This is a genomic window from Chryseolinea lacunae (assembly GCF_016735595.1).
In the GTDB taxonomy this organism is placed as follows: Bacteria; Bacteroidota; Bacteroidia; order Cytophagales; family Cyclobacteriaceae; genus Chryseolinea; species Chryseolinea lacunae.
Genome location: NZ_JAERRB010000006.1, coordinates 115343 through 346028, shown reverse-complemented (window position 1 = coordinate 346028; position 230686 = coordinate 115343). Strand labels below are relative to the sequence as shown.

Annotated in this window: 222 protein-coding genes and 1 pseudogene (2 of these 223 cut by a window edge); 137 read left to right on the top strand and 86 right to left on the bottom strand. The window is 51.2% G+C overall.

Features of this window, described 5'->3' with window-relative positions; all coding sequences use genetic code 11:
- A protein-coding gene (locus tag JI741_RS19290; RefSeq protein ID WP_236676167.1) for an MltF family protein crosses the window boundary here: on the top strand, nt 1-900 show its 3' portion. The gene continues 549 nt to the left of window position 1, outside the view; the window shows 900 of its 1449 coding nt (coding positions 550-1449); the start codon falls outside the window, past its left edge; it ends in the stop codon at nt 898-900.
- Here JI741_RS19290 and JI741_RS19285 read toward each other — a convergent pair.
- Genes JI741_RS19285 through JI741_RS19275 form a run of 3 tightly spaced genes read right to left on the bottom strand, consistent with a single transcriptional unit; the run spans nt 845 to nt 3999 of the window.
- Nucleotides 845-2185, bottom strand: coding sequence for an FAD-dependent oxidoreductase (locus JI741_RS19285; RefSeq protein WP_202012693.1), 1341 nt, complete (start codon nt 2183-2185; stop codon nt 845-847). The two genes, JI741_RS19290 and JI741_RS19285, sit on opposite strands and share 56 nt — an antisense overlap.
- Complete coding sequence (kynU, locus tag JI741_RS19280) at nt 2182-3450, bottom strand: kynureninase (RefSeq protein ID WP_202012690.1); 1269 nt, start codon at nt 3448-3450, stop codon at nt 2182-2184. The genes JI741_RS19285 and kynU overlap by 4 nt, the downstream gene beginning before the upstream one ends.
- 18 nt (nt 3451-3468) lie before the next feature.
- Nucleotides 3469-3999: a 3-hydroxyanthranilate 3,4-dioxygenase gene (locus JI741_RS19275; protein ID WP_202012688.1), complete on the bottom strand. Its 531-nt coding sequence runs from the start codon at nt 3997-3999 to the stop codon at nt 3469-3471.
- Between the two features lie 109 nt (nt 4000-4108).
- Between JI741_RS19275 and JI741_RS19270 the strand changes: the two genes are divergently transcribed.
- From JI741_RS19270 to JI741_RS19255, 4 genes are all read left to right on the top strand, one after another.
- Entirely contained in the window at nt 4109-4894 is a 786-nt protein-coding gene (locus JI741_RS19270) for an SDR family oxidoreductase (protein WP_202012686.1), read from the top strand.
- Between the two features lie 8 nt (nt 4895-4902).
- A complete protein-coding gene (locus tag JI741_RS19265) occupies nt 4903-6345 on the top strand; it encodes an aldehyde dehydrogenase (protein ID WP_202012684.1) in 1443 nt (480 codons plus the stop codon).
- 62 nt (nt 6346-6407) lie between these two features.
- Nucleotides 6408-7079 carry a nicotinamide riboside transporter PnuC gene (gene pnuC, locus JI741_RS19260; RefSeq protein ID WP_236676166.1) on the top strand — a complete coding sequence of 224 codons (672 nt, stop codon included), beginning with the start codon at nt 6408-6410 and terminating at the stop codon, nt 7077-7079.
- A gap of 3 nt (nt 7080-7082) precedes the next feature.
- The gene (locus tag JI741_RS19255; RefSeq protein WP_202012682.1) at nt 7083-8057 is read left to right on the top strand and encodes an AAA family ATPase; all 975 of its coding nucleotides are present in this window, start codon (nt 7083-7085) and stop codon (nt 8055-8057) included.
- On the opposite strand, the gene JI741_RS19250 is transcribed toward JI741_RS19255, so the two are convergent.
- The 4 genes from JI741_RS19250 to JI741_RS19235 form a co-directional block, all read right to left on the bottom strand.
- Nucleotides 8037-9314, bottom strand: coding sequence for an RNA polymerase sigma factor (locus JI741_RS19250; protein ID WP_202012680.1), 1278 nt, complete (start codon nt 9312-9314; stop codon nt 8037-8039). The genes JI741_RS19255 and JI741_RS19250 overlap by 21 nt on opposite strands.
- A gap of 8 nt (nt 9315-9322) precedes the next feature.
- Nucleotides 9323-9754 carry a nuclear transport factor 2 family protein gene (locus JI741_RS19245; protein WP_202012678.1) on the bottom strand — a complete coding sequence of 144 codons (432 nt, stop codon included), beginning with the start codon at nt 9752-9754 and terminating at the stop codon, nt 9323-9325.
- A gap of 2 nt (nt 9755-9756) precedes the next feature.
- On the bottom strand, nt 9757-10098 hold the full coding sequence (locus JI741_RS19240) for a YciI family protein (RefSeq protein WP_202012676.1): 342 nt from the start codon (nt 10096-10098) through the stop codon (nt 9757-9759).
- A 154-nt stretch (nt 10099-10252) separates the two neighbouring features.
- Nucleotides 10253-11512, bottom strand: coding sequence for a sugar MFS transporter (locus JI741_RS19235; RefSeq protein ID WP_202012673.1), 1260 nt, complete (start codon nt 11510-11512; stop codon nt 10253-10255).
- A gap of 290 nt (nt 11513-11802) precedes the next feature.
- On the opposite strand from JI741_RS19235, the gene JI741_RS19230 reads away from it, so the two are divergent.
- Together JI741_RS19230 and queG are read left to right on the top strand one after the other, a co-directional pair.
- Nucleotides 11803-12675, top strand: a complete 873-nt coding sequence (locus JI741_RS19230; RefSeq protein WP_236676165.1) for a nucleotidyltransferase family protein — start codon at nt 11803-11805, stop codon at nt 12673-12675.
- 110 nt (nt 12676-12785) lie between these two features.
- Nucleotides 12786-13718, top strand: coding sequence for a tRNA epoxyqueuosine(34) reductase QueG (gene queG / locus JI741_RS19225; protein WP_439647552.1), 933 nt, complete (start codon nt 12786-12788; stop codon nt 13716-13718).
- 75 nt (nt 13719-13793) lie between these two features.
- Here queG and JI741_RS19220 read toward each other — a convergent pair whose 3' ends face one another.
- On the bottom strand, nt 13794-13979 hold the full coding sequence (locus JI741_RS19220; protein WP_202012669.1) for a hypothetical protein: 186 nt from the start codon (nt 13977-13979) through the stop codon (nt 13794-13796).
- A 235-nt stretch (nt 13980-14214) separates the two neighbouring features.
- Here JI741_RS19220 and JI741_RS19215 point away from each other — a divergent pair, with 235 nt between their 5' ends.
- From JI741_RS19215 to JI741_RS19195, 5 genes are all read left to right on the top strand, one after another.
- On the top strand, nt 14215-15684 hold the full coding sequence (locus JI741_RS19215; protein ID WP_202012667.1) for a BatD family protein: 1470 nt from the start codon (nt 14215-14217) through the stop codon (nt 15682-15684).
- Between the two features lie 36 nt (nt 15685-15720).
- On the top strand, nt 15721-16794 hold the full coding sequence (aroC, locus tag JI741_RS19210) for a chorismate synthase (RefSeq protein ID WP_202012664.1): 1074 nt from the start codon (nt 15721-15723) through the stop codon (nt 16792-16794).
- Nucleotides 16795-17067: 273 nt separating this feature from the next.
- Nucleotides 17068-18465, top strand: coding sequence for a dicarboxylate/amino acid:cation symporter (locus JI741_RS19205; protein WP_202012662.1), 1398 nt, complete (start codon nt 17068-17070; stop codon nt 18463-18465).
- A gap of 72 nt (nt 18466-18537) precedes the next feature.
- The gene (locus JI741_RS19200; RefSeq protein WP_202012660.1) at nt 18538-19116 is read left to right on the top strand and encodes a NifU family protein; all 579 of its coding nucleotides are present in this window, start codon (nt 18538-18540) and stop codon (nt 19114-19116) included.
- A 90-nt stretch (nt 19117-19206) separates the two neighbouring features.
- Nucleotides 19207-21042 (top strand): BamA/TamA family outer membrane protein, encoded by a 1836-nt coding sequence (locus JI741_RS19195; protein WP_236676164.1) that lies wholly within the window; start codon nt 19207-19209, stop codon nt 21040-21042.
- Here the strand turns inward: JI741_RS19195 and JI741_RS19190 are convergent.
- Together JI741_RS19190 and JI741_RS19185 are read right to left on the bottom strand one after the other, a co-directional pair.
- Nucleotides 21039-21521 carry a heme-binding domain-containing protein gene (locus JI741_RS19190; RefSeq protein WP_202012656.1) on the bottom strand — a complete coding sequence of 161 codons (483 nt, stop codon included), beginning with the start codon at nt 21519-21521 and terminating at the stop codon, nt 21039-21041. The two genes, JI741_RS19195 and JI741_RS19190, sit on opposite strands and share 4 nt — an antisense overlap.
- 63 nt (nt 21522-21584) lie before the next feature.
- The gene (locus tag JI741_RS19185) at nt 21585-22253 is read right to left on the bottom strand and encodes a trimeric intracellular cation channel family protein (RefSeq protein ID WP_202012654.1); all 669 of its coding nucleotides are present in this window, start codon (nt 22251-22253) and stop codon (nt 21585-21587) included.
- A 139-nt stretch (nt 22254-22392) separates the two neighbouring features.
- On the opposite strand from JI741_RS19185, the gene JI741_RS19180 reads away from it, so the two are divergent.
- Nucleotides 22393-23973, top strand: coding sequence for an FMN-binding glutamate synthase family protein (locus tag JI741_RS19180; protein ID WP_202012652.1), 1581 nt, complete (start codon nt 22393-22395; stop codon nt 23971-23973).
- 196 nt (nt 23974-24169) lie between these two features.
- Here the strand turns inward: JI741_RS19180 and JI741_RS19175 are convergent, their stop codons facing one another.
- Both JI741_RS19175 and JI741_RS19170 read right to left on the bottom strand, forming a co-directional pair.
- A complete protein-coding gene (locus JI741_RS19175; RefSeq protein WP_202012650.1) occupies nt 24170-26644 on the bottom strand; it encodes a ribonucleoside-diphosphate reductase subunit alpha in 2475 nt (824 codons plus the stop codon).
- Between the two features lie 52 nt (nt 26645-26696).
- Nucleotides 26697-27686, bottom strand: coding sequence for a ribonucleotide-diphosphate reductase subunit beta (locus tag JI741_RS19170; RefSeq protein ID WP_202012648.1), 990 nt, complete (start codon nt 27684-27686; stop codon nt 26697-26699).
- 418 nt (nt 27687-28104) lie between these two features.
- Between JI741_RS19170 and rplU the strand changes: the two genes are divergently transcribed.
- The 10 genes from rplU (at nt 28105) to hemE (ending at nt 46555) form a co-directional block, all read left to right on the top strand.
- On the top strand, nt 28105-28413 hold the full coding sequence (rplU, locus tag JI741_RS19165) for a 50S ribosomal protein L21 (protein WP_202012646.1): 309 nt from the start codon (nt 28105-28107) through the stop codon (nt 28411-28413).
- 53 nt (nt 28414-28466) lie between these two features.
- Nucleotides 28467-28730 (top strand): 50S ribosomal protein L27, encoded by a 264-nt coding sequence (gene rpmA / locus JI741_RS19160; protein WP_202012644.1) that lies wholly within the window; start codon nt 28467-28469, stop codon nt 28728-28730.
- Nucleotides 28731-29103: 373 nt separating this feature from the next.
- Nucleotides 29104-32259, top strand: coding sequence for a SusC/RagA family TonB-linked outer membrane protein (locus JI741_RS19155; RefSeq protein ID WP_202012641.1), 3156 nt, complete (start codon nt 29104-29106; stop codon nt 32257-32259).
- A gap of 19 nt (nt 32260-32278) precedes the next feature.
- The gene (locus JI741_RS19150) at nt 32279-33802 is read left to right on the top strand and encodes a RagB/SusD family nutrient uptake outer membrane protein (protein ID WP_202012639.1); all 1524 of its coding nucleotides are present in this window, start codon (nt 32279-32281) and stop codon (nt 33800-33802) included.
- Nucleotides 33803-34276: 474 nt separating this feature from the next.
- A complete protein-coding gene (locus JI741_RS19145) occupies nt 34277-37495 on the top strand; it encodes a SusC/RagA family TonB-linked outer membrane protein (protein ID WP_202012637.1) in 3219 nt (1072 codons plus the stop codon).
- Between the two features lie 15 nt (nt 37496-37510).
- Complete coding sequence (locus JI741_RS19140) at nt 37511-39178, top strand: RagB/SusD family nutrient uptake outer membrane protein (RefSeq protein WP_202012634.1); 1668 nt, start codon at nt 37511-37513, stop codon at nt 39176-39178.
- A gap of 302 nt (nt 39179-39480) precedes the next feature.
- Nucleotides 39481-42705 (top strand): SusC/RagA family TonB-linked outer membrane protein, encoded by a 3225-nt coding sequence (locus JI741_RS19135; protein ID WP_202012632.1) that lies wholly within the window; start codon nt 39481-39483, stop codon nt 42703-42705.
- A 12-nt stretch (nt 42706-42717) separates the two neighbouring features.
- Complete coding sequence (locus JI741_RS19130; protein ID WP_202012629.1) at nt 42718-44439, top strand: SusD/RagB family nutrient-binding outer membrane lipoprotein; 1722 nt, start codon at nt 42718-42720, stop codon at nt 44437-44439.
- A 9-nt stretch (nt 44440-44448) separates the two neighbouring features.
- The gene (locus JI741_RS19125) at nt 44449-45429 is read left to right on the top strand and encodes a hypothetical protein (RefSeq protein ID WP_202012627.1); all 981 of its coding nucleotides are present in this window, start codon (nt 44449-44451) and stop codon (nt 45427-45429) included.
- 100 nt (nt 45430-45529) lie between these two features.
- A complete protein-coding gene (gene hemE, locus JI741_RS19120; RefSeq protein ID WP_202012625.1) occupies nt 45530-46555 on the top strand; it encodes a uroporphyrinogen decarboxylase in 1026 nt (341 codons plus the stop codon).
- A 31-nt stretch (nt 46556-46586) separates the two neighbouring features.
- On the opposite strand, the gene JI741_RS19115 is transcribed toward hemE, so the two are convergent.
- The 7 genes from JI741_RS19115 to JI741_RS19085 all read right to left on the bottom strand — a co-directional run bounded on the left by JI741_RS19115 (nt 46587) and on the right by JI741_RS19085 (nt 53591).
- Entirely contained in the window at nt 46587-49034 is a 2448-nt protein-coding gene (locus JI741_RS19115; RefSeq protein ID WP_202012624.1) for an ABC transporter permease, read from the bottom strand.
- A 143-nt stretch (nt 49035-49177) separates the two neighbouring features.
- Nucleotides 49178-50020: an acetyl-CoA carboxylase, carboxyltransferase subunit beta gene (accD, locus tag JI741_RS19110; protein ID WP_202012622.1), complete on the bottom strand. Its 843-nt coding sequence runs from the start codon at nt 50018-50020 to the stop codon at nt 49178-49180.
- A gap of 69 nt (nt 50021-50089) precedes the next feature.
- On the bottom strand, nt 50090-51160 hold the full coding sequence (locus JI741_RS19105) for a class I fructose-bisphosphate aldolase (protein WP_202012620.1): 1071 nt from the start codon (nt 51158-51160) through the stop codon (nt 50090-50092).
- A gap of 178 nt (nt 51161-51338) precedes the next feature.
- Nucleotides 51339-51692: a 50S ribosomal protein L19 gene (gene rplS / locus JI741_RS19100; RefSeq protein WP_202012618.1), complete on the bottom strand. Its 354-nt coding sequence runs from the start codon at nt 51690-51692 to the stop codon at nt 51339-51341.
- Between the two features lie 90 nt (nt 51693-51782).
- Complete coding sequence (gene trmD, locus JI741_RS19095; protein ID WP_202012616.1) at nt 51783-52463, bottom strand: tRNA (guanosine(37)-N1)-methyltransferase TrmD; 681 nt, start codon at nt 52461-52463, stop codon at nt 51783-51785.
- 4 nt (nt 52464-52467) lie between these two features.
- Nucleotides 52468-52980 carry a ribosome maturation factor RimM gene (gene rimM / locus JI741_RS19090; protein WP_202012614.1) on the bottom strand — a complete coding sequence of 171 codons (513 nt, stop codon included), beginning with the start codon at nt 52978-52980 and terminating at the stop codon, nt 52468-52470.
- A gap of 65 nt (nt 52981-53045) precedes the next feature.
- Nucleotides 53046-53591, bottom strand: a complete 546-nt coding sequence (locus JI741_RS19085; protein WP_202012612.1) for a 30S ribosomal protein S16 — start codon at nt 53589-53591, stop codon at nt 53046-53048.
- A 200-nt stretch (nt 53592-53791) separates the two neighbouring features.
- Between JI741_RS19085 and JI741_RS19080 the strand changes: the two genes are divergently transcribed.
- The 3 genes from JI741_RS19080 to lpdA all read left to right on the top strand — a co-directional run bounded on the left by JI741_RS19080 (nt 53792) and on the right by lpdA (nt 59703).
- A complete protein-coding gene (locus JI741_RS19080; RefSeq protein WP_202012610.1) occupies nt 53792-56524 on the top strand; it encodes a 2-oxoglutarate dehydrogenase E1 component in 2733 nt (910 codons plus the stop codon).
- A 66-nt stretch (nt 56525-56590) separates the two neighbouring features.
- Nucleotides 56591-58144, top strand: a complete 1554-nt coding sequence (odhB, locus tag JI741_RS19075; RefSeq protein WP_202012609.1) for a 2-oxoglutarate dehydrogenase complex dihydrolipoyllysine-residue succinyltransferase — start codon at nt 56591-56593, stop codon at nt 58142-58144.
- Nucleotides 58145-58305: 161 nt separating this feature from the next.
- Entirely contained in the window at nt 58306-59703 is a 1398-nt protein-coding gene (gene lpdA / locus JI741_RS19070) for a dihydrolipoyl dehydrogenase (RefSeq protein WP_202012607.1), read from the top strand.
- Nucleotides 59704-59778: 75 nt separating this feature from the next.
- On the opposite strand, the gene JI741_RS19065 is transcribed toward lpdA, so the two are convergent.
- Nucleotides 59779-60942, bottom strand: a complete 1164-nt coding sequence (locus JI741_RS19065) for a lipoprotein N-acyltransferase Lnb domain-containing protein (RefSeq protein ID WP_202012605.1) — start codon at nt 60940-60942, stop codon at nt 59779-59781.
- Nucleotides 60943-61049: 107 nt separating this feature from the next.
- On the opposite strand from JI741_RS19065, the gene JI741_RS19060 reads away from it, so the two are divergent.
- The gene (locus JI741_RS19060) at nt 61050-62390 is read left to right on the top strand and encodes a sensor histidine kinase (RefSeq protein WP_202012603.1); all 1341 of its coding nucleotides are present in this window, start codon (nt 61050-61052) and stop codon (nt 62388-62390) included.
- On the top strand, nt 62380-63402 hold the full coding sequence (locus JI741_RS19055; protein WP_202012601.1) for a radical SAM/SPASM domain-containing protein: 1023 nt from the start codon (nt 62380-62382) through the stop codon (nt 63400-63402). Before JI741_RS19060 ends, JI741_RS19055 begins: the two co-directional genes overlap by 11 nt.
- A gap of 9 nt (nt 63403-63411) precedes the next feature.
- Here the strand turns inward: JI741_RS19055 and JI741_RS19050 are convergent, their stop codons facing one another.
- Nucleotides 63412-63591 carry a FeoB-associated Cys-rich membrane protein gene (locus JI741_RS19050; protein ID WP_236676163.1) on the bottom strand — a complete coding sequence of 60 codons (180 nt, stop codon included), beginning with the start codon at nt 63589-63591 and terminating at the stop codon, nt 63412-63414.
- A gap of 193 nt (nt 63592-63784) precedes the next feature.
- On the opposite strand from JI741_RS19050, the gene JI741_RS19045 reads away from it, so the two are divergent.
- Together JI741_RS19045 and JI741_RS19040 are read left to right on the top strand one after the other, a co-directional pair.
- The gene (locus JI741_RS19045) at nt 63785-66190 is read left to right on the top strand and encodes an ABC transporter permease (RefSeq protein WP_202012600.1); all 2406 of its coding nucleotides are present in this window, start codon (nt 63785-63787) and stop codon (nt 66188-66190) included.
- A gap of 135 nt (nt 66191-66325) precedes the next feature.
- Nucleotides 66326-68296, top strand: coding sequence for a S9 family peptidase (locus tag JI741_RS19040; RefSeq protein ID WP_202012598.1), 1971 nt, complete (start codon nt 66326-66328; stop codon nt 68294-68296).
- A 63-nt stretch (nt 68297-68359) separates the two neighbouring features.
- Here JI741_RS19040 and dnaK read toward each other — a convergent pair whose 3' ends face one another.
- Both dnaK and JI741_RS19030 read right to left on the bottom strand, forming a co-directional pair.
- Nucleotides 68360-70285, bottom strand: coding sequence for a molecular chaperone DnaK (gene dnaK / locus JI741_RS19035; RefSeq protein ID WP_202012596.1), 1926 nt, complete (start codon nt 70283-70285; stop codon nt 68360-68362).
- Nucleotides 70286-70463: 178 nt separating this feature from the next.
- A complete protein-coding gene (locus JI741_RS19030) occupies nt 70464-71435 on the bottom strand; it encodes an aldo/keto reductase (protein WP_202012593.1) in 972 nt (323 codons plus the stop codon).
- Nucleotides 71436-71656: 221 nt separating this feature from the next.
- Here JI741_RS19030 and JI741_RS19025 point away from each other — a divergent pair, with 221 nt between their 5' ends.
- On the top strand, nt 71657-73246 hold the full coding sequence (locus tag JI741_RS19025; RefSeq protein WP_202012591.1) for a peptide chain release factor 3: 1590 nt from the start codon (nt 71657-71659) through the stop codon (nt 73244-73246).
- A 15-nt stretch (nt 73247-73261) separates the two neighbouring features.
- Here JI741_RS19025 and JI741_RS19020 read toward each other — a convergent pair whose 3' ends face one another.
- Nucleotides 73262-73834, bottom strand: a complete 573-nt coding sequence (locus JI741_RS19020) for a Uma2 family endonuclease (protein ID WP_202012589.1) — start codon at nt 73832-73834, stop codon at nt 73262-73264.
- Between the two features lie 407 nt (nt 73835-74241).
- Between JI741_RS19020 and JI741_RS19015 the strand changes: the two genes are divergently transcribed.
- Genes JI741_RS19015 through JI741_RS19005 form a run of 3 tightly spaced genes read left to right on the top strand, consistent with a single transcriptional unit; the run spans nt 74242 to nt 75943 of the window.
- Nucleotides 74242-74943: an RluA family pseudouridine synthase gene (locus JI741_RS19015; RefSeq protein WP_202012587.1), complete on the top strand. Its 702-nt coding sequence runs from the start codon at nt 74242-74244 to the stop codon at nt 74941-74943.
- A gap of 7 nt (nt 74944-74950) precedes the next feature.
- A complete protein-coding gene (locus tag JI741_RS19010) occupies nt 74951-75262 on the top strand; it encodes a DUF6787 family protein (protein ID WP_202012585.1) in 312 nt (103 codons plus the stop codon).
- A gap of 42 nt (nt 75263-75304) precedes the next feature.
- A complete protein-coding gene (locus JI741_RS19005; protein WP_202012583.1) occupies nt 75305-75943 on the top strand; it encodes a HEAT repeat domain-containing protein in 639 nt (212 codons plus the stop codon).
- A 90-nt stretch (nt 75944-76033) separates the two neighbouring features.
- Here the strand turns inward: JI741_RS19005 and atpC are convergent, their stop codons facing one another.
- The 5 genes from atpC to JI741_RS18980 all read right to left on the bottom strand — a co-directional run bounded on the left by atpC (nt 76034) and on the right by JI741_RS18980 (nt 81457).
- The gene (atpC, locus tag JI741_RS19000) at nt 76034-76276 is read right to left on the bottom strand and encodes an ATP synthase F1 subunit epsilon (RefSeq protein ID WP_202012581.1); all 243 of its coding nucleotides are present in this window, start codon (nt 76274-76276) and stop codon (nt 76034-76036) included.
- A gap of 12 nt (nt 76277-76288) precedes the next feature.
- Nucleotides 76289-77797, bottom strand: a complete 1509-nt coding sequence (gene atpD / locus JI741_RS18995) for a F0F1 ATP synthase subunit beta (RefSeq protein WP_202012579.1) — start codon at nt 77795-77797, stop codon at nt 76289-76291.
- A gap of 146 nt (nt 77798-77943) precedes the next feature.
- On the bottom strand, nt 77944-79161 hold the full coding sequence (locus tag JI741_RS18990; RefSeq protein ID WP_202012577.1) for a sensor histidine kinase: 1218 nt from the start codon (nt 79159-79161) through the stop codon (nt 77944-77946).
- 81 nt (nt 79162-79242) lie between these two features.
- Nucleotides 79243-80550: an ABC transporter permease gene (locus JI741_RS18985; RefSeq protein WP_202012575.1), complete on the bottom strand. Its 1308-nt coding sequence runs from the start codon at nt 80548-80550 to the stop codon at nt 79243-79245.
- The gene (locus tag JI741_RS18980) at nt 80543-81457 is read right to left on the bottom strand and encodes an ABC transporter ATP-binding protein (RefSeq protein WP_202012573.1); all 915 of its coding nucleotides are present in this window, start codon (nt 81455-81457) and stop codon (nt 80543-80545) included. Before JI741_RS18980 ends, JI741_RS18985 begins: the two co-directional genes overlap by 8 nt.
- A 177-nt stretch (nt 81458-81634) precedes the next feature.
- Between JI741_RS18980 and JI741_RS18975 the strand changes: the two genes are divergently transcribed.
- On the top strand, nt 81635-82126 hold the full coding sequence (locus tag JI741_RS18975; RefSeq protein ID WP_202012571.1) for a Crp/Fnr family transcriptional regulator: 492 nt from the start codon (nt 81635-81637) through the stop codon (nt 82124-82126).
- An 80-nt stretch (nt 82127-82206) separates the two neighbouring features.
- Entirely contained in the window at nt 82207-82572 is a 366-nt protein-coding gene (locus tag JI741_RS18970; RefSeq protein WP_202012569.1) for a nuclear transport factor 2 family protein, read from the top strand.
- Nucleotides 82573-82639: 67 nt separating this feature from the next.
- Here the strand turns inward: JI741_RS18970 and JI741_RS18965 are convergent, their stop codons facing one another.
- The 8 genes and pseudogenes from JI741_RS18965 to JI741_RS18930 all read right to left on the bottom strand — a co-directional run bounded on the left by JI741_RS18965 (nt 82640) and on the right by JI741_RS18930 (nt 89573).
- Nucleotides 82640-83545, bottom strand: a complete 906-nt coding sequence (locus JI741_RS18965; RefSeq protein ID WP_202012567.1) for a toast rack family protein — start codon at nt 83543-83545, stop codon at nt 82640-82642.
- A gap of 123 nt (nt 83546-83668) precedes the next feature.
- Nucleotides 83669-84799: a molecular chaperone DnaJ gene (dnaJ, locus tag JI741_RS18960; RefSeq protein WP_202012565.1), complete on the bottom strand. Its 1131-nt coding sequence runs from the start codon at nt 84797-84799 to the stop codon at nt 83669-83671.
- Between the two features lie 37 nt (nt 84800-84836).
- Nucleotides 84837-85394 carry a nucleotide exchange factor GrpE gene (locus JI741_RS18955; protein ID WP_236676162.1) on the bottom strand — a complete coding sequence of 186 codons (558 nt, stop codon included), beginning with the start codon at nt 85392-85394 and terminating at the stop codon, nt 84837-84839.
- Between the two features lie 128 nt (nt 85395-85522).
- Nucleotides 85523-86512 (bottom strand): GTPase ObgE, encoded by a 990-nt coding sequence (gene obgE, locus JI741_RS18950; protein WP_202012561.1) that lies wholly within the window; start codon nt 86510-86512, stop codon nt 85523-85525.
- Between the two features lie 66 nt (nt 86513-86578).
- Nucleotides 86579-87160, bottom strand: coding sequence for an adenylate kinase (locus JI741_RS18945; RefSeq protein ID WP_202012558.1), 582 nt, complete (start codon nt 87158-87160; stop codon nt 86579-86581).
- A 101-nt stretch (nt 87161-87261) separates the two neighbouring features.
- Complete coding sequence (gene hpt, locus JI741_RS18940) at nt 87262-87786, bottom strand: hypoxanthine phosphoribosyltransferase (RefSeq protein WP_202012556.1); 525 nt, start codon at nt 87784-87786, stop codon at nt 87262-87264.
- Nucleotides 87787-87970: 184 nt separating this feature from the next.
- A pseudogene (locus JI741_RS18935) lies at nt 87971-88556 on the bottom strand (DUF1287 domain-containing protein).
- 105 nt (nt 88557-88661) lie between these two features.
- Nucleotides 88662-89573: a M20/M25/M40 family metallo-hydrolase gene (locus tag JI741_RS18930; protein ID WP_202012554.1), complete on the bottom strand. Its 912-nt coding sequence runs from the start codon at nt 89571-89573 to the stop codon at nt 88662-88664.
- 115 nt (nt 89574-89688) lie between these two features.
- Here JI741_RS18930 and upp point away from each other — a divergent pair, with 115 nt between their 5' ends.
- Both upp and JI741_RS18920 read left to right on the top strand, forming a co-directional pair.
- Nucleotides 89689-90333: a uracil phosphoribosyltransferase gene (upp, locus tag JI741_RS18925; RefSeq protein WP_202012552.1), complete on the top strand. Its 645-nt coding sequence runs from the start codon at nt 89689-89691 to the stop codon at nt 90331-90333.
- 83 nt (nt 90334-90416) lie between these two features.
- On the top strand, nt 90417-90827 hold the full coding sequence (locus JI741_RS18920) for a hypothetical protein (RefSeq protein WP_236676161.1): 411 nt from the start codon (nt 90417-90419) through the stop codon (nt 90825-90827).
- 10 nt (nt 90828-90837) lie between these two features.
- Here JI741_RS18920 and sdaAA read toward each other — a convergent pair whose 3' ends face one another.
- Nucleotides 90838-91746: an L-serine ammonia-lyase, iron-sulfur-dependent, subunit alpha gene (gene sdaAA, locus JI741_RS18915; RefSeq protein WP_202012549.1), complete on the bottom strand. Its 909-nt coding sequence runs from the start codon at nt 91744-91746 to the stop codon at nt 90838-90840.
- 153 nt (nt 91747-91899) lie between these two features.
- Between sdaAA and JI741_RS18910 the strand changes: the two genes are divergently transcribed.
- Nucleotides 91900-92325, top strand: coding sequence for a hypothetical protein (locus tag JI741_RS18910; RefSeq protein ID WP_202012547.1), 426 nt, complete (start codon nt 91900-91902; stop codon nt 92323-92325).
- A gap of 34 nt (nt 92326-92359) precedes the next feature.
- Complete coding sequence (locus JI741_RS18905; RefSeq protein ID WP_202012545.1) at nt 92360-93727, top strand: M20/M25/M40 family metallo-hydrolase; 1368 nt, start codon at nt 92360-92362, stop codon at nt 93725-93727.
- A gap of 66 nt (nt 93728-93793) precedes the next feature.
- Here JI741_RS18905 and JI741_RS18900 read toward each other — a convergent pair whose 3' ends face one another.
- Nucleotides 93794-94660: a nuclear transport factor 2 family protein gene (locus JI741_RS18900; RefSeq protein WP_202012543.1), complete on the bottom strand. Its 867-nt coding sequence runs from the start codon at nt 94658-94660 to the stop codon at nt 93794-93796.
- 230 nt (nt 94661-94890) lie between these two features.
- Here JI741_RS18900 and JI741_RS18895 point away from each other — a divergent pair, with 230 nt between their 5' ends.
- Nucleotides 94891-96456 carry a GAF domain-containing protein gene (locus tag JI741_RS18895; RefSeq protein WP_202012541.1) on the top strand — a complete coding sequence of 522 codons (1566 nt, stop codon included), beginning with the start codon at nt 94891-94893 and terminating at the stop codon, nt 96454-96456.
- A gap of 80 nt (nt 96457-96536) precedes the next feature.
- Here the strand turns inward: JI741_RS18895 and gcvP are convergent, their stop codons facing one another.
- Nucleotides 96537-99428: an aminomethyl-transferring glycine dehydrogenase gene (gcvP, locus tag JI741_RS18890; protein ID WP_202012539.1), complete on the bottom strand. Its 2892-nt coding sequence runs from the start codon at nt 99426-99428 to the stop codon at nt 96537-96539.
- Between the two features lie 321 nt (nt 99429-99749).
- Here gcvP and JI741_RS18885 point away from each other — a divergent pair, with 321 nt between their 5' ends.
- The gene (locus JI741_RS18885; RefSeq protein WP_202012537.1) at nt 99750-101258 is read left to right on the top strand and encodes a M28 family peptidase; all 1509 of its coding nucleotides are present in this window, start codon (nt 99750-99752) and stop codon (nt 101256-101258) included.
- A gap of 81 nt (nt 101259-101339) precedes the next feature.
- On the opposite strand, the gene JI741_RS18880 is transcribed toward JI741_RS18885, so the two are convergent.
- Together JI741_RS18880 and JI741_RS18875 are read right to left on the bottom strand one after the other, a co-directional pair.
- A complete protein-coding gene (locus JI741_RS18880) occupies nt 101340-102416 on the bottom strand; it encodes a mannose-1-phosphate guanylyltransferase (RefSeq protein ID WP_202012535.1) in 1077 nt (358 codons plus the stop codon).
- A gap of 74 nt (nt 102417-102490) precedes the next feature.
- Nucleotides 102491-103459, bottom strand: coding sequence for a KpsF/GutQ family sugar-phosphate isomerase (locus tag JI741_RS18875; protein WP_202012533.1), 969 nt, complete (start codon nt 103457-103459; stop codon nt 102491-102493).
- Between the two features lie 72 nt (nt 103460-103531).
- On the opposite strand from JI741_RS18875, the gene recQ reads away from it, so the two are divergent.
- The 12 genes from recQ to JI741_RS18815 all read left to right on the top strand — a co-directional run bounded on the left by recQ (nt 103532) and on the right by JI741_RS18815 (nt 116058).
- Nucleotides 103532-105721, top strand: coding sequence for a DNA helicase RecQ (gene recQ, locus JI741_RS18870; protein ID WP_202012770.1), 2190 nt, complete (start codon nt 103532-103534; stop codon nt 105719-105721).
- Between the two features lie 111 nt (nt 105722-105832).
- On the top strand, nt 105833-107119 hold the full coding sequence (gene purD, locus JI741_RS18865) for a phosphoribosylamine--glycine ligase (protein ID WP_202012531.1): 1287 nt from the start codon (nt 105833-105835) through the stop codon (nt 107117-107119).
- Between the two features lie 94 nt (nt 107120-107213).
- Entirely contained in the window at nt 107214-108788 is a 1575-nt protein-coding gene (locus JI741_RS18860) for a PSP1 domain-containing protein (RefSeq protein ID WP_202012529.1), read from the top strand.
- Nucleotides 108785-109264: a gliding motility lipoprotein GldH gene (locus JI741_RS18855; RefSeq protein ID WP_202012527.1), complete on the top strand. Its 480-nt coding sequence runs from the start codon at nt 108785-108787 to the stop codon at nt 109262-109264. The genes JI741_RS18860 and JI741_RS18855 overlap by 4 nt, the downstream gene beginning before the upstream one ends.
- A 234-nt stretch (nt 109265-109498) precedes the next feature.
- Nucleotides 109499-110590, top strand: coding sequence for a zinc-binding metallopeptidase family protein (locus JI741_RS18850; protein ID WP_202012525.1), 1092 nt, complete (start codon nt 109499-109501; stop codon nt 110588-110590).
- 76 nt (nt 110591-110666) lie between these two features.
- Nucleotides 110667-111218 carry an RNA polymerase sigma factor gene (locus JI741_RS18845; RefSeq protein WP_202012523.1) on the top strand — a complete coding sequence of 184 codons (552 nt, stop codon included), beginning with the start codon at nt 110667-110669 and terminating at the stop codon, nt 111216-111218.
- Entirely contained in the window at nt 111199-111477 is a 279-nt protein-coding gene (locus JI741_RS18840) for a hypothetical protein (RefSeq protein WP_202012521.1), read from the top strand. Before JI741_RS18845 ends, JI741_RS18840 begins: the two co-directional genes overlap by 20 nt.
- Nucleotides 111474-112130, top strand: a complete 657-nt coding sequence (locus tag JI741_RS18835) for a ClpP family protease (RefSeq protein WP_202012519.1) — start codon at nt 111474-111476, stop codon at nt 112128-112130. Before JI741_RS18840 ends, JI741_RS18835 begins: the two co-directional genes overlap by 4 nt.
- Before the next feature lie 87 nt (nt 112131-112217).
- Complete coding sequence (locus JI741_RS18830; protein ID WP_202012517.1) at nt 112218-112934, top strand: hypothetical protein; 717 nt, start codon at nt 112218-112220, stop codon at nt 112932-112934.
- Between the two features lie 2 nt (nt 112935-112936).
- Entirely contained in the window at nt 112937-113350 is a 414-nt protein-coding gene (locus JI741_RS18825; protein ID WP_202012515.1) for a DM13 domain-containing protein, read from the top strand.
- Nucleotides 113351-113477: 127 nt separating this feature from the next.
- On the top strand, nt 113478-115109 hold the full coding sequence (locus JI741_RS18820) for a sodium/sugar symporter (protein ID WP_202012513.1): 1632 nt from the start codon (nt 113478-113480) through the stop codon (nt 115107-115109).
- Between the two features lie 67 nt (nt 115110-115176).
- A complete protein-coding gene (locus JI741_RS18815) occupies nt 115177-116058 on the top strand; it encodes an inositol oxygenase family protein (protein ID WP_202012511.1) in 882 nt (293 codons plus the stop codon).
- A gap of 74 nt (nt 116059-116132) precedes the next feature.
- Here the strand turns inward: JI741_RS18815 and glgP are convergent, their stop codons facing one another.
- The 3 genes from glgP to JI741_RS18800 form a co-directional block, all read right to left on the bottom strand.
- Nucleotides 116133-117788: an alpha-glucan family phosphorylase gene (glgP, locus tag JI741_RS18810; protein ID WP_202012509.1), complete on the bottom strand. Its 1656-nt coding sequence runs from the start codon at nt 117786-117788 to the stop codon at nt 116133-116135.
- 158 nt (nt 117789-117946) lie between these two features.
- On the bottom strand, nt 117947-118945 hold the full coding sequence (locus tag JI741_RS18805; RefSeq protein WP_202012507.1) for an ABC transporter ATP-binding protein: 999 nt from the start codon (nt 118943-118945) through the stop codon (nt 117947-117949).
- Nucleotides 118942-119955, bottom strand: a complete 1014-nt coding sequence (locus tag JI741_RS18800) for a FecCD family ABC transporter permease (protein ID WP_236676160.1) — start codon at nt 119953-119955, stop codon at nt 118942-118944. Before JI741_RS18800 ends, JI741_RS18805 begins: the two co-directional genes overlap by 4 nt.
- Before the next feature lie 198 nt (nt 119956-120153).
- Here JI741_RS18800 and rplC point away from each other — a divergent pair, with 198 nt between their 5' ends.
- The 33 genes from rplC to JI741_RS18635 all read left to right on the top strand — a co-directional run bounded on the left by rplC (nt 120154) and on the right by JI741_RS18635 (nt 138312).
- On the top strand, nt 120154-120786 hold the full coding sequence (rplC, locus tag JI741_RS18795) for a 50S ribosomal protein L3 (RefSeq protein WP_202012503.1): 633 nt from the start codon (nt 120154-120156) through the stop codon (nt 120784-120786).
- The gene (rplD, locus tag JI741_RS18790) at nt 120786-121418 is read left to right on the top strand and encodes a 50S ribosomal protein L4 (RefSeq protein ID WP_202012500.1); all 633 of its coding nucleotides are present in this window, start codon (nt 120786-120788) and stop codon (nt 121416-121418) included. The genes rplC and rplD overlap by 1 nt, the downstream gene beginning before the upstream one ends.
- Nucleotides 121418-121705, top strand: a complete 288-nt coding sequence (rplW, locus tag JI741_RS18785) for a 50S ribosomal protein L23 (RefSeq protein WP_202012498.1) — start codon at nt 121418-121420, stop codon at nt 121703-121705. The genes rplD and rplW overlap by 1 nt, the downstream gene beginning before the upstream one ends.
- A 12-nt stretch (nt 121706-121717) precedes the next feature.
- On the top strand, nt 121718-122542 hold the full coding sequence (gene rplB, locus JI741_RS18780) for a 50S ribosomal protein L2 (protein WP_202012496.1): 825 nt from the start codon (nt 121718-121720) through the stop codon (nt 122540-122542).
- Entirely contained in the window at nt 122542-122820 is a 279-nt protein-coding gene (rpsS, locus tag JI741_RS18775; protein ID WP_202012494.1) for a 30S ribosomal protein S19, read from the top strand. Before rplB ends, rpsS begins: the two co-directional genes overlap by 1 nt.
- 3 nt (nt 122821-122823) lie before the next feature.
- Nucleotides 122824-123294: a 50S ribosomal protein L22 gene (rplV, locus tag JI741_RS18770; RefSeq protein ID WP_202012492.1), complete on the top strand. Its 471-nt coding sequence runs from the start codon at nt 122824-122826 to the stop codon at nt 123292-123294.
- A gap of 2 nt (nt 123295-123296) precedes the next feature.
- Complete coding sequence (gene rpsC / locus JI741_RS18765; protein ID WP_202012490.1) at nt 123297-124133, top strand: 30S ribosomal protein S3; 837 nt, start codon at nt 123297-123299, stop codon at nt 124131-124133.
- 34 nt (nt 124134-124167) lie between these two features.
- Complete coding sequence (rplP, locus tag JI741_RS18760; protein WP_202012488.1) at nt 124168-124599, top strand: 50S ribosomal protein L16; 432 nt, start codon at nt 124168-124170, stop codon at nt 124597-124599.
- Nucleotides 124596-124790 carry a 50S ribosomal protein L29 gene (gene rpmC / locus JI741_RS18755; protein WP_202012486.1) on the top strand — a complete coding sequence of 65 codons (195 nt, stop codon included), beginning with the start codon at nt 124596-124598 and terminating at the stop codon, nt 124788-124790. Before rplP ends, rpmC begins: the two co-directional genes overlap by 4 nt.
- 7 nt (nt 124791-124797) lie before the next feature.
- Complete coding sequence (rpsQ, locus tag JI741_RS18750) at nt 124798-125052, top strand: 30S ribosomal protein S17 (RefSeq protein ID WP_202012484.1); 255 nt, start codon at nt 124798-124800, stop codon at nt 125050-125052.
- Between the two features lie 2 nt (nt 125053-125054).
- A complete protein-coding gene (gene rplN, locus JI741_RS18745; protein ID WP_202012482.1) occupies nt 125055-125423 on the top strand; it encodes a 50S ribosomal protein L14 in 369 nt (122 codons plus the stop codon).
- A gap of 3 nt (nt 125424-125426) precedes the next feature.
- A complete protein-coding gene (gene rplX, locus JI741_RS18740; protein WP_236676159.1) occupies nt 125427-125768 on the top strand; it encodes a 50S ribosomal protein L24 in 342 nt (113 codons plus the stop codon).
- Entirely contained in the window at nt 125768-126325 is a 558-nt protein-coding gene (gene rplE, locus JI741_RS18735; protein WP_202012480.1) for a 50S ribosomal protein L5, read from the top strand. Before rplX ends, rplE begins: the two co-directional genes overlap by 1 nt.
- A 2-nt stretch (nt 126326-126327) precedes the next feature.
- Entirely contained in the window at nt 126328-126597 is a 270-nt protein-coding gene (gene rpsN / locus JI741_RS18730) for a 30S ribosomal protein S14 (protein WP_202012478.1), read from the top strand.
- 157 nt (nt 126598-126754) lie between these two features.
- A complete protein-coding gene (gene rpsH, locus JI741_RS18725; protein WP_202012476.1) occupies nt 126755-127150 on the top strand; it encodes a 30S ribosomal protein S8 in 396 nt (131 codons plus the stop codon).
- 12 nt (nt 127151-127162) lie between these two features.
- Nucleotides 127163-127720 (top strand): 50S ribosomal protein L6, encoded by a 558-nt coding sequence (gene rplF, locus JI741_RS18720; protein ID WP_202012474.1) that lies wholly within the window; start codon nt 127163-127165, stop codon nt 127718-127720.
- Nucleotides 127721-127782: 62 nt separating this feature from the next.
- A complete protein-coding gene (gene rplR, locus JI741_RS18715; protein WP_202012472.1) occupies nt 127783-128133 on the top strand; it encodes a 50S ribosomal protein L18 in 351 nt (116 codons plus the stop codon).
- 11 nt (nt 128134-128144) lie between these two features.
- Complete coding sequence (gene rpsE / locus JI741_RS18710; protein WP_202012470.1) at nt 128145-128663, top strand: 30S ribosomal protein S5; 519 nt, start codon at nt 128145-128147, stop codon at nt 128661-128663.
- Nucleotides 128664-128668: 5 nt separating this feature from the next.
- Nucleotides 128669-128848: a 50S ribosomal protein L30 gene (gene rpmD, locus JI741_RS18705; RefSeq protein ID WP_073141599.1), complete on the top strand. Its 180-nt coding sequence runs from the start codon at nt 128669-128671 to the stop codon at nt 128846-128848.
- A gap of 1 nt (nt 128849) precedes the next feature.
- The gene (gene rplO, locus JI741_RS18700; RefSeq protein WP_202012468.1) at nt 128850-129296 is read left to right on the top strand and encodes a 50S ribosomal protein L15; all 447 of its coding nucleotides are present in this window, start codon (nt 128850-128852) and stop codon (nt 129294-129296) included.
- Entirely contained in the window at nt 129296-130612 is a 1317-nt protein-coding gene (gene secY / locus JI741_RS18695; RefSeq protein ID WP_202012466.1) for a preprotein translocase subunit SecY, read from the top strand. Before rplO ends, secY begins: the two co-directional genes overlap by 1 nt.
- Nucleotides 130613-130619: 7 nt before the next feature.
- Nucleotides 130620-131414 carry a type I methionyl aminopeptidase gene (gene map, locus JI741_RS18690; RefSeq protein ID WP_202012464.1) on the top strand — a complete coding sequence of 265 codons (795 nt, stop codon included), beginning with the start codon at nt 130620-130622 and terminating at the stop codon, nt 131412-131414.
- Entirely contained in the window at nt 131393-131611 is a 219-nt protein-coding gene (gene infA, locus JI741_RS18685; protein ID WP_073141607.1) for a translation initiation factor IF-1, read from the top strand. The genes map and infA overlap by 22 nt, the downstream gene beginning before the upstream one ends.
- 8 nt (nt 131612-131619) lie before the next feature.
- Nucleotides 131620-131736 (top strand): type B 50S ribosomal protein L36, encoded by a 117-nt coding sequence (gene ykgO / locus JI741_RS18680; protein WP_073141609.1) that lies wholly within the window; start codon nt 131620-131622, stop codon nt 131734-131736.
- Between the two features lie 10 nt (nt 131737-131746).
- A complete protein-coding gene (gene rpsM, locus JI741_RS18675; protein WP_202012462.1) occupies nt 131747-132127 on the top strand; it encodes a 30S ribosomal protein S13 in 381 nt (126 codons plus the stop codon).
- A gap of 18 nt (nt 132128-132145) precedes the next feature.
- On the top strand, nt 132146-132544 hold the full coding sequence (rpsK, locus tag JI741_RS18670; RefSeq protein WP_202012460.1) for a 30S ribosomal protein S11: 399 nt from the start codon (nt 132146-132148) through the stop codon (nt 132542-132544).
- A 25-nt stretch (nt 132545-132569) separates the two neighbouring features.
- On the top strand, nt 132570-133175 hold the full coding sequence (rpsD, locus tag JI741_RS18665; RefSeq protein WP_202012458.1) for a 30S ribosomal protein S4: 606 nt from the start codon (nt 132570-132572) through the stop codon (nt 133173-133175).
- A 23-nt stretch (nt 133176-133198) separates the two neighbouring features.
- A complete protein-coding gene (locus JI741_RS18660) occupies nt 133199-134188 on the top strand; it encodes a DNA-directed RNA polymerase subunit alpha (RefSeq protein WP_202012452.1) in 990 nt (329 codons plus the stop codon).
- Nucleotides 134189-134194: 6 nt separating this feature from the next.
- A complete protein-coding gene (rplQ, locus tag JI741_RS18655; protein WP_202012449.1) occupies nt 134195-134731 on the top strand; it encodes a 50S ribosomal protein L17 in 537 nt (178 codons plus the stop codon).
- Between the two features lie 130 nt (nt 134732-134861).
- On the top strand, nt 134862-135971 hold the full coding sequence (gene carA, locus JI741_RS18650; RefSeq protein ID WP_202012447.1) for a glutamine-hydrolyzing carbamoyl-phosphate synthase small subunit: 1110 nt from the start codon (nt 134862-134864) through the stop codon (nt 135969-135971).
- Between the two features lie 46 nt (nt 135972-136017).
- Nucleotides 136018-137295: a phosphopyruvate hydratase gene (gene eno / locus JI741_RS18645; RefSeq protein WP_202012439.1), complete on the top strand. Its 1278-nt coding sequence runs from the start codon at nt 136018-136020 to the stop codon at nt 137293-137295.
- Between the two features lie 143 nt (nt 137296-137438).
- Entirely contained in the window at nt 137439-137732 is a 294-nt protein-coding gene (locus JI741_RS18640; protein WP_202012437.1) for an FtsB family cell division protein, read from the top strand.
- A gap of 7 nt (nt 137733-137739) precedes the next feature.
- The gene (locus JI741_RS18635) at nt 137740-138312 is read left to right on the top strand and encodes a hypothetical protein (RefSeq protein WP_202012435.1); all 573 of its coding nucleotides are present in this window, start codon (nt 137740-137742) and stop codon (nt 138310-138312) included.
- Here JI741_RS18635 and JI741_RS18630 read toward each other — a convergent pair.
- On the bottom strand, nt 138309-139388 hold the full coding sequence (locus JI741_RS18630; RefSeq protein ID WP_202012433.1) for an Ldh family oxidoreductase: 1080 nt from the start codon (nt 139386-139388) through the stop codon (nt 138309-138311). The genes JI741_RS18635 and JI741_RS18630 overlap by 4 nt on opposite strands.
- A 227-nt stretch (nt 139389-139615) precedes the next feature.
- Here JI741_RS18630 and JI741_RS32860 point away from each other — a divergent pair, with 227 nt between their 5' ends.
- Nucleotides 139616-141595: a TonB-dependent receptor plug domain-containing protein gene (locus JI741_RS32860; protein ID WP_202012431.1), complete on the top strand. Its 1980-nt coding sequence runs from the start codon at nt 139616-139618 to the stop codon at nt 141593-141595.
- Between the two features lie 2 nt (nt 141596-141597).
- Entirely contained in the window at nt 141598-142107 is a 510-nt protein-coding gene (locus JI741_RS18620; protein WP_202012428.1) for a YfiR family protein, read from the top strand.
- On the opposite strand, the gene JI741_RS18615 is transcribed toward JI741_RS18620, so the two are convergent.
- The gene (locus JI741_RS18615; protein WP_202012427.1) at nt 142104-143066 is read right to left on the bottom strand and encodes a Ppx/GppA phosphatase family protein; all 963 of its coding nucleotides are present in this window, start codon (nt 143064-143066) and stop codon (nt 142104-142106) included. The genes JI741_RS18620 and JI741_RS18615 overlap by 4 nt on opposite strands.
- A 138-nt stretch (nt 143067-143204) precedes the next feature.
- On the opposite strand from JI741_RS18615, the gene JI741_RS18610 reads away from it, so the two are divergent.
- The 6 genes from JI741_RS18610 (at nt 143205) to JI741_RS18585 (ending at nt 149193) form a co-directional block, all read left to right on the top strand.
- On the top strand, nt 143205-144776 hold the full coding sequence (locus JI741_RS18610; protein WP_202012424.1) for an acyl-CoA carboxylase subunit beta: 1572 nt from the start codon (nt 143205-143207) through the stop codon (nt 144774-144776).
- 24 nt (nt 144777-144800) lie between these two features.
- Complete coding sequence (locus JI741_RS18605; protein ID WP_202012422.1) at nt 144801-145871, top strand: M42 family metallopeptidase; 1071 nt, start codon at nt 144801-144803, stop codon at nt 145869-145871.
- Nucleotides 145872-145978: 107 nt separating this feature from the next.
- Nucleotides 145979-146491: a YfiR family protein gene (locus tag JI741_RS18600; RefSeq protein ID WP_236676158.1), complete on the top strand. Its 513-nt coding sequence runs from the start codon at nt 145979-145981 to the stop codon at nt 146489-146491.
- A 90-nt stretch (nt 146492-146581) separates the two neighbouring features.
- Entirely contained in the window at nt 146582-147091 is a 510-nt protein-coding gene (locus JI741_RS18595) for a YfiR family protein (protein ID WP_236676157.1), read from the top strand.
- Nucleotides 147092-147134: 43 nt separating this feature from the next.
- Nucleotides 147135-148196 carry a sensor histidine kinase gene (locus JI741_RS18590; protein ID WP_202012420.1) on the top strand — a complete coding sequence of 354 codons (1062 nt, stop codon included), beginning with the start codon at nt 147135-147137 and terminating at the stop codon, nt 148194-148196.
- Nucleotides 148197-148404: 208 nt separating this feature from the next.
- Nucleotides 148405-149193: an ABC transporter substrate-binding protein gene (locus JI741_RS18585; protein WP_202012418.1), complete on the top strand. Its 789-nt coding sequence runs from the start codon at nt 148405-148407 to the stop codon at nt 149191-149193.
- Nucleotides 149194-149426: 233 nt separating this feature from the next.
- Here the strand turns inward: JI741_RS18585 and JI741_RS18580 are convergent, their stop codons facing one another.
- The gene (locus JI741_RS18580; protein WP_202012416.1) at nt 149427-150620 is read right to left on the bottom strand and encodes a 3-phosphoshikimate 1-carboxyvinyltransferase; all 1194 of its coding nucleotides are present in this window, start codon (nt 150618-150620) and stop codon (nt 149427-149429) included.
- 126 nt (nt 150621-150746) lie between these two features.
- Here JI741_RS18580 and JI741_RS18575 point away from each other — a divergent pair, with 126 nt between their 5' ends.
- On the top strand, nt 150747-150941 hold the full coding sequence (locus tag JI741_RS18575) for a hypothetical protein (protein WP_202012414.1): 195 nt from the start codon (nt 150747-150749) through the stop codon (nt 150939-150941).
- Here the strand turns inward: JI741_RS18575 and aroB are convergent.
- Complete coding sequence (aroB, locus tag JI741_RS18570) at nt 150932-151975, bottom strand: 3-dehydroquinate synthase (protein ID WP_202012411.1); 1044 nt, start codon at nt 151973-151975, stop codon at nt 150932-150934. The two genes, JI741_RS18575 and aroB, sit on opposite strands and share 10 nt — an antisense overlap.
- Before the next feature lie 120 nt (nt 151976-152095).
- Here aroB and JI741_RS18565 point away from each other — a divergent pair, with 120 nt between their 5' ends.
- Nucleotides 152096-153280, top strand: a complete 1185-nt coding sequence (locus JI741_RS18565; RefSeq protein WP_202012409.1) for a proline dehydrogenase family protein — start codon at nt 152096-152098, stop codon at nt 153278-153280.
- A gap of 93 nt (nt 153281-153373) precedes the next feature.
- Entirely contained in the window at nt 153374-155113 is a 1740-nt protein-coding gene (lysS, locus tag JI741_RS18560) for a lysine--tRNA ligase (RefSeq protein ID WP_202012407.1), read from the top strand.
- Nucleotides 155114-155209: 96 nt separating this feature from the next.
- Here the strand turns inward: lysS and JI741_RS18555 are convergent, their stop codons facing one another.
- Nucleotides 155210-157924, bottom strand: a complete 2715-nt coding sequence (locus tag JI741_RS18555) for a putative LPS assembly protein LptD (RefSeq protein WP_202012405.1) — start codon at nt 157922-157924, stop codon at nt 155210-155212.
- A gap of 115 nt (nt 157925-158039) precedes the next feature.
- On the opposite strand from JI741_RS18555, the gene JI741_RS18550 reads away from it, so the two are divergent.
- From JI741_RS18550 to JI741_RS18520, 7 genes are all read left to right on the top strand, one after another.
- On the top strand, nt 158040-158801 hold the full coding sequence (locus JI741_RS18550) for an N-acetylmuramoyl-L-alanine amidase family protein (RefSeq protein ID WP_369411827.1): 762 nt from the start codon (nt 158040-158042) through the stop codon (nt 158799-158801).
- Nucleotides 158802-158849: 48 nt separating this feature from the next.
- Nucleotides 158850-159803 carry an MlaD family protein gene (locus JI741_RS18545; RefSeq protein WP_202012403.1) on the top strand — a complete coding sequence of 318 codons (954 nt, stop codon included), beginning with the start codon at nt 158850-158852 and terminating at the stop codon, nt 159801-159803.
- 440 nt (nt 159804-160243) lie between these two features.
- Nucleotides 160244-161875: an acyl-CoA carboxylase subunit beta gene (locus tag JI741_RS18540; RefSeq protein WP_202012401.1), complete on the top strand. Its 1632-nt coding sequence runs from the start codon at nt 160244-160246 to the stop codon at nt 161873-161875.
- A gap of 201 nt (nt 161876-162076) precedes the next feature.
- Nucleotides 162077-162931, top strand: a complete 855-nt coding sequence (locus tag JI741_RS18535; RefSeq protein WP_202012399.1) for a transglutaminase-like domain-containing protein — start codon at nt 162077-162079, stop codon at nt 162929-162931.
- A 151-nt stretch (nt 162932-163082) separates the two neighbouring features.
- Nucleotides 163083-164837, top strand: a complete 1755-nt coding sequence (locus tag JI741_RS18530) for an OmpA family protein (protein WP_202012397.1) — start codon at nt 163083-163085, stop codon at nt 164835-164837.
- Between the two features lie 196 nt (nt 164838-165033).
- Nucleotides 165034-165558, top strand: a complete 525-nt coding sequence (locus JI741_RS18525; protein ID WP_236676155.1) for a Panacea domain-containing protein — start codon at nt 165034-165036, stop codon at nt 165556-165558.
- Nucleotides 165519-165830 (top strand): hypothetical protein, encoded by a 312-nt coding sequence (locus JI741_RS18520; RefSeq protein WP_202012393.1) that lies wholly within the window; start codon nt 165519-165521, stop codon nt 165828-165830. Before JI741_RS18525 ends, JI741_RS18520 begins: the two co-directional genes overlap by 40 nt.
- A 64-nt stretch (nt 165831-165894) precedes the next feature.
- Here JI741_RS18520 and JI741_RS18515 read toward each other — a convergent pair whose 3' ends face one another.
- The 5 genes from JI741_RS18515 to JI741_RS18495 form a co-directional block, all read right to left on the bottom strand.
- Nucleotides 165895-167040 carry a PQQ-dependent sugar dehydrogenase gene (locus JI741_RS18515; RefSeq protein WP_202012391.1) on the bottom strand — a complete coding sequence of 382 codons (1146 nt, stop codon included), beginning with the start codon at nt 167038-167040 and terminating at the stop codon, nt 165895-165897.
- A 63-nt stretch (nt 167041-167103) separates the two neighbouring features.
- A complete protein-coding gene (locus JI741_RS18510) occupies nt 167104-167682 on the bottom strand; it encodes a GDYXXLXY domain-containing protein (RefSeq protein WP_202012389.1) in 579 nt (192 codons plus the stop codon).
- The gene (locus JI741_RS18505) at nt 167679-168968 is read right to left on the bottom strand and encodes a DUF2157 domain-containing protein (RefSeq protein WP_202012387.1); all 1290 of its coding nucleotides are present in this window, start codon (nt 168966-168968) and stop codon (nt 167679-167681) included. The genes JI741_RS18510 and JI741_RS18505 overlap by 4 nt, the downstream gene beginning before the upstream one ends.
- A 100-nt stretch (nt 168969-169068) precedes the next feature.
- The gene (locus JI741_RS18500; protein WP_202012385.1) at nt 169069-169899 is read right to left on the bottom strand and encodes an SMP-30/gluconolactonase/LRE family protein; all 831 of its coding nucleotides are present in this window, start codon (nt 169897-169899) and stop codon (nt 169069-169071) included.
- Nucleotides 169900-169988: 89 nt separating this feature from the next.
- Nucleotides 169989-170945, bottom strand: a complete 957-nt coding sequence (locus JI741_RS18495; RefSeq protein WP_202012383.1) for a ligand-gated ion channel — start codon at nt 170943-170945, stop codon at nt 169989-169991.
- A gap of 173 nt (nt 170946-171118) precedes the next feature.
- Here JI741_RS18495 and JI741_RS18490 point away from each other — a divergent pair, with 173 nt between their 5' ends.
- Both JI741_RS18490 and JI741_RS18485 read left to right on the top strand, forming a co-directional pair.
- Complete coding sequence (locus JI741_RS18490) at nt 171119-171547, top strand: cytochrome B (protein ID WP_202012381.1); 429 nt, start codon at nt 171119-171121, stop codon at nt 171545-171547.
- Nucleotides 171548-171678: 131 nt separating this feature from the next.
- Nucleotides 171679-172227, top strand: a complete 549-nt coding sequence (locus JI741_RS18485; RefSeq protein WP_202012379.1) for a hypothetical protein — start codon at nt 171679-171681, stop codon at nt 172225-172227.
- 5 nt (nt 172228-172232) lie between these two features.
- Here the strand turns inward: JI741_RS18485 and JI741_RS18480 are convergent, their stop codons facing one another.
- Nucleotides 172233-172802 carry a redoxin domain-containing protein gene (locus JI741_RS18480; RefSeq protein ID WP_202012377.1) on the bottom strand — a complete coding sequence of 190 codons (570 nt, stop codon included), beginning with the start codon at nt 172800-172802 and terminating at the stop codon, nt 172233-172235.
- Nucleotides 172799-173434 (bottom strand): 4'-phosphopantetheinyl transferase family protein, encoded by a 636-nt coding sequence (locus tag JI741_RS18475; protein WP_202012375.1) that lies wholly within the window; start codon nt 173432-173434, stop codon nt 172799-172801. The genes JI741_RS18480 and JI741_RS18475 overlap by 4 nt, the downstream gene beginning before the upstream one ends.
- A 51-nt stretch (nt 173435-173485) precedes the next feature.
- Between JI741_RS18475 and JI741_RS18470 the strand changes: the two genes are divergently transcribed.
- Genes JI741_RS18470 through folB form a run of 3 tightly spaced genes read left to right on the top strand, consistent with a single transcriptional unit; the run spans nt 173486 to nt 175550 of the window.
- Nucleotides 173486-174409, top strand: a complete 924-nt coding sequence (locus JI741_RS18470; RefSeq protein ID WP_202012373.1) for a WD40 repeat domain-containing protein — start codon at nt 173486-173488, stop codon at nt 174407-174409.
- On the top strand, nt 174406-175194 hold the full coding sequence (locus JI741_RS18465; RefSeq protein WP_202012371.1) for a DivIVA domain-containing protein: 789 nt from the start codon (nt 174406-174408) through the stop codon (nt 175192-175194). The genes JI741_RS18470 and JI741_RS18465 overlap by 4 nt, the downstream gene beginning before the upstream one ends.
- Nucleotides 175191-175550 (top strand): dihydroneopterin aldolase, encoded by a 360-nt coding sequence (gene folB, locus JI741_RS18460; protein ID WP_202012369.1) that lies wholly within the window; start codon nt 175191-175193, stop codon nt 175548-175550. Before JI741_RS18465 ends, folB begins: the two co-directional genes overlap by 4 nt.
- A 13-nt stretch (nt 175551-175563) precedes the next feature.
- Here the strand turns inward: folB and JI741_RS18455 are convergent, their stop codons facing one another.
- Nucleotides 175564-175887, bottom strand: a complete 324-nt coding sequence (locus JI741_RS18455; protein WP_202012367.1) for a HesB/IscA family protein — start codon at nt 175885-175887, stop codon at nt 175564-175566.
- A 69-nt stretch (nt 175888-175956) separates the two neighbouring features.
- Between JI741_RS18455 and JI741_RS18450 the strand changes: the two genes are divergently transcribed.
- From JI741_RS18450 to JI741_RS18425, 6 genes are all read left to right on the top strand, one after another.
- A complete protein-coding gene (locus tag JI741_RS18450; protein WP_202012365.1) occupies nt 175957-176478 on the top strand; it encodes a DUF7935 family protein in 522 nt (173 codons plus the stop codon).
- A 71-nt stretch (nt 176479-176549) separates the two neighbouring features.
- Entirely contained in the window at nt 176550-176948 is a 399-nt protein-coding gene (locus JI741_RS18445) for a YkvA family protein (protein WP_202012363.1), read from the top strand.
- Complete coding sequence (locus JI741_RS18440; RefSeq protein WP_202012361.1) at nt 176945-177583, top strand: NAD-dependent epimerase/dehydratase family protein; 639 nt, start codon at nt 176945-176947, stop codon at nt 177581-177583. Before JI741_RS18445 ends, JI741_RS18440 begins: the two co-directional genes overlap by 4 nt.
- 37 nt (nt 177584-177620) lie before the next feature.
- A complete protein-coding gene (gene dtd, locus JI741_RS18435; RefSeq protein WP_202012359.1) occupies nt 177621-178073 on the top strand; it encodes a D-aminoacyl-tRNA deacylase in 453 nt (150 codons plus the stop codon).
- A complete protein-coding gene (locus JI741_RS18430) occupies nt 178070-178597 on the top strand; it encodes an O-acetyl-ADP-ribose deacetylase (RefSeq protein WP_202012357.1) in 528 nt (175 codons plus the stop codon). Before dtd ends, JI741_RS18430 begins: the two co-directional genes overlap by 4 nt.
- 46 nt (nt 178598-178643) lie before the next feature.
- Nucleotides 178644-179321 carry a M15 family metallopeptidase gene (locus tag JI741_RS18425; protein WP_202012355.1) on the top strand — a complete coding sequence of 226 codons (678 nt, stop codon included), beginning with the start codon at nt 178644-178646 and terminating at the stop codon, nt 179319-179321.
- A 13-nt stretch (nt 179322-179334) separates the two neighbouring features.
- Here JI741_RS18425 and JI741_RS18420 read toward each other — a convergent pair whose 3' ends face one another.
- The 18 genes from JI741_RS18420 to JI741_RS18335 form a co-directional block, all read right to left on the bottom strand.
- Nucleotides 179335-180183, bottom strand: a complete 849-nt coding sequence (locus tag JI741_RS18420) for a sugar phosphate isomerase/epimerase family protein (protein ID WP_202012353.1) — start codon at nt 180181-180183, stop codon at nt 179335-179337.
- 230 nt (nt 180184-180413) lie between these two features.
- Entirely contained in the window at nt 180414-181574 is a 1161-nt protein-coding gene (locus tag JI741_RS18415) for a 2-isopropylmalate synthase (protein ID WP_202012351.1), read from the bottom strand.
- 54 nt (nt 181575-181628) lie between these two features.
- The gene (gene leuB / locus JI741_RS18410) at nt 181629-182726 is read right to left on the bottom strand and encodes a 3-isopropylmalate dehydrogenase (protein ID WP_202012350.1); all 1098 of its coding nucleotides are present in this window, start codon (nt 182724-182726) and stop codon (nt 181629-181631) included.
- Between the two features lie 8 nt (nt 182727-182734).
- Entirely contained in the window at nt 182735-183319 is a 585-nt protein-coding gene (leuD, locus tag JI741_RS18405) for a 3-isopropylmalate dehydratase small subunit (protein WP_202012347.1), read from the bottom strand.
- A 37-nt stretch (nt 183320-183356) separates the two neighbouring features.
- The gene (gene leuC / locus JI741_RS18400) at nt 183357-184763 is read right to left on the bottom strand and encodes a 3-isopropylmalate dehydratase large subunit (protein ID WP_202012345.1); all 1407 of its coding nucleotides are present in this window, start codon (nt 184761-184763) and stop codon (nt 183357-183359) included.
- A 421-nt stretch (nt 184764-185184) separates the two neighbouring features.
- Nucleotides 185185-185610 (bottom strand): Dabb family protein, encoded by a 426-nt coding sequence (locus tag JI741_RS18395; RefSeq protein WP_202012343.1) that lies wholly within the window; start codon nt 185608-185610, stop codon nt 185185-185187.
- 177 nt (nt 185611-185787) lie between these two features.
- Nucleotides 185788-186174: a VOC family protein gene (locus JI741_RS18390; protein ID WP_202012341.1), complete on the bottom strand. Its 387-nt coding sequence runs from the start codon at nt 186172-186174 to the stop codon at nt 185788-185790.
- Nucleotides 186175-186202: 28 nt separating this feature from the next.
- Nucleotides 186203-186844, bottom strand: a complete 642-nt coding sequence (locus JI741_RS18385) for a pyridoxamine 5'-phosphate oxidase family protein (RefSeq protein ID WP_202012339.1) — start codon at nt 186842-186844, stop codon at nt 186203-186205.
- 5 nt (nt 186845-186849) lie between these two features.
- Nucleotides 186850-187263, bottom strand: coding sequence for a GNAT family N-acetyltransferase (locus JI741_RS18380; protein ID WP_202012337.1), 414 nt, complete (start codon nt 187261-187263; stop codon nt 186850-186852).
- Nucleotides 187264-187268: 5 nt separating this feature from the next.
- A complete protein-coding gene (locus JI741_RS18375) occupies nt 187269-188273 on the bottom strand; it encodes a zinc-binding dehydrogenase (RefSeq protein ID WP_202012335.1) in 1005 nt (334 codons plus the stop codon).
- Between the two features lie 139 nt (nt 188274-188412).
- On the bottom strand, nt 188413-189492 hold the full coding sequence (locus JI741_RS18370; RefSeq protein WP_202012333.1) for a branched-chain amino acid aminotransferase: 1080 nt from the start codon (nt 189490-189492) through the stop codon (nt 188413-188415).
- Between the two features lie 145 nt (nt 189493-189637).
- Nucleotides 189638-191047, bottom strand: coding sequence for a pyridoxal phosphate-dependent decarboxylase family protein (locus tag JI741_RS18365; protein WP_202012332.1), 1410 nt, complete (start codon nt 191045-191047; stop codon nt 189638-189640).
- 3 nt (nt 191048-191050) lie between these two features.
- Nucleotides 191051-191557 carry a DinB family protein gene (locus JI741_RS18360; RefSeq protein WP_202012330.1) on the bottom strand — a complete coding sequence of 169 codons (507 nt, stop codon included), beginning with the start codon at nt 191555-191557 and terminating at the stop codon, nt 191051-191053.
- 45 nt (nt 191558-191602) lie between these two features.
- Entirely contained in the window at nt 191603-192082 is a 480-nt protein-coding gene (locus JI741_RS18355; RefSeq protein WP_202012328.1) for an OsmC family protein, read from the bottom strand.
- A gap of 4 nt (nt 192083-192086) precedes the next feature.
- Nucleotides 192087-192611: a GNAT family N-acetyltransferase gene (locus JI741_RS18350; protein ID WP_202012326.1), complete on the bottom strand. Its 525-nt coding sequence runs from the start codon at nt 192609-192611 to the stop codon at nt 192087-192089.
- On the bottom strand, nt 192611-193078 hold the full coding sequence (locus JI741_RS18345; RefSeq protein ID WP_202012324.1) for a GNAT family N-acetyltransferase: 468 nt from the start codon (nt 193076-193078) through the stop codon (nt 192611-192613). The genes JI741_RS18350 and JI741_RS18345 overlap by 1 nt, the downstream gene beginning before the upstream one ends.
- A complete protein-coding gene (locus JI741_RS18340; protein WP_202012322.1) occupies nt 193066-193434 on the bottom strand; it encodes a DHCW motif cupin fold protein in 369 nt (122 codons plus the stop codon). The genes JI741_RS18345 and JI741_RS18340 overlap by 13 nt, the downstream gene beginning before the upstream one ends.
- A gap of 8 nt (nt 193435-193442) precedes the next feature.
- On the bottom strand, nt 193443-194360 hold the full coding sequence (locus JI741_RS18335; protein WP_202012320.1) for a DMT family transporter: 918 nt from the start codon (nt 194358-194360) through the stop codon (nt 193443-193445).
- 103 nt (nt 194361-194463) lie between these two features.
- On the opposite strand from JI741_RS18335, the gene JI741_RS18330 reads away from it, so the two are divergent.
- From JI741_RS18330 to JI741_RS18320, 3 genes are all read left to right on the top strand, one after another.
- Nucleotides 194464-195012: a hypothetical protein gene (locus tag JI741_RS18330; RefSeq protein WP_202012318.1), complete on the top strand. Its 549-nt coding sequence runs from the start codon at nt 194464-194466 to the stop codon at nt 195010-195012.
- Between the two features lie 792 nt (nt 195013-195804).
- Nucleotides 195805-198729, top strand: a complete 2925-nt coding sequence (locus JI741_RS18325) for a TonB-dependent receptor (RefSeq protein ID WP_202012316.1) — start codon at nt 195805-195807, stop codon at nt 198727-198729.
- Between the two features lie 12 nt (nt 198730-198741).
- Nucleotides 198742-199251, top strand: a complete 510-nt coding sequence (locus JI741_RS18320; RefSeq protein WP_202012314.1) for a hypothetical protein — start codon at nt 198742-198744, stop codon at nt 199249-199251.
- Between the two features lie 73 nt (nt 199252-199324).
- Here JI741_RS18320 and JI741_RS18315 read toward each other — a convergent pair whose 3' ends face one another.
- The gene (locus JI741_RS18315; RefSeq protein WP_202012312.1) at nt 199325-200431 is read right to left on the bottom strand and encodes a DUF4421 family protein; all 1107 of its coding nucleotides are present in this window, start codon (nt 200429-200431) and stop codon (nt 199325-199327) included.
- Nucleotides 200432-200515: 84 nt separating this feature from the next.
- A complete protein-coding gene (locus JI741_RS32970; protein ID WP_202012310.1) occupies nt 200516-201268 on the bottom strand; it encodes a PoNe immunity protein domain-containing protein in 753 nt (250 codons plus the stop codon).
- A gap of 423 nt (nt 201269-201691) precedes the next feature.
- Between JI741_RS32970 and JI741_RS18305 the strand changes: the two genes are divergently transcribed.
- Both JI741_RS18305 and JI741_RS18300 read left to right on the top strand, forming a co-directional pair.
- A complete protein-coding gene (locus JI741_RS18305; protein WP_202012308.1) occupies nt 201692-202690 on the top strand; it encodes a hypothetical protein in 999 nt (332 codons plus the stop codon).
- Nucleotides 202691-202877: 187 nt separating this feature from the next.
- On the top strand, nt 202878-203225 hold the full coding sequence (locus JI741_RS18300; RefSeq protein WP_202012306.1) for a hypothetical protein: 348 nt from the start codon (nt 202878-202880) through the stop codon (nt 203223-203225).
- A 36-nt stretch (nt 203226-203261) separates the two neighbouring features.
- On the opposite strand, the gene JI741_RS18295 is transcribed toward JI741_RS18300, so the two are convergent.
- Both JI741_RS18295 and JI741_RS18290 read right to left on the bottom strand, forming a co-directional pair.
- Nucleotides 203262-203558: a hypothetical protein gene (locus tag JI741_RS18295; protein WP_202012304.1), complete on the bottom strand. Its 297-nt coding sequence runs from the start codon at nt 203556-203558 to the stop codon at nt 203262-203264.
- Nucleotides 203559-203568: 10 nt separating this feature from the next.
- On the bottom strand, nt 203569-204111 hold the full coding sequence (locus tag JI741_RS18290) for a hypothetical protein (protein ID WP_202012303.1): 543 nt from the start codon (nt 204109-204111) through the stop codon (nt 203569-203571).
- Between the two features lie 215 nt (nt 204112-204326).
- Here JI741_RS18290 and JI741_RS18285 point away from each other — a divergent pair, with 215 nt between their 5' ends.
- From JI741_RS18285 to JI741_RS18255, 7 genes are all read left to right on the top strand, one after another.
- Entirely contained in the window at nt 204327-205436 is a 1110-nt protein-coding gene (locus JI741_RS18285; protein ID WP_202012301.1) for an SPFH domain-containing protein, read from the top strand.
- A 137-nt stretch (nt 205437-205573) separates the two neighbouring features.
- Entirely contained in the window at nt 205574-206692 is a 1119-nt protein-coding gene (locus tag JI741_RS18280) for a TFIIB-type zinc ribbon-containing protein (RefSeq protein WP_202012299.1), read from the top strand.
- Nucleotides 206693-206961: 269 nt separating this feature from the next.
- A complete protein-coding gene (locus JI741_RS18275) occupies nt 206962-207180 on the top strand; it encodes a bacteriocin immunity protein (RefSeq protein ID WP_202012297.1) in 219 nt (72 codons plus the stop codon).
- A gap of 260 nt (nt 207181-207440) precedes the next feature.
- Entirely contained in the window at nt 207441-209168 is a 1728-nt protein-coding gene (locus JI741_RS18270; RefSeq protein ID WP_202012295.1) for an FAD-binding protein, read from the top strand.
- A 3-nt stretch (nt 209169-209171) separates the two neighbouring features.
- Nucleotides 209172-210023 carry a class I SAM-dependent methyltransferase gene (locus JI741_RS18265; RefSeq protein ID WP_202012293.1) on the top strand — a complete coding sequence of 284 codons (852 nt, stop codon included), beginning with the start codon at nt 209172-209174 and terminating at the stop codon, nt 210021-210023.
- A 129-nt stretch (nt 210024-210152) separates the two neighbouring features.
- Nucleotides 210153-211103 carry a hypothetical protein gene (locus JI741_RS18260; protein WP_202012291.1) on the top strand — a complete coding sequence of 317 codons (951 nt, stop codon included), beginning with the start codon at nt 210153-210155 and terminating at the stop codon, nt 211101-211103.
- A 17-nt stretch (nt 211104-211120) separates the two neighbouring features.
- A complete protein-coding gene (locus JI741_RS18255) occupies nt 211121-212413 on the top strand; it encodes an MFS transporter (RefSeq protein WP_202012289.1) in 1293 nt (430 codons plus the stop codon).
- A 30-nt stretch (nt 212414-212443) separates the two neighbouring features.
- Here JI741_RS18255 and JI741_RS18250 read toward each other — a convergent pair whose 3' ends face one another.
- Both JI741_RS18250 and JI741_RS32855 read right to left on the bottom strand, forming a co-directional pair.
- The gene (locus JI741_RS18250) at nt 212444-213022 is read right to left on the bottom strand and encodes a hypothetical protein (RefSeq protein WP_202012286.1); all 579 of its coding nucleotides are present in this window, start codon (nt 213020-213022) and stop codon (nt 212444-212446) included.
- A 598-nt stretch (nt 213023-213620) separates the two neighbouring features.
- Nucleotides 213621-213743, bottom strand: a complete 123-nt coding sequence (locus tag JI741_RS32855) for a hypothetical protein (RefSeq protein ID WP_255534579.1) — start codon at nt 213741-213743, stop codon at nt 213621-213623.
- A gap of 231 nt (nt 213744-213974) precedes the next feature.
- Here JI741_RS32855 and JI741_RS18245 point away from each other — a divergent pair, with 231 nt between their 5' ends.
- The 3 genes from JI741_RS18245 to JI741_RS18235 are packed head-to-tail and all read left to right on the top strand — an operon-like array spanning nt 213975 to nt 217671.
- Nucleotides 213975-215558 (top strand): aldehyde dehydrogenase (NADP(+)), encoded by a 1584-nt coding sequence (locus JI741_RS18245; protein ID WP_236676154.1) that lies wholly within the window; start codon nt 213975-213977, stop codon nt 215556-215558.
- 28 nt (nt 215559-215586) lie between these two features.
- On the top strand, nt 215587-216810 hold the full coding sequence (locus JI741_RS18240; protein ID WP_202012284.1) for a DUF6786 family protein: 1224 nt from the start codon (nt 215587-215589) through the stop codon (nt 216808-216810).
- Between the two features lie 15 nt (nt 216811-216825).
- Nucleotides 216826-217671: a fumarylacetoacetate hydrolase family protein gene (locus tag JI741_RS18235; protein ID WP_202012282.1), complete on the top strand. Its 846-nt coding sequence runs from the start codon at nt 216826-216828 to the stop codon at nt 217669-217671.
- Here the strand turns inward: JI741_RS18235 and JI741_RS18230 are convergent.
- A complete protein-coding gene (locus JI741_RS18230) occupies nt 217668-218405 on the bottom strand; it encodes a metallophosphoesterase family protein (RefSeq protein WP_202012274.1) in 738 nt (245 codons plus the stop codon). The genes JI741_RS18235 and JI741_RS18230 overlap by 4 nt on opposite strands.
- Nucleotides 218406-218586: 181 nt before the next feature.
- Here JI741_RS18230 and JI741_RS18225 point away from each other — a divergent pair, with 181 nt between their 5' ends.
- The 4 genes from JI741_RS18225 to JI741_RS18210 all read left to right on the top strand — a co-directional run bounded on the left by JI741_RS18225 (nt 218587) and on the right by JI741_RS18210 (nt 223012).
- Nucleotides 218587-219117, top strand: coding sequence for a hypothetical protein (locus JI741_RS18225; protein ID WP_202012272.1), 531 nt, complete (start codon nt 218587-218589; stop codon nt 219115-219117).
- Nucleotides 219118-219184: 67 nt separating this feature from the next.
- Nucleotides 219185-219958 (top strand): hypothetical protein, encoded by a 774-nt coding sequence (locus JI741_RS18220; protein WP_202012270.1) that lies wholly within the window; start codon nt 219185-219187, stop codon nt 219956-219958.
- A 44-nt stretch (nt 219959-220002) separates the two neighbouring features.
- Nucleotides 220003-220344, top strand: a complete 342-nt coding sequence (locus JI741_RS18215) for a winged helix-turn-helix domain-containing protein (protein ID WP_202012268.1) — start codon at nt 220003-220005, stop codon at nt 220342-220344.
- 163 nt (nt 220345-220507) lie between these two features.
- Complete coding sequence (locus tag JI741_RS18210; protein ID WP_236676153.1) at nt 220508-223012, top strand: TonB-dependent receptor; 2505 nt, start codon at nt 220508-220510, stop codon at nt 223010-223012.
- Between the two features lie 23 nt (nt 223013-223035).
- Here JI741_RS18210 and JI741_RS18205 read toward each other — a convergent pair whose 3' ends face one another.
- The 3 genes from JI741_RS18205 to JI741_RS18195 form a co-directional block, all read right to left on the bottom strand.
- Nucleotides 223036-226434, bottom strand: coding sequence for a TM0106 family RecB-like putative nuclease (locus tag JI741_RS18205; RefSeq protein ID WP_202012256.1), 3399 nt, complete (start codon nt 226432-226434; stop codon nt 223036-223038).
- Nucleotides 226435-226651: 217 nt separating this feature from the next.
- Entirely contained in the window at nt 226652-227383 is a 732-nt protein-coding gene (locus JI741_RS18200; RefSeq protein ID WP_202012254.1) for a LytR/AlgR family response regulator transcription factor, read from the bottom strand.
- Between the two features lie 201 nt (nt 227384-227584).
- Nucleotides 227585-228403 (bottom strand): hypothetical protein, encoded by an 819-nt coding sequence (locus tag JI741_RS18195; RefSeq protein ID WP_202012251.1) that lies wholly within the window; start codon nt 228401-228403, stop codon nt 227585-227587.
- 311 nt (nt 228404-228714) lie between these two features.
- On the opposite strand from JI741_RS18195, the gene JI741_RS18190 reads away from it, so the two are divergent.
- Both JI741_RS18190 and JI741_RS18185 read left to right on the top strand, forming a co-directional pair.
- Nucleotides 228715-229764, top strand: a complete 1050-nt coding sequence (locus tag JI741_RS18190; protein ID WP_202012248.1) for a WG repeat-containing protein — start codon at nt 228715-228717, stop codon at nt 229762-229764.
- A gap of 140 nt (nt 229765-229904) precedes the next feature.
- On the top strand, nt 229905-230686 hold the beginning of the coding sequence (locus JI741_RS18185) for a sensor histidine kinase (RefSeq protein WP_202012244.1). It continues 1066 nt past the right edge of the window; only the first 782 of its 1848 coding nucleotides appear in the window; it begins with the start codon at nt 229905-229907; its stop codon lies off the right edge, out of view.

The following is a 230686-nucleotide window of genomic DNA, read 5'->3' as shown; positions in this document are numbered from 1 at the left end:
GACACCATCACCGCCGAAAGCGAATCGCTGATTCGAAAAGTGGCGTTGGGAGAAATTGACTACACCGTGGCCGATCACACCATGGCACGCGTCAACTCGGCCTACTATCCAAACCTCGATGTGAACACCGTGCTGAGTGTGCCACAACAAATTGCGTGGGCGGTGCGCTCCAACTCTCCCGAACTGGTGAAAGAAATAGACACGTGGCTCGGAAAAATCAAGGCCGATGCAACCTTCATGGTAATCTACAATCGCTATTTCAAAAGCCCGCGCACGTCGCTGGTGCGGATGAACAGCGACTACTCTTCGTTTGGGGGCAACAAGCTTTCGCCCTATGATGAAATGATTAAGGTGGGTGCGGAGAGCCTGGGTTGGGATTGGCGCCTGCTGGCGTCGGTGGTCTATCAGGAATCGAAATTCACGTTGCACAGCGAATCGTGGGCGGGGGCAAAAGGACTGATGCAGCTTATGCCGGCCACAGCGAAACGTTTTGGCGCAAAAGATCTGAGTGACCCGCAGCAAAGCATTCACGCCGGTGTGAACTACCTGAAATATCTCGACAAGTATTGGATGAAAAGCGTGTCTGACCCCGCCGAACGATTAAAGTTTGTGCTGGCTTCCTACAACGCCGGTCTCGCGCACATCATCGATGCGCGGAAGCTTTGCCGGAAATACAAGAAGGATCCCAACGTATGGGATGAGAACGTTGAATATTTCCTGCTAAAAAAATCGGAACCGAAATATTATCGCGACCCGGTGACCAATGCTGGCTACTGTAAATGTGAAGAGCCGGTGAACTACGTGAAAGATGTGCTCGATCGTTTTGAACAATACAAATACCACATCAAGCTTCCTGCATTCGACGAACAAGCTGTTGAAAATCTAAAGACTGCCAGGTAGTGGCCAGGTGGGGCAACTTCATCACATCGTCCATTATTCTTTTTTGTTTTCGACCCAACGCCTGCGCTTCCGAATAGCGAATGGTGTCGTGAAAGGTGACCATGGAGTATTGGGGAATCCATTGTTCGGGATAGAGCTCGTGTAGCCTGGCTTCAATTTTTTTACGAAGCAGAAAATCGGCGTCAGCCACCAGGTCGCGCATCTCGATGAAGTTATCCAGCGCGAGCTGCGCAATGGCGTCGGTGTCTTGCTTGCGTTGCGATTGAAACATGGGCAGCACAACATCCCAATCGTCGTGATGTGTGTCGAGCAGTTCGTTCAGCACGCGACAGTCTTCGAAGCCCGCGTTCATGCCTTGTCCGTAGAACGGCACAACGGCGTGTGCGGCATCGCCAATCACCAGCGTTTTGTTCTTCACCCAGGGATAACACTTCATGGTGACCAGCGACGAGGTGGGATTGGTTTGATAGTCGTGCAACAGGTCGGGCATCAACGCCACTGCATCGGGAAATGTGTTTTTAAAAAAGGCAACGATGTCTTCGTTTGTCTTTAGCGAAGCGAACGACGTTGCGCCTTCAAACGGAAAGAACAACGTGCACGTGAAACTTCCGTCGGGATTGGGCAGCGCGATCATCATGAAACTTTCGCGCGGCCAGATGTGCAATGCATTTTTCTCCAGCAGAAAACTTCCGTTCGGCCCGGCGGGAATGTGCAGTTCCTTGTAGCCGTGATCGATATAGTCTTGTGAATAATCAACACGGTCGGTGAACTGCAACGCCGCGCGCACCGCCGAGAAAGCGCCGTCGGCTCCGATGATTGCATCGAAAGCCAATTTTTTTTCACCGCCGTTCTGCTGCAACGTCAGCGTTGTTTTTTGCAGATCGACGTGTGCCACACGCTGGTTGAAATGAAAATTCACGCCTTGCGCTTCGGCGCCGTTTATCAACACAACATTGAGGCCGCTTCGCGAGATGGAGTTGATGAACTGTCCTTGCTTGCCATAGGGTAGGGAGGAAATTTGTCCCTGCACACTGTGCATCACACGCCCGTGCATTGGAATAGCCACGCGTCTCAACGCATCGCCAAGACCCACTTCGTCGAGTGCGCGAATGCCGCGTGTGCTCAACGCCAGGTTGATGGAACGTCCGGCTTGCAATGTTTCGGCGCGCAGGTCGGGGCGGCGCTCAAACACGTCAACACGATAGCCGCGTTTGGCCAGATATAAGGCCAGCAACGATCCCACGGGGCCGGCACCGGCAATGGCAATGTGTTTGTCCGTTTTCACTTCAGTGCTTTCTTGAACAAAAGACCTAACTGATATACATCGTCAAAGGAATTGTAGAGCGGTGCAGGGGCCAGGCGAATCACGTTTGGCTCGCGCCAGTCCACAATGGCACCGGCTTTGGTGAGCGCATTAAAAATCTTTTTCCCATCGCGCAGCATCAACAACGAAAGTTGCGCGCCGCGTGCTTCGATAGCCGACGGTGTGATGATGGTGAAATATTTTCCGTCGGGGTCTATATCCTTCAACAAAAATTCAAGGTAGCTGGTCAGCAAGATGCTCTTCACGCGCACGGCTTTCATGCCGGCTTCATTAAAAATTTCGAGTGAAACCAACAGGGCCGCACTTTGCAGAATCGGAATGTTGGAGAGCTGCCATCCGTCGATGCCTTCCATGGGCTTGAACCCTTTGCGCATCTGGAATCTTTCTTTCTCCACATGCCCCCACCATCCGGCAAACCGGGGACCGTCAAACGATTTTGCATGACGTTCGTGAACAAACGCGCCGGCAATGGCGCCGGGACCGGCGTTGAGATATTTGTAGCTGCACCACACGGCAAAGTCAACATCGTGTTTGTGCAGCGACAGCGGAACGTTGCCCACGGCATGCGCCAGGTCGAAGCCCACGGTGGCGCCGACTTTTTTTGCAGCCTTGGTGATGCCGGCGATGTCAAAGAACTGACCGGTATAATATTGCACGCCGCCAAAAATGACGAGCGCCAGTTCCTGCCCGTGTGTTTCGATGGCGCTGAGGATATCTTCTGTGCGCAGCGCAAACTCGCCGGCGCGCGGCGACAACTCTATGAGTGCATCGTTTGGATCAAGTCCATGAAATTTCAACTGCGACTCGAAGGCATATTGGTCAGAAGAGAAGGCGCCACTTTCGGTCAGAATTTTATAGCGCTGGGGTGTAGGCTTGAAAAACGACACCAGCATCAAATGAAGATTCACCGTGAGCTGGTTCATGGCCACCACTTCGCCCGGCTTCGCGCCCACCACAGCGGCAAGATATTTTTTGGTGAGCTTGTGATGATACATCCACGGCCGACGGGAGTGCACATGGCCTTCCACGCCAAGCTGTGCCCAATCGTCAAGCTCTTCGGTAACAAAGCGTTTGGTTGATTTGGGTTGAAGGCCCAGCGAGTTGCCGGTGAAATAGAGCGACGGTTTGCCCTTCACAGGTGGAATATGAAATTTGCTGCGAAACGATTTCAGCGAATCCTGACGATCAAGAGACTTTGCGAATTGATGCGAGTTTTCAAAGGCCATGCGTTCTTTCATTTCAACTTACACAAAACGAGCATCGGCTTCCATCACGGTGCCACACTTTTTGCAGGTGCGCAAATCTATAGAACCATAGAAGTCGCGGAAGCGGGGAAGAAAATCTTTTTCGATGTTGTCGAGATGAAAACGGTATTCGTGCAAAAGATTGTTGCAGTTTTCGCAGTACCATTGCAGGCCGTCGAGTGTGTTGGGGTCTTCGCGTTTCACTTCGATCACCAACCCGATAGAACCCGCGGGACGCACCGGCTGATGGGGCACGCGCGCCGGCAGCAAAAACATGTCGCCGGCCTTGATAGACAGGGGCACGGCTTTGCCATCTTCCTGGATGGTCACCGTGATGTCGCCCTCCAGTTGATAGAACAACTCTTCGGTTTCGTTGAAGTGAAAATCTTTACGTGCGTTGGGGCCGCCCACAATCATGACGATGTAGTCGCCGGCATCGGCATACAGATTTTTGTTTCCGACGGGCGGCTTCAACAAGTCGCGGTTGGTATCGATCCATGCTTTGAGGTTGAAAGGTCTGCGAACAGCCATAGCTCCGGGGTTGGTTAGGTGAAGAACAAGGTGCTGAAAAAAACAGTTTTCAGACCTGCCCTTTATTCATTAAAATTACTAAGAAATTTCGTGCGAGCGACAACACACTATGAATCTGGATTTAAAAGGTAAAAGCGCCGTGGTATGCGGCAGCACCCAAGGCATCGGCAAAGCATCGGCCATCGAGCTGGCGTTGCTGGGGGCCGGCATCACGCTGGTGGCACGCAACGAAGAAGCGTTGAAATCTACAGTAAGTCAATTGTCAACAGCCAGTGGGCAGCAACACGGCTATATCGTTGCCGATTTTTCGAAGCCCGATGAACTCAAAACAAAAGTGGAAGCCTTTGCTTCAAAAAATACCGTACACATTTTAGTGAACAACACCGGCGGTCCTCCGGCAGGCGATGCCCTGCTGGCCGAAACCGATGATTTCACAAAGGCATTCTCAAGTCACTTGCTTTGCAACCACATCCTGGTCAAGGCATTTGCGCCGGGCATGAAAGCGGCGGGCTATGGACGAATCATCAACATCATATCCACGTCGGTTAAAATTCCCATCCGTGGGTTGGGCGTTTCCAACACCGTTCGCGGCGCGGTAGCCAACTGGTCCAAAACCCTGTCGGTCGAACTCGCACCCTTCGGCATCACCGTCAACAACGTGCTTCCCGGCGCGTCCATGACCGCGCGGCTGGAGTCGATCATAAAGGCACGCGCCGAAAAAACCGGCAAGACCTACGACGAGGCAAAAAAGGAAATGGCCGCCGAAGTTCCTGCAGGGAGAATCTCCGAACCAAACGAAATTGCCAACGCCGTAGCCTTCCTGGCAACCCCTGCGGCCAGCTACATCAACGGCATCAACGTGCCCGTGGATGGTGGCAGAACCGGAAGCCTTTAAACAACATCATGGAAAAAATTCTCAACTATATCAACGGCGAACTCGTGGCGCCCGCTCGCGGCAACTTTCTCGACAACTACAATCCCGCCGAAGGAAAAGTATATAGCCTCATTCCCGACTCTGACGAAGCCGATGTAGCAAAAGCCGCAGCGGCAGCAAAGAATGCTTTCGCACAATGGTCGGTTCGCCCGGCGCAGGAGCGTTCGGCCATTTTGCTGAAGCTGGCCGACCTCATCGACCGCGACCTTGAGGCGCTGGCACTTGCCGAAAGCATCGACAATGGCAAACCCGTGAGCCTTGCACGTCGCCTCGACATTCCCCGCGCGTCGGCCAACATCCGTTTTTTTGCTACCGCCATTCTTCACAGCGCAACCGAAACCCACAGCACCGATGCAGAAGCCATCAACTACACCGTGCATTCGCCCATTGGTGTGGCCGGCTGTATATCGCCCTGGAACCTTCCGCTCTATTTGTTCACGTGGAAAATTGCACCCGCCCTCGCGGCGGGATGCACCGTGGTGGGCAAACCTTCGGAGCTTACGCCGATGACAGCCTTCCTGTTTTCAAAGTTGTGTATAGCCGCCGGGTTGCCTGCCGGCGTGTTGAACATTGTGCATGGTCTTGGCGCAAAAGCAGGACAAGCCATCATCGAGCATCCCGATGTGGCCGTCATCTCCTTCACCGGCGGCACGGTGACGGGACGAAAAATTGCCGAGACCGCCGCGCCGTTGTTCAAAAAACTTTCACTTGAATTGGGTGGAAAAAATCCCAACATCGTTTTTGCAGACTGCGATTTCGAAAAGGCCGTGAGCACGTCGCTGCAATCGTCGTTTTCGAACCAGGGAGAAATTTGTTTGTGTGGCTCACGAATTTTAGTGGAGCGATCTCTCTATGAAAAATTTGTCGACGAATTTGTGAAGCGCACCAAAGCGTTGACTGTTGGCGATCCGCTGGAAGACAAAACTGTGTTAGGCGCGCTGGTTTCGGAGGGTCACAAACAGAAGGTGCTCTCCTACATCGCGCTCGCCCAACATGAAGGCGGCAAGATTCTCGCCGGCGGTCGCGAAGTGAAACTGAGCGGGCGTTGTGCCGGGGGCTACTTTGTGGAACCCACGGTGATTGTGGGGCTCGATCAGCAATGCCGCACCAACCAGGAAGAAATTTTTGGCCCCGTGGTCACCATCATGTCCTTCGACACCGAAGAAGAAGCCATCGCCTATGCCAACGCCACACCCTATGGTTTGTCGGCTACCCTCTGGACCGAAAACCTGAAACGTGCCCACCGTGTTTCAGCCGCCGTGAAGAGCGGCATCCTGTGGGTGAACTGCTGGCTCTTTCGCGACCTGCGAACACCGTTTGGCGGCATGAAACAATCGGGCATGGGCCGCGAAGGCGGATGGGACGCCCTCAAATTTTTTGTGGAAGTGAAAAACGTTTGCATCAAACTGTGACGACACGAAAATGGTGCACCACCCTTGCACACCCCTTCACATTCTTTTATGTTTGAATCCCGATGAACTTCTTCGACATCCAAAATATTTTTTTTACCGTGCTGGGCTACCCGCTGAGCTATCTCGAATTCTTTGGCGTGGTGTCGGGATTGGTGGCCGTGTGGCTGTCGGCAAAAGCCAACCTATTGAGCTGGCCCGTGGGCATTGTGAACGTGGCCCTGTCGTTTTTTCTGTATTACCAGGTGCAGCTCTATCCCGACATGTTTTTGCAGGTGTTCTTTTTTGTGACCAACATTTTGGGATGGTGGCGATGGGCCAATCCCAAACCGGGTGAAGAAGATCGTAAACGTGAGCTGCAGGTGAGCTTTCTGGGCCGCAAGCAATTTGTGGTGTTGTGTGTGGTGGGTGTGTTGGGCACCGCGGCCCTGGGCACTATGGCCGCACGACTTCACGAATGGTTTCCCCTGGTGTTCGCGTTGCCCAGTGCGTTTCCGTATGTCGATTCGTTCATCCTCGTGATGAGCATCGTCACCACCTTCTTCATGATTCAGAAAAAAGTGGAAAGCTGGATCGTGTGGATCATTGTCGACATCATTGCCACGTATTTGTATTTTGTGAAAGACATCATGTTTTATAGCCTCATGTATTTTGTGTTCACCGCCCTGGCCGGCTTTGGCTTGTGGAACTGGATGCGCGAATACAAATTGCTGGCCGCTGCAAAAACAACCACATAGCCGATGAAGCGGGGCCTCGTTATCGGAAAGTTTATGCCGCTGCACAACGGGCACATTGCCCTCATCAACTTTGCGGCAGCCCAATGCGACGAGCTCATTGTTTCGATGAGTTTCACCGAACACGACCCGATCGATGCTGAATTGCGTTTCCATTGGATCAAAGCAACGTTCACGGATAAAAAAATACGCGTCGAAAAAATAACAGACAACTTCGACAACGAATCGCTGGCGTTGGATGCGCGCACCGCCTTGTGGGCGCCGGTGATGAAACAAACCTATCCGCCCATTCACATCCTGTTTAGCTCCGAAGCCTATGGTGAACCGTTTGCACATCATCTCGGGGCTACGCACGTGGCGTTCGATCCGTCAAGAAGCCAAGTGCCCGTGTCGGCCACAAAGATCCGGCAGCAGCCGTTTCGCTACTGGGAACACATACCCGCTGTGGTTCGTCCATACTTTGTGAAAAAGATTTGTTTCTTCGGCCCCGAAAGCACGGGCAAATCCACCATGGCCCAACGCATGGCCGCACACTACCACACCGAGTTTGTGCCCGAAGTGGCGCGCGAACTCCTCACATCAAACGATTTTACGTTAGACGACATCGCGGCCATCGGCCATGCACAATACAATCGCGTGATCGAAAAGACACAGACCGCCAACAAACTTCTTTTCTGCGACACCGACGCCATCACCACACAAATCTATTCGCGTCATTACCTGAACGCCGTGCCTGAAATTGTTCATGAACTGGAACACAAGGTCACGTACGATCTTTATTTTCTCATGGACATTGATGTGCCATGGATAGCCGACGGCCTGCGCGATCTTGGCGACCATCGCGAAAAAATGCTTCACGTTTTCAGAGCCGCGCTGGAGCAACGCAACATTCCGTTCATCGATGTGCGCGGAAGCTACGAACAACGCGAAGCGGTGGTTCGCAAGGCTGTCGATGCAATGCTAGACAGTGGTAGAGGTTAACGTATCGATTTTTAATTGCAATAATTTTTTCTCCGCCATCGAAGGTGTCAAGGTCTTGGCCAACGCATAGCAACTGCGGGCAGCTTCGAATTCTTTCAACTCAACATACACATCGCCCAGTGCGGCGTGATATAAATAATGTTGTGACAGTGCGTTAATCGCCAACAGCGCTTCAAGCCCCGCCGCCGGCGACACGCTGTAGCGAATGGCAATGGCGCGGTTCAAGGCGATGATGGGACTGTCTTTCATGTTCAGCAAGAGTGTATACAAGTGTTCTATGTCGTCCCACGCGGTTTCAGCGAAACTCGCGGCGCGCGAATGACATCCCGCAATGGCGGCTTCGATGTGGTATTCCGTGAAGCGTTCGCCTTCGGCCGCCTGCTCCAGATAAAATTTTCCTTTTTCGATCAACGCCTTGTTCCACTGCGAACGATCCTGGTCTTTCAACAGAATGATATTTCCATCGTCGCGTAGTCGCGCATCGGCACGCGATGCCTGAAAACACATGAGCGCCAGCAGCGCGCTGGTTTCGGGTGCGCGGGTCATCGCATTGTTCACCAGCAGCAAACAAAGCCGCATTGCTTCCGCACACAAGTCGTGGCGAATCAATTGATCGGGATGCGAGGAGTTGTAGCCTTCGTTAAATAACAAGTAGAGACTTTGCAACACGGCGTCGAGGCGGCCGGGCAGGTTTGCCGGCACGGGCGCTTCCAGGCTGATGCGCTCTTCCCTTATTTTTTCGCGGGCGCGATACAATCGTTTTGTGATGGTTTCCTCGTTTGTGAGAAAGCTGTTTGCAATCTCGCCCACGCTGAGACCGCACAGGGTTTTTAACGTGAGGGCTAGCTGTGCCTCAAACGGAATGGAAGGATGACAACATGCAAAAATCATTCGCAGCTGACTGTCTTCAATCTCGTTGTCGAGGAAGAGGTGGTTCACTGTGGGCGCCAGCGTCCATTCCGACTTGAGGGCCACGCTGATTTCGGAGTGATGCAGATTGTGAAGCTGCTGCTGTCGCAGCGTGTCGATGGCTTTGCGTTTCGCCACCGTGTAGAGCCAGGCCGAAGGATTTTCGGGAATGCCTTTGAATCGCCACACCGACATCGCTTTGAGCAACGTGTCTTGCACAATGTCTTCGGCAAGGTCAAGCCCGCCAAAGCCCAACAGGCGTGTCAACACCGCGGCCATCTTTCCCGCTTCGTGGCGAAAAAGATGGCCGACCAGTTGTTGAACGCGTTGCTCTTCAGGCTCGGGCATTCATAAAGTTATTGAATTTCCAGATCGTAGTAGGTCGCATCTTTCACGATGTGGTCGCCTTCAAACGTGAGCACGGAAATGATGGGCAGCCTGAACAAAACACTATCGCCCGACGACCCGGTGGCCACAAACTGAACCACGGCTGTATGACCCGACACGTGCACCGCTTCAACGGAGTCGTGCAGGTCGGGAAACATTTGCTGCATGCCGGCATACTTCTCCGCAATGTCCGACCGGCGTTGCCTCACATACTTCTTCCCAAATGAAGGATCGAGAAACGATGCGGAGTCGCTATAGCATTCCGACATGACCTTCCAGTCGTGGCGATTGAATGCATCGAACATTTTTCGCGTAAGCGCTTCATACTGTTCGTGACTTGCATCGGTGGTGGCGCACGCCGTCGCGACGAGCGCCACCAGCATCATCATCAAACACTTCACGGCTACATGTCGAATTTTATAACCGGGCGAATCTCGATCACACCGTCATACACAAAGTCGGGATATTCCATGGCGATTTGCTGTGCTTCGCTCATGTCTTTGGCCAGCACTACGAAGTAGCCGCCCACCACTTCCTTGCTCTCGGCAAACGGACCGTCGGTCACGGTTTTCTTTGGGCCCGCAATGGTTTTCCCCTCGGGCGTCAAGGCCTCGCCCGAAACGTAGCGCTTTTGATCCTGAAGTTTCTGTACCCAGGCAAACCACTTCTCCATGTGGGCCTGTTGTGCTTCGGGCGAAAGGTGACTCACATCACCACCGAGAAAAATGAACATGTACTTTTCCATTGTCATAAAAGGTTTTGGTTGAACATAATTTAGCCTATGACGAACCAAAATCCGCCGGGTGGACAGAAACTTTCAAAAAAATGAAAATAAAAAAATCCCTCCCGGTGGGGGAGGGACTTTATAATCTTTTATGACTGGCTGACGTATCCTTTCGTTAAGCCGTTTTGCCAACCTTATAGCCTTTCGTGGCATAGTAGAGGATGAACAAATAGCAAGGCAACATCATCAGGTATCCGTTTTGAGAACCCACCACTTCCAGCAGCTTTCCATAGACCAACGGCAGCACGGCACCGCCGGCAATCGCCATCACCAGGAAGGCGGAGCCCACACGCACAAATTTTCCAAGGCCATCAATGGCCAGGGGGAAAATGGCCGGCCACATCAGGGAGTTGGCAAGACCCAGGGCGGCCAGAAATGCCACTGAAACATAGCCGTTAGTGACCACTACCAGGATCGTGAAGATCACACCCAGCACAGAGCAGATGGCAAGGGCCTTGGCTTGGGAGATAAGTTTAGGAATTGTGAAAATGCCGACGATGTATCCGATGAGCATAAAGGCCAGCGTGCCTTGTGTGAAGAAACGTGCCGTCGAAAGCGGAATGTTCAACGACTTGCCATAGCTAATGATGGTGTCGCCGGCCATCACTTCAACGCCCACATACAGGAATATGGCAAGAACACCCAACATCAGGTGGGGAAACTGAAATGCACTGGTCTTGTTGGAAGGGGTAGTTGCTGCGCCTTCTTCGTTGCTTTCCTCTTTGAGGTCGGGCAGACCCGAGAACAAAATCGCGATGGCGAACAGAACAAGCACCACGGCAATGATGATGTATGGCACAATAACGCGGCTGGCCAGTTCGTCGAGGCTTGCCGCTTTGGAAGCCGCATCAAGCGACGCCAGGCTTTTTTCGAGCGCGTCGACATCGTTCAGCGCGATGTAGCCAAAAATAAGTCCGGCCACAATGCCTGCCACTTTATTGCAAATGCCCATGATGCTGATGCGTGACGCAGCACTTTCGATGGGCCCAATAATGGAGACATAGGGATTGGAGGCGGTCTGAAGCAGCGCAAGACCAGTGCCGATAACGAACAAGCCGCCCAGGAACATATTGAAATTGCGAGCGTTTGCTGCGGGCACAAACACGATGGCGCCAAGTGCCATGATCACAAGACCCAGTGCCATACCTTTTTTGTAGCCCGTCACATTCAACACATACGACGACGGCCGTGCCATCACGAAGTAGGCAATGAAGAACGCACTGGCTACCAGGAAGGATTGCAAGTCGGTGTCGAGCTCGCAGGCGATTTTAAAATACGGAATAAGGGTTCCATTTACCCATGTCGCAAATCCAAAAACAAAAAATAGCGCCCCGATAATGATCATGGGCAGGGTGTAAGACTTCTGTGTACTCATGGGTAAGGTTTAAAGGTGGTTCAGGCGTTGTTCTTTTTTATTTATTCTTAAAGAGTCACTCCTCTCAAAGGCTTCACTATGGAGTTAAAACTATATTTTTGCGCTTTATAACCCAGGCATGCGTAGCATCACACGATCTCCCGCTGGTTTCTTCAATTTCCCGCATCCCTTTGCGAAAACGATAAAATTCAAGAGTGTTTGCGCAAACACATTTAACTTACAATCCTGAAATAAACTAAAACACAATGGACACACCAAATAATCCACAAAAAAAACTCGCTTTATTGGTCATGGCTGCTGGCATTGGCAGCCGCTATGGTGGCATCAAACAGATAGACGGATTTGGTCCTCACGGCGAAACAATCATGGATTATTCCCTTTTCGACGCCGTACGGGCGGGCTTTACGAAGATAGTGTTTATCGTGCGCGATGAAATACTAGACACGGTAAAAGAAAAATTTCTTCCCAAACTCCAGGGCAAAGTGGAGGTGGAGTTCGTGGTGCAGTCGCTCGACAAGTTTGTTCCCGCCCAATACCAGAACCCCGAACGCACCAAACCCTGGGGAACCGGCCACGCCTTGCTGTGCGCCAAAGACGTGATCAGCGAACCCTTTGTGGCTATCAACGCCGACGATTTTTATGGCAAGGAGTCGTTTGAATCGATCGCCAACTTTTTTGCCAAAGACACCTTTGGCGAGCATGCCATGGTGGGCTACACGCTCGAAAAAGTGTTGTCCGAACACGGCAGCGTGTCGCGTGGCTGTGGCGAACGCGACGCCGAAGGATTTTTGAAGAACGTGATCGAGCGCGTCACCATCGTGAAAGAAAACGGCAAGATCATCTCCAAAGAAAAAGAAGGCGACCGCGAACTGAGTCCCGACATCCCCACGTCTATGAACTTCTGGGGCTTTCAACCCAACATCTTCCCGTTTGCGCAAAGTCTGTTCGAAGACTTTCTGAAAAACAACGGCGGCAACCTGAAGTCTGAATTCTACATTCCCCTCATCGTCACCGAAATGATCCGCCACGGCAAAGGCAAAGTGCGCGTGCTTTCGGGCAGCGACAACTGGTTTGGGGTGACTTATAAAGAAGACAAAGAAGAAGTGTCGCAAAAACTGAAGATGCAGGTGGCGTTTGGCGCCTATCCTGAAAAGCTTTGGTAGTCGGCTCTGTGAGATTTTGAAACGAACGCGTAGCCCAACCTGAGCTACGCGTTTTTTTTCTTTGATGATGACGTGATCAATATGCAGAAAGGCCTTAGTACTTTCGGGTTGTGATTCAGCAAACAAAACGAACAGCCTTTGTGAAAGCCACGGCCACCGCCCTGGGTTTTTCGTTCTGTGGCATTTCGAAAGCCGAATTTTTGAAAGACGAAGCTCCGCGCGTTGAAGAATGGCTGAAGCGCGGCTATCATGGCAAGATGAGCTATCTCGAAAATCACTTCGACAAACGACTGGACCCCACGCTGCTGGTGCCCGGTGCAAAATCGGTGGTGAGCCTCATCTATAACTACGCGCCCGCAAAAGACCTCGCCGCCACAAGCGAACTGAAAATTGCGAAATATGCCTATGGCGAAGACTACCACACGGTGGTGAAAGAAAAGCTGAAGACATTTCTCGACATGATCCAGGAAGAGATTGGCGACGTGCAGGGTCGCGCCTTCGTAGACTCTGCGCCGGTGATGGAACGCGCGTGGGCACAGCGCGGCGGGCTGGGCTGGATCGGCAAGAACAGCTTGTTGCTGAACCGAAGCCACGGAAGTTTTTTTTTCCTGGCCGAGCTCATCATCGATCTCGAACTCGACACCGACGAAGGCATCAAAGACTACTGCGGCACCTGCACTGCCTGCATGGACGCTTGCCCCACCGACGCCATTCCGCAACCCTATGTGGTAGATGGCAGCAAGTGCATTTCCTATTTCACCATCGAGCTCAAAGGAGAAATTCCAAACGATGTGAAAGGCAAGTTCGACAACTGGATTTTTGGATGCGACATCTGCCAGGACGTTTGCCCGTGGAACAGTTTTTCGAAACCTCACCACGAACCACGCTTCAACCCTCCCCCCGAACTCGAACACATGACGCGACAAGACTGGCGCGAGATTACCGACGATGTGTTTAAAAAACTTTTCAGCGACTCGGCCGTGCAACGCACAAAACTGAAAGGCCTGCAACGCAACATTCTCTTCCTCGATGCCGAAGAATGATGCCTGAAAAAAATAGTCTGAAAAAAAGAAAGGCCCCGACAAGTCGGGGCCAGTTAATGTAGATCAAGTTTGTGTCTAAGCAACCACGAAACACCGGTTGAGTATTTCCTCGTGTTCTTTCCCAAACGAAGTGTAGCACCAGCGTTTGAGTTCGTTTACTTCTTCACCAATCAAAAGATTGATGGCCTTACGAAGCTCTTTTTCGAATAGAAGAGCGCTAAAACTCACTTTGGTGAGCACAGTTTTAACATAGTTCAGCATGGCAAAAATCTGAATAGTTTAAAAAATTTATATTCCTAACGAGTGTTAAGTTAAAAAATTGTCCAAAAAATACAAAAGCAGAATTATGAACTTTGTTACATAAAGGGAGAAAGTGGGGTATTTTTCGGTTAATAGGCCCTTTTATAAGCCAAAAATCCACCATTTACCCCTTAATTTTCACGCCAGTTGCACGTTAACCCTTAACTTTGGTGCGATTAGACCTTGGTGAAAAACTATGCGCTGGATTCTTTTTCTTCGTCTCTCCATACTCCTCCTGCTCCTGTCGGCAGCCCTGGCCCCGGCAGCGCAGGCACAAAGCGTTCAGATCACCCTGGGCCCCGACGAGATTGGTGAAAATCAATCGTGGACCATCACCGTCACGGTGCAAAACGACCGCCTCAAGAGCTACGACAATTTTCCGGACATCGACGGTTTTCGCAAGCGAGGCCAGTCCACACAGTCCACCACTAACATTGTGAACGGGCAAGTGTCGTCGGCGCAGAGTGTTATCATGACCTATGCGCCCACCAAGCAAGGAACCTTCACCATTCCATCGTTCACCATGAAAGTGAACGACAAACCGGTGAACGTGCCCGGCAAGAAAGTTCGTGTAGGACCGCCGTTGCAACAACAGCAGCAACAGCGCGATCCCTTCCGCACATTTTTCGATCGCCCCTCCGACGATTTCTTTGGCAGCGGCGACACCGAGTTTGTCGACATCAAGGAAGATGCCTTCCTGGCCCTCACCACCAGCAAAGACGAAGTGTATGTGGGCGAAGGCTTCACCACCACGCTGTCGTTTTTTGTGTCGCAGGAAAACCGCGCCCCACTGCAATTCTATGAGCCCGGCCGCCAGCTGGTCGACATCCTCAAAAAGATAAAACCATCAAACTGCTGGGAAGAAAATTTTAACATCGAAAACATTGAAGGCGAAAACGTGAAGATCAACGGCCGCGACTACATGCAATACAAAGTGTATCAGGCCGTGTATTTCCCGTTGAACAACGAGACCATCAATTTCCCCAGTGTGGGGTTGGAGATGATCAAATATAAAGTGGCCAAGAACCCGTCGTTCTTCGGGCAGAACCGGAAAGAAGATTTTAAAAAATTCTTCACCAAACCCAAGCGCGTGGTGGTGAAAGAACTTCCGCCGCATCCACTCAAAGACGTGGTGGCCGTGGGCGACTACAGGCTTGACGAACGCATCCGTCACACCGACCTGGAAACGGGCCAGAGCGCGGGCTATAACTTCAACATCTTTGGCGAAGGCAACATCTCGTCCATTGAAAAGCCGGCCACACACAACGACGACAAGTTTGAGTTCTACGAACCCAACGTTCGCCAGGACATCACCCGTCAGAACAACCGCATCACCGGAACCAAATCGTTCAGCTATTTCATGATTCCCAAAGAGCCGGGACAATACAAGTTGGGCGACTATTTTCAGTGGGTGTTTTTTAATCCAAAAGAAAAAAAATACGACACGCTGAAATCGAAACTGATTGTGACGGTGGCCGGCGAAAGCAAAAAGAACGAAGCGATACAATCCAGTGACCTGGGAAATTTTTATAACAAGATCGACAACGCCGACAACACGCTGAAGACCATGGCCGACACGCGCTGGCAGAAATGGGCCTTCAATGCGTTTGTTTTGGTGATGTTAGGTGCCACCGCGTATCTTGTGTTCAAAAAACCAACTACTTAAAAATCGGGCCGGCATTTCTTCGGCAACCCCAACGCAATGAGCAACGTCTACGGAACACTTTTCAAAATATCAACCTTTGGCGAATCGCACGGGCCGGCTATCGGCGTGGTTATCGACGGATGTCCCGCAGGTCTGACGGTGGATGAATCTTTCATTCAACTGGAACTCGATCGGCGCAAACCCGGGCAGAGCAAAATCACCACGCAACGCAAGGAAGACGACACGTTCAAAATTCTCAGCGGTATGTTCGAAGGAAAAACCACCGGCACGCCCATTGCGCTGGTGATCGAAAATCAGGATCAGCGCAGCAAAGACTACAGCCACATTGCCGAAGCCTTTCGCCCCTCGCATGCCGACTATACCTATGAAGCAAAATATGGCAACCGCGACTATCGTGGTGGTGGCCGAAGCTCGGCGCGCGAAACCGCCGCACGTGTGGCCGCCGGTGCCATTGCAAAATTGCTGCTGAAGAAACACAACATCGAAATCAACGCATTCGTGTCGCAGGTGGGAGAGATCGTCGCACCCCACTACACAACACTTGACCTCTCGAAAACAGAAGATAACATTGTACGTTGTCCTGATGCCGCCACCGCGCAAACCATGATCGACTTCATCGACCAGGTGCGACTGGATCGCGACACCGTGGGCGGTGTGGTGACGTGCGTCATCAAGAACACCCCGGTGGGATTGGGCGAGCCCGTGTTCGACAAGCTGCATGCCGAACTTGGCAAAGCCATGCTGGGCATCAACGCCGTGAAAGGTTTTGAATACGGCAGCGGCTTCGAAGGCGTTAGACTTCGCGGCTCACAACACAACGATGAGTTCTATAACGATGGCACGCGCATTCGCACAAAGACAAATTTTTCGGGAGGCATTCAAGGTGGCATCAGCAACGGTGAGGATATCTATTTCAACGTGGCCTTCAAACCCGTGGCCACCATCATGCAGGATCAACCCAGCGTAGACAAACACGGAAACGAAACCACGGTGAGCGGCAAGGGCCGTCACGATCCCTGTGTGGTGCCCCGCGCCGTGCCCATTGTGGAAGCCATGGCAGCCCTGGTGCTGGCCGACTTCCTGATGCGCGACAAAGCAGGCAAGCTCTAAGAACAAACTCCGTAGAAAAAAAATCAGAAAGCCTCGGCGATGTCGAGGTAGAATTGATGAGAAACTTTTTGCCACAACGCGTCGTGAATCGTGTGCGTTAAGTTTGAGCGAATGCTTTGATTTAGGACGCGGAAAGCGTGTAAAACAAACGGGGCAGCCCATGAAACAAGGGATGGACTTCTGTTTTCCGCGCGTATCGCCAAACGGATCTGGCAAACTACAGCCCTTTTCAATTATATTGCCTGCCAATTTAAAAGACCGTGTTTCCCGGATATGGCTGAAATTAAACCCGCAAAGAAAAATAGACTCGCGTTCTATATCATCGTCGCACTCGTTGCGGGAATAGCGCTCGGCTTCACACTCAACAAAATCTACATCGACGAGGAGAACACCAAGCTCGTTCAAATTGAGTTGAAGCTTGAAGCCGCCAAGCATGCCCTTCAGGCGGCCGATAGCAATTCCGTGTCGCGTCTCACCGCAGAGAAAGAATCGTTAACAAAAGCACGCAGCGAAGTGCTGCAGGCCCGTGAGAAAAAAATAGAACCCTTTTCGCTGCTTCCCGATGTTTTTCTTCGTCTCATCAAAATGATTGTGGCACCCCTCGTGCTCTGCACGCTCATTGTGGGCGTGGCCAAGCTTGGCGATATCACCGCTGTGGGCCGGATTGGTGGAAAAACATTGTTGTGGTTTGTGAGCGCCTCACTGCTGAGCCTTTTGCTGGGCCTCATACTCGTCAATATTTTTGAACCCGGCGTGGCCATGAAGTTGCCTCTGCCCGATGCCGACGAGAGTGTGGTGACCCGCACCGGCTTCAGCCTTCGCGATTTTCTGTACCACACGTTCCCGAGTTCGGTGGTGGACGCGATGGCGAAAAATGAGATCCTGCAGATTGTGGTGTTCGCCGTTTTCTTTGGCATTGCCACGGCAGCCATTGGCGAGCAAGGCAAAATCATTATCACCTTCTTCGACGCTGCGGGCCACGTGATTTTGAAGGTCACCAACTATGTGATGAACTTCGCGCCCCTGGCCGTGTTTGGCGCCATGTCGGCAGTGATTGCAAAGCAGGGCCTGAGTGTTTTGAAAACGTATTCGCTTTTTCTCACCGAATTCTATTTCGGACTTGCCCTCCTGTGGTTCTTCCTCATTTTTGCCGGGTTGCTCATCATCGGCAAGCGGGTGTTGAGCCTCATCAAACGCATCAAAGAACCTGTGTTGCTGGCGTTCAGCACGTCAAGCAGTGAAGCGGCCTTCCCCAAGACCATGGAGGAACTGGAGAAGTTTGGCTGCAAAGACAAAATTGTGAGCTTCGTGCTCCCCCTGGGCTATTCGTTCAACCTCGACGGCAGCATGATGTACATGACCTTCGCGTCGTTGTTCATTGCCCAGTCGTATGGCATTCACCTTCCCATGGGCACACAGCTCAGCATGCTGCTGGTGTTGATGGTGACCAGCAAAGGCATTGCTGGCGTGCCCCGCGCGTCGCTGGTGGTCATTGCCGGAACCCTGGCCACGTTCAACATACCGGAAGCGGGATTGGCCCTGCTGCTGGGCATCGACCCCCTGCTCGACATGGGCCGGAGCGCCACCAACGTGATCGGCAACAGCATCGCCACCGCGGTGGTCAGCAAGTGGGAAAATGCGCTGGAACCCGAAACCCCGCCCACGACCTGAAAACGGCCCCCCATCGCTGGGTTTTGGTGAACTTAAATTCCTTAATTTTGTTCGATAATTAAATCTGAAAGTATGCTACAGGCCGTCCCTAAAAATGTTCATATCTACCTGGAGTCAAATCCCAACCCCAACTCCTTGAAATTTGTGGTAAACGAAATGCTGGTGCCCGAAGCCATGAGCTTCGATTTCCCGGACGCCCAAAGCGCTTCCATTTCGCCCCTGGCCACAGAACTGTTTGCCTTCCCATTTGTGGGCCGCGTGTTTTTTGCCAGCAACTTTGTGACGGTAACAAAAACCGAAGACGTGGAATGGCTCGAAATTCAGGGTACCCTGAAAGACTTTATCAAAAAATTCCTGGAAGACGGCAAGTTCATCATTGAAGTGAGCGAGACCGACACCGCCGCCGCCGAGGAAGAAACCGACACCATCCGGAAAATAAAGACCATCCTGGAAGAATACATCCGCCCGGCCGTTGAGCAAGACGGTGGAGCCATCACCTACCATTCGTTTAAAGACGGCATTGTGAAGGTGAAACTGCAAGGCTCGTGCAGCGGGTGCCCCTCGTCCATGATCACCCTCAAGGCCGGTATCGAAAACCTGTTCACCCGCATGATGCCTGGCGAAATACAATCCGTAGAAGCGCTCGCGTAACAAGAAAAACGAAAATATAGTATAACAGAACCCGGTGCAGCCGGGTTTTTCTTTTATTACAGGTATTCTATCTTAGGCCCACAACGCGCGATGGTTTGGCAAAAGTTTTTTTTCGTTACAATAGTAGTGTGCACCGGCATCCTATCCGTTGGCGTTGCCCAGGAAAAACCTGAAAAGGAAAAAAACGAGAAAGACACCACCCGCAACATCATCGACGCCGTGAAAGACACGCGCCTGTCGAAGGAGATCATGAAGAGCGTTACGCGCAAGCCCCTGCAGGATGATGTGGACAACATCCGAAGCGAGGAGCCCTTTCTGCCCTACGAAGGAAAGATTATCCGCCGCATCCGCGTGAACCACATCGGGTTCGAAAAAACCATCACCGACACCACGCGCACCATCAAGAACATCGCCGCCCGCGCCGCCAATGCCCTGCACAACAATTCGAAGGAATGGCTCATCCGCGATCACCTCTTCTTCTACGAAGACAAACCCCTCAACCCCTACAAGCTCGCCGACAACGAACGCTTTTTGCGCGATCAGGACTTCATGCTGGAGGCCCGCATACAGGTGATTCCCGTGAAGGGCTCGCAAGACTCCGTAGACGTGCTGGTGGTGACACGCGACGTGTTTAGCCTGGGCGGAAGCTTCAGCCCGCGCGGCACCAACAAGTTCAGGTTCCGCGTTTATGATGTGAACGTGTTTGGAGCCGGCCAGCGAACACAATACGACGGCCTCTACGATCAATCGCGAGACCCCCGCTACGCCAGCGAATTCTATTACCGGAAAAGCAGCGTGGGAGGCACCCTGGTGAACGCAACGGTGGCCTACACGCAACTGAACGACGGCAGCAGCTATGGCAACGAAGAAGAAAACGCGTGGTATCTCCGGCTCGACCGGCCCCTGGTGTCGCCCTATTCGCGCCTTGCCGGCGGACTGGAGTTCAGCAAGAACTGGTCACAAAATTTCTACAATACCGTCGATACGGTTTTCCGACATTACCGCTACAACGTGAGCGACGTTTGGCTGGGCTACAACATCGGTACCAGCCATAACATGAGCGACCGGAGCCGGCGGTTTGTGAGCGCGCGTTTTTTTGATCAGGCATTCAAACTTCGGCCAACCCAACCCATTGAAGAAACCAGTCCGATCTACAATAGCCGCCGGTATTTTCTGGGCGCCTTCACCTTCTTCCGGCAAGACTTCTACAAAACAAAATACGTCTACGGTTTTGGCCGGACCGAAGACGTTCCCTATGGACACACCATGTCTATTCTGGTGGGATGGGAAAGCCTGCTGGGATTGAACCGTCCCTATCTTGGATTTGACATGGACAAATCGTTTGTGCATAAGGGCGGCAACTTTTACACGACCTCGCTGCGGGTGGGGGGATTTCCCTATCAGGGGAGCCTGGAGGATGCAACGATATTGGTGTCGGGCCAGCTCTTCTCGAAGTTGAAGTATCACAAGAAGTTTATGATCCGAAACGAAATAGACGCCGACTTCACGTATGTCTTCAACCAGCGCACCAACATTTTGCTGGACATCAACGGCACCTATGGGATCGAGAATTTCAGAGCCGACAGTTTGCTGGGCACCAAACGCCTTCACGCACGCTATCAGATGGTGCTCTACACGCCGTGGAAATTGTTGGGCTTCAAGTTTGCGCCCATCCTGTTTCTCGATGTGGCCGAGATCGCCTCGAAGAACCGGATCTTGTTCTATGACAAACCCTACCTGGGCATCGGCACGGGCGTGCGCACCCGAAACGAAAACCTGGTGTTTGGAACCATCGAGCTGAAATTTTTCTACTACCCGCGCACCGTGCAAGACATGAGTAGCTTCAACGTGAGTGTGTCGAGCAACCTGCGCATCAAGTTTAGCGGAAGCTTTGTGCGCGCGCCATCGTTCATTTCCTACAACTAGTGCTGGCCTTCGTCTTCTTCCTTTTCAAACACAATGGGCAACGCCTTGATCCATCCGTTAATGGCGTCGCGGTCGGCCGCGGTGATTGTGGCTTCCTTATGAATCCACAGATAAGAATCCAGCGGCATCCACCCGTCGTTCACAGCTTCTGACAGCTCTTCCATTTTGTGAACCGCTTTTTTATCGGAATAGGTTTTGAAGGTCGAGAAATTAAGATGGCGTTTTCCATCGTTCACATGATGGGCCATCCACCAGGCCACAGGCTGAATGTTATAGTACCAGGGATAGATTGTGTTGTTGCTGTGGCAGTCATAACATTTTTTGATAAGGATCTGGTGGACGTCTTCCGTGATGGCATATTTTTTTGAGATGTCGTCGGCTGTGACAATTTCAGTCGACACATTTTTCTCGGGGCGAAACAACTGGATGATTACCAAAAGGGCCAGCACGCCAAGCGCAATTTTTTTCGGAAGACTCATGGGTGGATTAGGGTTGGTTCAATTACAAAGAAAGCGGTTGAATGATAAAGACAAAAGGGTTGGTCATGAGCGGTCGTCCTCATCCAGGATGGGGCGCGTTTGCCAGTTAAAATAGATGGACAGCATCCGCACGGAAAACGCTGTGAGCGTGGCCACGATGGCCGCCACCGTGTGATCGGAGTTTCCCAACACAACCATCAGCACAAAAACGCTGCATCCCAGAATGGCCGCGCCGGCATAGAACTGGCCCGGCTTAAAAATGATAGGCTCTTCACGGATCAGCACGTCGCGTATGAGACCCGCTCCCGTGGCATTGAACACACCCACCAGCACGGCCGCCAATGGCACCAGGCCTTCCTGCAAGGCTGCCTGTGCCCCCACAACACCATAGGCCCCAAGCCCCAGCGCATCCACAATCATGATGGTGCGCTTCAGCCGGTGCATGCGCCCATGAAAAATCATGGCCAGCAGGAATGCCGCCAGAATGATGATCAGGTATTTCGAATCGGTGACCGCCTTGGGTGGGCCGGCCTGGATGAAGATGGCATCCCGGATTAAACCACCACCCAAACCCGAAACAAAGCTCAGCATCAGCACCCCGATGAAGTCATACTTTTTGCGAATGGCCGCCAACGCGCCCGAGGCGGCAAACATGAACACGGCCAACAGGTCGAACACCAGAAACGTGGTGTCGAAATTCAAATGTTCGATGAGGTGGGGAACGTTGTTCATATTGTCTGCACGAAAGTATCACAAGGTAATTCCTGGCCTGCTATTCTGAACATGGCAAGGCCACATTTCGTCCATCCTAAATCGTGTTCGCCGCCATCATGATTTTGCTATATTTGGTGATCGTCGTCCTGATACTACTATGAGAAAAGGTTTTGTCATTGCCAGTACCATCACCGTGCTGCTGATTATGGTGTGGTCTTATTTTTGGATCGAAGCACTCTTTGCATTTTTTGTTGTCGGCCCCTTCATCTTTATGGGCATTTCCGACATGGTTCAAACTAAACAATCGATCAAGCGCAACTTCCCGCTGCTGGGCAGGCTGCGCTACGTGTTTGAAGACCTTCGCCCCAAGATTCAACAATATTTTGTGGAGTCAGACACTGACGGGCTTCCCATCAACCGCAACGATCGCTCTGTCATCTATCAGCGGGCCAAGAAGCAAGTCGACACCACACCCTTCGGCACGCAACTCAACGTCTATGCCGAAGGTTATGAGTGGATGAGCCATTCCATTGTGCCGCTTGATTTTCACACCATCAATCATCATCCCCGCGTGACGGTGGGCAACAAAGATTGCAAGCAACCCTACGAAGCCAGCATTCTCAACGTGTCGGCCATGAGTTTTGGTTCGCTCAGCAGCAATGCCATTGAGGCGTTGAACGCCGGCGCCAAAATCGGAGGCTTTGCCCACAACACCGGCGAAGGCGGACTCAGTCCCTATCACCTCAAACAAGGCGGCGACATCATCTGGCAAATCGGAACAGGCTATTTCGGCGCACGCGACGAGGAGGGAAAATTTTCGGATGCCGCGTTCCAGAAAAATGCCACGCGCGCCGAAGTGAAGATGATCGAAATCAAATTGTCGCAAGGTGCCAAGCCAGGTCACGGTGGCATTTTGCCGGCAAAAAAAAATACACCCGAGGTTGCGGCCATTCGTTTGGTGAAGGCGGGTACCACCGTTTTTTCTCCCCCCTTTCACAGCGCATTCTCCACACCAAAAGAGCTTGTGAAATTTGTGCAGCACCTGCGCACACTCTCAGGCGGCAAACCGGTTGGATTTAAATTGTGTGTGGGTAAGAAAAGCGAATTCATCTCCATCTGCAAAGCCATGGTCGAACTCGACGTCTATCCCGACTTCATTACGGTAGATGGCGGCGAAGGGGGCACGGGCGCGGCGCCTCCCGAATTCTCCAACTTCGTGGGCATGCCGCTGCTTGATGGTCTTGCCTTTGTCGACAACATGCTGAAAGGGTTTAACATCCGCCATCACGTGAAGATCGGCGCGTCCGGAAAAATTCTAACCGGCTTTCAATTGCTGCGTGCGTTGGCATTGGGCGCCGACATGTGCAACAGCGCCCGCGCCATGATGATGGCCCTGGGCTGCATACAAGCGCTGGAGTGTAACAAAAACAGTTGCCCCACCGGTGTGGCCACACAGGAACCCGATCTCGTGAAAGGGTTGGTGATCGAAGACAAGAAAGTGCGCGTGGCAAACTTTCACAAAAACACCATCGAAAGTTTTGTGGAGCTGATGGGCGCGTCGGGCATCGACAAACCGCACAAGCTTAATCGCCACCAGATCAACCGTCGTGTGTTCATGGACGAGGTGCGCACCTTTGAAGAGATCTATCCTTCCGTTCCGCTAGGCGCCATGCTGGCCAGCCCGGTCCCCGAGCGATACAGAATGTCGTTCGAGTCGGCCAACGCCGACAAGTTCTAAGACAGCGATCAATCATTTATCATACAAAAGCCTTCTTCACTCAGGGGAAGGCTTTTTGCTTTTCGACATTTTATAGGAAGTCACGTGCGGGGCAACAAAGTTTAGCGTGGTTACAAAACTGAGCACAAACAAAAAGGCCCCGACAAAGTCAGGGCCTTTAAGTATTGGGTATTTGACGTTAGTCCATTTGTAAACATTAGCTACCGCACGCTTCGCAGGCATCGGGATTATCGAGCGAGCAGGCCATGTCGGCACGCTTCTGATCGTAGTCGTCCGATACGCTTTCGTAGCGAATGGTTTGCTGATGTGCATCGGCTGCAGCTTGCAGGCTGGCGGCCACAGGTTCGGCAACCAACTCGGCTGTTACCTCGGCAGCTTCTTTCAACGAAGGCTCCTGGATTGCAGATTTGTCGAGAGTGAACTTGATAGCATCGGCAGCGGCTGTCGAACGCAGGTAGTACATGCCGGTCTTCAGACCTTTCTTCCAGGCATAGAAGTGCATGGAAGTAAGTTTGCCGAAGTTCGGGTTTGTGATGTGTATGTTCAGGCTTTGCGACTGGCAAATGAATGCACCGCGGTCGGCCGACATATCGATGATTGACTTTTGAGAAATTTCCCACACCGTTTTATAGATGTCTTTGATGTTTTGAGGAATCTCAGGAATGTTTTGAACCGATCCGTTTGCTGCGATAAGCTTCTGACGCATGTTCTCGCTCCACAAGCCCAGGCTCATCAGGTCTTTCATCAAATGCTTGTTGGCGATAATGAATTCACCCGAAAGGGTTCTGCGTGTGTAGATGTTAGAAGTATAGGGTTCGAAGCATTCGTTGTTGCCGAGAATTTGTGATGTGGATGCAGTTGGCATCGGTGCCAGCAACAACGAGTTGCGTACACCGTGTTGTTTCACATCGCGCTTCAGGCGTTCCCAATCCCAACGATTGCTCTTGGGCGTTACACCCCACATGTCGAATTGGAAAATGCCTTTGGATACGGGCGAACCTTTGAAGGTTTCGTAAGGGCCAAGTTGTTTCGACAACTCCATCGAAGCTTCCATCGCACCGAAGTAGATGGTTTCGAAGATGTCTTCGTTCAGTCTGCGGGCTTCTTCCGAATCGAACGGCATGCGCAGCAGGATGAACGCATCGGCCAAACCTTGCACACCCAACCCGATGGGGCGGTGGCGCATGTTGGAGTTGCGGGCTTCAATGACAGGGTAGTAATTGATGTCGATCACCTTGTTCAGGTTGCGCGTGGCCACCTTGGTGATTTCATACAACTTCTGATGATCGAACTTGCCTTCTTCGGTAATGAACTTCGGGAGGGCAATGGAGGCGAGGTTACACACGGCCACTTCGTCGGGCGATGTGTACTCGATGATTTCGGTGCAAAGGTTGCTCGACTTGATCGTGCCCAGGTTTTTCTGGTTCGACTTTTTGTTCGCAGCATCTTTGTAAAGAATATAAGGCGTTCCGGTTTCGATTTGTGATTCCAGAATTTCGAACCACAGATCCTGTGCTTTTATCTGCTTGCGGAACTTGCCTTCTTTTTCGTATTTCTCGTAAAGGCGTTCAAACTCTTCTCCGTACACTTCAGCCAATCCGGGAGCTTCGTTAGGGCAGAACAGCGACCACATTTCGTTGTTCTCTACACGTTGCATGAACAGATCGGGAATCCACACGGCGAAGAACAAGTCGCGTGCGCGCATTTCTTCCTTGCCGTGGTTTTTCTTCAGGTCGAGGAAATCGAAAATGTCGGCGTGCCAGGGTTCGAGATAGATGGCGAAGCTGCCTTTGCGTTTTCCGCCGCCCTGATCAACATAACGCGCGGTCATGTCGAAGTTTCGCAGCATGGGCACAATGCCGTTCGAAGTTCCACCGGTGCCTTTGATGTATGAACCTTTTGCACGCACGTTGTGGATGCTGAGGCCGATGCCGCCGGCAGATTGTGAAATCTTGGCGCATTGTTTCAACGTGTCGTAGATGCCGTCGATGCTGTCGTCCTTCATGGTGAGGAGGAAGCACGATGACAACTGGGGCTTGGGTGTGCCGGCGTTGAACAAGGTTGGGGTGGCATGGGTAAACCATTTTTCCGACAACAGGTTGTAGGTTTCAATGGCTGCCGGAATGTCTTCACCGTGGATGCCCACCGCTACACGCATCAGCAAATGCTGAGGACGTTCGATGGCTTTTCCGTCTACCTTCATGAGGTAAGAACGTTCCAGGGTTTTGAAACCGAAGTAGTCGTAAGCGAAGTCGCGGTCGTAAAGGATCGCTTCATCCAATTCGGCGGCATGCTCCTTAATGATCTTCCAGGTTTCTTTGGAGATGAGGGGAGCGTTTTCGCCGGTCTTCGGATCAACGTATGTGTAAAGCCGTTTCATGGTATTCGAGAACGACTTACTGGTTACTTTATGCAGATTCGAAACGGCAATACGCGCAGCAAGCTTTGCGAAGTCAGGGTGCCGGGTTGTCATCGTTGCTGCAATTTCGGCAGCAAGATTATCCAGCTCCTGCGTAGACACACCATCATAGAGGCCATTGATCACCTTCATGGCCAATTCCACAGGGTTGACGAACTTGGGGTCTAATCCATAACAGAGTTTTTCGATTCGGGCGGTGATTTTATCAAATTTGACTGATTCTCTGTGTCCGTCACGTTTTAATACTAGCATCTTGGGGATAAGGGTTGTGGGTGAGAGAAAGTTTAAAAAGTGATTGAATATATTAAAAATCTTCGTTCAGTGAAAACTTGGGCGTGGTTTCTTTTTCCATGCTTTTCATCACACCGGCTTTCTGATATTCTGCTACACGCTTCTCGAAGAAGTTGGTTTTGCCTCTCAGCGAAATCATCTCCATAAAATCGAAAGGATTGGTAGCATTATAGACTTTTTTGCCAATCAGCTCATTCAATAAACGATCGGCAACAAATTCGATGTACTGACGCATCTGAACAGCGTTCATGCCAATGAGGTTCACGGGAAGTGCATCGGTCACGAATTCTTTTTCGATCTCCACAGCGTCTTTAATAATGTCGATCACGGTCTGCTCGGGCAGCTTGTTCACCACGTGGTCGGTATACAAATGGCAGGCAAAGTCGCAGTGCAGACCTTCGTCGCGCGAGATCAGTTCGTTCGAGAAGCTGAGGCCGGGCATGAGGCCGCGTTTTTTCAACCAGAAGATGGAACAGAATGAGCCGGAGAAGAAAATGCCTTCTACCGCGGCAAACGCGATGAGGCGCTCCTGGAACGAACCCTGACTGATCCAGCGCAGTGCCCAGTCGGCTTTTTTCTTCACACAGTCCATGGTGTCGATGGCGTGGAAAAGTTTGTCCTTTTCTTTGGGATCTTTTACATAGGTGTCGATCAGCAAAGAGTAGGTTTCGGAGTGAATATTTTCGATGGTGATCTGGAAGCCGTAGAAAAATTTCGCTTCTGTATATTGAACCTCGGAGATAAAGTGCTCGGCCAGGTTTTCATTCACAATGCCGTCGCTGGCGGCGAAGAAAGCCAGCACGTGTGTGATGAAATGACGCTCCCCATCATTTAGAGCAACCCAATCCCGCAGATCCTGACTAAGGTCTATTTCTTCGGCTGTCCAGAAGCTGGCTTCGGCCTGTTTATAGAACTTCCAGATGTCGTGTTGGCGGATGGGAAAGAGCACAAAGCGGTCTTTGTTCTCCTTCAGGATGGGTTCGTCGAGGGTTCCTTGGGTCATGCTCTAGTGTTTTTAGGGGGTTAAACCAAAATATCAAAAGGGCGCCAGCCAAAGCTAACACCCGTTCATTTTTCCATTAAAATCTTGTTGTGCTTTGAAGAGGAAGTTGAATACCCGCCCCGGTCAGCGTCAAGTGTACAAATGAACTAGAATGGTTCTAAAAATCAAAACACGGAATGCGCTTCAGAATCAACGATTGTGGATAACTTGTTGAAGCTTTGTGGATAGATAAAGCGCTGTGAAATAGTCCCTTAAAAGCCACTCGTTGTGGGCTTCCACGAGATAATTTCAGGGCGAGACTTTTTTCAAAAAAATTTTCAGGGTTCCAGGGGTGCTTATGGGCAAAATAAATGAAACCCTGGTTCTGATTTGTGGATTCTTTTTCTACCTTTGCAGTCCAATTTTTCAAAACGCAGCTATGTACGCAATTGTAGACATTGCCGGTAAGCAGTTCAAAGTGGCCAAAGATCAATATATCTATGCCCCCAAGTTAGAAGGCGACGCAGGCTCATCCGTGAGCTTTGACAAAGTTCTCCTGATTGACAATGGTGGTCAGATCAATATTGGCGCCCCTACTGTGAATGGCGCTACCGTATCTGGAAAGATACTGGAGCATGTAAAAGGCAATAAAGTTATTGTCTTCAAGAAAAAAAGACGCAAAGGCTATGTCGTGAAGAACGGCCACCGTCAGCAATTCACAAAAGTGCAAATTGAAAGCATCGGTTAATTCCGGGCTTGCACAACAAAATCAAACCATAACGAATAAACTGATATTCATCCATGGCACACAAAAAAGGTGAAGGTAAAGTAAAGAACGGCCGCGAATCAGAAAGCAAACGCCTTGGCATTAAGGTTTTTGGCGGTCAGAAAGTAATTGCCGGCAACATCATCGTTCGCCAGCGCGGCACAAAACACCACCCCAGCAAAAACGTTGGCATGGGCAAAGATCATACACTCTTTGCACTGACAAACGGTGTGGTAGTCTTCAAAAAGAAGAGAGAAGGCAAGTCATTTGTATCGGTGGAGCCGGTAGCAGTGGCTTAATTTTTTAAGACAATATTTTGAAAAGGCATCGGATAAAAATCCGATGCCTTTTTTGTTTTCCGGTCATCCGGTTTTCACGCCAAGGACATAAAAATCAGGTAGAAAAATCCTCTCCTTTCGGTAATCCTCCCCCGTTACCGATTGCAAGGCTGACAATCAATATTTTAAGTTTTTTTTAAGGTTTTTACCTGTTAGAACAGCCATTGTTTATTCGTAAAAATCGTTCAATTCCTACGTGTTTCGGAATAAAATTCCGCCAATAAGCGATAATCAGTAGTTAATATTAAGAATGCCACTTAATGTGGTATTTTAAATTGACGTTTTCTCCCCTATTTTGCGCGCAAATAAATTTCATTAACCTAAACAAATTATCATGAGGAAGATTCTACTCTTTGTCTTCTCGTGTGCCCTTTTCACATCCGCTTGGGCGCAGGAGCGAACAGTGTCAGGTCGGGTCACTTCTGTCGAGGACGGAAGTACATTGCCCGGTGTTAACGTAGTCATTAAAGGAACCACCATTGGAACGTCTACAAACGGCGATGGTGTTTATACCCTTTCCGTACCAGAAGGAAGCACCCTCGTGTTTACCTTCATTGGTTTGGAGACGAAAGAAGTTGAAGTGGGAAACAGAAGCGTTGTCGATATGGCACTTCCCATGGACATTTCTCAACTCAGCGAAGTTGTGGTGGTGGGCTATGGCACACAAAGCAGAAAAGAAATTTCGGGATCTATCGCTTCCATCGACGGCTCGGCCGTAGCGGCAGTGCCGGTTCAAAGTTTTGATCAGGCGTTGCAAGGTCGTGCGGCAGGTGTGAACGTGACAACACCCAACGGTGTGTTGAACAACGCACCCGTTATCCGTATTCGTGGTGTGAACTCCATCAACCTCAGCTCTTATCCCCTTGTGGTTATTGACGGTGTGCCATCGTTCACGGTCGACAACTCGGCCAACGCGGCAACCTCTACAAACTCGGCAGCCAACAACCCGCTGGGTAACCTGAATCCCAACGACATTGAGAGCATCGAAGTATTGAAAGACGCTTCGGCCAGCGCCATCTACGGGTCGCGCGCCAGCGCCGGCGTTTTGTTGATCACCACCAAGCGTGGCTCAAAAGGCAAATCGAAAATAAACTATGATGGTTGGGTAGGATGGAGCAAGCCCGTGCGCTTGTTCGATCTGTTGAATGCCGATCAATACATGACCATTAAAAATGAAGCCCGCAGAAATAACAAGCAGGCCGATGCCTTCTTCCCGAGCAACGATGCCAACGGCAACGTGATTGACACCGATTGGTATAAGGCGGTTTATCAAACGGGCTTCTCGCACTCGCACAACATCAACTTCTCGGGCGGAACAGACGCTACAACATTTTTCACCTCGGTAGGCTACACTGCACAAGAAGGTATGTTGAAGAACAACACCTTCGATCGCACCGTGGCACGTGTGAACCTTGACCATAAAGTGGTTGAAAAACTGCGCATCGGAACCACGTTCTCGTATGCAAAAAGTGTTAACTCCGCTCCGAACACAGGATCTATCCCCGGTCAGGCATTCAACACCGGTGGCTTGGGACGTCTTCCCTTGGTGACAGCGCCAAACGTTGCTGCCTACCTGAACGACGGAACGTATAGCCTCGATGGTGCAAACATCGGCAAGATGGCCAACACCGAACAGTCTGGTTTTTATAACCCTGCTGTGATTTTGAACAACGACTATTTTAATTCAACCGGTGTTCAAGTACAGGGAAGTGTGTATGCCAACTGGGAGGTGATCAAAGGTTTGAATTTGAAAACGACCTATAGCATCAGCGATTTCTCTGTTGAAGACAAAGGATATCAATCGCCCGTCAGCGGCGATGGTTTTACGGCAAAAGGTGTTGTTTCTAATGCGAACCGTTCCAACAAACGCTGGAACTGGGCAAACACAGCGCAATATGATTTTAACATTGCCGATGCACACTACTTCTCTTTCCTGGTTGGGGGCGAGCAACAATATACCTACATCAACCGCTGGGGTGCACAACGCACCACGTCGTCTGATATTTTCTTCGACACGTTCCAGGGCAACTTTGCGAACATTGTGCCGAACAACAACTTCCAGGGTGAAAACTATCTCGTTTCTTATTTCGGTCGTGTGAACTACGACTTCAAGAAGAAATACTTTGCTACCTTCAACTTCCGTCGCGATGGTTTCTCGGCGTTTGCGGCTGGCAAAAAGTATGGTAACTTTTATGGCGGTTCTGTGGGCTACAACGTGTCGGAAGAATCGTTCTGGAAAGATGCTTCGTTCTCTAGCGTCTTCAATTTCTTCAAGTTGAAAGGAAGCTACGGATCTGTGGGTAACAATCAGGGTATAAACGATTTTGTGTCGCTCGATTTGTATAACTCCGTTTTGTATGGCACTTCCTATACCATTGCCTACACACAAGTAGCGGCAACCAACTTGTCGTGGGAAACCAGCAAGAAAACCGACCTTGGTTTTAATTTCGGATTGTTCCAGGATCGTATTCAAGGTGAGTTTGTATGGTATGACAACAAAGTCGATGGTTTGATTTTGCTGGTGCCTCAGTCACCTTCGAAAGGTATTCCCAGCACGATTGCTGCAGAACGCAACAACCTTTATGCAAACATCGGAGCGATGCGCAACCGCGGTGTCGAATTCAGTGTGAAGGCAACCGCTCTTGAGCGCGGAAGTTTTACCTGGGTTGTTAATGCAAACATCACAACCATGAACAACAAAGTGTTGTCGCTTGATTCGGATAAGTCAAGAATCATCTCGGCAACATCGTCGTTGGAAACAGCAAACGTGACACAAGTAGGTCTGCCGATTGGTAGCATTTTGGCTGTGCCCACGGAAGGTGTTAATCCTGAAAACGGTCGCCGCATTTTTGTGAAAGCCGATGGCACGCGCGTGCAATACGATCACTCTTCTCCTGCCGCTTCACGTTGGACAAAAGTTTCGGATGGCACACCCACCAGCGCGCCCAGCCAGGGAACCGATGGCGTTGTTTATGGCCCCACACTGCCGAAGTGGTATGGCGGACTTGACAACACATTCAAATACAAAAATTTTGATCTCGGAATCTTCCTGCAATTCTCGGGTGGAAACTACATCTACAACGGAACAAAAGCAGGTTTGCGCGACATGCGTTTCTGGAACAACAGCACAGACGTGCTCGATCGCTGGACACCAGAGCACACCAATGGTTCAATTCCCCGCGTAGTGTATACCGACAACGTATCGAATGGTTCTTCTTTCCCCATCTCGGAGAACATAGAGAAAGGCGATTTTCTGAGAGTGCGTAACCTCTCGCTGGGGTACTCGCTGAACAGCGACCTTCTGAGCAGATTGAAAATGTCTAATGCCAGAATTTATGCACAGGTTCAAAATGCATTCCTGATCACAGGCTACAAAGGCATTGACCCTGAGATCTCGGCAAACGGTAATGCAAACACCACACCGGGTATCGACCGGAACTCTGTTGGTCAGGCACGTACCTACACCGTTGGTATTAACATTGGTTTTTAATTCATAATTCTTAATGACCATGAAAACGAACAAATTATCTATACTTACTTTTTGCACGGTGATGATCGGAGGCTTGTTCTCCTGTCAGACCGACTTGCTTGACACAGTCCCCGAGACGCTCTATCCTTCGGCCATCGTTTTCGATACGCCTTCGCGTGTTGAGCAACAGGTGAACGGCATGTATGACGCCGTGAAAGATGGAGACTTCCTCGGTAGCCGATATCTTATCTACAGCGATATTCGCGGAGAAGAATTTATCAACCGTCTGACCAACGGTGTAACGGGTTTGCAAACCTGGAACCACACGCTGGTGGAATCTACCAACGAGGTAAACAACACCTGGCGTGCTGCATATCAGGCCGTGAACCAGATCAACGTGTTTCTGAAAGGTCTTGATGACAATGCTGCGAAGTTTGTGCCTCCGGTTTTTCCGGCTGCCTTTGCTACCGCTACGGTAACACAGTATAAAGCAGAAGCAAGATTCCTGAGAGGGTTGACCTACTATTATCTGCTTCAACTGTATGCAAAGCCCTATGTGAACAATCTGGGCGGCAACGACGGCGTGCCCCTGCGTTTGAAAGCTGAACAGGACTTTACCGGAAACGACCTGGCAAGATCTTCGGTGAAAGATGTATACGCACAAATCTTAAGCGATCTGGACTTTGCCGAACAAAACCTGGCTGCACCTGCACCCGCAACAACGTTCACCTATCGTGCAAACAAATATGCGGCGATCGCTTTTAAGACTCGCGTGTATCTGGCCATGCAAGAATGGGACAAGGTTATCACTGAAGCAAATAAAATTGTTTCTGCCACAGCTCCTTTTGCGGCTCCCGGCAATGTGTACAAACTGTCGGATAGCTTTGCTGGAGCTTTCTCGCCAACAGCATCTACTTTAGAAAGCATTTTCTCCTTTCCGTTCACGGCGCTGGATGCTCCAGGAACACAAAATCAGCTGGGCTACTATTATTTGCCCGCGTCTGCTGGTGTTACAAAAACGGAGTTGGGCAACGGTGAATATTATCTTAACCGCAAGGGCATCCTTGGCGACACGGCTACCCTGAGTGTTGTTGACGATCGCAGAAAGCTCACCGTAAAGGTGCTCATTCTGAATGCGGCAAAGGTGAAAGTCGATTCTGCCTATTACTTAACCAAGTATTCCACAGCTTCGCCTTATACCGACAACTCTCCGATCATGCGTTATGCAGAAGTGTTGCTTAACCTGGCAGAGGCCCGGATAAGATCAACCAATTCCGTAGATGCACAAGCGCTGGATTTATTCAATGCCGTAAGAACCCGTTCGAAAGGTATTGCCTACACTGCTGGAAGCTTTGCCGATGCCGACGCCATGATCACCGCGCTGTTGAAAGAAAGACGTGCAGAGTTTTTGGGCGAAGGCCTGCGTTCTTCGGATTGCCTGAGATTGAATTTGCCGATCCCGGGCAAAGGAACTGTCTCTGCCGTGAATCCCACAGACCCCAACTATATCTGGCCTATGCCAACTTCAGAACTGAACGTGAACACATTGTTGACGCACAACTAGTCTGGAAGATTTAGAAATAAGAGAAAGCCTCCTGAAAATTTCAGGGGGCTTTTTTATGAGAAATGCTCCGGTGATCTCTCCTCAGTAGCATTGGTGATACCTTAGGCTTCGGAAACTTTGAAAGAAAAGCTGCACCAAAACGGGGCCGCTTCTATGAATATGAATGTGGCGTTTTTTATGTACGACGGCTTTTTTTGAGGGCCATGAATTACGAATTCATTCAATTTTTACATCCTGTGGATACAAATTGACCCTGTTTTTTAAAAAAAATGTCCAAAATTGGCGTGGCGTGAGATTTTTTTTTCATTTCCCTGAAAAAAAGTTGAAGGTACCGCAATCGAAATCAACGACGTGCTGAGGTGGTTTTGTGGGACGGAGGTGAATGGCCTTGTCGACTGGCCTGTTGTGTGGTGTTTTCTTTGTCAGAGTGTCAACCTACCTTCAGTCTGGAATTCATAACCTAAACCTAAACCTATGAAGAGACTACTACTAACGTGGTGCGCTCTCGCATTTGCATTTTTTGCAATGGCGCAAGAGCGAACCGTGACCGGAAAAGTAACATCCGCCGAGGACGGATCGTCCTTGCCCGGTGTGAACGTGATTATCAAAGGCACCACATCCGGTGCCGTAACCGATGCAAATGGTGATTATTCACTATCCGTACCCGCCTCCGGAGGAACACTCGTTTTCTCCTTTATCGGATTAAAAAGTGCAGACGTTGCCATCGGCGACCGAACCACCGTCGACATTCAAATGTCGTTAGACATCACACAGCTTTCTGAAGTGGTGGTGACCGGTGTGGGTGTGGCCACCGACAAACGCAAGCTGGGCATTTCGGTGGAAGCCGTTTCGGCCCGCGATTTGCCGGCGACGCCTAGTGCATCCGTTGACCAGGCCCTCATCGGTAAAATTGCCGGTGCTCAAATCAGCAGCACAAATGGAACTCCTGGCGCCGATGTGAACATCGTTTTGCGCGGGATCAACACCATTAACCGGGGAACGGCACCGATCATTCTGATCGATGGTATTCAAGTTGCCTCCACAAACCTTAACTCAATAGACTTAAATTCGATTGATCGCATTGAAGTGGTTCAGGGTGCAGCAGCGGCAACCATCTATGGCGCACAAGGTGCCAATGGGGTTATTCAGTTGTTTACCAAGAAAGGAAAAACCGGAAAAATAAACATCGATTTTTCGAGCAGTATCTCGAACAACACGTACCTGAACATCGGCGATCTACGCAAAGCAAAATATCACGCCTTTACCACCGATGGAGAGAACAACGTTATTGGTACATCCGGAAAGCCGCTAGCGTTTAGCCCTGAAACATTGACGTATAGTGAGAACGTTCAATATAGTCCCTTGACCACGACAAGCGTTCTTAATAAGCCCTATGACAAGAATCTCCAGTACTATGATCATTTCGCGATGTTTTTCAAGCCGGCAAACACGTACAACAACAGCGTGTCTATCTCTGGCGGGAAAGATAAAGTGGATTTCATGTTTTCGGTTTCCAACAACAAACAGGAAAGTAACATTGTCGAAAACGGTGGTGTGTCCAGAAGCAACTTCTCTTCCAACATAGGTCTGGAGCTGGCCAAAGGATTGACCTTTCGCACCATAACACAACTGGTGTATACGCAGAACACCCTGAAGAGCCTGGACAGAAATATCATGTTCAGTGTGAACAACGCGCGTCCGTTTGCAAACTTTGAAGCCACCGATCCCGATGGCGAAGTGGGAGCTTACTATGGTGATGCCGTGGGTGTGAATCACTTTAACCCGCTGTTCTACCAACGCAACACAAATGTGAAAGACAATAAGGTTGATGTTATTCAGAACTTCAACTTAAACTACAAATTTCCAAAGTTTGTTGATCTGGATCTGAAGTATGGATTGAACTATCAACACCAGGAACAGATCACGATCTATAAAAATCAGTCCGAAAACAACAACGTGATCAAAACCAACGGGCAGAACTACATTTCGAACTTTGCGCCCGATGCCAATGGTGAAATCGACAACTATGCGTTTCACAAGACCTTCCAGAATTTCCTGGCGTCGGCAACATTCCGTTTTGACTTCAAAGAAGATTTTAATTCCAACCTTCCGATCATCACAACAACACAGGTGTCGTATGACGTAAGAAAGACAAACTACAGACATTATATTACTTACGGTCTGGGACTTCCGACGTATTCGCCCTTCACAGCATCACAGGCAACAACGTTTGTTGTTCCTGCGGCCGATATCACCCGGCAGAAAACTGATCCGGTATATTATGGTGGTGATTATTCCGAACCATTTTTTACTTATGGTTACTTGGTTAACCAACGCGTTGAGTTTGGTGAAGTGGCAGGTGTATCGGGTGGATTCCGCAGTGACTATTCGTCGTCTTTTGGAGCAGGATCAAAACCTTTTACATTTCCAAGGGGTGATGCCTACTTCAGAGTTTCGTCACTCAATTTCTGGAAAGATGGAAGTTTGGCCGTTGCTGTTCCCGAGTTTAAAATCCGCGCTGCCTATGGCGAAGCTGGTATTCAACCAAAACCTTTTGACCGGTATCCAACACTCGGAACAAAAAGCTTGGGCAACACAAACTCATTCTATATTCCCGCTGCTCAAGCAAATCCAGGTTTGAATGTGGAGGTATCGAAAGAATTTGAACTCGGCATGGATTTCGTATTTAGCGTTATGCAACAGTCCAGCTGGTTGAACGATGTTGGCTTGTCGATGACCTATTGGAAAAGAAGCACCGACAATGCGATCTATGATGTGAACGTTTCTCCTTCGGAAGGTATTGGCACATTCCGTGACAATGCATTCTCATTGCAGTCAAAAGGTTTTCAGGCTTCGTTGAACATGGGAATTTATCAGGGCGGTAATTTCACCTGGAACCTCACAACGAACTTCAGCAAACAGACTTCTGAAATCACAGCCACCAACGGCCAGGAAATCATTGTGCTGTCGAGCGCAGGTAGCACAAACTATGTGCTGAAGCCCGGCGAAAAAATAGGACAGTTGTACGGTCGCCTGTCGTTGCATCAGGTTGATGCGAGGGGGCCGGATGGCAATTACTTTATTCCTGAGGCAGACCAAGCCAACTATACGGTGGCCAGCAACGGCTACGTGGTGAGCAAAGCTACGAAGCAACCCTATTTCACGGCAGGGCTTTACAGCTTTGGTGATCCCAATCCAAAGTTTAACATGTCTTTCATCAATGACATGTCCTACAAAAACTTCCTGACATTCTCGTTTCAATTCGACTGGGTTCAGGGAAGCCACTTGTACAATCAGACAAAGGAGTGGATGTATCGCGACGGTATTCACAGCGACTATGAAAAACCCATCACTATTGAAGGCGAAACCGGAGCATGGACCGCATTCTACAGAGGTGTATATGCGCAACGCCAAGCCAACGGAACCAAAGACTATTTCTACGAAGATGCGTCGTTTGTTCGCTTGAGAAACGTGTCGGTAGGTGTTGATATCAACAAAGTTCTTAAAATCAATGCGCTGAGAAAACTTCAGCTGGTGCTTTCAGGCCGCAACCTGATGACTTTCACGGACTACACGGGTATGGATCCTGAGGCAAGCTCAGGCACGACAAACTCGGCGTTCGATCGTGGAACGGATCACAACACCATGCCGAACTATCGGTCATATCAAGTAGGTCTGAACATTGGATTTTAAACATCAAAACAACGTATGAGACATATATTTAAATATATACTATCCATTTCACTTGTGGGCATCTCGTTTGCCTGCAAAGATCAACTGGATATCGAAAACCCGAACCAGCCGGTAGTGGGACAAGCCACAACAGAATCCGGGATATTGTCGCTGGCACAAGGCGGCGTTTATGTGAACGGATTCAAAGAGCTTAAATACTACGATGGCGTTCCTGGTTATTTTTGGACTGGTGCCATGGGCTTTCATGAACTGATGGGAGATGTGATCGGCGAAGAAGCCGCGAATATTTATGGCAACCAAATTGGCTGTCCCGAGTATGTGATCTTTGATGACGGAACAAAGGTTTTGAACCCCAATGCACCGAACAAGCAAATTGCGTTGATACGTCAGATCAACATCAATGCGAATGCTCAGCAGAACACGTTGTTCTATGAGTGGGCATACATGTATTCGATGAACAACAGCTGTAATGCCGTACTTGAATTTTTGGAAACAATTCCGTTCACAGGCGATGCCGACATAAAGAAGAGCACGATTCAGGCGTGGGCGTATTGGTGGAAAGGATTTGCCTATTCAAGAATTGGATCAACGTATTATGCTGGTTTGATCAAAAGCTCATCCAAAATCAGCACGCCTTCCGCACCGGCCAACGGCAAATACGTTACGAAGGAAGAAATCATTGCAGAATCGAACGCGAATTTTGACAAGGCTGCAGCATTGCTGACGGCCATGAGCGACAATGATACCTATCGATTCGTTATGGGCAAACTCATCCCGAGTTTCAATCAGGTTGGTAAAGGAGCTGTTCCGTCTCCTGCCATGTGGGTCCGGAACATAAACACCATGAAAGCCAGAAACATCCTGGTGAACACTCCCTCGGCAACGATGACTCCTGCACAGTGGAATGAAATTTTAACGCTGACAAGCAACGGTGTGGCTGAAAGCGACATGGTATTCACAGGTCGTTCAAACAGCAACGGCGACTTTATCTCAGCTACTTCGGGCGCCATTGCTCCCAAAGCAACCGGCGGACCTGCCGATGGTATTACCTATAAAATCAGCGAAAGACTCATACAGGAATTTAAGACCGGTGACAAACGATTGGCAAATAACTTCAATCAACTGGCGGCTCCCTGGACAGGTGAGACATCACGAGGTAATGCCTTTAACACAAGGTTCGCATTATTGGACGGAGGAAAGGACATGAGCGGCGTAATCGTGATGAGCAGCCGCAGTGTTGGCGAATATGAATTGTATCTGGCCAGCACACACGAGGAGAATTTGTTGATGAGCGCCGAGGCAAAAATTAACACGTCAGACATTGAAGGCGGCTTGGCATTGATCGATGAAATCCGTACGCTACAAGGTGCAGGCATCGCCGATGTTGCCGGAATGGGTCTTACCTTGGATGAAGCCAAAGAAGAACTTCGCAGGGAGCGCAGAGTGGTGATGGCGTTCAGAGGATTGTCGTTCTACGATGCCAGACGTTGGGGTGTGATAAAAGATGTTGCTGTCGGTGGCGGCAGAACAAAAGCTGTAGCTGTCAACGCAAAAGGTGTGGTGAGCACAAACGCCACCATCAACTACAATTATCTCGACTACTGGGATGTGCCGGACAATGAGCTGGTCTACAATCCGCCCGCCGAAGGAAGCGCGCCTGTGAAAAATCCTCAGGGATTATAGCAGCTCTTAATTTTTCTGTAATTTTTTGAGAAAGAGGCCATCCCGGATGGCCTCTTTTTTTTCGCTCCTGGAGATTCTTAGTCCATACAAACTCCGAGCGCATGGCTCAAAATAACGTGTGCAATCCCCTCTTTTTAAACTTAGGTTGCCGATATCTACAGTAAAAACCAAAGTAATCGGGGTCGTTTTGACTCTAAGCCCAATCAAAATGGCGCAAAAAAAACCAATTGCGGTATTTCCTTTTGTCAAAACCTCCCCTAACTTGGGACCTGAATAAAAACATCTAACCTAAACCTAAACCTATGAAGAAGTTTCTACTAACGTGCTTCGCGTTAGCTATTGCGCTATATTCCTTTGCGCAAGGGCTCGCGGTCACTGGTAAGGTCTCGTCCGCTGAAGACGGATCGGCCATGCCAGGAGTAAACGTGGTGGTCAAAGGAACCACCAATGGAACGGTTACCGACACCGAAGGTAACTACAAACTCACCAATGTATCCGGAGATGCAAACCTCGTATTCTCGTTCATTGGCCTCCTGACACAAGAGACAAATGTCGGAGGAAGAACAACCATCGACATTCAAATGAAAGCAGACGTGCAACAACTTTCAGAAGTTGTTGTTACGGCGCAAGGTGTGGAGAGAGAGCAAAAAGCTTTGGGCTATGCTCAGACTACCATCTCGTCGGCTGCGTTGGCAAACAAGCCTGAGACTGATATCGGTCGCGCATTGCAAGGCAGAACTCCCGGTTTGCAAATCATGAACTCATCCGGTTTGGCCGGTTCGGGCACACGCATCAACATCCGCGGAAACAGCTCTATCACAGGCAACACACAACCCCTCTGGGTTGTGAACGGTGTGCCCATCAACACCGATGCGAACGACATCAACGGCGACTTCCGCGACGGACAAGTTGCTCCCACTCGTTTCCTCGACATTGATCCCAACAACATTGAATCCATTAGCGTGTTGAGAGGCTTGAGCGCCACAACCCTCTATGGATCGCAAGGAAGAAACGGCGTTATTCTCGTGACAACAAAAACAGGTTCAACCAAAGGACTTAATAAGTTCGAAGGATCTGTTTCGCAATCCTACTTTGTGGTAGAGGCTCACATTCCCGAGTTTCAAAACAAATGGGCAAACGGTTTTGATGGTGCCTATGGCGAATTCTTTAGTAACTGGGGAAGCCTCTTCAACGGCAAGCCTACCGGCGTTAATCACCCCTACTACGAGTGGAGAGATGTATTTCCTGATCACCCCGAGTTTGCGCAATCGGGATCAACAAACGGCGGCTATGTTCCTACCGCTGCTCCCAACAACGTAAAAGATTTCTTCCGCAAAGGATCTTCGGCTACCACCTCATTGAATCTGGGTACAAAAACAGATTTCGGAAGTGTGAGCTTCAGCTACAGCCATTTGGCCGAAAGCGGTTTTGTTCAATACAACGATCTGAAGCGCGACAACTTTGGTTTGGGTATCAACGCCAACCTGACGAAAAAACTTAGCTTGAGCTCTACGTTCAACTATGTTCGCACAGACTTTAAGACACCTCCTTCGGGAGCCGGTCAAGGATCCAGTTCTGTGGGTGGTCCTTCCATTTTTTCGGATATATTCTACGTGCCACGTAACATCGACTTGAGCGCCTGGCCTTGGGAAAATCCGGCCGATCACTCAAACGTATATTACCGGAACAACAAGAGTATCTCCAACCCTTACTGGGTGTTGAACAACTCTCGTCAAACAAACTTGACCAGCCGTTTCTTCTCCAGCTCTACGCTGAAATATCAGATTACAGATTGGTTGTCGGCAGCCTACCGTTTGGGATATGACACCTACTCGGAGCGTCAGACATATTATGTGAACAAAGGTGGCGCAACATCGTATGATGCGAACCTGATTCCGGGTGCTTACCGCACAACCGCCGGCCTTAGCACCGTGGTTGACCATTCGGCGATGTTGACCATGAACAAGGAACTGAGCGAATCGTTGAGCTTGACTGGTATTGTCGGCTACAACTACCGTAAAAACACTTATGTGCAGGAAGGACTCGAAAGCTTGGGCCAGGTGGTATACGGCTTGATCGAGCACAGAAACTTCACTTCTACACAGCCACGCGATTTCCGCGGAACAAACCTGAACAGACAGGAAAATAGTGCCATCGCGGGAGCGTATTTCGACTTTGCATTAGGCTATAAAGAGTACCTGTATTTTAACGTGAGCGGCCGCAATGACTGGTCGTCTAATCTACAGAAAGCAACGCGTTCGAAATTCTACCCTGGTGTGAGCGTTTCGTTTGTGCCAACGGCAGCTTTCCCGAGCATGGCCTCAGAAACGCTTGACTTCCTGAAGTTCCGCGTAGCCTATGGCTCATCGGCTAACTTTGGAACACCCTACAGAACGGTTCCCTATTTGATGATCAACGCGCAAAACAGGGTAGACGGCGTTGGTAACGTAGTAACCACTCGCTTGTCTAATATCCTGGCAAACGCCAACCTGCAGCCTGAACTTTTGACAGAAACTGAAGTGGGTGCTGAAACCAATTTGTTCGACAACCGAATCAAGTTGAATGCTTCATATTACCACAGAAGTGCTAAAGATCAAATCATCCAACGTCCGTTGGATCCTGCCACGGGATATACATCAACGTTTATCAACGCGGGTACGATTGTTAATAAAGGATGGGAAATTAGTTTGACACTAACTCCTCTGCGTACTACCGATTGGACCTGGGACATCACTGCAAACTGGACGAAGAACAAGAGCATTGTAGAATCGCTTCCTGAGGGGTCGAAGGAGATAAACACAAATGGATTCTCTAACCTGGGTAACTTTGCGATTGAAGGTCAACCTTTGAACGTGATCAAGGGCAGCTTCACTGAAAAAACACCGGATGGGCAATTGATCGTTGCTGAATCCGGCTCTTATAAAATCGGAAATGAAATCGCGATCATCGGCGATCCTAATCCCAACTGGCAAGGTTCCATCATTTCAACGTTGACATTCAAAGGCATTGCCCTTGGTATGCAGTGGGATTATGTGCAAGGTGGACAGGTTTTCTCGTACACTTCGCAGACCATGGTTGGCCGCGGGGTGTCAAAGGATCTTGAAGACTTCGACCCTTCGCTGCCGTTGATTCTGCCCGGCGTACGTGAAGTGACGGATGCTGATGGCAATGTGACCGGCTACAAGCCGAACGACATTCCGTTGACTACAGCGGGTGTGTTCTTTGGAAACACCATCATCGGTGAGGGTGCAAACGACCGTGGTATCTATGATGCCACACGCATTCGCTTCAGAGAAATCTCTTTGAGCTACAGCATACCCAAGTCACTGATTTCGAGATTTAAGTTGACCGGTGTGAATATTTCCTTTGTTGGAAACAACCTTTGGTATCGCGCCTTCAACACACCGAAGTATGCTAAGGCCGATCTGGATCGTACAGCTTTTGGTACCAACAACGGTGCAGGTTTCGACTTCCTTGGAGGTCCCTCCGCTAAGCGCTATGGTGTTAACCTTAAGATCAGCTTCTAAACTAGAATTAAGATGAAAAAGATATTAAATACATTTGGAATACTATCGGTTCTGCTGCTCGTGTCCTTCTCATGTAATATGGACGACGATTTGGCGAACCCGAACGAAGTGGCGGTGAATCAGGCCGATCCGGATCTGATATTGAACGCGATTGAACTTGACTTTGCTGATTTCTATAGCATTGCATCGGGCAATACCGTTTTCTCTGATAAGACTACGGTTGGTGCTGACCGGTTGATGCGCATGCGTGCCATGAACACTGGCTATCGCTATCAAACTGCATATCAGGCGCAATTCCTGGATGACCTTTGGACATTGGCCTATCAGAAAGTGTTGGTAAACATTGAAACGCTTGTTCCCCTTGCTGAATCGAAGGGATATTCAACTCACGTGGCGATTGCAAAAGCGCTGAAGGCATATACCTACATCACGCTGGTTGATCTTTTTGGTGATGTTCCGAGAAGCAAAGCACTGCAAGGGTTCAGCGACTTCAACCCTGCTGCAGACGCTGGCGAATCGGTGTATAACTACGCGATCACCCTTTTGGGAGAAGCCAGAGCGGAGCTTGCCAAGACAGGAACATTCAAGGCGCCACGCGACGTTTATTATAGCGGCAGCCGTGCCAACTGGACAGCGCTGGTGAACACGCTGGAATTCAAAGCATGGTTAAACTTGTCGATCCTCCCTGCTCGCAAGGCCGAAGCAGAAACCAAGATGGGCCAATTTATTGACCTGGCAACAGGAGCGAATAAAACGGGCGTGAATATGATCGATCGCTACGAAGAGAATTTTACATATAAGTATGGTACCGCCACAGTTCCAGTGTCGCGCCATCCGCTATATCGTCAGTATTACCTGTCCACAGAAGGTGCTGCCGGTGGTTATGTATGTAACTCTTATCTCTATGAACTTTTTAATGGCAAAGGCGTGGAGGATCCCCGTTGGAGATACTACTTCTATCGTCAGGTTGGTAGCATTGCGCGGGCAAACCAGGTAGATCCCAAATCGGTTGGCTGCTCGGTAGGTGCCATTCCTCAACATTATGCCAACGGTGGCTATGTGTTCTGCACGTTCGAACCTGGATTCTATGGTCGCGATCACGGCGATGCATCGGGTACACCTCCGGATTCCCCAGTTCTTACCTGCGCTGGTGCATATCCTGCCGGTGGAAGAATTGACGACACACCTGTTTCAAAGACTACCTATTTCGGACCCACCGTGCAAGGTGATGGTGGAGATGGTGCCGGTATCGAACCTATGTTCATGTCTTTCTTCCTCGACTATATGCGTGCCGAACTGATGGCGCGCAGTGGAAATGACGTGAAGGCAAAAGAGTGGCTAACCGTGGCCATTAATGCATCCATTGATCAGGTACAGAGATTTTCGGAATCCATTGATCAGACACTTCCTGGTAGTTTGGAAATAGACAGAACTCCATACATCAATGCGGTTATGGATCTCTATGATGACGCGGCGGCTAAACCCCGTATTGTAGGAAGAGAGCTTTGGGTAGCATGTTGGGGTAGCGCCATTGAAGCGTACAATGGCTATCGCAGAACCAGCGGTCCCGACAACATGCAGCCATCGTTGCAGGTTAACGAAGGACCTTGGTTGCGTTCTCTTGTTTATCCTTCGGTATTTGTGAACCTCAATGGTGATGCGAGTGCCGTTCAGAAGGACTTCAGCAAAACCAATAAAGTATTCTGGGATGCAAATCCTGATAACCTTAACTAAGCGAAAGCCATGAGAAAATTTTCAATATATAGTTCAATTCTAGTCGCGGCGCTCGGTGCATTTACGTTCTCTTGTACCGACGAGTCACTGGACCCCTTGAAGACCAAAGAGGTTAAGAAGGGTACGATTCTGGCCCTGCGTGGAACGCAGCTGGAAAACATCTACTTCGAAGGCATACCGGGCGCAGAATTTTTTCCGCGTGTTATCCAGGGCACCGAAGTGTTTTCATTCGACGCGGAGTATCTGTCGGAAGATCCCGAGACATTGGCAAGCGTTGATATCTTTGTGATCAAGAAAACAAAAACGGCCGGCGTGGTAACAACCGAAAGAGTGCCCATCAAAACCGTTCCGTTTTCTGAATTCAAGAAGACGGACGACTATGATCGCCCTTGGGTATCCGTAAGCCTGAAGCTCACAGATATCCTTGCTAAAATTGGCATCACAGACTACACCGATCCCGCTGCAATTGACCAACTTCTCACACTGTATCAGCCAGGCATCAACCTGGAGAGCGATCTGAACCTGACCGATGGTTCGAAAGTTGGAGCAGAACTTATCCTTGCATCAGGCTTATTCGATAGCGATCAGTTCTATCCGGCACAGAAGCTTACCTTCAATGCCACAGAGTTTTGTCCCTATGCTGAATCATGGGAAACTGAATACAAAACTGTTGAGCTGTATGAAAGCGGCGATGTATCGGAATTCTACGATAGCGAAGTGTCGCTGGACGTAGACGGTGCCACGGAAGACGAGTATGTTATTTCGAATATTCATGACACCGGCTATTCGATATCGGCTGTATTCGAAGTGTCCACCACAAATCCTAGCCAGCAGTCGATTACCGTTGCTGAGCAAGTATTGGGAGATGGCTCGACCGTGTCGGGTGAAGGGTCTTATGATCAATGCTCGGGCACAATATCAATCCACATCCTCATTGTGGACGCAAACGAAGAAGAAACGGAATACGACTGGCAATTTGAGCCCAAATAAACCGGCTTAAAAAGCTTTGATAAAGCCCCTTCAGACCCGTTCTGAAGGGGCTTTTGTTTGTTACGGATGAGGCTTATCTTGCGCGCCAATTCAAGCCGTCATGAATACTCTCCTCCTCGACACCGCCAACAACCTCCCCACATCACGCACTCCCGTCTGGCTTATGCGCCAGGCTGGCCGCATTTTGCCGGAATACAGGAAAGTGAGGGAGACGGCAAAGGATTTTAAAAACCTGGTGAAGACTCCCGAGCTGGCCGCAGAAGTGACCATTCAGCCGGTGGATATTCTGGGGGTGGATGCCGCCATCATTTTCTCCGACATCCTGGTGATTCCGGAAGCGATGGGCCTTAACTATGAAATGGAGGAAAACAGGGGGCCTGTGTTCCCCAAAAGAATAGCCTCCACGGCCGACCTTTCGTCGCTGCACATTGCCGAGGCCGAAGAGCTGCAGTATGTGCTGGACGCCATCAAACTCACCAAAAAAGAACTGAACGGCAAGGTGCCCCTCATCGGGTTTGCCGGCGCACCGTGGACAATTTTTTCATACATGATCGAGGGCAAGGGCAGCAAGACGTTTAGTCAGGCAAAGAAAATGCTCTATACACAACCTGCTTTTTCGCATCAGCTGCTGGAGATGATCACACAAAGCACCATCCACTATCTGAAGGGCCAGATCAAGGCCGGTGCCGACACTGTGCAGATCTTCGATTCGTGGGCCGGCATTCTGTCGCCCGATCAATATGCCGAGTTTTCGCTGAAGTATATTTCAAAAATTTGTGATGCCTTGGGTAACGATGTTCCCAAAATCGTGTTTGCCAAAGGCGCATTTTTTGCGCGCCCCGAAATGAACAGCATCAATTGTAATGTGGTAGGGTTGGATTGGAACATGGGCATTGCCGAATCCCGCGCATTGTTGCCAAACAAAGTGTTACAAGGAAACCTCGACCCATGCGCGCTCTATGGTTCGCTTGATGACGTGCGTCGCGAAACAAAAAAGATGATCGATGCCTTTGGTTCGCACAAACACATCGCCAACCTCGGTCACGGTCTCTATCCCGACATCGAGGTGGACAAAGTGAAATGTTTTATTGACACAGTGAAAGAATATAGCGCTACAAAGCGGTAGGGCTATACGCTGACATTTGAACCACTCGTGGCTATTCGCTGCGCAGCGACTTTATGGGGTTGACAATGGCCGCGCGAATGGACTGGTAGCTCACCGTGATCCACGAAATTAACGTAGCCGTGAAACCCGCCAGCAAAAACACTCCCACGCCCATCTCTATGCGATAGGCAAAGCCCTCCAGCCACCGGTCCATGATGAACCACGACACCGGCACGGAAAGCACAAAGGCCACAAGAATAAGTTTTGTGAAATCTTTCGACAGCAGCACCACCACGCTGAATACAGACGCACCCATCACTTTGCGCACACCAATTTCTTTGGTTCTGAGATTGGCCGTGTAGGCAGCAAGTCCAAACAAACCCACGCAGGCAATGATGATGGCAAGCCCGGAGAACACGGCAAACACTTCGCCGGCCTGGCGCTCGGCAGCATATTGCGCGTTCAGATCCTGATCGAGGAACAAGTATTTGAAGGACTGCGCAGGCACTAGCTCTTTCCATTTTGCTTCGGCAGCTTCCACAATGCGCGTGGCTTCTTTTCCATTGAGGCGCACCATCACATAGCCGGCGCCGCCACCAAAGCTTTCGATGCTCTGGATGGTGAGCGGTGTGATGGGATCGCGCAACGATTGAAAGTTGAAGTCTTTGATGATGCCGATGATGGTGTAGGCCACTTCGACATTGCCCTCGCGACGACGAACCACCTGTGTTAGTTTCTTGCCCACGGGATCGGTGAGGCCCATGGTTTTGACAGCCGTTTCATTGAGAACGATGGAAAGCGAATCGTTTGTTTCTTTCGAATAGCCACGGCCTTCCACAAACTCGAAGCCGATGGTCTTTGCAAAGTCGTCGTCGATGGCCATGCTTTTTGTGGTGAGAATTTCCGACGATCCTTCCGGCGTAAACTGGGCACCAAAGAAATCACCCTGACGTCCCAACAGCGAGAACGATGCGGCTGCATCCACAACGCCGGGCACGCGTTTCATTTCGTCTATATAGGTCTGCACTTTTGTTGTCAATGCAAATGCGCGGTCAACCACCAGCACTTGCTCTTTGTCATAGCCCAGCGATTTGCTTTGCATAAACGTCATTTGCTTCGACACAGTGAGTGTGCCCACAATCAGCACAATGGAAATGAAGAATTGAAAAATCACCAGGCCGTTGCGCAGCCATGTGCCCTTGGCAGAGTTGGTAAATTTTCCTTTCATCACCACAATGGGATTGATGGAAGAGAGCGCGAATGCCGGATAGCTTCCGGCCAGAAATCCAACCAGCAAAGCAATCAATGCCAGCGATCCGATCATGAGCGGCGTGACGGGAAAGGACAGATGTTTGCCGGCAAGGTTGTTAAACGATGGCAATGCAAGTTGCGTGAAGCCAACGGCGAGGCACGTAGCAAACACGCTTAGCAAAATGGACTCAATCAGAAATTGATAAATAAGTTGTCCCTTCAGCGAACCCATGGTTTTGCGAACACCAACTTCGCGTGCGCGTTCGGCCGAGCGGGCGGTGGCCAGGTTCATGAAGTTGATGCAGGCAATGACCAAAATGAGCGACGCGATGCAGATGAGGAAGTAAACATAATTCCGATTTCCCCCGGGACGCATCTTGGCTTCCTGGTTGGTAGGGTCGAGGTGAATGGACGTGAGCGGTTGAAGATAATAGCGATAGCCATTGCCTTCGCGTTTATAGTCAGCCCACGATTTGCCCAGGTCTTGCTCGATCTGTGCGGCGGCATAGGTGTCGACCATCTTTGGAAATTTTGCCACGAGGGCAGTGGCGTCGGCGCCCGGCTTAAGTTTCAAATACACATGGGCCGAGAACGTGGTGAAGTTCACCTTCACACCATTACCAAAAAACTGGTCGTCCCACTTCGACAGGAAATCGAATTTGAAATGGGAGTTGTCCGGCAGATTTTCGCAGATGCCGGTGATGTTGAAATCCTGGTTAAAAATTTTGAGCGTTTTGCCAACGGGCTCTTCCGTCCCAAAATAGCGGCGTGCCGTTTCTTCTGTCAGTACAATGTCGGTGGGTTTTGTCAACACCTTTTTGGCGTCGCCTTTCACCAGATTGAGGCTGAAAAACGAAAAGAAGTTCGAGTCGGCCGCCATCAGAAAGTTCTCTTCGAACTGTTTCACTTCGTTGTGTGCATCGGTATAGTTTACCGCCACGTTGTTGATGGGGCCGCTCACTTTCACCACATCTTCCACTTCTGCGAAATCGCGACCCATCACATCGGCGTACGAGTGAGGGATGATGGCATAGTTGGTAGCATGATTGGGATACTTCCGTTCGAGTGCCACCTTATAGATGCGGTCGACGTTGGCCAGGAATTTATCGTACGAAAATTCTTCGGCAACAAACATGGTGATGAGCACACAGCTGGCGATGCCCACCGACAAGCCAAGAACGTTGATGAGCGTATATACCTTTTGTTTGATGAGGCTGCGGATGGCAACCTTGATATAGTTCCGGATCATAGCGAAGAGTTTACAAGGATGTCCACTGTCAATCCATGTGCCATTTCGGAATAGGCATAATTCATCATGCTGGCACTGTTTCCTGCTCCAGGGCAAGGAATGTCATGTTCGAAAAGGAAGGAATTTGTTCGTGTGCGGACGGTCTACGGCTGCAACATGCGCAGCAGGGTAGAGAGTCTGTTCTTCATGTTGCGGCGGTCGACAATGAAGTCGAGGAAACCGTGCTCAAGAACAAACTCGGCGCTTTGAAAACCCTTGGGAAGATCTTTGCCAATGGTCTCACGAATAACGCGTGGTCCGGCAAAACCGATAAGCGCGCCGGGTTCGGCAATGTTGAAGTCGCCCAGCATGGCATACGACGCGGTGACACCGCCCGTTGTGGGGTCTGTGAGCAACGATATGTAGGGAACTTTTGCTTCGTCGAGCAACGCGATCTTGGCCGAAGTCTTGGCCATCTGCATCAGCGACAAGCCTGCTTCCATCATGCGGGCGCCGCCGGAGCGGGAGATCATGAGGAACGGTTTTTTATTGTGGAGGCTGTGGTCCATGGCGCGGGCAATTTTTTCGCCCACAACCGACCCCATTGAGCCGCCAATGAAACTGAAGTCCATGCAGGCAATGGTGATGTCCATGCCGCCCATTTTGCCATAGGCTGTGCGCACGGCGTCCTTCAATTGCGACTTCTCCTGGCTTTCTTTAATGCGCTTGGGATACGGCTTCGTGTCCTTGAATTTCAAGGGGTCGGCCGACTCCATGTTCACGTCAAGCTCCGTGTATTTACCTTCATCGAACAGCACTTCAAAATATTCTTCCGAGCCAATGCGCACATGATAGTCCTCGTCGGGCACCACATAGGCGTTGTTCTTCAATTCGCGGGTGTGCACAATTTTGCCAGCGGGCGATTTGAACCACAGGCCATCGGGCACTTCACGTTTAGATTCGGTGGGGGTTAGAATACCTTTATCGCTGCGTTTGAACCAAGACATAGGAAAAAAAATTTTGTAAAAAAGAAAGCCGATGGACGGTGAGGTCCATCGGCTGAAATTACAATTTCATTATGCTAAATCGATCGATTTATCGAGGTAAATATCCTGGATGGCATTCAGGATCTCCACGCCTTCTTTCATGGGGCGTTGGAAGGCTTTGCGGCCCGAGATCAAGCCCGTTCCACCGGCGCGTTTGTTGATGACGGCTGTGCGCACGGCATCGGCCAAGTCGCTGGCACCTTTCGATTCGCCACCTGAGCTAATCAAACCGGCGCGGCCGTTGTAGCAATTCAGCACCTGGTAGCGGCAAAGGTCGATCGGGTGATCGGATGTGAGTTCGGTATAGATTCTTTCGTCAAGCTTGCCGTAGCTGCTGCCTCCGGTGTTAAGCATTTTGTAGCCGCCGTTGGTTTCTGCCATTTTCTGCTTGATGATGTCGGCCTGGATAGTCACGCCCAGGTGGTTTGCCTGCCCGCTAAGGTCGGCCGACACGTGATAGTCGATTCCGTCTTTCTTGAAGGCGTTGTTGCGGGTGTAGCACCAAAGAATAGTGGCCATACCAAGCTGGTGAGCGCGCTCAAACGCTTTCGATACTTCGATGATCTGACGGGTTGCGTTGTCCGATCCGAAGTAGATGGTTGCGCCTACAGCCACGGCACCCAGGTTCCAGGCGTCGTCGATAGAACCGAACATAATCTGGTCGGCCTTGTTGGGGTAGGTGAGCAACTCGTTATGGTTGATCTTTACAATGAAAGGAATCTTGTGGGCATATTTTCTAGACATCATGGCCAGTGCGCCAAACGTGGTGGCCACACCGTTGCATCCGCCTTCAATGGCAAGCTTCACGATGTTTTCAGGATCGAAGTAGGCAGGATTTTTTGCGAACGATGCACCGGCGCTATGCTCGATGCCCTGGTCGATGGGAAGAATAGATACGAAGCCGGTGTTGGCCAGACGGCCTGTTCCATACAAGGCTTGCAAGCTGCGCAACACTTGCGTGTTACGATTGGTTTGAGCGAAAACTTTGTCAACAAAATCCGGACTGGGCGTCTGGAGTTGATCCTTCGAAATGGTTTTACTTTGGTGCTTCAGCAGGTAGTCTGCATCCTTCCCAAGTAAGTCAGCGATGTTTCTTGCCATAGTTGGTTTTTTATGCGAGGGGACAAAGTTATTAATTATTTAATAGTATGCTAATTGGCGCGAATTTCGCGGTTTTTGATCCATTTCAATCGTGTTCAGCGATTACGTAGAAACCCCGTGAAAAACAAAAAAGCCACTCCGCGGGGAATGGCTTTTCCTGACAAATTTATAGTCTGTATTAGATCTTCTCTTTGATACGGGCAGCTTTGCCTTGTTTGCCTTTCAGGTAGTACAGTTTTGCACGACGCACTTTACCTTGTTTCAAAACTTCGATTTTATCGATGCTGGGAGAAACGATCGGGAAGATACGCTCCACGCCGACGCCGTTGGAGATTTTCCGTACGGTGAAGGTTTCGCCGTTGCCGTTCGAGCCTCTGCGTTGAATCACAGTGCCCTGAAACTGCTGGATACGCTCCTTGTTTCCTTCTTTTATTTTTACGTGAACATTCACGGTGTCGCCAGGCTTAAAGCTGGGAAGTGATTCACGGACTTTCGCAAATTCCGCCTCTACGAGTTTAATTAAATCTGCCATAACACGATGGTTTTGAAAATGGACTGCAAATGTAGGGAAAGAATTGAAATTTCAGAAGTTGATTGTCGAATGTTTCCAGAAAATTAGCAATCAGGGCTTTTGAAGCAGTTCTGGACGCCTTTTTTGGGTTCTTTCCAGTGATTGTTCATGACGCCATTCCTCAATTTTGGCCTGATGACCTGACAAAAGTACCTCGGGAACCGTCCAGCCTTTATACTCCGCAGGCCGGGTGTAGACCGGTGGGGCAATGAGGTTGTCCTGGAAAGAATCGCTGAGGGCCGAGGTCTCGTCCGACAAAACGCCTGGGATGAGGCGCACAATGGCGTCGGCCACAACGGCCGCGGCCAGCTCACCCCCCGAAAGCACATAGTCGCCGATGCTGATCTCGCGCGTAACAAGGTGCTGCCGCACGCGCTCGTCAACACCCTTATAATGGCCACACAGCAAGATGAGGTTCTTCTTCAAACTCAACTCGTTGGCCAGGGGCTGCGACAGGCGCTCGCCATCGGGGCTCATATAAATAATGTCGTCGTAGGTGCGCTTCGATTTGAGGTCGGTCAGACAATTGTCGATGGGTTCGATGGTCATCACCATGCCAGCGCCTCCGCCAAACGCATAGTCGTCGGTGGTGCGGTGCTTGTTGGTAGCGTATTGGCGCAGGTCGATGATGTTTACGGTGACCAGGTTTTTGGTTTGCGCGCGCTTCAGTATCGAATCCGAAAACGGGCTTTCAATGAGCCGGGGCAAACACGTGAGGATGTCAATGTGCATAGTGTCAAATATCCAAAAATCCCTCTGGAAGATTCACGTTGATCCGTTTTTTGCTCTTGTTGACACCGGTGATGAAGGGGCCATTCACGGGCACCAGCACTTCACGTTCTTCCTGGTGCACCACCAATAACGGGTTGGCGCCGGATTGCACTTCGGCGATGGTTCCCAACAGGCCCGCGTCGGTGTCCCACACTTCAAAGCCGATCACTTCGTCGCTATAGAATTCGCCGCGTCCGGATTTGGGGCGGGCCGATTTTTCGACATAGAGGGCATGCTTCGAAATCTTCTCCGCGTCCTCAATGGAGTCTACGTCTTCAAATTTCACGAGGGCTTTGGCGCGCTGCACCGAAGCCGTCTGTATAAAATAGGGAACCAGACGCTTGTCCTTCTCCAGGAAAAGGATCTTCAGTTCCGCCAGGTTTTCGGGAGCTTCTTCGTCAAGCGAAACGGTCACTTCGCCTTTGAGGCCGTGGGGTTTCAGAATGAAGCCGATCTTAAAGCACTGTTCGATGTCCATAGGGGAGAAATAAAAAATGCCAATGCGTGGAAACACATTGGCATTTGTGATAGTCAGTTCTACGATTAAGCCTGTTCGGTGCTTTCGGCAGCAGGAGCTTCCGTTTCAGCAGGGGCAGCTTCAGCAGCAGGTTGTGCGGCAGCAGCGGCTTCGGCAACCTGAGCCTTCTTGCGGATGGCTTCGGCGCGTGCTTCTTTAATCTTGGTTTCAGCAGCCTTGCGGGCTTTTGCTTGTGCGTCTTTCGATTGAGAAAGCTGATCGCGTTTCGATTCGATCTTAACTTCCTTGCTCTTCAGCCACTCAGCCAGTTTAGCATCGGCTTGCTCTTGTGTGAGCGCGCCTTTGATGACACCGATCTGCAAATGTTTCTTCAGCATGATGCCACGATACGAAAGCATAGCTTTCACCGTGTCGGAAGGCTGAGCACCGTTCATCAACCATTTGAATGCTTTTTCGTCATTCAGGTCGATCGAAGCGGGGTTTGTGAGGGGATTGTAAGTCCCGATCTTTTCAATAAAGCGACCATCGCGTGGTGCTCTGGCGTCGGCTACGACTACATCGTACATTGCCAGTTTCTTGCGGCCTCTGCGGGCCAATCTGATTTTAACCATTACTGTTTCAGTTTAAAATAGTTGGAACTCGTCCTGTATTTTTTTAAAGACCGCAAAGTTAAGGGATTTTTCGGGTTTGACAATGCCGAGGGGAGAAAGCCGTTCGTGTAAAAAGGGAATTGTTAAGTATTTGTTTACGCGAGTATTCAATTTTTATATCTAAAACCACTTCTCTACATTTGTTGGCTTTCAAAAAAATCATGGATAATTATTCATACATCTCCAATGCAGACGTTGGTTATCTTGACCAACTCTACCAAACCTACAAAAAGGATCCCAATGCGGTAGATCCTACCTGGCAGAAGTTTTTCGAGGGATATGACTTCTCCGCCCAACGCTTCGGCGAAAACGGCCACGGTCCCAAAGGTGCTGACGATTCCCTTTCTTTAAAAGAAACGCAGGTTCGAAACCTGATCTTCGTGTACCGCTCGTTCGGTCACCTCAAATCCAAAACCAACCCCGTTCGCGAACGCCGCAACCACCAGGTCAACTTCGACCACACCAACGTGGGCCTCACCGACGCCGACCTCGACACCGAGTTTGACGTGGGCGCCGAAATCGGCATGGGCCGCGCCACGTTGCGAAAGATCATCGAGAAACTGAAGGCAGTCTATCTCGGCCCCATCGGTTTTGAATACAACTTTATTCGCAACGACGAAATTCGCCAGTGGTTCTTCCAGAAATGCGAACAACAATATTTCACCTACAACCCCAGCATCGATGAGAAAAAGAGCATTCTCACCAAGCTGAACGAAGCGGTGGTGTTCGAGAATTTCCTTCACACGAAATTCTTAGGACAAAAACGCTTCTCGCTGGAAGGTGGCGAAAACACAATCCCCGCGCTGCAAACCATCATTAACAAAGCAGCCGAACTCGACGTGAAAGAAGTGGTGATCGGCATGGCCCACCGCGGACGTTTGAACGTGCTCTCCAACATTCTTGGAAAAACCTACGAACAGATCTTCACCGAGTTTGAAGGCAACGTGAGCCCTGAGCAAACCATGGGCGATGGCGATGTGAAATATCACCTGGGCTACTCCAGCCACATCAACACTCCATCGGGCAAGAAAATCTATTTGAAGCTGACCCCGAATCCTTCTCACCTTGAGGCGGTAGATCCGTTGGTGATTGGCTACACACGCGGTCAGATTGACGACGAATATAAAGGAGACCTTACCAAAGGCATGGCCATCCTCATTCACGGCGACGCCGCCGTGGCAGGACAAGGCATTGTGTATGAGTTGTTGCAGATGTCGGGCTTGCCCGGCTACACCACCGGTGGAACGATCCACTTTGTGATCAACAACCAGGTAGGCTTCACGACAGACTACGACGACGCCCGCACCAGCATTTACTGTACAGACCTCGCCAAGATCGTTGACGCTCCCGTGCTGCACGTGAACGGCGACGATGCTGAAGCGGTGAGCTTCGCAGCCAAACTGGCCGTGGAGTATCGTCAGAAATTCGGTCAGGATATTTTTATCGACTTGCTGTGCTACCGTCGTCACGGGCACAACGAAAGCGATGAGCCGAAATTCACACAACCGAAATTGTATAACATCATTGCCAAACACGAGAATCCCCGCGAGATCTATGTGAAGAGACTGGTAGAACGTGGCGATGTTGATGCTGCTCTGGCCGATGAGATGGATAAGAACTTCAGAAATCAGTTGCAAGACCGGTTGAATGAAGTGAAACAAAAACCGTTGCCCTACAAGCCTCAGAAGATTGAAGCCGAGTGGGAGCAGATGCGTTGGTCCACTCCGGAAGACTTTGACAAGTCGCCGGAAACTGGAATTAAGGAAAGCGTGATTGAAAAAGTAGGAAAGGCCTTAACCACCATCCCCGAAGGATTCAAACCGCTGAAGCAAATTGAAAAACTGTTGAAAGACCGTTCGGCGGCGTTCTTCGAAACCAAAGTGCTGGGTTGGGCTGAGGCCGAACTGTTGGCCTATGGTTCGTTGCTGGCCGAGAAAACTCCCGTGCGCATGTCCGGACAGGACGTTCGTCGTGGCACGTTCTCGCACCGTCACGCCTATTTCTTTGATGCAAACAGCAACGAGCCCTATTGCGGTCTGAACAACATCGACAAAACGCAAACCAAATTCCAAATCTTCAACTCCCTGTTGTCGGAGTTTGGTGTGTTGGGATTTGAGTATGGCTATGCGATGTCGTCGCCGAGTGCGTTGGTGTTGTGGGAAGCCCAGTTTGGTGACTTCGTGAATGGCGCGCAGGTAATCATCGATCAATTTATTTCCAGCGCCGAATCGAAATGGCAGCGCATGAACGGATTGGTGATGTTGCTTCCCCACGGCTACGAAGGCCAGGGCCCTGAACACTCCAGCTGCCGTCCTGAAAGATTCCTGCAGCTCTCTGCAGAATATAACATGGTGGTGACAAACCCCACCACACCGTCCAACTTCTTCCACTTGCTGAGAAGACAGGTGACATGGCCATTCCGCAAGCCCTGCATTGTGTTCTCACCCAAATCGTTGTTGAGACATCCCGCGGTTATTTCTCCTTTGAAAGAATTTACCACCGGAACGTTCAACGAAGTGTTGGATGATCCATCGGGTGTGGCCGCAAAAGATGTGAAGCGTGTGATTCTTTGCTCGGGCAAAATCTACTACGATCTTGCCGAGGCACAACAGAAACGTAAAGTGAAAGACGCAGCCATTGTTCGGATGGAACAATTGTATCCGTTCCCGGAAAAACAGTTAAAGAACATCCTGAAGAAATACAAAGACGCCAAGCTGGTGTGGGCACAAGAAGAACCTGCCAACATGGGATGCTTGTCTTACATTCTGAGAATGATGCCGAAGTATGAGCTTGAACTGGTGTCGCGCAAAGCCAGCGCATCGCCTGCCACAGGCTTCTCGAAAGTTCACAAAGTGGAGCAGGAGAAACTGGTGAACAAGGCGTTCGAAATCTAAACATGTGTAGCGAAGCATAAGGCTTCGGTAGAAAATATATCTCTCATTTAAAACATCAAAACGAGAATGGCTATTCAAATAAAAGTGCCCACTGTAGGCGAATCGATCACCGAGGTGACCATCGCCAACTGGCTGAAGAAAGACGGCGACGTGGTGAAGCTGGACGAGGTGATTGCCGAACTGGAATCAGACAAAGCAACGTTCGAGCTCACGGCACCCAGCGCGGGCGTGTTGAAGATCGTGAAACAACAAGGCGAGACGGTTCCTATTGGCGAACTGATCTGCGAGGTGGAACCATCGGGTCAGGCAGCGGCAGCAGCCCCTGCACAACCTGCGGCAACTCCCGCAGCTGCGGCCCCGGCGGCAACACCTGCACCCGACGCCAAGAAAGCCACCGGCGGTGTGAAGGAAATGAAAGTGCCAACAGTAGGCGAGTCGATCACCGAAGTGACCATCTCTACCTGGTTGAAGAAAGACGGTGATCTGGTGAAGCTTGATGAAGTGATTGCCGAAGTGGAATCTGACAAAGCAACGTTTGAGCTGCCCGCAGAAGCCACCGGTATTCTTCGCATTGTGGCACAGGAAAAAACCACGCTTCCTATCGGAGGCCTGATCTGCAAAATAGAAATCACTGAAGGAGCCGCCGCATCCAATGGCGCGGCCGCTGCACAACCTGCCGAGAAGGCCGCTGTAGCCGCTGGCGACAAAACCTACGCAGCCGGTCATCCTTCTCCTGCCGCAGCAAAAATTCTCGACGAAAAAGGAATTCCTTCCAACCAGGTAGCCGGATCGGGCGTGGGTGGAAGAATCACAAAAGACGATGCGCAGAATGCACAAAAAGCACCTGCCGCCACAGCGCCCACGAAGCCCGCAGAAGCGAAAGCGCCTTTGGCACCTCCCGTGATTGCATCGGGTGGAGGACGCAATGTGCGCAACGAAAAAATGACATCGCTTCGCAAAACCATCGCCAAACGTTTGGTGTCGGTGAAGAACGAAACGGCCATGCTCACCACGTTTAACGAGGTGGATATGAAACCGGTGATGGAACTTCGCTCGCGCTACAAAGATCAGTTCAAAGAAAAGTATGGCGTGGGCCTTGGCTTCATGTCGTTCTTCACGAAGGCTGTCTGTGCAGCGTTGAAAGAATTCCCGGCGGTGAACGCGTCTATCAACGGCGATGAAATTATCTATCACGACTACTGCGATGTGTCCATCGCCGTGTCGACGCCGCGTGGGTTGGTGGTTCCCGTTATCCGCAATGCGGAAGCCCTCAGCTTCAACCAGATTGAAAGCGAAGTGGTGCGCCTGGCCGGAAAAGGCCGCGACGGAAAACTGTCGATCGAAGAAATGACGGGAGGAACATTTTCCATCACCAATGGTGGTGTGTTTGGCTCTATGCTTTCAACGCCCATCCTGAACCCGCCTCAATCAGCCATTTTGGGTATGCACAACATCGTGGAACGCGCGGTGGTGAAAAACGGAGAGATTGTGATTCGCCCCATCATGTATGTGGCATTGTCATACGATCACCGCATTGTGGACGGCCGCGAGTCGGTGAGCTTCCTGGTGCGCGTGAAAGAAATGCTCGAAGATCCGGGAAGACTGATCCTCGGCGTTTAAGACCATACACAAACAGGCATGAATGAAGACGAATGCATCGGCATCGATCTTTGTTTGTGCCTGTTTTCTGTAGAAAAGATATCGCTTCAACACGTCCGCGACAGGCTACACGACCGCTCGTTGGACATCAGTAAAAAAATAAGACATCAATAAAAAGAAATATGCAATACAACGTCGCAGTCATTGGTTCAGGTCCCGGAGGTTACGTAGCGGCCATCCGTTGTGCACAGCTGGGTTTTAAAACCGCCATCATCGAAAAATATGACACGCTGGGTGGAACGTGTTTGAATGTGGGCTGCATTCCCTCTAAAGCGCTCCTCGATTCGTCGGAGCATTTCATCACGGCCAAGAATCATTTTGCAGAACACGGCATCGACATTCCGGCGCCGAAAGTGAACATCACACAAATGATTAAGCGGAAGAGCGATGTGGTGAAAGCCAACGTGGACGGTATTGCTTTTTTGATGAAGAAAAATAAAATAGACGTGCTCACCGGCGTGGGTTCGTTTGTGGACAAGAATACCATTAAGGTGACGGCTGCCGATGGAAAAGAATCGGTGATCACCACCGAGCGTGTCATCATCGCCACAGGTTCCAAACCTACGCCGCTGCCCTTCGCGTCGTTTGATAAAAAGAGAATTATCTCCAGCACCGAAGCTTTGGAGTTGAAAGAAGTTCCCAAGCACATGATTGTGATTGGCGGTGGTGTGATTGGCATGGAGCTCGGCTCGGTGTATGCACGCCTCGGATCGAAAGTGACTGTAGTTGAATTTCTCGACAGCCTCATTCCTACCATGGACGGTTCGCTGGGCAAGGAGTTGCTGAAGGTGACCAAGAAGCTGGGCATGGAATTTTTCCTTGGCCACAAAGTGACCTCGGTGCAAAACAGCGGCAACGAAGTGACTGTGAAAGCCGAATCGAAAGACGGCAAGGTGGTGGAACTGAAAGGCGACTACTGCCTCGTGAGCATTGGAAGAAAACCCTACACCGATGGCCTTGGTCTTGACAAAATCGGTATCGAAACTGTGAAGGGGCAAATTCCGGTTGACGAACATTTGAAAACAAAAGTCGATAATATATACGCTATCGGCGATGTGGTGAAGGGCGCCATGCTGGCACACAAAGCCGAAGAAGAAGGCACGTTTGTGGCCGAGCAATTTGCAGGACAAAAACCTCACGTGCACTACCTGCTCATTCCGGGCGTGGTGTATACCTGGCCCGAAGTGGCCAGCGTGGGCTACACCGAAGAACAATTGAAGACCGACGGCAAAGCATACAAGGTTGGCAACTTCCCTTACAAAGCGTTGGGACGAGCACGTGCCAGCATGGACACCGACGGCTTTGTGAAAATTCTGGCCGACAAACAAACCGACGAAATTCTGGGCGTGCACATCATTGGCGCACGCGCTGCCGACATGATTGCCGCGGGCGTAACCGCCATGGAGTTCCGCGCATCGGCCGAAGATGTTTCAAGAATGTCGCACGCGCACCCCACGTATATGGAAGCGGTGAAAGAAGCCTGCCTCGCGGCCACAGCCAACCGCCCGATTCATCTTTGATGCGTCGCGGTTAAGCAATAAAATCTGATTAAGATAATGAAATGAGTTTCTGCCGAAATGTCTCCCGGCAGGAACTCATTTTTTCCATAGACGATATTCTGCAAAGGATCGCACAAGAATGGCAACGACTATTGGAATGAGCGCGCAGTTCAGCTGTTGCGGAAGTATGGGCCACACCACCAGGGTGATCGCGCTAAGTATGGCGATGCAGAGAAAATAAATCCGAAGCCACGGCAATCGTCTCATCAAGGCCAGCGCGGCGAAGGCGTTTGTCGGCATGGCCCACAGTAAATTAAAATTTTCAGCGGCAGCGGCATGGTCTGTGAAGAACCACAGAAAGAACAACAGCAACCCCAGCAACCCCGTCACGGTGAAGAGCACGGCATCCAGCGGTGTCGAGATTTTTTTTCGCTTGAAGTCCCACACGGTGATGCCGATGCAGAACAACGCGAAGGCGCTGAACACATACAAGGGATGCGGAAGTCCCGTGGGGGCTTCTTCGGCACGCGCATCATAGACCGAATATTTTTCTTTCACCAGGGGAACACCCACACCGTTTTGCAAAATGGTGGCATGATCGAATCCTGACTCGATGTAGTCGGGAAGAAACATGTATTCGAACGGCGAGGCTTTTTTGTCCATGGGCAAGCCAAGGCAGATGTCGATGCCCAGATCGCCCCAGGGCTGGTGTTTTAGGTAGATGTCGGTGAGGTCGCGGATGGTGTAGTCGGTTTTTACATATGAGCCATCGAAGGTCACTTCCTTGCCCAGGGCGGTGACCACCACGTCGCGGATTTTGGTTGCGCAGTTATTGTAGAAATAGTCGTAGCGATAGTTCTCGTTGCCCGGCTGCATGTTCCAGCGGAGGTATTCAAAAAGTTTTTGGCGTTGCTCTGCGGTGAGGTTCAACACCTGTGCGTGGATGAAGCGGTTGTGGTAGATGTAGGACGACTCGAAATGTTGATAGTCGTAGGCGGCCAGTTTGTAGTTGAGGTAGCCGCGGGCAAAGTTGAGGTAGAAGTGGGGCTGGTCAAAGTCGAACACGCCGTAGTTAAACACGGCGTCGATGTTTTGCTCGGGGTCCACCACGCGAAAGGCGCTGTGGCCAAAGGCAGAGTACAGTTCGCCCTGGTAGGGGCCGCAGGTGATCACGGAGATGGTTGCGTCGCTGGACAAGGTTTGTCCGAAAACGCTTCCGTTCAGGAGCCAGATCAGGCAGGCTGCGATTATTTTTTTCATTTTGAAGCCGATAAGAATCGTGTGCAAGATAGAAACCTCCCTCAATTTTTTGATGTGGCCTGTGGAAGAAGCGGTTTTCTTAGTATTATTCCACCCTAAACCGGACTATGGGGCTTCAGGATAACGGCAAAAAGGCCATGGATTTTTTTGGTATCCGGTATCCCACCGACCGGGACGCCTTCTTCACACGGCGAAACGATATCTTGTATGCGCGCATCCTGCTGTCGTCGGGCATTGTGGCCTTGCTGAATGCCGCTAAAGATCTGATCAATCAGGGCCTTGCGCCCATCCCCATAATGACATCGGCCGCAGCGTTGGTGGTGGTGGTGGCTTTTGTGCTCATGAAGACGGGACGGCAATGGCAATCGAAATTTTTGTTTTTGATTTTGTTGAACGCGATCATCGCCTTTTTGTGCAACGTGGTGCCGAAAGAACGACAGGGGTTTGTTTACTTTTTCGCACTGATCACCATCGCCTATGTGATCTTCGACGACTCGCAACGCTACCTGCGGCTGTTCTTCACCGTGCTGCCGGCCTTCCTTTTGATTTTGCTTGTGTTTGTAGACTTCAAACTGTTTGGCGACGTGCAATTGTCGCGCTCTACCGTGAGCCAGCAAAACAGCGTGGTGATTAACCTGGTGGCCACCATGGTCATCGTTGCCTTGTGTATTGATTTTATGGTGAAGACCAACCGCGTGTCGGAACGGATGTTGTTGAAAATGGCGGAAGACATTCAGCGAAAGAATGAAGACCTTGAGAAAATCAACGGCGAGCTCGACCGGTTTGTCTACCGCACCTCGCATGACCTGCGTGCACCGTTGCTCTCCATTCAGGGTTTGGTGAACGTGGCACTCAAAGAACCACAGAACGACCAAAGCACCACCTATTTTTCAATGATCGGCGAGCGATCGCAGAAGCTGGATGAATTTATTCAGGAGATCATCGAGTATTCGCGCAACGCCCGCACAGAACTGGTGCTGGAAGAAATTGATCTGCACGCGCTCATCGAGGAGGTGATCGCCAACCTGAAGTATATGGCAGGCGCCGACATCATTCGTTTCGATGTGGAGGCCAGCAGCTCGCCTGTGTTTCTGGACAGAAACCGCGTAAAAATTGTGTTGAGCAACCTCATCTCCAACGCCATCAAATATCACAACTTCCGCAGGGAAGGCTTGTGGGTGAAGGTGATTGTTGTGCAGGATGGCAAACAATGCCGCCTGGAGATTGCCGACAATGGGGCTGGCATACGAAAGGAATATGAGGACAAGATTTTTGATATGTTTTTCAGGGGCACCGAAAAATCGAGCGGCTCGGGGCTGGGATTGTATATTGTGAAGGAAGTGATCAAGAAAATGAATGGCAACATTGTGCTGACTTCGGAGTTTGGCAAGGGAAGTAATTTTGTGGTTACTTTGCCCCTGAATCAACGGACGTTGCATGAAGGTTAGGCTGCAGGACCATGTGAATATGCTCTCGAAAAGCTCTCTGAAACGGGTGCACAATGCTGCCCGTGTCTTTTCCAGCTATCACACCTCAACCTTCACCGGCAAACCCGCGCTGCGCGGCATGCCCATCAGCCTTTCGTTCGAGCCCACCACATCGTGCAACCTGCGTTGTCCGGAATGCCCCAGCGGCTTGCGTTCGTTCACGCGACCCACAGGAATGCTGCAGGAGCAATTGTTCCGCAAGGTGATCGACCAAGTGGCGCCCACCCTAAGTTATCTCACGTTCTATTTTCAAGGCGAACCCTTTTTGCATCCGCAGTTTCTCGACATGGTGAAATATGCCTCGCAGAAAGGAATCTATACGGCTACGTCTACCAACGCCCACTACCTGAAAGACGATGTTGCCAAAGCCACCGTGCAGTCGTCGTTAGACCGGCTCATCATCTCCATCGATGGCACATCGCAGGATACTTATCAGAATTATAGAATCGGTGGCTCGCTCAACAAAGTGCTGGAAGGAACCCAGAACATTTTGCGTTGGAAAAAGGAATTGAAATCGAAAACGCCCCACGTCATTTTTCAATTCCTGGTGGTGAAGCCCAACGAACATCAGATTCCCGAAGTGTATGCGTTGGCCGACCAGCTGGGCGTGGACGATGTGGTGTTAAAGACGGCGCAGATCTATGACTACAAAAACGGTTCGCCCCTCATGCCGACACAAGACCGCTATTCGCGCTACCGGCAAACAAGCGACGGCACCTATGCGCTCAAGAATAAATTGATGAATGAATGCTGGAAGATGTGGCACAGCTGCGTGGTGACCTGGGACGGCAAAGTGGTGCCCTGCTGTTTTGACAAGGATGCTCACTTTGTGCTGGGCGATCTCAACGAAAACACATTCGAAGAAATCTGGAACAGTGACAAATACAATGCGTTTCGGGCATCGCTGCTACGGTCGAGAAGTGAAATTGAAATTTGTAAGAATTGTACGGAAGGAACAAAAATCTTCGCCTGAGGCTGAAGACTAAATGCGGGCCTGTTCTTTTTTGATCTGGGCTTCGATTTTTTCAAAATCAACTGCACCACATTTGCCACAGCCCGTGGCGCAACCCGACGCTTTCGCCTGAAAGCTTTTATAGATGAGACGGCCCACATAGAACAGGGCTACCAGAAAAACAGAACCGACGATTATCTGCTGAATCATAGGCTTAAAATTACAGAATCCTCCACATTAACGCAGCCCGGGTTGTAATAATTTCATCAGTGCCGTTCGCTACCGGACAAAATCAAACATTTACGAACAAGTTTGCGTACCAGAGGTTGAAATGGATACTGTTGCGCCCTTTTTTGCGCCGGCATTCCAATTGACGTGTGAAATCATTTTTACAGAAGCGCTAATGATAAAGAACTACTTTAAAACGGCCATCCGAAACCTGCTCCGCGGGAAAGGAAGCTCCCTGATCAACATATCGGGACTGGCCATGGGGATTACGTGCAGCCTGGTGCTTTTTCTTTTGGTCCGCCACCATGCCACCTTCGATAGTTTTCACACCCACCGCGACCGCATATACCGAGTGGTGTCGCAGTCGGATGGCAACAATGGCAAGAACTATTCGGCCGGGGTGCCCACACCGTTGCCCGAAGCTTTCCGCAACGATTTCCCCGAAGCCGAGGCGGTTATCTTTGCCGGCTATCGCGCCGATGCTCTGGTCACCATTCCTCAACCCAGTGGCGAACCGAAAAAGTATACTGAAACCGCCGGCGTTGTGATTACCGAACCGGGGTTCTTCAAAATCTTCGATCGCCCCGTGTTGATCGGCGATGCCGTGAGAGGTCTCGACGATCCCAACGAAGCGGTGATTTCAAAACGATGGGCTCTGAAATTTTTTGGGAAGGAAGACGCCGTGGGTGAGGTTGTGAAATTTGAAGACAACGAATACAAGATCACGGCCGTGATGGAAGATTTTCCGGCCAACACCGATTTTCCGCTCGACCTCATGTTGTCGTATGCCACGGTGAAGAAAGAAAGAGAAGCGTCGGGCTGGAACAGCATTTGGAGTGACGAGCAATGTTTCATCCTGCTGAAGCCCGGCGAGGATGCAGCAAAGCTCGAAAGGCGCTTGCCAGCGTTCACCGAAAAATACATTGGCAAAGAAGATCCCGACCACACACTTTTTTCTTTGCAACCGCTGAAAGATTTTCACTTCGATCAACGCTACGACACGTTCAGCTACAACACGATTGATAAAAATATGTTGACAGCGTTTGCTGTGATCGCGTTTATTTTGATTGTGACGGCGTGCATCAACTTTGTGAACCTGGCTACGGCCGAGGCCATCAAGCGCTCGAAGGAAGTGGGCATACGGAAATCGTTGGGAAGCACAAAGAGTCAACTGGTGCGTCAGTTTCTCGGAGAGACGGCGCTGGTTACGTTCATTTCATTGTTAATCGCACTGGCCTTCACACAACTCGCACTCACGTTTCTCAATCCTTTTCTCGACTTGCATCTGGCGTTGCGATTTGGGTCAGACGGTCAGCTGTGGGGTTTTATAATTGTTGTCTTTGTCATCGTGGCCCTTCTGGCGGGTGTGTATCCGGCCTTTGTGGTTTCCGGATTTAATCCAGCGTTGGCGTTGAAAAATCTGATCAGCAATAAGAACTCGTCGGGCTATGCCTTGCGGCGAACCTTGGTGGTGGCACAGTTTGTCATTTCGCAATTCTTCATCATCGGCACCATTGTGGTGATCAACCAGATGAACTACTTCCAGAAAAAAGATCTGGGCTTTCGCAAAGACGCCATCCTGATTGTGCCCATTCCCGAAAAAGCTTCGTTGCAAAAGATGGAGACCGTGAGCAAGATGAAAACATTGCGCGACGAAGTGGCTGCACTCCCGGGTGTGGATCAGGTAAGTTTGAACAACGCGCCGCCGTCATCAGGATATGTATCGTCTACCAACATGAAGATAGAAGGCAAGGACGAAAATTTTGCCACGCAGGTGAAGCTTGCCGATGGCAACTATGCCGGCTTGTTCGGGCTCACCTTTGTGAGCGGTCACAACCTTCAGGACCTCGACACGGCCACGGGATTTGTTGTGAATGAAAAACTGGCACACACGGTTGGTTTTGCCAACGCTGCCAATATCGAAGGAAAAATGCTAAGGATTCGCGGCCGCACGTTGCCGGTGGTGGGTGTGGTGAAAGATTTTCATACTGTAACGTTGCGCCGGCCGGTGGAGGCCACCGTGCTCATGAATCACATCGTGGGCTACGAACGCATGGCCATTCATGTGCAGGCTTCGGCTGTGCAGGATGTGCTGGCGAAACTGAAGCCGGTTTGGGAACGCACGTATCCCGAACACATCTACAGCTATGAATTTTTGGATCAGCAGATTGCCGAGTTCTATGACGGCGAACGAAAGATGTCGATTCTGTTGGCGATCTTTTCTTCCATCGCCATCTTCATTGGTTGTTTGGGATTGTTTGGCCTGGTCACCTTCATGGCCAATCAAAAGAACAAAGAAATTGGTGTTCGCAAAGTGCTGGGTGCGTCCGTGGAAAGTATTGTGTTTATGTTCTCGAAAGAATTTGTGAAGTTGATTGCCATTGGGTTCCTGGTGGCGGCACCGGCCGCGTGGTTTGTGATGGGCAAGTTTCTCGACGAGTTTGCCTATAAGATTACCATGGGGCCTGAAATATTTTTGATAGGCCTTGTGGTCACGCTTGCCATTGCCATGTTCACCGTGGGCTACCGCTCTTTCAAGGCCGCGGTGGTCAATCCGGTGAAATCCCTTAGATCTGAATAAACAATTTCTAGCATCGGTTTGAATGAAGATCGCATGGAGTAAAAACACTCCATGGGATTTTTTTTTAGTTGGTGACGGGCGGCTTCAGAGAAGTAAAAATATGCCCTATCTTACTGCCATAACCTATCCTGACCTATGAGAAAATGTTTTTTGCTCTTGTCGTTCGGGCTGCTTACCGTGGCAGCTTCGGGACAGAGATTGTTGCGGCCATCGGATGTCTATCATCTTCATGCTGTGAAGAGTCCCGACGTGTCGCCCGATGGAAAATGGGTGACCTACACACTCACATCGCCCGACTCTGCACGCGATACCTACGACGACAACATATGGATGGTGCCCACCGAGGGTGGCGATGCCGTGCAACTTACCTATTCGGAAGAAGACGAGAGCCAGTCGCGATTCAGCCCCGACAACAAGTACGTCAGTTTTCTTTCCGGTCGCGAAAAGGCAAAGGAAAAGAATCAGCTTTGGTTGCTCGACCGGCGCGGGGGAGAGGCCCGGCAACTCACCACCTTCAAGGCAGCCATCGCCGACTATCGTTGGAGCCCGGATGCTAAAAAAATTCTGTTCCTCATTCAAGACGAAGATCCAAAGGCCGACACCGCTAAGGATAAACCGGCGAAGCCCATCGTGATCGATCGCTATCATTTCAAGGAAGACATCAACGGCTATCTCCAGCATTTTCACACGCACCTGTATGTCTATGATGTGGAAACTAAAAAACTCGACACGCTGTCGACGGGCAAGTTCGATCAGTCAGACGCCGTGTGGTCGCCCGATGGAAAACACATTGCCTTCACCAGCAACCGTACTGCCGATCCCGACCGGAACCTCAACACTGACATCTGGATTGTAGAAGCCAAAGCCCACGCCAAGCCACGACAACTCACCACGTGGGTCGACTTTGATCGCAAACCCATGTGGAGCCCGGATGGAAAACACATTGCCTATCTGCGCTCTATTTCGCCCGAGTGGGATACGTATGATGAAGCACACCTCGCCATCGTTCCGGTGTCGGGTGGAGAGCCTGTGTTGTTAACAAAAACGCTGGACCGCCCGGTAACAAATCCGGAATGGTCGAAAGATGGTCGCTCGCTATTCGCGTTGATTGAAGACGATCGGCAACGTTATGTTATGGAGTTTGATGTGGCCACGAAACAAAACACCAGACGGTCCGCCGGCGATCGCAGTGTGACCGATGTGCTTCCGCTCACAGATTCAAAGTCGGTGGTGTTGATGAGCGAAACGGCCAGCCCACCGGAACTGTATGTTCTTGAAGCGGGCAACTTCAAAAAACTAACCCATCACAACGATGCCTTTGTGAAGTCTCATCGTTTTGCAACCGCCGAAGGGTTCACGTTCAAAAATAAAGACGGCATCGAAGTGGGTGGCATTCTGTACCGACCCGACGGCGCGCCCAAGGGAAAAAAACTTCCGTTGCTGTTGTGGATTCACGGTGGCCCCGTGGCCCAGGATGAATATGAATTCGACATGACAACGCAGATGCTGGCGGCAAAAGGCTACGCGGTTGCCGCCATCAACTACCGGGGTAGCAACGGCAAGGGCTATGCGTTTTCGCGTGCCATCTTTGGCGACTGGGGAAACAAGGAAGTGGTGGACTTGCTCGCCGGTGTTGACTATCTCATCAAAACCGGCGTGGCCGACCCCGCGCGTCTGGGCATTGGCGGATGGAGTTATGGCGGCATTCTGACAGACTACACCACCGCCACCGACTCACGCTTCAAAGCGGCGGCCAGCGGGGCGGGCAGCGCGCTGCAACTGTCGATGTATGGCACCGATCAATATGTGCAGCAATATGAAATGGAGTTGGGTGTGCCGTGGAAGAACATGGACAAATGGATGAAAGTGTCGTATCCGTTTCTCAACATCGAAAAAATAAAAACGCCTACGCTCTATATGGTGGGTGAAAAAGATTTCAACGTGCCCGCCGCAGGAAGCGAACAAATGTATCAGGCGCTGCGGTCGCTGGGTGTGCCCACACAGATGGTGATCTATCCCACGCAATATCATGGATTGAAAGTGCCGAGCTACTGGAAAGATCGTTATGAGCGTTACTGGAAATGGTTTGAAACGTATTTGAAGTAGTGCAAAAAAAAGAGCCCTTCGTTTCCGAAGGGCTCTTCACTTGAACCATTAAACTATTGAAAATTATTTTTTGTTGTCGTTCACTTCTTCGTACTCAACATCCGAAACGTTGTTGGCATCCGAAGATGAACCGCCGGCATTTTGGTTGCCACCTGCATTAGGTGCACCCTGGCCGCCTGCGTTGGTTGCGTTATACATTTCTGTTGACGCTGCGCTCCAGGCGTTGTTCAGTGCTTCCATGGCAACGTCGATGCCGGGGCCGTCCTGAGCCTTGTGCGCTTCTTTCAGTTTGTCGAGTGCGCTGCTGATGGCGCCCTTGTTTGTGTCTGAAAGTTTGTCGCCAAATTCCTTCAACTGTTTTTCAGTTTGGAAGATCAGTGAATCGGCCTGGTTGATTTTCTCAACGGTCTCTTTCACTTTCTTGTCGGCATCGGCGTTGGCCTGAGCTTCCTGCTTCATCTTTTGAATTTCGGCATCCGTCAGTCCCGAAGAGGCTTCAATTCTGATCTTCTGTTCTCGGTTTGTTCCCTTGTCTTTGGCCGACACGTGGAGGATACCGTTCGCGTCGATGTCGAACGTTACTTCTACTTGCGGAATGCCGCGGGGTGCCGGGGGTATTTCAGAGAGGTGGAAACGTCCGATGGTGCGGTTGTCTTTTGCCATGGGGCGTTCACCTTGCAACACGTGGATTTCTACCGAAGGCTGATTGTCGGACGCTGTCGAGAACACTTCCGATTTCTTCGAAGGAATGGTGGTGTTCGATTCGATCAGTTTTGTGAACACGCCGCCCATGGTTTCGATACCCAGCGAAAGCGGAGTAACGTCCAGCAGCAACACATCTTTCACTTCACCGGTCAACACACCGCCTTGGATAGCAGCACCTACGGCCACCACTTCGTCGGGGTTCACACCTTTGGAAGGTTTCTTGCCAAAGAATTTTTCTACTTCGTCAACGATGCGGGGGATACGGGTTGAACCGCCCACCAGAATCACTTCGTCAATTTGCGACACGTTGATGCCTGCATCCTGAACGGCCTTGCGGCAAGGCTCAAGAGTTCTGCGCACGAGGTCGTCTACCAGTTGTTCAAATTTTGCGCGGCTCAATTTCTTCACCAAGTGCTTGGGCACACCGTCTACCGACGTCACGTACGGCAAGTTCACTTCGGTTTCCATGGAGCTCGACAATTCGATCTTTGCTTTTTCAGACGCTTCTTTCAAGCGTTGCAGTGCCATCGGATCTTTGCGCAGGTCAACGTTTTCTTCTTTTTGAAATTCGTCGGCCAGCCAGTTCATGATGCGCATGTCGAAGTCGTCGCCACCGAGGTGTACATCACCGTTGGTAGATTTTACTTCAAACACACCGTCGCCCAATTCGAGCACCGAGATATCGAACGTTCCACCACCCAAGTCGTAGACGGCGATTTTCATATCGCTGTTTTTCTTGTCGAGGCCATAGGCCAAGGCGGCGGCAGTAGGTTCGTTGATGATACGTTTCACATCCAGGCCTGCGATTTGTCCGGCTTCTTTTGTTGCCTGACGTTCTGCGTCGTTGAAGTATGCAGGCACGGTGATAACGGCTTCGGTCACTGTGGTGCCCAGGTAGTCTTCGGCAGTGCTCTTCATTTTTTGAAGAATCATCGCAGAGATTTCCTGTGCGGTGAAGAGACGGTCGCCAATGCGCACGCGCACGGTGTTGTTGTTGCCCGCTTCAATCTGGTAGGATACCATTTTCTTTTCTTCCGATACTTCATCGAATTTTTTGCCCATGAAGCGTTTGATGGAAGACACGGTGTTTTTGGGATTGGTGATAGCCTGGCGTTTTGCCGGGTCACCTACCTTGCGCTCTCCCTTACCGTTGTCCAAAAAGCCAACGATAGACGGAGTGGTTCTCCTGCCTTCGCTGTTGGCGATCACCACAGGCTCATTGCCTTCCATGACGGCTACGCAAGAGTTGGTGGTTCCTAAGTCTATACCGATAATTTTTCCCATGATATTGTTCAGTTTTAAGAGTTTCTAATTGTTTGTAGAATCCCTCTCTTCAAGCGTTATGCCAAGGCCTTTTAAAAGCTAAAAAATGACACATTGACAGTAAATTTTCCCTCTTTTCACCATCGTATGGCCATAATATCGCAGAAGGCATCCTCAAAACCTGACAGGCTTTTCGAGGCTATTGCGACCACGATGTTGGCGTTCTGTCCCAGCGGTGATCCTTCAGCGCGATGCGGAGCGACTCTTCCAGGCGCTTTCCGTCGCTGGTGGCGAGGTTGGCTTCCACATTCCGGATTTTGCGCATGCCGGGGATGATGGTGTGTACGTCGTCGTTGGCCAGGATAAACCGCAGCGCCAGGTCGGCCATTGTCATGCCGGGAGGAATGAGCGGCTTCAGGGCTTCGGCGTGGTCTACGCTTGAGTTCAGGTTTTCGGGCACGAAGTAGGTCGATCGCCAATCGTCTTTCGGAAACACGGTCTCTTTTGTCAGCATGCCTGTCAGCGTGCCTTCGTCAAACGGCACACGTGCAATGATGCCGATGTCGAGCTGGCGGCAGAGCGGGAACAAGAGGTCTTCGGGGGCCTGATCGAAAATGTTGTAGATCACCTGCACGGCGTCGATGTGGTTTGTCTTCAGCGTGTCGAGCACGTTGTTGGGCTCCCAGCGGTTCACGCTCACGCCCATGTGTTTGATCTTGCCTTGCTGCTTCAGTTTTTCCACGGCCTTCTGCCACTCGTCGTGGTGGGCCCAACTGTCTTCCCACACGTGAAATTGTTGGAGGTCGATGCACTCCACATGCAGGTTCTTGAGGCTCTTTTCGGTGTATTCAATGATGTGGGAGGCGGGAAAACATTCCTCCAGCGTGAAGCCGGGTTGGGATGGCCAGGTGAAGTTTTTGGGTGGAATCTTGGTGGCAAAATAAAGTCGCTTCGATCCATGCCGTTTGATGAGGCGGCCGAGAATTTCTTCGCTCACACCGGCGCCATAGCCCCAGGCGGTGTCAAAAAACGTGCAGCCCAGGTCAACGGACTTGTCGAGTGCGCGCTCCACCTCGGCTTGCTCGCTGCCGGTCCACCCGGCAAGGCCCCACATGCCATAGCCAATCTCGCTCACATCCCAGTTTGTTCTTCCAAATCTTCTGTATTGCATTTTAGTTAGGGTTGTTGGTTGTTTTCGATCCTGCCGTTCTGCGAAACGGGAGCCTAAATTGGTTATCGTTTTTCAGGATAAAAAATAGTCGGAATAAAATAGGGCAAACTTCAACAGCCAGGCGTGTATAGGTTCCCACGTGTGGCCTGTGCACACGACGCTATTTTTCCGGTCCTTCCGGATAAGAACTTTTGCTTACTTTTGCGCCTTCTTATTTGCGTATGAGTCTGGAACAAGAAATAGCAAAACGCCGAACCTTCGGCATCATCAGTCACCCCGATGCCGGTAAAACAACCCTCACGGAGAAGTTGCTCCTGTTTGGAGGTGCTATCCAAAAGGCAGGCGCGGTGAAGTCCAGCAAGATCAAAGACCACGCCCGTTCCGACTGGATGGAAATTGAAAAGCAGCGGGGCATCTCTGTAGCCACTTCGGTGATGGGCTTTAATTACAAGGATGTAAAAATCAACCTCCTCGACACCCCGGGTCACCAGGACTTTGCCGAAGATACCTACCGCACACTCACCGCGGTTGACAGTGTTATTCTCGTGATCGACTGTGTGAAAGGTGTGGAGATTCAAACCGAAAAACTCATGGAGGTGTGTCGCATGCGCAGCACGCCCGTGATCTGTTTCATCAACAAGCTCGACCGCGAAGGCCGCGACCCGTTTGAGTTGCTCGACGAAGTGGAAGAGAAATTGAATATTAAAGTGCGTCCGTTGAGCTGGCCCATCAGCATGGGAAAAACATTCAAGGGCGTTTATAACCTCTACGAAAAAAGTCTCACGCTCTTCACCCCCAGCAAAACGAAGGTGGAAGAGGAGGGAAGAATTCAGATCAGCGACATACACGACGAGGTGCTCGACAGCTATGTGGGCGAAACCAACGCCAAACAATTGCGGGCCGACGTTGAGTTGATCGAAGGTGTGTATCCCGATTTTGATGTTGACAAATATTTGTCGGGCAAAGTGGCGCCGGTTTTCTTTGGTAGCGCCGTGAACAACTTTGGTGTGCGCGAATTGCTCGACACGTTCATACGCATCGCGCCCACGCCTGTGCCGCGCGAAACAACCTTGCGCATTGTGGAGCCTGAAGAAAATAAATTCAGTGGCTTTGTGTTCAAGATCCACGCCAACATGGACCCCAAGCACCGTAACCGCATTGCCTTTGTTCGCATCTGCTCCGGAAAATTTGAGCGCGGCAGCAACTACTACCATGTGCGTCAACAAAAAAACTTACGCTTCTCAAACGCCACGGCCTTCATGGCACAAGATCGTGAGACGGTTGACGAAGCCTGGCCCGGCGACATCGTGGGCATATTCGATACAGGCAACCTGAAGATTGGCGACACACTGACAGAAGGAGAAAAACTTTTGTACACCGGCATCCCCAGCTTCTCGCCCGAAATTTTCAAGGAAGTGGTGAACATGGACGCCATGAAAACGAAACAGCTTGAGAAAGGCTTGCTGCAATTGATGGAAGAAGGTGTGGCACAGTTGTTCACCTACGAGCTAGGCAAGAAAAAAGTGGTTGGCGTTGTGGGCGCCCTGCAGTTTGAAGTGATTCAGTTTCGGTTGAAGAATGAATATAGTGCCACCGCACAATTTGTTCCGCAGAACATCTACAAGGCGTGCTGGATCAGCAGCAAAGATCCCAAGAAGCTCGCCGAGTTCATCGACTCCAAACAACGCCACATTGCGCGCGACAAAGACGACAAGCTGGTGTTCATGGCCGAGTCACGCGCGTGGCTTCAGATGGTGCAGGACAATTTCCCGGACATTCAGTTTCACTTCACGTCGGAGTTTAAGGATTAGTGATTTGTGGTGCGGTTATTCGATTTCTGTATCGATAAACAAATCTTCAAACCTGAGTTTTAAATGGGATAAAATAGTTGATGATATTTCGCCCCTTTCAACGAGGCGAAATTTGGGCTGGGCCGGGCCTGATTGCGGTGTGAAGATTTCTAAAACTCTCCGGACAGGGTCAACTATCCAATACTCCGAAATCCCTATGTCGAGATAAGTTTTCTTCTTGAAATTTTTGTCGATATGAGCGTTCGGGGGCGACATGATTTCAACGACAAGATCAGGAACGCCGGTCACACCCCGAAGACTCAGCGCATGCAAATTTTCCTTTCTCACAAAAATTAAATCGGGTTGAAAAACATTTCGATTATCGATATGAAAATCTATGGGTGAATAGATCGCTCGCCCACCAGTTCTCCTGGCTTCAATTTTCAAAACATCATAAAGATTACCAGAAACGAGCTGGTGAAGCAATAGCGGACTTGGACTCATAATGATCTCTCCGTTAATTAACTCACAAGGTGTGTTAGTCTCTTCGAGAAGAAGAAAGTTATCTGCGGTCCATCCTTTTGTATGGTTTGTTTGGGATGTCTTCATCTTGAAAATTTTTGGAGGATCAAAAATGTGTTCTTGTTCAAATCTATCTAGCCCTATAACGACTAGGGATTGTTCGTCGGTTTTCTTCGATTAAAAATTCTTTTAAAGTCCAAATCAAGCAGGGGCAAAACAGAGGATCTGATTTTTCCCTTTTCTGTTAATTGGATCGGTGTTCGATGCCTTCATATTTGAAACGTTACTGGAGGGATGATTCAAGTTACAAAAAAACGTTTGATGAAGTCACGACGTTCCCGGATTTTTTGGGAGGTTATGCAAATGAAATTATGCATATCCTACAGTGTTCGCGAGTAACAACGCTTGTTCTAAAAAATCATGCGCTTTCTATTTGATATCGCTCGCTTTTTAATTCCCCCAACATTTCGGATGTTTGATTTCATTCTATCCTGATGGCACAGCGCAGCGTTCCCTTCACCGTCATTTACGAAGACAACCACCTGCTGGTGGTTAATAAGTCTCCCGGCATTTTGGTGCAAGGCGATGCAACCGGCGATGTGCCGCTGGCCGAATTGGGCAAGCTCTACATCAAGGAAAAGTATGGCAAGCCCGGCGAAGTTTTTCTCGGCGTGGTGCACCGGCTCGACAGGCCTGTGAGCGGCGTGGTGGTGCTGGCGCGAACGTCGAAGGCGCTTGAGCGGATGAATGCGTTGTTTCGCGAGAAAGAAACCGAGAAGACCTATTGGGCCATTGTGCGCGCGAAGCCTCCACAACCAGAAGGCACGCTGATTAACTGGCTTCAGAAAGACGAGAAGAAAAACAAGACCACGCTCTACAAAAAAGAAACCGTGGGCGCCCTGCGCTCGGAGCTGAGCTATAAAGTGCTGGGCACCACCGAAGGTCACTGGCTGCTGCAAGTCAACCCTGTGACCGGACGCTCGCATCAGATCCGCGCGCAGCTGGCGGGCATGGGTTGCCCCATAAAAGGCGATGTGAAGTATGGAGACGACACGCCCAACGACGATGGCAGCATCTACCTGCACGCCCGCCGGCTGTCGTTTGTTCACCCTGTAAAAAAAGAACCCATAACCCTGGAGGCGCCCGTGCCCGTTATGGGTATGTGGAAATATTTCGCAAAATTTGATCAAACGTAAAACCGCGATGGAACAAACCTCCTGGATCGAGAGACTGAAGCAGAAGTGGAAGTTGGGCAGCGCCTTCCAGGTGGTGATGGTGCTGGTGGTGTTTGCCTGCACGGGTTTCACCGTATTGTTCATCAAGAAACCCATCCTTCATTTTTTGGCCGGCGATAGCGGCGACTCCACCCTGGCCACGATACTGTATTATATTTTTATCCTTCCCCTCTACAATGTTATTCTGCTGGCCTATGGTTTTCTGTTTGGCCAGTTCACCTTCTTCTGGGAATTCGAAAAACGGTTTTTCAATCGCATTCTAGGGCGCTCGAAGAAATGACACAAATCTCCTAAGCGACCCATCACTTTAAAACATTTGCCGATGGACAGCATACTCCAAAGCCTGGTGGAGCGCATGAACGACAAAAACGACCACATCATGGCGCCGGGCTTCGACAGCAGCACCACCATTTCGTGGAAGGCCCACCGCGAAGCCGAGAAGCTTGCCGATCGCACGCTCATTCCTCAGCTGATGACATTCATTGAAAATGAAAAGGACAAAAAGAATCGAGACGCCGCCTATTTCATTCTGGGACATGTCGCAAAAAATGTTGGCGACCAAGCAACCGCGCAGTTCTTGATTGATCGGATCGAAAGAGAAAAAGACAAGTATGTGCTCAGCGCCATGCTCGACCGCCTCGCCCATCTGGAGAAGCCAACCGGCACAGACCTCACCGCGCTCATTGCTGCCACGCACGACAAGCGATGGCAGGTGGGCTATGCGGCAATCCGCGCCCTCACAAACACAGACGATGCCGCCGCAGAAACAACCCTGCTACAGATTCTCGACACCAGCGACAGCTCCTATGAACTGATCTACGCAAACGGTGTGTTGCACAAAACAGGAACACCCCGCGCGCTGCCGTTTCTGGAGAAACATGCAAAGAGCCGGAAGCGCGATGTGAAACACTCAGCGCTCTATGCCATTGAAGCCATAAAGCAACGGCACAACCTGATTTGATTTTGGCAGAACTGACATTCATTAGAAACGAAAAAAGCTCCGGGGTTTCCGGAGCTTTTCTTTTATGATCGTGATGTTTCCTTAGGCCAGTTACACCACACCGGTGGCCAGCAAGATCACTTTGTTCTTCAGCACTTCAACAACCCCGCCCGTGATGGTGACGTTGTTGGCGCCTTCTTTTCCATTGTATTCCACCACGCCTTCTTTCAGCAAGCTGATGAGCGGTGCGTGATGATCCAGCACCTGGAACGATCCGTCAGCGCCGGGAAAAGTGACCAGCGTTACTTCGCCTTCAAAGACCTTTTTTTCGGGAGTTAATATCTCAAGATGCATGTGTCAGTGTTATTATCCTTTTGCTTCGGCCATCATCTTCTGGCCTTTCTCTACGGCCTGGTCGATGCTACCCACAAGGTTGAACGCCATTTCGGGGAGGTAGTCATATTCGCCGTCCATGATCGCGTTGAATCCTTTGATGGTATCCTTGATGTCTACCAACACACCTTTCAAACCGGTGAAGGCTTCGGCCACGTGGAAGGGCTGCGACAGGAAGCGCTGCACGCGACGTGCGCGGTGCACCACTTGTTTGTCTTCGTCCGACAATTCGTCCATACCCAGGATGGCGATGATGTCTTGCAATTCTTTGTAGCGTTGCAGAATGCTCTTCACACGCTGTGCCGTGTTGTAGTGCTCTTCGCCCACAATCTCCGGACGGAGAATGCGTGAGGTAGAGTCCAAAGGATCCACGGCAGGGTAGATACCAAGCTCGGAGATCTTACGCGACAATACCGTGGTGGCATCCAAGTGAGCAAAGGTTGTGGCAGGAGCAGGGTCGGTCAAGTCATCGGCGGGAACGTATACGGCCTGCACCGATGTGATGGAACCGTTCTTGGTCGACGTGATACGCTCTTGCATGGCACCCATTTCGGTGGCCAGCGTGGGCTGGTATCCTACGGCCGAAGGCATACGACCCAAAAGGGCCGATACTTCAGAACCTGCTTGTGTGAAACGGAAAATGTTATCCACAAAGAACAGGATGTCGCGGCCTTTGCCTTGTCCATCGCCATCGCGGAAATATTCAGCTACCGTCAAACCAGAGAGGGCCACGCGGGCACGGGCTCCGGGAGGTTCGTTCATCTGACCGAACACGAAGGTTGCTTTAGAGTCTTTCAGTTTTTCTTCGTCTACTTTCGAGAGGTCCCAGCCACCGGCGTGGAGCGACTTCATAAATTCGTCGCCGTAGTTCACGATACCGGCTTCAATCATTTCGCGGAGCAAGTCGTTTCCTTCGCGTGTTCTTTCGCCTACACCGGCAAATACGGAAAGACCTGAGTATGCTTTTGCGATGTTGTTGATAAGTTCCTGGATCAATACGGTCTTGCCTACACCGGCACCACCGAACAATCCGATTTTACCACCTTTTGCATAGGGCTCGATCAAGTCGATTACCTTGATGCCGGTGAAGAGAACTTCTGTGGCAGTTGAAAGATCTTCGAAGAGCGGGGCAGCACGGTGAATAGGGAGTGTTTTTGTGCCTTTGGGTTGTTTGATGCCGTCGATAGCATCGCCCACCACGTTGAAAAGGCGGCCTTTAATGTCTTCGCCAATGGGCATTTGGATAGGAGCACCTTTATCGGTCACCTTCATTCCACGCACAAGGCCTTCGGTACCTTCCATCGAAATGGTGCGCACCCGGTCTTCGCCAAGGTGCTGCTGGCATTCCAATACTACTTTAGTGCCGTCAGCTTTTGTAACTTCAAGAGAATCAAGGATGTTCGGGAGTTTAGCCCCTTCGCCATCGAAGGCAACGTCTACCACAGGACCGATTACCTGAGTGATCTTACCAATATTTGCCATGTTTATCTGGTTTTTGAAATTAAGGTCTTAAAATCGACCGCAAAAGTAGCCGTTTATGGACGAAGAACAAAGGCCGGAATACGAATTATTGACAGTTGTTTAAAGCCTGTCAATCCTTTTGAAACCGGCGCGAACGGAACGTCCCCTCAGGCCGCGTTCAGCACGATCCGGAACGTGGTGCCCAGGTTCTCTTCCGACGATTTTACGAAAATTTTGCCGTCGTGATAGGTTTCGATGATGCGTTTGGCCAAGGTGAGCCCCAGCCCCCAGCCCCGTTTCTTGGTGGTGAACCCTGGCCGGAACACATGGTCGATCTTGGATCGCGGAATGCCCTTGCCCGTGTCCGAAATGTCGATAAAGATTTTGCCCTCGTTGCCCCGCAACACCTTGATGGCGATGAGGCCGCTGTTGCCCATGGCGTCGACCGCGTTTTTCGACAGGTTTTCAATCACCCACTCAAACAAAGGCGCGTGCACGTTGGCAAATATATTTTCCGACAGTGTGAACACCTCCATTTTCACTTTCGACGACACCCGCGGCCGCAGGTAGTTCACCACGTTGTTGATGAGCGACACCACGTTTTCTTTTTTCAGGGTAGGGATGGAGCCGATGCTGGAGAAGCGCTCCGTCACGATCTTCAGTTTCTGGATGTCTTTCTCCAATTCCTCTACCGTGCCCTTCTGTTTCATGTAGGGATCGTCGCGCAACACCTCCACCCACGCCATGAGCGACGACAACGGTGTGCCCAGCTGGTGCGCGGTTTCTTTGGCCAGCCCCACCCACACACGGTTTTGCTCCGCCGCCTTCGAATAGTTGAAGGCCAGGTAGGCGATGAAGCCAAAAATGGCAATGACCGACAATTGTATATAGGGATAGGCAATGAGCTGCTTCAGCAGGAAGGAGTTTTTGTAGTAAATGAACTGTGTTCCAAAAACTTCGCCGGTTTGCGGATCGCGCAGGGTCACGGTGATGGGCTCGTAGGTTTCGCGCATCACATCCATTTCCTCTTTCAGAAAAGCGGCTTTTCGTTTCTCGGTCCAGGTGTCGCCAATGTCGACGTTGCGCGAGGCCAGCACTTTGCCACTGTCGCCCGCCTGGATGATGGGGATGGAATTGTTTTGAAAGAGAATTTCTTGCGCAATAAAGTTCACGTCGCCGGTGCCTTCGTCGTTGGCGGTGTATTCGATGGCTTTGGCATAGAGCTGCACCTGCTGCCGCTCGCGTTCCTTCAGCTGGTCTACCAGAATGTTGGTGTAATAGATAGACCCGATGCTGATGAGCACCGAGGCCACCAGCACCACCCACTTGATGTTGGAGTTGTTCTGATAGAAGTCAAGCGACGGAATTGTGCCCTTTTTGCCCATTGCGATTTGAAAGATAAATAAAAAACCGGATGGGCATCATCCGGTTTTTTAAGAAAGATTTTTTGGTTCAGGTTGGTCGGCCTATCCCTTCTGCATAAACCATTTGGCCATCACCTTATAGTTGATTTTGGTGCCGTGCATGAGAATGCCTACACGATAGATGCGCCCGGCCACCCACGTGGTGAACATGAACCCGCCAATGAGCGACACCATGGAAAGTGCAAGCTGCCATGCGGGCACACCAAACGCAATGCGCCCCATCATGGCAATGGGCGACGTGAACGGTATGATGGAAAGCCACACGCTGATGGAACTGTGCGGATCGTCAAGAATGAACGTGAACAATCCAAAGTAGGAAATCAGCAACGGTATGGTGATGGGAAACATAAACTGCTGTGCTTCTGCGGGACTATCGACCGCCGAACCCACGGCGGCAAACAATGCGCCATAGAGCAGGTATCCGCCAAGGAAGTAGAACAGGAAGTTGAAGATCACATAGCCAAACGGAATCTGCCACACCATTTCCATGAAGGACGTTATGTCGGGGCCCGCTTGCATGCCCGGATTGTTCTGCGCCATCTCGTTCATCATTTGCTGTTGCGGCATCTGCAACCCGAAGTAGGCCAACACCACCGACGACAACGTGGTGATGAGCACGATCCAGATCAGAAACTGAAGTAGCCCCACCGAAGCCAACCCGATAATTTTCCCCATCATGAGCTGGAAGGGCCGCACCGACGACACGATCACTTCCACCACCTTGCTGGTTTTTTCTTCGATGATGCCCTGCATGATCTGGGCACCATAAATAAAGATGAACATATACATCAGGATGCCCGCTGCCACGCCCACGCCCAACAACACTTTAGAGTTGGAGGCTTTCTCCTGCCCCGCGTCCGACACGTTCACGTTCGCGATGGAGATGTCGGTCTTCAAACTGTCGAGCACTTTTTGATCGATGCTGAACTTCTGCATCTTCAATTCCTTCACGCGATTGGCCATCATGCCTTCAATGTTGCCAATGTCGCTGGGGCTGGGATTCACTTTGGTGTAGAGCGTCAACCCGTTGGGATGCGACAACTCGAATTTCGGAATGTAGAGCAGGCCGTAATAGCTTTCCGAATGTTGAAAAGCTTTCTTTGCGTCGTCTACCGATCCATCAAATTTGCGGAACAAAAATTTGGAGCTGTCGGGCACAAAGAACCCGCTGTTGTCAACATACTGAATGACTTGTTTGGTGGCGTTCTTTTTTTGCTGAATGGAAACATACACCAACACCGCCATAATCGCCGGGAAGATGAGCGGTAGCAGAATCGTGGCGATCAAAAATGATTTTTTCTGAACACGGTTCAGAAACTCGCGCTGGATGATCAGGAATACTTTATTCATCGCTGCCTCCTTTCACCAGGGTAATGAATATTTCGCTCATGGTTGGTATTTTTTCAATAAAGCTGTGCACTTCCGTCACGGAAGTGAGGTCGCGTATGAGTTGGTTGGGCGACGAGATGTCTTTTGCTTTCACAACAGATCTGAAATAGTTGTCTTCCACATTCTTTTGTTCCACCAGCTCATAGTTGTCTGACGTGAGACTGAAGATGCCTTTGTGTTCCACCAGAAACGTGTTGCTCCGGTAGGTGTCTTTCACTTGTTTCTTCGAGCCTTCCAGAATTTTTTTGGATTTGTTGATGAGGGCGATGTGGTCGCAGAGATCCTCCACGGTTTCCATGCGGTGGGTGGAAAAGATAACGGTGCAGCCTTTTTCTTTCAGCTCCAGAATTTCTTTGGTGATGAGCTGGGCGTTCACGGGGTCGAATCCGGAAAAGGGTTCGTCGAGAATGATGAGCCGGGGCTCGTGCATCACCGTGCTGATGAACTGCACCTTTTGGGCCATGCCCTTGCTGAGGTCTTCCACCTTCTTGTTCCACCAGTCGGTGATTTCAAACTTGCGCATCCACGCCTTGCTTTTTTCGGAAGCGTCTTTGCGCGAAAGGCCTTTCAGCTGCGCGAGATACACAAGCTGCTCGCCCACTTTCAGTTTCTTATAGAGCCCGCGTTCTTCGGGCAGGTAGCCGATGGTGCCGATGTGTTTTTCCTGCAGCCGTTCACCAAACACGGTGATCTCGCCGCTGTCGGCATTGATAATTTGGTTGATGATGCGGATCAGCGTGGTTTTGCCCGCCCCGTTTGGCCCCAGAAGGCCAAAGATGGTTTGTTGCGGAATGGTTAAGCTGACCTGGTCGAGCGCCACATGGTTGGTGTAGCGTTTGGTGACATGATGCGCGGTGAGTGCGTCCACTGAGGTTTGGTTTTGTGCGAAATTAGTATCCAATCAACACTGGAAATTACAGAATTAAAGTATTCTCTTTGAAACATTAGTTTTTTCTAAACGATAACGGCTCATGTTTTCTGTGTTGCATCAACTGCTGGGCACCATCCGCCCGCTCACCGACCCGGAATGGTCAACGTTTGCAGCATGCCTGTCGGAACGCCGCTATGGTGCCAAGGCAAGGCTGCTGAACGAAGGTTTTGTCGCGGCTTGTTTTTTATTGTGCGCGGAGCCGTCCGTTCCTATGCCTTGAAAGAAGGTGTGGAGATCAGCCACCATTTTTATTTTGAAAACGATTTTGCCAGCGACTTCGAAAGCATCACGTTGCAGCAACCTTCGCGGCATGCGCTGGAAGCCCTCGAAGAAACAACGGTAATCTATTGCGACCGCGAAAAAATGTTGACGCTCTACAAACAGGCGACCGTGTTTGAGTCGATCGGCAAAACCATTGTTGAACAGATGATGATCCGGCAGAACGCCTACTCAAGTTTGTTCACCCTCTATGCACCGGCTGAACGTTATCAATTCATCCTGGAGCACCACCCCAACCTGGTTCAACGCGTGCCGCTGCAGCACCTGGCCACTTACCTTGGCGTGGCACGCGAAACCCTGAGCCGCATCCGGAAGCGGATACAATAGACAACCCCACATCGTTTTGTGACGATCGTCAAATGATGTGAGGCTATAGCCCCGTTTCTTTGTCATCAAAAAAAAACGCAATGGAAAACAAAATCATCGGGGTGATCGAGGCGTATGTCGCGGCCCTCACCCATCGTGACGTTGTGGGGATGTCGACGCTTCTTCACGCTCAGTTCAGCGTCATCACCAATGCCAGCACGGCGGGCCGCACATCGTTTCTTTCAAAAGGCGACTACCTGGCTTTGATCGAAACCAACAAAGCGGGTGGCGACACCTACGTCATCGCAGACGTGTCGGTGCAGGTCATGGGACCAACCGCTGTGGCGTCCTACACGCTTCAGGGAAAACAAACGGTGATGCATGTGTTTTTGCAGTTGGTTCAGGAGGGCGAAACGTGGTCGGTCGTCAGCAACATGCCGTTCGTGACGGCGTGTGCCCATGCCTGATAAAAACGAATGCGACTCTACGGGTAGTGGAGTCGTTGATTTGGGATGGAAAATGTTTGTGAGGTGCCTAGTGCGATTCGGCAGGCCGGAAGGTGATGTTGCCCATGGCCACGTCGAGATCGAACGTGAGGGAGTTCTTGGCGTCTTTGGTGTAGGCCGCGTTGGCAAACGTGCTGTCGCCGATTTTTTTAAGACCACCGGGAAGCTTCACGCTGCAAAGCCATGAATCTTTGATGTGCACCAGCACCGGGGTTTGATCGTTGGGCAGAATGATGAGGAGGTTTCCGGCGCCTACGCTGCCTTTCACGCGGTTGCTCACCAGGGGCTTGTTGCTGAAGTCGAGGGTCATGTTGCCAAAACCCACATCGGCCATCACCACGCGTGCACGTGAAAGATTGATGCTCTTCACATTGATCGAGCCCAGGTCCACTTTCACGGAGAACGTGTCCATGTCGATCTGGTTTTGGAGCGACGACGGGTAGCCTACGTTAACGTCGGCGCTGCCGGTGCTTATTTTCAGTTTTTTGATAGCCAGGCCGGAAAGATCCACATTGGCATTGCCCACGCCATAATTAAGCTCCAGAAAATAGGGCTTTGCATCGGTTAAGTACATCTTCCACAGCTTGTCGTTTTCGGGGGCTTCGGCAGAGGCGCCAAAGAAGCGGGCCGAAATGGTCTGGCTCAGGCCTTCCGATTGGGTTTCTTCCAGGTTAAGCAACACCTCACATGTTTTGCCTTTCACCTCCTTGCGGAAATTGTGGGCATAGTTGGTTTCGGTCTGATTGCTGAATACGTTAAGGATTTCGGGGTTGTGGGAGGGTTTTATAAAGCAATTGCCGCTATTGGCTTTCAGCGAAAGCCTGATGTTTTCGCAAGATTGGGAGTCTTCTACGGTGAATTGCTTCTTAATCTGCCCCAATGCCATCCCCACAAGTGCAACGCCGCAACATGTTAACCAAATCTTTTTCTGCATGACGAGTATTTACGGCCTTACCCTCTGAGGGTTACGGCGTGTAAGTTTAAAGGTGAAATAGTAAAAAAAAGACCCCGCTTACAGGGAGTAAACGGGGTCCATATCCAAAGGGTTGTTACTACATCAATTAAAAAATTCCTTCATTCGCTCGAAAAAGCCTTTTTCGTTTGCGTCAGGACTCGGTTCGAAGTTGGGGGAGGTGCGCAGGCTCTCCAATTTGGCCTTTTCTTCAGATGTCAGCTTTTTGGGCGTCCATACATTCACATAGATCAACTGGTCGCCGGTTTCATAGCCGTTGATGTCTTTCAGGCCTTTTCCGCGCAGGCGGAGGATTTTTCCGCTTTGGGTGCCGGGATCTATTTTGATCTTCACTTTGCCGCCCACCGAAGGCACTTCAATGCTGGTGCCGATGGCCGCGTCCACAAAGCTGATGTATAAATCATAGACAAGGTTGTTGCCGTCGCGTTTCAGCACTTTGTCTTCCTGTTCTTCGATGAGGATGAGCAGGTCGCCGGCCACGCCGCCCCCAGGGGCCTCGTTGCCTTTGCCCGACATAGACAACTGCATGCCATCGGCCACGCCGGCCGGAATTTTCACCGACAGAATTTCTTCTTTCGAAACCAGCCCGGAGCTGTCAACGCCCGCGGGACGTTTTTCGATTACCTGGCCCGAACCGTCGCAGGTAGGGCAGGTGCTGGCCGATACCATCTGGCCCAGCATGGTGTTCACCACTTTTCGAACCTGGCCCGCGCCCTGGCAGGTGGTGCACGTTTTGAACGTCACGCCCTCGGCCCGCATGAGGCGGTTCACTTTGATTTTCTTTTCCACACCGTTGGCCACTTCTTCGAGCGTAAGCTTCAGCTTGATGCGCAGGTTTGAACCTTTGCGCACCCGCTTGCCACCGCGGCTCGAGCTGCCACCAAAGAAACTTTCGAAGGGGCTGCCGCCACCTCCGCCACCGAAAATATCTCCAAACTGGCTGAAGATGTCCTCCATGTTCATTTCGTGGCCCCCAAACCCTCCGTTGCCCTGGCGGGCATGGCCAAAGCGATCGTATTTGGCGCGCTTGTCTGCATCGCTCAATATTTCATACGCTTCGGCGGCCTCTTTGAATTTGTCTTCGGCTTCCTTGTTGTCCGGATTTTTATCAGGGTGAAACTGAATGGCTACCTTGCGATAGGCCTTCTTGATTTCGTCGGCGGTGGCCGACTTGGTTACGCCCAGTATTTCGTAATAATCTCTTTTTGCTGACATGGAATTATAGATTGGATGATGGCCAGAGTGATTCGGATCAGGCTCCGATCACCACCTTGGCAAACCGTACTACTTTCTCGTTTAATAAATATCCTTTCTCAACCACGTCAACGATCTTTCCCTTCTGGGCTTCGTCGGGCACAGGAACCTGTGTGATGGCTTCGTGAAAGTCGGGATTGAATTCGCCGGGTATGGCTATCTCCATCACTTTCAGACCCGACTGTTCGAGGGTTTTCTTGAATTTGTTGGAGATCAGGAAAAAGCCTTCCAGCTCTTTGTCGTTTTTGTCTTTGAACGATTTTTCGGCGCGCTCAAAGTCGTCGGCTACGGGCAACAGCTTTTGCAGCAATTGCTCGTTGGCCGATTGAATGAGTTCGAGCTTTTCTTTGGCCGTGCGGCGTCTGAAATTGTCGAACTCCGAATAGAGGCGGATGTATTTGTCCTTTTGTTCTTCAAGCTCCTGCTGAAGCTTCGCGGCGGGGTCTTCTGCCGGTTTTTCGGCGGCGCCACCTTCTGTCTGTGCAGCTTCAGGTTGCGCTGCCACATTTTCCGCAGTCTCGCTATTTTCAGAGATGATTTCTTCGTTTTGGCTCATTTCGTTTTCATTTACAGTGTTTTCTCTAGTCATAAAGGCTGGAAAATTAACAAGGGGCAAATGTCAACAATTTTGCCAAAGGTATTTTAATGCCAGATTGGCATTTTCAGACGGGGTGGGCTGGCGTATTAGTGCAGGCTTTTCCAGATCAGGTCCTTCAGCTCCAAAAGCCCTTGCTGCGTGACCGACGAAATGAACACGACGGGCAGATCGGTGGGAACTTCTTTTTTAAGGGCCTCCTTCAGCTCGTCGTCGAGCATGTCGGACTTGGAGATGGCCAGCAGGCGCTTTTTGTCGAGGAGCTCGGGGTTGTATTTGCGCAGTTCGTTGAGGAGAATGTCATATTCCGCACGAATGTCTTTGGCATCGGCCGGAATGAGGAACAGGAGAAGCGAGTTGCGTTCGATGTGACGGAGAAAACGAATGCCTAGGCCTTTGCCTTCGGCGGCACCTTCAATGATGCCCGGTATGTCGGCCATCACAAAAGACAAGTCGTTGCGATAAGAAACCACGCCCAGGTTTGGGGTGAGTGTTGTGAAAGGGTAGTCGCCGATTTTGGGTTTGGCGGCCGACACCACCGACAGCAGTGTTGACTTGCCTGCGTTTGGAAACCCCACAAGGCCCACGTCGGCCAGCAGTTTTAGTTCGAGCACGATCCATTCTTCCTTGCCCGGCTCGCCGGGTTGAGCATGCTGGGGTGCCTGGTTGGTGGAGGTGGCAAAGTGCGCATTGCCCTTGCCGCCGCGACCACCCGGAGTGAGGATGTATTCTTTGCCGTCTTCGGTGATTTCGAAAAGTATGTCGTCGGAGTCGGCGCGCTTGGCCACGGTGCCCAGTGGAACGTCGATGATCTCGTCTTTGCCGTCCATGCCGGTGCGGTCCTGCTCTTCGCCGCGGTTGCCGTTGGTGGCGATCACGTGCTTGCGATATTTCAAGTGCAGCAGCGTCCAGTGCTGGGCGTTGCCTCTCAGGATCACATGGCCTCCACGGCCTCCGTTGCCCCCGTCAGGGCCACCGTGTTGTATGAATTTTTCGCGGTGAAAATGTAAATAGCCCGCGCCACCGTGTCCTGACCGGGAACAAAATTTAATGTAGTCAATGAAGTTGGGAGAAGACACGGTGCGCTATGGGTTCTGTTCGTAAGTAGGAGTAGTGAATGCTTTTGCTGGTGCGGAAAATCAATCCTACAGCAAAAGGCTTTTGTCGATTTCGCGGCAAAGGTTCGCGAAGATGCTGGCCTCTTCGCCCACACCTACAATCGACGAATATTTGCCATGTTTTTTATAGTAGTCGGCTACCGAAAGGGTTTCCGCTTTGTATACGTTGATCCGGTTTTCAATCACTTCGGGCTTCGCGTCGTCGGGGCGGTTTTCTTTGATGGCGCGTTTGGCGAGGCGTGTCTTCAGTTCATCTTCAGGCACCACCAATTCGATAAGCACTTTGATGGGAGCGCCCTTTGCGCCAAGCAGTTTGTCTAACGCTTCGGCTTGGGGTTTTGTGCGGGGAAAGCCGTCGAAGATGATGCCGGCAATGTTGCCACTCTCTTTAATCTTGTCGTCCACCATGTCAATCACCACTTGGTCAGGCACCAGATCGCCCTTCGACATATACGATTGAGCAAGCTTGCCCAGGGGCGTTCCCTCCTTCAAATGTTTCCGGAACAAGTCGCCGGTGGAGATGTGCATCAGGGAATATTTTTCTATGATTTTAGCACTTTGTGTGCCTTTGCCTGCGCCGGGGGGGCCGAAGAGAATAAGGTTGATCATGTGAGCGTTGTCGTTTACGTTAAAAAAAGTGTGGTTTGGTTTTCATCAAGCTGACGAAGATAAGGAATGAAAATTCGAATTACGAATGGGTTATCCGAATTTTAAGATGCCTTATACACATCTTTCAGGTTGCGGCCAAGGCCGTCGTAGTCCAACCCATAGCCCAGCACAAACTCGTTTTCAATTTCGAATCCCACATATTTCACGTCCACCATTTTTTCGCGGGCGGGTTGTTTGCGAAGCAGGGCAACTACTTCAACAGACTTTGTGCCCAGGCTCTTCAACTCTTCCACGATCTTTTGCAACGTGAGGCCCGTATCAACAATGTCTTCTACAATGATGATGTCCTGGTTGAATAAACTTTCTTCCAGGCCGATCAGCGTCTTCATTTGTCCCGAACTGGCCGTGCCCACATAGGACGAAATTTTCACAAACGACACTTTGCACGGCACTTCAATTTGTTTGATGAGGTCGGCCGCAAAAATGAACGAGCCGTTGAGGATAGGCAAAAACACAGGCGATTTGCCCTGGTAGTCGGCGTTTATGGTTTCCGCCAGCGCTTTAACCTGTTGCTGAATTTTCGACTTGTTAATGAACTGCTTGAACTCTAAATCCTTGATCTGCATAATGCTTCCCGGCTAAGGGAGTGCAAAAATAGCAGAATCTTAGAATTTGAAAGCGATTACATTTTGAGATTCGCTCTTCCATGCAAAAAGCCCGAAACACACCACCACAGCGGCATAAAAGAAAAGCCTAACGCCCAATAGACAGCGTTAAAAACGAGTTGTGAATACGTAATTAAGGAGATCGCTATCCATGACCGGGCTGGCCTTTAGGCTCATAGCGGTAGTGACCGGTGATGGCATACGTGAACAAACAATCAGACAGTTCCTGGCCACGGCCAATGTTGTGCACAACAAGTGGCGCTCCTTCTGAAGATTTTTCACCCACCACAATGCCGATGCCCCACACCGCCACCGAGGTCCCATGTCACAATGTCGCCCGGAGCATAGTCGCCGGCATTTTTGGTGATTTTTATTTCTGTGCCGAAGCGTTTGAAGAACGTCATGAGGTTGGGCACGCGCCGGTGATCGATGTTGGTATCGGTGCCCTTCATGCCCCAACGCTGGGGGTACAGCTTGAAATGCGCTTTCATGTCCACGTGAACTTCTTTCTGAAGATCGATGCCCACCTTGCGGTAGGCGCGGATCACCACGTCGGTGCACACACCTTTGCCGGTCGGCACATCGCCATTGGGATAGGGAATTGAAAAGTATGCAGGATCATACTGCACAGTGTCGTGGGTGAGCGCCAGGGCCGCGCGCGAAAGTTTGATGTTGAACTTTTCATCGCCAACAACGAGCGCCACCAGCAAAAACGTTAATCGAAAAATCATGCCTTAGGTTTTAATCTTTGACAAAACGAAAATTTGAGTTGGCGTTGGATCGCCGTCCACGATTTTATTTTCTTACGAAGAATGAGGATGCCGGAACACGAACGTTTATAAATCTTTCATCAACCACCCATACAACTTAATCATCGATTCAATATCATCCTTGTGCACTTTCTCATGAGGCGTGTGTGCATCTTGTTCGGGCGCCCCCACAAAACACCAGTCGAATGGATAGGGCGCCACTTGCAATTCCCGGCCGTCGCTCGAGCCCATGCCTTCCACTTCCAATTGATGCGCCACTTTTCTTTTCCGGGCAATGGCAATGATGCGGTCCACAAAGCTTCGCCGTGGAAGATTCCGGTCGCGCATCGAAATGGCAACGCCCTTGCCGTGCGCCACGCCATCCGAAACCCACGTGATGTCGCTCACCAGCGCTTGCCGCACGTTCCATTTTTCATAGATAAATTTTGCGAGATAAGGCACCGAGCCTCCGCCGTGTTCTTCCCAGCAACTGAAAACGATCACACCGTCTTTCAACGTCTCGGCAACTTTCAGCGCGTTATATACTCCCAGACGGTTGTCGAGGTAGGGTGTTTGAATAAAATTTTTGGTGTCGCGAAAATCAATCTTGTAGGTCAGCTCTGTGCCGCGGTCAATTTGTCGTCCGAATTTGTAGAACGCATGATGGTCGTTGTCAAACTCAAGCTCACATTCAATGGGACCTTGCGAGTCTTCGCCCACCAGCCAGGTGCCGGGCGGTGCGTCGGGACTTCCGATGGGTAGCAGTTGATTCATGTAGCGCACCGTGAACCCGATGCTGTCGATGTGTGCGAAGATGGCCGTGCGGGGTTTGCCAAACTTGAGGATGATGCAATCCTGAAAATCGTCGCCCGCGAAAACTTCGGGTTGTGTTTTCCACTTCTTTTTTTCTTTGGCGATATACTTCAGGAGGAACTGCGTCATGCCTACTTCATTTCCGGAGGGCGCGTGCACTTCGCACAGTTGTTTTAAGAGCTTCATGGTTTCTTTTTTGACGCGGGGGTGAATGACATCCGCAAAGAGGTGTGTTTCTTTTTGGATTTGATAGTTAGTCCCACAACTTTATTCTAAATTTTCGTTAGAAAAAAGTCGCCTTATGCTTTTTAATTTGAGTGAACGGAATTCCATCGCGAATCATTTTTTAGCCGAGCTTCGCGACAAGCAAATCCAGAAGGACCGGTTGAGGTTCAGAAAAAACGCACAGCGTCTCGGGCAGATCATGGCCTACGAAATTTCACAGAAGATGCACTATGGCACCGCCCGCGTAGAAACGCCGTTGGGCTCATCCACCATTCCACGCATGGCACAACCGCCGGTGCTCATCACCATCATGCGGGCGGGGTTGCCTTACTTTCAGGGCTTTCTCGATTTCTTTGACCGGTCCGACGCCGGCTTTGTGGGCGCCTATCGCCAGGAAGGACACGAAGAAATTTTTGTTAACCTGGATTATGTGGCCACCCCAACCCTGGCAGGAAGGGAAGTGATTCTGGTCGACCCCATGCTGGCCACCGGCAAATCTATTGTGCGTGCGGTTGATGCCTTGGTGAAGAATGGCAAACCCTCTCATCTATACATCGCGTCGCTGGTGAGTGTGCCCGAAGGCATATCGCATGTGGGCCAACACGTTGACGTGCCCCACTCGCTGTGGACATGCGCCATCGACGAACATTTGAACGACCAGTTCTATATTGTGCCGGGTTTGGGCGATGCGGGCGACCTGAGCTTTGGTGAAAAGTTATAGCACATGTATTCAAAAGAAATTCGCAGCTTTAGGGCATTATGTGGGAGGAGATACTAAAAGCTATACCAGTATATTTTGCCAGCATGCTGAAATTCATCTTTGGCCCGTTGGCTGGCTATGCGTCGCAGCTCAACATGGTCACCACCATTCTGGCCACGGTGGCGGGCATGATGACTGTGGTGGTGTCGCTCACCTATTTTGGAAACTGGATGAAAGAAAAAGTTTTCTCCCGCATTTTTAAGAAACGCAACCGCTTCACGTCCAACAACCGCAAGTTTGTGGGCATCTGGAAAAAGTATGGACTGGTTGGTGTGGCGGCATTAACGCCCATCTTACTCACTCCCATCGGCGGCACATTGCTGGCCGTGAGCTCGGGCAGTCCAAAAGAAAAAATAATTGTCTACATGTTTGTGAGCGCCGCGTTGTGGTCGGTGATTTTTAGTGGCGCGATATATTTCTTTGGCAACAAGGTGTTGCCCGACTTTGTGCAATAAAGAGTTCACGTTACGCCGGCATTTGTTCGTCGGGAAGAATCTCGATGTCGCGAATCAAAACTCTCTTCGCGATGGCTTGTCCGGTTTTGGTGGCGGCTAATCCTCCCAGGGCAGTTTCTTTATAGCGCGTTTCCATGCTGGCGCCAATTTCGCCCATCGCTTCAATCACTTCGTCAACAGGAATAACGCTGCTCACATCGGCCAATGCAATTTGTGCCGAGCTGTTGGCGATGGCTGCCGCGCTGGCATTGCGCACCACGCACGGAATTTCCACCAGTCCTGCCACAGGATCACACACCAGCCCCAGCATACACTGAACCGTGATGGCCACGCCGTTGAAAATCTGTTCGGTGTTGCCATCCAGACAATAGACAATGGCCCCGGCTCCCATGGCGGCGGCGGTTCCCGTTTCGGCCTGGCATCCGCCCACGGCTCCGGCGATGGAAGCCTTCTGCTCCATGATCAGCGCGATGCCCGCCGAGATCAACATGGCATCGATAATTTTAGAATCTTCAATCTGATGAATTTCCTGAAGCGTGTAGAGCACACCCGGCATGATGCCACTGGCGCCTGCCGTGGGCGCGGCCACCACACGACCCATGCACGAGTTCACTTCCTTGGCTGCCAACGCGCGCGCAATGAGCTGCTGAAATTCGCGCGACAGCACAGCCTTTGGATAGCGATACACTTTTTTCGCGCCGTTGTTGATCATGCCCGAGCGCGATGTCATGTCTTCTTCCAGGCCAGTATGCACGGCATCTTTCATCACAAGCCAGGCTTTCATCAAACCTTTCCGCGTGTCGTCGGCGTTGTGGCCTTTTTGCGTTTCTTCATACTCAAGCACAACATCCACCAGCGACAGGTGTTGTTCGTCGCTATATTTTTTCCAGCCTTCAAACGAGTCGAAGAGAAATGCCATAGGTATTTGAAATTAGGTAAGGACCGGAGGGTTTTTGCCTCGTAAAATTCTTCTATTTGTGGTCAATTTCAAACGATTGTGAACACTAATTCGTTCTCAAAATCACGGATTAAGGTTTTTATAAGTCAGCGTCTTGGTTTTACTTTGAGAAGCATGAAGAAACTTCTGTTAGCACTGTTGTTGGGAGGGAGCGTTTGCGCGTTTGCCCAGGAAAATTTCTGGACAACGCTGGCGGAGGTGGGCTTCGAAAACCGGAAGGACAAAGACGGCTACGAGGTGGAGGTACCCTTGTTCAGCAAACACCTCAAAACGTTTCAGGGTAAGAAGATCAAAATCAAAGGTTATGTCATTCCCCTTGCCGAAGTGGGCGATCAGTCGCGCTTCATGCTCTCGGCGCTTCCCTTCAACCTCTGCTATTTCTGCGGCGCCGCCGGACCTGAAACGGTGATGGAGATCGATTCATCAGAAAAAATTAAGTTTACATCCAAAGCCATCGTGATGGAAGGCGTGCTCATTCTGAATGACAAAGACCCCAACCATCACATGTACATTTTGAAATCAGCTCATTTAACCAACTGATATCTTTATCCGTTCACATGCTAAAAATGCATTCATGAAAAAAACACTACTCCTGCTTTTCTCGTTCATCACAGTCGGTGCCGTGGCGCAATCCACAGACGAATCGGCCATCAAACAAATTTTTGATAAGGAACTCGTGGATGGAAAATCCTATCCGTGGCTCGAATACCTCACCACGCGTGTTGGTTCCAGACTCACGGGTTCGCCTGGTGCGGCAGCGGGTGTGGAGTGGAGCCGTCACGAACTTGAAAATGTGGCCGACTCGGTTTGGCTTCAACCGGTGATGGTGCCTCATTGGCTTCGCGGCCAGCAGGAAGTGGGACGAATTTTGAATACAAAAAAATCGGGCCCCATCGATGTGAATGTTTGCGCGCTAGGAAATTCTGTGGGCACCGGCCCCGGCGGCGTGACCGGTGTGATTCTTGAAGTGAAAAACTTTGACGATCTGAAAAAGCTGGGCGAGAAAAACATAAAAGGCAAAATCATATTCTTCAACCGCCCCATGGACCCTACCAAAGTTGATGCGTTTGAGGCGTATGGTGGTGCCGTTGATCAGCGCGCCTTTGGTGCGTCAGAAGCTGCCAAGTTTGGTGCGGTGGGTGTGGTGGTGCGCTCCATGGGCTTGAACCAGGAAGACTATCCTCACACGGGCGCCTTGCGCTACACTCCCAACGTTCCAAAAATTCCCGCCATTGCCATCAGCACCAAACATGCCGAACGCCTCAGCAAATTGATTAAGGAAGAAAAGGAAGTGCAGTTCTATTTCGAAACACATTGCGAAATGCTCCCTGACGCGCCGTCGTTCAATGTGATCGGCGAAATTAAAGGCTATGAATATCCCGACGAGATCATTGTGGTGGGTGGCCACCTCGATTCGTGGGATCTGGCACAGGGTGCTCACGACGATGGCGCTGGCTGTGTTCAGGCCATGGAAGTGTTGCGTCTCTTTAAAATAATGGGCATCAAACCCAAGCGAACCATTCGCGCCGTGATGTTCATGAATGAGGAAAACGGTTTGCGTGGAGGATTAGAGTATGCCAAACAGGCGGAGCTTAAAAAAGAAAAACACATTGCGGCCATCGAGTCCGATCGTGGTGGTTTTGCACCAAGAGGATTTTCGATGAGTGCAACGGAAGCGGTGAAGACAAAAGTGAAAAGCTGGAAGCCCCTGCTCGAACCTTATGGACTCACCGACTTTAACCAGGAGAGTGGTGGTGCCGACATCGGACCGTTGGCTCCGCAGGGCGTTGCCGTCTTTGAATACCTGCCCGATTCACAACGCTACTTCGACTATCACCACACTCCCGAAGACACCATCGACAAAGTGAGCAAACGCGAACTCGAACTTGGCGCGGCATCCATGACGGCCCTGGTGTATCTGATTGATAAGTACGGATTCTAGAAAACAAAAAAAATAAACGCGTGGCCCTGATGTTCAAACTTCGGGGCCACGCGTTTTTTAAACAGGTTAGTTGTACGTCAACACATCCAGCACAATTTTCCAGTCCTTGTTCTTTTCTTTTTTCCAGACGCGCAGATACGTTGCTTTCTTTTGAACAGGCTCACCTTTCACGCTCACATTCACATCGGCCGTGCCATACACATAGCCCAGGTCGCCCGATGACGCAACACCTCCGTCTACAGCATGCAGGTTTGCAGGCTTGGGATGAGCACTGTCGAAGTAACGCTGTTGGGTTTCTTTAGACACGAACGGGAACTCACCTTCACGCGACAAGCGCAGTTCGCCGGAGCCGTATTTTTTGTAGGCCGAAGTTTCTTTGATAACATACTCCTTTAGAAAAGCAGCATCCACCTCGAGCAGGGTTGAGGTTGTGGTGTTTCCGTTGGAAGCTGAGGCTGTCAACGGCAGTTGCGTAGTAGACAAGGTTGTTTTTTTGGCAGGCGCGCCGTGACGAATGCCGATGTCAAGAATGTTTTTCCAGGTGCCGTCCGGTTGTTTTTTCCAGAGCGAATGAAACTCGCCAAACGCCACAGCTTTGTCGTCGGTGGGCTGAACGCGAAACTCCCACGGGCCGGTGTTGTAGCCCATGTCGCCCGAAGCGGCGATGTCGCAAAATGCAACTTCCCACCATAGCCATCCCGGCGATACGGGCTGGCTGCGGATGCCGTCTTTGCCTTTCGTCGGGCCATCGGGTCCTGTTGTCACGGCGTCGTCGCTCAGAAAATGCAGGAAGGCGTCGCGTGTGTTTTCATCTTTGGCCATCTTAATAAACGCGCGCTCTGCATCCACCATGGCTTGCAGATTGGCATTTTGAAGTTGTGCCCGAAGCATGGGCGACACGGTGAGCAGTAATAAAATAATAAAGAGACGCATGTGATCAGCGGTTGGGTTGTGGTGTCAAGTTACCATTTCACATCCTCCGAACGAAGGTCGATACATCCTCCGGGTCACGGTATTTTTTTGGGGCATAAACTACGTACATCGTATGGGCAAAAAACGTATCAACATAAGTGTGAAAGCAACATTTATTTGACTGAATCGTTGTGAAGCAGTCGGCATTTCAGTATTTTTTCTTCGCAATATTAGTATCGTTGCGAATACCTATGAGAAAATTCTTTACCGACAACGGCGTTGTCATCATTATCGGATTGGCCCTGGCCGCCAGCACCATCTTCGCCATCCGCAACCACTACATCATTCAACAGAACACTGCTCTGCAAAAACAAACCGAGCTGGTCACGCAGCGCACGCAGCAAATTCTCAGCAACATCATGCACGGCCTCGACCTTGGCGTGCGCGGGTTTGCCCTGGTGAAGGAAGAAAGTTTGTTGCGCCCCTACAACGAGGCAACCGTTTCTAACGCCGGAATATTTCACCAGCTGGACTCGCTGTTAAAGAAGCAAGCCTATGACGACCTCGGCGCATTGAACGACCTGAAGAAAGAAGTGGACAGCTACATCGCGTTCAGCAAACAAATGGTAGAGCACGCCCGCGTCGACAGCATGACCACATTTGTCGACATGTTGAAGCAAGACAAAGGGTATGATGTGTGGAAAAAGTATGATGCCTTCTCGCGTCCGCTGCTGGCGTTCGAAAATGAATTAAATCAAAAAGCCATAGCCGACTACAATGCTGCCATGCGCAACAACCTGGTGTTGCAGCTCACCATTGTGCTGCTGGCGTTGCCCATCCTCGTGTTGTTTGTGAAGCGCGTCAGAAAAGAACGCGAAGCCCGGCACAAGCTGCTGATGGAAGTGGAGGAAAACGATCGAAAGTATGTGTTCAACACAGGCGAACGAACCGACACCTCTGCCGAAGCCATCAACGATTCCTCTATCCGAAACGTGCGCATGGCCTCAGACTTCATCAAAAACATGACAAAGGGAAACTATGAGGTGAACTGGGATGGACTCACAGAAAGCAACGCATCCCTCAACACCGACACCCTGGCCGGCAACCTGTTGCAAATGCGCGAGCAACTGAAGAAACTGAAAGTGGAAGACGAAAAACGCAACTGGATGAACGAAGGCCTCGCCACGTTTTCGGAAATGGTGCGCAACCACCAGCACGACAACACCCTGCTGGCCGAAAAGTGCGTGTCTTACCTCGTGAAATATCTCAACGCCCAGCAAGGCAGCCTGTTTGTGATTGAAGGCGAAGAAGGCGATACCTACCTCGAACTGAAAGCCTGCTTTGCCTTCGACAAAAAGAAATGGATCGAAAAACGCATCGACATCGGCAACGGTCTTGTGGGGCAGGCTTTCCTGGAAGGCGACACCATTCAGCTGAAAGAAATTCCGCAAGGCTACACCTCCATCACTTCCGGGCTAGGCGACGCCACACCCCGCCACCTGGTCATTGTTCCGTTGAAGTATGATGTCACCACCGTGGCCATTTTGGAACTTGCGTCGTTTCGCGATTTCGAAGAACACCACATTCTGTTTTTGAAAAAGGCCGGCGAGTTTTTGGCATCGGCCATTCTCAGCTCGCAGAACACCTCCAAGATGAAGCACCTGCTGGAGCAGGCCAAGATCACCGAAGAGCAAATGCGCCAGCGCGAAGAAGAGATGCGTCAAAACATGGAAGAGCTCCAGGCCACGCAGGAAGAACTGGTGCGCAAGGAACGCGAAATGCAAAAGCGCATGGTTGGAGAACTTTCCAACAATTGATTCGAAACAATATCGAGCATAAAAAAAGAGACCGGCCTTCACGACCGGTCTCTTTTCAATTTTATGAATGCGGTTGAAGACTACGCTCCAACTTCTTCAGTTTTCTTTTCATACTCTTCCATGGGCAAGCAGCTGCAAACCAGGTTGCGATCGCCATAGGCGTTGTCGACACGGCTCACGCTGGGCCAGAATTTTGCTTCCTTCACATACGGCAGCGGGTAAGCTGCTTTCTGGCGGCTATAGGGTCTGGTCCATGCATCGGCCGTGATCACGGCGGCGGTGTGTGGCGCATGCTTCAACACGTTGTTGTCTTTGTCGGCTTTGCCTTCTTCCACTTCGCGAATTTCCTGACGGATCTGGATGAGCGCTTCCACAAAACGATCCAGTTCTTCCTTCGGCTCGCTTTCCGTAGGCTCTATCATCAACGTGCCAGCCACAGGGAACGACACGGTGGGCGCGTGGAAACCATAGTCCATCAAACGCTTCGCGATGTCTTCCACTTCGATACCGGCTTTCTTGAAATCGCGGCAGTCCACAATCATTTCGTGGGCGCAACGGCCTTTCGATCCGGTATATAAAATTTTGTATTGGCCTGACAGACGTTCCTTGATATAGTTTGCATTGAGGATGGCATACTTCGTAGCATTCGTCAACCCTTCGCCACCCATCATCGCGATGTAGGCATAGGAGATGGTGAGAATGCTGGCACTTCCCCAGGGAGCGGCCGACACTGCGGGAATGGCTTTGTCGCCACCGGTCTTCACCACGGCATGGCCGGGCAAATAAGATTTCAGTTTATCGTTGCAGCAGATAGGCCCCATGCCAGGGCCGCCGCCGCCGTGCGGAATGCAAAATGTTTTGTGAAGGTTAAGGTGACACACATCGGCGCCAATATTGGCCGGCGAGGTCAGTCCTACTTGTGCGTTCATGTTGGCGCCGTCCATATACACGAGACCGCCATTTTTGTGAATGGTTTCGCAGATATCGGTGATGGCTTCTTCAAACACACCGTGTGTGGAAGGATAGGTCACCATGAGACACGACAGGTTGTTTTTGTATTGTTCGGCTTTTGCTTTCAGATCGGCCACGTCGATCTTTCCTTCCTCGTCCGACTTCACCACAACCACATCCATACCCGCCATCACGGCGCTGGCAGGGTTGGTGCCGTGTGCAGAAGCGGGAATAAGGGAGATGTTACGGTGTCCTTCGCCGCGATCCATGTGGTAGGCGCGGATCACCATGAGGCCGGCATACTCACCTTGCGCGCCGCTATTGGGTTGCAGTGAAACACCGGTGAAACCTGTGATTTCTTTCAGTGAATTTTCGAGGCTGCCAATCATGTGCTGGTATCCCAGCGTTTGATCGACGGGAGCAAACGGGTGAATGTTGCCAAGCTCGGGCCACGTCACAGGAATCATTTCGGCGGTGGCGTTCAGTTTCATGGTGCACGAACCCAGTGAGATCATGGAGTGAACCATAGAAAGATCCTTGTTCTCCAGACGTTTGATGTAGCGCAACATCTCGTGTTCGGAGTGATGCGTGTTGAACACGGGATGGCTGAGGTATGCAGATTTGCGGATGAGCGACGCGGGCCAGTTCATCTCTTGTCCGTTGATGGAAACCTTGGCGGCTTTGCCGGCTTGTGCGGCAGCGAAAATTTCGAGGATGGTGTGAACATCTTCCGGTGTCGACGTTTCATCGAACGAGATGCCGATGTGATTGTCGCTGAAGTAGCGGAAGTTGAACTCGCGTTGCTCGGCTTCTTTGCGCACGGCAGCGATGTTGGTAGACGATATCTTTAAAGTATCGAAGAAATTTTCATTCTCTTGTTTAACACCCAGTGCTTTCAAGCCTGAGTCGAGCGACTTGGTGAGCCCGTGAATGCGACCAGCAATTTTGCGCAGGCCTTCGGGACCATGATACACCGCATACATGCCTGCCATTACCGACAACAACACCTGCGCGGTGCAGATGTTGGATGTGGCTTTCTCGCGGCGAATGTGTTGCTCGCGGGTTTGCAGTGCCATGCGATAGCCGGGATTTCCCGACGCATCAATAGACGCTCCGATGATACGACCGGGCATCTGGCGTTTAAATTCATCTTTGGTAGCAAAGAACGCCGCGTGCGGACCACCAAAGCCCATGGGCACACCAAAACGCTGGCTTGAACCCACCACTACATCAGCACCCATTTCGCCGGGCGACTTCATCAGCAACAGGCTCATCAAATCAGAACCGACCACCACAAAAATGTCTTTCTCGTGTGCCGACTGGATAAACGACGTGTAGTCTTTCACTGCACCACCATCGCCAGGATTCTGGATATAGACAGCAAACAACGAAGGATCGGTGATGTCCAGCGTACTTACGTCACCCACAACCAGCTCAACACCAATGGGCGTGGCACGTGTCTTCAGCACGTCGATGGTTTGGGGGAAGGTATGTTGGTCGACAAAGAAGCGATGGGCGTTTTTGCGCGACGCTTTGCGCGAGGCCAGCATGAGGTGCATGGCTTCGGCGGCGGCGGTGCCTTCGTCGAGCAGCGACGCGTTGGCGATCTGCATGCCCGTGAGGTCGATGATCATGGTTTGATAGTTGATCAGCGCTTCCAGGCGGCCTTGTGCAATTTCGGCCTGATAGGGTGTGTAGGCGGTATACCATCCCGGGTTCTCCAGGATGTTGCGCAGAATCACACCGGGCGTGATGGTATTGTAGTACCCCATGCCGATGAATGACTTGTAGATTTTATTTTGTGCAGCGATCTTCTTGAACTCCTGCAAAAATTGGTATTCAGATTTGGCCGGCGCCAGTGCCAGCGGTTTTTTCAAACGGATGTTCGACGGCACGGTTTGATCGATCAGGGCGTCGATAGAAGCGGCGTTGATAACCTTCAACATTTCTTCCACCTGGCGCGCATCCGGTCCAATGTGCCGCCCTTCAAACTTTTCTGTATACTGCGAATCTATTTTCATTTTGATAATTGATTTTCAACAGGTTAATGAGGTTTTCAAGTCCAGGGTCGGCCTTCTTTTTCGCGATGTGCGGCCGTCCGCATCCCATCGCGCGCAGATCGTGACTTCTGGCTTTCGCAAAGGTAATTGAGTATTCACACAATTAACAGTAGGCACCCCTCGAAAGAGGCCCTGAGATAAAAGAAAAACAAGTACCACGAACAACAACGGTTTGTTCTGAGGCCCTTTCCTTAGTCATCTCAATTAAAGTTGATCGGGGCATTGGTGATTTCGGGAAACGGAAGCATCTTGAAGGTTCGTTTAATCTTAATGTATACAAGAATGAAGAAAATCTCAGGGGTGGTGTTGTTTTGGCTGGCGTTCCAGAGTTTCACGGTGTGGGGGCAGGATTCGGTTGCTCAGCGGTTTGGTAAAGCCATCAGCACGGCCGATCTCAAAGAGAACCTCGCCATTTTGGCATCCGATTTTATGGAGGGCCGCGAAACCGGCAAGCGCGGGCAGAAGATGGCCGCCGCGTTCATCCAGGCACATTTCGAAAACATTGGGTTGGCAGGGCCAGTGAATGGAGGCTACCTGCAACAAATGGAGCTCTACACCACCAAGCCGGGAGAGACCTATCTGAAAGTGGGCAACACACGGTTCGATAACTTCAAGGAGATAGCACACTATGGCCTGGGCAACAGCGGCGGCGAAGTGGCGATGCCCATCGTGTTTGTGGGAAATGCCACCGAGGCAGACTTTAACCAGGTTGATGTGAAAGACAAGGCCGTGTTCCTGTTCACCGACAGCGGGTGGCTCACGGGCAACCGCGGCGTGAGCCTGGCGCGTGCTAAGGGCGCCAAAGTGATCGTGGTCAGCAATTCGAAAACAAAGGAAGACTTCGAAGGCCTTTCCAATCAATTCAAAAACTTCAGCAAGGGAAGCCTTACACTCAGCAAGCCTTCGGCCGAAGAGAGCAGGAAGTCGGGCTTGTTCATCGTGTCGCCTTTGGTGGTGGAAAAATTCTTTGGCACCAGCATCGACAAGTTGAAGAAGGCTGCTGCCGCGGCACCCGAGAAAAATGCACTAAAGAAAATCAAGCCTGCCGAGATCACCTTCAAGGTGACCACCGATGTGGAAGTGGTGAAGTCGGAAAACGTGTTGGGCTTCTTGGAAGGAACCGAACTGAAAGATGAAGTGATTTTTGTGACCGCCCACTTCGATCACATCGGCCTCACAAAAACCGGCAACGACCGCGTGAACAACGGCGCCGACGACGACGGCTCCGGCACCGTGGCGGTGATGGAGCTGGCCAGAGTTTTTGCACAAGCGAAAAAAGAAGGCCACGGCCCCAAACGCAGCATGCTCTTCATGACCGTGACAGGCGAAGAAGAAGGTTTGTTTGGCTCCGACTACTACACGCGTCATCCCATCATTCCTTTCTCCAACACGGTGGTAGACCTCAACATCGACATGATCGGCCGCCGCGATGCGCAACATAAAAACAGTCCGCCCTATCTCTACGTGATCGGCGCCGACAAACTCTCCACCGAACTGAATGAAGTGAGTGAAGCAACCAACAAGGCCTACAACAACCTTGTGTTCGACTACACCTACAACGACGTGAATCACCCCGACCGACTCTACTATCGTTCGGATCACTGGAACTTCGCCAAGAACAACATCCCCGTCATCTTCTACTTCGACGGCATCCACGAAGACTATCACCAACCCAGCGACGAAGTAGACAAGATTGAATTTGATTTGTTGACCAAACGCGTGCAGACAATTTTCTTCACGGCGTGGGAACTTGTTAATCGGGAAAACAGAATCCGGCCCGACAAGAAATAAGAAGAGGATAGCAATCCTTACAAAACAAAAATGCTCTCCTGGTCGAAACCGGGAGAGCATTTTTTATGCGATGATTTAAAATCAGATATAGTCCTGTGCGTTGGGCTTTGTCTTGAGGTCGTTCACGAATTTGCGGAATTGTTCTTCGCGATCTTTTTCGCAGACGATGATCACGTTCCCGAATTCACCCACGAGGTATCCATTCAACCCTTGCACCACAATCAGTTTCTCGGGCGAGCCTTTGATGATACAATTGCGCGTGTCGTAGGTTTGCGCGTTGGCGCTGATCACGTTGTTGTTCTCGTCCTTTGGTGAGATCTCGTGTATTGAAGCCCACGAGCCCAGGTCAGACCATGTGAAGTTGCCGAGGCAGACAAACACATTGGTGGCCTTCTCCATGATGCCGTAGTCGATCGAAACATTCTTGCATTGTGAGTAAGCTCCCAGGATGGCTTCCTTCTCTTCGGCCGTGCCCAGCTTGGGTTTGATCTCGTCAAACACTTCGGCCATTTCGGGAAGGTATTGGTGGAAGGCACTGGTGATGGCTTTCGCTCCCCAGATGAACACACCCGAGTTCCACACAAAGTCGCCGCTCTCCAAAAACTTCTTGGCCAGCGACAACTCGGGTTTCTCAGTGAAGGTCTTCACCTTCTTGGCAAAATTCTTTTCTGTGTGATATTGAATGTAGCCATAGCCGGTCTCGGGGCGCGTGGGTGTGATGCCGAGCGTCATGAGGCGGTCCTGACCTTTGGCCGCATCGGCAGCTTTCTTGATCACGTCCTGAAACTCTTCTTCCATCATGATCAGGTGGTCGGAGGGAGTGACCACGATGATGGCATCCTCATTTTTCAACGCGATCTTATAGCTGGCATAGGCGATGCAAGCGGCAGTATTCTTCCGCATGGGCTCTGCCAGGATCTGGTCGTCGCTCAATTGCGGCAGTTGTTCCTGCACCAGCGCCGCGTGCTCCTCGTGCGTCACCACGTAGATGTTCTCCACGGGGCAAAGCGACACAAAGCGGTCGAAAGTGGACTGCAGAAGAGTCTTTCCTGTTCCCAGTACATCTAAGAATTGTTTGGGTCTGGAATTTCGGCTGTAGGGCCAGAAGCGTACACCCACGCCGCCAGCCATGAGCACTACAAATAGATTTTTGTTCATTTAGTTAAAACAGATGTATTAGGTTTCGCAAAAGACGCTAGTCGCAGAATCTTTTGAAAGTCTTTTTGTGAATTTTAAACAATTCCCTCTTTCAGGAGGTCGTGAAGGTGCACAAATCCGGCGATTTTTTTACCGTCCATCACCGCGAGTTGCGTAATACCGCCCTCTTGCATCTGATGTAAGGCTTTCGTAGCAAATTCATCTTTTTCAATTTTCTTGGGCGTGCGTGTCATGATATCTTCCGCCACAATGTCCGCAAGCGACACACTTTTCTCCAGCATGCGCCGCAGATCGCCATCGGTGATGATGCCCAACAGTGTTTTGTCGTGGTCCACCACGGCGGTGCAACCGAGCCTTTTGGAGGAGATTTCCATGATTACGTCCTTCAATGACGTTTGCGGACTCACCAGCGGCAAGGCGTTGTGCACATAAATGTCAGACACTTTTAAGTAGAGCTGCTTGCCCAACGAACCGCCCGGATGATATTCGGCAAAGTCGCGACTCGTAAAATCCCGGAGCTCCAGCAGGCAGATGGCAAGCGCGTCGCCCAGTGCCATGTGTGCTGTGGTACTGGTGGTGGGCGCGAGATTATTTGGACAGGCTTCTTCTGCAATCGTTGCATTCAAAACGAAATCGGCTTGTTGTGCCAACGACGAATTAACATTGCTCACTAAGGCAACAAGCTTTGCTCCTCTTCGTTTGATAAGCGGGATCAGCACTTTGATCTCCGGTGTGTTGCCACTCTTGGAGATACCAATCACAATATCTTCGGGTTGAATCATTCCCAGATCACCATGTATCGCATCCGCCGCGTGCATGAAGAGTGCAGGTGTTCCCGTAGAGTTCAGTGTAGCAACAATTTTATTGGCTACAATGGCACTTTTGCCAATGCCTGTAATGACAACTCGACCTTTCGCCGAATAAATTTCTTTGACGCAAGCTTCGAAGTTATCATCAACAAAAGTGGCAAGTTGTTGGATTGCTAGAGATTCATTTATTAATACATCTCGTGCAATTTTTTTGATATTTTTTACTAAATTCAATTCCTTTTCAAAGTTAGCTTTGTCTATATGGACAAAGATACAATTTTAGGTTCTTATCAAGATGATGATATGATGTTGGTCGAAGAGAAAGATGCACTTAAAGAAAGATTAAAAGAAATATTCGGATACAGCCAGTTTCGCGGAAATCAGGAAACGATCATACGAAACTTGCTGGAGGGAAAGAATACATTCGTAATTATGCCCACCGGCGCTGGCAAGTCACTGTGCTACCAGCTGCCCGCCATGGTGAGAGAAGGATTGGCCATCGTGATTTCGCCGCTCATCGCGCTCATGAAAAACCAGGTGGACCAAATGAACGCCTACGGCGTGAACGCCCGCTTCCTCAACTCAACACTCAGCAAAGGAGAGATCACACGACTGAAGAAGGACTGCATGAACGGCAACGTGAAGTTGCTCTACGTTGCACCCGAGTCGCTCAACAAAGAAGAGACCATCGAGTTCCTCAAGAAAGTGAACGTAGCCTTCGTCGCCATCGATGAAGCACACTGTATCTCCGAATGGGGTCACGACTTCCGCCCCGAATACAGAAAAATCAAGACGATGATTCAAAACCTCGGCGACATGCCGGTCATCGCACTCACGGCCACCGCCACGCCCAAAGTTCAACTCGACATTCAGAAGAACTTGCAGATGGAAGAAGCCGATGTGTTCATCTCTTCCTTCAATCGCAAGAACCTATACTACGAAGTCCGTCCCAAGAAAGAGACCAAGAAGCAACTCATCAAATTCCTGAAAGATCACAAAGGCAAGTCCGGTGTGATCTATTGCCTCAGCCGCAAGAAGGTGGAAGAGATCGCACAACTGCTCAACGTCAACGGCTTCAAAGCAGCTCCCTATCACGCCGGTCTCGATCCCGACGTGCGCATGAAGAACCAAGACGACTTCCTCAACGAAGAAGTAGACATCATCGTGGCCACCATCGCCTTTGGCATGGGCATCGACAAACCCGATGTTCGGTTTGTGGTGCACTATGATGTGCCCAAGTCGCTCGAAGGCTACTACCAGGAAACCGGTCGCGGTGGTCGCGACGGTCTTGAAGGCCTCTGCCTCATGTTCTACAGTCACAACGACTTGAACAAGCTGGAAAAATTCAACAAAGACAAACCTGTGCAAGAGCGTGAGAACGCACGCATCCTATTGCAGGAAATGGAATATTATGCCGAGTCGCCCGTGTGTCGCAGAAGACAACTGCTGCACTACTTTGGCGAAGAGTATACACAAGAAAACTGTGGCATGTGCGACAACTGCGTGCATCCCCGCGAACGCTTCGACGGAACCGATGCCGTGCGCATCGTGCTGCAAGCCGTGAAACAAACCAACGAACGCTTTGGCCTCAATCACCTGGTCAACGTGATCCGCGGCGTGGAAGACGAATACGTGAAGAGCTATGGTCACTTCGACCTCGCCGTCTATGGCAAGGGCAATGAAGAAGATGCTGACTATTGGAAGTCGGTGATCCGTCAAACGCTCATTTATCAATACCTTGAAAAAGACATCGACAACATCGGCGCGCTGAGGCTTTCCGATAGGGGCGAGAAATTCCTGAAGAAACCACACGCCATCGAACTGGCCCGCGACCACGACTTCACCACCGAAGTGGACGAAGAAGAAGAGTCGGCCGACAAAGGCCCCGTGAACACGAAGGCCTACGACGTGAAGCTGTTCGAGATCCTGAAGACGCTCCGCAAGAAGATCGCGAAAGACAAAAATCTTCCGCCTTATGTCATCTTCCAGGATCCTTCCCTGGAGGAAATGGCCACCACCTATCCAACCACCAAAGACGACCTCGCGCAGGTGAACGGTGTGGGCATGGGCAAGGTGAATAAGTTCGGCGAAGAGTTTCTGGAAGTGATTCAGAAATATGTTGACGAAAACGAGATTGAAACCGCCAACGAAGTGGTCATCAAATCGTCGGTCAACAAATCGAAAACAAAGATTCTCATCATTCAACAGATCGACCGCAAGGTTGATCTCGAAGAGATTGCCGAGAAGGCTCGCCTCTCGTTCGAAGACCTGCTGACGGAAATTGAGAACATCTGTTATTCGGGAACGAAGCTCAACCTGAACTACTATATCGACCAGGTGATCGACGCACACAAGCAGGACGACATCCACGACTATTTCATGAATGCCGAAACCGACGACCTCGATCAGGCCCTCAACGACGACTCCATGTCCGACTATTCGGAAGAGGAAGTGCGGATGATGCGCATCAAATTCATGTCGGAATACGCCAATTAATGCCTTCCCATATAGACTGACCTTCCGGAGTTAACCTCCGGAAGGTTTTTTATTCCCTTTTTATTTCAAAGAATTCGCGGTTATCTTTGGCATTCAACCGAAATCGAATTCATGAATATACTGGTGATTGGTAATGGAGGACGAGAACACGCGCTCGCCTGGAAAATCCGCCAAAGCCCCCTTTGCGAAAAGATTTTCGTCGCCCCGGGAAACGCCGGCACGGCTTCCGTTGCTGAAAACGTAGAGATCGACGTCGACGACTTTGAAGGCTTGGGCAAGTTTTGCCAGGACAACGCCATCGGTTTGGTGGTGGTGGGCCCCGAAGGACCACTCGTGAAAGGCATCCGCGACTATTTTGAGAGCGAAAAGGCGCTCGCGTCTATATTGATGGTGGGGCCGGGCAAGCTCGGCGCCCAACTCGAAGGCAGCAAGGACTTCTCCAAGCAGTTCATGCTCCGTCATTCAATCCCCACAGCCAAGGCGCGCACCTTCATTGCGTCCGACCTGAACCAGGCATTCGACTACATCTCCAGCTGCAAACCTCCCATTGTGCTCAAAGCCGACGGTCTTGCTGCCGGCAAGGGCGTGATCATCAGCCTCAGCCAGGGCGAAGCTAAAGCCGTGGTGAAAGAAATGCTCATCAACAAACGGTTTGGCCAGGCCAGCGCCAAAGTGCTTATCGAAGAATTTTTGAACGGCATCGAACTCTCGGTGTTTGTGCTGACCGACGGCAAAGACTATGTGATCTTGCCCGAAGCGAAAGACTATAAACGCATCGGCGATGGCGACCTCGGCCCCAACACGGGCGGCATGGGTGCAGTTTCGCCTGTGGTGTTTGCCGATGCAGCCTTCATGAAACGCATCGAAGAAGAAGTGGTGAAACCCACCATTGCCGGACTGAATCGCGAAGGCATAGACTATAAAGGATTTATATTTGTAGGCATCATGAACGTGGGCGGCAACCCGTTTGTGATTGAATACAACGCGCGCATGGGCGACCCCGAAACCCAGGCGGTGATGCCCCGCATCAAGAGCGATTTTGTGGAGCTGCTGGTGGCCTCGGCCAAAGGCGAAATGAAAGACAAAAAGATCGAGATCGACGAACATTATGCCGTGACCATAGCGTTGGTGTCGGGAGGATATCCCGGCGACTATGAAAAAGGCAAGGTGATTCAAGGGCTGGAGAAAGGAGGGAAGGCGCTTGTGTTCCACGCCGGAACAAAAAAACATGGCGAAGGAGTATTAACAGACGGCGGCCGTGTGCTGGCCGTTTCCGGAAAAGGCAACTCGCTCAACGAAGCGCGCGAACAAGCCTACCAGACCGCTGCCCAGATCCAATGGGACGGTTTGTATTACCGGAAAGATATTGGACAGGACCTAATGAACTATAAAGGATAACGCAACGATGGGATGCTCATGTGGATCAACAAAAGGTGGAGCTGTCTCCGGATGCAAAAATAACGGTGCGTGCGGCACAGGTGGATGTAATAAAATGAACGTGTTCGACTGGCTCGCCAACATGGAGATGCCGGGTGAAGATAAATTCAACGTTGTAGAAGTACGTTTCAAAAACGGCCGCAAGGAGTTTCACCGGAACACGGAAAAACTTCAGCTCACCACCGGCGATGCCGTGGTGGTGGAAGTGCCCAACGGTCACCATATTGGCCACGTGTCTATGCAAGGTGAATTGGTGCGCCTCCAGATGCAGAAAAAGAAAGTGGCCAACGACGGCGAGATAAAAAAAATCTATCGCCTCGCCCACCAGAAAGACCTCGAGAAATTTGAAGACGTAAAAAAACGCGAGCTTCCCACGCTCTACCGGACACGCGAAATCATCCGCGACCTGAAGCTGGAGATGAAGCTGTCGGACATTGAATATCAGGCCGACAACATCAAGGCCACATTTTTCTATTCGGCCGACGATCGCGTCGATTTCCGTGAACTCATAAAACTGTTGGCAGGCGAATTTAAGATCCGCGTAGAGATGCGTCAGATCAGCCTGCGTCAGGAAGCCGGACGCCTGGGCGGTATTGGTGTGTGTGGACGTGAACTTTGCTGCGCCACCTGGCTCAGCGATTTCAAGAACGTGGCCACTAGCGCCGCACGCTATCAGAATCTTTCCCTCAACCCCAGCAAGCTGTCGGGCCAATGCGGACGCCTGAAATGCTGTCTCAACTACGAGTTGGAGACTTACATGGATGCGTTGGAAGACATCCCAAAAATTGAAGGCCCCCTGCTGACCGAAAAAGGAGAAGCTACACTTCAGAAAACCGACATCTTCCGCAAGATTATGTGGTTTGGTTTCACCGAAGAAAACACCTGGTATCCCCTGAACATTGACCGTGTTAATCAAATCCTTAGCATGAACCGCGAGGGGCGCAAGCCTGCGAGTCTTGACCTGGATGTGGTGGCCGAAAAAATACCGGTGGCTACGCTCAACAGCGACCTGGCCCGCATGGACCAGAAGTTTAAAGGCAAGACCAAAAAACGCAAGAAAAAAAGAAGTGGCGGAGGCAGCAGCGAAGGCGGCACCCCCAATCAAAACGCGCCCCGTGCTAACCAGGGCGGACCACGCACCCCGCGGCCGGAAGGCGCAGGCGATCAGCCACGACGCAGCAACAACCCCGGAGCACCACGCCCTGAAGGCAGTGGCGACCAACCTCGCAGAGGAAACAATCCCGGCGGGGCGCCGCGCGGGGAAGGCAACCCCGGCGGTGAGCAACGCAGAGGAAACAATCCACCACGCGGTGGAGGAAATCCTGGCGGCGACGGAGCACCCCGCAACGAAGGCGGTGGCGGCGAAGGTGGAAACCGCGGTGGCGAGCAACGCAGAGGAAACAATCCACCACGCGGTGGAGGAAACCCCGGCGGCGACGGAGCACCCCGCAATGAAGGCGGGGGAGGCGAAGGCGGAAACCGCGGTGGCGGCAATCGTGGCGGAGGCAATCGCCGTGGACGCGACCGGCGGCGCGGTGGCGACAACGCGGGCGGCGCACCACGCCCCGACGGTGGTAACCGTAATCCTAAACCCGGCAATGACGCCGGCAACCCCGGAAATCCAACATGAGAATTTGGCTTTTAGCAAGCATCGTTGCGCTTGTCATTACGGCATGCGGAGACAACACGCGCGAGTACGAACAGTATACAGACTTCAACGAACGGCAATGGGTCGTGGGCGAGAAACCGCGCTTCGAGTTCGAGATCGTGAACGTTCAACAGAAATATAATCTCTACGGCAACATCCGGAACACGGTGTCGTATCCCTACGCACGCCTGTTCTATACCTACTCGCTACAGGACTCTACCGGAAAAGAGATTGAGAAAAATCTGATGAGCGAATTTCTGTTCGACTCCAAATCAGGAAAGCCCTTTGGCAAAAGTGGCCTTGGCGATTTGTATGACCACCGCTTCATCATGCTGAAGGATTTTCAGTTTAAAAATCCCGGTAAATATGCCGTCACCTTCGAGCAGTTCATGCGCATGGATACTTTGCAGGGTATTTCGGCCGTGGGCCTTCGGGTGGAGAAAGCAGAAGCCCAATAAAAGATTCACACCGCTCAAAAGGCATTCGCCTGCTGGGGTCTAATGTTTACAACCTGAGGAACCGAAGCTACACCGCGTGTGGCCGCGATCGGTCCTATTCTAAAATTTAGCATACTGAGAAACAGCATTGCTTTTGCACCGAGGGAGCTGGCCGTGCCCGGGATCATGTTTATTGGATTTCATTGCCGTGAAAAATGAACAGGCAGCGACGGCCATCACAAACGCACAAAGCCCATGAAACTCTTTAAATGTCAACACTGCGGACAACTGCTCTATTTCGAAAACACGTTATGCGAGCGGTGTGGTCATGCCCTGGGCTTTGACGCCTCCACGCTAAATCTGCTGACACTGGAAACACAAGGCGACGGAATATTCACCGACGTCGCCCGTCCGCACGATCACTATCGCTATTGTGGCAATGCCCAGCACGAAGCCTGCAACTGGCTGCTTCCCGTAGCCGACGGCAACACGTTTTGTGCGGCGTGCAAGCTGAACCGAACCATCCCAAACCTCAACATTCCCGACCACGCGCAACGCTGGCGAAAAGTGGAGATCGCAAAACACCGGTTGGTCTACACGCTGTTGCAAATGGGATTGGCCATCACGTCAAAAACAGAGGATGAGCAGGCAGGCCTGGCCTTTGATTTTCTGGCCGACCTGCACCCGGAGCAAAAAGTGATGATGGGCCACGAAGAAGGACTGATCACCATCAACATTTCCGAAGCCGACGAAGCAAAACGTATACGAACACGCGAGAAGCTGGGCGAAGCCTATCGCACCCTGCTCGGTCACTTCAGGCACGAAGTGGGACATTATTATTGGGACCGACTGATTCGCGACGACGCACAAAAGCTCACGGCCTTTCGCCAATGGTTTGGCGACGAAAGCATGGACTACGGTGAAGCGTTGAATATATATTATCAAAACGGGGCCCCGTCAAACTGGTCCGACAATTTTGTGAGCGCCTATGCCTCGGCACATCCGTGGGAAGACTGGGCCGAAACCTGGGCGCACTACATGCACATTATGGACACGGTGGAAACAGCCCATGCGTTTGGTATGCGCATCGATCCGGCCGCCGCGGCCAACCGCGACAAGCTATCAGCTGAATACGCCACCGACCCTTTGCTCATCGACGACTTCAAGGATTTGATGGACATGTGGCTTCCCCTCACCATGGCCGTGAACAGCCTGAACCGGAGCATGGGCCAGCCGGATCTTTATCCGTTTGTGATCGCGCCGCCGGTGATTGAGAAAATGAGCTTCATCCATCGGGTTTGCAAGGCCAATCAGCAAAATCCTCATTGGCAGACCGCGACGGTATGAATGGCCCTGAAAAAAAATGTCGGCGCAAGCGGTGATATTTTTTAAACTTGGGGCACATATACATAAACGCGGTTCTATGGAAACACTGGAAATGTCGATTCAGGAAACGCTCCCCACGGCGCGCGACTTCGAAACCCTGTATGAGATGGCCTTCCCCGGCGTGGCAGCCTTCGTCAGCAAAATGAACGGCACCTTCGACGATGCCAAAGACATCTTTCACGATGCGCTGGTGATCTTTCACGAAAAAGAGCAAAGTGAAAATTTCACGATCAACGTTCCCGCCGAAGCTTATGTGCTGGGCATCGCCAAACATCTTTGGTTAAAGAAATTCAAAAAGACATCGCGCCACATTCCTTTGGATTCCATGGAAGCCAACATCGCCATTCCGGAAGATTATTTTCCTTCTGTCAATGACTTAACACTGCTGGCGGTGTTGGAGCGCACGGGAAAAAAATGCCTGGACATTCTTCAGGCCTTCTACTACGAAAAGATGTCGCTGAAAAATCTTGCGCAGGCTCTGGGCTTTTCGTCGGTGCATTCGGCCACCGTGCAGAAATATAAGTGTCTTGAAAAAGTGCGTGACACCGTGAAAGAAAAATCCATTTCTTATGAGGACTTCTTTGAATGACCTGCGCGCCGCCGAGCAATACATTCTCGGCACGATGCCGCTCGACGAAGCTTTGGTGTTTCAGGCCCGCCTGTTAACCAACCCAACACTGCGCTGCAAAGTGAACCTTCAGCGAAAAGTATACACGCTGTTGCGCATACGCCAACGCCGCCATGTGAAAGCAGCGGTAGAGGATATGCACGAACAGCTTTTCGCCGACCCCACAAAAGCAGCGTTTCAGGAACAGATCTTTTCATTTTTTAACCCCGAAAAATTATGAGTATGATACCGATGGTGATCGACAACAGCGGAAGAGGCGAGCGCGTGTATGATATCTACAGTTTGTTATTAAAGGAACGCATCGTGTTTCTCGGCACGCCCATCAACGACGCAGTGGCCAACGTGATCGTGGCACAATTGCTTTACCTGAACAGCATGGATCAGAAAAGTCCGATCAGCTTATACATCAATAGTCCGGGAGGGAGCGTCTATGCGGGACTTGCCATCTATGACGCCATGCAAATGATTCAGGCACCGGTGTCTACCGTGGCCGTGGGCATGTCGGGCAGCATGGCAACGGCGTTGTTAAGTTTTGGTTACAAAGGAAAACGCTATGCGCTTCCACACGCCACCGTGCACATGCACCCCACCAGCAGTGGATCGCAGGGCTACACCGAAGATGTGCGGATTGCCACACACGAGCAGGAGCGCGTGCAGACACAACTTTTTCACCTGATTGGTAAACATTCAGGACACACCTGGAAGGAAGTGGAAGACTATTTTGTGCGCGACAAATTTTTAAGCGCCCCCGAAGCCAAAGCCTTTGGCCTCATCGACGAGGTGCTGGGCGACACCAGCGACGTGCTGACATTGAACAACGCGCCCTTCGATGTTAAATTTTTCCAACCGCAACCCCAGGCGATAACCGCCTGAGCGGACCCTTCCACAATTTATACACACCGTCGCGAGGCTGACATTTTTTTTCAGCGCCACGTTCCATCTTTACAGGAAATCAAGGCCATGAAAAAAACAATCCTCTCTGTTTTTCTATTTGCCGTTGCCATAGCAGGCAATGCGCAAGAGACCGTGCATAAGGGGCAGACCCTGGGTGAAGTGACCGTTGCCGCCGGGGGCTCGCGCGGAAGTTTGTCGGTGTCCGCATTCAGAAATTGGAGGTTTGGCGCCCGAAAACGGCTGGGTGTGGGCATTGGTGGAAGAGCCACCACGTTTCTGGGCAAGAACCTGTATTACATCACCGCCCCCGCAAAGCTCACATCCGAAAGCACAAGCCCACTCATTTTCTTCAAAGAAAATGTAGAAGCCAACATCGACAGCCTGGTGATACAAACCGCGCAGGTGACCATGGTGAATGTGATGTTGAATCTTGACTATCGCATCGCCAAGAAAATAACCCTCGGATTTAATATCGACATGCTTGGTTTTTCGTTTGGTGGTCGTCGCGCAGGAAACTACATCAATGGCGTTGCAGGAAAGAATACGTCGGCCACTCCCACACCATTCAACATCCTGCTCATAAGCGACAACGACCGGGGTAGCCTCAATTCTGAATTCTATGTTAAATACAATGTGCGCGAAAAATGGGCAGCGAAACTTGGCGCCCAATTCCTGTTCACGGAGTTCACCACAGACACGAAGGTGCAGCAATATCCCGAGCCCAACGATCGCTTCCGGAACAAATCGTTGCTGATTGCTATCGGAGCCACCTATTCCTTCTAGACATGAAAAACATAGTGTTGATATTTCTGATGGTGTTGGCCAGTTGCCAACCGGAAGATGCGTCGCCATCGCTTCCCATTGACGATGATTTTGATACGGCAGCCTCCACGTTGCTGAAGCAGGGTGTTTTGGAAGGCATACAGCACACGGCCAGTGGTGTTGCCTCCATCTACGAAACGCAGGGCAGCGCCACCGTTGTGCTCGATCCATACACCTCGCAAAACGGACCCGACCTCAAAATATACCTCAGCAAAGATGTTGACGCGGGCGACTACATTCGCCTGGGCAACCTCAAGTCAACGTCGGGAAAACAATCCTATGCCATACCCAAGGGCACCGACCTGTCGCAATATAAATTCGTGCACGTGTGGTGCGAAAAGTATACCGTAGTGTTTGCGCGGGCCGAATTGAAATAAGGTCGATTTCATCGCGATTCCAAAAATGCTCCCGTAGCCGGTTCTGTTTAAGGGAGTTGCAGTGGCGTTTACATTCTTCCATAATATCTCTGTACATTAGTAGCCCTACACCTGCGCACTTTTGAACATGAACCAACTTCACTCGGTAGACTACCTCGTTTTTCTCGTCTACTTCATCACCGTGGCCAGCTATGGCACCTGGATTTATTATCGCAAGAAATCCAAAACCACCAACGCGAAAGATTTTTTTCTGGCCGAAGGGTCGCTCACCTGGTGGGCTATTGGCGCGTCGCTCATCGCCTCCAACATTTCGGCAGAGCACTTCATTGGCATGTCGGGATCGGGCTTTGCCCTGGGCCTGGCCATCTCCACCTACGAGTGGATGGCCGCCGCCACGCTGGTGATTGTGGCTGTATTTTTTATTCCGGTCTATCTCAAGAATAAAATCTACACCATGCCCCAGTTCCTCTCCGAACGCTACAACAGCACGGTGAGCACCATCATGGCCGTGTTCTGGTTGCTGGTCTATGTGTTTGTGAACCTCACGTCCATACTCTATCTGGGCGCGTTGGCCATCACATCCATCTCGGGCATTGATTTCGGCTGGTGCATTGCCGGGCTGGCCTTCTTTTCAGTATTGGTCACGTTGGGCGGCATGAAAGTGATTGGCTACACCGACGTGATTCAGGTTGGCGTCTTAATCCTGGGCGGCCTTGTCACCACCTACCTGGCGCTCACCATGGTGTCGGCACATCACGGCGACGGCGAAAATGTGTGGCGGGGTTTTCAACTGTTGCGCGAAAAAGCACCGACCCACTTTCACATGATCTTCGACAGCACACATCCCTACTACAAAGATCTTCCGGGCCTCACCGTGCTCATCGGCGGCATGTGGATCAACAACCTGAATTACTGGGGCTGCAATCAATACATCATACAACGTGCCCTGGGCGCCGACCTGAAGACGGCCCGCAGTGGAATCTTATTCGCCGCATTTTTGAAATTGCTCATTCCCGTCATCGCCGTTCTTCCGGGCATTGCGGCCTATGTTTTGTATCAGCAGGGAATGTTTCAAACCGAGATGGTCGATGCCACCGGTGTGGTGAAACCCGATCATGCCTACCCCACACTATTAAATTTATTGCCCGACGGTCTCAAAGGATTAGCCTTCGCGGCGCTCACGGCAGCCGTTGTGGCGTCGCTGGCCGGCAAAGCCAACAGCATTGCGACCATTTTTTCGATGGACATCTATAAAAAGTTTTTCAACAAGAATGCCAGCGAAAAAGGAATGGTTATCTCCGGTCGCGTCACGGTGGTTGTGGCAATGGTGTTGGGTGGTTTGGTAGCGCCCATGTTGCGCTCGCTCGATCAGGCCTACCAGTTTATTCAGGAGTATGTTGGTTTTATTTCGCCCGGCGTGCTGGCTATTTTCTTGCTTGGATTTTTCTGGAAACGGGCCACGGCAGGTGCTGCTCTGGCCGCTGCGTTGCTCACCATTCCGCTGTCTGCGCTACTCAAATTTCTCCCGGTTTGGACAAATGGCGCTTTTCCCGACTATCCATTCCTCGATCGCATGACAATAGTTTTTGTTGCGCTGGTGGCCATAATGGTCATCCTAAGTTTGCTCGACCGGCGCAGCAAAACGCAGCCACGCATCATCGAGATCGATCCCGCGATGTTTAAAGTGTCGTCGGGATTTTTGGTGGGCTCTGTTCTCATTGGCGGAATTCTGACGGCGCTCTATACAGTTTTCTGGTAACCTGCAATCGATGGAGGTTTTCTAAAACGAATTTTGTAGATTTGGTTAATCATCAAACATCAGGGATATGAGAGACGCAGCTTCATTTTCGCAGAAAGAAATCAACCCCCTTCAAAGCATCGAGCAATGGGAGGACGACGTTTTGCAACGTTACCCCGAACCCAACCAACCAGCCAAAGCCAAAGAAGAATACCGGAACTATAATGATCCCGTACGCGACACCGTGCGCGAGTTCTACAGGCTTAATCACCAGTATCAGTCCTACGATTTCGTACAAGAAAAACGTGCGGACTTTTTGCGATTCAATCGCAAAGAAATGCCTGTGTGGCAAGCCATGGAATTCCTGAACACACTGGTAGACGATTCCGATCCCGATATTGAACTGGATCAACTGCAACACTTACTTCAAACGGCCGAGTCGATCCGTCGCGATGGTCACCCCGATTGGTTTGTGCTCACCGGCTTCATTCATGACATGGGCAAAGTGCTTTGCCTCTTCGGTGAACCCCAGTGGGCTGTAGTGGGCGATACATTCCCGGTAGGCTGTAAATTCTCCGACAAAATTGTCTACCCCGAATATTTTGCGGCAAACCCCGACATCAACAACGAGAAATACAACACGAAGTATGGTGTATACGAGCACGGCTGCGGCATGCGCAACGTAACCATGTCGTGGGGTCACGATGAATATCTGTATCAGATCACAAAAGACTACCTGCCTGAGCCAGCACTCTACATGATCCGCTACCACTCGTTCTACTCGCAACACCGCGAACATGCCTACGAGCATTTGATGGACGACCACGATCGCGCCATGTTTGAATGGGTGAACAAGTTCAACCCCTACGATCTGTACTCCAAGAACCCTGTGCCTCCCAATGCCAAGGAGTTGAAACCCTATTACGAAGACCTGATTGCAAAATATTTGCCGTCAACGGTAAAGCTGTAAGCACAAGCTTCACAAAAACAAAAAGGCCTTGCCGTGAATCACGCGCAAGGCCTTTCTTTTTTGATGAAATACGACTAGGGCTTTTTGTAAAGTACTTCGTAATACTCATCGGCCATGCGGCCCGAATCGAAGAAGGGCAGCACGTCGGTCATGCTTGCCTTCACGATGTTCTGCCAGCCTTCCGGATTTTTATAGTAGAGGGGAATAATTTCGTTCTCCAAAACATTCATCAGATTTTGACCTTCAATTTTATCTTTCGACTCCGGTGTGAGCAAATCGTTTGCCGTGTCGATGGTGAAGGCGTTCTTGCCGTGCTTCGAAAACTCAGGCACCCATCCGTCGGGAATGGAGAGGTTCACCGAACCGTTCATCGCGGCCGTCATGCCCGATGTGCCTGACGCTTCATGATAGAGACGCGGGTTGTTCAGCCAGATGTCGGAGCCCTTTTTCAAGTGGCCCGAAAGCCAAAGCTCATACCCGGTCACCACGGTACAGTTAGGCAAATCTTTTGTTTTCCAGTAGATCTCGTTAAAGATGTTGATGGCCGCATAGTCTTCCGGATACGGCTTGCCCGCCCAAATGATCTGCACAGGATATTCTGTGTTGGTGGCGATCTTCAAAAAGCGGTTGTAGTCGGCCAGCAAAAGGTTGGCGCGTTTGTAGGCCGCAAAGCGACGAGCCCACACAATGGTGAGCACATTTTCGTCGAAGAGTTTTCCGGTTTGGTTGGCCACTACACGGAACAGTTTTTTCTTCAGTTCCTTCTTGCGGGCCACCAACGATTCGTCGTCGTTGTTGGCCAGGGCTTTGTCCATGTCGGGATCGCTCCAATAGGTTTTGTTCTGCGCGTTGGTGATGGCGGTTATCTCGCAAATGCCTTTGTAGTCGCCCCACATCTTGCGCGACACCTCGCCGTGCAACTGCGACACACCGTTAGCGCGTTTGGCCAGGCGGAGTGCAGTGAGGGTGTAGTTCAATACACCGTTTTCAGGATATACATAGGTGTCCACTTCTTCCTGCGTGAGGCCGTTAAAGAAACTCATGCTGTGCAGCAGCGGCATGCTGTGTTCTTCGTTACCGGCTTTCTCGGGCGTGTGCGTGGTAAAGGCCACGCGCTTCTTCACCTCTTCAACACTCTTGTATTTATGCAGCAGGTAGAAACACATGGGCAACGCATGCCCTTCGTTCATGTGATAGATGTCGGTTTGACGTCCCAACACATCCAGCAACGTGGCACCACCAATGCCCAGCAAAATAGACTGTGCGATGCGCGTCGTTTCATTGGGATCGTAGAGCCGGTGACTGATGGTTTGCGCGAGATAGTCGTTCTCCGGAATATCAGTGCTCAATAGAAACAGCGGCGCAGACTGAAACACGCCCGGCTTCAGCAGGTAGGCCTTCACATATACTTTGGCACCGTGAATGGTGATGGGGAAAACAATGTTGGTGTCGGTCAGAAAAGAATAGTCCTTGTCGCGGAAGCTCACCTTCAGCGTCTGATCCTGGTTGCGCTCCTGGTCGTAGTAGCCTTTCTTCCACAAGATGCCGATGCCGATAAGATTTTGTTTCAGTTCATAGGCGCTGCGCAAATGCGAGCCGGCCAAAAAGCCGAGGCCGCCGCTATAGATTTTGAGAGGTTGGTCGATGGCAAACTCCATGGAAAAATACGCCACGGGCTTGCTGTATTTTTCGTCGAACGTGTAGGGGAAAAGTTCGCTAGGTTTAATCATGGTATGGTGATATAAAGAATGTAGAAACTCAAACGTAGTGAAAAGAATGAATTGGCAATGTGGAGAATAGGCCCGATTTCTTACAGAACCAGACTGCAAACGTTTGAGGTCCATGCGGATCACAACGAAATCCTTACATGCGTTGCATTGCCGACGAATTACGGCAGGTGGGCGAGAAGTGCCCGAAGCGAATGGAAGGTGTTGCCGTCCTGGAGAACCCACGTCGTAGCGTCATCAACCCCGACCACCTCAATGTACAGGCCCGAGGGCGCGGAAATCACCTCAAATCCATTTCGTTCCAATGCGTTTTTTGTCCAAAGCAAGGCATGTCCGTGGCCGCTCACCGACACCGCTTTGCCACGATAGGCTTCGTGCTGCACACGGCCGGTCTTCAGGTTGTAGCCCTTAAACTGAAACACCTCATCAAACACCCCCGACAACACCAGGTCCTCGGGCATGCCGGTGATGAGTGTTTTTTCGCGCCCAGCCAGCCAGATCAGGTCGGCAGTTTGCAAGGCAAGATCAAGTTCGTGTGTGGCAATGAGAATGGCCTTGTCGAGTTTGCGGGCGAGGCGGCGCAGCAGGTTCATCACTTCCACGCGGTTGTTCAAATCCAGGTGGGCTGTGGGTTCGTCCAATAAAATAACGGGAGTCTCTTGAGCCAGTGCGCGGGCAATCATCACCATTTGCAATTGGCCATCGCTCAGCTCAAACAGCCGGTGGGAGGCGAGGTGTTGAATGTGCACCTCGGCCAGGGCCGCTTCCACTTTGTCTTTGTCGTCGCGGCTCAGGGTGATGTTCCATCCCAGGTATGGATACCGCCCGAACGAAACCAGCTCGCGCACATTCATCTGCACGCTGGTCACTTTGTCTGTCAGCACCACGGAGGTGAGTTGTGGAAGGGGGCCGTTGGATTTTTGTCCCGATGGTAGCAAAGCCCCTGCGTGGCGCACAGTGCCCGCCAGCGGCGTTTGCAATCCGGCGAGTGTGCGGATCAACGTGGACTTTCCGATGCCGTTGGGGCCCATGAAACAGGTCAGTTCGCCGGCGTTCAACCCCAGGTCAAGATTTTCAAAAAGAATATTGCTTCCCACCGAAGTCACATAGCCAACTGTCAGCGCCTGGAGGGAGAGGAGGGGAGTAATTGTTTGCTTCATACCGCCAGCCGCTTTGCTTTTATGATAATCCAGATCACCACGGGCGCACCAATCATGGCGGTGATGGCGTTGATGGGCAACACATAGGCCTGACCGGGTAACTGGGTCATGATGTCGCAAAACAACATCAGCGCAGCGCCCGCCACGGCCACGGCCGGGATAAGAATTTTGTGATTATGCGTCTTCACAATCAGTTTGGTGAGGTGCGGCACGGCCAGTCCCACAAAGGCGATCGGTCCGCAAAAAGCCGTCACACCGCCGGTGAGCACGCTGGTAGAGAACAGGATGATGAAACGCGAACGGTTCAGGTTGATGCCGATGCTTTGCGCATAATGATCGCCCAAAAGCCAGCCGTTCAGCGCCTTTGTAGAAAACAGGGTCATCAACCCGGCGCTCACCAGGATAATCGTTAGCACCTTAATTTCCGTCCAGTTCAGCCGGCCCAGGCTGCCAAACGTCCAGAGCATATACGACTGTTGTTCTTCGGGTTTGCTGAGAAACTGGAGCACGCTCACCAGCGACGAGGTGGCCGCGCCCAGCATCAGTCCTATTATTAATAGAGAAGTATTGTCGCGCAGTCGTTGCGCAATCAAGATCACAATAAAAAACACCCCGAAGCATCCCAGGCTGGCTGTGCCGGCAACGGTCCACGGGCCAGGGGTGGAGAAGAGGTGGAGGCCGGCGGCCTGACTCATAAACACCAGCGACACGGCCAGGCTTGCCCCCGAGCTAAGCCCCAGCACATCCGGTCCGGCCAGGGCGTTGCGGAAAAGGGTTTGCATTTGAAGACCGGCAATGGAAAGGGCGCTTCCGGCCAAAAGACAGGTGAGGGCTTTGGTCATCCGGAAGTCCCAAACGATGTCGTGCCACACAGGATTGGCCGATTCGTGGCCGGTGAGGATGGATAAAATAGCGCCGGGAGGAATGTTAACACTGCCCAAACCAAGGTTCACCACGAAGAGCAAACCCAGGAGGAAAGGAAGGAGAATCCAGCTTTTTTTGCCATTCAAGCGCATATTTTCCGGTTCGGGACGGGCGCAATGATACGCGATTTTAAGTGATTATGGGGAAATGCCTGGTAAACAGCGCCATTTCCCTAAAAATTTTGAAACCCACATTTGGTAACTATACTTTAGTTCCTATCTTTGCAGTCCTTTTTACAGAAAGAGTGTAAGAAGTCCTGAAAAACAGCATAAATAGGTTCAGCCATGCCTGGAATTATAGGAAAGAAAATAGGAATGACGAGTGTGTTTGGCGCCGATGGCGTTAACATCGCTTGCACGGTTATCCAAGCCGGTCCTTGCGTTGTGACGCAAGTGAAAAACGAGGAGACAGACGGATATCGTGCTGTGCAACTTGCCTTTGGCGAGAAGAAGGAGAAAAATACCACGAAAGCGGCTATTGGACACTTCAAAAAAGCCAACACCACTCCCAAGAGAGACATCGTAGAATTCCGCGACTTTCGTTCGGAATATGATGGGTTGGTAGAGCTCGGAAAAGAGATCAACATCCAAGACGTTTTTGTTGAAGGCGATTTTATCGATGCCGTTGGTACATCCAAGGGTAAAGGTTTTCAAGGTGTTGTGAAACGTCACAACTTCGCCGGTGTGGGTGGTCAAACTCACGGTCAGCACAACAGACTTCGTGCTCCCGGTTCAATGGGTAACGCATCGTTCGCGTCACGTGTACCAAAAGGCAAACGCCTTGCAGGTCGCATGGGTCAGGATCGTGTGAAACTCACCAACCTCAAGGTTGTGAAAATCATGCCTGAGCAAAACCTCATCATCATCAGCGGTTCCCTTCCCGGAGCTAAAAACTCAACTGTAATCCTTCAGAAATAATGGAAGTAACAGTATTAAAATCCAGTGGTGAAAAATCCGGCAAGACAGTAAACCTGTCAGACCTGGTGTTCGGCATCGAGCCTAACGACCACGCTATCTACCTCGACGTGAAGAGCTATTTGGCCAACCAACGTCAAGGCACGCACAAGGCAAAGCAGCGTAACGAAATTTCAGGTTCTTCGAAGAAGCTGAAAAAACAAAAAGGAACTGGTGGTGCCCGTGCGGGTAACATCAAGAACCCTCAGTTCAAAGGTGGTGGACGTGTATTCGGCCCCCAACCCCGCGACTACTCGTTCAAGCTGAATAAGAAAGTGAAAGACCTCGCACGTAAGTCGGCTCTGACTTACAAAGCAAAAGATAACTCGATTGCTATTTTGGAAGACTTCACATTCGATTCTCCCAAGACCAAGCAATACACAGCCCTTCTCAAAGCCCTTTCGTTGGGCGAAAAGAAAACTCTTCTTGTATTGGCCGAGTCCAACAAGAACGTGGTTCTCTCCGGAAGAAACATCCAGAACGCAAAAATCACGACAGCCGATCAGATCAACACATATGATCTGATGAATGCTGACAACGTGATCTTCTTGGAAAGCTCAATCAGCAAGGTTGAAAACTTATTAAATAAAGACTAATGAGTACCCTGAAGAAACCCCTGGTGACAGAGAAAGTCTCTGCACTGAATGAAAAAGGAAAGTACGGGTTCATCGTTGCTTTCGATGCCAACAAAGTCGAGATCAAGAAGGCCGTAGAAAAGCAGTATGCCGTTAACGTAGAGCGTGTAAACACCATGGTAGTGATGGGCAAGAAAAAGACCCGTTACACGAAAGCCGGTGTATTGGCAGGTCGCAAGCCCAGCTACAAAAAAGCTATCGTTACCCTGGCTGCAGGCGAAGTAATTGATTTTTATAGCAACGTCTAATTTTTTAGAGCAATGGCGCTGAAGAAATTAAAACCGATAACCGCAGGAACGCGACACAGACTCGCGCCCTCGTTCGATGATATCACGACAAACATTCCGGAGAAGTCCTTAGTTACCACCATCAAGAAAACCGGTGGACGGAACAACAACGGACGCACTACCATGCGCTATATCGGCGGTGGTCACAAACAGAAGTTGAGAATCATCGACTTCAAACGTGACAAAACCGGTATCCCTGCAACCGTAAAATCGATTGAATACGATCCCACTCGTTCAGCTCGCGTTGCCCTGCTGTACTACGCTGACGGATCGAAGACATACATCATTGCTCCCGATGGATTGAAAGCTGGCCAGGAAATCATTTCCGGTGCCGACGTAGCTCCTGAAGTAGGCAATGCACTTCCCCTGGCTAAAATTCCCCTGGGTACAATCGTACACAACGTGGAAATGAAGCCCGGAAAAGGTGGCGCCATCGCCCGCAGCGCTGGATGCTTTGTTCAGTTGCTGGCTCGTGAAAACGGCATGGCAACCCTGAAGATGCCTTCTGGCGAAATGCGCAACGTATTGGATGTTTGTATCGCCACGATCGGAGCAACCTCCAATCCTGACCACATGAACGAAAGCGTTGGTAAAGCCGGTCGTTCACGCTGGAGAGGTATTCGCCCCCGCACCCGTGCCGTAGCCATGAACCCTGTAGATCACCCGATGGGTGGTGGTGAAGGTCGTGCTTCAGGTGGTCACCCTAGATCACGTAAGGGCTTGTACTCGAAAGGCAAGAAAACACGCCATCCGAAGAAGTATTCTGATCGTCTAATCATAGCTAAGAGGAAAAAATAATGGGACGCTCGATAAAAAAGGGACCATATAGTGACTTCCGTCTCTTGAAGAAAGTAGAAGCCACTGAAAAATCAGGTAAGAAATCAGTTATCAAAACCTGGTCAAGAAGATCAACCGTAATTCCCGAGATGATCGGACATACGTTTGCTGTTCACAATGGAAATAAATTCATTCCGGTATATGTTACGGAAAACATGGTAGGCCACAAGTTAGGCGAATTCGCCCCTACACGTACCTTCCGCGGACACTCTGGCAACAAGAAAGATAACGCTAAGTAAACCATGGAAGCTGTAGCGAAAAAAACTAAAAAATCTGTGCTGAAGCGCGAGAAGCGCGACGCCAGAAAAGAGGCGGCCAAGACCGGCCCTTCGGTAGCCAAGTTGAAAAACGTGCCTACATCACCCCGCAAGATGCGTCTTGTGGCTGACCTGATCCGTGGCGAGCGTGTTAACAAGGCACTGAACATCCTGAAATACGAGCCCAAAGTTGGCGCTCCTAAACTGGAAAAATTGCTCCTCTCCGCGATCTCTAGCTGGGAAGCAAAACACCAGGATGTGAAACTGGAAGACGCAGACCTCTATGTGAAAGACATCTTTGTGGATGGTGGCCGCATTCTGAAAAGACTGAGACCCGCTCCCCAAGGACGAGCTCACCGGGTGCGCAAGCGTTCAAACCACGTAACACTGGTAGTAGCCAGCTTGAAAAAGACAGGCACTGAAGTATCATCGACTGAAAAAGAAACGAAGGAATAATAATGGGACAAAAAATTAATCCTGTAGGTTTTAGATTGGGCATCGTACGCGGCTGGGATTCCAACTGGTATGGTGGCAAAACCTTCTCTGATAAACTGGTTGAAGACCAAAAAATCAGAAAATATGTAGAAGCACGTATCCCCAAAGGTGGTATCGCCAAAGTGGTAATCGAAAGAACCCTGAAGCGCATCACGTTGACCATCCACACTGCCCGTCCCGGCGTTGTGATTGGTAAAGGCGGAAACGAGGTCGACAAGATCAAAGAAGAATTGAAGAAGCTTACCAACAAAGATGTTCAAATCAACATCTTCGAAATTAAGCGTCCTGAACTGGATTCTAAATTGGTAGGCGAATCGATCGCACAACAAATTGAAGCCCGTATTTCTTACAAACGTGCCATGAAGCAAGCGATTGCCTCGGCCATGCGTGTGGGTGCAGAAGGCATCAAGATTAAATGCTCGGGCCGTTTGGCCGGTGCCGAAATGGCAAGAACAGAGCAATATAAGGAAGGCAGAATTCCCTTGCACACGTTGCGTGCGGACATCGACTATGCACTTTCTGAGTCACAAACTGTGTACGGTAAGATCGGTATCAAAGTATGGATCTTCAAAGGCGAAGTTTACGGCAAACGTGATCTTTCCCCTAACGTAGGCGCAGTAAGCAACGCACAACAAGGCCCTGGACAAAAAGGTGGCAACGAGCGAGGCGGTAACGACAGAGGTGGACGCGACAGACGCGGTGGTGGAAGACCAGGCGGCGATCGTCGCGGTGGTGAAGGCGGAGGCCAACGACGCGACGGCGGTAGTAACCGTGGCGGCGGACCTAGAAGAAACGGATAATAATATTTCGAAGCACTATAAAGAATAGGTAACAATGTTACAGCCGAAACGAACGAAATTCAGAAAGATGCAAAAGGGCCGTGTGAAAGGTATGGCCACGAGAGGTCACTCCATTGCATTCGGTTCATTTGGATTGAAAGCCCTCGAAGGGGGATGGATCACTGCCCGTCAATTGGAAGCTGCGCGTATCGCAGTGACCCGCGCCATGAAGCGTGAAGGCCAGGTTTGGATCCGCATTTTCCCCGACAAACCAGTTACCCGCAAACCTGCAGAGGTTCGTATGGGTAAGGGTAAAGGAGCTCCTGAATACTGGGTAGCCGTGATTAAGCCCGGCACCATTCTCTTCGAAGCAGGTGGCGTGGATATCGCTACAGCAAAAGAAGCATTGCGTTTGGCAGAAGGAAAACTGCCTATGAAAACGAAGTTTACGGTGAAACACGACTACGTAGAAGCAACTAAGGCATGAAAAATTCAGACATCAAAGCATTGAACATCGCCGAGTTGAAAGAAAAGATCGGCGTAGAGAAAGAAGCCCTCCGTAAGATGCAGTTTGCGCATCAGGTAACAGCGATCGAAAACCCGATGAAACTTCGGGAAAGCCGCAAGCTGGTAGCCAGACTGAACACTGAATTGAGAGCTAAAGAAATTCAAAAATAATTCCTGTATGGAAAGGAACGAAAGAAAAGAACGCGTCGGAAAAGTGGTTAGCAATAAAATGCAGAAGACCATCACCGTGGCCGTCGACAGAAAAGTAAAGCACCCGATCTACGGTAAGTTTGTGAACAGAACCACAAAGTTCAAAGCACACGACGAAGCCAACACAGCGGGTATCGGCGACACCGTTCGCATCACGGAAACACGCCCCCTGAGCAAGGACAAGCGTTGGAGATTAGTGGAAATAGTTGAAAAAGCTAAGTAATTATGATAAGCACCGAATCAAGACTTACCGTCGCAGATAACAGTGGAGCAAAAGAAGTACTGTGTATGCACGTACTTGGCGGAACCAGAAGACGCTACGCTTCCGTGGGCGACAAAATCGTGGTGACTGTGAAGTCGGCCATGCCCAGCAGCCAGGTTAAAAAAGGCACTGTGTCGAAAGCTGTCGTGGTGAGAACTACGAAAGAAGTTAGAAGAAAAGACGGATCGTACATCCGTTTCGAAGATAATGCTGCCGTTCTTTTGAACGCTCAGGACGAGCCCCGTGGAACCCGTATTTTCGGTCCCGTTGCCCGCGAACTGAGAGAAAAGCAGTTCATGAAAATTGTTTCACTGGCCCCTGAAGTAATCTAAGCCATGGAGAAGAAAAAAGCAGTTAACACCAAATTGCACATCCGCAAGGGCGACACCGTGAAGGTGTTGGCTGGCGACGATCGTGGCAAGACGGGTAAAGTACTCGAAGTAGTACGCGAGAAAAGCAGAGCCATCGTAGAAGGCATCAACATCGTGACTAAACACACGAAACCTTCTGCAGGCAAGCCCGAAGGCGGCATCAAGAAAACCGAAGCAGGTGTGCACATCAGCAACCTGATGTTGGTAGATCCTGCCAGCGGAAAGCCTACCCGTGTTGGCCGCAAAGCCGACAGCAACGGAAAGCTTCAAAGATATTCCAAGAAAACCGGAGAAATTATTAAATAATGGCAACTCCTAGATTGAAGGACAAATACTTGACTGAGATTGTCCCTGCGTTGAAGCAGAAATTTACCTACAGTTCAGTGATGCAAGTTCCCAAGATTGAAAAGATCTGCATCAACAAAGGTATGGGTGTAGCGGTTTCCGACAAGAAATTGATCGACGTGGCACTGGAAGAAATCACCAGCATCAGCGGTCAGAAAGCGGTATCAACCAAATCCAAGAAAGCGATCTCTAACTTCAAGTTGAGAGAAAACATGCCCATCGGCGTGCGTGTAACCTTGCGCGGCGATAAAATGTACGAATTCCTGGATCGTTTGATGAGCATCGCACTCCCCCGTGTACGTGACTTCCGCGGCGTTTCGGCCAAAGGATTCGACGGTCATGGAAACTATACCCTGGGCGTGAAAGAACAGATCATCTTCCCTGAAATTTCCATCGACAAGGTGAACAAAATCAGCGGTATGGACATCACGTTCGTGACGTCAGCAGGAACAGACGAAGAAAGCTACGAGCTCCTGAAAGCATTCGGGATGCCATTTGCGAATAAAAACAAAGAATAAGCATGGCTAAGACATCAGTAATAGCAAGGCAGACAAAACGCGAGAAGCTGGTAGCGACCTACTCGGCAAAACGCAAGGCCTTAAAAGAAGCCGGCGACTACGCTGGGCTGGATAAACTTCCCCGCAACGCTTCCCCGGTTCGTTTGAAGAACCGTTGCAAGCTGACCGGTCGTCCCAAAGGTTATATGGGCAAGTTCGGCGTTTGCCGTAACGTGTTCCGTGAAATGGCTTCTGCAGGAAAAATACCCGGCGTCACAAAGGCGAGCTGGTAGTTTTCATACACATACATATTGGTTGCTGAGTATACAGGTCCCCGAAAGGAGAAACCCGATAACAGTTTGGAATATTGAAATTGTTCAATATCTTTGCAGCCCGGTTTTTTAACACGGGCTTGCTTTTTTAATAGAATACAGGAAAAGGATAAATAAGATGACTGATCCGATAGCAGATTACTTAACCCGGTTGCGGAACGCCATAAAGGCCAACCATAAAGTGGTTGAAATACCCGCTTCCAACCTCAAAAAGGAAATAACAAAGGTTCTTTTTGACAAGGGGTTTATACTGAACTACAAGTTCCAGGATGGTGACGTCCAGGGCTCCATCAAAATAGCCCTCAAGTACAACCCTGAAACCAAAGAGTCAGCGATAACGACACTGGAAAGAATAAGCACTCCAGGTCTGCGCCAGTACGTGAACACCGGCTCATTACCCCGCGTAATGAACGGCCTCGGCGTGGCGATTTTGTCGACTTCCAAAGGTGTGATCACCGACAAGGAAGCTCGCAACCTGAACATAGGTGGAGAAGTATTGTGCTACGTGTATTAATAAAGAAGAGACATGTCACGAATAGGTAAGCAACCGATAACAATTCCCTCAGGTGTAACTTTCAACTTCTCGAAAGAGAACAACAAGGTTACCGTGAAAGGTCCCAAAGGCGAACTGTACCAAGCCATTGATCCTGACTTCACCATCAAGTATGAAGACAGCACCGTGGTGATTGAACGCCCCACCGAACAGAAACGTCACAAATCTATGCACGGTCTCTACCGCGCACTGATCGCCAACATGGTAGAAGGCGTTTCCAAAGGCTACAGACATCAGCTTGAGCTGGTGGGTGTAGGTTACAAAGCCAACGCGCAATCCAACGTGCTCGAACTGAGCTTAGGATATTCACACAACGTGTTCCTCGCCGTTCCTTCTGAAATCAAAGTTCAGGCGGTTCAAGAGAAAGGTCAGAACCCTACGATCATCCTGGAAGGCATCGACAAACAATTGATCGGTCAGGTCGCCGCCAAATTGAAGTCGCTCCGTAAAATCGAGCCCTACAAAGGCAAAGGTATTCGCTTCACAGGTGAGTATGTACGCAGAAAAGCTGGTAAGGCTGCTGCTAAATAATAAGTGCAACGGTTTGCACTTAACTTAAATAGGAACTAGAAAGCATCATAGAAAACAGAACTATGGCAGGCAAGAATAAAGAAAGAAGAGAGAGGATCAAGTTAGGCGTTCGCAAGAAAGTGAACGGCACAACCGAAAGACCTCGTTTGTCAGTATTCAGAAGCAACAAAGGATTGTTCGTTCAGGTAATCGACGACTTGAAAGGTGTGACCCTGGTTTCTGCCTCTACTTCAGAACTTGGAGAGAAAGCGAAATTGAACGTTGAGTTCTCCAAGAATGTAGGAAAGAAGATTGCCGAGAAAGCATTGGCTTCAGGAATTGAAACCATCGTGTTCGACCGCAACGGATACTTATATCACGGAAATATCAAGGCCTTGGCAGAAGGTGCCAGAGAAGGTGGTTTAAAATTCTAAGAAACTGAAATATGTCAGTAAGCAACATAAGCACAGTAAAAGCCAGCGAAATCGATCTTAAGGAAAGAGTAGTAGCCATCGAGCGCGTAGCGAAAGTGGTGAAAGGTGGCCGTCGTTTCAGCTTCGCGGCAATTGTCGTAGTAGGCGATGGTAACGGCGTGGTAGGTTACGGTTTGGGTAAAGCCAACGAAGTGACCGATGCCATCACCAAAGGCATCGACGATGCGAAAAAGCACCTGGTGAAAGTGCCCATCATTAAAGGCACTGTGCCCCATGAGTCTATTGGTAAATTCGGCGGCGGACACGTGTTGCTGAAGCCTGCATCGCCCGGTACGGGTGTTATCGCCGGTGGTGCTATGCGTGCCGTATTGGAAAGCGCAGGCGTTCACAACGTGTTGGCGAAATCGAAAGGTTCTTCGAACCCGCACAACGTGGTGAAAGCTACTTTCAAAGCGTTGACCAGCATGCGCGACGCCTTCACCGTAGCAAAGAACAGAGGAGTATCATTGTCCAAAGTATTTAACGGCTAAGCGACATGGCGAAAGTACAGATCACTCAAAAAAGAAGTACCATCAAAAGACCCGAAACTCAGATCCGCACGATCCAGGCGTTGGGCTTAGGTAAGATAAACAGAACGGTTGAAGTGGAGCTCACGCCCCAGATCGCCGGTATGATTTCAAAAGTGAATCATCTCATTACTGTAAAAGAACTTTAAGATGAAGCTGCATACATTAAAACCTGCTGAAGGTTCAACAAAAACTAACAAGAGACTTGGCCGTGGTCAGGGCTCGGGTGGAAGCACGGCAGGTCGTGGTCACAAAGGTGCTCAGTCACGTTCGGGCTACGCCAAGAAGTCAGGCTTCGAAGGCGGACAGATGCCATTGCAGCGTCGCGTACCGAAGTTCGGTTTCAAAAACAACAACAAGGAATATTTCAAAGCAGTTAACCTCGACGTGCTCGAAACCCTTGCCGAAAAAACAAAGTCGGGTGCCCTGAGCCTTCAAGTGCTCATCGACAACGGCGTTGTTGGCAAGAACGACAAGGTGAAAGTTTTGGGAAGAGGTGAATTGAAAGCAAAGGTTAGCGTTGAGGCACATGCCTTCTCGACTAATGCAACACAAGCGATTGAAAAAGTAGGTGGAACCGCCACAACCGTGAAGTAATGAAGCGTTTCTTTCAGACCATAAAGAATATCTTTTCAATAGAAGACCTGAGAGTCAGGATCCTCAACACCATGGGATTCCTGATCATCTTCAGACTGGGTTCTTATATTGTACTGCCCGGCATCGATCCGAACAGGCTCGATCCGACCAGAAATAACAGTGGTATTCTCGGCTTTATAAACACCTTCTCCGGTGGGGCCTTTAACAATGCGTCAATTTTCGCATTGGGTATCATGCCCTACATCTCGGCTTCGATTATCGTACAGCTCCTTTCATTTGCTGTGCCCTATTTCCAGAAGCTGCAGAAAGAAGGCGATTCAGGTCGTAAGCGTTTGAATCAATACACTCGCGTGCTCACGATCTTCATCACGATCTTCCAGGGCTATAGCTACCTCAAAGGTGCTATCGATCCTTCGGTGATCCTGCAACCCGGACCGTTCTTTTATGTAACGTCTGTAGCGATCCTTATAGCCGGCACCATGTTCTGCATGTGGCTTGGCGAAAGAATCACAGACAAAGGCATAGGCAACGGTATCTCGATGCTTATCATGATCGGTATCGTATCCAGATTGCCTGTAGCGTTGATCTCCGAGATCGGCGACAAGTTCCCTGGAAAAGCGATCTTCTTCATCATAGAATTGTTTGTCCTTTTCGGAATAGTAGTAGCGGTAATCGCCCTCACACAGGCCACGCGCCGGATACCCATCCAGTATGCAAAGCAGGTGATCGGCAACAAGCTCTACGGAGGCAAACGTGACTTCATCCCGTTGAAGTTGAACTCTGCCGGTGTAATGCCCATCATCTTCGCGCAAGCGTTGATGTTCTTCCCCGCCCTCATTGCAGGCATGTGGAGAGAGAGCGACATCGGTGCCTACATAGGATCTACATTTTCGGATCCCTATTCATGGCAATACAGCTTGCTGTTCGCGTCAATGATTTTGATCTTCACGTTCTTCTATACGGCGATCACGATCAACTCGAACGACATCGCTGATAACTTGAAACGCAACGGTGGCTTTGTGCCCGGGGTTAAACCTGGCAAACAAACCGCTGAGTTTATAGACACTGTTTTATCAAGAATCACATTGCCCGGTGCACTTTTCCTGGCGGCTATTGCAGTGCTTCCCGCATTTGCAGTGAAAGCAGGAGTAGGTCAGAACTTCGCACAGTTCTTTGGCGGCACGTCGCTTCTCATCTTGGTTGGGGTGGTATTGGATACCCTTCAGCAAATTGAAAGCTACTTGCTCATGAGACACTACGAAGGCATGATGAAATCGGGTAGAGTGAAAGGACGTTCTCAATTTGCTGCGGCTTAAAGGCTGAATGGTTCACTTAAAAACGGCAGAAGAGATTCAGATCATGAAAGAGAGCGCCCAGATTCTGGGAAAGGCTCACGGAGAGATCGCCAAGGCTGTGAAGCCTGGTGTGAAGACCAAAGATCTGGACAAACTGGCCGAAGAGTATATCAGAGACAATGGAGGCACACCGTCGTTTAAACACTACAACGGTTTTCCAGCATCGCTCTGCATCTCGGTAAACGACGTGGTAGTACACGGGTTTCCTGGGAAATACGAAGTGAAGGATTCAGACATCATATCAATAGATTGTGGTGTGTTCTACAAAGGCTTTCACAGTGATTCAGCGTATACGTATCCGCTGGAAGGTGTAGGCCCGGAAACACTGCTTCTGCTGAACCGGACATACGATTCTTTGTATAAAGGAATCGCGGCGGCGAAAGCCGGCAACCGGATTGGCGACGTGAGCTATGCCATTCAGAGTTATGTTGAGAACTTTGGATACGGAGTGGTTCGCGAATTGGTAGGGCACGGTGTTGGAAAGAAGCTTCACGAAGATCCGGAAGTTCCGAATTATGGAAAAAGAGGAAAAGGCGTGAAGATTATCCCCGGAATGGTGTTTGCCATTGAACCAATGATTAACCGGGGAACAAAGAATGTAGTTCAGGACAACGACGGATGGACGGTGCGAACCGCCGACCACATGCCCTCAGCACACTTTGAACATACGGTGGCCGTGACGGAGAAAGAGACAGTGATATTGACGACGCACGAGTATATAGAAGAAAATTATCCATATAAGTGGCGAAGCAAAAGTCAATAGAACAAGACGGAACGATTTCAGAAGCCTTATCCAACGCGATGTTTCGCGTGCAATTGGAAAACGGTCATGAAGTGCTGGCACATATTTCAGGCAAGATGAGAATGCACTACATCCGCATTTTGCCTGGCGACAGAGTAAGACTCGAAATGTCGCCTTACGATTTAACAAAAGGTAGAATTGTATTCAGATACAAGTAACAACGAACATGAAAGTTAAAGCATCCATAAAGAAACGCAGCGCTGATTGCAAGATCATCAGACGCAAAGGCAAATTGTATGTGATTAACAAAAAGAATCCTAGGTTTAAACAAAGACAAGGTTAACATACATACTATGGCACGTATAGCTGGTGTAGATATTCCCGATAACAAGCGAGGCGAGATCAGTCTCACGTATATCTTTGGTATTGGCCGCAGGTCAGCCCAAAAGATTCTTTCTGAAGCCGGTGTCAACACCGAAAAGAAGGTAAAGGAATGGAATGACGAAGAGTCAAATTCGATCCGCGCAATCATCGCTGAGAAATTCAGAATTGAAGGTGCGCTGAAGTCCGAAATCCAATTGAGCATTAAACGCCTGATGGACATCGGATGCTACAGAGGTCTGCGTCACAGAAAGGGACTTCCCGTTCGTGGCCAAACTACAAAGAACAACGCCCGCACTCGCAAGGGTAAGCGTAAGACTGTAGCGAACAAGAAGAAGGCAACTAAAGGTTAATAGATAAACTTTTCAATAATGGCGACAGCTGAAAAGAGAAAAGATAAAGCGAAGAAACGCGTAGTGAATGTGGAAGCCGTAGGGCATGCGCACATTCGTGCCACCTTCAACAACATCATCATTTCCATGACCAACTCCACAGGACAAGTAATTTCCTGGGCATCGGCTGGAAAGATGGGCTTCAAAGGCTCGAAGAAAAACACTCCGTATGCAGCGCAGGTTGCAGCACAGGATTGCGCTTCCAAAGCATTTGAGCAAGGACTGAGAAAGGTAGAAGTGTTCGTGAAGGGCCCTGGCGCCGGACGTGAATCGGCTATCCGTACCATCCAGGGATCGGGCATCGAAGTAACGGCCATCCGTGACGTAACGCCGCTGCCGCACAACGGCTGCCGCCCTCCTAAGAAAAGAAGAGTTTAATTAAAGACAATATTCAGGTTTTACCATGGCAAGATATACAGGCCCTAAAGTCCGAATCTCAAGACGTTTCAACGAGCCTATATTGGGTGATAACAAGGCGCTTCAAAAGAAGAACTACGCCCCAGGTCAGCACGGCCGTGGCAAGAAGCGCAAGCAGTCAGAATACGCTACGCAGCTTGCTGAAAAGCAAAAAGCAAAGTACATCTATGGCTTGCTGGAAAGACAATTCGCAAAATTGTTCGACACAGCATCGCGTAAGAAGGGCGTAACTGGTGAAGTGTTGCTCCAATTGCTCGAATCAAGACTCGACAACACCGTTTACCGTTTGGGCATCGCCCCTACGCGCAGAGCGGCCCGTCAGTTGGTATTGCACAAACACATCCTCGTGAACGGCGATGTAGTGAATATCTGCTCTTTCACACTCAAGCCTGGTGACTTGGTGGAAGTACGCGAACGTTCCAAGTCATTGGAAGTCATCACCAACAGTCTTTCCTTGCAAGGAGCCAAGAAGTACAACTGGTTAGAGTGGAGCGATAGCGAAATGACAGGTAAACTTATCAACCTGCCACCGCGTGTTGACATCCCCGAAAACATCAACGAGCAGCTGATCGTTGAATTGTACTCGAAGTAATTTTAACTGTTAACAACATCACTATGTCAATATTAGCATTTCAAATGCCAGAGAAGGTTGCGATGGAAAAGTCCGATGATTTTCACGGTCTCTTCACATTCAAGCCTCTGGAAAAAGGATACGGAGTGACCATCGGCAATGCGCTGAGAAGAATTCTGTTGTCCTCCCTGGAAGGTTATGCAATCACCGGCATTAAAGTTCCTGGCGTACTTCATGAGTTTTCGACCATTGAAGGTGTTGTGGAGGATGTTGCAGAAATCATCCTCAACCTGAAGATGGTTCGTTTCAGAAAAGTATCTGACAACTTCGACAATAAGATCACTGTAAACATCAAGAAGCAAAAGCAGTTCAAAGCTGGCGACATCGCCAAGTTCACATCGGCTTTTGAAATTCTTAACCCCGAGCACGTCATCTGCAACCTGGATGAATCTGCACACTTCGAAATCGAATTGACGATCGAGAAAGGCAGAGGCTATCTTCCTGCAGAAGAAAATAAACCTACTGAGCAAGTTTTCGGATTCATTCCCATCGATGCCATCTTCACACCGATCAAGAATGTGAAGTACAGCGTAGAAAACACGCGTGTAGAACAAAAGACTGACTACGAAAAGCTGGTTGTTGATATCGAGACCGACGGATCAATCCACCCTGAGAAGGCGTTGGAAGGAGCGGCTCACATCCTCATCAAACACTTCGCGTTGTTCTCCGACAAGTCTATGGAACTCGAAACCGGCAAAGATGCTGAAGTAGAGCAAGTAGACGAAGAGATGCTCCACATGCGCAAACTGTTGAAGACACCACTGCACGATCTCGATCTGTCGGTGCGCGCCTACAACTGCTTGAAAGCCGCAGACGTGAAATCGCTTGGCGACCTCGTGCAACTCGAAATTTCTGACATGATGAAATTCAGAAACTTCGGTAAGAAGTCACTCGCAGAATTGGAACAATTGGTAGCGGAGAAGAACCTGACCTTTGGCATGGATCTCTCCAAGTATAAACTTGATGAAGACTAGGAAATCATGAGACACGGTAAGAAGATAAATCACTTAGGTAGAAAATCGGCGCACAGACACGCGTTGCTTTCTAACATGGCTTCTTCGCTGATTCTTAACAAAAGAATTACCACTACGGTAGCGAAGGCAAAAGCGTTGAGAAAATATGTTGAGCCCTTGCTGACCAAAGCAAAGAACGACACCACGCACTCCAGAAGAACAGTGTTCTCCTACTTGCAAAACAAAGAGTCTGTACAGACGTTGTTCGGCGAAGTAGCATCGAAGATCTCCGACCGTCCGGGTGGATACACCCGCATCATCAAGTTTGGTGATGTTCGTGTTGGTGACAACGCTGAGATGTGCCTTATCGAATTGGTTGACTTCAACACGCTCTACACCAAAGACGGCGCAACGAAGAAAGCCAAAACACGCAGAAGCCGCACCAGCAAGAAAGCTGAAGGCGCAGAAGCAACTGCCGAAGGCGCAACCGAAGCAGCACCTGCCGCAGAAGCCAAAGCAGAAAAGAAGCCTAGAAAGGCAGCTCCTAAAAAGGAAAAAGAATAGTGTTGAAAAACATTTCATACCAAAAGGGATTGAACAATCGTTCGATCCCTTTTTTTATGCCCGGGCCGACCCTAAAAACCTGCCCGCAACGTGCTATTCCCCGAATTACTAATGTATTTTTGTGAACGCTATGCAGAAAAAAGCTTACCTCCTTCTTGAAGATGGCCTGCTCGTGGAAGGCACGGCCATCGGAAAAATCGGCACTTCCGGTGGGGAAATATGTTTCAATACCGGCATGACCGGCTATCAGGAAATTTACACAGACCCATCCTACTACGGACAGATCATTGTCAACACCACGCCCCACATTGGCAACTATGGCGCCATTGATACGGAGCAGGAATCGGACAGACCCAAAATCGCCGGCCTTGTGGTGAACGAATTTGCGCACGAATTCAGTCGCAAGTCGGCCACCGGAAGCCTTCAGCAGTACCTGGAGAGCCGTGGTGTGGTCGGTATCGGCAACATCGACACCCGCATGCTGGTGCGTCACCTGCGCAGCAAAGGCGCTATGAACGCCATCATCAGCTCCGAGTTAACACCCGAGCAATTGCGCGAAGAAATCAAGAAAGTGCCTTCTATGGAGGGGCTTGAACTGTCGTCGCTCGTGACCACAAAAGAAGCCTACCTGGTGGGCGATCCGAACGCACCCATCAAAGTGGCGGTGCTGGATCTTGGTGTGAAGAAAAGCATTGTTGAAAATCTCGCCGCACGTGGAGCCTACTGCAAAGTGTTCCCGGCGAAGACAAAATATTCGGAGATGGCCGCCTGGAATCCCCATGGCTACTTCATCTCCAACGGCCCCGGCGATCCATCGGTGATGGGATACGCTATCGACACCGTGAAGGAAACCCTGAACTCGACAAAGCCATTGTTTGGCATTTGCCTCGGCCACCAGTTGCTGGCACAGGCGTCGGGCATATCGACCTACAAAATGCACCACGGCCACCGCGGATTAAATCACCCGGTGAAAAACCTGATCACCGGCAAGGGTGAAATGACATCGCAGAATCACGGCTTTGCCGTGAGCGAGAAAGACATCGACAAGAACGACAACGTGGAAGTGACGCACGTGCACCTGAACGACAACACCATCATGGGCATTCGCCTCAAGGACCGGAAGGCGTTCTCGGTGCAATATCACCCCGAAGCATCACCTGGGCCGCACGACTCGCGCTACCTCTTCGATCAGTTTATCGAAGCCATCCGCGCCGAGCTTGCCGAACCCGTCACGGCTTAAACACAACAGACCAAACAATCATCAAATCCATAAATCTAAAATCACTATGAGCTTAATCGAAAGCATTCATGCTCGGCAAATTCTCGACAGCCGCGGCAACCCCACAGTTGAAGTTGATGTAACAACAGAGTCCGGCGCGTTTGGTCGTGCTGCGGTACCCTCCGGTGCTTCTACCGGAACACACGAAGCTGTAGAGCTCCGCGATGGTGATAAAAAGAAATTCCTTGGCAAAGGCGTGTTGAAGGCGGTGGAAAATGTGAACACCAAGATCGCTGCCGAGGTAGTTGGTTTTGATGTGTTCGAACAAAACCTGGTAGACCGCATCATGATCGACCTCGATGGCACACCCAACAAAGCCAAGCTTGGTGCTAACGCCATTCTCGGAACATCGTTGGCCATTGCCAAAGCGGCTGCTATGGAAGCCGGCATGCCCCTCTACCGCTACATCGGTGGTGTGAATGCCAACACGCTTCCCGTGCCGATGATGAACATCCTGAATGGTGGAAGCCACGCCGACAACGCCATCGACTTCCAGGAGTTCATGGTGATGCCTGTAGGTGCATCGTCGTTCTCGGAAGCGCTGCGCATGGGTGCTGAAGTTTTCCATACACTGAAAAAAGTATTGCACGACAAAGGTCTTTCGACCAACGTAGGTGACGAAGGTGGTTTTGCCCCCAACCTCAAGTCGAACGAAGAAGCCATTGAGGTGGTGTTGAAAGCCATCGAGAAAGCCGGCTTCAAACCAGGCTCCGATATGTTCATCGCCCTCGATCCTGCGGCGTCTGAATTCTACGATCCCAAAGCAAAAGTATACCACTTCAAAAAGTCGAGTGGCCAGAAACTGAAGCCTGCAGAAATGGCGGCATACTGGACCAACTGGGCCAAGAAATATCCGATCATCTCGTTGGAAGACGGCATGGCCGAAGACGACTGGGCAGGTTGGAAAGCCCTCACCGACAGCATCGGCGACAAGGTTCAATTGGTAGGCGACGATCTGTTTGTGACCAACGTGAAACGCCTCCAGAAAGGCATCGACGATGGCATCGCCAACGCCATCCTCATCAAAGTGAACCAGATTGGTTCGTTGACAGAAACCATCGACGCTGTGAACCTGGCGAAACGCAACGGCTACAAGAGCGTGATGTCACACCGCTCGGGTGAGACCGAAGACAGCACCATCGCTGACCTCGCGGTGGCATTGAACACAGGACAAATCAAAACCGGCTCGGCATCGCGTTCCGACCGGATGGCAAAATACAATCAGCTTATCCGCATCGAAGAAGAGTTGGGCGAAGTTGGATACTTCCCCGGCAAGAAGATGTAGTCCGCATTTGTGTAGACAAAACAGAGAAAGCCAGGCAACATGTCCTGGCTTTTTCCGTTTTCTACCCTTACCGGATGAGGCGAAAGCCGAGGTTTTTTTGACGTTGATTATTTCTCTATCTTAGTATCACTTTTTAAGCTATTATGATCAATAAGTTACCGAAGCCGTTCCGGAATTTTTACGTCTTATCGATTGTCTGTTTTGTGATCTGGATGATTGCCCTGGATTCGAACAACATGATTTCGCGTTTTCAACTGAGTTCAAAACGGAACTCCCTGGAAAATGAAAAAGAGTATTACGAAGAAAAAATAAAGGAAGTGGAGAAGGATCGCGACGAACTTTTTGGCGACCGCGAGTCGTTAGAAAAATTCGCCCGCGAGAAATATCTCATGAAAAAAGAGACTGAAGACATCTTCATCGTAGCTGAAAAAGATTAAATCCATTATGAAAAAGTTTATCCTGGCCGCATCCTTTGTTCTTGTCGGAACAATGGCCTTCGCTCAATGGGGCGAAGAAGAAATGGACGAAAAACCCTCGGTTCGCGATCGCATTTTCACCGGCGGTGGTGTGGGCCTGAGCTTCAGCACCTACTATAGCTACTTTTCCATTTCACCGCTCGTGGGCTACAGCATCACACCAAAGCTTGCGGCCGGTGTTCAGATTCAATACCGCTGGGCAAAATACAAAGGCACAGGCTATAGCGTTTCCACCAACAACTACGGTGCAAGTCCCTTTGTTCGCTACCAGGTTTATGGGCCATTTTTCGCACACGCCGAATACGAATACCTCAACTACGAATATCCTGCGGGCACAGCCCAGTCGCCAAACGAAACGATCCGTCGTGGCTTCAGTAGCTTCATGGCGGGTGGCGGGCTCTTTCAACCGATAGGCCGTCACGCAGGCTTCTACATCCTGGCGCTTTATAATTTCAGCTACAAGGATCCAACCTCTGTCTACGATTTTTCACCCTACACCAGTCCGCTGGTTTTGCGCGCGGGCATCACGGCAGGTTTCTAAAAATTCACCGAAAACTTTTTACCAAGTTCTTTTAAATCCTCTGCCACTTTAGGATTGAGAGGTATGCCATGTGCCATGCGGTAGGCATGCATCTCGCGCTCCGGGTCGCCGGGGATGATGACGCGTTCCTGTCCTTCGATGGTTTTGGCTGAGCGGAAGCGATTGATCCAGTTGTCCATGTGCCCCTTAAACTCTTGCGCCGGACGAAAGGCGTCAACACGCATTGCTCCAAAGAAATGACCGATGCCTTCGCCCACGGGATCGGAGGGAGGATCGAGAAACGCCACAAAGGGCGGAACCCACGGACCATAGTTGGCCCCCGACAACACAGCAGAAAAAATGTCCACCCACGCGCCCAGGCAAAAACCTTTATGACTTCCATGCTCTCTGTCGCTGCCTAACGGAATCAACGCACCACCATGTTTAGCTTCATTGGGGTCGGTAGACACGGTACCGGTTTTTGTCTGCACCCATCCCACGGGTGCTTGCTGATTTTTGCGTTGAAGAATTTCCAGTTTGCCATTGGCTGCCGTGGTGGTGGCAAAGTCAGCTACGAAGGCCGGTTGTTTGTCGGCGGGTATGGCAACGGCAATGGGGTTTGTGCCCAGCAGCCTCTCCACCGAAAACGTGGGTGCCACCAGCGGACTGGCGTTGGTCATGGCCATGCCGATCATGTCGTGCTCCAGGGCCATCATGGCGTGGTAGCCTGCGATGCCAAAGTGATTTGAATTCTTCACGGCTACCCAGCCGGTGCCGGCTACGTTGGCCTTCTTTATGGCGATCTCCATGGCCTTTGGTGCCACCACCAGTCCCAAACCACCATCCCCATCCACCACGGCCGTGCTAGGCGACTCGTGCACCACGCGCACGTTGGGCGTGGCGTTCACACGCTTCTTCTCCCAGAGCCTCACATAGCCCGACAGACGGGCAATGCCGTGCGAGTCGATGCCGCGCAAGTCGGCGCGCAGCAACACCTCGGTGGCCAGTGCCGCATCGTGATCGGGGCAACCAATTTTTTTAAACAAGGTCAGGGCGAAGTCCTTCAGGGTATCGTAGGAATAGATGGGATCTGTCATGGGGTAAAGATAAGGATGAAAGGTTGAGTGTGGCAGCGTGGCAGGCGGACCTGTTTCAACTTCAAAAAAAATATCCTAATTTGGGATATCTTTTGGTAGGTGACGCATGATTTTTTCACCGCATTTTCGATTTCATTTTTTGGTATAATTCTTTCTTCACCCTTTCGACCTAATGCCTGACAAGGCTGACGCATGAACGTACTTCATCCTTTTAATGTCCTTAGCCTATGCTAAAAAATTACCGCTATGCCTGGCTTGCCGGTATGCTTTTGTTGTCCATCCCCTCGTTTTCGCAAGACCTCGATTCACTGCTCAACCTCAACGCCTTCACCGAGGAGAGTGATCTTCAAAAAATTCTCAATAAAAACGTGGCCGTGTCGTCAAAGAACGGTCTGACCACCCGCGAAACGCCGGGCATCATCACCGTCATCACCTCCGAAGAAATTCAGAACAGCGGCGCCCGCGACATGATTGACGTGTTGCGCCTGGTGCCGGGGTTTGATGTGCAACAGGACCTTCAGTTTGTGATGGGCATTGGCTTGCGGGGAAGCTGGGCCAACGAAGGCAAAGTGCTGGTGATGTTAGACGGGCAACCCTTCAACGAATTATTGTATCAGACCGTGGCCATCGGCAATCGCTTCCCGGTGGATGCTGTGGAACGCATTGAGATTATTCGTGGTCCGGGGTCTGCCATCTATGGGGGTTCGGCAGAATATGGTGTGATCAACATCATTACAAAAGCAGCCGAGAGTCTTGATGGTGTGGCGGTGTATGGTGTGGGTGGATTTCATGCAAACGCTATTGGACGAACCAACGCCGGTGTGATGGCCGCCCGGAAGAGCGAAATTTTTTCGTGGGATCTGTCTGCGTTTAAAGGCAACGGCATTGTGAGCGACGGGCAATATCAGGATCTGTTTCAAAGCAACGACGTGCAGGACCTGAAGAAGGTGACCCGCGCCGATCCGATGAACCTGAACCTTGGACTGAAGTATAAAAATCTTGCTTTCCGCACCATGTACGATCAGTTTGAAACGTCAGACCCGGTCACGTATGTGTCGAACAAAAACTTTTATGCCGATCTTCGCTATGCATGGAAAGTGAACAGCAAACTGCAGATCACACCACAGCTGAAATATTATAACCAGGTGCCGTGGACTTACGGCCCGATGGGCACTGATGAAAAACAATTTCACGTCCGCGCAAAACGTTCGCTCGCGCAAGTGGATGCGCAGTATGATTTTTCGCGCAAGGCCAGCGTTACGTTTGGTGGTTTATATTTTCAGGACGAAGGCATCGATCTTCTCGATGGCGGACTGTTTCAGGGAAACAAAAGTCTTACGCTAAACAACTTTGCTTTTTTTGCGCAAGGTCTTTTCAAACATAGGTTGGCCAATGCCACGCTGGGTTTTCGCTACGAGAAAAACAATCGCTATGGTGCCGCCTTTGTTCCCCGCATTGCCCTCACCAAAAAGATCGAAAACCTCCACTTCAAAATTTTATACAGCCAGGCATTCCGGGCACCGTCCATTCAAAACATAAATATTGCACTCAACGGGCAAATCAAACCCGAGAAGTCGAATGTGTTCGAGGTAGAATTGGGCTATCAGTTCACTCCCGAAATGTTGTTGGCCGTAAATGCTTTCAGCATCAGCACCAAAAACATCCTGGTCTATAGTTCGGAAGGTGAAGGGGAAACGTTCAACGAATGGTATGAGAATTCGGCAAAGAGTGGAAGCCGCGGCGTAGAGATGGTGTATAGCATTCGGAAAAAGACATGGTATGCAAACCTGACATATTCGTTTAGTGCCGCCATCAACGACAACACAGCGCTGACCTATGCCGTGCCTGGCCAATCGCAGTATGTGGGCTTTGCCAAAAATAAAGTAACGCTCAATACGAACGTCTACCTCACTCCAAAACTCAGCTTCAACCCGACTTTTATCTACGCGTCCAAACGGTTTGCCTACACCACGCTTGACGACGAGGGCAATCCGGCATTGACCACGTTAGATCCTTATGTGCTGGTGAACGCATTTTTGAACTACAAGAATATTTTTCCGGGATTCACGCTGGGCGCTGGCGCCTACGACATCACCAATACGCGGCCGGCCATTCCCGAAGCCTATAACGGTGGCTATGCTCCCATTCCCGGCCGCAGCCGTGAATATGTAGTGAAAATCTCTTACCAGATCAATTTTAAAAAGTGAACATGAAATCTGCACGACTCTATATTTTTCTGGTTGCTTTAGGATGGGCGTCCACGGCATATAGCCAAACCACCAACTATCAGGTGTACGCTTTGTTTGTGGTGAACATCGCGAAGTATTCGGCATGGCCCAGCCTGAATGGCGATTTGCAGGTGACCGTCTACGGGAAATCAAAAGTGTTTGAAGAACTTCAGAAACAAGCCGGCAAGAACGTGAACGGTCACAACCTGAAAGTGACGCAGGCCAACGAGCTCACCGACATTGCCGAAGCCAACATCATCTACCTCGCCGATGGCAAAAGCAGTTCGCTCGACGACATCATCAAAGCCACGCAGGGAAAGTCTGTCATGATCATCTGCGAACGCGAAGGCCTCTATAAAAAAGGTGCAGGCTTCAGCTTTGTGGTGACCGACAACAGCACACTTCGCTACGACATTAACAATACAGAACTGGAGAAAAGACTGATAAAAGTTTCGAAGAGCCTCACAGCGTTGGCAAACTCAATGATCTAGACCGTGAGTGTTTTTTGTGCAGCGGCATTCTGCACTTCATGAATGAGCGTGGCCAGCACGCCCTCTTTCAAGGCATAGGTCGACACGCGGATACGGTTGAAGGGATGTTTGGCCAGCAAGTATCGTATGAGGCAACACGCCACCACAATCATGTCGACGCGCATTTCGATCATGCCGGGAATTTGCATCCGCTGTTCGCGATTCTTGTGCAGCAACAAATCAAAAATTTCATAGAAACCGGCGAGTGTCAACGGTGTTTCGATTTCTTCGGGGCTTTTGTGGATGTCGTGTTGAATGCAGAAGATGTCGCTTAGCGTATCGAAGGTGCCGGAAGAGCCGACGAGAATGTGAGGTTGATGAATTTTGATGGCTTCGAACAACGGCTGAAGTGCTTTTGCAAAATAGTCGTCGAGCACTTCCATTTCTTCTTTTGTGATGGGATCGTGTTTCTGGAATTTCTCCAGCAACCGCTGTGCCCCGATCTCAAAACTTTGTTTCCAGAACACCCGCTCATTGTTGGCCAGTATAAACTCCACGCTGCCGCCACCAATGTCCATGATGAGCGATTTGTCGTGGTCGATGTCCATGGCCGACTTCACACCCATGTAAATGTATTGTGCTTCCAGGTCGCCGGAAATGATGGTCGACTCGATGCCCGTCACGGCCTTGATGCGGGCCACCACGTCGTCGCCGTTTGTGGCGTTGCGCATGGCGCTGGTGCCGAAGGCGTAGACCTTGCCGATGTGTTGCTGGTCGATAGTGTTTTTGAAACTCTGCATGGCCAGTAGCGCCCGTTGGATGCCTTCTTCGGTGATAACGCCCTGGTTGATACCGCCCTTTCCGATCTTCACCGCCAGCCGTTCGCGATAGGTGATATGGTAGCCCCGCTCGTCCGCCTCGGCAATGAGGAGGTGAAAGGTGTTCGTTCCCATATCAATAATGGCGATCTTGTTTTCCATAGGTGGCAGGAGGGCGCGTGAAGATACGAATTTTCAAAACGCAGTCAAGTGCGGCAGCCGACCCCCGAAAAGCCTCCCGGCACGCGGATGAATGCGAATTCAGATTATCTTTAGCCTTTCAAAAATCAGCGTATAACTATGGCCAAGCGAACGGTTAAGGATCAGGCACTGCAGCAAAAGTTCGATGAACTGGAACGCAAAAATCAGGAGTCACTTTTGGGCGGCGGCGCCAAGCGCATCGAACAGCAACACGCCAAAGGAAAACTCACGGCGCGCGAGCGGGTGATGTTGTTGATGGACGAAGGATCGTTTGAAGAACTGGGCAAGTTTGTGATGCACCGCAGCAAAGACTTTGGGCTGGACAAGGAATATTACCTGGGCGATGGCGTCATCACCGGCTATGGCACCGTGAACGGCCGCCTTGTGTATATTTTCTCCCAGGATTTCACCGTGTTCGGCGGTTCACTTTCCGAGACCCACGCCGAAAAAATCGTGAAGATCATGGACCTGGCCATGCAGAACGGCGCACCCCTCATCGGGCTGAACGACTCTGGCGGCGCACGCATCCAGGAAGGTGTGGTGTCGCTGGGAGGCTATGCCGACATCTTCTATCGCAACACCCTGGCGTCGGGCGTCATCCCGCAGATCTCGGCCATCATGGGCCCTTGCGCGGGAGGCGCGGTGTATTCGCCCGCCATCACGGATTTCATCTTCATGGTAGAGAACACATCGTTCATGTTTGTGACCGGTCCCAACGTGGTGAAGACGGTGACGCACGAGAACGTGACGGCCGAAGAACTGGGCGGTGCCACCACCCACAGCACCCGCAGCGGCGTAACGCATTTCGCCTGTGCCAACGAGGTGGAGTGCCTCAATCAGATCAAAAAAATGCTGGGCTACATACCGCAGAACTGCGAAGACGATGCGCCCCGGTTGAACTATACGCCCGCCAACGAAAGCCGCCCGGCCCTCAACAACATCATTCCGGCCAACCCAAACCAGCCCTACGACATGCGCGAGGTCATCAACGGTGTGGTGGACGGCGACAGTTTTTTTGAAGTGCATAAGAATTTTGCCGAGAACATTGTGGTGGGCTTTGCGCGCCTGGCCGGCCGCAGCATTGGCGTGGTGGGCAACCAGCCGGCCTCGCTGGCCGGCGTGCTCGACATCGACTCGAGTGTGAAGGGCGCGCGTTTTGTTCGGTTCTGCGATTGCTTCAACATTCCCTTGCTGGTGTTTGAAGACGTGCCCGGATTTTTGCCCGGCACCGACCAGGAGTGGAACGCCATCATCACCAACGGTGCGAAGTTGCTATATGCTTTTTCGGAAGCCACAGTGCCCCGCGTCACCGTCATCACACGCAAAGCGTATGGCGGGGCCTATGATGTGATGAACTCCAAACACATTGGCGCCGACCTGAACTATGCGTGGCCCTCGGCCGAGATCGCCGTGATGGGCGCCAAAGGCGCATCCGAAATCATCTTCAAGAAAGAAATTGCCGAGGCCGAAAACCCGGAAGCAAAGCTCAACGAGAAAGTCGACGAGTATACCCGGAAGTTCGCCAACCCCTATCGCGCTGCCCACCGTGGCTACATCGACGAGGTGATCTATCCCGACGAAACCCGCGAGAAACTGATTCGTGCCTTTGGCATGCTGGAAAATAAAGTGGCTAAATTGCCAAAGAAAAAACACGGGAACATTCCCCTCTAGGTTCGTTTATCAATTTGAAAGAATATGGATAAGAAAAGCAAACAATTCCTCTACGAGTATCTCAACAACGCTTCCCCCACAGGCTTCGAATCGTCGGGTCAGCAAATCTGGCTGGACTACCTGAAGCCCTACATCAGCGACCACATTGTGGACGTGTATGGCACCGTGGTGGGCGTGGTCAATCCCAAGGCTACCTACAAGGTGGTGATTGAAGCACATGCCGATGAGATCTCGTGGTTTGTGAACTACATAACCGAAGACGGCTACATCTATGTGCGGCGCAATGGCGGATCCGATCATCAGATTGCCCCGTCGAAGCGGGTAAACATCCACACGGCAAACGGTGTGGTGAAAGGTGTGTTTGGCTGGCCGGCCATTCACGTTCGAGACGCCGGCAAGGAAGAAACACCCACATTGAAAAATATCTTCATCGACATCGGAGCCGAGTCGAAGAAGGAAGTGGAATCGTTAGGCGTGCACGTGGGTTGTGTGATCACGTTCGAAGACGAACTGATGGAAATGAACAAACATTGGCTGGTCGGTCGCGCGCTGGACAACCGAATGGGGGGCTTTATGATTGCAGAAGTAGCCCGCAGACTGCACGAAAACAAGAAAAAATTACCTTTCGGGTTATACGTTGTCAACGCCGTTCAGGAAGAAATCGGCCTGCGGGGCGCGGAAATGATTTCGCGTAGAATCAAGCCCGACCTGGCCATTGTTACCGACGTGACGCACGACACGCAGTCGCCCATGTATAACAAGAAAGAAAGTGGCAACCTGAAGGCGGGCGCGGGCCCGGTGGTGTGCTATGGACCTGCCGTGCAGAACAATGTGCTTAAAATGGTGATCGAAACGGCTCAAAAACGCAAGATTCCCTTCCAGCGTCAGGCGGTGTCGCGGTCCACAGGCACCGACACGGATTCATTTGCCTATTCGGCCGAAGGGGTGGCGTCGGCACTGATATCGTTGCCGCTAAAATACATGCACACCACGGTGGAAATGGTACATAAAGACGACGTGGAAAGCGTTATTCAACTGATCTACGAATTCCTTTTGCAGCTCAAACCGGGTCATGATTTCCGCTACATTAAGTAATCCTTGATAAAAACCTTACATCTATAAGGTTAGTATCTGAATAGGCTCTTCCACGCAGGTGGGGGAGCCTATTTTTGTATCATCAAACAAACCAAAGAAGTAATAGTATGAAAATGTTCAGAACTCTCGTGGTGGCCGCCCTCTTAGTAAGCGGTAGCACCTATGCGCAAGAAAGATCAGTGCAGGAAGTTTACTCCATGATGGTGTTTAACTTCACGAAGTATGTACAATGGCCCGATCACGCCGGCTCAGGCGAATTTGTGATTGGTGTAGTGGGAAATGCAGACATCTATAACACCCTCAACGGATGGTATGGTGGCAAACCCCGCGGTTCAAAAACCTACGTGATTAAGAAATTTAACTCTGCCGCCGAAGTAACGGACTGCCACGTGTTGTTTATCGACAAGTCGAAAAGCGGCGAATTTGAAGCTGCGAACAACAAAGTGAAAGGCAAAGGCACCCTGGTGATCACCGACAAAAACGGTCTTGGTGAGAAAGGCAGCGGCATCAACTTCAAAATGGTTGATAATAAACTGAAATTTGAATTGAACCAGAAGGCGATTGAAGCTTCGAACCTTAAGGTTTCGGGTGCTCTTTCATCGATGGCGATCTTGATTTAATGGGTTGTTTGGAAGCCTCGGGGGTTACACCCTGGGGTTTTTTCAAGATTAAGTAGTAGATTAGCAAAAGCCCAAATAATTTTTTAATCTATGAAAAGACTCTTTTTGACAGCACTTGTGGCCGTGGCCATGGGAACTGTCGTGGCCCAGGAAAGGCCCACCCATGAAATTCACGCGGCGATGTTGTACAACTTTATCAAGTATGTGCAGTGGCCGAATGAAAGCGAACCCGGCGAGTTTGTGGTAGGTGTGATCGGAGACGAAAATGTCTTCAACACGCTCAAACAATGGTACGACGGCAAGCCTAAAGGAACAAAGAAGTATGTTATCAAAAACCTTCATTCGGCCGATGAAGCTGGCAACTGCCAGGTAGTGTACATCGGCAAATCGAAGAACCGGGATTTTGACAACATCAAAACAAGCGTTACAGGGAAATCTGTACTGACCATCACCGACGGTTCGGGGATGGGACAAAAAGGAAGCTGCATCAACTTCAAAGTGATTGATGGAAAGCTGAAGTTCGAACTCAATCAAACATCGGTTGGCTCGTCGAACCTCAAAGTTTCGTCGCAGTTGAGCAGCATGGCGATTTTGATTTAAGAAGAAAGCTTTCAGGTTTTCTGCTGGGTATAGGATGGTGAGCATGGAGAACGAGGGGATGTTCCGGGAGTTAATTGAAAATTCGGACGATATCATCATTGTAACCGACAAGGAATTTAGGATACGCTACATTTCTTCGTCTGTTCACAAGGTCTTTGACGTGGAACCGGTTTCGATGCTGCGACGAAATATTTTTGATTTCGTGGCGCGTGAGAAACAGGAAAGTTGGAAACACTGTCTCGACGAAACACCGCACTCGGTGGTCGATGAAGTGGAGTTCAAAGTGCAACATGGCGAAAAGCGATATTTCGACGTGCATGTGTCCAATCTGCTGGATCACTATAAGGTGCAGGGATTGGTGCTGAAACTTCACGACATCACGCAGACCAAGCAAAAGCAGGAAGAACTGCTTCGCTCGAACCAGCAACTTGACCAGGTCATCTACAAGACCACACACGATCTGAAGGCCCCCCTGATGTCGGCGCTGGGATTGGTGAAAATCGCCGAAACGGCACCGATCGAAGAAAAAGACCGGTACATCAGCATGATTAAGAAAAGTCTGCTGAAACTTGATTCGTACATTGAAGAAATGAACAATTTTTTCCGCAACGACAAACTGGCGTTGCAACGGGAAAAAATAAACCTGAATGAGCTTCTCGCCAGCGAACTGGAGAATTTAAAAAATCTCCACCATGGCGATAGAGTTAAAGTGTCTTTGCAAGGCAATTCAGACATCGCCTGGTATTCTGACCTGATTCGCGTGAAAACGGTGGTCGCGAATATTTTTTCCAACGCGATTAAGTATCAAGACTTGCAAAAACAAAATCCATTCATCAAAATTGTGGCAAATGTCACGGAAGAGTTTTGCGACATTTGCATAGAAGACAACGGTATTGGAATTGATCCTGAGTATAAGGAGAAAATCTTTGACCTGTTCTTTCGAGGAACAGATCAATCGCAGGGAACGGGATTGGGATTGTTTATTGTTAAGGATACAATAGAACGGTTGAAAGGGACGATCGAAGTGCGATCGGAAAAAGGAAAAGGAACAGCGTTCCGGATCCGCATACCCAACCAACTGCATCAATCCCTCGAGGTGGAATGAAGACTTACGCACGGGGTCATAGAGTTTTTATAGAGAGGGTCTTTTCTCTATGCGCTCTGTGCGTTTTTAGAGATAAGATGTTGTACTAGCCAAAGTACTGAAAGATATACGTACGGGGCCGCAGAGTTTTTACAAGAGAGGGTCTTTTCTTTGTGTGCTCTGTACGTTTTTTTTATTCTTTCAGACTCCTTTTCCTTTATTTTGAAGAATGCCGGACCCGACATTTTTCGATCAACGCCACAAAATCATTTCCTTTTCTTTTCCGCCCCGGAAAATCATTTCCCTTGTTCCATCACAAACCGAATTGCTGGCCGATCTGGGCCTTCACGATGAAGTTGTGGGCATCACCAAATTTTGTGTTCACCCCGCCGCCTGGCACAATTCCAAAACGCACATTGGCGGCACCAAGAATTTCAATTTCGACGTCATCGACCGGCTCCAACCCGATCTCATCATCGGTAACAAGGAAGAAAACTATCGCGAAGGCATTGAAGTGCTGGAAGAAAAATACCCGGTGTGGATCAGCGACATTGTGAGCCTTGACGACGCCCGCGTCATGATGCGTTCCATTGGCGAAATCACAGACCGGCCTTCGCGTGCGTTGGAGATTGTGAAGGGCGTGAACGAAGCGTTTGCCCAGGTAAAAAAATACGACAACGCCTCGGTGCTCTACCTCATCTGGAAAAAGCCGTGGATGGCCGCCGGTTCCAACACGTTTATCCACGAAATGCTAACCACGCTCGGATTCACCAATAGTGCCGAGCTGTTGCCGCGATATCCTGTGCTTTCGTCCGAAGAGATCCGGGAGTTGAAACCCGACTTCATTTTCCTGTCGTCGGAACCGTATCCCTTTCAGGAAAAACACATCGACGAACTTCGGCAGCTATGTCCGGCATCAAACATTCTGCTGGTGGATGGCGAAATGTTTTCGTGGTATGGCAGCCGGTTGCTGAAGGCGCCGGCATATTTCAATCAGCTTCTTGGAATGGCAGAATAGAATTATTCCACAAGGTTTCATCAACATTCAGGTATTGAGCTAACGGAGCAGGCAAGCGAAAGGGCAGAGGAACCTATAGTAGTAACCACGAGGTCATTCAATTTCTTTGACGAATCGAACAAAGCCAGTCTGCTGAGTTCCTTCACAGAATCCACATCAAAAAAACATTCTTGAACATAATCATCGGTCGTGCGCAATGAATCGTCATTCGCGCAAGCTCTATTCAGCGTGGCCTACACTTCTGTGGCAGGCACATTAAACGAGATGATGTCTTTCCAGAAATTCGGATATGACTTGCGCGTCACTTCCGGCTTCTCCAGTTCTACATCCATCAGCATGGCGAGTGGCGCGAAAGCCATGGCCATGCGGTGGTCTTTGTAGGTGTTGAAGAATGCTGATGTGGGCAACGCCGATGTGGTTGGGATCAACGTCCAGTGTTCGGTGTCGTCTTCGCGGAGGTCGGCGCCGATTTTGCGCAGCTCGTTTTGCAACGCGGCGATGCGATCGGTTTCTTTGATGCGAAGGCTTTCAAGTCCTGTGAAATGACCGGTCACGCCTTTCACAGCGCAGATCACGGCCACGGTTTGGGCAAGGTCGGGGCAGTGGGTAAAATCCCAGTGCAGTTCTTTTTGATGGGCTGTCTTGGTGAGTTTCAGCAAACCGTTTTCCAACACGGCTTGCACGCCAAGCGTCTTCATGATCTCCACAATTTTGCTGTCGCCCTGCAGTGAATCCAGGGACAGGCGAGGCAAAAGAATTTCAGCATCCTGCGCGAGGGCGGCGAACGAAAACCAATAGCTGGCCGCCGACCAATCCGACTCCACTGTAAACTCAGCGGGACGATATGCCTGATGAGGCACCACAATTTTATTGTCGACAAACGTGCATTGGGCGCCGAAGTGTTTCATGAGGGCCACCGTCATTTCGATGTAGGGACGGCTTCCGATTTTTCCGGTTAGCACCAACGTCAATCCCTGAGGCAGGGTAGGCGCGATCATCATGAGCGCCGAAATGTATTGACTGCTCACATCGCCGCGGATGCTGATGTGCTGCACCTTTTGTCCGGCAAACGATTTTATTTCGTGTGGCGGGTAGCCATCTTTTTCGAGGTATTCTATTTCCACACCAAGGGCGCGCAGGGCGTCTACCAGTAGGGCAATAGGGCGTTCCTTCATGCGTTGTGTTCCGGTGAGCACTTTGGCCTGGCGGGTCACAGAAAAGTAGGCGGTGAGAAAACGCATGGTGGTGCCGGCATCTTCCACATCGATCACGCGGTCGTTCGAATTCACGAGGCGCAGCATCAGCTGTGTGTCGTTGGCGTCGGAAAGGTTGTGAAGGTCGGAGGTGCCACCGGCCAGTGCGTTGATGATGAGGGCGCGGTTGCTGATGCTCTTGGATGCGGGCAGCCACTGGGCAGTGCCGCGCATAACAGACGTTCGTTTAAGTTTGATGCTCGTGCTCAAGGGAAAAGAATTGTACGGCAAATTACACCTTGAATAAGATTTATTTTCATCGTGCGAAACATTTACAAAAGAATTTGAGTTACGGCTTATATGACTACTACAGGAAAAATCGCATTGGGTGTAGGCATCGCGTCAAGCGCGTTGCTGGCAGCATGGTTGCTGACCGGAACCCGGAAAGAAAAAACAAAAGTATTGGTGACCAAAGGAGCACAATCTCTGAAAGGATCACTGAAGACAGCGAAGAAAACAACGGCCACTGTCGACGAGGTTGCCTACTACGTGTGAAGCGTTCGGTAGAATGACAAAGCACCTTTCACTTCTTCCAGACTAATCTCAAAGTCCCACCGCGCATTGCCGATTCCATCGGGCAATACGCTCAGGATGCTATTTCCCTTATTCTTCTTATCCTGAAGCGCCAGTTTGGCAACAGCATCCAGGTCTTCTTCACGCAGATTCACTTTTCCGTAAATGCCCAGTATGAATGTGCAAAGGCTCGCAAAGTCTTCGGCACTGATCATGCTTCGCTGACGGCCTATGTACGCCTCAGCAATCAACCCGACGGCCACCGCTTCGCCGTGCAGGATTCGGTTGCCCGCTGTGAGCAGGTATGTTTCCAGGGCGTGGCCAATGGTGTGACCGGCGTTTAGAATTTTACGCAATCCTTTTTCTTTGGGATCCTCCTGTGTGACCCGTGCCTTGAAGGCTACGGAGTGGTGGATCAGCGCATCCCAGTCTTGCGAAGCCAGGTCTTTTTGTGAGATCACCTCCCACATGGCCTTGTCGGCAATGAGGGTGTGTTTGATCACTTCGGCAAACCCCGAGCGGAGTTCGGCGAGGGGAAGCGTTTTCAGGAACCCGCTGTACAATAGCGTGACGGTGGGATTTTGAAAAACGCCGATGTGATTTTTGTAGTGATTAAAATCCACTCCCAGTTTTCCGCCAATGCTGGCGTCGGCCTGGGCGAGGAGTGTGGTGGGAATCAAAATGAAGTCGATGCCCCGTTTATAGGTGGCCGCACAAAACCCGCCCATGTCGCCCAGCACACCGCCGCCCAACACAATGAGGCAGGCATGGCGGTCCATGGCCGTGTCGGTCATGGCTTGCCAGATGGTGGTGCAGGTGGTCAGGTTCTTGGCTTCTTCGCCGCTGGGCACTTCAATCACAAAGTGCTCGGGCAGTCCGTCTTTCACCAGCGGATAGCTGTGGCGACGGGTATTTTCATCGACCAGGACACCGACCTGGCTGTATTTTTTTTTCTGGAGAAAGGTCGCCAAATCGTTGGCGGGATCGTGTGAAAACAGAATGTTATCGGGCAGCATCAGGCTTTTGTGAATCTTTCGTTCGAAAGTTATTAAAATATCAGCAATCGCAATTGCCGTGCGAAACGGTGGCTTTGTGGCCGGAGATTGGCGGGCTATATTTGCCCGACATTTTTTGCTATGAAACCAGAGACCACCGTTTCATTTGAAGACACCGCCGTAGCCTTTCAATACAAGTCTGATGGGGCGATCCGGAAAGCCAATTTCATTTTTTCGATGGTGAACCATCCGTTCATGTCGAAGCTGGCGACGGGCGCGGTGCGGCTTGCGCTCAACCTTCGCTTGCCGGTGGAAGGCATCATCCGCAAAACTGCATTCGATCATTTCTGTGGCGGCGAAAACATTGAGGAAACCTCGGCTTCGTCGGCCACGCTGGCTCGTTATGGCGTGCAAACCATTCTCGACTATTCCGTAGAGGGCGAGAAATCGGAAGAGGGCTTCGACCGCACCATGGAAGAAACTATACGCACCATCGAGAAGGCTCACCACAGCAAGACCATTCCGTTCTCGGTGTTCAAAGTCACGGGCATTGCTTCGACCGAAGTGTTGGAGAAAGTGCAGCAAAAAATTCAACTCAGCCACGAAGAACACAAGGCGTTCGAACTGGTCCGCCATCGGGTGGACAATATTTGCCGGAAAGCCCATGCCTATGGCGTACCCGTGCTGGTAGACGCCGAAGAAACCTGGATACAAGACACCATCGATGACCTGGCCTACGAGATGATGGCGAAATACAACCGCGAGAAGGCCATCGTGTTCAACACCTACCAGCTCTATCGCACGGCATCGCTCGACAACCTGAAGGCGTCATACGAAGAAGCACTGAAGCATCATTATTTTCTTGGCGCCAAACTGGTGCGTGGTGCCTATATGGAAAAAGAACGTGCCCGCGCCGCCGCGAAGGGATACGCCAGCCCAATCCAGCCCGACAAAGGCGCAACCGACCGGGCTTTCGACGCAGCGCTTGAGTTTTGTGTTGGCCACCACGGCTACATCACCACCATGTGCGGATCGCACAACGAAATCAGCAACCAATACCTCACCACGCTCATGGAGAAGAAGGGGTTGCAGCCCAACGACGTGCACATGTGGTTTGCCCAACTCTATGGCATGAGCGACAACATTTCGTTTAACCTGGCCAAGGCGGGCTATAACGTGGCCAAATATGTGCCCTATGGGCCGGTGCGCTCGGTGATGCCCTATTTGCTGCGCCGCGCGGCCGAAAACACGTCGGTGGCCGGGCAAAGCAGCCGCGAGCTCGTGCTCATCCGCAAAGAGCTGCAACGTCGGCGCAACGGGCGCTAGCGATTCCGCAAAACAAAGTGTGGGGGCTGTCAATCTTCCCGATAGATTTTTCCCTCTCCCTAATTCGCGTATTTTTGCCAAAATTTTTCAGTCATGCAATTGAGCGAACAGGAGATCATCCGGCGTAAAAGCCTGGAGGAATTTGAAAAGCTGGGCATCAACCCCTACCCGGCCGAACTTTTTGAGGTGAACGCGTCGTCCCGGGAAATCCTGGAGAACTACGAGCGCCTGAAGAGCGACTACCGCGACATCTCTATCGCCGGCCGCATCATGAGCCGCCGCATCATGGGCAACGCGTCGTTTGCCGAACTGCAAGACGAAACCGGCCGCATCCAACTCTACATCCGTCGCGACGACATCTGCCCGACGGAAGACAAGACTTTATACAACACCGTATTCAAAAAGCTTCTCGACATCGGCGACATCATCGGTGTGAAAGGCTATGGCTTTACCACGCAAACCGGTGAGATTTCCATTCACGTGACCAGCCTCACGGTGCTGAGCAAATCGCTTCGCCCGTTGCCTGTGGTGAAAGAAACTACCGACGAGCAAGGCGTGGTGACGCGTCACGACGCCTTCACCGACCCTGAGCAACGCTACCGCATGCGCTATGTGGATTTGATTGTGAACCCCGACGTGCGCGACGCGTTTGTGAAACGCACACAGCTGGTCAACTCCATGCGTCAATACCTGAACGCGAAGGCATATCTGGAAGTGGAGACCCCCATTCTGCAACCGCTCTATGGTGGCGCGGCGGCACGCCCCTTCAAAACGCACCACAACACGCTTGACATGACGCTCTATCTGCGCATTGCCAACGAGCTGTATTTGAAACGCCTCATCGTAGGAGGCTTCAATGGCGTGTACGAGTTCTCGAAAGATTTCCGGAACGAAGGCATGTCGCGTTTTCACAATCCCGAGTTCACGCAAATAGAATTATATGTAGCCTACAAGGACTACTACTGGATGATGGACCTGGTGGAAGAGATGATCGAGAAAGTGGCCATTGACCTTCACGGAAAAACGGAAGTGCAGGTGGGCAAAAATCTGCTTGACTTCAAACGTCCCTGGAAGCGCTACACCATGTTCGAAGCCATTCAGCATTTCACGGGCATCGACATCTCTGCCATGTCGGAGCAGGAATTGCGCGACACCTGCCGCCAACTGCACGTGCCTATGGACGAGACTATGGGCAAAGGCAAATTGATCGACCAGATTTTTGGTGAGAAGTGCGAGCCCAACCTGGTTCAGCCCACGTTCATCACCGACTATCCCATCGAGATGTCGCCGCTGGCAAAAAAGCATCGCAGCAAACCGGGACTGGTAGAACGTTTCGAAGCCATCTGCAACAGCAAAGAAATTGCGAACTCGTTCAGCGAGCTCAACGACCCCATCGATCAGCGCAGCCGCTTCGAAGAACAATTGGAGCTGGGCAAACGTGGCGACGAAGAAGCCATGACGCTGGACGAAGATTTTCTCCGCGCCCTGGAATATGGCATGCCGCCAACGGCCGGGCTGGGCATTGGCATCGACCGTTTGTCGATGATCATGACCAACTCACCTTCCATTCAGGATGTGCTTTTCTTCCCGCAGATGAAACCCGAAAATCCGGTGGCACAGTTAACGGAAAAGGATTTCGCAGCCCTCGGTGTTCGCGCCGAACTGGTGCCCATCCTGCAAAAATTGGGCATCAACGCGCTCACACAATTGAAAGAGATGAAAGCCTCCAAGCTTTTCAACGACGTGTGTGGCCTGCGCAAGAAAATGAAACTCGAAAATGTGCAGAATCCTACCATGGAAGAAGTGGAAGGTTGGCTGAAGGCCGTGAATTGAGATTGTGAACCTGTGCGTAAAAAGGACAGGCTGTAAATAGAAATGGAGAACGTTTACAAAAACGTTCTCCTTTTTTTATGGCGTTTCAGATCAGGATCACAAGTTGTCGAAGAACGGTTTGCGTCGCTCCAGCTTCAGGTCCTGAAGCACCGTAGACTTCACGTTGATGACGAAGTAGAATTGTTGAAAAGGTCCGAAGGGCGTCCAGTTGAGGCGCATAGTCCAGCAGTGGAGGTCGCGCGCAATGCCGAGGTTGGTTTGGGTGAACGCTTTCTGTTCGAAGTGATAGCCCGAGCTGTAGGTCACTTTCCACTTCTCCGACAGCGACACATCGCCCGACATGGTGAGCGTTTGTGTGACCGACGATCGCGTGGCTTCGGTGGTCCTCACCGGATTGGAATAGCCCAGGTTATAGCTCAGGTTCATGCTCCACGGAATGTCGAAGTCCACATAGGCATCGGGGTTCTGCAACAGAAATTGTTTCTCCTGCTCGGGCATGTCCGACTTGCCGATCTTTTCTTTCGTGGTGTTTTCTTTGGCGCGTGCCTTCGGGTTCAGGTTGGTGCTCAGCGCCAGCGTGGCCGACGTGATGCGGCCGATGCTTCCGCTTTTCCAGGCATAGTCGTCGCGTTTCTTCTCGCGATAGGTTGTGCCGTCTTCGTTTGGCAGGCGGTCGATGCGATAGGGGTCGAGTGTGGCCGACAGGTTCATGTTCAACAGGTTGTCGAGCAGGTTGGTGTTGGCGGCCATGGAGAAGGGCGCCAGCTTGAACGAGTCGGCAATCATGTTGTAGCTGCTGCTGATGGAAAAGTTGTTCAGCAACATCACCTTGCGGGCCACGGAGTCTTTGGGGCCCTGCACTTTCATTTCGAGGTTGTTGCCAATGCCAAACCCGATGGCGCTGCTGTGGCCCTGGCTGGACCCGCCATACACAGAGCCTTGGTAACGATCCACAAAATTGATCCGTTTTCCCGTGGTGTCGGTGGGGTCGCGCAATGCCTGGAAGTATTTCGGATTCATCCGGAAATCGGGCGTGTAGCTATAGGAGATCGACGGGTTGACGACGTGACGGATGGCTTTCACTTTCTTGAGCTTGTTCTTAACGAAATACATGCCATAGATCCGCGTGTTGGTGCCCATGCTAAACGAATAGTTAGTGATGGCATTAAAGCCTTTTGTGCTGCTCACCTTCACCAGTTGTTTGTCTTCGTTGTAGGCCCAGGTCTGTTGTTCGTCATAAAACTTTTGTTCGAACGACACTGAAGGCGACATGGTGAAGAAGCGCAGGGCCTTGAATGAAAATGACGTGGGAACGGAGTGGCGTATCCCTTTTTTTCCGTTGCTGAAAAACGTTCCGAAGTTGCCGCTGGTGAAGGGCGCGATGCTGTCTTTGGCAGCGGTGGGCGTGAAGCGGCCCAGGTTGTTTGTGACACGATTTTGCGCCACCATGGCATAGCCCACCGAGAAATTGTCGAGCGCGTTGGTCTTTCCGCTTTTGCTTTGGAACGGATAGATGTTCACCATGTTCAAGCTCAGGCTGGGCAGCAACAGGTCTACCTGCTTGGTTTGCAGATCCTGGTTGTGGTTCAGGTTAATACCCAACGAGAACGGCGTGCCCGAGAGGCGTTTGCTGTACGACACGTTGGAGCTTAGTTTGGCTGTGATGTTGTTGATGCTCGAGCTCGACAAGTTGCCCGCCGTGCCATAGGACAAAAAGTTGTTTTGATTGAACGTGGTGGTGGCCGCGTTGACCGACGCCGAGAAACGACCCGTGCCCTTCGACTGGGGCGAGTGGCTCCAGGTGAGCCTGAAATCTTTGCTGAAGTTTGCCGTTTCAATTTTGTCGTCCGAGTCGGGGTTTTTCGAATAGGCGAAGTTCACGGTGCCGCTGTAGCGATAACGTTTCACATACGACGAGTTTGCGTAGAGCGCATGGCCGCCCCGCGAATAGATGTCGGCCGTGAGGGCCAGCTTCACGTATTCGCTGATGTCGAAGAAATAGCCACCTCCTCGAAGGTTGAAGCCGCGACGTTTTTCTTCACCATAGGCCGGCACAATGATGCCGCTGGCGCTGCGGCGGGGCGACGGAAACATGCCGAACAAAAAGCCGATGGGCAGTGGAATGTCGTTGAATTCCATATAGAACGGGCCGGCCACAATCTTGTCGTTAGGGATGGCCTTGGTCTTGGTGGCCCGGATGCGGAAGTGGGGATGCTCCAGGTTGCAGGTGGTGTAGCTGTTGCGGCGGCTCAGCAGTTCGCCCTTCTCGTTTTTAAAAACTACGTCGCCGCTGATATAGGCTTCGCCTTGTTGCGTCACCACTTCGCTGATGCGGGCGCGTTTGGTCTTGAAGTTGTATATGATGTCTTTTGTCTCGTAGAGTTCCTGCCCGTTCTTGAAAATCGGGTAGCCTATGCGGTTGCCCAGCGAGTCGCGGGTGCCGTGGGCGGTGAGGGTGCTGTTGGCATAGTCGATCACGATTTCTTCGGCCTCCAGTTCCACTTCGCCATACACAATTTTGGCGTCGCCATAGAGCCACACCATTTTGCCGTCTATTTGGGCGCGTATAGAATCCCTGGCCGAATAGTTGATAGTGGTTTCGATCTCGCCTTTGGCCGGAGGCACTTTCACGGTGTCCTGGCGGGCGCGAAGCGAATCGGCAGGCAGCGACAGCGAGTCGGGTGGGGGTGTGGCCAGCGAATCTTTTTTGTAAGGGAGCACCCCGCGCGGCGAATTCACCCGGGGTTCCACCTGCGCCACGGCAGTTTGAATGAGTAAAAACGTAAAAATGATGGCTATAAAATACCGCACACGCGCTGAGTTGAAGGACAGTTCTTTACCTTTCAGTGAAAAATTCACAATTTTGCATAAAGTTATTGCAAATACTTTGAACATCGTACGGCCCGTGAGGAATATAGGATTAACAGTGCTTCTCTTAGCAATAACCTTGCTAAACTCGTCGAGCACCTTGCCACCAACGCGCGAATCCAAAGTGGATGTGGTTGTGATCGACGCCGGCCATGGTGGCCACGACAACGGAACGCATGGCAAATTGCTAAAGGAAAAGGACCTGGCCCTGAAAATCGCGCTTAAGGTAGGCGAGTACATCGAAAAAAATGTGCCCGGTGTAAAGGTCATCTATACCCGCAAAGACGACCGCTACCTGGCCCTCGACGAACGCGCGGCCATCGCCAATAAAAACAAAGCCGACCTCTTCATCTGCATCCATGCCAACGCCAACCCCAACGTGAAAGCGTTTGGCACCGAAACGTTTGTGATGGGCCTCCACAAAGACGAAGGCAACCTCGAAATCGCCAAGCGCGAAAACTCCGTGATCCTCATGGACGAAAACTATGAAGAACGCTACGAAGGCTTCAACAACAGTCCGGAGTCGTATATTCTGTTCACCCTCACCCAGAGCGCTTACCAGGAGAACAGTCTTAAATTTGCCTCCAAAATCGAGTCTCAATTCAAAATCAAAGCCGGCCGCACCAGCCGCGGTGTGAAACAGGCCGGATTTGTGGTGCTGTGGCAAACCACCATGCCCAGCGTGCTCATCGAAACAGGTTTCCTCACCAATTCCACCGAAGAAAAGTTTTTGTCAGGCGACGAAGGCCAGGAATTGATTGCCTCCGGCATTTACCGCGCCTTCAAAGAATATAAAAGTGACGTAGAATCCATAAATTGAGACCTTAAAACCAGTTAGGTTCTGCATTCCTTATAGAAACGCTACTACATGAAACTATCCAAAGAATTTAAGGTCGGCCTCTTCATGGTCGTGTCCATCAGTCTGCTCTACGTTGGCTTTCAGTTTTTAAAAGGAATCGACTTTTTTTCAACTACGCATAAATATTATGTTGTCTACCAGGATGTGGACAAGCTCACCGAGTCGAACCAGATTTTTCTGAACGGCCTGGCCGTGGGCCGTGTGAGTGACATCGAAATACAGCAGTCCAGAAACCGCGTCATTGTGCAGCTCGACATTGAGTCAAACATCGTGCTCACAGACTCCACGCGTGCCTTGCTCGACGGCGAATTGCTGGGCGGCCGCTTCATCGACCTCGACGTGCGCCGCGGCACACGCAAGCTCAATCCCAAAGACACCATCCTGGCCGAAGTGAGCAAAGGCATCATGGACTTTGCCGGTCCCGTAGCCACAACGCTGCAAACCACCTTGCAAAACCTCAACGTGGTGCTGGGCAACCTGGCCCGCAACACCAACCGGCTCGACACCATGTTCATTCGCCTGCAGGCAACGCCCGGTCTATTGAACCGCACGCTCATCACCGCCAACACCAACATCGGCGAACTGGGCTCCACCGTCAAGGGCGTGGCCAACAACCTCAACGGCACCCTCGACCAGCTCAAGCCCACACTGGCCAACTTCAAAACGCTGTCCGATTCGTTAAAGATGATCCAGATCAACGGCACCCTCAACCGCGCCAACCAAAGCCTCACCAAGCTAAACGAAACGCTGTCGCGCCTCAACAAGGGCGACAACACACTCAGCAAACTCATGACCGAAGACACGCTCTACACCAACCTCAACAAGCTGCTGCTCTCGGTCGACTCGCTCGCCAAACACTTCAACAAAAACCCCAAACATTTCCTGGCGCCCCTCGGCAAAAGCCAGAAACAAATTGAGCGCGACCTGCAGAAAGAGAAAGAAAAGGCAAACGCCAAGAAATAAAAATCACAAAAGGCGGACGCATCCTGAAGCTACGAATGTCGTGACGTAGTTCAGGGATGCGTCCCCCCTCGGTTCCCTCGGGGCCGGGCTATCCGTTGCAAGTCCGCCTCCCCGCAAACACCCACCGCACTTCGGTCTTTCCACTACTATCCCTGGCCGGGTCGCGAAAAACGAAACACGCTGGCGACATACTGAGTCGTATCTCGGAACAAAATCAATGTCTTCGTTTTTCATCAACGACCTTCCCGGCATTCAATACCCAACCCTATTTGCAAGGTGCCACGACGGTAAGTCCCTTTGACGTTATCTTTCCGAATCCCGGCAGAGACGCAACAACAAATGCGTATGCCGGATCCAAATTTTACCGCAAACGTCACCACCTTGCAGATCATCCCCAATATTTCAATCTTTAGACCGCTAACCGAATAACCCACTAGAGCATGCAATCGGATCTGGAATTCAATAAAAATGAGGATCAGTTCAAGCAGCTGGTTTCTCAACTGCAGCAGAAATCGAAAAAGATCAAGGCCGGCGGAGGCGACAAAAAAATAGACGAGCAACATCAAAAAGGAAAGCTCACGGCCCGCGAGCGCATCCAATACCTGATCGACAAAGATTCGCGCTTTCTTGAAATCGGATTGTTTGCCGGCGACGGCATGTACAAAGAGCAGGGTGGCTGTCCTTCGGGTGGTGTCATCACGGGTGTTGGCTATGTGGCGGGTAGGCAGTGCGTTATTGTGGCCAACGATGCCACTGTCAAGGCGGGTGCGTGGTTTCCCATCACGGCCAAGAAAAACCTGCGTGCGCAGGAGGTGGCCATGGAAAACCGTTTGCCCGTGATCTACCTTGTTGACAGCGCCGGTGTTTTCCTGCCCATGCAGGACGAAATTTTTCCCGACAAAGAACACTTCGGTCGTCAATTCCGCAACAACGCCAAAATGTCGTCTATGGGCATCGTGCAGGTGGCGGCCATCATGGGCAGCTGCGTGGCCGGCGGCGCCTACCTTCCCATCATGTCAGACGAAGCGATGATTGTGGACAAGACCGGCTCCATTTTTCTGGCTGGCTCCTACCTGGTGAAAGCCGCCATCGGCGAAGACATCGACAACGAAACATTGGGCGGTGCCACTACGCACTGTGAAATATCGGGCGTCACCGACAACAAATTTCCAAACGACCAGGCTTGCCTCGACTACATCCGCTCGCTCTTCGACAAGATGGGCGCCGGCGAAAAAGCAGGCTTCGATCGCGCCACCCCCAAAGCCCCAAAAGAAAAACCCGAAGAGCTCTACGGACTCATGCCCGTGGACCGCGTGAAACCCTACGACGTGCTGGAGATCATCAAACGCCTCGTAGACGACTCTGACTTTCAGGAATACAAAGCCAGCTATGGCAAGACCATTCTCTGCGGCACAGCCCGCATCGAAGGCTGGGCCGTGGGCATTGTGGCCAATCAACGCAAAGTGGTGAAGACAAAAAAAGGCGAGATGCAAATGGGCGGCGTCATCTATTCCGACTCGGCCGACAAGGCTGCGCGTTTCATCATGAACTGCAACCAGCGCAAAATTCCCCTGTTGTTTTTGCAGGACGTGAGCGGCTTCATGGTGGGCAGCAAAGCCGAACACGGCGGCATCATTAAAGACGGCGCGAAAATGGTGAACGCCATGGCCAACTCCACGGTGCCCAAGTTCACCATCATCACCGGCAATTCGTATGGCGCCGGCAACTATGCCATGTGTGGCAAGGCCTACGACCCGCGCCTCATCTATGCATGGCCCACCGCGCAAATCGCCGTGATGAGTGGAGCGGCCGCGGCCAAAACGTTGTTGCAGATCCGTGTCAACACATTGAAGGCGCAGGGCCAGCAAATAACAAAAGAAGAAGAAGACAAACTGTTGTCGGAAATCATAGACCGCTACAACGACCAGCTCAGCCCCTACTATGCCGCATCGCGCATTTGGGTTGATGGTGTGGTGGACCCGCTGGAAACGCGAAAAATAATTTCCATGGGCATCGAGGCCGCAAACCACGGCGTGGTCGAAAAATTTAATGCCGGCGTCATTCAGACCTAGTAACCGTTTTAGTGGAATGGAAATCCTGCATCTCCCGGCTTTTTTATGAACGTCAGAGTTTTTTCGTTTGCAAGCCTGTAAAGTTTTTCAGAAGTTGCCTGAAAACCCGGGAGCCCCGGTCGGTCCCTTCCCGTGCTTTTTTTGAAATTGTGTTAGGGTGTGGTGGAATGAAGAGTTGCGCAACTTATTTTTTTTGAAGCTATGAAAGACACTGAATTGAAAGCGTTGGTTTCGCTGCTGGACGACGAGGATGCAAAAATTGTGTCGCACGTCGAAGAAAAAATATTGTCGCTGGGCACCACCATCATTCCCTTCCTCGAAGAAGAATGGGAAAGCAATTTCAATCCCATGGTGCAGCGCCGCATCGAAGAGCTCATCCACACCCTGCAATACGAACTGCTGAAGGAACGTATACTGGAATGGTATGAAAGCCCCGAGCAGGATTTGCTCACGGGCATGTGGCTGGTGGCCACCTATCAATATCCCGACATCGAACTCATCAAGCTGAAACAGGACCTCGAGCAACTCTATTACGAAACGTGGCTCGAATTCAAACCCGACCTCTACCCGTTCGACCAGGTGAAGGTGATCAACAGTGTGTTGTTCAACAAGCTGAAGTTTGGCGCCAACACCAAAAACTTTCATTCGCCGGGCAACTCCATGATCAACGTGGTGCTCGAAACGCGCAAGGGCAACCCCATCACCCTTTGCATCATCTATATGCTGGTGGCGCAAAAATTGAAACTGCCGGTGCACGGTGTGAACCTGCCCAACCTGTTTGTGCTCACCTACAAAGATCCCAAGCACACCCAGTTCTATATCAACGCCTTCAACAAAGGCCTCATCTTTTCGAAGCAGGACATCGAGAACTACATAAGCGAGCTGCACCTCAATCCACAGGAATCGTTTTTCGAACCATGTGCCAGCCTGGAGATCATCCGTCGTGTGTTCCGGAACCTCATCATGTCGTTCGACAAAATGGGCGAGCATGCCAAGGCCGAAGAGGTGAAGGAACTGCTGCTCATCATTGCCGATGGCGCCGACCTGGGGGTGTAGCTGCCGCGTTTCGTTTCCTGCGATTTCATAGAGAATCTTACATCGTCCTGAAACCGGCGTGCAATCCTGCCGCTGGAAGTCAATCACCGTATTCCGGTCGTTCAAAATCGCTGAATATCCATTACCTTTAGTATTCAAATACACATTACGCATGAGAATTTCTTTACCGCTTGTTTTCCTTCTGGCAAGCCTCTCCATCCAAGCCCAACAGTTTTCAACACGCTACGAATTGGTCAAGATGGACAAGAACGTGAACACCTTTCGCCACGAGGCCGCCCCCGTTATTTCACCCGACGGCAACACGCTCTACTTCTTTGTGCAAAACCATCCCGACAACACCATGGGCAAAGAAGACACACAGGATGTTTGGATGTCGAAGAAAGATGCCAACGGTGCATGGAGCCTGGCCCAGCACATGGCGTCGCCGTTCAACCTGCACCGTTCCAACCAGGTGTTCACGGTTTTTCCCGACGGCAGCATCTTCATTAAAGGAGGTCGCACAAAAGGTGAGAAAGGATTTTCGATCGTCACGGGCGGCTCCATTCGTGAGCTGGATGTGAAAGACTTCAAGAACATGAACAAAGGCCGCTTTTATGGCGCGTCGATGTCGGCCGATCAGAAACACATCATCATCTACTTCAGCGAAGTAGAGAACAGTCCCAACAGCGACCTCTACGCCAGCCATCAGCAGCCCGACGGAACCTATTCGCGTCCCGAAAAAATGAAGCTGAGCACCACCACCGACGACGTTGGTCCGTTTATCAGCCCCGACCAGAAATTTTTATACTTCGCCAGCGCGCGTCAGGCACCGGGCCGGCAAGGCGGCGTGGACATCTATAAAACGCAACGCGTCGACGACACGTGGATGAACTGGGGTGAGCCCGTCAACCTGGGCAAGCCCATCAACACGAGCGCGCTCGACTACTACTTCACCATCGACAACGCAGGCAACATTTTCACCAGTCGCGCCAACAAAGCGCTCGACGGCGCACAACTGGATCTCTATGCGCTGGTGCCCAAAACGTTTAAGATAACCCTGATCGGCATGGTCTATAACGAAAAGACCATGGCGCCGCTGCAGGCCAACGTGGAGGTGCGCGTGAAAGAAAAGGAACCCGTGAAGCTGAAGTCAACCGCACTGGGGCGTTTCGAAACCAAGATGCCCGAAGTGCTGGCCTATTCCATCGCCACATCGCTTGAAGGCTATCTGCCAAACGAGCAGGCTTTCAAATTGCCCGTGCTCAACAGCGACACCACCATCAACGTCGAGATCCTGCTTCGTCCCGTGGCCAAGAAACTCCTGTTGGTGGGAAATGTATACGACAAGAAAACCGAACAGCTCATCACGGCCAACCTCGACGTGGTGATGAAAGGCGATCGTAAAACAAATTTCAAAATTCCTGCCGAAGGGGGTCGCTATGAAAAAGAGATTCCGAAGTTAGGTTGGTATATGATCACCGCCACGGCCAACGGCTACCTCAACGCCATAGACAGCGTGCAAGCCGACGACGACGGCCTGTCGCCCTTCTCGCGCGACATATACCTGCAGCCCATTGAAATTGGTGTAACGGTTCGGTTGAAGAATATTTATTTTGATTTCGACAAAACCACGTTGAAAAAAGAATCTTATCCGGAGCTGAACAAGGTGGTGGAGTTTCTGAAACAGAACAGCACCGTTGAAATCGAAATCTCGGGCCACACCGACAGCAAAGGCTCCGACGACTACAACCTCAACCTGTCGCAAGGCCGCTCGCAAGCGGTGGTGGACTACATCATCAGCCAGGGCATTGAAAGCTTCAGACTTAGTGCACATGGCTATGGCGAAACCAAACCCATCGACACGAACGATACGGATGCGGGGCGTGCGAACAACAGACGGGTGGAGTTTACGGTGGTGAAAAAGTAACGATTGTAAACTATAGCCTTTCACATTTCAGGAAAAGAGCAACGAATATAAAGTTGTTTGACGGCTCCCCAACTTTTAGTGATGGGGAGCCGTTTATTTTGTAAATTACGGATGGCTTCGGCGGCGTTTTAAGAAGCTCCGATTCCCAAGTGATCGAAAACTCAGCGATATGAGCACTCCACTCGATGGCAATCATTTGAAGACAAAAGAATTGATGGTCTATGTTGCGCATCGATTGGGCAACCGGTCCAACTATGGTGCAACCTTGTTGAACAAAGCGCTGTATTTTATCGACAATGTTCACTATCTAAGAAATGGGATTCCTATTTCCGAATTCACCTACATCAAACAAGCGTTTGGTCCAACGCCCGAACCAGCATTGTTTCTATCCTTGCGCGACGAGCTGGTGAATGCAAATGATTTAGTTTTTGTTCAAAACGATTTCTTTGGCAGGATTCAAAAGAGATTGTTTGCTGGCCGTGAACCTCGGTGGGAGCTTTTCTCCACAGATGAGATTGCCACCATCGATAAAGTGATTTCAGAAATAGCAGACTATAATGGTAGTGAGATAAGCGAATTATCGCATCAATATCCTGCGTGGCAAGTTGCTGCCGAAAAAGAAGAGTTGCCCTTTCACACATTTCTGCTGTCGTTCAAAACGCCCGACGAACATGATCTTGCGTGGGCGAAATTGCAAATAGAAGAATGTTCAGGGTCTTAAAGCAGCAAAAGTTTGCAGAGCAGCTTCGCGATTTGATTGAAACACACCCAAGATTGGAGGAGCTGGAGAAGGCCATCGATTGGACATTGTCACGTCGACCAGACCAAAATGCATTTCCCATGGGCGACGGCTACTACCTTTGGATCACTGACCAACTGCCAGGCAACATCATTCCAGTGGTGCGAATACTTTATCGAATTGAAGAATATCGACGCACCGTTAGCCTATGCCGTATTGAAATCTATAAGAATGTTGATACGACTCTGCAATGACGACCAAAGAAACGGATGCTTGCGCCTTCTTTTCTTTATGTTCGCGGCGAAGAAAAGGTAGTGTCTACTCCACCGGCACCAACTTCACAATCTTGCCCGGATTCTCCATGGCCACATAAATGAACCCATCGGGGCTCTGCGTCACACAACGCACACGGCCGATTTTCTCCAGCATGCGTTCGTCTTTCACAAATTTTTTGTCGGCAACTTCCACGCGCATCACCAGTTGGTGCGAGAGGGCGCCGATTAACAGATTGCCTTTCCAGTTGGGATATTTGTCTGACGTGACCATGGTCATGCCGCACGGTGCGATGGAAGGCACGTAGTAGCGCACGGGTTGCTCCAGGCCATTCATTTCTTTCTTGTCGGTGATGATGGTGCTGTCGTAGTTGATGCCGTAGGTGATGATGGGCCAGCCATAGTTCTTTCCTTTCTCCACGATGTTCAGTTCGTCGCCGCCGCGGGGGCCGTGTTCGTGTTCCCAGAGCGTGCCGGTTTCTTTGTCGTAGTAGAGGCCTTGCAAATTCCGGTGGCCATACGACCATATTTCCGAACGTGCACCAATAATGCTGGTGAACGGATTGTCGCTGGGCACTTTGCCATCGTCGTGGAGGCGCAGCACTTTGCCGAGGTGGTTGGAGAGGTCTTGCGCGTTTTCTTTTTTGCCACGCTCGCCCGATGTGAAAAACATATAGCCTTTGCCATCGAACTGTATACGTGAGCCAAAGTGTGCTTCCGACGAAGACAAGGGCAACGCCTGAAACAGTTCTTCGAGGTTGGTGAGCTTGTTGCTTTCCAGTTTGGCTCGGGCAATCACGGTGCCACCGCTGTCGGCCACTTGCTTGGCATAGCTCAGGTAGATCCAGCCGTTTTTCGAAAAGTCGGGGTGGAGTTGTATGTCGAGCAGACCGCCTTGTCCGTGAACATAGACCGTTGGCACGCCTTCAATTTTTTCTTTCAATAGTTTGTCGTCTTCAATGATGCGGATGGCTCCACTGCGTTCGGTCACCAACAGGCGGCCGTCGGGAAGAAATGCCATGCCCCAGGGATTGGTGAGCGTATCCAGGGCAGAGGTGATGGTGTCTACTCTGAACTTTTGTTTTTCGGTTTGCACAATGGCACCGGGCTTCTGCGCGCTTTCTTTTTTGCCACATGAAACCAGCGCCATGGCCAGCACCAGGACGATGAGAGAGCTACTGTTTTTATTCATGAACTTTGTTTTCCTAAGAGTGGCTAAGAATTGGCAAAAGCTTTTTACTACGAAGACCTGTTTCTATTCAGGTGTTGTATTCAACTCTTTCACCAACTCCACAATCGACTTGTCGTTGATCATCACGTCGGTGAGCACAGCCTGGCCTTTGCCGATGCGCACCACGCCATAGGCCACTTGTGCCGAGTCGCGTTGTGCTTGCCAATAGGCTTGTTCCGCCTGCGAGGCTTTCGACTCTTCGAGATAAAATCTGTCGAAGGGCAACGTGAAGTTAATGATGTAGGGTGAGTCGCTGTAGTTTTCTACATAGTTCACGGTGGTTTTCAGAAAGGCGGGTGCATCCGGTTCTTCGCGACTGATGGATGCGGGTGTAGCAAAACCAAGAGAATCTTCTCCGAACGAAACAAACGCCTCTTCACCAGCCACCCAATCGCCGCTGTCGGGAAGCACAATGGCGTTGGCGTCGAACGACAGCGTGACGTATTTGCCCCGGAACGGATCGGAAGGATCTACCGGTTGTGTTCTGAATTTATAGAGCAGGCCTTCCGTAACCACCACTTCATTGTCGTAGATCATTTTGGCTGGCACCAGCCATTGGGCAACACACATGAAGACAAAAAGAATGAGTAGGAATTTTTTCATGCGTTCTGTTTCCGTTTTTTAATCATGTAATAGTTTGCGGCAAAGAAGCCAATGCCCACCGCGATAAAGAGCAGGCCGCGCAGAATGAAGCTGAAGTCTGTATCGAAAAACCGACAGAGAATGAGGGCCGTGATGATGAGCAGGCCATAGTTCAAAATGCCAAGATGATTTTGCTTCGCGCCGGAGCGGATGGTGTAGACGGCAAAAATGAGAATGACCAGGTTAACCAACAGCTGCGCCGAACCGGGAGCGTTTATGCCCATGATATACAGCGCAATGAAGATGAGAAACGCAAAACCTTTTAGGTTGATGGAGGCTATTGATTTGGCGCGAAACACAAACACCATCAGTATCACGGCAAGGGCACTGAGAATGGCGGTGAAATAAAATTCCATCGAGGCGAGGTTGTCCTGTTCGGTGAAGCGGTCGAGTTCATCCCAATACCAGTCAAAACTCAACAGCAGCAACAGGCACATGATGCCGAGGCTGCCCACCAGCAGCAATGGGTTGGTGAGGACACGATGCGTTTCAAAAGCTTTCAGCTCGCTGAGCAAAACAAACACGCTGAACAAACTCATGTACATACCAATCACGAGGTCTTCGTGATGGTTTTCGAATGCCCCGATGCAAAACGTGACCGACAACACCACGAGCCATGAGATGAAGTAGTAGAAATTGTTTTTGAATCCCTTCATGATAAACTCCGTGTAGCAAAACGGAAGCACGAGGGCCAGCATGGGCCAGTATTTCCACGGCGGCATGCTGGGGTAATGAAAATAACCAAGCTCGCACGCATACCACGTGACGCCGCAAACATAAAGCATGGCGGCCATCGACGACCGCAGCACATAGACGGCCGGCAGCGTGAGCAGCATCCACACCATGAGAAAGCGTGGGAAATTTCCTTCGAGGTTATAGACTTGCCCCACAACGGCAATGCTGAGGGCGATGGTGAAACAAAGATAGGCACCACATCCTTCGCGCCACGCGCGACTGGGAATGTCTTTCACCACCAGATAGCCACACACGCCCTGCCCGATGAGCATGGGCAGGAGGCCGATAAAAAGTTTGGCTGCCTTCGGAAGATCGTCCCAGTTGTGGGCCACAATGAGCACGAGTCCCATGCTGATGAGCAGGGCGCCAAGAATGCCAAACACCACAAAGAGGCGGTTCGAAGAAGCATTGGGTTTCGCGTCGTAGTAGGCGGTGATTCGCTTCGCCGTTTCTTCGTCGATCACGTTGGCCCGTAGAAGTTCAGGAAGGTCGTTCAAAATATTTTTGCTCATGCGGATGCACGGATAATTGCCGCGGAAGGTACCACTTTTTGAAATAAAAAAAAGCTGCCCGGCATGGCCAGACAGCTTCTGTGATGAAGGTTGATGTTGCTTATTTCTTGAACGTGTAGGCCATCACCGTGTTGGCAAAAAATGTGGGCACAAACAATGTGTTTGTCTTGGCGTCGAATTCAATGTCGGCTGCGTTCCATTTTTGTTCGCGGGTGTCGAGCAACTTGGTCACTTCGCCTTTTGCGTTCACAAAGTCTACCTGACCGTTCCAGCTCGACACCAGGTATTCTTCTTTTCCAACCAGCACCACGCCATCGGCGCCTTCGGCTGTTTTGGCAAAGGGGGTGAGTTTCTTGTCGGCGGAAAGTTTGTAGTTCTGGCCTGTGGCAAAGTCAACTACATAGAGCGTGTTGCCCAGGGCCAACAGGCCGTTCACACCTTTCAGCTCGGCGCTTTCGAAGTAGAGTGTGGCTTTGCCATCTTTCACCACATAGATTTTGCTCGCGCCGGTGTCTGACACATACACGTTTCCTTTGGCATCGATGGTGATGTCGTTCAGGAATTTGGCGTCGGGAATTTCCACGGAGGCGGTGATCTTGCCCGTAGCAATGTCGATGGTGGTCACCTTGCTGATGTCGGCCACGTAGAGATTGTTTTTATAGAGGCCCATGCCTTTGGGGGCATCGAGACCTGTGACCCAGGCGGCGTTGATGATTTTTCCGGTGGGCGAAACTTTGGCAATGGAGCCCACGCCATCTTTGCCATCGGGTTGGCCGTCGATGTTGGCTACATAGAGCACGTTGTTTTTAGCGTCGAGCAAAACAGACTCGGGCACGCGCAACAGGGTGTCGGTTTTCCATTTCAGGGCCAGCGATTGTGCTGAAGCGGCCAGCACACCAACGGAGAATAAAAAAGTGAAGAGTCGTTTCATGGTTGTTTGTTTTGTGGATTTGATAAGGTTGAACAAGGTTAACGTGTGAATGCCGGAGAAGTTCAGCGCTGTGTCGAAATTTGCCGTTGCTAGGCGAGGGCCATCACAATGAAGATGATGTTGGCCAGCACATAGGTGCCCACCACGATCTTGCCGCCGTTTCGATTCACCGACAGGGCCATGGCTTCGTTGCCGCGATCTACCATTTTCAGCGAAATGGCCGACACAATGAGGGTCATCAGAATGGCCACAAAGGTGAGCGCATGCAACGTGTCCACTAGGGTAAACGACGATGATTCGGGCAACAGCGAGTCGATGATGTATTTGTTACCGACGGCCGCAAACAAACCACCCACCGGCAAACCAAACCGCGGCTCAAGCTCCGAGGGGTGGGGCGTGAAGCTCACAATGGAGATGAGAAAGGCGATGTACATGCCGATAAAAATCTTCAGGAACAACCCCCACGCGTCGCGCTCGATGTCCATCAGGATGTTGAACGACGAAAACGTCTGGGCATTGCTCGACGGATCGCCAAAGCCGGTTTCATAGAGATTTTCGTTTCGCTCCACCCGGAAGTTGGTGATGGTCCACCCGTCGATGGCATCGTCGTGATCGAACTGGCTGCCTTTCACATCGGGGGAGAAGATGAGTTTGTCTTTGTCGAAGAGTGTGTTTTCAATTTGTACGCGCAGGTGTTGGGAGTCGAACGGGAAATCGCGAACGTCCCAGCGCTCTTTCATGGTGCACTTCATTTTCATGATGGCCCAGGTCTTGCCTTCCACGCTGTCCATAATAATTTCGGGGGGCTCAATGGCTTTGGCGTTGGGGATGTCGAGTTGTTTAGAGAAATCGAACTCGGGGTTGTCATACACAAACCAAAGCCAGAAGCGGGCGGTATATTCTTTCTCGTGAAAGTTGATGTCGTGCACGCTGATCACATAGGTGCCCACCTTCACGGTGTCGGGTGTTTGAACGGCTGTGCTGTCCTGTGCGCGGAGCAGGAACGAAATGCCAAAGAGGAAACAGAACGTGTAGAGCTTTTTCATAGCGCGGAAAGCAGGTTCCAAAATTAATTTTTTTGCGTTGATTATCACCATGGTCACAAAAAAGCCGACGGCCAAAAGCAGCCGAAGCCCGGAGCCGTTAACCGAAAGGTTAAACGACCCTCCTAAAACTGCGCTTTTTGTGTTATTTTCGTGCCCGTAAACCCAACACCATCATGTACGAATTTTTGCTCAAAGCACACTCCGGACTCCGCTATCTGGTGCTCCTCGGTTTGGTTGTCGTAGTTGTGAAAGCCCTCCTGGGAATGCTCAACAAGCAACCCTATTCAAGCCTCGATAACAAACTCGGCCTGTTCACCTTCATCTTCACCCACACGCAGTTGCTGTTGGGATTGCTGTTGTATTTTGTGAGTCCGTTCGTGCAGTTTGGCGGCCAAACCATGAGCGACAAAATGACCCGCTACTGGACCGTTGAACACATCACGGGCATGCTGGTGGCCGTGGTGCTCATCACGCTGGCCCGCGCCACCTCCAAGCGCATGGCCAACGATGCCGACAAACACAAGCGCATGTTCATCTTCAACTTTGTGGCACTGGTGGTAATCATTGCCGTGGTTGTGTTGAGTGGGCGGGGATTGTTTTAAAAAACTATCTGAAATCTATCTTCTATAATGGCGCAGGTTCATTCTTTGATGATTGGACCTGCGCTTTTTTATTCTCGCAAATCACAGAATGACAAGGCCAGACTTTAAGGGAAACATAGCGGGGTGCGATCATGCGAAACCTGAGAATCAATATTGTTGATCAGTACTGGACAGGAAAGAATCCGGACAATAAAACAGATCCGTGTTCGTACGGATTGCTTTCCATCACGGCCAACGACGTTCCAATTGTAGGTGAAGGTGATGAACGGTGGACGATCAGCACGTCGGGCTTGATGTTGCTGAGGACGTTGAGCAACGATTTTGCCTCAGCCAACAGTCGCTTTCCGCTTATTCAACATTGTGGTCAGTTGGGCATGATCGGTTGCCCTATGCATGTTACCTGGGATGTTTTTCATCAGGGAACGATGGTAACGCTTAAGAATTTTCAGAAACTTTTGTCAACCGATAAGCGTGATCTCATTCACTTCGATGTGGCGTTGGAACTGCCCCTTGTTAGCTATGTGCGAGAGGTGGTGAGATTTGCCGATGGCATTAAATTCTTTTTTCAAAAACAACCCCGTGAATTTGCCAAGGACGATTCCACAGCGGACTATGAATCTTTCTGGCAGGAGTTCAATGGGCTGCTGGAGAAGAATAGAAAAAGGTTGAAGGAAAAATAGTCAGTCTACTTCTTGCGAATCGTACACCCCACCGGCCGCACTTCCGGAGTGGCAATAGTCTGATTCGTCAGCATAATATCAATCGCATCTTTCAAATAGGCATGTCGCACATCGGCTTCCACCTGTGCATTGTCGTCGATGGCGCCGGAGTAGACTACGGTGAATTTGCCGCCGCTGTTTTTTAACAAATACACCTGAGGACTTTTTGTGGCGCCAAGCGCGCGCATCACCACCTGGTCCTTGTCGGCCAGGTAAGGTGCTGACAATCCCCATTGCTGAGCCTTCTTGGTCATGTTGTCTACCGATTCGGGTGCGTCAACGCTGGAGTTGACAAGCAACACGGGCACTTTATCCTGCAACTCTTTCGAAAGCTTGTTGATGCGGCCGCGGTAGTAGTCGTCGTAGGCGCAGGTGTTGGTGGTGAACACAATCACCACACCCGAGCAGCTGGGATAGGTGCTGAGCGACACCGTGTTTCCGTTCACCACGTTGGTTAGCGTAAAGTCTGGAACCTGCTGGGCCATCACTGCCGGGATGGCGCAAAACAGGAAGGCTACAAGAACACCGGTTTTCATATTTCTTCAGATTGGTTGAAAACGACTACAAAGTTTGGATATACCACGTAGTGTAAAGGTATCATCCTCACCTGATCTTCAACAATTATTTTGCCATGAATGTCGCCCTCGCCCTCTAGCGAAAACGGGCTCACCAGCAGGTTTTCGGCAAACACAAGGTCCTTTTTGCCATAGACCTTCAGCATGGCTTCCTTGGCGCACCAATACACGCAGTGCTTGGTCAGGTCTGTGCCCGCGTCGTGAAGCTCGCCTGGGGCAAACACCCGGGGGGCTATGCGAAACAGTTTTTCCTTGGGTTGCTCCAGGTCTATGCCCACGGAATGTTTTGTGTCGACCAAGGCGGCCACATAGGGATAGGAATGGCTCAGCGACAGATGATAGTCGAGCCCCGCGGGAAACGGTTTCCCAAAGTCATCCTTCACGATGCCGCGAAACGAAACCTTCATGCTTTCCAGAATTTCTTTCACCAGCACACGGCCGGCCCAAAATTCCAGGCGTTTGTTGGGATGGGTCAGGCTTTCGGGCACACGCTCCAGTGCCCCAAGACGCATGCTCAGTTCCTGTTCGTGCTCGGTGATGTGCCACAACCCCCAGGCGCGGCCGGGTTCGTGAACTATTTTTTCTAAAGGCATGCGGAATAACTTTTCGAAAGTTAGAACTTTCGGAAATTTAATCGACGCAGGTTGAAAGTAGAAGTACAAAAACTCCACACCCTCACCGGCCACCGCGACTGTGTGTATACGCTGGCGCGCTCGGCCCAATCGCACGTGGTGTTTTCCGGAGCGGGCGACGGCATGGTGGTGCGGTGGGACCTGAACACGCCCGACACCGGCGAGCTGGTGGCCAAGCTGCCCAACTCCATCTACGCCCTGCATTACCACCCCATCCAAAACTGTCTGGTGGCGGCCCACAACTACGACGGCATCCACGTGCTGGACGGGGAGAATAAAAAAGAACTTGGCTCGTTACAATTAACAAAGGCGGCCATCTTCGATCTGCAAGCCTACGATCGCGACCTGTTGGTGGCGACCGGCGACGGCACGGTGATGAAGGTGGACCTGGCAACGCTCGTCATCAAAGGACAGGTGCAGGCGTCGACGCAGAGCGCCCGGACCATCGCGGTGAATGCCGTGCGCGGCGAAGTGGCCGTGGGCTACAGCGACAACAGCATCCGTGTGTTCGACGGCGACAGCCTCGCGTTGAAACACGAGTGGGTGGCACACAACAACTCGGTGTTCACCTTGCGCTATAGTCCCGATGGCAACCATCTCATCAGTGGTTCGCGCGATGCGCGCTTCAAAGTGTGGGAGGCAACGCATGGCTATGGTCAGGCAGGTGAAGTGGTGGCCCACCTGTTCGCGATAAATCACATCGATTTTAGCCCGGATGGCAAACATTTCGTAACTTGTAGCATGGATAAATCCATCAAGGTGTGGGATTGGGAGGCGTTGAAGTTGTTGAAGGTGATCGACCGGTCGCGTCACGCGGGCCACGGAACCTCTGTCAACAAACTTGTTTGGACAAACCATCATAGCCAACTCCTCAGCGCCAGCGATGACCGGACCATCTCCGTCTGGAATATAAAATTTGAACAACAACCCTTATGAGAATATCACCCCTCGACATACGACAGAAGACCTTTGAAAAGAATTTCAGAGGCTATGAGAAGGACGAAGTGAACGCGTTCCTCCTTTCCCTTTCGCAGGAGTGGGAGCGCATCGTGGACGAGAACAAAGAACTGCGCATCAAGCTCGAGGCCACCGAACGCGAGGTGACCAAGCTGCGCGAAGTGGAGAGCTCGCTCTACAAAACCCTGAAGACCGCCGAAGACACCGGCGCCAACGTGATTGAGCAAGCCCGCATGGCCGCCGACCTTCACCTGAAAGAATCGCAGATGCGCGCCGACGGCATGCTGAACGAAGCCAAGGTGAAAGCACGCAATGCCATTGAAGAATCAGACCAGCGCGCCAAAGAAATTCTGGCCGAGATGGAAGACCGACTCAAGGTGCTGGTAGAAAACTATAAACACATGGAGGCCTCGCGCGACGACCTGCTCACCAACCTGAAGCACCTCGCCAGCGACGCCCTCGACCGCGCCGAACGTGCCCGCGTCACCATCAAAGACTTTGATCCCGACAAACACCTGGCCATGGCCAAGCGCGAAGCCAAACGTGTGGCCTTCCCCAACCTGGTGGATAGCGAAATGCAACTGCGTCCTGAATTGAAACCCGAAGTAAAGACCGACTTCCGTCCGGAATTCAAACCCGAATTTAAATCGGGCCCCGTGGTGATCGAGAAAGAAGTGGTGCTGGAACAAAAAACCACCACCATCAAAGTGGAAGCCCCCGTGACGAAGAAAGTGCAACGCTCATTTTTTGACGAGATCGGATGACCGGCATCATCTCTCTGGAAGGACTGGAGTTCCATGCCTTCCACGGCGTGTATGCGCACGAACGCGAATCGGGAAACTGGTTTGAAATAGACGTATCCGTTGAAACCGATTTTTCGAAAGGCGCCGCCAACGACGAGTTGGAAGGCACCGTGAACTATGTCACCATCTTTCAGATCGTGAAAGCCGAAATGGAAAAGCCCTCGAAATTGTTGGAGACCGTGGCCGAAAAAATTGTGAACGACATTCTCACACAGTTGCCCAGCGCGTTGTCGGTGAAGCTCAAGCTGTCGAAGATCAATCCGCCCATTGGAGGCAAGTGCGCCCGGGCAACCATTCAACTGGAGAAGAAACGCTGATCGAACGGACCGGTTAATCCTGGGCAGGCTCTTTTTCTTTTTTGGGATCGATAAACACAAACCCGCGGGCTTCGTCGCCTTCAAAAAAATCGACCTCTTTGCCGATGATAAACATGGTGTGCTTTTTATCGATGTACACCGGAATGTCGCTGATGCTGTAGGCCAGGTCTGAATCTTTCTTCTTGTCGAAGCCAATGAGCAACGAAACACCACAGCCGCCGCCTTTGATGCCCACGCGCAGACCGTATTCGGCGGGAATGTTTTTGGTTTGCATGATCTTCCGTATTTCCTCGGCAGCGCGGGGCGACAAGGTTACGGGTTGAAGGCTTTCAAACATCTGGGGCAGAGCGTAATTTAGCGTCCAAAATTATTTAATTTCAAACACAAATAGCCGTAAATAAATTCTATGGATCCCCTGGTAATGTTTATCATGGTGCTGGTACCCGCCGCACTGGTATTGTATGGAGCCTTCCTGCTGGTCAGAACGTTCATTCAAAAAGAAATCGACCTGAAGAAGCTGGAGGTGCGGGGACGCAGCATCGAAACGCTATTGCCAAACCGTCTGCAGGCCTACGAGCGCATGGCTTTGTTTCTGGAACGCATGGCCCCGCAAAACCTGCTGGTGCGCCTCAACGTGTCGGGCATGGCGTCGCGCGAATTTCACCAGTTGCTGCTCAGTGAAATACGGAACGAATACAACCACAATGTGTCGCAGCAGGTGTATATTAGTGAAGGCGTGTGGGAGATGATCAAGAACGCCAAAGAAGACCTCATCGTGTCGATCAACGATGCCGCCAGCGAAATGAACATGGAGTCCACCAGCCTCGACTTGTCAAAAAAAATATTTGAAAAGTCGATCACGAAATCTGTTGACCCCCTGGCACACGCGCTGCTGGAGTTGAAGAAGGAGATACAACAAACCTTTTGAGGGGAACCAAACCCACGGCAGGTTTCGTTTTTCGGGTGATCCCGGTATTTGGAGCATATTAACTATCGCCGATGGAAAACAGATTTTTCGACCTGGCCACGCGCCAGGCCGCCCGCCTGCTGGGCAAACGTGGTCGCCTCATGGCATTGCTGGTGAAATTTGCCGGCAAACTTGGGGCGGTCAAATGGTCGGATGTGCGCCTGCAAACGTTTCAGGAAAAATTCTCCGTGCTCGGGCGTCTGGCCAAAGCCTATGCCCTGGGGCACTACCGCAGTGTGCCGTGGAGGGCTATGCTCATTCTGGTGGCCGCCATTCTCTACTTTGTTAATCCCCTCGACCTCGTTCCCGACATTGTTCCGATCGCAGGACTAACCGACGATTTTGCCGTGCTGGTGTGGGTCTATAACACCTTGGGCGACGAGGTCGGAAAATTTCTAGCGTGGGAAAAAACACGGGAACTTCCTCTATGAAAACAGCCCTTATTGCCGGCAGCACCGGTCTCATTGGCAGCCAGCTGTTGTCGCTGTTGCTGGAAAGCCCGCGCTATTCCAGTGTGATCGCCCTCACGCGCACGGACCTGCCACACCATCCCAAGCTAACGCAGATCAAACTGGAGTTTGGCGACCTGAGCCACAAGACCGCACTCATCAAAGGCGACGATGTGTTTTGCTGCTTGGGCACCACCATGGCAAAAGCCAAATCGAAAGAGAACTTCTATCAGGTCGATTTTTATTACCCCTTTCTGTTGGCCAAGACGGCGCAGTCGAACGGTGCAAAACAATTCATGCTGGTGTCGGCGTTGGGCGCGAACAAGGAGTCTTCGATCTATTACAATCAGGTGAAGGGTGAGATAGAAGAAACCATTTCAGAGGTGGGCTTCGACACCGTTCACATCTTCAGACCCTCGTTGCTGCTGGGCCCGCGTTCCGAAAAACGTTCGGCCGAAGATGCCGCCAAGTTCTTTTATAAATTTTTTGCATTTCTTATTCCCGCAAAATACAAAGCCATCGAATCGATGAAGGTGGCGCGTGGCATGTTGAAATTTGCCGCGGAAGATAAAAAAGGTAATTTCATCCACGAATCCGCTTCGCTCCAGAACGTGTGAGCGCGGCGTGTATGAAATAACTTTTTTACTTTTTTCTATGATCGCAGTCATTCAACGCGTAAGCTCCGCGTCCGTCACCATCGACCAGGTTGTGAAATCGTCTATCGGCAAAGGGTTGTTGGTGTTGGTGGGTATTGAAGACGCCGACAACGCCGAAGACATCGACTGGCTGGCGGCCAAGCTGGTGAACCTGCGCATCTTTGAAGACGACCAGGGTGTGATGAACGTGAGCGTGAAAGACGCTGCCGGCGACATCATTGTGGTGAGTCAATTCACCTTGCAGGCAAGCACCAAAAAAGGCAACCGCCCATCCTACATCAAAGCAGCAAAACCCGACGTGGCCATCCCGCTCTACAATCAGTTTGTGAAGGCCGTGGAGGTTCAATTGGAAAAAAGTGTACAGACCGGCGAGTTTGGAGCCGACATGAAAGTGGCCTTGCTGAACGACGGACCAGTGACCATCATCATCGACACCAAAAACAAAGTATGACCCGCATCGAAGTTCTGCGTGGCGACATCACAACGCTTGCGGTAGACGCGATCGTGAATGCCGCCAACACCAGCCTGTTGGGTGGTGGCGGTGTAGATGGGGCCATACATCGCAAAGGAGGCCCAAAGATTCTGGAAGAATGCAAGGCCATACGCAACCGGCAAGGCGGGTGCGCCACAGGCGAGGCCGTGATCACCAGTGGTGGCAACCTCAACGCGAAGTTTGTGATTCACACCGTGGGTCCGGTTTGGTCGGGTGTTGACCACGGAAAGCTGGATGTCTTGTTGGCCAATGCCTACCGCAACAGCCTCGCGCTGGCGTTGCAACACAATGTGACCACCATCGCTTTCCCCAACATTAGCACGGGCATCTATGGATTTCCCAAACCGCGTGCGGCTGAAATTGCCATTCGCGAGGTGCAGAATTTTTTAACCAAGCAACCAACGATTGCAAAAGTTTTCTTTGTGTGTTTTGATGAAGAGAATTTTGATCTTTATGAAACGCTGCTGACCTCACGCAGGTGACGGCATGTTTGAATTTTCGAACCGACATCCAATAAAAGTAATCTTTATGAAACAGACCTTTCTTATATGGTGTATCGCGCTGTCCACGTGCGCATCGGGTCAGGGCAAGTACGGGCTCAAGGCCACCACGCTGGAAGAGTATAAGAAAACCGTGGAGGCCAATCCCGAAAAGCAATTGATAAACCTTGAGAAGTTTGTGCCCGGCCTGGTGCTCGACATTCGCTATGCCACCACCAACAACTTCACGGGCGAGAAAATCTATAACCTTGCGCGGGCCTATGCGCGCAGGCCCGTGGCCGAATCGTTGAAGCGCATTCAAGCCGATTTGAAAAAGCAGGGATTGGGCATAAAGATTTTTGACGCCTATCGCCCCTACAAAGCCACGGTGAAGTTCTATGAAGTCTATCACGACACCACCTATGTGGCGTCGCCCTATCGCGGTTCGCGTCACAACCGCGGTTGCGCGCTCGACCTCACGGTGATCAACCTGAAGACGGGCGAAGAGTTGCAGATGCCCACCGGTTTTGATTCGTTCAAAAAAGAAGCGTGGCCCACATCACCGGTGAGCGATCCGGTGATTCTGAAAAACCGGACGCTGCTCATCAAGGCCATGGAGAAACATGGTTTCAAAGTGAACGGCTCGGAGTGGTGGCACTACGATTTTATCGGCTATAAGAAATATGAAGTGCTCGACATCGACTACGAAGAACTGGAAGGCCTGTAGTCAATAGTCCAACCTAAGGCAACGACTTCAGGAACGCGATGCTTTTCGGGATCTGTTCTTCCGAACGCGACGACTCATCTTCGATGAAGAAATGTTTGATGCCGTTCTTTTTGGCTTCCTGCACAATTTCGGCAATGCCCACATCGCCTGTGCCCAACGTCACGTTCGATTCCACATCGGCCTGGCCGTTGTCGCTGTTGGGTGTTCCTTTTTTCCGGTCTTTCAGGTGGAGCAGGATGAAGCGCGAAGGATATTTCCGAAGGAGTTTCACAGGATCCTGACCGGGTTGTTTCACCCAGAACACGTCCATTTCGAAATGCACAAAACGCGAATCGAACTTTGTGACCATGTAGTCAAACAAGGTTCCGTCGTTGTAGGGTTTGAACTCGTAGCCGTGGGGGTGATAGCAAAGCAGCAGGCCGTTCATGGCCATCACGCGACCGGCGGCGTTGAAAACGGCAGCGGCTTTTTCCACTTCGGCCGCGGTGAACGTGTCGCCATCGTGTGGAATCCAGAAACAAACCACATAGCGCGCACCATAGGCACGGGCTTCGTCGGCCACCTTCTGCGGAAATTTTTCCAGGCGTTCGAAGTCGGCGCCATAGCTCACCACATTCAGACCATTGATGGCCAGCAGCTTCATGAACTCGGGAAATTCGAGACCATAGGTTTCGCCCATTTCAATGTCTTTGATGCCCATGGCTTTGATTTTTGCCATTGTGCCGGGAACATCCTTGGCAAATTGATTCCGGAGGCTGTAAAGCTCCAGCCCGATTTCCTGGGCCATGCTCTTCACACACACAAAACAAACAAAAGCAAGAATCAATACGGACAACCTGTTGATGCGACGAAAGAGGGTCATACGGAAGTAGGATGGATTAAGCGATGAAGATAAAAAATAAGCGTCAAGAAACAATTTTTGACCTCCGCCCCGGGTTGAGATTCCCTCCCAAACCTGAAAAAAGGGACTTCCGGCAACGTGTTCCGCGCAACCCAAGCCTCCACCAAAATCCCAACCCAACCTTGCAGAAAACAGAAGCGCCTCCCACCGAATGGTGAGAGGCGCCTTTATTTTTTGATCGCTGTAGTTTCTTATTTCTGAACCAGCAGCGGCGTGTTGGCCACCAGCGTGATCAGGTCGTCGTCTACTACATTTTTCTTTTCGTCGGCCACGATCAGGAAGTGATCGTAGAGTTGATCCAACTCCGGCTTCGAAGGCTGATAGCCCAGCAACTCCAGTCTGTGCTTCAACGCGGCACGTCCGCTGCGTGCCGTGAGGATGATAGACGAAGAAGGAACACCCACATCGGCGGGGTTGATGATTTCGTAGTTCTCCGAATTTTTCAGGAAACCGTCCTGGTGAATGCCCGACGAGTGCGCGAAGGCGTTGGCGCCCACGATGGCTTTGTTGGGCTGCACCGGCATGCGCATCATTTCCGATACCAGGGTGCTCAGCTCATACAGTTTTTTGGAGTTGATGCCCGTGGTCATTTCAAGATCCTTGTGGGTTTGAATGATCATGGCCACTTCTTCCAGCGAGGTGTTGCCGGCGCGTTCGCCTATGCCGTTAATGGTCACTTCGGCCTGGCGTGCGCCGTTCATGAGGCCAGCAATGGTGTTGGCGGTGGCCAGACCCAGGTCGTTGTGGCAATGCACGGAGATGGTGGCTTTGTGAATGTTCTTCACATGCTCGAACAAGTAGGCAATGCGTTTGCCGTAGAGATGGGGCAGACAATAGCCGGTGGTGTCGGGTATGTTCACCACGTCGGCACCGGCGGCGATCACGCTCTCTACCAGCTTGGCCAGAAACGCCAGGTCGGCGCGGCCTGCATCTTCGGCAAAAAATTCTACTTCATAACCTTTTGCTTTGGCATAGCCCGTGGCCCACACCGCTTGCTCCAGAACTTTCTCGCGTGTGCTGTTGAATTTTGTTTTGATGTGCACATCAGAAGAGCCAATGCCGGTGTGGATGCGACCACGTTTGGCGTGGTGCAAGGCCTCGGCGGCCACGTCGATATCTTCTTTCTTTGAACGCGTGAGCGCACAGACGCCGACATTCACCGCTTTGGATAGCTCCACCACGGAAAGAAAATCGCCGGGACTGGAGATGGGGAAGCCCGCCTCAATTACGTCGACACCGAGCTCTTCAAGCTTACGTGCCACCACGATTTTTTCATCGGTAGACAATTGGCAGCCCGGCACTTGCTCTCCATCGCGGAGGGTAGTATCGAAGATTTGAATTCTGTTGCTCATACTTTATTTGTTTATGGGGGTGGTCAGCGTCACTGACCGGTTTTGTTCTTTGTTCTATTTTTGATCGACCGACACCAACATGCGGATCTGGTTGCAGACCACGTTGCCCATCACTTCGGTGCCCAGAATTTTTTCGTGGGGTGTGGAAGCATCGGCGATGTCGCGGGTGCGGTAGCCTTCTTTCAAAGTTTGTTCTACCGCCTTGATCACGGTGTCGGCTTCTTCTTTGAGGCCGAACGAAATGTCGAGGAGCAGGGCTGCCGAAAGGATGGAGGCCAACGGGTTGGCTACACCTTTTCCGGTGATGTCGTGCGCGCTGCCGTGAATGGGTTCGTAGAGGCCCACGGTGTCGCCCACCGATGCGGAGGCGAGCATGCCCATGGATCCGGCAATCTGCGAGGCTTCATCGGTGAGGATGTCGCCAAAAAGATTTCCGGTCACCACCACATCAAAGCTCTTCGGATTTTGGATGAGCTTCATGGCGGCGGCGTCCACAAACATGTGTTCCACCGTCACGTCGGGATATTGTTTGGCCACATCCTGCACCACTTCACGCCACAGGCGCGAGCTTTCCAGCACGTTGGCCTTGTCGACCGACGTGAGTTTTTTGCTGCGGGTTTGTGCGGCCTTAAAGGCTTTGTGCGCGATGCGTTCCACTTCATAGCGCGAATAGATCATGGTGTCGTAGGCCGTGTCGTTGTTGTCTTTGCGGCCGCGTTCGCCGAAGTATACATCGCCGGTGAGTTCGCGGAAGAAAAGAATGTCGGCGCCTTTCAGAATTTCGGGCTTGATGCTGGAAGCTTCCAGCAGTTCGTCAAAAAGTTTGATGGGGCGAAGGTTGGCATAGAGGCCAAGTTCCTTGCGCATCTTCAACAAACCTTGTTCGGGACGGATCTTTGCCGACGGATCGTTGTCGTATTTGGGATGGCCCACGGCGCCGAATAACACGGCGTCCGAATTTTTTAGTTTCGTCAGGGTTTCGTCCGGCAGCGGGTTGCCGGTGGCTTCGATGGCTTCGTGGCCAATGAGGGCGTAGTCAAAAATAAATTCATGACCAAAGCAGTCAGCGATCTGCTCAAGAACTTTTTTTCCGCTGGTCGTTACTTCTTTGCCGATGCCGTCGCCGGGAAGTATGGTAATTTTCTTCTTCATCCTATGCGTTAGTGTACTAATTCAAAATGACGTATTTCGTCGCGTAAGCTCAACAGGTAGTCGATGTCGTCGTAGCCGTTGGTGAGACAGGTCTTCTTGTAGGCGTTGATGTCGAACGACTCGGACGAGCCGTCTTCCAAAACCACTTTCTGTTGCGACAAGTCTACGGTGATGGGTGTGGCTGGATTTTTTTCGATGGCGGCGAATATCTTTTTCAGAAACTCGTCCGACACCTGCACGGGCAACAGTGCGTTGTTCAGCGCATTGTTTTTGAAGATGTCGGCAAAGAAACTGGAGATCACCACGCGGAAACCATAGTCGTAGATAGACCAGGCGGCGTGTTCGCGGCTGCTGCCGCATCCGAAGTTTTTGCCGGCCACCAGGATTTTGCCGGTATAGGTGCCGTTGTTTAGTATAAAATCTTTCGGCGTGTCGTCGCTGTTGTAGCGCCAGTCGCGAAACAGGTTTTCGCCAAAGCCTTCGCGCGTGGTGGCTTTCAGAAAGCGCGCGGGAATGATCTGGTCGGTATCAATATTTTCGATCGACAGGGGCACTGCCGTGCTTTTGAGCGTTATGAATTTTTCTTTCGACATAAGTTTTTTTCTTTCCTTACTTAAAAATTTCACAGCCCTACACCAGGCTGCGCACGTCGGTTACTTTGCCGGTGATGGCGGCTGCGGCGGCACTGAGCGGACTGGCCAGGAAGGTTCTGGACTTGGGTCCCTGACGTCCTTCAAAATTCCGGTTCGAGGTGCTGATGCAATATTTGCCCGCGGGAATTTTGTCTTCGTTCATGCCCAGGCATGCCGAGCAGCCGGGTTGACGAAGTTGAAACCCTGCCGCTTCAAAAATTTTATCGAGGCCTTCTTCGCGCGCTTGGTTTTCCACTTGCTTGGAGCCGGGCACTACCCACACTTCCACGTTGTCGGCTTTCTTCTTGCCTTGCACCATGTTGGCCACGAGGCGAAGGTCTTCGATGCGGGCGTTGGTGCAGCTGCCGATAAACACATAGTCAACCGCTTTGCCCAGGATGGCCGAGCCGGGTTCGAGGCCCATATACTCAAGCGACTTCGAGAATGATGTTTGTTCGCTGAGGTCTTTCAGTTCGTTCACGGTAGGAATGCGGTCGGTCACCTTGATGCCCATGCCGGGGTTTGTGCCATAGGTGATCATGGGCGCGATGTCGGCTGCGTCGAAGGTGAGCACGAGGTCGTAGGCGGCGTTGTCGTCAGACTTCAGTTGTCTCCATTGTTCCACCAGGCGGTCGAACGTTTCGCCTTGTGGCGCAAACTTTCTGCCTTTGATGTAGTTGAAGGTTGTTTCGTCGGGGGCAATCAAACCACCGCGTGCGCCCATCTCGATGCTCATGTTGCAGATGGTCATGCGTGCTTCCATGCTGAGGTTGCGAATGGCATCGCCGGCATATTCCACGAAATAGCCCGTGGCACCGCTGGCCGACAGCTTGGAGATGATGTAGAGGATAATATCTTTTGCCAACACGCCCTTGCTGAGTGTGCCGTTCACTTCGATCTTCATGGTTTTTGGACGATACTGCAACACGCACTGTGTGGCCAGTACCTGTTCCACTTCGCTGGTGCCGATGCCAAACGCGATGTTGCCAAAGGCGCCGTGCGTAGAGGTGTGGCTGTCGCCGCACACGATGGTCATGCCGGGCAGCGTGAGGCCGAGTTCGGGGCCGATGATGTGCACGATGCCCTGGTAGGGATGGCCGAGGTCGTAGAGTTCTACGCCAAATTCCGCGCAGTTTTTGCGCAGGGTTTCCACCTGGTGACGCGACAGGGCTTCCTTGATGGGAAGGTGTTGATCTTTTGTGGGCACGTTGTGGTCGGCCGTGGCCGTGGTGCGTGCCGGGTTAAAAACTTTGACACCGCGTTTGCGCAGGCCGTCAAAAGCCTGGGGGCTGGTCACTTCGTGGATGAAATGGCGGTCGATGTACAGGGCGTCGGGGTGGCCTTCGCTGCTCTTCACCACGTGGGCATCCCAAATTTTGTCGAATAATGTTTTTTGTTGTGGCATCTGTCTGGTAGGCGAGCTTGTAACAAGTGTTAGTTTGCTCTGCGCTGTTTAAAATGAAACCGCCCCGTCCTGATTTTGCATCGGGACGGGGCGGGTTGTAAAGGTCCGGTTTTATGAAATCATCTCATGGGAGATGTACCTAATTTTAACTTAAAAAATTGCGAGAGGATTTTGATTCACGAAGATGATGAAATCTGCGCCCTACATCAACGAATTGTTAAAAAATATTTAACTCCGCTAACAAGTGTTATTTAGTATTTAGTCGATAGTCCTGAGTCTTGAGTTCGTCGATTTTTTGGAAGCTCCCCTTCGGTCCTTCGCGGTATGCTTTTGATTTCAGGCATTGTATCGTTTGCAGAAACAACAAACTCAGAGCTCCCGAAATACTCAAGACTAAATACTAACGACTCAGGACTGGTCGCTAGACATCCATCGAGTCATACACAATCACTTTCTCCCACAGGTGCGAGCAGTTCTCGATAAACTTGAGGTGAATGGGATGTGTCTGGTAGGTGGCCTGGCCGGCGAGGTCGTCGAACAACATGAGTTCGGAAGCGGCGTAGCTGTTGTCTACAACATCGCGCTTTTCTGTGCTGGCCGGAACACCAATGTGCAGCGAGCGGATGGTTTCAATTTTCTCGAGTGTGCGAAGTCCTTCGAGAAGTTTTTGAAGATCTTCTTTCGAACCGGGGTTCTTCAGCCAGAAGAACACATGGTGAGCAAGTTGTTTTTTATTTTTTGTTTCCATAGTCGATGGTGAAGTTGTGGCGGCATGGGCCACGGTGGCCACGCCGGCGGTGAGTGCTGCAGCGCTGGCCAGGAATGTACGACGGGTTTGTTTGTTCATGGTGTTCATTTTTTTGGACGTACGAAAAATACGATCAGACAATAATAAAAAATCTTTCCGGAAATGTCCGTGCCCACCTGTACTCAATCTGGATTCAATCGTCCGAAAGGGCTTCAAGGTATCAAAAAAGGAAGGAATACGCGAGACATGCCGCCGCGCTAAAATTTTAGCGTGAACTTAAATCGTGATCTCAATCCGGTTTCCCTCTGGATCAAGCACCACACTTTCATAATAGCCATCGCCCGTGGTGCGCGGCTCACCGGCAATGCTGTAGCCGTCTTTTCGCAGGCGCTCGGTCAGGGCATCAACATTTTCTTTGCTGCCCACAGACGTGGCAAAGTGCGCGATGCCCATCCACTGTTTTCCATCGTCGGGACCCGCGGCAATGCCCGGCATTTGCATCAACTCAAGCCGGCAGCCTTCCGAGAAAGAGAGAAAGTAAGAATGAAAATTTTTTTTGGGATTGATGTATTTTTCATTGGCCACCGCATCGAAATAGCGGACATAAAATTCCTTCAGGTTGTCGATGTCTTTCGACCAGATGGCAAGGTGTTCAATTTTCATTCTTACAAAATGTGAAATACGGTTCTTGTTATTTCAAATAGTCAGGCAGCGCCACGCCGGCTTTCAGCACATCGTCGGCAATGGGTGGTTTGCGTTGAATTTCCAACGGCACCACGCCGGCCCAGATGTCGAGCGCATAGTCTTCTTCGTCGTCTTTCGGACCACCGGTTCTAACCTTGGCAGAGGCTTCATCGATCTTGAACGAAAGCAGCATGGTGGCCTTCCATTCGCCACTGTTGGGTTTGCGCACGTCGTCCCAACGGCCCGGCTGCATCTTGTTGGTGAACACTTCCAACGCCTTGTATAGCTCGTCGGCATCGTCCACTTTTTCGGGCGTGCTGAAGATCACCACCGAGCGATAGTTGACCGAGTGGTGAAACGCCGAACGCGCCAGCACCAACCCGTCGATGAACGTGACACCGATAGACACCGGCGGCTTCTTTTCGGCCAGCTCGCGCATATAGAAACTGCCTACGGAACCGTGGAGGTACAATTTGTCGCCGATGCGGCAAAAGCCCGTGGGAATTTGAAAGGCCTGCCCGTCGCGCGCATAGGCCAGCGTGCAAAACAAACCCTCGTCCAATATGGAATACACAACGTCTTTGTCGTATACACCGCGCTTGGGAAGACGCGTGATTTCGGTTTTGTCGGTGATGGGGAATTGTGACATGGTGATTATGATTTACGGGGAATGAAAAAACAATGCTCGAAGCGTTTCATGCCGATTTTCGGATAATATTCCTGCGCAGCCGGTGCGGCCAGCAACAACAGCATGGTTTGTTCGCCGGAAACTTTGTGCGTTTCTTCAATCAGTTGTTTGCCGATGCCTTGCTTTTGATAGGCTTCGTCAACGGCAAGGTCTGACAGATAGCAGCAAAACGAAAAGTCGCTGAGTGCTCTCGAAATTCCCACCAGCGTTTCGCCATCCCACGCGGTCACCAGCACGTTGCCGTGGTCGAGCATGCTTTGAATGGCCTGCGGGTTGTTGACCGGCCGCCGTGCTGCCAACGTGGAACGTTTCAACAAATCTGTGAACGCCTCGACGGTGAGTTTCACATCGCTGCGATAGAGTATCTGGGGAGCTGCCATTTTTTTTATTTACTGATTTGCAAAATAATTTTTCCGAACTGATGGCCCTCTTCCATGTAGCGCATGGCTTCTTCTGCCTGTTCGAGGGGAAATGTTTTGTCGATGACGGGCTTGATGTTCCGGCTCTCCAGGAAATCGAGCATCGACAAAAATTCGTCGCGTGTGCCCATCATGGAACCATGAATGGAAATCTGTTTGGAGTACAGCAGTCGGGTGGCGATGTCGGTGATGTTGCCGTTGGTGCGTCCGAAGTTCACGATGCGACCACCGGGCATGGCCAGTTCGATGAGTTTCGAAAACTGGTTTCCGCCTGCACTGTCGATGATGATGTCGAAGCCCCCGCCACTTTCCTTAAGCGCCTGCTGCACCCAGTCCGGATCGTTATAGTTGAAGCCGCCCAGTGCACCGAGCTGTTTTGCCTTTGCAATTTTTTCGGGCGAGCTGGACGTTACATACACGCGACCCTGATAGCCCACCGCCAACTGCAACACCCACAACGCCGCGCCACCACCAATGCCGGTGATGAGCACTTTCTCTTTGCTGCGCAGGCGTGCTTTCGAAAAGAGCGCGCGATAGGCCGTGAGCGCCGCCAACGGCACGGCTGCAGACTCGGCCGATGTGAGGTGCTCGGGCTTTTCGAAAATATATTTTTTGGAGATCACGATGTAGTCGCTAAACGTTCCGTTGTCGGGATAGCCCAGAATGCGAAACGAGTTGCCTTGCACAATGGGATTCTCTCCCCAATCGAGGGCAGGGTTGATGATCACCTCCATGCCGATGAACAACGGGTCCACATCTTCGCCCACTTCTTCGATGACACCGCAGCCATCCGAACCCAGAATGTTCCCTTCGGGCGAGAGACTATCCTTTTCGCGCCACACCCAGATGTCGAGGTGGTTCAGCGCGGCGTGCTGCAGGCGCACCAGCACCTGGTCTTTCACGGGTCTGAATTTTTTGATGTTTTGCACCACCAACGGATGGTCTTTGCCTTTGAAGAAAACTGCTCTCATAAAAAATTAGAAATAGTGATGCAAGCCGTGCTTTGAAACGCGGTGTTGCGATATATACAGCGGTGTTGCGATATATACAATAGGTTATTGGGCAATAAAAATTCCTCCTGCTGCCGGTGGGTAGCAGGAGGATAGTGCATTAACGTGCAGGAATGATATAGTTCCAGCCAAACACGTCGGCCTCGAAACCAAGGCGGATGTTGTTCAGCTTTTCTTTGACGCGTTGCTGGAAGCTGTCGGGCGTCACGGCCGGCACGTTGTAGTCGGTGCCGTGAATGTTGATGGCGGCGATGGGCGACACAACGGCCGCGGTACCTGCCCCAAAGGCTTCGGTGAGCGTTCCGTTTTTGAAAGCCTCTTCGATTTCGGCCACACTCACGCGACGTTCTTCTACGGTGATGCCCAGCGAAGGCGCCAGTTTCAAAATAGAATCGCGTGTCACACCTTCGAGCAACGCGGTGGTGAGTTTGGGTGTGATGAGCTTGCCGCCGATCACAAACATCACGTTCATCACACCGGCTTCGTCGATGTATTTATGTTCTTTGGCGTCGGTCCACAACACCTGGTCGAAGCCTTCCTGGCGGGCCACTTGCGTGGGATAGAAAGCGCCGCCGTAGTTGCCGGCGCATTTGGCAAAACCGGTTCCGCCTTCGGCTGCGCGCACAAACGTTTCTTCCACTTTCAGGCGTGTGGGTTTGCTGAAGTATGCGCCCGCGGGGCTTGTCAATACAAAGAATTTAAAGTGGTCGGCGATCTTCACACCCAGGCGTGGCTCGTAGGCAAACACCACGGGACGGAGATAGAGCGAAGCACCTTCGCTGGTGGGAATCCAGTTGGCGTCGGTTTCCACGATGGCGTGCAGGGCTTGGGTGAACAGTTCTTCGGGGATCTCGGGCATGCACATCCGGGCCAACGATTTGTTGAGACGCTCGCTGTGTTTCTGCGGACGGAAAATGCAGATGTCGCCGTTCTTGTTTCTGAATGCTTTCATGCCTTCGAACACCGACTGGCCATAGTGCAGCGAAAGCATCGCCGGCGACATGGGAATGTCTCCGAACGGAAGGATGGTGGGCTCCTGCCATTTGCCGTCTACATAGTCAACCATGAGCATGTGGTCGGAAATGTATTTTCCAAACTCCAGGTTGTTAAAATCAACTTCACTGATGCGTGATTTGGCAATGCGCTTCGTGGCAAAAGCAGGAATGGTTAGCGTGGTCATAGCGATGGTATTAAAGGAGTGAATTTCATCATTATCTTTTACATATTCTCCGTCTACGTAAATATTTTGTCGGTTTTGGCCTTGCCAACGCGGTTTTTGGTTCAAAACGGACGTAATCTGTGCATGTCGGTTTCTAAGTAACGCCCTAAACCGATTCCGGTTTTTTCAATTTGTCGGCCACGCTTTTCAATACCTCCAGCGCCAACTCCAGGTCGGCCCGTTCGGTGAGCCAGTTCGAAATGGCTGCGCGGATGCCGGGCACTCCCCGCAGTACGGTAGGCGTAAAAAACACGCGGCCATCGTCGCGCACCGCGGCCAGAAACTGTTGGATCGCGTCGGCCGTGACACCCTCCTGCTTTAGCGTGAAGCACACCACATTCATGCGCACGGGTGCCAGCAAGGTGAAGTCTTCCGAATTTTTCAACAGTTCGCCAAAATGGTGGGCCGCGTCGCAGTTGCGTTCCACCAGTTCGCGATAACCTTCTTTTCCATAGGCCATGAGTGTGAACCACGACGGCAACGCCCGGAAGCGTCGCGAGTTTTCGGGTGTGTAATGAAAGTAGTCGGGGCTTTGGGCCGGATCGCCCAGGTAGGCGGCGCTGTTTTGAAAAACTTTCAGTTGCACGCTCTTGTGGCGTGTGAACTGCATGGCCGCGTCGTAGGGAACATTCAACCACTTGTGCGCGTCGATGGTGATGCTGTCGGCGGCGTTGATGCCATTCATCAGCGCTGCATATTTTTCAGAGCACGCCGCAAAGCCACCAAAGGCTGCGTCGACGTGTAGCCAGAACGTAAATTTTGTTTTCAACTTTCCAATGGCCACCAGGTCGTCGAAGTCAACCGTGTTCACGGTGCCTGCGCTGGCCACCACGATGCACGGGCCTTGTTGTGCGGCAAGTTTTTGTTCGAGCGCGGCCACATCTATGGCTTCGCGTTCCGGTAGTGTGTCCACTTTCACAATCGCCTTGCGACCAACGCCCAGCATAGAGAGGGCTTTTGGAACGCTGGAATGTGGTGTGGCACTCAACACAACCAGCGGTGCGCTGCCTGCCATGCCGTCGTTGCTGAAGTCAAGACCGTGTTGTTCGCCAACCCATTGGCGAGCCTGTGCCAGGCTGGTGAAATTTGAAATGGTGGCGCCCGTCACAAACGAACCAAAATAGGCATCGTCAAGACCAAACATCTCTTTAAAGAAGTGAATGGTTTGTCGCTCAATCTGTGGTGCAATGGAATCGTTGCTGCCACAGGCATTCTGATCGTAGGCACTCACCAGCCAGTCTGCTGCAACCGATGCGGGTGTTGATCCGCCGGTCACAAAACCGAAATAGCGCGGGCCGGCACTGTTGGCCATTTTGTCGGCAAAGTGTTTTCCAAAATAATCAAGCGCGGCCTGTGCGCCCATGCCTTTGTCGGGCATATGTTCGAGGGCGATGTCGGCAACGAACCGGCCGGGCGCCAGCGTGTCTTGCCGGGCAAAATATTGTGCGGCCAGCTGCTGGGTTTGGTTGAGTATGGCCGTCAGGTTTTGGCGGTCGTGTTGCAAGAGAGGATGCATGGTTCAGGAATTTAGCGTGTTGATGATTTCCGAAACACGAACAAGGTGATGATCGTCGTGTTCCGATTCGAAGAAGGCAAGATCGACCGGGTTTAGCGTGATGTTGAGGCGCGGATGAACACTGGTCTTGAGGAAGTCTTCGTCGCGCAGCGAACGAAAGCGTTGCAGCTTGATGGCACGGTTGCGCCGGAACAATGCGATGATTTCATCCACGGGTACAACATTGTAGTCGCGCTGCAAGCCCGGCACAGCCGGGGCCAGCGTGGGGGCGCTGCTCAAAATCTGTTCGAGCCTGCGCAGCGCCACTTCATCCATCTCAGCGAGGTGCGCGATGTTTTCTTTCACCGACCATTTGTTGTCGAGCTTGCGCGACAGCAATTCGTCGGATATGCCTTTCACTTTCGCATCCATACGCACCGCCGTGCCTTCCTGGCGTTCCAGTAGAAACGGGAGCAGGCCGGCGGCCAGGCCGGTGGGAAATGTGCGTTTGAGCCAGTCTGATTTTTGCATAGATAATTTTTTTAAACGCCTCGGATCTTCAACAGCAAATACAAATCACGCGTTGGCGAGCGCGGCCACCACGGCGGTGGGCATGTGGTGCACGGGGAAACTCACCGAGCGTGCAATGAAACACATGGCGTGGGCTTCGTCGTGCAGGGCGTTGGCTTTGTCGGTCATCGATTTGTCTTTCACCGTCACCACCGGGTGTAGTGTCACCTCCAGAAATTCGCCACTGCCGTCGGCATTCTCGCGCATGGTGCCCGCGGCGTTGTCTACGTAGTCTGTCACAATCACGCCGTTCACTGCGCACACATGCAGATACCACAGCATGTGGCAACTCGACAATGAAGCCACCAACAGTTCTTCAGGATTGTAGCGTGTTTTGTCGCCGCGAAATTTTGGATCGGACGAGCCGGGTATTTCGGGTTTGCCTTCCGCCGAAAGGAGGTGGCTGCGTTCATAGCCCTTATAATCGGCCGTGCCGTTGCCTTTGTTGCCGGTCCACGCGAGGGTGGTGGTGTAGTGATGGGTCATGGAGTCAGGTTATTTTTTTCTTGTAGAGCAAGTCGGTTTGCAAATCGGTTCCCAACAGAAAATCGTGCGAGGCATATTGTTCAAATCCCCACTTTTCATAGAAGGCGCGTGCGCGGGGGTTGCGTTCCCACACGCCGAGCCAGATGGTGTTGTATGCTTTTGCTTTCGCGAAATCCAGACACGTCTGCAACAAGGTTTTTCCCACGTTCTTGCCGAGATAGTTGCTGTCGGAATAGATGCGCTCCAATTCGATGCTGAAGGTGTCCGGGGGAGCTTCTTTGTTTGGATGCATGCGCAGTTTTGCATAGCCCACCGCCGTGCCGTCTAACTCTGCAATGAAAAAAACCGATAGCGCGTCGTTCAGCTCAAGGGTTAACTGTTCGGTTGTGAAATTTTTGTCGACATACATTTTCACATCCGGCTCGTGGTTGAGCGGGGCAAACGTTTCGTAGAACGTCTTCCAGCCTAAGCTGGCCAGCAGCGAGGCATCGTGCGCGGTGGCGGTTCGTATGGTGATGGCGTTGGTCATCAGGTCAGCGATAGTTCCATTTTAATGTTGCTGCGTTTGTAGGGTCCGTCAACGGGCACTTCCACAAAGCCAAGTTTCCGATAGAGAGCAATGGCTGTTTCGAGCACGGTGTTGGAATAGAGGATGATGGTGTGTGCACCCCGCTCGCGAGCCTTGTCGCGCGCAGCTTCGGCCAATGCCCGCCCGATTTTCAGTCCTCTATAATTTTCGTCTACCGCCATTTTTGTGAATTCATAAACACCCGGCTTCACAAACTTTAGCGCGGCCGTGCCCACCACGTTGCCGTTGCAGGTCGCCATAAAAATTTCACCACCGGGGGCGATGATGTGCACGTCGGGGTGTTGCAGCACCGAAACGTCGATGGGCTCCATCCAGAAATATTTTTCGATCCAATGCCGGTTCAGCGATTCGAAGAACGGCTGGTGCTGGGGCCGGTAGGTTTCGATGGTGAGCGTCACATTCTCCATGCGTTGTGCTGAGGTTTATGGCTAAGAAAATTTCCATCGACAATGAAAAGCTTCACACCCGTTTTGGATACGGTGCGATGCAGACTCACATTGTCGGACACCTGATAGCTCATGCCTTTCTCAAGACGGAAGCTGCGGCCGTCTGCAAGCTGTGATTCCATTTCACCCTCGAGGCAAAACAGCACATGGCCCGCCCGGCACCAATGGTCGGCTTCGTAGCCTTGCGAATATTCCACCATGCGCACACGAAACGTGTCGAACTGCAGCGTGCGCCACCTGGCCACGCCCGACGTGCCGCGATGTTCCGTTACGGGAAGGTTATCCCATTGCGTGGTATGAAAGAAGATAGGGTTCATTTTTTTTCTTAGCGGCTGAATTGCGCTTTCCACAAATCGCGCAGTTGATAGCCCTTGTTCACAATGTAGATGCCAGCCACGGTGACGGCGATGGCAATGCCGATTTTGGTATTGAGTTTTTCATCCAGCACCAGCCACCCGAGAATGACGGCCACCACGGGATTGACATAGGCATAGAGCGAAACAATGGTCATGGGCAGATTGCGCAGCGCATACGAATAGCATGCATAGGCCACAATGGACCCGAACACAATGAGGTAGAGCAATGAATAGACCGGCGTGGGCGACCAGTTCACCACCGTGAGGTCGTCGAACAAAAGGGATGCTGGAATAAGCCACACACCGCCAAAAAACATTTGCAGTGCAGCATTGAGAAACAGGTTGCCAACCGTGCCGCGTTTTTTCAACCACACGCTTCCGCCAGCCCAGGCCACCACGCCCACGAAGATGGCGAAGATGCCGATCTGGTATTCAAGCTTCGAAAACTCGGTGACGTGTTCGCCAAAGATCATGACAATGCCGACCAGGCCTACCATCACGCCGAGAAGGATGGGCACGGTGGGTTTCTCTTCGCGGTTCACCGTGAGGTTCACGAGAATCACCATCATGGGCATGAGCGAGCAGAGGATGGCGGCCACGCCGCTGGGAATGAGCACTTCGGCCCAGGCCACAAGGCCGTTGCCCAGCGAAATCATGAAGAAGCCGGCCACGGCCTGACGCTGAAGCTGTTCGCGCGACGGAAACTTCTCCTTCATCACAAACAGCATGAAACCTCCCAACAGCAGGCCCGCCGCCATTTGGCGGATCACCACAAAGAGGAAGGGAGGAAAGTGAACAACGGCTACACGCAAGGCCAGGTAGGTCGTGCCCCAGATGATGCAGATAGCTCCCAGTGCGATGTAGGCAACCAGTAAATCTTTTTTCAAGTGTGCAGGGGTTAAAGGGTGATGAATTAGTGTGAGTGTTTGGTGCGGGTGTGGAAACATTCAAAAGTTCCTATAAATACGGAAAAAAAACAGTTTCAGTTTTATGTATTTTGACCAGATCAGTTTAGGCCAGTACATGATTGGGTTATCAAACATTTTTGAACAGACCGATTGCCCCCATCAAGATGCGCTTGTGATGGATATTTTTCGAACTTCGCGACCAAACAGTCTACGGATGAAAAAAAGCTACAGCGATCTAAATGTTCTGGACGAAACGGATAGATACCTTCTCGGGCATTATTTTGAGGACGCTTATATCATCGACAAACAGAGCGGAGATGACATATTTCATGACGATTTCTATGGTGACCCCACGTGTGGTTTGATTAGCAGGAACAACGATTGGGCGGTTATCGCCGGAGAACATATAACCGTGTGGAAGAACGGCAAGGGTGTGATCGTAAACCAAGCCGAACTCCGATGGGTACATTCCCTGCGGACAAAGGATCAGCGCATTATCGAAATTCTCATAGACCCCTGGGCCGACCACTCGGCCATTTGGACGCTGGACATTACGAATATGAAATTTCAAAAGGTCCGTGATTTTAATGACTATAAAGACGAGAACGTGACCGATAATCTCACATGGTGAGTAGTCGGAAACTGGCGAGATAATTTTATGCGTTAGCCATGCCGTTGTGTCAGAAAAAGACATTGTGCTCGTGCAGTCATTAACAGCGACAACTTGCCTCGTCGGCACAACTCATCCTCCCAATATTTGTGCGTTGCCACAGCTATTCCCGATTGCTGTTTGAACATGCTACGTGATGTGGTTCTATTTTCTTTTTTGTCTCTATGAAGACTCCGATTGTGCAACCGTTTGATATTGAAAGATGAATTTTTTACGGAATAAAACTTTATAGCGTGTTGATTATGCCATATATTAGATAAGCAACCTGATTCATTGACCAAACAAAAATTTGTTTCGCTCCTCGACGCCAACTGACGGGGCAAACAAATGAAAGCACGGAAAAGCCTATGTCTTGGTGCCCTGCGTGTACGCCCCACGTTAGCACCCTAAGAGACCGGCCCCTTCACGTGTCGTTGTGCCTGATAGTTTCGATGCGATAAACAAGCGCAGGGCGGTGGTGTAGGTATGGATTTGTTTATCTCCCGTTACCAGTTTTCTGAGACCTAAACCCAAAATCTATACCTATGAGAAAAATCTACTACCTGCGAATCTGACAACACGGAGCACTTGCTGCTTCTGCAGATGAAAATCAAAAAAAAATCTGAGCATCGTTTCGCCATCCACGGCTGAAGTGTTTTAAAAAACACGTTCACGCAACGTTTCGGGTGGCGACAGGCCCTGCTTTTTTCTTTCTCCAACCTTGTGTTCGCAAGGTCGAGGATCTGTATTGTCAAAACTTTAACCTAAACAACCATGAAACAAAAATTTTACCTGTGCCTTATCTTTCTACTCATCACCCTGCCCACGTTCGCGCAGCAGGTAACGGTGTCGGGCACCATCACGGCCTCGAGTGATGGCACGCCCCTTGCCGGTGTGAGCGTTATTTTGAAAACTGCTCCCGGCAAAGGAACGTTGACCGATGGCGATGGCAAATACACCATCACGGCAACGCCTGCCGACGTGCTTGTGTTTTCGTTCATTGGCTTTGCTTCTACCGAAATTCCCGTGGGTGCCAACCGTACCATAGACGTGCCGTTGCAGGAGTCGATGCACGAACTGGGCGAGCTCATTGTTACCGGAAGCCGCGGCATGGGTCGCACCGCGCTGGAGACGGCCGTGCCCGTGGACATCATTTCAATAAAGGATATTATGGGCGACTTGCCACAGATAGATCTGGCCCAGATGCTCACCATGCTTGCCCCCAGCTTCAACGCGGTGCGCTCGCAGGGTGGTGACCTGGATTCGCACGTTGACCCCATCCAGTTGAGAAACCTCGCGCCCAATCAAACGCTGGTGCTGGTGAATGGCAAACGTCGGCACACGTCGGCACAGCTCATCATCTCCACGGCGGTGGGCAGTCCGTCTACATCGGTAGACATGATGCTGATTCCGGCAGCGTCGGTAGACCACATTGAAATTTTGCGCGATGGTGCCGCGGCGCAATATGGATCGGATGCTGTGGCCGGTGTGATCAACATTGTGTTGAAAAAATCTACCAACCGGCTCTCGGGCAGCTTCACGGGCGGTGGCTACATGAACTCGGGTGGCGACGGTGGAAAATATACCGAAGATGGCAAGCCCGATGGATACAACTATCAGCTGTCGGCCAACTATGGTTTCAGTCTTGGCAAGAAAGGGTTCATCAACATTTCGGGCGAGCTCACGCAGCGTCGGCCCACGTTGCGTCCTTTTGTGAACGACTGGAATGTGTATGACGGAACGTATCTCACGAATCAGCGCACCGACAAATTTGGCAACCCCGTCATCACCAACCCCGAGTTGGTAGCGGCGCAGGCGGCGGGCAATGCCACGCTGGCGGCGTCGCTTGCCACGCCCGAAGGATTGATGGGTGCGCGGGGTCTGAAGCAAAGCGATTTTGCGGTGTGGGCCGGTTCGCCCGCCATCACCATGGGAACGGTTTATTTTAACTCCGAAATTCCCATCGATGAAACCACAACGTTCTATGCCTTTGGCGGCATGGGCTATAAATTTCTGCAAAGCTATTCGTGCTACTATCGTCGCCCCGAGCAAACCGATCGTTTCAACTATCTGCTCTATCCCAACGGCTTTCGCCCGGAGATGACCACCAACACGTCCGACATCTCCACCACCATGGGGATTCGTGGCAAGATTGGAATCTTCAACGTGGACTTCAGCAACACCTATGGCAGGAACAAGAGCCGCATCGGCATGGTGAACACCATGAACGCGTCGCTGGGATCGAACTCGCCCATCAACATGAACCTGGGCACACACGCGTTCTCACAAAACACAACCAACCTCGACTTCTCAAAATATTTCCCGGAGGTGATGCGCGGCCTGAACATTGCGTTTGGCGCCGAGATGCGTGTTGAAAATTATAAGATCATTAAAGGACAAGACGAAGGGTTTACCTATGGCGACGCCGGTGTGGTGACCGTGGGTGAAGATGGTTTTCTGGTTGGCCCCGATGGCAAACCGCTTGAAGATGGCAGCAGCACACCCATTGTTGATGCCAACGGCAACCCGCTGGAAGTAACGAAAGGCGAAAAGGTGACGGTGAAATCGCTGTCGGCCAACTGCCAGTGTTTTGCGGGCTTTGGTCCCAAGAATGAGCGCGACGAATTTCGCACCGATGTGTCGGCCTATATCGACGCAGAGTTGAACCTTACGGAAGACTTCATGATTGCCGGTGCAGCGCGCGTGGAGAACTACTCTGACTTTGGCGACGTGGTGATTGGCAAGTTCGCGGCCCGCTATTCCATTCTCGACAACCTGTCGCTTCGCGGCTCGCTCTCTACCGGCTTCCGCGCACCGTCGTTGCAGGAACTGAACTACACCACCACAGCCACTGTGTTTGTGACCGACCAGAACGGCGTTCCACAACCTGTGGACTACACTACGTATCCTTCGAACAGCACCGCCGCCCGTGTGCTGGGCATCAAGAAGCTGACCGAAGAACGTTCGAAGAGCTATGGCCTGGGGTTTGCCTACCAGGTGTCGCACAAGCTGGAGTTTAGCGTGGATGCCTACCAGATCGACGTGGACGATCGCATCTTCCTTACGGGTGCGTTCAACGCAGCAGAGGTTGGCAACAACTATGACCAGGTGATTGGCAGCCAGGGGGAAGCCCAGTTTTTTGTGAACGGTGGCGACATTCGTTCCAAGGGCATTGAGCTGGTGGGCAACTACACCACCGCCGTCAACAAGTCGGTGCTCACGTTTAACGCGTCGGCCATCTTTAGCCGCAACCAGGTGATTCATAAAAAAACACTGGATCTGAACGCTGCCAACATCAGCGAAGAAGCGTTGGTGAACAAATACCTGAACCGTCAGGTAATTGGCCAATTTGAAACCGGCACACCCCGCACAAAGTTTATCGGCTTTGTTCAATACAAGCTCGGCAAATTCTCGACGCTGTTTCGCGGCACCTACTATGGAAAAGTTACGGAACTGTCGACTTCGACAAACGCCAATGGCGAATTCTGGGATCAGACTTTTAGCGGACAAACCGTGTTTGACCTTAGCGTGAGCTACGACATCACGAAGAACCTGAAGTTCTCGGTAGGTGGCAACAACATCTTCGACAAATATCCCGAGTTGTTGCGCGAAGAAAACCGCGGCTTCTACCTGTATTCAAACAACCAGCAAGGCAGCAACGGCGCATACTACTACGGTCGCGTTTTGTTCTCATTCTAAACTCTTAGCATCATGAAAAACATACTGAAAACGAAAATAGCTTCCCTCATGCTGATGGCATCGGTTGCCACAACATTGCTTAGTGCCTGCGAACAGGTGAGTGTGAATCCCGAACTGGGCACGGCACCCGGCGGCGGAACCATCACCACGTTCAAAGCCTACACGCTTGATTCTATTCCCGGCACAGGACGCGTGTATGGTCGCGTGGTGTTCTGGCTCGACAACGCCAACAACACGCTGGTGCAGGTGTCGCTCTACAACACCAAGGCAGGCTCGTCGTATCCCACGGGTCTTTATGCTGGCACGGTGGCTGGCGGTTCCTCTACTTCGCTTGCCGCGCTGACACCGGTTGACGGCGAAGCGGGTGAGTTTGCGCCGTATAAATATTTTGTTGTGGGCAAGAAAGATTTTTATGAATCGCTGGATGAACTTGACGGACACGTGAGCATTTTTCTGGAAGACGATGCCGTTGCCGTGGGCGATGTGGGCCTGAATGCAGAGCCCGTGCAGGTTGGAAATTGAGTTGGCTTTTTGTTTATATAAAGGAGGCTGTTGTAGGGCGTACGACAGCCTCTCTTTTTTTATAGCGTTCCCATTACATGCCGGGGGGCATCGTTTTGCGATAGACTTTTTTCACGACGCGTGGTGCCGAAAACCGGTAGCCCAATTCAAACCCAATGTAGCGACTGACGGTGGAGAGCCCGATGTATTGCAGGGCAGCACTGCTCCACTCGTATTCATAGCGCACGCCGCCATAGAAACGCCGCGACTGATAGCCGATGCTGGCTTTGCCTTCGGGATTAAAAACAAGGGCTTCGCGACTGGCGGTTTTTTGCTGTGACTGATCGATGTATTTATAGAGATAGAGATTGACGGAAGGGAACACGACCAGCGATGCGAAGAAACGTCTATTAAAAACAAACGTGCCTCCCACGCCGGGAGCAACTTTGAACGTTACGCGTCGCAGCGTGGTGATGTTGGCAAAGGCCGGATCGAAGTGGCGTTGCTGTTCGCGGGAGATCAGTGCAGAGTCGCCCGACAGTTGGTTATAGTAAGCACCCGCCTTGAACAACACGCCGGCCTGGCTGCGTACCTGGCGTTGCGAGAAGGTGATGGGCGCGGTGTAGGAATATTTTTTCCAGTTCACGTTGTAGAGCGCCTCCAGCTGAAACTCTTTGTTCAACAAATCGGGGCGCAGGCGATAGGGGCCAGCGGGATTTCGATTGATGTCGCTGACGTCGGTGAGGCCTTTGATGCGGATGTATTTGAATTGAAAGGAGTAGGCACTGCCCGAGAATTTGATGGTGGCGGTGCGGTAGGCGCTGGGTGCATAGGCATCGTTTTTTTGCAGCCCCGACTTGAGCAGGAACGCAAAGCCGGCGGCCACAAACCGATAGCTCGCCGAAAAGCCCATGACGTCGGCTATGTTGGTGCGGAAGTGGGAGGTTGCCGCGGCGCTTCCGGGACCGCGCGGGCCCAGGTTGAAGCGAATGCCGGGCGAGAGGATGTGGGTGCCCACCGACAGGTAGTTGGGATAGGTTTTGATGTAGGCCGTGTCGAGCGGTGCGGGTTTGATGCGCAGGCGCGGGAAAAACTTTTTATAGAATTTGTCGGGATGCAGCAGCACATTTTCCTGAGCCCTGGCGGCGGAAACGAAGAAGACCAGGATGAAGAACACCCACGTGACAGGAAACAATTTCATAGCGTATGCACTGGATTACATAACCTGAAAGTAGCGCTTTTGTTAGAATCGCGATGAAAGCGTCCTTCTGCTGTGTGGGCTGCGTTAATTTTTTTTTGGTTGATCGATTTTTTTCGCGGCCCTCGGTTTTTGTTTTCGACGGGCATAGTCCACCAGATCTTTTGGGTAGTAGGGATTGTCGCGATAGGCGCTGTCGTCGAGTTTGAGCACGATGGTGATGGCGGCGCTTTCGAAGCTCCAATAGCCGAAGTAGTTGTAGTGTGCCGACGTGTGGCTTTCGTGCCACGAGAAGTTTGCGTGTGCGGCATACCATTGTTTGTCGAGGTAGTTTTTGATGCGGCGTTGGGCGAAATGTTTGCGCTGTTGTGTGGCCAACGCGAGGTTTTGGTGTGGGTCTTTGGTGGTGGGCAAAGGTGGAAGCGGATGTGTTGGGTCAAAGCGGGCCAGCAGGTAGTGCAGCAGGTAATGATTGGGGTGTTGGGTGCGGGCCAGTTGAATAAAGGGTTGAATTTGGCTGTGAGGAAGACGCAGCAACACGGCCAGCGAAAACATCCAGAGAAGGTCGGTGGGATCGCACGGCGTGTTGTCAGTCTTGCCGAGGTAGTAGCGTATTTCGGCAAATGTTCGTTTGACGGCGCCCATGCTTTTGCCGGCAGAATATTGGGCCACGAGCTTGCGCAGCAGGTGGCGACCCACCTGAACGAGCCAGTGCCGGGCCGAAGCTTTGTTCCACCGCGTCCACTCGGCCACCGCGCAGGAGAGGAAGGCTTCGCTGGTTTCGTTTTGCAAGGCAATGTATTGGTGGAAGTAGGCCGGAGTTTTGAACGCGACGCGCATGACAGTTTTTTTTTGTTGAGCCTTCAGTTTAAAGCGCAAGACTGAAATGGCGTTGCAGCGGCAGGTTTGTTTTGCCTCGCGCCGTTCGCGAACCACCGATGGCCAAATCCAACAACCCGAATGCCCTGCAGCGAAGAGAAAGGTTGGGCAGTGAACGCGCCCGCCGCACGTGTGGACTGCGGTGCGTGAAGGATAGCAGCGGAAAGCCCGCAGTGCGGTGGGAATGGCGGGTTGGCGGACTTGTAGCGGATAGCCTGGTCCGCCAGCTGGCGGGCACGGCCAAAGGAGACTTCTTTTTTCTAACATGCCTTCTGAACAGGACGGGCGCCGTCTGAAATTTCTTTTGCTGCGATGTTGGGTATAGATGTCGGCGGAGTTTAATTTGTGTGCGAAATGTCTAAAAAATTGTCTGCCAGGTTCTTTATGGTAAAGCTTGTTTGTGTTTCTTCTCTGCTGTTGGTCCTGGCAACGGCGGCTTTTGCCCAACCCGGCATGCACCTGGTGAAGGTGGATGTGAACCTGTCGCTGGCCGACAGTGCGCAAAACGATGTGATGTTTGCGTCGAACGACTCCATTCATTTTGTGGCGGAAGACGGTAGCCATAGCGTGGCGTTTGGTGGCTACAGCAACAGCTACCGGTGGGAGAGTGGCGGTTTGCAAACGCGCAAGTTCAAGGCCACACTAAAACAGGACGAAGCGCGCGCCCGCGCCACGGTGGAAGTGGCGGGTGGCAAGAGTTTCAGGTTGCTCTACCTCTCTTATTTTTTCTGGGGTCCTTCGATGCGCAGCGACTCGCGGTTGCTGGTGAAGTATGCCAGTGGCGACAAGCGCATGTATGTGTGCCTGGACTTTTCGGAGGCGGTGAAAAAAACTTATGCCACGCTGCCACACGGTCGCACGGTGACGGTGGACTTGCCACAGCTGGCGTTTCGCGAAGGCTCCTACATTATTACCGACCTCGATCACCCCAACCTGCTGGCCGCGCCGGGACTCGACACGCTGGCGTTTCCGTTTACGGGCCGCGACCTCCGTTTCTATGCGCCGCATCTGAACGCGGTGGACCGGGGCATTAAGGGTATGGAAAAATATAATTGCAACCGGAAACCACCCGAAAGCCTCGCGTTGTCGAATCATCTTTTTATTGTGAAAAACAATTGCCACACGCCGGGCTCGTATAGCCTGCTGATTGAGCGCGACAGCCTGGTGAGCGATGCGTTGGTGATTTTTGAAGACGACAAAAAAAACGGGACCGACTTTGTGATCACCGAATTTGAAACCGTGAACGTGACGCGGGCAAAAGAAAAAGTGAAATACTTCTACACGATCGACACCGAATCGGGCAAGTTTATTCTGAGCTTTCCCAAACAAGCGCCGCGCACCAACCGCTCGCGGCAAAAAGAGAAGCCTGTGAAGGGCGGATAGCCTCACCCTTGCCCTGCGTTTATTTTTTCTGACGAATGTTTCGCGGCTTGTCTGTTTTTTGGCCGACGAATTTAAAGCCTTGACCTGCCGTGGCGTCTGTTGGCGGTGCAAGGACGGGGGGTGAAACAAACTGCAAAATTCTTTCAGTGGTGCGCGCTATTCTTGAGGCGTTCAAATCATCTTTTGCATGACACAACCCACCCGCACCACCCGCCGCGAGGCACAGCTGACACGACGGTTCCCCATCCTCACCGTTATTCCCGATGGTGAGCGACTCCATTTTGCCAAGATGGCTGGCCGCCACCCCATGGTGTGGGGCACGGGTTTGCTGGTTTTCTTTTTGCTGTTGCCCTTGCAAGCCCGAGGCATTGGGCTGGCGCAACATTTTTTAGAAGGCATGTATCAGCACGCCACGGTGATGTTGGTGATGTTGGTGTTTAACACGCCACTGCTGTGGGTGATGACGGCCATGCAAGCTTTCGTGATTAAACGCATGATCGGCCGCCGCACCAATGTGATGACAGAAGGAGAATAAAAAAAATCCGGTGTTTGAAATTGTTGTCGGTGGCGTTCACTCGGCCTCGCCATACATGGCTTCGCTGAGGCCTCCGATTTTTGCGAGGCGTATGAGGTGGCGCATGTCGTGTTCCAGTTGTTGCGTCATGTCGGCGAGGGTTTTCAGTTCGTCGCTGTCGAGTTTGTAGTGATGGCCGGTGTCGTCGTGATGCGACAGGTTTAGTTTGGAGAGGTAGAGCGACACTTCAATTTTGTATTCGGGAAAACGCGCCACGGCCGAGATGCCGCCGAAATGTTTTAGCGTGAGGTTGTTGTGTAGCAGGTAAAATTCGGAGTACAAATCTTTTTTCATGTATCGGTATTTAATGTTTCGGTATGCCCATGGGTGCATAGGTGACGAGTTCGTGGGGTGCGAAGGCGTGCACGCGGTTGTCGAAGAAGAACCGGGCCGTGTTGAGTGTGATGCGGTGCGACACATAGAGGTTGAGGTCGCTGTGCAGGAGAAAGTTTTTGGTGAGCAGTCGCTGGAGTGTGTCGAACTGGGTTTTCAACTCGGCCTCGAACGAGGGCAACACAAACGCACCGGCCACAAACACGAGGTCGGAGCGCTGATAGGGTGCTCGAAATTCGATGACGGGACTTTTGGCAATGTCCATCACAAACTTGATGCGCTCGTCGGGCTGGCGGGCCGGGCGAAACGTGACGTTGTTGACGCGCGACTGTTCGGAGAGATAGGTCACTTTGTTTGGGATAAACATTTCGTCTGCTTTCGCGGCGGCGACAGCCACCTTTTGGCGGGCTTTGTGTGGCGGCACCACGCAGGGCTGATCGAACGCCGACATGATGATGCGATGAATGTGTTCGTGGTCGGTGTCGAGGCAGAAAAATTCAAGAACCTTGATCATGGCTTTCGTTTCTCGCGAAAGTAAGCCTGCGCACTGCAACGGTATTTCAGTTTGAAACCTTCCGAAAAAGACAGCGCCTATGCGTTTTCAAACCTTCATGGAAACGGCTTGCAAAGGTTAAGTTTCCTGTTGTGATTTCAAATTAGGGCCGCGTCGCTTTTGGACCTTCGCTTTTTTCTCTACCTTTTCAGTCCAAACAAAAAAACAAAACGACTATGGGGCTTTGGGACAAACTTAAAAACGAACTCATTGATATTATTGAGTGGAAAGACGACAGCACCAACACTATGGTGTGGCGCTTTCCGCGCTATCAGGACGAGATCAAAACCGGCGCACAGCTCACTGTGCGCGAGAGCCAGGTGGCTGTGTTTGTGAACGAAGGGCAAATCGCCGATGTGTTCTCGCCGGGCCGCCACGAGCTGACCACCCAAAACATGCCGATCCTCACCACGCTGCGTGGCTGGAAGTATGGCTTCAACAGTCCCTTCAAGGTTGACATCTATTTTGTGAACACCAAAAACTTCACCGACAACAAGTGGGGCACAAAAAATCCCATCATGTTGCGCGATGCGGAGTTCGGACCCATTCGCCTCCGAGCCTTTGGAACCTATGCCATAAAAATTACAGACGCCGGAAAATTTATCAAGGAAATAGCCGGCACACAAGCCCACTTCACCACCGACGAAGTGACGGAACAACTGCGCAACCTGGTGGTGACGCGCTTCACCGACGCCATTGGCGAAAGCAAAATTCCGGTGCTGGACCTCGCGGCCAACTACGACGAGCTGTCCACCTTCATTTCGAACAAAGTGAATCCGGAGTTTGGTGAATATGGTTTGCAAATCACCAAGTTTCTGGTTGAAAACATTTCGTTGCCCACCGAAGTAGAGCAGGCGCTCGACAAGCGGAGCAGCATGGGCATTCTGGGCAACCTCAGTCAGTATGCGCAGTTTCAGGCGGCCAACGCGATGGAGGCTGCAGCAAAAAATCCGGGAGGCGACGCCAGCTCGGGCATTGGCATGGGCATGGGCTTTGCCATGGCGCAACAGATGGGACAAATGTTTAATCAACAAAATCAAAACAACAACAACGCACCCCAAGGACCACCGCCGTTGCCGGGAGGACAGGTTCAATATTTTGTGGCGGTGAACGGGCAACAACAAGGGCCCTTCGCGCTTGCCGCGCTGCAACAAATGACACAGCAAGGCACATTGACGCGCGACACGCTGGTGTGGAAACAAGGCATGGCCGCCTGGACAAAAGCTTCGGACGCCGCCGACCTCACGTCGTTGTTTGGCGCGGGTCCGCCACCACTTCCTCAATAGATAATAATCAGAAAAAAACATAGCGCGCGAGGCCACCATGCGCGAAATCATTTTGCGAAAAATGATGAAGGGAAAAATTTTGGAGCAGCAACACGCAAACAGCATTTGACGCCGCAAGGCAAAAGCAAAAAAATAGAATGAGTGATTTTACGGAAGCCACCAAGGCGGTGAACAACGAGCTGGCCTGCTCGGGCTGTGGGGCCGTGTTGAAATTTAAACCGGGCACGCTTAACCTGGCGTGCGAATACTGCGGCGCACAAAATGAAATTGCGCAGCCCGAAACCCGCGGCGAAGTGGAGGAGATCAGCCTCGACGATTTTCTGGCGCGCAACTTTGAGCACGAAGAAAAAATGGAAGTGGCTACCGTGAAATGCGAGAGCTGCGGCGCCACGTCCACACTCGACCCGCACATCAGCTCCGACAAATGTCCGTTTTGTGCGGCCACGCTGGTGGTGAAGAGCGGCACCACGTCGACCTTGCACAAGCCGCAGTATGTGTTGCCGTTTGGCATCGACATCAAAAAAGCAACCGACAGTTTTAAAGGCTGGCTCAGCAAATTGTGGTTTGCGCCCAACGACCTGAAACACTACGCCGACAGCGCCGATAAGCTGAACGGCATGTACTTGCCCTACTGGACGTTTGACTGCGATACCGACACAAGCTACACCGGCCAACGCGGCGAAGACTATTACGTGACCGAGTCGTATCAAACCGAAGAGAACGGCAAGACGGTGACGCGTACACGGCAGGTGACAAAGACACGCTGGTATCCGGCGTCGGGCAACGTGAACAATGTGTTTGACGATTTGCTGATTGAGGCCACGCAGTCGCTGAACCAGGGCAAGCTTCGTTCGCTGGAGCCGTGGGACCTGAACAACCTGATGGCCTACAACGATAAATATCTCAGCGGTTTTCGCACCGAGACCTATGCGGTGGATGTGCGCCGCGGCTATGACGAAGCCAAGAAGCGAATGGAGCCCGAAATACACAGCACTATTTGCCGCGACATTGGTGGCGACCGCCAGATGGTGCACTACACAAACACGACCTATCATCAACCGACATTCAAACACATTTTGTTGCCGGTGTGGATCAGCGCCTATCGCTACAACAACAAAGTCTACCAGTTTCTGGTGAATGCCCGCACGGGCGAAGTGCAGGGCGAGCGGCCGTATAGCGCTGTGAAAATTGCGTTGGCTGTGATTGGCGGATTGTTGCTGGCCGTTGTGCTGTATAGCATGTTTGGGAACAGTTGATGCGTGGTTTTTTCTAGGGTTTGTGTGCAAAAGAAGCAGGCATCACGCTTTCGGGGATTTTTTGAGCGGGAGGGAAGCTATTCCCAGGTGGAACAGTTTTTTTGACGTTGCCGGGGAAGAAAACCGCTGTGGGTTGGGAAATCTTTTGATTGAAAAAACTATTTTCGCACATAGATACCGTCGGTAGCAGGGTGTTCGGTAAAAAACAGGATATTGTGTCGCGGTTATAACATTTGCGTGAAAACGCGTGTTCACTTACAAATACCACTATGGAAGCGAAAAAACTGAACAGGGAAGACCTGATTGAGATAGCCAAGAAAATTATCAGCGCCGATACCGAAACGGAAGAAGAAGACGATGAGTTGATCGAACTTTTCCTGAAGAGTGTGCCCGACCCCAACGCCAGCGACTATTTTTTTGCCGAAGAATACGACGGCCTCACCCCCGAACAAATTGTGGACAAAGCCTTGGCCTATCGGCCTGAATAACGCTTCCCCAAACGTTCCCTCCTCTTTTCTTTTAGAAAGCATTTGCCAACAACTTTTGATGTTCCAAATCTAAAGGTTGGTCTTCATATGCGTATACTTTTTTGAAAGAAGGTCTCCCCATAGCGATTCACCATCGTTTTGTCCCTGCGATAGGGGATTGACCGAAGTGGTCGTGGCAAAGGCGGTTTCTAAAAAGTGATCCAAAAAATAAAATCTAGATTCTTTTACTCTATATTTAAATTCTACGTTACTCACACGCAATGAGTTTAGCATCCCTTTTCCTTGCTTTTCAAGGCCGCATTGGCCGGGCAACGTTTTTTCTCAGCCTTGTTTTTGTGTGGACGGCTTTCTTTAACCTCACTTTTTTTCTTGAAAAATTTCTGGGCGACGCGGGCGTAGTCATTCTCATTGCCTTGTTGTTGTGGATGGTGTTTGCCCTATCGGTGAAGCGCTATCACGACCTGGGCAAAGCGCCAAAACATTTGCTGCTACTGTTGATTCCGCTGGTGGGACCCATCTGGGTGTTTCTTGAACTGACGCTGCGCAAAGGAATGGCGGGTAACAACCGCTTTGGACAATCGCCCGACGCCGAAAATCTGGACTATGCCACCGTGCGTCCCGAACCCACGCCCAACACCATCAACGACGTGACGCAGATCAATGTGGTGCAGGTGAAGGAAGTGCTCACGCCCGAGAGCGTTGAAGAAGTGTGCGACATTGTGAAGAAAACAAAGGGACCATTGTCTATCGGTGGTGGTCGCTTCAGCATGGGTGGGCAGGTGTCGAGTCCCGACAGCACGCATCTCGACATGCGCAAGCTCAACAAGATCATCGCGTTCAACGCGCTGGAGAAACGCATACACGTGCAGGCCGGCGTGCGCTGGTGCGACATTCAACGCACGGTCGACAATCAGAATCTTTCGGTAAAGATCATGCAGACCTATGCCAACTTCACGGTGGGCGGGTCGCTGAGTGTGAACTCGCATGGCCGCTACATGGGGCTGGGCCCGCTTGTGTTATCGGTGCGTTTCATACGTGTGGTGATGCCCGACGGCATATTGGTGGAAGCTTCGCCGACTGTGAACAAGGAAATTTTTTATGGCGTGGTGGGTGGCTATGGCGCGCTCGCCATCATTGTGGAGGCAGAGCTGGAGCTCACTGAAAACATTCGTGTGGAACGCTCGGCCATTAAACTGAAACGCGAAGAATATCTGCCCTACTTCAAGCAACACATACGCAACAGCAAAGACGCCGTTTTTCACAATGCCGACATTTATCCGCCGCACTACACGCGCCTGCGTGCCGTGACGTGGAGCAAGACAGACGCGCCGGCCTCAAGTCCCTATAGGCTCATGCCGCTGCAGCGCTCGTATCCGGTGCACCGCTATTTCTATTGGGCCTTCACCGAAACACTCACGGGCAAGTGGCGTCGCGAGTTTATTGTGGAGCCGTTGCTCTATCGTGCAAAAAAAGTGCATTGGCGAAACTACGAAGCCGGCTATGATGTGGCCGAGCTTGAACCTTCGTCGCGCCAGCACAGCACCTATGTGTTGCAGGAATATTTTGTGCCCATCGATCGCTTCGACGACTTTTTGCCGTTGATGGCGGCCGTGCTGCGCAAGCACAAGGTGAACGTGATCAATATCTCGGTGCGTCATGCGCTGCCCGACCCGGGAACGTATCTGGCCTGGGCGAGAAAGGAAATGTTTGCCTTTGTGCTCTACTACAAGCAGCATGTGCACATCGAAGCCCGCCATGCCGTGGGCCAATGGACACGCGAGCTGATTGACGCCGTGTTGCGCTGCGACGGCACCTACTACCTGCCCTATCAGCCTCACGCCACCCCCGAACAATTTCATTCGGCCTATCCCCGCGCAAAAGAATTGTTTGCCCTGAAGCAAAAACTCGATCCCGACTTCCGCCTGCGGAATGTGTTGTGGGATAAATATTACGCACCGACTTTGAATCAAACCTCAGAATCCAACTGAACCATGACTTCCGAATTTCACGCCATCTATTCGCAGCCCCAATGGAAAGACTCGTTCTTCCTGTTCCTGGAAAATGTTTTCCACCTCTATCCTGAATACAAATTTCACGACCTCATCCAGGAAGCTGTGAACAAACACGACAACGACGAGGCCATCTATAAATACATCTACGAAAAACTGCCGGGCATCAAACCCTTCCACGCGCCGCTCACTTATGCGCTGCCCGCACTAAAGAAGCAGAAAAAAGAAATGGCCCGCCAAACGCTCGAGCTCATGGGCGACAAGCGGACGCTGAACGGCTATGCCGAAATCGGATCGACAGGCCGGTACATCAGTCAGCTGAAAAAACACGTGAAGGTGAGCCAACCCATCTACCTCATCCACGACCTGCCCGCCAGCAATTCGCTTGACGACATTATGGAACGCGGCGGACTTTTCAAGATCGGAAAGTTTGTGAAGCTGGAGAACTATCGTCCCATTCCGCCATCCGAAATAAAAGACGAAAGCCTCGACATGGTGACGTGCTACATCGGCCTGCACCATTGCACACCCGACGTGCTCGACGGCTTTGTGGACTCCATCCACCGCGTGCTGCGCAAAGGCGGTCTCTTCATTTTGCGCGACCACGACGTGAAGACCGACCAGATGAGCACGTTTGTGTCGCTGGTGCACACCGTGTTTAATGTGGGCACCGACATTTCGTGGGCGGTGGAGCATGCCGACTACAAAAAATTTAAATCGGCCGAAGGCTGGAGCGACTTTTTGCAGCAACACGGTTTTGCCGACAGCGGCAAGCGCATTCTGCAACACAAAGACCCGTCGCTGAACACATTGATGGCGTTCATCAAAAAATAACGACGAGCATTTAAAAATAAAATCATGGTTCCAAAACTGTTACCGCTCACCCTGGTTAGTGTGCTGATAAGCATTGGAATCCTTTTTTTTACAAGCGAAGAAGAACCAAACGTGCAATCATCCTCTGCCATGGAAATTAAAAGTCCGATGGAACACCGGCGGCCGCCGGAGCAAACGTTTCTCACCTATCCCGAGTGGTTTCTGGTGTTCAGTCCCGAAGAATTTGCCACGTTCACAAAACAACATCCCGCGCATGCGTTCCCATTCTTTGGTCACATCGGCCAGTTTTGGAAAGGCTACCGGGCCGTTTACGGTGCCACAAAAGAAAAATATCCTTTCAACTTCGGCTATCACGTGATGGTGATGGTGATTGGCAGCAGCACCACGGTGGAGTATACCCTCCGCGCATGCTATGAAAAAACGATCGGCAAGCTTTCGTATCTCACAGCCTCCAACACCTTCACAGAAGAAGATCACTATGCCGGCAAAGTGGCCCGCGAGTATGTTGACTTCATCAAGGTGACGCCGTGGTATGAATTTGATTTTGCGGCCCGCCTCAAGGGACTGTGGAAAGAAAATCCCGCCACCGGAAAAAACATGATCCGCAAATGGGAGCGTCGTTTCATTCTGTCGATGGACTATGCGGGCAAGACGGCCTATGGCTGGATTATAAAAAAGGCCACGAAGGCTTCCTATGAAGAACCGTTGCTGGTGACATCGGTGGGGGTAACAAAAATTCCCGCAGGCGTGCAGTCAACCCAGGTCAGCGTGGCACCCGATGGGTCGGCGCTTTTGTTGTTGCCGCGCTACGATGCCTTCAATGACGCGGCGCTACAGTTGGCACGCGGAGGAGCAGACTTCACGGAGATCGCCGGTAACACCGACACCATATTGGTGACGTATCTGGTGCCTCAATCGTGGCAACACACCGGCAGCACCACGGTGCTGTTCACACAAACCATTCTGACGCAACCCGACTTGAAGCGCGTGGCGTTGCTCATTCCCATAAACAACCTGGCCGTGGTGCTTCGCGAAAACGACAAGGCAGGCATCACACTCGAACACATCTATGACTTCTGACCTTTATCTGAGCAGGCGTGGAAAAAAATAATCGCCGTGTCATCAACGCATGGTGTTCCTACGACTGGGCCAACAGCGTGTATAACCTCACGATCACCACCACGCTGTTTCCGGTCTACTACAGTGAAGTGACACGGGCCGCGTTTGGCAGCGAGGTGGTGAACTTTCTCGGGTGGCCGGTGAAGAACACGGTGCTCTATAGCTTCGCCATCTCTTTTTCGTTTCTCATCATTGTGTTGCTCTCGCCCTTGCTGTCGGGCATTGCCGACTATAGCGGTCGCAAGAAAGTGTTCATGCAAACGTTCACCTACCTGGGCGCCACGGCGTGCCTGGGGCTATTCTTTTTTCACGGAGACAACATTGTGCAAGGCATTGGCTGTTCCGTGCTGGCCAGTGTGGGGTATGCGGGGGCGCTGGTGTTCTACAATTCGTTTCTTCCCGAGATCACCACGCCCGACCAGGTAGACCGGGTGAGTGCCCGTGGGTTTTCGTGGGGCTACATGGGCAGCGTGGTGTTGCTGGTGGTGAGCCTGGCCATGATCATGAACTACGACACCTTTGGATTTGATGGCAAATTGACGGCCACGCGTTTTTCGTTTCTGTTGGTGGCCATCTGGTGGGCGGGCTTTGCGCAGTTTGCGTTCTATTTTTTGAAAGACAGACCAACCTCGCATGCTTTGAATGTGCAGGTGATCACGAAAGGCTTTCACGAACTGCGGGATGTGATTGCCGAAATCAGATCACACCGGGCCACGGCGCGTTTTCTGCTGGCCTTTTTCTTTTATAGCATGGGGGTGCAGACGGTGATCTTGCTGGCGCCGCTTTTTGGAGAGTCGATCATCGGGTTGCCGGGCGAAAAACTGATCATCACGGTGCTGTTGTTGCAGGTGGTGGCCATTGCCGGCTCGCAGCTGTTTGCGTTTGTGGCGGCGCGGAAAGGAAATAAACTTGCGCTGGCCATCATGCTGGTGATCTGGATGCTCATTTGCATCTCGGCGTTTTACCTCACATCGGAACTGCAATTTTTTGTGATGGCGGGTTTCCTTGGCCTCGTGCTGGGCGGAACACAAGCCATTTCGCGCTCCACCTATTCGAAGCTCATTCCCGCGGAAGCGAAAGACACCGCGTCGTATTTCAGTTTATATGATGTTTCCGAAAAGCTGGCCATCGTGTTGGGCACGCTGTCGTATGGACTGATTGAGCAGGTAACGGGCAGTATGCGCAACAGTTCGCTGGCCATGATTGTGTTCTTCGCGATGGGTTTGGCGGCCTTGCTCACCACAGCGCTGCCCCGCCCGGAAAAAAAATGAAAGGCTGGGCGCGTCGCGAAAGTCTGTCGGCTATTTTTTGATCGGTGCTTCGGGGCGTGAAAACTTTTTCTGATTGCGTTCCTTAAACGCCTGCCAGTCGCGGATGGCCTCGGGGTCCATCTTGATCATTTGGCGGTAGAGAAAAATGGCGTTCACAAAACAACGTTCCTTTTCGTAGACGCGGGCCAGGTTCCGATAGTTGGCCACGCTGGGGTCGAACGACAGCACCACTTTCATTTCTTCGATGGCCGGCCGTTTCGTGAGAATGCGAAGGCCATAAGAGTCATAGTCCGACGTTTTAGGTGTGGCCGTGGTAGACGAAACGATGAGCGTGCGTTCGTTGAAATGGTTGAAGGGAAAAGTAACGATGGAATCTTTCACCGTGGGGGTCCGAAAAAGCTCGTCGCCATAAATATTCATGAACCGGATGTGCACTTCAGGCTGTCCATGGGTTTCGACCCAGGCTTTGTTGGGGCACGTCCAGTAGATCGCGAAGCTGTCGGGATAGATATTCGACTCGCCGGGCAAGAAAAATCGCACCGGTCCCCGTTCTTTCACAAACGCGAAGCTAAGACACGACAACACAATTATGAGGACAGCTTTTGTCATGTCTCAATATAGTTTCATTCCGGTAAAAGAAAAAACAATGTTGCCCGGACCGGGTGATGACGCCGCGAAAACCAAAATGTTGTTCGCCGCTTGCGCATGTTTTGCTTTTGGATGGTGTGTAAAGCCCGGTGGACACGCCGAAAGGAGCCCGATCGGCTCCGGATTGAAAAATTTTTTTCACAAAAAGGGTCTGTGTGTGACGACAGAAGTAAGAAAAAGTAAGATCTGCAATGAAATCAGGCGACGACAAACGGGCGACAACGGTCTTTGCGCGCCACATCCCAAACCCAACATGCATGACTCCACACAATCCCAAGCATATGCCGACAGCAGGGTCAACGCTACTGGCGATTAACATCAGATGACAAGGAATACTCAGCTGCTGACGTAGACGTGGAGTATGAAGCTTGTGGGAAGCAAAATGTGAATTGTTTTCCGATCGAAAGCTATACCGGAATTTGGTGTGACGCATGACGTGTGTGATGAAGGAGGCAAACGCTGAAAAGCATTGCTACATAAGGGGAGAGCGCATTTGATGGGGGGCTATAAAACAAAAAAGGCTGCCCGTTTAGGGGCAGCCTTTTTTCCAGCTATCGGATTATTTCTTCTTCGCTGCTTTTTTAGCAGTTTTCTTTGCTGCTTTCTTAGCAGTTTTCTTTGCTGCTTTCTTTGCAGTCTTCTTTGCTGCTTTCTTAGCAGACTTCTTCGCTGTTTTTGCCATAGCGTTTTAGTTTTTTAAGTGAAACAAAAAATCCGTTCATCCAACTGATGAACTTCAGTGCGAATATAAAGCAGGAAAGCTGTATTACAAAATCCATGTAATGTTCTCTGCACTTCGACGGGCTTGTGAACCACCGTGTTGAGCATGCCATTCATAAATTAAAGACCCGTCGATAGCATCATAATGGAGCATTTATCATAAATTCATCACCTCTTTACACAACCCGACCACATGCTTATGACCTTCACCGGCAAACAACTCATCGGATATGCCGCAACGGCTACAGGCCACACCACATTTGCCTCGCCTGCGGCAACCGATGTGAAATTTATAGACGCAACGCCCGCCGATGTGCATGCCGCAGCGGCGTTGGCGGCGAAAGCATTCGAACACTACCGCCAGCTGAACGGCGCCACGCGCGCCACCTTCCTCGAACGCATTGCCGATGAACTAGCGTTAGTCCGCGCTTCATTGGTGGAGACCGCACAACTGGAGACGGGTCTTCCGGCGGCGCGCCTCGATGGCGAGATCACACGTACCGTGAACCAGCTAAAACTTTTTGCGTCGCTTGTGCGCGAGGGATCGTGGGTGCGCGCCATGATTGATCCGGCCCAACCCAATCGTCAACCATTGCCGAAGGCCGACATCCGTCAACTGCAGGTGCCGCTTGGGGTGGTGGGTGTTTTTGGTGCCAGCAATTTTCCATTTGCGTTCTCTGTTGCGGGCGGCGACACCGCGTCGGCCCTGGCTTCGGGCTGCACCGTTGTTTATAAAGCACATCCCGGACATCCGGCAACATCGGAGATGACGGGACTCGCCGTGATTCGTGCCGCGCGCGAAACGGGTATGCCCGAAGGTGTGTTCGCCTTGTTGCAAGGCGCCGGCCACGAAAGCGGCGTGAGCCTGGTGACGCATCCGTTGGTGAGCGCCATCGGCTTCACCGGATCGCTCAAAGGCGGACGCGCACTTTTCAACGCGGCATCCCAGCGTGAAGAGCCCATCCCTGTTTATGCGGAGATGGGAAGTGTAAACCCCGTGATCATACTCCCCGGCATACTGGCGGAGAAAGGAACAGACCTTGCCAAAACATTGGCAGCGAGCAACACGTTGGGCACCGGACAGTTTTGCACCAACCCCGGAGTGTTTCTGGCGCAAGATTCAAACGACACAACATCATTTTTGCAAACCTATGCCGCCACCATCGCGGCCACACCGGCCGACGGCATGTTGACAGACGCCATCTCGGCATCGTATGCCACCGGTGTGAAAGCATTGGAAAATAAAAAAGACGTTCAACACCTGGCCACCGGAGTTGCCACGGAAAAGAAACGCAGCGGCATTCCCAACACCTTTAAGACAACGGTGTCGGCATTTCTGAAGGATGTGTCGTTGCAGGAGGAAGTGTTTGGCCCGTCCAGCATTCACATCGTGGCCGAATCGAAAGAAGAATTGTTGAACGCCATTCGCCAGCTTCACGGACAACTGACCCTTTCGGTCTGGGGCACCGCCGAAGACTTTGTGAACTTCCAGGACATCTTCCGTGTGCTGGAAACAAAAGGCGGGCGCCTCATCTGCAACGGCGTTCCTACCGGTGTGGAAGTTACACACGCCATGATGCACGGCGGACCGTATCCCGCCACCTCCAACAGCAAATACACGTCGGTGGGCACCAACGCCATCTATCGTTTCACCCGTCCGCTTTGCTATCAAAATTTCCCCAAACACCTGTTGCCCCAAGCCTTGCACGACGAGAATCCCCTGAACTTGTGGCGCATGGTGAACGGAAACTATGAGCAAGGACCTTTGCGCGCCTGAACCCATCATGCAAAATCTGAATAGCACCATGCACCGTATTCTATTTCTGCCGCTAGTGGCGTGCCTTGCCTGCGGTCCTTCGCGCAACACCGAACAAAAAGTGGAAGACAAAGCTCCAGCCGCACCCGGCACCTACGCCCACGACGCGGAGTTTCTGCGAAAGCATACACAAAATGTTATTGAGCTGGCCGACGAAAGCCGCGAAGCAAAAATTCTTTTATCGGCCGACTATCAGGGTCGTGTGATGACCAGCACCGCCAAAGGCGACTCGGGTGTTAGCTTTGGATGGATCAACTATGATCTGATTGCCGCTGCCGAAAAGAAAGCACAGTTCAACCCCGTGGGAGGCGAAGAACGATTTTGGCTGGGCCCTGAAGGCGGGCAGTATGCACTCTATTTCAAAAAGGGCGATCCGTTCACGTTGCCACATTGGCAAGTGCCGGCCGTGATCGACACCGAAGCCTATGCCGTGTCGTTGTCGTCGCCCACCCAGGCATCGTTCACATCCAAAGCCACGCTCACCAACTATCAGGGCACGGAGTTTCGGGTGGGCATTGCGCGCAACATCGCATTGCTGGACCGGAACATGATTGGCGAACGGCTGAACGCCGCGCTCTCCGACAGCATCGCGGTGGTGGGCTATGAAACGGAAAATAAAATTCAGAACCTGGGCGATGCACCGTGGCAAAAACAAACGGGTCTGCTTTCCATCTGGCTGCTGGGCATGATGACACCTTCGCCCGAAACCATGGTGATCATTCCGTTTCATCCGGGACCCGACAGCCGTGCGGGCATAACCGACGATTATTTTGGAGCAATACCGCCGGGGCGTCTGGTGGTTTCAGACAGTGTTTTGTATTTCCGTTGTGATGGAAAACACCGGAGTAAAATCGGACTGTCGCCGCGCGTGGCCAAACCGATGGCCGCCAGCTACGACTTCCGGAACAATGTGTTGACGCTCATTCATTTTTCCGTGACGGCCGATGCGCCCTATGTGAACTCTACGTGGAAAAATCAGGAACACCCCTACGCGGGTGACGTGGTGAACGCCTACAACGACGGCCCGCAGCCCGACGGCTCCCAACTGGGACCGTTCTATGAATTGGAGTCTTCGTCAGTAGCGGCCGAGCTGGCCAAAGGCGAAACCTTAACCTACAAACAAATGACGTGTCACCTGCAAGGTGATTATAAACTCATGCGCGCCCTCGCGCGGCGTGTGCTCGGCATCGATCTTGACAACTTGAACAACTAAAAAACAACCTCACGCATGCACCTCTACAAAACCAAACAAGGCATTCTCGTTCAACACGACGGAAAAGTTTATAGACTTCAGGAAGAATGGGATTCGCTGGTGAACCAACGCTACCTGTATCCACACCTGCAAGAGCGCATCGGTTCGGCGGCCACGTTCAACGAAAACCTCGACGTGTTCTTGACGCATAACCTGTTGCCACCCATTGGCAACCAGGAAGTGTGGGCGGCCGGCGTTACCTATCTGCGAAGCCGCGATGCCCGCATGGAAGAGTCGAAGGAATCGGGAGGTGCTGATTTTTATCAGCTGGTGTATGATGCGGCTCGCCCGGAAATATTTTTCAAAGCCACGCCCCTTCGCGTGGTGGGTCATGGTCACACGGTGAACATCCGCAAAGATTCATCGTGGGACGTGCCGGAGCCTGAACTCACGCTCTTCATCAATGCCTATGGCGAAATTCAAGGCTACACGGTGGGCAACGACATGAGCTCGCGCAGCATCGAAGGCGAAAACCCGTTATACTTGCCTCAGGCAAAAGTGTATGACAACAGCACGGCGCTTGGTCCCTGCCTGTATGTTCCGGCCGAACCCATATCGCTTGAAACAAAAATCAGCATCACCATCACCCGCGATAAAAAGGAAATGTTTGCACAATCGATTCAACTGAATCGCATGAAGCGGGGCCTCAGCGAGCTTGCCGAATATTTATACAAAGCCTGTTCGTTTCCCGTGGGCTGCTACCTCATGACGGGCACGGGCATTGTGCCGGGTTCGGACTTCACGTTGCAAAAGGGCGATGAAGTGACCATTACTATCGAAGGTATTGGAACATTGACCAACACAGTGGGATTGGTGGGCTAGTTCCTTCCCTTCTCGTCGGGATACAATGTGTGCACAGGATCGCTTTGCCAGAACTGTTTGGTGTTGATGTCGAGCAGGGTGAGGGGACCTTTGAAGGCTGCGCCAGTGTCGACATTCCACACGTTATAGATGTTCATGGGTTTTGTTTCGTGATAGTTTGTGGTGGGCGTGTGGCCTATATAAATTTCATGAAACAACTTGAGCCGTTTTGGAAAGCGCAGCGAATCTTTGGTCAGATTCCGGTCCATGGCCACGGTCATCTCCCACAACGTCCGCTCCCAAATGAGATTCGACTCCAGGTATTCGGACTGTGGTCCGTGCGGCGAGGTGAACCCTGCGTGAACGAACAACCTATTTTGAGCATCCACAAAATAATAGCGCAGGCGACTAAAAAAATCAATGTGCTGTGCGCAGGCCTTTGCATCGTGGCGACTGTAGCTTGCAAAGGTTGCCTTGCCACCGTGGTCGTGCCAGCCGACGGGCAGTCGATCTGTGGTGAGCCACGATTCGGTCCACTCGTCGTGATTGCCTTTCAGAAAAATGCAAGGTTGTTGTTGTTCCAGATCCATGAGGAAGTCGATCACTCCGGCCGACTCGCTCCAGCCGTCAACATAGTCGCCGAGAAAAATCAGGGTGTCATCGCTTGTCACTTCGGCCTTGGCCAGCAGCTGCTGCAGGGCTTTCAGTGCGCCGTGTATGTCGCCGATCACCAGGGTGCGTGAGTGTGGTGCCATTTTTGTTTAGCGTGTTTTTGGTAAAGCGTTGCTAAACTAGGCATTTGTAAAGGTTTATAAAATCAGTGTGCCTTGTCGAATAAAAAACGCATCACCCAAACCCGGTGGATTTGCATTTGGCGGGGTTGATCGTTACAACTTCGTGCGACCTATTCGTGTCAAAAGAGCAAACACCATACTTATGAAAATCAACATCGTCATCTTGATAGCCGCGCAGGCTGCATTCTTTGGTTGCAAGGAAGAAGCCACCACGCAAGCGGAAGGCGAACGCAACAAATCGCTTACGACGCTAAGCGAAGCCGACGCCACGCCCGTGGGCCAATGGAACTGGAAGTCCACATGCGGCGGGTTTGCTCCGGGATGTGAGTATGCTTCGGAAACCATGCACAAGAAAATTGAATTCACGGGCTCGTTGTTCACCGGCGTGGTAGGGGGAACGGACTATAAAAATGTTCCCTACACCACCGACAGCACGCAGGCCGGACCCGACCCCAACTTATTTTATTACGTTGGAAAACGGTGCTCACTGGCAAGTGAGTTTGCAGGGGCAGACCCTGAAAATTCAATTGGGCGAATTGACAGAAGAGTACACACTGGTTCCTTAAAGCATGGTTTACTTCAGGCGACAAGAGCTTCTTCATACGTGGAGGAGCTTTTGTTTTTTTCAGGATCTTACTTTGGCCAAAGAAATCGTATTAATCTTAGAAAGTAATTTGCGATTTTTAGCATGTAAATACCTCAAGGCTTTGGCCATGAGCGAAAAGAGCAAGCGATAACCTATGGTGTATCATGTATTAAATGGCGACGCCCTCGCCCAGCGTTTCAGTGCCACGGGTCTGGCCGGAGAGGTTGTTATCGCCCGCGAATGTATGGTCGATGGAAATCTGGAGGGAGACACGGTGGAAGAATTTCTGGAGAACCGCGCCCGTTTTGTGGAAGACGAATTCAACGAAGAGCGTATACATTATTATTCCAATGTTGTGCATGAATTTGAAAAGTTGATGAGCGCGCCCAACGGCTCCGTGTTCAACCTGTGGTTTGGCTACGATCTGTTTTGTCGCACCAACATGTGGTTTGTGCTTTCGTTGTTGTCGCACCTCGAAGGCGAACATGAGATTGCTGTGGTCTATCCTTCATTTCTGGAGCGACGTCACATCTGGCAGGAATTTGGGGCAGCCACATCAGAACAATTGTTGGCGGCCTATGAAGAGCGTGTGGTCTTTTCGTCGCGCGATCTGCATCTTGCCGAAGGACTGTGGATGGCCTACAAACAAGGCGATCTGCAGCGCCTCCATGAATTGTCGATCTATCAGTCCATGTGCTTCCCCTACTTGCAGGAAGTTTGCCATGCCCACATCGATCGCTTCCCGCACAAGGACAAACTGGGTCGGCCTGAACGCGTGATCCGCGAGATCGTCCAGAAAACTTCGCGCGATTTTAAAACCGTGTTCAAAGAGTTTACCTTGCGCGAAGGCGTGTATGGCTTTGGCGATGCACAGGTAAAAAAAATCTACGACAAGGTGATAGAAAACCTGAAGCCACTAAACCACTAGGGCGTTTTGCCGTGTTGGCGTTCACTCTATAATTATATAGGCACATGAAGAAAAAAACATTCCGCGTACGTTGCTGGATAGACATTGACGGCGAGAAATTTTTTGGCCCGGGCCGCGCCGAACTGTTGAGCCACATTGAAACCACCGGTTCCATTGCCAAAGCGGCCAAAGCCATGGGCATGTCCTATAAAAAAGCCTGGGATATGGTGGAAGAAATGAATGCCCTCGGACAGAAGCCCTACGTAGTAGCGCGCAAGGGCGGCGAAAAGGGCGGTGGTGCCGAAGTAACAGCCACGGCCAAAGCTGTGGTGGCTGCCTACCGGAAGCTTGATGATAAACTACAGGCCCTCGTGGCCAGGAATGAAGCGTTGTTGAAACTGATCTGATCTTTTGGGCCGTGCCCACGTGTTGTTTGTGGGGTGCCGACGATTTTCTGTCTCGTTTGTTAAAAGCATTTTATGGACCCGTATCCCTTTTGTATCTTTCGATATATTCACTCGTATATATCGAAACATGATAAGACGTGTACACTTTTTTTGTTTGTACAGCATGCTCGGCCTCACAGTGCCCGCCGTGGCGCAGCAAGTTGAAGATACCACAAAGGTTACGCGCTTGCAGGATGTGGTGGTGACCGCTTCGCGCCTCGAAGAGCGTATCGCCGCATCACCTGTCACTATCGAGAAGGTGACGGCAGCAGACTTTAAACGATCGCCGGCAATTTCATTTTTCGATGCGCTCGAAAACACAAAGGGCGTGCAAATGATAACACCCAGCATGGGGTTTAAGGTGATCAACACCCGCGGCTTTGCCAACACCACCAACGTGCGCTTTGTGCAGCTGGTAGACGGCATGGACAACCAGGCGCCACACCTGGGCGCGCCCATCGCAAACGCGCTTGGCCCCAACGACCTCGACATCGAGAGCGTGGAGATCATACCGGGTGCAGCGTCGGCTTTGTATGGCATGAACGCCATCAATGGACTGGCAAACTTCATCACAAAAGATCCTTTCAAGAACAAGGGGTTCAGTGTGCAACAGAAGATAGGATTCAACCGCGTGGCAAGTGACTTCGGAACAAAACCTTTCACCGAAACAAGCTTGCGTTGGGCCCACGTGTTTCATTCGCGATTTGCGTTTAAAGTGAACGCCACATTTTTGCGCGGCACCGACTGGGTAGCCAACGATCACACCGACCTGAATCCCAACGCCAACAGCAGCACGGGCCTGACCGGCGCCGACAACCCTGCGCGCGATCCGGTGAATGCCTATGGCAACGAATCATCGAACCGGCGCACGCTTTCGCTGAATGGAAAAAACTATGTGGTGGCACGAACCGGCTACGACGAAAGGGATGTGGTGGACTATGGCATCCGGAACGCAAAGGCCGACGCGTCTATTGCCTATGCCATCACGCCCGACATGCGCATCAGCTACACCTGTCGCATCGCCAACCTCGACAATGTGTATCAACGCGCCAACCGGTTTCGGCTGGACGACTATCGCTTGCAACAACATGGCCTCACCTTTCAGAGTCCGTCGGTGGTGATTCGCGCATACGTGAATCTTGAAAACACGGGCAAGTCGTATAACGCACGCTCGATGTCGGAAAACATAGACAAGAGTTTCAAGAAAGACGATGTGTGGTATAGCGACTACACCAACGCCTACAAAGCCGCCGTCACCAATGGCGAAACCGTGGCCACGGCGCACCACACGGCGCGCGATGCTGCCGATGCCGGAAGACCTCAACCCGGCACACCCGACTTTCAAAACCTGATTGCACAACTTGGCGACATCAACAATTGGGATTATGGCGCGGCCCTTCGCGTGCAGTCGCGCATGGTGCACGCCGAAGGCCAGGTTAATCTCACCAAACAACTGCTTCAATCCTTTCGCACCGCTTCCGGAATCGACATGCTGGTGGGCTTCGATCATCGAACCTACATTATTGTGCCCGATGGAAATTATTTTGTCAATCCAAAAGAGACGGACAAGAACATCACCTACGGTAGGTCGGGAGCATTTGTGCAGCTCACGCGCAATTTCTTTTCAGGCAAACTAAAGCTGGGCGCCACGTTGCGCGCCGACAAGAACGAATATTATGCACTGAAGTGGAACCCGCGTTTCACTGCCGTGTTCGCGCCGGTGGAGGAACATGCCTTTCGTTTTTCGTATCAGAACGGCTACCGTTTCCCCAGTGTGTTCGAAGCTTTCTCGAACGTGAACAGCGGCGGTGTGACACGCGTGGGAGGATTGCCCGTGATGTCGAGCGGAATTTTTGAAACGGCCTATAAGCGCGCGTCCATCGACGCATTCCAGGCGGCCGTGAACACTGGCGTAAACACCAACAGCCTCACCAGGAATGAAGCCATCGTGAAAAACCAAAACCTGTTGGCGAAGAACGACTATACTTATATGGAGCCCGAACATATCCGGTCGCTCGAGTTTGGATATCGTGGTCAATTGTTGCGCGGCGTGTTGTCGTGGGACATTGATTTTTATTATAACCGCTACGATCAGTTTATAGCCCAGGTGGAAATGAACATTCCCCAAACAACAAACCCCGACTCCATCGCCTTCTACCTGGTAGACAAACAAAAGCAAGACCGTTATCGCATGTGGACCAACTCGCACACCGTCACCTACAACTATGGCTCTTCGCTGGGCCTAGTCTATCGCATGCCCGCCAATTTCAAAATTATCGGCAACGCCACCTACTCCAGGCTGCAACGCAAAACCAGCAACGACGGTCTTGAAGACGGCTTCAACACACCTCAATGGATTACCAACGTTTCCTTAGGCAACGACAAGTTTTTTGGACATGTCGGCTTCATGGTCACCTACCGGTGGCAAAGTTCATACTACTGGCAATCGTTCCTCGTGAACGGCGATGTGCCGGCCTATCAAACGGTGGACGCGCAAGTGAGCTATCAGTGGAGCAAGGTGCTGTTGAAAATTGGGGGCTCAAATCTTTTCAACCGCTACTACAATTCATTTCTCGGCGGCCCGTCTATTGGAGGTTTGTATTACACTTCGATAACGGTTCAGCTTTAGGGAGCTGGTGAACAAAAATTTCCTCACCGCACCCACGTCGCCATCTCCCCATACCGGCACAACGCATTCGCCCATTTCATCTGATCCACGGTGCGACAATCGGGCTCCATCAACTTTGGCGACGCCACCAGAATACAAATGCACTTCGCCCGACTCGTTGCCACGTTCAAACGATTTGGATTATACAAGAAGCTCATGCCTCGTGGCGCATCTTCCGGCGACGAACTTGTCATGGAATAAATCACCACAGGCGCTTGTTGTCCCTGAAATTTATCGACCGTTCCAATTTTTAGCCCACTGAGTTTTTCGCGCAGGGCGCCGACTTGTGCGTTATAGGGAGCGACAATGAGAATGTCTTCGGCAGTGAGCGGATGTTCTTCGCCGTCTGCGTCGACCCACGTTGCGTTTGTTTGGGTGAGTTGGTGCACGATGTTTGCTACGGCTTCCACTTCTTCGTGCGAATGGTTCTGGCATCCGCTGTGCAACACGGGCATAAAGAATAATCCTCCACCGTGAAAGGGTGTTGAGCTTTTTATTTGCTGATGCTCCAATCCGGCAAACGGCTGCAGACGACTTTCATAAAAAAGCTCCGACGTGAACGCGCAAAGGTTGGGATGAAGCCTTCGGGTAACGCCAAGAAAAATGCCACGGTCGTCGGGCATCGTCTTGTGGCCATCAAGTAAATAGGTGAGGGCTGCCACATCGCTGCCTTCGGGATGCGCGCCGCGCTGTGGTTGCTCGAGCTGTTGTGGGTCGCCCAGCAGAATGAGGTTGTTTGTGGCCCGCGTGGCGGCTAATACCTGCGAGAGCGACATTTGTCCGGCTTCGTCAACAAATAAATAGTCTAGCGTGCCGATGGCTTTTTTGTCGGCCCACAGCCATGCTGTTCCGCCCACCAGCGTGCCTTGGTTTAGGGCGGCCAATGCTTCTTCGGGTTTGGTCACTTCTTTGATACCGGGAAGTGGCGTTTCACTTTTCTCCGTCACCTTGTGCACACAGCGCAACACGATGTTTTGTTCGGCGGCCATAGCAATCACTTTCTCCAACAGGTTTCGGATAACCTTGTGGCCCACAGCCGTGACGCCGACTTTTTTTCCAGCGCCCAGCAACGCCACAATCATGGACGCGCCGGTGTGTGTTTTGCCCGTGCCTGGCGGGCCCTGAATGGCCAGCACACTTTTGTCGAGCGCCCGTGCCAAACGCAAAGCGCCTTCGCCCGCATCTTCGCCGGGTTGCAGCAACGAACCTTCTGTGGACGTGAGGAAGCGTGGCTTTTTCTTGAGCAGCAAATGTTTGGCAGCGCGATGAGGCCATTCGTTGTCGAGACCATCTTCGATGATGTCGTTGGCAAGGTCCATCAGCGAATTCGCGAGTGTGCTGGGGTCGATGCGTTCCAGCACGTGCACGGCGTAAGGATGGATGTCGATGGTCTTGCCGGTTTTCTTGATGTCGATGGTGTAGTCCGTGAGGTCAATCGCGTGAACACTGCCGACTTTTGCACCTTTCACTTCGTGCAACTCATCGTCCACATCGAAGGCCACTTCCTGTGGAGGATAGCTGTAGCGATGCACGGGGATTTTTGCTTTGCCGCTCATGAGCAGCACCGGCCCGATGTAGTCCAGACCGGTAATGGCTTTTCGTTCTTCCAGCAACGCATCGTGTCCCAGTTCGTGCACGCGAAAATATTCCCACCACGCGCTTTTGTCTTCGCGGCGGAAGTAGTCCACAAGATGAGCCAGCAGCCACTTGCCTTTGTCCACCGGTGTCCATGTTTCACGATCGGCGGGTAGCTTTGCCGTTAAGCCTTTAAACAAGGCCAGCGCGCGCGTCTGTTGATCTTTCACGTTGTCGCTGGCTTCGCCGGTTTTGTTTTCCGGACGCGTTAGCATGGCGCCGGTGTTTATCAATTCTGTGCGGCGTTCTTCCACCCAGGTGTGCAGGGCGGCGGTGGCGCGGCAGTCGTCTTCGTTATAGGTTTCTACGCGTTGCAAAATTTCCGGTGGCAACGTGTCCACTTCGCGCAGTTCCAGAAAACGTTCCAGTGCCCTTCGTGCTGTGCCTGCTTCGGGTAGCGGTATCTGGCGTTCATAGGGCGTGAATTGTTCCAGATCTTTTAGAGAATAGTGTTCCACTCCGGCTTTCAGGCTTTCGCGGATCACCAGGTGCAGGTCTATGAAACGTTCGGCACGCAAGAGACTGTCCACTTCATCGGTGCGTGTGCTGTGCCGTCCGGCAAGACGCTTCACGGCACCGGGTTCGTAAAGACCATAGTGATAGATATAGGCGTTGGGGTGTCGTTGCCAGCGCGCCATCACAAAGTCGATAAATTGTTCGAAGATCTTTTTCTCGGCGGCAGCATCGTGTCCATGCAGCGCACGATAGACAAGGGCACCGTTTTCATCGCGATAGGAAAAGCCCAACAGATATTCAAGACCTGTGGTGTCAAAGAACGGATCGCCTTCAATGTCAAAATAAATATCGCCGTTGTCTGGTGCAGGCAGGCGGAAGAAGCCGCGACCCGGTTCGGGTGCAAGGAGTTTATAGACCAGTTTGTTTTTTATACGACTTTCAAACTGAATCTTGGCCTGCTCGTGCAACGATGCATACGAGTCGCGGTTGCCGCGCTGGGGTTTCTCGCGAAGGGCATCGGGTTCGGTGGCATACTGGGCCAGCGTGCCAATGTGTTGGCGTTCCAGCTCTTCGCGATGCGCCGTGCGTATGCCGGCCACCAGCGACAAATGGTCGTCGGCATGTCGTCGCGCATCGCAGTGTTTCCACCAGCGACACACCTGGCAATGTTCAACAGGGTTGGGATAGATGGTCCGCGCCGGATTGCTCATGAAGTGTTCAAAGCTTTTGCGGATCAACGTATAGTAGGCGCGAAAGTCGGTGTAGAGAAATTTTTCCGGCTCAAAATTGTTGCCCGGTTTCACAACATACATTTGCCACGGTGTGCTCTCCTGCAGTCGGCCCAGCAAGTCGGTGTAGAGGCACAGTTGGAGGATGGTTCCGGCGCGCGTGTGTTGCGAAAGCTTGGTGTCCTGCACCTCATAGCGCCAGTTTCCAAAGCGGCTGGTGCCGGGCACTTTCATCAGAATGTCGGCGTTGCCGGTCCACTGGCCATCGCTGAGTGTAGCTTGCACGATCACGTCTTCGCCGCGCGCCATAGCATCGAGTGTGTCAGCCACGGGTTTGTTTTTGAGGTTCACCACCTGCAATCCTTTTTGCTTCAGATGTTCCACATAGGCCAGCTCGTGTTGTTCGCCGCGTTGTGCCAAAATGGCCAGGGCGGGGTCAAACCAGTCGGGCTTTTCCATTTCCTTTTTGGCCACAGCCAGGTCAAGCTGCGAAAGGTGCATGCAGCCCAGGTAGTTTGAAAGGTCGGTAGCGGCGAGGTATAGCGTGCCTGAATGAATGCGCATGTTTTGAAACGGTAAAAAAATGAAAGACCAGTTCGCCACACAACCGGGGTTGAGTCGCTTCTGGAAAGGTAGGAAATAAATTTTCCAGCGAAAAAGAGAACTGGAATGGATAGATTGATTTGATGGAAAATAAAAAGGCTTGGGTCAGAAGTGAAAAAAACTTTTCAAAATGTATGGCTTAGGGCGGGAGTTGCCGCGGGCCATGTTTCGGAAACGCTCACTTGGCGAGAAGCCGGGTGATCTCGGTTTTTTTTCGAACCGCCACAGGAATTTCCATGCCGTTTTTCAAGAGGATATAATTTTCCTTAAATATTTTATCGATATAGTGATGGTTCACCACATACGATTGATGAGTGCGCACGAAGTGAGACAAGGGCAACGTATCGTCAAAATCCTTCAACGGCTTTGAGCTCACCAGTTTTTTGCCGTCGGTAAGATGGAAGGTAGTGTAGCCGCTGTCGCTGGCTAAGTAGAGCACTTCGTCGAAGGCAATCAGTTGCACAAAACCCGCTGTGCGCAAGGCGATGCGGTTCTGATTCATGATCACATTTTTTTTGAATACCCTGGCCTCTTCGAGGTTGTCGTCAAGAAAATTATCTTCCATGGTGAACGCCAGCGCGTTTAAAAAATCGTCTTTGGTTTGGGGTGGTTGCTCTTCGTTTTGTGAAGGCTCTTCTTCGCCCTCGCCCTCGTTTTCGATTTCGGAAAGAAAGACAAATTGCAGACGGGGTGACTCCAGCACATACGCAAACGCCCGATTGTCCTCCTCGGTGTCGAGGGCCAACACAATCACGTCGGGCTGAGTGGCATGGATCACCACTTTGCTTTCGGCCAACGTGTTGCAGGTGCCGACAAACGTCAGCTCCGGATATCTTCTAAAAATGTTTTCAATGTCCCAATGGATTTCTGGCCAAGAATGAATGACCAGAATGCGAAGTGCTGTTAACATAACTTTTGCGTTTGGAATGTTAGCAATACTAATTCACCACACTGCAACTGAATTGCAGTCTGATTTTTTCTGAATTTTTATTAGCGGTGTTGAATGGCCGAAGCGATCAGGCCACGGCGAGACGTTCTCGGCAATGTTGTATTGGAGAAAATTAGTTTTTGATACCGGGCAAACCCGAAATAAACTTATGTTGAGCGAACCTCAATACAGGCGTTTGGCAACCTGTGGCCTTTTTAAGTCAACCCAGAATATGTGAAGTGGTTCCGTTCGTTTTGTGGTGCCGTCGTGGTCGGCATCGTGTTTTGCAAAAATATACATCACATCGTTTTTAGGATCGTATTGCGACCGCACGGCCGAGTAGTCGGCGGGCAGCAGTGCAACCTTTTCGGTGGCTGCCGCATTGAAGTAGAAGAAGCGGCGAAGATCTTTCCGGTTAATGAGGGTGTCGAGGTTGGTGTCGGTGTCGTAGACCGAAACCAGGTAGTAGTTTCGCGTGATGGGTTTTTCATAGAGCGAGTCCTGGATGAAGGAAGGATAATAGAGCGACTTCACCAGCACGGGCTGCGAGAACAAATAGTTGAGTTGTTCGGTCTTCAGGTCATAGTGCGCAACATTTACCAGGTTGTAGCCATAAAGCAGATCAAGCCCCGGCATGTAGTGTTCTTCGCGCTCGCTGTTGCCGTCGTCGTCGTAGTATGTTTTGGAACCATACATATAATCATAGTCCGACCGTTTCGAAGCATTAGCCGGGAGTCTGTCCTTATATATAGTGACAAGCCGGTGTTGGTCAAGCCCCGTGAGAATGACGCTGGTAGGGATTGTGGCAATTTGGCTGAGGGCCAGGTTGCCCCGCAGTGTATTTCCCTGAATGGTATCGGCCGCGATGGAATCGGCGCTGGTTTGGGGAAGACGGAGTTGTTCTTCTTTGACTTCGTTCTTTTTGGAAGAACAGGCCTGGATAAGGATGAGCAGGAGGAACGTGATGGCCAGAGAGGGCTTGGCGTTGAAACAATGGGGCATATCGCGGAGGTTGAGACTGGCCCCAAGATAGGTGTTGGTTTTGATTTATCGGAAACGTGATGGTAATTTTATCGAGAGATGGAATGTTTGTGAATCATTTTCGAAGGCGCAACACCTATCGTAGTCAGCCTATTTTGTATATTCGAACGTTCTTCTTTCACACGCGCGTCTTCCATTTTGTCAGGGATGGCGGTGTGTTGAGACTGCAAAGTTTTTTTGACGGTTCTTCATCCGGATCTTCTGGATTTTCGTAAACCTCGCGATAACCTTATTCACATAAAATCGTAACTGTATTCAAAAAAATGACCTCTATGAAAATCAAAATCATCTTTAGTGTTGTGCTGGTTGCTGCGTCGTCCATGGCGTTTTCGCAAACCCTGGTCACACAAGTGAAACCTGCCGGTGAAAAGAAATGGGGATATGCCAACCTCAAAGGCGACCTCATCATTCCCGCCCAGTTCGAAAAATGTTATGAGTTTTCGGACGATGGCCTCGCGGTGATCTACGACAAGGAAAACCGTCAATATTATTTCATCAACCTCAAAGGCGAAAAGCTGGACACTGAACTTAAGAAATTCAAGCTCATCGATGGCCTCGGCATCGACCTCAAAGGCTTCGACGATGGCATGGTGCCCGTGAAAGATGGCGAGAAGTGGGGCTATCTGAACAAGAGCGGCAAGGTGGCCATCCCGGCAAAATACGATCACGTGACCAGCTTCAACGGCGGTCATGCACCGGTGCAGATCGGCGAAAAATTTGTGATCATCGATGAGAAAGGCACCGAGACGGCCGTGGAAAGCGGTGTGGTGGATGTGCGTGATTTTTCTGAAAAGCTGGCACCCTTCAGAGCGGCCGATAAAAAATTTGGCTACATCAACACACAAGGCAAGATCGCCATCCCCGCCCAGTTCGAAAGTGTGGGCTACTTCAAAGGTGGTCTGGCCTGGGCAAAAACCGCAGACAAAAAAGTGGGCTACATCAACACCAAAGGCGAGTGGGTAGTGAAACCACAATTCGACGCCGGTCATAACATCGATCCCGAAACCGGATTGGCGCGTGTGAAAACCGCCGGTGTGTGGTCGTATGTGAGCAAGACTGGCGAAGTGCTGAACGTGAAAGACACCGACCTCTATGGCGACTTTTCGAATGGACTGGCACAAGGCCGCAAAGATGGCAAGGTAGGATTCTTCAACACCAAAGGTGAATGGGCCATCACACCACAGTTCGATGGTTCGCGCGATTTTGTGAACGGCTATGCCGCCGCCAAGCAAGGCGAAAAATGGGGCCTCATCGACACACACGGCAAGTGGGTCATTCAACCCACCTTCGACGGCATCAAAGACATGGAGTTGGTGAAGTAACAACGTGCCGACCCCGGTCAACGAAATGTAGCGGTGAAATTCATCGCTACATTTTTTTTTGCCCTGCCGCCGGTACCATTTTTCAACGGTCATGTCGAAGAAACATTCTACCTTGCTTCTGATCACAGCCCATCGCACCGATGAGAAACCTGAACATCTTCAAGAAGCTTTTCTTTTCGCACACCACCATTGGCTTGGTGGCCATCGTCACATTTTCGTTCATCGTCTATGTGCTGGTGGGCGAAGTGTTGTTTCAGCGGTCGCTCGACCAGCTGTCGTCCATCAACATGCTGAAGAAGGAACTGGTGGAAACGTATTTCTTTCGTTCACAACAAAATTTGCAAGCGCTGTCGGTGGAAGACAAATTCCTGCACATACACACCAAACTAACCCAGCACCAGGCGGCCACCAACGATCACGACCTGTCGGACCTCTACAAGATCTGCAAGCTCTACAACTTCAAGAACATGCACCTGTTCGACGCGCACCATCACCAGCTTTTCAGCACCGACAGTGCGCAGTATCCCGAAGGCCTCATGCAACGCATCGACGCAGCCGTGACGGCAGAGGCCGACCGCTTGTGGATTGTTGATGCGTCGGCCGCTTCCGATGACAAACAGACGCTGCTCTTCTATTATGTGCCTATTGTCAAAGAAGGACAACGTGTGGGCATGGTGCTGGTGCAGGAAAATTTTGAGAAGGTCCAGAACATTCTGCGCGAAACCACCGGCATGGGCAGCACCGGAGAGTCTTATATTGTGGGCGACGACTATAAGATGCGATCGCTATCGCGCTTTTTGCCCGACAAACCTCCCGGCGCCATCGTGGTGAGAACAGACGCGGCCCTGAATTCTTTTCAACAAGAGCCCGGCCGTGGCATCGTGACCGACTATCGCGGCGAGCGCGCGTTGAGCGTCTACAG

Coding starts and splice junctions, on each gene's coding strand:
- JI741_RS19175 (WP_202012650.1), bottom strand. CDS start 26,644: ATGCTAGTATTAAAACGTGACGGACACAGAGAATCAGTCAAATTTGAT.
- JI741_RS18615 (WP_202012427.1), bottom strand. CDS start 143,066: ATGGAAAACAAGATCGCCATTATTGATATGGGAACGAACACCTTTCAC.
- JI741_RS18885 (WP_202012537.1), top strand. CDS start 99,750: ATGAAGAAAATCTCAGGGGTGGTGTTGTTTTGGCTGGCGTTCCAGAGT.
- JI741_RS18945 (WP_202012558.1), bottom strand. CDS start 87,160: ATGATCAACCTTATTCTCTTCGGCCCCCCCGGCGCAGGCAAAGGCACA.
- JI741_RS19060 (WP_202012603.1), top strand. CDS start 61,050: ATGGGGCTTCAGGATAACGGCAAAAAGGCCATGGATTTTTTTGGTATC.
- rimM (WP_202012614.1), bottom strand. CDS start 52,980: ATGGACATCGAACAGTGCTTTAAGATCGGCTTCATTCTGAAACCCCAC.
- JI741_RS18565 (WP_202012409.1), top strand. CDS start 152,096: ATGAAACCAGAGACCACCGTTTCATTTGAAGACACCGCCGTAGCCTTT.
- JI741_RS18575 (WP_202012414.1), top strand. CDS start 150,747: ATGACTACTACAGGAAAAATCGCATTGGGTGTAGGCATCGCGTCAAGC.
- rplD (WP_202012500.1), top strand. CDS start 120,786: ATGGAAGTAACAGTATTAAAATCCAGTGGTGAAAAATCCGGCAAGACA.
- JI741_RS18820 (WP_202012513.1), top strand. CDS start 113,478: ATGAACCAACTTCACTCGGTAGACTACCTCGTTTTTCTCGTCTACTTC.
- JI741_RS18545 (WP_202012403.1), top strand. CDS start 158,850: ATGAAACTATCCAAAGAATTTAAGGTCGGCCTCTTCATGGTCGTGTCC.
- JI741_RS19025 (WP_202012591.1), top strand. CDS start 71,657: ATGAGTCTGGAACAAGAAATAGCAAAACGCCGAACCTTCGGCATCATC.
- JI741_RS18895 (WP_202012541.1), top strand. CDS start 94,891: ATGAGAAAATTCTTTACCGACAACGGCGTTGTCATCATTATCGGATTG.
- JI741_RS19040 (WP_202012598.1), top strand. CDS start 66,326: ATGAGAAAATGTTTTTTGCTCTTGTCGTTCGGGCTGCTTACCGTGGCA.
- accD (WP_202012622.1), bottom strand. CDS start 50,020: ATGTCTTGGTTCAAACGCAGCGATAAAGGTATTCTAACCCCCACCGAA.
- JI741_RS19080 (WP_202012610.1), top strand. CDS start 53,792: ATGGATAATTATTCATACATCTCCAATGCAGACGTTGGTTATCTTGAC.
- JI741_RS19125 (WP_202012627.1), top strand. CDS start 44,449: ATGAGAAAATTTTCAATATATAGTTCAATTCTAGTCGCGGCGCTCGGT.
- aroC (WP_202012664.1), top strand. CDS start 15,721: ATGAGCAACGTCTACGGAACACTTTTCAAAATATCAACCTTTGGCGAA.
- JI741_RS19005 (WP_202012583.1), top strand. CDS start 75,305: ATGGACAGCATACTCCAAAGCCTGGTGGAGCGCATGAACGACAAAAAC.
- rpsH (WP_202012476.1), top strand. CDS start 126,755: ATGACTGATCCGATAGCAGATTACTTAACCCGGTTGCGGAACGCCATA.
- JI741_RS18245 (WP_236676154.1), top strand. CDS start 213,975: ATGCTTATGACCTTCACCGGCAAACAACTCATCGGATATGCCGCAACG.
- rplF (WP_202012474.1), top strand. CDS start 127,163: ATGTCACGAATAGGTAAGCAACCGATAACAATTCCCTCAGGTGTAACT.
- JI741_RS19220 (WP_202012669.1), bottom strand. CDS start 13,979: ATGCTGAACTATGTTAAAACTGTGCTCACCAAAGTGAGTTTTAGCGCT.
- JI741_RS18370 (WP_202012333.1), bottom strand. CDS start 189,492: ATGACCACGCTAACCATTCCTGCTTTTGCCACGAAGCGCATTGCCAAA.
- JI741_RS18500 (WP_202012385.1), bottom strand. CDS start 169,899: ATGAAACGACTCTTCACTTTTTTATTCTCCGTTGGTGTGCTGGCCGCT.
- JI741_RS18425 (WP_202012355.1), top strand. CDS start 178,644: ATGAAACAGACCTTTCTTATATGGTGTATCGCGCTGTCCACGTGCGCA.
- JI741_RS18505 (WP_202012387.1), bottom strand. CDS start 168,968: ATGAGCAAAAATATTTTGAACGACCTTCCTGAACTTCTACGGGCCAAC.
- rplQ (WP_202012449.1), top strand. CDS start 134,195: ATGAGACACGGTAAGAAGATAAATCACTTAGGTAGAAAATCGGCGCAC.
- rpsD (WP_202012458.1), top strand. CDS start 132,570: ATGGCAAGATATACAGGCCCTAAAGTCCGAATCTCAAGACGTTTCAAC.
- JI741_RS18210 (WP_236676153.1), top strand. CDS start 220,508: ATGCTCGGCCTCACAGTGCCCGCCGTGGCGCAGCAAGTTGAAGATACC.
- JI741_RS18830 (WP_202012517.1), top strand. CDS start 112,218: ATGAAAAAAACAATCCTCTCTGTTTTTCTATTTGCCGTTGCCATAGCA.
- rpsK (WP_202012460.1), top strand. CDS start 132,146: ATGGCGACAGCTGAAAAGAGAAAAGATAAAGCGAAGAAACGCGTAGTG.
- JI741_RS18360 (WP_202012330.1), bottom strand. CDS start 191,557: ATGCAAAAATCAGACTGGCTCAAACGCACATTTCCCACCGGCCTGGCC.
- JI741_RS19085 (WP_202012612.1), bottom strand. CDS start 53,591: ATGGTTAAAATCAGATTGGCCCGCAGAGGCCGCAAGAAACTGGCAATG.
- JI741_RS18965 (WP_202012567.1), bottom strand. CDS start 83,545: ATGCAGAAAAAGATTTGGTTAACATGTTGCGGCGTTGCACTTGTGGGG.
- JI741_RS18485 (WP_202012379.1), top strand. CDS start 171,679: ATGCGAAACCTGAGAATCAATATTGTTGATCAGTACTGGACAGGAAAG.
- rplN (WP_202012482.1), top strand. CDS start 125,055: ATGATAAGCACCGAATCAAGACTTACCGTCGCAGATAACAGTGGAGCA.
- JI741_RS18640 (WP_202012437.1), top strand. CDS start 137,439: ATGATCAATAAGTTACCGAAGCCGTTCCGGAATTTTTACGTCTTATCG.
- JI741_RS18590 (WP_202012420.1), top strand. CDS start 147,135: ATGGAGAACGAGGGGATGTTCCGGGAGTTAATTGAAAATTCGGACGAT.
- JI741_RS18355 (WP_202012328.1), bottom strand. CDS start 192,082: ATGACCCATCACTACACCACCACCCTCGCGTGGACCGGCAACAAAGGC.
- rpsQ (WP_202012484.1), top strand. CDS start 124,798: ATGGAAAGGAACGAAAGAAAAGAACGCGTCGGAAAAGTGGTTAGCAAT.
- recQ (WP_202012770.1), top strand. CDS start 103,532: ATGTTGGTCGAAGAGAAAGATGCACTTAAAGAAAGATTAAAAGAAATA.
- JI741_RS18240 (WP_202012284.1), top strand. CDS start 215,587: ATGCACCGTATTCTATTTCTGCCGCTAGTGGCGTGCCTTGCCTGCGGT.
- dtd (WP_202012359.1), top strand. CDS start 177,621: ATGATCGCAGTCATTCAACGCGTAAGCTCCGCGTCCGTCACCATCGAC.
- JI741_RS18205 (WP_202012256.1), bottom strand. CDS start 226,434: ATGCGCATTCATTCAGGCACGCTATACCTCGCCGCTACCGACCTTTCA.
- JI741_RS18390 (WP_202012341.1), bottom strand. CDS start 186,174: ATGAAAATTGAACACCTTGCCATCTGGTCGAAAGACATCGACAACCTG.
- rplO (WP_202012468.1), top strand. CDS start 128,850: ATGAAGCTGCATACATTAAAACCTGCTGAAGGTTCAACAAAAACTAAC.
- JI741_RS19045 (WP_202012600.1), top strand. CDS start 63,785: ATGATAAAGAACTACTTTAAAACGGCCATCCGAAACCTGCTCCGCGGG.
- rpsN (WP_202012478.1), top strand. CDS start 126,328: ATGGCTAAGACATCAGTAATAGCAAGGCAGACAAAACGCGAGAAGCTG.
- JI741_RS18215 (WP_202012268.1), top strand. CDS start 220,003: ATGAAGAAAAAAACATTCCGCGTACGTTGCTGGATAGACATTGACGGC.
- JI741_RS18900 (WP_202012543.1), bottom strand. CDS start 94,660: ATGCGTCTCTTTATTATTTTATTACTGCTCACCGTGTCGCCCATGCTT.
- JI741_RS18510 (WP_202012389.1), bottom strand. CDS start 167,682: ATGAAAAAATTCCTACTCATTCTTTTTGTCTTCATGTGTGTTGCCCAA.
- folB (WP_202012369.1), top strand. CDS start 175,191: ATGACCGGCATCATCTCTCTGGAAGGACTGGAGTTCCATGCCTTCCAC.
- JI741_RS18315 (WP_202012312.1), bottom strand. CDS start 200,431: ATGAAATTGTTTCCTGTCACGTGGGTGTTCTTCATCCTGGTCTTCTTC.
- map (WP_202012464.1), top strand. CDS start 130,620: ATGGTTCACTTAAAAACGGCAGAAGAGATTCAGATCATGAAAGAGAGC.
- JI741_RS18285 (WP_202012301.1), top strand. CDS start 204,327: ATGGGGCTTTGGGACAAACTTAAAAACGAACTCATTGATATTATTGAG.
- JI741_RS18325 (WP_202012316.1), top strand. CDS start 195,805: ATGAAACAAAAATTTTACCTGTGCCTTATCTTTCTACTCATCACCCTG.
- JI741_RS19215 (WP_202012667.1), top strand. CDS start 14,215: ATGCGCTGGATTCTTTTTCTTCGTCTCTCCATACTCCTCCTGCTCCTG.
- JI741_RS18365 (WP_202012332.1), bottom strand. CDS start 191,047: ATGCATCCTCTCTTGCAACACGACCGCCAAAACCTGACGGCCATACTC.
- JI741_RS18610 (WP_202012424.1), top strand. CDS start 143,205: ATGGCCAAGCGAACGGTTAAGGATCAGGCACTGCAGCAAAAGTTCGAT.
- atpC (WP_202012581.1), bottom strand. CDS start 76,276: ATGCATCTTGAGATATTAACTCCCGAAAAAAAGGTCTTTGAAGGCGAA.
- hemE (WP_202012625.1), top strand. CDS start 45,530: ATGAATACTCTCCTCCTCGACACCGCCAACAACCTCCCCACATCACGC.
- JI741_RS18440 (WP_202012361.1), top strand. CDS start 176,945: ATGAAAACAGCCCTTATTGCCGGCAGCACCGGTCTCATTGGCAGCCAG.
- ykgO (WP_073141609.1), top strand. CDS start 131,620: ATGAAAGTTAAAGCATCCATAAAGAAACGCAGCGCTGATTGCAAGATC.
- JI741_RS18250 (WP_202012286.1), bottom strand. CDS start 213,022: ATGACAAAAGCTGTCCTCATAATTGTGTTGTCGTGTCTTAGCTTCGCG.
- JI741_RS18295 (WP_202012304.1), bottom strand. CDS start 203,558: ATGAAAAAAGATTTGTACTCCGAATTTTACCTGCTACACAACAACCTC.
- JI741_RS18270 (WP_202012295.1), top strand. CDS start 207,441: ATGAGTTTAGCATCCCTTTTCCTTGCTTTTCAAGGCCGCATTGGCCGG.
- pnuC (WP_236676166.1), top strand. CDS start 6,408: ATGAACTTCTTCGACATCCAAAATATTTTTTTTACCGTGCTGGGCTAC.
- JI741_RS18600 (WP_236676158.1), top strand. CDS start 145,979: ATGAAAATGTTCAGAACTCTCGTGGTGGCCGCCCTCTTAGTAAGCGGT.
- rplU (WP_202012646.1), top strand. CDS start 28,105: ATGTACGCAATTGTAGACATTGCCGGTAAGCAGTTCAAAGTGGCCAAA.
- secY (WP_202012466.1), top strand. CDS start 129,296: ATGAAGCGTTTCTTTCAGACCATAAAGAATATCTTTTCAATAGAAGAC.
- JI741_RS18300 (WP_202012306.1), top strand. CDS start 202,878: ATGACACAACCCACCCGCACCACCCGCCGCGAGGCACAGCTGACACGA.
- JI741_RS18595 (WP_236676157.1), top strand. CDS start 146,582: ATGAAAAGACTCTTTTTGACAGCACTTGTGGCCGTGGCCATGGGAACT.
- JI741_RS18345 (WP_202012324.1), bottom strand. CDS start 193,078: ATGGAGAATGTGACGCTCACCATCGAAACCTACCGGCCCCAGCACCAG.
- JI741_RS18985 (WP_202012575.1), bottom strand. CDS start 80,550: ATGAATAAAGTATTCCTGATCATCCAGCGCGAGTTTCTGAACCGTGTT.
- JI741_RS18580 (WP_202012416.1), bottom strand. CDS start 150,620: ATGCGCGGCACTGCCCAGTGGCTGCCCGCATCCAAGAGCATCAGCAAC.
- JI741_RS18905 (WP_202012545.1), top strand. CDS start 92,360: ATGAAAAAAACACTACTCCTGCTTTTCTCGTTCATCACAGTCGGTGCC.
- JI741_RS18585 (WP_202012418.1), top strand. CDS start 148,405: ATGCCGGACCCGACATTTTTCGATCAACGCCACAAAATCATTTCCTTT.
- rplV (WP_202012492.1), top strand. CDS start 122,824: ATGGAAGCTGTAGCGAAAAAAACTAAAAAATCTGTGCTGAAGCGCGAG.
- rplX (WP_236676159.1), top strand. CDS start 125,427: ATGGAGAAGAAAAAAGCAGTTAACACCAAATTGCACATCCGCAAGGGC.
- JI741_RS18930 (WP_202012554.1), bottom strand. CDS start 89,573: ATGAAGCTCTTAAAACAACTGTGCGAAGTGCACGCGCCCTCCGGAAAT.
- JI741_RS18850 (WP_202012525.1), top strand. CDS start 109,499: ATGAAACTCTTTAAATGTCAACACTGCGGACAACTGCTCTATTTCGAA.
- JI741_RS18635 (WP_202012435.1), top strand. CDS start 137,740: ATGAAAAAGTTTATCCTGGCCGCATCCTTTGTTCTTGTCGGAACAATG.
- JI741_RS18805 (WP_202012507.1), bottom strand. CDS start 118,945: ATGAAGCAAACAATTACTCCCCTCCTCTCCCTCCAGGCGCTGACAGTT.
- JI741_RS32860 (WP_202012431.1), top strand. CDS start 139,616: ATGCTAAAAAATTACCGCTATGCCTGGCTTGCCGGTATGCTTTTGTTG.
- JI741_RS18475 (WP_202012375.1), bottom strand. CDS start 173,434: ATGCCTTTAGAAAAAATAGTTCACGAACCCGGCCGCGCCTGGGGGTTG.
- carA (WP_202012447.1), top strand. CDS start 134,862: ATGCAGAAAAAAGCTTACCTCCTTCTTGAAGATGGCCTGCTCGTGGAA.
- JI741_RS19140 (WP_202012634.1), top strand. CDS start 37,511: ATGAGACATATATTTAAATATATACTATCCATTTCACTTGTGGGCATC.
- JI741_RS18620 (WP_202012428.1), top strand. CDS start 141,598: ATGAAATCTGCACGACTCTATATTTTTCTGGTTGCTTTAGGATGGGCG.
- JI741_RS18660 (WP_202012452.1), top strand. CDS start 133,199: ATGTCAATATTAGCATTTCAAATGCCAGAGAAGGTTGCGATGGAAAAG.
- dnaJ (WP_202012565.1), bottom strand. CDS start 84,799: ATGTCAGCAAAAAGAGATTATTACGAAATACTGGGCGTAACCAAGTCG.
- JI741_RS18835 (WP_202012519.1), top strand. CDS start 111,474: ATGAGTATGATACCGATGGTGATCGACAACAGCGGAAGAGGCGAGCGC.
- JI741_RS19065 (WP_202012605.1), bottom strand. CDS start 60,942: ATGAAAAAAATAATCGCAGCCTGCCTGATCTGGCTCCTGAACGGAAGC.
- JI741_RS18430 (WP_202012357.1), top strand. CDS start 178,070: ATGACCCGCATCGAAGTTCTGCGTGGCGACATCACAACGCTTGCGGTA.
- JI741_RS19130 (WP_202012629.1), top strand. CDS start 42,718: ATGAAAAAGATATTAAATACATTTGGAATACTATCGGTTCTGCTGCTC.
- JI741_RS19170 (WP_202012648.1), bottom strand. CDS start 27,686: ATGACCCAAGGAACCCTCGACGAACCCATCCTGAAGGAGAACAAAGAC.
- glgP (WP_202012509.1), bottom strand. CDS start 117,788: ATGATTAAACCTAGCGAACTTTTCCCCTACACGTTCGACGAAAAATAC.
- JI741_RS18420 (WP_202012353.1), bottom strand. CDS start 180,183: ATGACCCTCTTTCGTCGCATCAACAGGTTGTCCGTATTGATTCTTGCT.
- JI741_RS18975 (WP_202012571.1), top strand. CDS start 81,635: ATGCCTGTCGGAACGCCGCTATGGTGCCAAGGCAAGGCTGCTGAACGA.
- rplW (WP_202012498.1), top strand. CDS start 121,418: ATGAGTACCCTGAAGAAACCCCTGGTGACAGAGAAAGTCTCTGCACTG.
- JI741_RS19135 (WP_202012632.1), top strand. CDS start 39,481: ATGAAGAAGTTTCTACTAACGTGCTTCGCGTTAGCTATTGCGCTATAT.
- eno (WP_202012439.1), top strand. CDS start 136,018: ATGAGCTTAATCGAAAGCATTCATGCTCGGCAAATTCTCGACAGCCGC.
- leuC (WP_202012345.1), bottom strand. CDS start 184,763: ATGCCACAACAAAAAACATTATTCGACAAAATTTGGGATGCCCACGTG.
- JI741_RS18220 (WP_202012270.1), top strand. CDS start 219,185: ATGGTGTATCATGTATTAAATGGCGACGCCCTCGCCCAGCGTTTCAGT.
- JI741_RS18860 (WP_202012529.1), top strand. CDS start 107,214: ATGAACGTGTTCGACTGGCTCGCCAACATGGAGATGCCGGGTGAAGAT.
- atpD (WP_202012579.1), bottom strand. CDS start 77,797: ATGGCAAATATTGGTAAGATCACTCAGGTAATCGGTCCTGTGGTAGAC.
- JI741_RS18540 (WP_202012401.1), top strand. CDS start 160,244: ATGCAATCGGATCTGGAATTCAATAAAAATGAGGATCAGTTCAAGCAG.
- JI741_RS18955 (WP_236676162.1), bottom strand. CDS start 85,394: ATGAGCCAAAACGAAGAAATCATCTCTGAAAATAGCGAGACTGCGGAA.
- JI741_RS18630 (WP_202012433.1), bottom strand. CDS start 139,388: ATGACAGATCCCATCTATTCCTACGATACCCTGAAGGACTTCGCCCTG.
- kynU (WP_202012690.1), bottom strand. CDS start 3,450: ATGGCCTTTGAAAACTCGCATCAATTCGCAAAGTCTCTTGATCGTCAG.
- rpsS (WP_202012494.1), top strand. CDS start 122,542: ATGGGACGCTCGATAAAAAAGGGACCATATAGTGACTTCCGTCTCTTG.
- rpsM (WP_202012462.1), top strand. CDS start 131,747: ATGGCACGTATAGCTGGTGTAGATATTCCCGATAACAAGCGAGGCGAG.
- JI741_RS19180 (WP_202012652.1), top strand. CDS start 22,393: ATGAGAAAAGGTTTTGTCATTGCCAGTACCATCACCGTGCTGCTGATT.
- JI741_RS18495 (WP_202012383.1), bottom strand. CDS start 170,945: ATGAAAAAGCTCTACACGTTCTGTTTCCTCTTTGGCATTTCGTTCCTG.
- rpsE (WP_202012470.1), top strand. CDS start 128,145: ATGTCAGTAAGCAACATAAGCACAGTAAAAGCCAGCGAAATCGATCTT.
- JI741_RS19050 (WP_236676163.1), bottom strand. CDS start 63,591: ATGATTCAGCAGATAATCGTCGGTTCTGTTTTTCTGGTAGCCCTGTTC.
- JI741_RS18445 (WP_202012363.1), top strand. CDS start 176,550: ATGGAAAACAGATTTTTCGACCTGGCCACGCGCCAGGCCGCCCGCCTG.
- JI741_RS18845 (WP_202012523.1), top strand. CDS start 110,667: ATGGAAACACTGGAAATGTCGATTCAGGAAACGCTCCCCACGGCGCGC.
- leuD (WP_202012347.1), bottom strand. CDS start 183,319: ATGTCGAAAGAAAAATTCATAACGCTCAAAAGCACGGCAGTGCCCCTG.
- JI741_RS18455 (WP_202012367.1), bottom strand. CDS start 175,887: ATGTTTGAAAGCCTTCAACCCGTAACCTTGTCGCCCCGCGCTGCCGAG.
- trmD (WP_202012616.1), bottom strand. CDS start 52,463: ATGCACATTGACATCCTCACGTGTTTGCCCCGGCTCATTGAAAGCCCG.
- JI741_RS18225 (WP_202012272.1), top strand. CDS start 218,587: ATGAAAATCAACATCGTCATCTTGATAGCCGCGCAGGCTGCATTCTTT.
- JI741_RS18305 (WP_202012308.1), top strand. CDS start 201,692: ATGGTAAAGCTTGTTTGTGTTTCTTCTCTGCTGTTGGTCCTGGCAACG.
- JI741_RS18605 (WP_202012422.1), top strand. CDS start 144,801: ATGGATAAGAAAAGCAAACAATTCCTCTACGAGTATCTCAACAACGCT.
- aroB (WP_202012411.1), bottom strand. CDS start 151,975: ATGCTGCCCGATAACATTCTGTTTTCACACGATCCCGCCAACGATTTG.
- JI741_RS18230 (WP_202012274.1), bottom strand. CDS start 218,405: ATGGCACCACACTCACGCACCCTGGTGATCGGCGACATACACGGCGCA.
- JI741_RS18970 (WP_202012569.1), top strand. CDS start 82,207: ATGGAAAACAAAATCATCGGGGTGATCGAGGCGTATGTCGCGGCCCTC.
- JI741_RS19015 (WP_202012587.1), top strand. CDS start 74,242: ATGGCACAGCGCAGCGTTCCCTTCACCGTCATTTACGAAGACAACCAC.
- JI741_RS18330 (WP_202012318.1), top strand. CDS start 194,464: ATGTATTTTGACCAGATCAGTTTAGGCCAGTACATGATTGGGTTATCA.
- JI741_RS18280 (WP_202012299.1), top strand. CDS start 205,574: ATGAGTGATTTTACGGAAGCCACCAAGGCGGTGAACAACGAGCTGGCC.
- upp (WP_202012552.1), top strand. CDS start 89,689: ATGCTTTTTAATTTGAGTGAACGGAATTCCATCGCGAATCATTTTTTA.
- JI741_RS18535 (WP_202012399.1), top strand. CDS start 162,077: ATGAAAGACACTGAATTGAAAGCGTTGGTTTCGCTGCTGGACGACGAG.
- JI741_RS32970 (WP_202012310.1), bottom strand. CDS start 201,268: ATGCGCGTCGCGTTCAAAACTCCGGCCTACTTCCACCAATACATTGCC.
- JI741_RS19240 (WP_202012676.1), bottom strand. CDS start 10,098: ATGGAAAAGTACATGTTCATTTTTCTCGGTGGTGATGTGAGTCACCTT.
- JI741_RS19010 (WP_202012585.1), top strand. CDS start 74,951: ATGGAACAAACCTCCTGGATCGAGAGACTGAAGCAGAAGTGGAAGTTG.
- JI741_RS19250 (WP_202012680.1), bottom strand. CDS start 9,314: ATGCCCGAGCCTGAAGAGCAACGCGTTCAACAACTGGTCGGCCATCTT.
- JI741_RS18190 (WP_202012248.1), top strand. CDS start 228,715: ATGAAAATCAAAATCATCTTTAGTGTTGTGCTGGTTGCTGCGTCGTCC.
- JI741_RS19195 (WP_236676164.1), top strand. CDS start 19,207: ATGGTTTGGCAAAAGTTTTTTTTCGTTACAATAGTAGTGTGCACCGGC.
- JI741_RS19105 (WP_202012620.1), bottom strand. CDS start 51,160: ATGGCAAGAAACATCGCTGACTTACTTGGGAAGGATGCAGACTACCTG.
- JI741_RS19020 (WP_202012589.1), bottom strand. CDS start 73,834: ATGAAGACATCCCAAACAAACCATACAAAAGGATGGACCGCAGATAAC.
- JI741_RS18880 (WP_202012535.1), bottom strand. CDS start 102,416: ATGAACAAAAATCTATTTGTAGTGCTCATGGCTGGCGGCGTGGGTGTA.
- JI741_RS18320 (WP_202012314.1), top strand. CDS start 198,742: ATGAAAAACATACTGAAAACGAAAATAGCTTCCCTCATGCTGATGGCA.
- JI741_RS19235 (WP_202012673.1), bottom strand. CDS start 11,512: ATGAGTACACAGAAGTCTTACACCCTGCCCATGATCATTATCGGGGCG.
- JI741_RS19270 (WP_202012686.1), top strand. CDS start 4,109: ATGAATCTGGATTTAAAAGGTAAAAGCGCCGTGGTATGCGGCAGCACC.
- JI741_RS18530 (WP_202012397.1), top strand. CDS start 163,083: ATGAGAATTTCTTTACCGCTTGTTTTCCTTCTGGCAAGCCTCTCCATC.
- rpmD (WP_073141599.1), top strand. CDS start 128,669: ATGGCGAAAGTACAGATCACTCAAAAAAGAAGTACCATCAAAAGACCC.
- JI741_RS18350 (WP_202012326.1), bottom strand. CDS start 192,611: ATGACCAACGCCATCACCATACGAACCGCCACCGCGCACGATGCCTCG.
- JI741_RS18840 (WP_202012521.1), top strand. CDS start 111,199: ATGAGGACTTCTTTGAATGACCTGCGCGCCGCCGAGCAATACATTCTC.
- JI741_RS18260 (WP_202012291.1), top strand. CDS start 210,153: ATGGAAATTAAAAGTCCGATGGAACACCGGCGGCCGCCGGAGCAAACG.
- JI741_RS18450 (WP_202012365.1), top strand. CDS start 175,957: ATGGATCCCCTGGTAATGTTTATCATGGTGCTGGTACCCGCCGCACTG.
- JI741_RS18265 (WP_202012293.1), top strand. CDS start 209,172: ATGACTTCCGAATTTCACGCCATCTATTCGCAGCCCCAATGGAAAGAC.
- JI741_RS19030 (WP_202012593.1), bottom strand. CDS start 71,435: ATGCAATACAGAAGATTTGGAAGAACAAACTGGGATGTGAGCGAGATT.
- JI741_RS18415 (WP_202012351.1), bottom strand. CDS start 181,574: ATGAGCAACAGAATTCAAATCTTCGATACTACCCTCCGCGATGGAGAG.
- odhB (WP_202012609.1), top strand. CDS start 56,591: ATGGCTATTCAAATAAAAGTGCCCACTGTAGGCGAATCGATCACCGAG.
- JI741_RS18990 (WP_202012577.1), bottom strand. CDS start 79,161: ATGGGCAAAAAGGGCACAATTCCGTCGCTTGACTTCTATCAGAACAAC.
- JI741_RS18235 (WP_202012282.1), top strand. CDS start 216,826: ATGCACCTCTACAAAACCAAACAAGGCATTCTCGTTCAACACGACGGA.
- JI741_RS19200 (WP_202012660.1), top strand. CDS start 18,538: ATGCTACAGGCCGTCCCTAAAAATGTTCATATCTACCTGGAGTCAAAT.
- leuB (WP_202012350.1), bottom strand. CDS start 182,726: ATGAAGAAGAAAATTACCATACTTCCCGGCGACGGCATCGGCAAAGAA.
- JI741_RS19150 (WP_202012639.1), top strand. CDS start 32,279: ATGAAAACGAACAAATTATCTATACTTACTTTTTGCACGGTGATGATC.
- rplP (WP_202012488.1), top strand. CDS start 124,168: ATGTTACAGCCGAAACGAACGAAATTCAGAAAGATGCAAAAGGGCCGT.
- JI741_RS18395 (WP_202012343.1), bottom strand. CDS start 185,610: ATGAACAAACAAACCCGTCGTACATTCCTGGCCAGCGCTGCAGCACTC.
- purD (WP_202012531.1), top strand. CDS start 105,833: ATGAATATACTGGTGATTGGTAATGGAGGACGAGAACACGCGCTCGCC.
- sdaAA (WP_202012549.1), bottom strand. CDS start 91,746: ATGGCATTTCTCTTCGACTCGTTTGAAGGCTGGAAAAAATATAGCGAC.
- JI741_RS18340 (WP_202012322.1), bottom strand. CDS start 193,434: ATGAACCCTATCTTCTTTCATACCACGCAATGGGATAACCTTCCCGTA.
- JI741_RS18910 (WP_202012547.1), top strand. CDS start 91,900: ATGAAGAAACTTCTGTTAGCACTGTTGTTGGGAGGGAGCGTTTGCGCG.
- JI741_RS18465 (WP_202012371.1), top strand. CDS start 174,406: ATGAGAATATCACCCCTCGACATACGACAGAAGACCTTTGAAAAGAAT.
- rplB (WP_202012496.1), top strand. CDS start 121,718: ATGGCGCTGAAGAAATTAAAACCGATAACCGCAGGAACGCGACACAGA.
- rplE (WP_202012480.1), top strand. CDS start 125,768: ATGGCAACTCCTAGATTGAAGGACAAATACTTGACTGAGATTGTCCCT.
- JI741_RS18195 (WP_202012251.1), bottom strand. CDS start 228,403: ATGCCCCATTGTTTCAACGCCAAGCCCTCTCTGGCCATCACGTTCCTC.
- rplS (WP_202012618.1), bottom strand. CDS start 51,692: ATGGCAGATTTAATTAAACTCGTAGAGGCGGAATTTGCGAAAGTCCGT.
- JI741_RS18380 (WP_202012337.1), bottom strand. CDS start 187,263: ATGGCAGCTCCCCAGATACTCTATCGCAGCGATGTGAAACTCACCGTC.
- JI741_RS19155 (WP_202012641.1), top strand. CDS start 29,104: ATGAGGAAGATTCTACTCTTTGTCTTCTCGTGTGCCCTTTTCACATCC.
- JI741_RS18815 (WP_202012511.1), top strand. CDS start 115,177: ATGAGAGACGCAGCTTCATTTTCGCAGAAAGAAATCAACCCCCTTCAA.
- JI741_RS19145 (WP_202012637.1), top strand. CDS start 34,277: ATGAAGAGACTACTACTAACGTGGTGCGCTCTCGCATTTGCATTTTTT.
- gcvP (WP_202012539.1), bottom strand. CDS start 99,428: ATGAAAATAGATTCGCAGTATACAGAAAAGTTTGAAGGGCGGCACATT.
- JI741_RS18480 (WP_202012377.1), bottom strand. CDS start 172,802: ATGAAAACCGGTGTTCTTGTAGCCTTCCTGTTTTGCGCCATCCCGGCA.
- JI741_RS19265 (WP_202012684.1), top strand. CDS start 4,903: ATGGAAAAAATTCTCAACTATATCAACGGCGAACTCGTGGCGCCCGCT.
- rpmC (WP_202012486.1), top strand. CDS start 124,596: ATGAAAAATTCAGACATCAAAGCATTGAACATCGCCGAGTTGAAAGAA.
- JI741_RS18385 (WP_202012339.1), bottom strand. CDS start 186,844: ATGTCACAATTCCCCATCACCGACAAAACCGAAATCACGCGTCTTCCC.
- rplC (WP_202012503.1), top strand. CDS start 120,154: ATGCCTGGAATTATAGGAAAGAAAATAGGAATGACGAGTGTGTTTGGC.
- JI741_RS18855 (WP_202012527.1), top strand. CDS start 108,785: ATGAGAATTTGGCTTTTAGCAAGCATCGTTGCGCTTGTCATTACGGCA.
- JI741_RS18275 (WP_202012297.1), top strand. CDS start 206,962: ATGGAAGCGAAAAAACTGAACAGGGAAGACCTGATTGAGATAGCCAAG.
- rplR (WP_202012472.1), top strand. CDS start 127,783: ATGGCAGGCAAGAATAAAGAAAGAAGAGAGAGGATCAAGTTAGGCGTT.
- JI741_RS18290 (WP_202012303.1), bottom strand. CDS start 204,111: ATGATCAAGGTTCTTGAATTTTTCTGCCTCGACACCGACCACGAACAC.
- JI741_RS19255 (WP_202012682.1), top strand. CDS start 7,083: ATGAAGCGGGGCCTCGTTATCGGAAAGTTTATGCCGCTGCACAACGGG.
- JI741_RS19205 (WP_202012662.1), top strand. CDS start 17,068: ATGGCTGAAATTAAACCCGCAAAGAAAAATAGACTCGCGTTCTATATC.
- JI741_RS19275 (WP_202012688.1), bottom strand. CDS start 3,999: ATGGCTGTTCGCAGACCTTTCAACCTCAAAGCATGGATCGATACCAAC.
- rpmA (WP_202012644.1), top strand. CDS start 28,467: ATGGCACACAAAAAAGGTGAAGGTAAAGTAAAGAACGGCCGCGAATCA.
- JI741_RS19055 (WP_202012601.1), top strand. CDS start 62,380: ATGAAGGTTAGGCTGCAGGACCATGTGAATATGCTCTCGAAAAGCTCT.
- JI741_RS18825 (WP_202012515.1), top strand. CDS start 112,937: ATGAAAAACATAGTGTTGATATTTCTGATGGTGTTGGCCAGTTGCCAA.
- JI741_RS18375 (WP_202012335.1), bottom strand. CDS start 188,273: ATGAGAGCAGTTTTCTTCAAAGGCAAAGACCATCCGTTGGTGGTGCAA.
- JI741_RS18515 (WP_202012391.1), bottom strand. CDS start 167,040: ATGAATAAAAACAGTAGCTCTCTCATCGTCCTGGTGCTGGCCATGGCG.
- JI741_RS19185 (WP_202012654.1), bottom strand. CDS start 22,253: ATGAACAACGTTCCCCACCTCATCGAACATTTGAATTTCGACACCACG.
- JI741_RS32855 (WP_255534579.1), bottom strand. CDS start 213,743: ATGGCAAAAACAGCGAAGAAGTCTGCTAAGAAAGCAGCAAAGAAGACT.
- JI741_RS19190 (WP_202012656.1), bottom strand. CDS start 21,521: ATGAGTCTTCCGAAAAAAATTGCGCTTGGCGTGCTGGCCCTTTTGGTA.
- lpdA (WP_202012607.1), top strand. CDS start 58,306: ATGCAATACAACGTCGCAGTCATTGGTTCAGGTCCCGGAGGTTACGTA.
- JI741_RS18490 (WP_202012381.1), top strand. CDS start 171,119: ATGTACGAATTTTTGCTCAAAGCACACTCCGGACTCCGCTATCTGGTG.
- JI741_RS18920 (WP_236676161.1), top strand. CDS start 90,417: ATGCTGAAATTCATCTTTGGCCCGTTGGCTGGCTATGCGTCGCAGCTC.
- JI741_RS18200 (WP_202012254.1), bottom strand. CDS start 227,383: ATGTTAACAGCACTTCGCATTCTGGTCATTCATTCTTGGCCAGAAATC.
- lysS (WP_202012407.1), top strand. CDS start 153,374: ATGCAATTGAGCGAACAGGAGATCATCCGGCGTAAAAGCCTGGAGGAA.
- rpsC (WP_202012490.1), top strand. CDS start 123,297: ATGGGACAAAAAATTAATCCTGTAGGTTTTAGATTGGGCATCGTACGC.
- JI741_RS19230 (WP_236676165.1), top strand. CDS start 11,803: ATGGCTGCTGGCATTGGCAGCCGCTATGGTGGCATCAAACAGATAGAC.
- JI741_RS19115 (WP_202012624.1), bottom strand. CDS start 49,034: ATGATCCGGAACTATATCAAGGTTGCCATCCGCAGCCTCATCAAACAA.
- hpt (WP_202012556.1), bottom strand. CDS start 87,786: ATGCAGATCAAGGATTTAGAGTTCAAGCAGTTCATTAACAAGTCGAAA.
- dnaK (WP_202012596.1), bottom strand. CDS start 70,285: ATGGGAAAAATTATCGGTATAGACTTAGGAACCACCAACTCTTGCGTA.